A 166,803-nucleotide genomic window follows, 5' to 3' on the forward strand; every position below is an offset into this window, starting at 1 on the left:
CCGGTCTGGTCGATCGGCGAGTAGACACCGCCGGCGATCTTTTCCTTCACCCCGGCTAGACCTGGTTCAAGCTCGACCAGCCGGTCGCGGCCGACGATCTCGATCGGCAGGCCATGCTCGGCGAGGTAGCGGTAATTGTCGGTGCCGGTGTCGAGACTGTGCTGCGAGCGGAAGAAGTAGAGAATGCCCTTCTTGCGCTCGTCGTAGTGGATGCCGGTATCGGCGGATATGGCGTTGATGCAGTCGCGCGAATAGAGCGCCAGCCGCAGCTTGACCTGGCTGTTGGCCCGCAGGCGGGCCACCGTGCACTGGCGCAGGAAGCGCAGGCTCCAGGCGAGGAAATAGGGATCGAAGCGCAGCCGCACCTTGATGCCGAGATCATGATTGTAGAGCCCGCGCAGGAACGTCTTGAGTGCAGCCGGCGAGGCCCAGGCGGTGGCGTCGCCTGGAGACACCAGCCCGGCGTTCGACTGGCTGGTGCCTCGCGCCGGCGCGGCATGACGCTCGATGACGGTGACCTCGTGGCCGTCGGCGGCCAGATAGTAGGCTGCCGCCGTACCGACGACGCCGGCTCCAAGCACCGTTATCTTCATGCCATCCCCCAAACCTCTTCGCGGCACCGCGCCTCCACGCCGTGTCGCGAATACTTGCATATCGCTTCGCCGCGCGCCTTGCGAGCCCTGGGCTTGTGAGCCCCCTGGGGAAAGCGCGCTCAGCCCCGCGCGGAGTTCTTGCTGGTCAGGATGCGTTCCCAGGCCAGCGCGTCGTTGACGATCTGGTCGAGATCGTCGCGCTGCGGGGTCCAGCCTAGTTCGGACCGGGCGAGATCGGAATTCGCAACCACCGCCGCGGCATCCCCGGGACGCCGGTCGCCCATCCTGACCTCGAAATCATGGCCGAAGGCGCGCCGCACGCTTTCGATCACCTCGAGCACCGAATAGCCATGGCTGTAGCCGCAATTGGCGACGAGGCTGGCGCCCCCGGCGCGCAGTCGCTGCAAAGCCAGGCGATGCGCCGCGGCCAGATCGCTGACGTGGATATAGTCGCGCATGCAGGTGCCGTCCGGCGTCGGATAGTCGGTACCGAAGACCTGCATGAAGGGTCGCTTGCCAAGCGCGGTCTCGCAGGCGACCTTGATCAGATGGGTGGCGCCCGGAGTGGACTGGCCGGTGCGGCCCTTCGGGTCGGCGCCGGCGACGTTGAAATAGCGCAGCGCCGTGTAGCTGATGTCGTGCGCAAGGCCTGCGTCGCGCAGCATCCACTCGCTCATCAGCTTGGACAGGCCATAGGGCGATTCCGGCGCCAGGCGCGCATCCTCGCGCACCGGCTCCAGCCCGGCGCCGCCATAGACGGCGGCTGTCGAGGAGAAGATGAAATTCGGCACGCCCTCGCGGACCGCGGTTTCGATCAACGTGCGAGTCTTCGAGGTGTTGTTCTCGTAGTAGGCGAGCGGATCGGCTACCGATTCCGGCACCACGATGGAGCCGGCGAAATGGATGATGGCGTCGACATGATTGTCCCGGATGATCCCGCCGACCAATTCCTTGTCGGCGACATCGCCGACAATCAGCTTTGCCTCTGGCGCCACTGCCCATTCGAAGCCGGTGGAAAGGCGGTCGAGAACGACCACGCTTTCGCCCGCATCCAGCAATTCCCAGACCATATGGCTGCCGATATAGCCGGCGCCGCCTGTCACCAAAACCGTCATCCCAAGTCCTCGCTTACCCAAGATTTATCCGAAACTGTCTCAACAACCGCCTTACTGGAAAGCCCGGCGGATGGCCATTAGAACGAGAGGTAACCGGCGTTCACTTGATGTGGCATCGTGCGGAAACAAAAGTGATCGACTGAGCGTGTCGTGAAGTGGAATAGGCCACGACCCGCCAACGTTAGAAACAGGTGCGGGGCGTGGCATTTTGACCAAAATGGCCCGGTGGACGGCCAAAAGGCCAATGATTATGATGCCGCGCAAAATTGGGAAGTCGACATGAACTATCAGCGGTTTTTCGAGGAAGCGATCGATCAGCTCCATGCCGAGCGTCGCTACCGCGTCTTCGCCGACCTGGAGCGTATCGCGGGCAAGTTTCCGCGCGCCATCTGGCGTTCCAACGGCCGCGCCGAGGAAATCACCGTCTGGTGCTCCAACGACTATCTCGGCATGGGCCAGCATCCTGACGTGATCGCCGCATTCCAGAACGCGGCCGGCAAGATGGGTTCGGGCGCCGGTGGCACCCGCAACATTTCCGGCACGNCATGGGCCAGCATCCTGACGTGATCGCCGCATTCCAGAACGCGGCCGGCAAGATGGGTTCGGGCGCCGGTGGCACCCGCAACATTTCCGGCACGTCCAACCCGCTGGTCGAGCTCGAGCATGAGCTTGCCGACCTGCATGGCAAGGAGGCGGCACTCGTCTTCACCTCCGGTTTCGTCTCCAACGAAGCCTCGATCTCGACCATCGCGCGGCTTTTGCCCAATTGCCTGATCATCTCGGACGAACTGAACCATGCCTCGATGATCGAAGGCGTGCGACGCTCGGGCGCCGAGAAAAAGATCTTCCNTCATCTCGGACGAACTGAACCATGCCTCGATGATCGAAGGCGTGCGACGCTCGGGCGCCGAGAAAAAGATCTTCCCCCACAATGACGTCGCGCATCTGGAAAGCCTTTTGCAGACGGCGGGGCGCGAACGCGCCAAGCTGATCGTCTTCGAAAGCGTCTATTCGATGGATGGCGATATCGCGCCGATCAAGGAGATCGTCGAACTTGCCGAACGCTACAACGCCTTGACCTATATCGACGAGGTCCACGCCGTCGGCATGTATGGACCGCGCGGCGGCGGCATCACCGAGCGCGAAGGCCTGGCCGACCGCATCGACATCATAGAAGGGACGCTGGCCAAGGCGTTCGGGACGCTTGGCGGTTACATCACCGGCACCAGCGCCGTCATCGACGCGGTGCGCTCCTATGCGCCGGGCTTCATCTTCACCACCGCGCTNGTCGAACTTGCCGAACGCTACAACGCCTTGACCTATATCGACGAGGTCCACGCCGTCGGCATGTATGGACCGCGTGGCGGCGGCATCACCGAGCGCGAAGGCCTGGCCGACCGCATCGACATCATAGAAGGCACGCTGGCCAAGGCGTTCGGGACGCTTGGCGGTTACATCACCGGCACCAGCGCCGTCATCGACGCGGTGCGCTCCTATGCGCCGGGCTTCATCTTCACCACCGCGCTTCCGCCGGCGATCGCCGCCGCGTCCACCACGTCGATCCGCCACCTGAAGCGCTCGCAGGCCGAGCGCGACGCCCAGCAGCAGCAGGCGAGCCGAACCAAGCAGATCCTGTCGGCGGCCGGTCTGCCGGTGATGGAGTCGCCGACACATATCGTGCCGGTGCTGGTTGGCGATCCTGAACTCTGCAAGATGGCGAGCGACCGCCTGCTCNTCGCCGAACTGCAGGACGCGCTGGTCGAAACCTGGGACGCGCTCGGTATCCCTTACGGTTCGGCGGGACGGCCGTCGGTGGCCAAAAGCGACCGCATCATTCCACTGCTGGTGCCCAAGTCAGGCGGCTGAAGTCAGGCGGCTGAAGTCAGGCGGCTGAAGCCCGTTTGAAACTCCACTCCGACGGCCAGCGGACGCGGCTTTCAATTCAGGCTTCGTCAGCGTTCAGACAGTCTTCATCCACCTTGCCAGCCGGTTTGCCGCATCCTCGAGCTGGTCGAGGCGGCGGTGGAAGCACAGCCGCAGGAACGCTTCGCCACCGGGACCGAAGGCGGTGCCGGGCGCCAGGCCGACATTGGCCTTGTCGACGATTTCGAAAGCGGCTGCCCGCGAGTCCGTTATGCCGTCGACGGTGAAGAACAGGTAGAAGGCGCCCTGCGGTACGGTGAAGCGCGCCTTACCGGTTTCGCCGAGAATACCGCAGACCAGATCGCGCGCTTGCCTCGCCCGCTCCACCTGTTCGGCGACGAAAGCATCGCCCTCGTCGAGCGCCGCGACCGCGCCGCGCTGCATGAACTGGGCGACGCCCGAGTTCGAATACTGGATCAGGTTCTCGAACACCTGCTGCAGGCTTGGATGCGTCTTGATCCAGCCGACGCGCCAGCCGGTCATCGCCCAGTTCTTGGAGAAACTGTTGACGAACAGGATGCGGTCTTCCGCCTCCGCGATGTCGAGGAAGGACGGCGCGCGGCCGTGACCATAGTGGAACAGCGAATAGATCTCATCGGCGATGATCCACAGGCCCTTGGCGCGGGCGAGATCGAGGATCGCCCGCAAGGTCTCATGGTCGGCGGTCCAGCCGGTCGGATTGGACGGCGTGTTGATGAACAAGGCCTTCGTGCGCGGTGTGACCGCCGCCGCGATCTTCTCGACGTCGCATGACCAGCCATTTCCGGAATGGTCGAGTGTGACCGGCACCGGCACGGCACCCGCGATTGCCGCGGCAGCGTCGAAATTCGGCCAGGCCGGCGACAGGTAGATAACTTCGTCGCCGGGTCCCGCCAGCGCGTCGAGCGCCAGCTGGATGGCATGCATGCCGGAGCCGGTGACGATGAATTGCTCCTCGGCGAAGGTCTTGGCGAAGTGCCTTTCGTAGTAGCGTGCCAGGGCCTGCCTGAGATCGGGAATGCCCCTCTGCCAAGTGTAGAACGTCTCGCCGCCGGCCAGCGCCTTCGACGCCGCATCGGTAATGAAGGACGGCGTCGGCAGGTCGCCCTCGCCGGCCCAAAGCGGAATCAGTCCTTCGCGCAATCTCCCATAATTGACGACGGCCACGATCCCGCTTTCAGGCGCGGCCAGGGCCTCGGGGCGCAGGGTCTGGATCAAGGTCATGGGCAGGTCCATTGTCTCGGGGGCGTTCGTGGGTGCTGTTTACCAGATGCGAAAACAGAAAACCCCGGCCGCCAACGACCGGGGTTTTGGTCCAGAAGAACCCTATCCGTCTATCGCCTGGCCAACAGATCGCGGATTTCGGTCAAAAGCTGCACATCGGCCGGCGGTGGCGCGGCCGCTGGCGCGGGCTTCTCGCGCTCAAGCCGCCTGCGCAAATTGTTCACAGCCTTGACCATGAGGAAGATGATGAAGGCGAGGATAAGGAAGTTCAGCACCGCGGTAATAAAGCTGCCGTAGGCGAGCACGGCGCCGTGCGCCTTGGCATCAGCCAGCGTCGTAGCCTTGTTGTCCAAGGACAGGGGCAGGAAATAATTGTTGAAATCCAGTCCGCCGAAGATCGCACCGACAATCGGCATGATGACGTCGTCGACGAGTGACTTGACGATAGTGCCAAAGGAAGCGCCGATGATGACGCCAACGGCCAAGTCCATCACGTTGCCCTTGGAAATGAATTCCTGAAATTCTCTCAGCATTCGACCCTCCTGTCCCGACCGGCCGTGCTGCCGTTCCGTCCTTACGGCATCGCCCTAGGGGCACCATAACAAAAACCTTGGGTTGCACCATTGGCTAAAAGAGGAAAACAACCGCTTTCGCCCTACCCCGAGGGCAACCCGCCGGAAATCACCGCCGCATGCGCCGAAAGCCGCGATGGACTTGGCGCCCAAGCTGTGGTTGCGTCTGACCCGGCCAGGTGAAAATCGGCGCAGGAGGATCTTGCCGGCGTGCAGGGCTTGTTCATCGTCATCATCGCGATCGCCTATGTGACGCTGCTGTTCGCCATCGCCAGCCTGGGCGACCGCCGCTCTGCCTTGTCAGGGCCCAGCCGGGCGCGACCTTTCATCTATTCGCTCAGCCTTGCCATTTATTGCACGTCCTGGACCTTCTTCGGCTCGGTCGGCCTTTCCTCGGAACGCGGCCTCGAGTTCCTCGGCATCTATACCGGCCCGGTGCTGGTGTTCGTGTTCGGCTTTCCCTTGCTCAACCGCATCGTGCGGCTGGCCAAGACCGAGAAGATCACCTCGGTCGCCGATTTCCTCGGCGCGCGTTACGGCAAGAGCTTCACCGTGGCCGCGATCGCCACGCTGATCGCCACGATCGGGGCCGTGCCCTATATCGCGCTGCAATTGAAGGCGATCTCCGGCTCGGTCAGCCTGATGGTCGAGCATTATACTGGGTCGCCGCCGTCCTTCGATCCGTTTGTCAGCGACATCTCGCTGGTTGTCGCCATGCTGCTTGCGCTGTTCGCGGTCCTGTTCGGCACGCGCCATGCCGATGCCACCGAACACCAGGACGGGCTGGTGCTGGCGGTGGCGGTCGAGACCGTGGTCAAGCTTGCCGCCTTCCTGGCCATCGGCCTCACGGTCACCTTCCTGATCTTTGGCGGCCCCGGCGACATGTTCGACCGGCTGGCCGAGAACGGCCAGGTGCGGCAGGCAATGGGCTATTCGACATCGCTGGCCACCTGGCTGGTGCTGACGTGCCTGAGCGGCTTTGCCATCATCCTTTTGCCGCGGCAGTTCTACGTCACTATCGTCGAGAACCGCAGCGAGGCCGAACTGCGCACCGCGACCTGGGTGTTCCCGCTGTATCTCGTGGCGATCAACCTGTTCGTGCTGCCGATCGCCTTTGCCGGCCTGACGCTGGTCGGCGCGAGGACGAGCAGCGACCTTTACGTGCTGTCGCTGCCGCTGTTCAGCGGCCACGATTTCCTGGCCATGACCGCCTTCATCGGCGGCTTGTCGGCGGCAACCGCCATGGTCATCGTCGAGAGCGTGGCGCTGTCGATCATGATCTCCAACGACCTGATCATCCCGCTGTTCGTGCGCCGGCTGTTGCGGACGACCACTTCCGAGAACGAGGATTGGTCGACGCTCATCCTCAACGTGCGGCGGGCGTCGATCTTCATCCTTTTGTTCATCGCCTTTCTCTACTATCGCGAGAGCACCAACAGCGCCCGGCTGTCCTCGATCGGCCTGATGTCCTTCGCGGCGATCGCGCAGTTCGCCCCTGCCCTGATCGGGGGGCTGATCTGGCGCGGCGCCAATGGCCGCGGTGCCGCACTCGGCATGGTCGCCGGCATCCTGGTCTGGGGCTACACGCTGCTGGTGCCGTCGCTCGTCGCGCCCGATACTGGCATCATCGTCCACGGACTGTTCGGCTTCGAGGCACTGCGGCCGCAGGCATTGTTCGGCACCGTCGCCGAGCCGCTGAACCACGGCGTGCTGTGGAGCCTGTCGGTCAACGCGCTGTTCTTCGTCTTCGGCTCACTGTCGCGCGCGTCGGTGCCGCTGGAGCGCATCCAGGCCTCAATCTTCGTGCCTCGTGAAGCCGGACCGATGCCGAGCCTGCGCCGCTTCCGCACCGCCATCACCGTCAACGACCTCAAGGATACGATCGCACGCTATCTCGGCGTCGAACGGACCGAGCGGTCGTTTCAATCTTTCGAGAAGAGCAACGGTACCTCGCTGCATGGCAACGAGCAGGCCAGCATGGACGTCATCCGCTTTTCCGAGCAGCTTTTGGCCAGCGCCGTCGGCTCCTCCTCGGCACGGTTGATCCTGTCGCTGCTGTTCCGGCGCCACGACCGCGAATCCCGCGACGCCTTCCGCCTGCTCGACGACGCCACGGAAGCGCTGCAGCACAACCGCGACCTGCTGCAGATCGCGCTCGACCAGATGGAGCAAGGCATTACCGTCTTCGACCGCGATTTCCGGCTGATCTGCTGGAACCGCCAGTACCGGGCGCTGTTCGACCTGCCCGACGAGATGGGCCAGGTCGGCGTTTCGCTCGACCAGATCCTTCGCCATCTGGCCGAACGCGGCGACATTCCCACCGACCAGCGCGTGACGATGCTCAACCGGCTGACCAGCTTCGTCAGCCCCTGGCAGATGGAGCTGAAGACCAGCGGCCGCATCCTCGAACTGCGCTCCAACCCGATGCCTGACGGCGGCATTGTCGCCACCTATGCCGACATTTCCGGCCGCGTCGAACAGGATCTCGCGCTGAAAAGTGCCAATGAATCACTGGAGCAGCGCGTCAAGACCCGCACCATCGAACTGACTGGGGTCAACGAGGAATTGACCCGGGTCAACGANCTGGAGCAGCGCGTCAAGACCCGCACCATCGAACTGACTGGGGTCAACGAGGAATTGACCCGGGTCAACGAGGAACTGGCGCAGGCCCAGATGCTCGCCGAAGAGGCCAATCTCGGCAAGACGCGCTTCCTTGCCGCCGCCGGTCACGACATCCTGCAGCCCTTGAACGCCGCCCGGCTCTATTGCTCCTCGCTGATCGAGAAGGCCGGCAAGGGTCCGGCGGGCAAGGCTGCCATCAACATCGAATCCTCGCTGGAATCGGTCGAGACCATTCTCGGCGCCGTGCTCGACATCTCGCGCCTCGATGCCGGCGCCATGAAGCCGGACGATACCGCCTTCAACCTCGACGGGCTGCTCAGCCAGATCGGCAATGACTTTCGACCGATGGCCGCAGCAAAGAAGCTCGAGCTGATCATCATAGCTTCCTCACTGACCGTGATGACGGACCGCAACCTGTTGCGCCGCCTGATCCAGAACCTGGTTTCCAATGCCATCAAGTACACGCGCCAGGGCCGCATCCTGGTCGGCGTGCGGCGGCGCGGCGAACTGGCGGAGATCCAGATCATCGACACCGGCATTGGCATCGCCGGTGACAAGCTGAACACCGTCTTCCATGAGTTCACCCGACTGGACGAAGGCGCACGCGAAGCAGAAGGTCTTGGTCTTGGCCTTTCGATCGTCGACCGCATCGCAAGGGTGTTGCGGGTTGAGATTCGTATCTTCTCCAACCCGGGCAAGGGCACGCGGTTTTCCGTCATCCTGCCGGTGGCGGCCGCGCAGGTGCCGCGACGCGAGGTCGAGACCAAGGCGCCTGCCCGCGCGACGGCTTCGCTCTCCGGCCTGAATGTGCTGTGCATCGACAATGACATCCGTATCCTCGAGGGCATGCGGCTGCTGCTCGAGGGCTGGGGCTGCAATGTAGCCACGGTGACCGGCTCGGAGGATCTGGAGAGGGCCGCGATCGACCGTCCGGACATCGTGCTTGCCGACTACCATCTCGACCGCGAAACCGGTCTCGACATCATTATCAGGCTGCGAGCCACTCACGGCGACGACCTGCCGGCCGTGCTGGTCACGGCCGACCGTTCCAATGAGGTACGAGCAGCCGCGGCAGGCCTGGACATCCCGATGATCAACAAGCCGTTGAAGCCGGCGGTGCTGCGTTCGATGATGGCCAGGTTCAGGCCGATGGTGCGGGCGGCGGAGTGACGTCGAAGCGCCAGGACCAGATTTGGTGCCCCAGGGTTTTGGGATAGGCGCGGAACATGTCGGCGAGCGCCTCGGAATAGGCCGATGCGGCGAGCCGAAGGTAAGTTCCAACTGAGCCAAGCAGCCGGCACTCAGCCCGCCGGCCGCAGCGGGTCACTGCCTATCTTGGACAGCAGGATCACCGCCTGGGTGCGACTGTCGACGCCGAGTTTTTGCAATATGGCCGAGACGTGCGCCTTGATCGTCGCCTCGGAGACGCTGAGTTCATAAGCGATCTGCTTGTTGAGCAGGCCCTCGGCCAGCATGCCGAGCACCCGGGTCTGCTGTGGGGTCAACGTCTGCAATCGTTTGATCAGGTCCGATATTTCGGGATCGCGTTCGACACCGAGATCGACGCCGACAGGTGCCGCGATATCGCCGGCAAGCACCGACTGCACGGCGCCGCGGATTTCCTCCATGCTGGCCGACTTGGAGATGAAACCGGAGGCGCCGAGATCGAGCGCGCGCCGTATGGTCGCCGGGTCGTCATGCGCCGACACCACGACCAGCGGCACCGCCGGATGGATACCGCGCAACGAGATCAGGCCGGAGAGGCCGCTGGCGCCGGGCATCGACAGGTCGAGCAGCACCAGATCGACATCTTCATTGGCCACGACCAGCGCCTTGGCGCTTTCGAAATCACCTGCCTCATGGATGGCGGCGACATTGCCGATGCCGGCAAGCGCCTCGCGCAGCGCGCCGCGAAACAGCGGATGATCGTCGGCGATGACGAAAGAATAGCCTGACGGCAAATGTCCCTCCCCGAATCCCCGATTTACTGCTTTTCGCGGGATCAGTTGGACGATTATGAGAGGCTGCGCACTGGTTTCAAGCGGCAAAGCCAGCGCGCCGCGTTTTCCCTTGTCTATGGCGCTCAGGTCTTCTGCGAATTGAGCCGGCCGCCGTCGCCACTGTCCTTGTCCATATCCTTGACGATGCCCATGAAGCTCTTCAGGAAGCGCTCCATGTAGCTCATCGTCGTGTTGAAATCCTCCTCGCTCGGCAGTTTCGATTCGAGACGGGCGGAGAGCGAATTCTCCAGCTTGGTGACGCGCTCGTCCATCGCCTTCATCGAGGCCTGCAAGCGATCGACCTCATCCTGGTAGGCGGCGCGTTCATCGGCCGCCATCTTGCAGACGAGCTGGCCCGAACGCTCCTCGCAGATCGACATCGCGCCGGTCTGCGTATCCATGCGGATATAGCCGGTGGCCGACTTTTCCAGCCGGTAGCGGTCCGTTTCTTCCGAATAAGCTGAAGCCGCGACCAGCGAAACGAGCGCGGCGGGGATCAAGATGTGCTGCAGACGCATGTTGTCCTCCATGGCCAAGGCCTCAAATATCGCATGTTTGCGCCGGAAATGGGGAAGACCCTTGGCGTGGCCTTCCCCGCGCGACTGGTTCGGATTATAGCGCAACCATGTCACAGATTATCTACAAGATAACTCCGCAAGCGCCTTGGCGCGAGGCCGAGGCCAAAGGCCGCTTCACCGGAGCGCCGATCGACATCGCCGACGGCTTCATCCATTTTTCGACGGCGGCGCAGGCCAGGGAAACCGCGGCAAAGCATTTCCAGGGCCAGACCGACCTTCTGCTGGTCGCCGTCGACGGAACCAGCCTGGGTGATGCGCTGAAATACGAGATCTCGCGCGGCGGCGCGCTGTTTCCGCATCTTTACGGCGTGCTCGACCTGAAAGCGGTGCTCTGGGTCAAGCCGCTGCCGCTTGGGGCCGACGGTACCCACCAGTTCCCGGTTCTGGAGGGGCAATGAGCGTGCTCGACCGGATCGGCCAGAAACTGCTGTTCACCTTCGATCCGGAAACCGCGCATGGCCTGTCGATCGCGGCACTGCGCTGCGGCCTGCCGGGCGGCGCGCGGACGGTACGCGATACAAGGCTGAAGGTCCGCCTTTGCGGTCTCGATTTCCCGAACCCACTTGGGATGGCGGCTGGCTACGACAAGAACGCCGAAGTACCCGACGCGCTGCTTGGCCTCGGCTTTGGCTTTGCCGAAGTCGGCACGGTGACGCCGCTGCCGCAGGCCGGCAACCCGAAGCCGCGCATCTTCCGGCTGACGTCGGATGAAGCAGTCATCAACCGGCTTGGCTTCAACAATGAGGGCCATGCGGCCGCCGAAAAACGGCTTGTGGCGCGAATCGGACGCGGCGGCATCGTCGGCGTCAACATTGGTGCCAACAAGGACAGCACCGACCGCGTCGGCGACTACGAGAGCGGCGTTTCTCGCTTTGCTGCTTATGCCAGCTATCTCGCCGTCAACATTTCCTCCCCCAACACACCAGGCTTGCGCACCATGCAGGCGCGCGAGCAACTCGGCGAATTGCTGTCGCGCGTCATGGCCGCGCGCACTGCAGCGTCCGCGCAGCCGCCGATTTTCCTCAAGATCGCGCCGGACCTGGCCGAGGCCGAGCTGGAAGATATCGCCGCCGAGGTCATCGAAAAGCAGATCGACGGCATCATCGTTTCCAACACAACCGTTTCCCGGCCGGTGCTGCGCGGCGACGATGCCGCGCGAGAGACAGGCGGGCTTTCGGGAAAGCCGCTATTCGAACGCTCGACCATCGTGCTGGCCAGGATGCGCAAGCTGCTCGGGCCCGAGATGGCGATCATCGGTGTCGGCGGTGTCAACTCAATGGAGACGGCTCTGGAGAAGATCCGTGCCGGCGCCGATCTCGTCCAGCTCTATACCGGCATGATTTATGGCGGACCGGCGCTGCCGGGCCGGATCGTCGCCGGGATGGCACGTTTTGCCGCGACGGAAAAACTCAGGTCGATGCGCGAGTTGCGCGACAGCCATCTCGACCGATGGACGTCGAAGCCGCTCAGTTGAACGCGGTTTGCATCCGCAGCCGCAAAATTGTCAGCAGGCTCAATCCCCGCACCAGCAGAAACACGTGCAGCGCCGCCCACAGGCCGTGATTGCCGAAGGCGGGCGCCAACGTGATCAGCGCGGCGGCAAAGGCAAGGAATGACAAGAGCATCATGTTGCGCATGTCGCGCGACCAGGTCGCGCCGATGAAGACACCATCCATCTGGAAGGCGAGCACACCGCTCAGCGCGGTGAAAGCCGCCCAAGGCAGGTAGGTATCGGCCACGGCGCGGACCTCCTGCGCCGTCGTTACGACGGCGATCAGGTTGGTGCCGGCCATGAGCAGCACCAGCGTCGCGACAGCGGCCAGACCAAGGCCCCAGAACAGGGTCAGCCGCACTGCCCGCCGGAAGGGCTGTTCGGCACGCGCGCCGACGGCACGGCCGGCGAGTTGTTCGGCGGCGGTAGCGAACCCGTCGAGGAAATAGCCGGCGACGAGAAAGAAGTTCATCAGCACCGCATTGGCGGCCAGAGTCACCGTGCCGAACTGCGCGCCCTGACGGGTGAACAGCGCGAAGGCGGCTAGCAGCGAGAACGAGCGGATCATGATGTCGCGGTTGAGCGACAGCATGCGCAGGAAGGCGCCCATATCGAGCAGGCGCTGCCGAGGCAAGGGCGGGGTGGATCGGAACCGGCGAACCACGATCGCGAGGCCAAGCAGCATGGCGAGCAATTCGCCGGTGACGGTTGCCCAGGCGACGCCGGAAACACCCCAGCCGAGCTCAAGGCCGAGCAGAAAGCACAGCGCGATGTTGGTGCCGTTCAGCACCAGTTGGAGGATCAAGCCGAGCCCGCCCTCGCCGCGCCCCAGCACGTAACCGAGGATGGCGTAGTTGATCAGGGAGAACGGGGCGGCAAGCAGCCTGATCCTGATGTAGACGCCCATCGCGTCGCTGACGCGCGGCCCGGCATCCATGAACCACCGGCCGCCAACGGCGATAAGCGGTGAAAGCGCTGCCAGCACGACGCCAGCGACGACCGCGATCAGCACGGCGCGCCAGAACACCGCCTGTTCCTCCAGCGCGTCGCCACGCCCAAAGGCCTGGGCGACTAGGCCGGTGGTGCCCGAGCGCAGGAAATTGAAGGTGGTGAAGACGACGTCGAAAGCCAGCGCGCCGGCGGCCAGGCCGCCAAGCAAGGCGGCGTCACCGAACTGGCCGACAACAGCCGTATCGACGAGGCCGAGCAGCGGCGTCGTCAGATAGGCGAGCGTCATCGGCACGGCGATGGCAAGCACCGACCGGTTGGTGACGGAAAATACTTTGGCGTCGGCTGGGATGGCGCCCTTGTCCAAAGGATTGCTGCCTTGCTGATTTGCGGCTTGATCGGGGAACCGATGTGCCCCATTTTCCGGCCACCGCGCAATCGCCCTTCCGCGGCGGCCAACCGAAATCCCGCTCTGGCGAAACCGTCCGACCCAGTTCATGCCCCTGCAGATCGTCCACCATCCCGACTACGACGCCGGCTTCGCGACCAGCCATCGCTTTCCGATGAGCAAATATCCGCTGCTGATGGAGACCCTGCGAGCACGCGGCCTGGCCGGAGCCGGGGCGCTCAACACAGCCGAACCCGCGCCTGCGTCGTGGCTTAAGCTCGCCCATGCGGCAGATTATGTCGAGCAGGTCATCAGTTGTTCGGTCCCGGAAAAAATCGAGCGCGAGATCGGCTTTCCGGTCGGCCCGCGCGTCTCGTTGCGCGCGCAGCTTGCCACCGGTGGCACGGTGGCGGCGGCGCGGCTTGCCTTGCGTCACGGTATCGCCTGCAACACCGCCGGCGGCAGCCATCATGCGCGGCGCGCGCAAGGCGCCGGCTTCTGCACTTTCAACGACGTCGCCGTCGCCTCGCTGGTCCTGCTTGAAGAGGGCGCGGCACACAATATCCTGGTGGTCGATCTCGACGTGCACCAGGGCGACGGCACGGCGGATATTCTGGGCGACGAGCCACGCGTGTTCACCTTCTCCATGCATGGCGAGCGGAACTACCCCGTGCGTAAGATCGCCTCCGACCTTGACGTTGCCCTGCCCGACGGCACGGGCGACGCCGCCTATGTCGAAAGGCTCGATTCCATCCTGCCGGAGCTGTCGGCCGGGGCGCGTTGGGACATCGTCTTCTACAATGCGGGCGTCGACGTCCATGCCGAGGACCGGCTCGGCAGGCTGTCGCTTTCCGACAAGGGCCTGCGCGCCCGCGACAGGATGGTCGTCGGCCATTTCCGGGCGCTCGGCATTCCCGTGTGCGGTGTCATCGGCGGCGGCTATTCCATCGATGTGCCGGCACTTGCCGCGCGCCACGCCGTCCTGTTCGAGGTCGCATCGGGCTATGCCTGAAGGTCACTTCCGGTAGTTGGCGATCCTGAGCAGGATGAAGGCCGGCACCACGATCGCGGCACCGAGCAGGATGTAGCCGAGGAAGCGGTCGATGGCGTGGAAGCCGAGATTCCATAGATCAATGAAGAACTTCTGGATGCCGTAGAACACGTCCATCGGCGACCAACCGAACGCGTTCATGACCAGGCCGACGAGAAAGGATACCACCAGCAGCTTCAGAATAATCCTGAGCGGCGAGTCGCCGAGAAAGCGCGTCAGTGCGGACAAGGCCGTCTCCCGATTGAGATGCCCGGACCCATGGGCACCGCGCAGAGATACGTGCTTGGCGGCCATCCATCAAGCCGCAGGGGCCGGTGCGGGGGAATTGATAAGCCGCGATCAGATGGTGGGCGCCATCGGGAGTCCCAACCGCTCAAGCGCCGGGCCGTGTGGCTTCCGGAAGGCCGCAATTCTTAAATACAGGTAAACAGTTTCAATTTAATTTATTGAAAACAAAGCACAAAATCGTCATTCTCCAGTTTTGCGCAATGTGCGTGCAATTTTCGCTTGCGAGATATCGGGCGTCTTTCAGGTGACGGACCGCACGGCGCTCTGCCCCGCCACAGCCGGTTAAATCCGGTCGCCGGAACCGCGCAGCCATCCCTGAAAGACGCCGATCGGAGCCTGACCGCCGAAGGGTCAGGGTCCACAACAGTTAACCAGCGTGTCGGACACCGATGCGCGTTCGTGTTGGAGTAATGTAGTGTCCCCTCAAGCAAAGATCGTCCTGACGGCGAGTGCCATCGCCCTTTGTCTTCTCCGTCCGGCGACGGCCGCCGACTTTTCCCCCACCTACAATGATCCCCCCGCCTTCCAGTGGAGCGGCGCCTATGTCGGCATCCACGGCGGTACGGCCTTCACGAGGATGCCGAACCCGTTCGCCGGTCGAAACGGCTTCAGCGGCGGCGTCCAGGCCGGCTACAACCAGCAGATGGGCTCAGCGGTTCTCGGCGCCGAGATCGAAGGCTCCTATCTAGGCGGCGCCGAACACGATGTCCGGGGCGGCAAGATCAAGGAAAAATGGCGCGGAGCGGCCAAGGCGAAGGCCGGCGTGAGTTTCGACCAGACCCTGCTGTTCGGAACCGGCGGCGTGGCCATGACCAAGTTCGACAAGGGTGACGGCGTAAGGAGCAGCGACGACTGGAAGATGGGTTACCTCGTCGGCGCCGGCATCGAGCTGGGCTTCGCCGGCGGCCTCTCGGCCAAGGTCGAGTACGACTATGTCCGCACCCCCGGGGTGGAAACGACATCGGCGCTTGGCGGGTCCAAGGAGACGATCGGCAGCCATGAGTTGAAAGCCGGCATCGACTACCGGTTCTAAACAGCAGGCGACCGACCTCGATCGCGCGATGGCCCCAACGGCATCGCGCGGTCTTGTTGTTGATGTCCGGACGCTGACGTTTCCTCGATGCAAGGAGCATTCCATGCTTGTCGCAATGTCGATGTAATGTTCGCAATCTAGGTTTCTTGCGTGAATTTTCACCATGGGAACAGCAATGTCCACGCATCGCCCCGGCCTACGGACGACCAAGCTACTGTTCATAGCGATCGCATTCGCCTTGGCGGGCTGCGCCTCCGACATCATGAAGAACTATGTCGGACGACCGGTCGAATCGGTCGTTCTGGATTACGGTCCGCCAACGGCGGTCATCGACCTCGGCCAGGGAGAGCGCGCCTATCAGTGGCGCCAGGTCTCGACGTCCGCGGTTTCCGGAACGTCCAGCGGCGAGGTTCGCCACACAAAACACGGAACCATCTATGAAGAGACCGACACGCCCGGCTATATCGAGCGTCAGGAATGCTTCTACACATTTTATGCCCGCGCTTCCGGCGACCGCTGGTTCGTCACCAATTTCCGCCGGCCAAAGCTGGAATGCGAATGAACGGCGGCGCTGCAAATCCTGTGGCGGCGGGTGAAGGAGAACGCCGATGCGCGTCCTGCTGATCGAGGACGAACCGGAAATGGCGTCCGTGCTGAAGGCCGCTCTGGAGCGTCTGGACATCATCGTCGATCATGCCGCTACCTTGGCCGACGCCGAGGCGGTGGCTCGTCTGGGCCATCACGACGCCGTGGTGTTGGATCGCCGGCTGCCGGATGGCGACGGCCTCAGCCTGATCCCGCGCCTGCGTGCCTTGCATCTGGATGTGCCTGTCATCGCGCTGACGGCGATGAGCGGGTTGGACGACCGGGTTGCCGGGCTCGATGCCGGCGCCGACGATTACATGGTCAAGCCCTTCGCCACGGTGGAACTCGTCGCGCGGCTCCATGCCCTGCACCGGCGCTCGTTCGCCTCGCGCGCCAACCAGACGATGGTTGGCCGCCTCACCTATGATTTCCGCCATCGCGAGGCGCTGGTCGCGGATCAGACGCTCGATTTGCCACGGCGTGAAAGGCTGGTGCTTGAAACGCTTATCCGCCGGCCGGGCCGGACCATCATGCGCGGCGCACTCGAGGAGGCCGTCTACGCCCTGGACGACGAGATCGGCTCGAATGCGCTCGACGCGCACGTCTCGCGGCTGCGCCGCAAACTCGAAGACGTCGCGGCCGGCATCGAGATCCGGGCGATCCGCAACCTTGGTTACCTCCTGCGGGCGGCGTCGTGAAGAAGGTGCGCCCGCGCTCGCTGCAATGGATCCTGATCCGCCGGCTGATCCTGCTGCAGGCCGCGACGCTGCTCCTCTTCATCGTGCTTTGCGCGGCAGCCCTTTGGATCGCCAATCCGAGCCTGCTCATCGACAACGAGGCTGCCGTCGCGGCCGTCAAGGATGCCGTCGAACGCGACAAGGACGGCGGCCTGATTGTGCGTGAAACGGAAGATCTTGCGGCGTTTCGCCGGAGCTTCCCCAATGTCTGGTACATCGTTCGCGACGATCACGGGCAGAGCGTCCGTTCCGGCACGATACCGGATGTCTACACCAAGGACTTCGGCGGCCTACTCGGCGAGGCAGACCACGCCACGATCGGATTCTCCGACAAGGACATGCGGCCGGAAGCGTATATCGAAAACGCTTCGACCAGGGCCGGCGCGGTCCGGATCATCGCCGCGACGCAGTCCTCGCGCCAGGAGACCGACGGGCTCGAGATCAACATTTCGGCCACGGTGGAGGTCGCCCGATATTCGGACGGCAGCAGGAATTGGGAGCGCGCGCTGCCGGCGCTTGCGCTCGTCGTCGCGATCCTGCTGTTGCCCATCGTCCTCGTCATGGGCGCGATCACGCTGGTGACGACACCGGCCGTCGTGCGCCGCTCCTTTGCCGGCCTGGTCGAAACCGTCCGCCAAGCTGCCCGCATCGATATCGGAACCCGCGCGATGCAGTTGCCGGTCAAGCACGTGCCGCAGGAAATCGCGCCGCTGGTGCATGCCTTCAACGATGCTTTGGCCCGCCTCGCGCAGGGGTACGACCGGCACAACCGTTTCCTCACCGACGCGGCCCACGAATTGCGCACGCCGATCGCCATCCTGCGCACCCGCGCCGAGTTGCTGCGGCAGGAGCCGCAAAGCGCGCGGCTGCTGCATGACATCGAGCGCCTGTCGCACCTTGCGCAGCAACTGCTCGACCATCAATTGCTCGACCGCCCATCGGACCAGCGCGAGATCGTTGATCTCGATGATCTGGTCAGACGGGTGGCGGCCGACTTCGCGCCGCTCGCCATCGAGGCCGGCTACGACCTTGCCTTCGAGCCTTCGCCCGACAAGACACGCGTCGATGTCAACGTGCTGCAGATCGAGCGGGCGCTCGCCAACCTCGTGCGCAATGCCATCGAGCATGGCGGCGGCGCCGGCACCATCACGCTTGCGATCGACAGGACTGGCGGCATCGAAGTGCGCGACGAAGGCCCGGGCATCCCCGTGGACGAGCGGGAGAATGTCTTCGAGCCCTTCTATCGCCTGCAGCCGCAGTCGCGCGGGGCGGGGTTGGGGCTGGACCTCGCCCGGCAGATCGCTCTGCTGCACGAGGGAACAATCCGGATCCTGGCGGGCTCATGGCGCGGTGCCCGCATCCGCATGGAACTGCCGGTTCGTTCGTGATACGTGCCACCGGCGGCCCCAAAAGCGTGGCGGCCGCGCGACCCCCTAGCTACCTGTTTTCTGTTTTCTAACCAATTGCCGCTATTGCCATTCCAAAGCGGGGAGCCAGGCTTTGGTGGGAACGGGAAAAATCGGCGCGCACCGCGCACCCATGTTGTCGGTCGTCGTGCCTTGCTACAATGAGCGCGACGGCGTGGCGGAGCTTCATCGACGCGTCAGCGCGGCATGCCTCGAGCAAAGCCTCTCCTACGAGGTCGTTCTCGTCATCGATGGAGCGACCGACGGCACCCGTGAGGCCATTTTCGAACTGGCCGAAAAGGACGACCATGTGGTCGCCATCGACCTTGCCCGCAACTACGGCCATCAGATCGCCTTGAGCGCTGGGCTGGAATTCTGCCGCGGCCAACGCATCCTCATTCTCGACGCCGACCTCCAGGATCCGCCCGAACTGCTTGGCGCGATGATGGCGAAGATGGATGAAGGCTTTGACGTCGTCTACGGCCAAAGGGTGAAACGGGAGGGCGAAAGCTGGTTCAAGCTGGCCTCCGCCTCGATGTTCTACCGCCTGCTCGGCCGGATGGTCGATGTCGAGATCGCGCCGGACTCCGGAGATTTCCGGCTGATGAGCCGCCGCGCGCTGGACCATCTTGTCGCGATGCCCGAACGCTACAGGTTCATTCGCGGCATGGTGAGCTGGATCGGGCTGAGGCAGGTCGCCTTCCCCTATGAACGGCAGCGGCGCTTTGCCGGCGCCACGCACTACCCGTTGAAGAAGATGGTTCTTCTGGCGGTCGACGCAATGACCAGCTTTTCGATCGTGCCTTTGCGCTTCGCTTCGCTGCTGGGCATGATGTTCGGCCTGCTCGGCCTGGTCGTGCTTGGCTATACGCTGTTCGAATGGTCTATCGGCAATGTTCTGCCGGGCTGGACGAGCCTTGCCGCGATCATGCTTATCCTGGGCAGCGTCCAACTTCTGGTGCTGGGCATTTTCGGCGAGTATCTCGGCCGCATGTACATGGAGACGAAGCGGCGACCGCTTTATTTCATCAACGAGATCGTTTCACGAAGCCAGGCGGCGGGCGAGGACCAGGACCTGCCAGTCCACCGCCTCCAGGAAATAGTGAAACGGGCGGCGCGTCGTTGAGGCAAGGGTCGACCGTGGGTAACGGCAACGCCATGGGCAGGATATGGTCGGCTGTTGCGGCCGGCTTTTCAAGAATGCTGCGGTTCGGCGCGGTCGGGCTGCTCAACACGGCTCTGGGCTATTGTCTTATCCTGGCTGGGCTGAAGCTGGGCCTTGGCGACATCGCCGCCAACATGACCGGCTATGCCGGCGGCCTTGTCCTTGGCTTCTTCCTCAACCGCCGCTGGACCTTCGGCCGTGCGGGCGGTTTTCGCTCCGGCACGGCCGTGCGGTATGCGCTTGCCTTCGTTGTGGCTTATACCGCAAATCTGACGATAGTGGTCGCCGCCATGTCCGCCGGCATCGTCGAAAATCCGTTTGTCCATCTGGCGGGAAACTGCCTCTACTCGGTCCTCTTCTATCTCGGCTCGGCCCGTTTCGTCTTCGTCGGCGCGGCAAAGGACACTGTCTTGATCGCGATCGACATGAAATCCCCTGGAGCGGCGACATGAACAAGGTCGAGGCAATCGTTCCGGTGTTCTCGCCGCTCGAGGACGCACAGCGCGCCAGGCTGATATTATGCCTGATCGGCGCGGGTGTCATGGCGACGGTTCTGGCAACCTTTGCCAGCGCAACCCTGCAGGACCCCGACAGCTGGTGGCATGTCAAAGTGGGGCTGGATTTCCTGGCAAACGGAACGCTTCCGACCGTCGACACCTATTCCTACACCTTTGCCGGCCAACCGTGGATCGCCAAGGAATGGCTGGGGCAGGTTCTGCTGGCCCTTGCCTACAGCGCGGGCGGCTGGAACGGCGTCGTCACGCTGATCATCGGCACGATCTGTCTCGCGGTCTTCCTGTCGGGATGGTTCCTCAGCGCGCATCTGAAACCGGTCCTGGCCGTAGCGCTGGCATTCGTCGCGGCATTCCTGATCAGCCCGATCTATACGGCGCGCCCGCACGTCTTCACCTTGCCGATCATCGTCGTCTGGACGACGATGCTGTTTCGTGCCGCGCGGGACGAGAAGGCCCCGCCGCTCTGGCTGCTCGGTCTGGTCGTATTGTGGGCGAACCTGCATGCCACGTTCACCCTGAGCTTCATCATCGCTGCCTTCGCCGGCCTCGATCTCCTGGCGCGCACCGGCCTGTCGAAACCCGCACTTTTGGCGAAGTGGGTGGCGTTTGGCCTGCTCTGTCCGTTGGTCAGCCTGATAAACCCTTATGGCGTGCAGGCCATCCTGGCCACGCTCACCGTCGCCTATGGCAATGAGGCTGTGCCGCTGATCCTGGAGTGGCGGCCGTTCAATGCCCAGGAACAGGTCCTCCAGGAAGCCGCGACACTGCTGGCCTTTTTCGGGCTTCTGACATCGAGGCTACGGATCGGCTGGGCCAAGGCGTTGTTCATCGTCTTCACCTTGCACGTCTACCTTTCGCATCTGCGGTTCGTCTATCTGTTCTTCCTGCTTGTTCCCCTGGTGGTCGCGGTCGAGGTCGCGCGCCAATATCCCACCCTGTCCGCAAGCGCCTGGCTGAATGAAGAGCGCGACGGACTGGAAAAATTCCTCGCCAGCCGGTTCCGTCTGCTCCGCGGCGCGACGGCGGTGTCGCTGGTCGTTGCGATCCTTGCGCTCAACAATGCCTACCAGGTCGCGCCGAGCCCGAAGACATCAGCCAGCGGCGCTCTTGCGTTCGCCAGGGATCACCACCTCGCAGGCAATGTGCTGAATTCCTACAATTTCGGCGGCACACTGATTTTCCACGACATCAAGACCTATGTCGACGGCAGGACGGACCAGCTGTTCCTGGGCGGGTTCACGAAAGCGGATGAGGCGATGGGGCAGACCGGGGGAAAACCACTGCTCGAGGCCCAGTTGAAGAAATACGCGATCGGCTGGGCACTGCTTACAGCCGCGGATACTCGCATCCCCTTCTTCGCCGAGTTGGGCTGGAAGCGGGCCTATGCCGATGACTATGCCGTGATCTACCTGCCGGCAACCTGATCGGCCGCATCCAAACCGGCTTCGCCGGCGTTCAAAGCACGGCGTTCCGGCTTGACACTCATGTTGCAGTGCAGCAAAATCGTTTCGCAGAGGAGAGCCTGTGAACCCCACGCGTCACGATTTTTCGCACAATCAGGGCATCGGCGCATGAGCGGCGTGGCGTGCTTCGCACGAGATCGGCGGGCGGCGAGCCGCGGACTGTCCGAATGAACTACAGGCGCGACATCGACGGCCTACGGGCCGTTGCGGTGCTACCCGTAGTGCTCTTTCATTTTGGCGTGTCCGCCATCCCAGGGGGGTTTACCGGCGTCGATATTTTCTTTGTCATATCGGGCTATCTGATCAGCGGCAGCTTGCTGGATGATCTCGAGCGCGGCCAGTTTTCGATCGGCCGCTTCTACTGGCGCCGCGCACGGCGCATCCTGCCGGCGCTGACCTTCGTCATCCTGCTTGCAAGCATCGCGGCATGGTTCATCCTCCTGCCGTCGGACATGCACGAATTCAGCCTCAGCGTGATCGCTGCCTCGACCTTCTGGTCGAACATCTATTTCTGGAAGACGACGAACTATTTTTCGATCGACGCCGAACTGCGGCCACTGCTGCACACATGGTCGCTTTCGGTCGAGGAACAGTACTACATCTTCGCGCCGATCCTGGTTTATCTGATCTACCGCTATGCCTCGAAGCGCTGGCTGACGATACTTCTGCCCATCACCATCGGCAGTTTTGCCCTGGCGGTGATGGCGACCACGCTGGCGCCGACCGCCGGCTTCTACCTGCTGCCGACACGCATCTGGGAGCTGGCGCTGGGCGCCATGCTGATGCTGAAAAGGCCGCCGCCACTTGCCAGCCGGCCGGCGACGGAACTGATTGGCCTGGCCGGCTTTGCACTGCTTGGCTTCGGCTTCCTGACGATTTCGGAGAGCGACCCATTTCCGGGCTATAATGCCCTGTTTCCCTGCGTCGGAACGGCCCTGCTGATCTATGCGGGCCAGAACCATGCGAACCGACCCGTGCCCCTCGCCACCCGTGTGCTTCAGTTCGCCCCGATGGTCTGGATCGGCTTCATCTCCTATTCGCTCTACCTTGTTCACTGGCCGATCAACTCCTTCGTCCACTACCTCTCGCTGAAAGCCATCTCGGTGCCGATGATCGTCGCGATGACGGTGGCCAGCGTCGCCCTGGCGACCTTCTCGTGGAAGTATGTCGAGCAGCCTTTCCGGCAGAAGCGGGCCTTCACCGCCCCGCTGCCGATCTTCGCCTTTTCGGCGACGGCGATCGCCCTGCTGTGCGTCGGCGGCCTGGCCGGTGTGCTGGGCAAGGGCTTTCCGCAGCGGTTCCCGGATTTCTCGACGCAACGGATCCTGGTGGGCGACTGGCGCAACGGTGTCTGCTTCAATGAGGGTGCGAGCCGGATCGAGGATTGGAACCTTGCCGACTGCACGCGCACGCACGGCTTTGCCACCAATGTGCTGCTGTGGGGCGATTCCTTCGCGGCTCACTACGTATCGGGCCTGGAAGCCAACGCGCAGAAAATCCAGGCCAACGTCGTCCAATATACCTATGCCGGCTGCCCACCCAACCTGAGCTATTTTTCCTATGCCCGGCCGGCCTGCACCCGCTTCAACGAACGGGCGCTGTCGATCATCCGCGATGCGAACATCCAGGCGGTGATCCTGAGCGGTCGATGGACCGACTACCAGGCCAGGGGCTTCGACGGACTGCAGACGACGATCGACCGGCTGCGCGCCATGGGCGTCAAGGTCTATGTCATCGGCCAGTCTCCGGAGTTCATCGCCGACGTCCAGAAGATCGCCTTCTTTGCAAAACACGAAGGCGCCGCGAATACGTCCTGGCCGATGGCCATGGATCCCGACATCAACAAGCAGGTGCAACTCTTCGCCAACGGCGCGACCTTCATCGACCCGCTCACCTATCTGTGCGACGCCACCGGTTGCTCCTATGCGGATGCCGGCAGCAAGCAGTTTCTCTATTTCGACTATGGCCATTTCTCTTCCGCCGGCGCGACGCTGGCCATCTCGAAATACTGGCCGAGCTTCGCCGCCGGCGGCGAAGTCGCAAAGGCCAGGGAACCAACGCCGACCCTCACCGGTGAGCTGGCGAAGCCCGCCTTGTGAGGCCGGTTTGCGATTGCCCGAAGCCATGCCGTCATGGTAACGAGGCTGCAGCGCGGGTATGATGTAATGGTAGCCTGTCAGCTTCCCAAGCTGAACGCGCGGGTTCGATTCCCGCTACCCGCTCCAGCTTGCGCTGCAAGGGCTCGAAGTAGATTCACAACCGCTTGCAGCGCTTTCCGACAGCCGGGCTGCTCATCCGGCTTCGAAAGCAGAATGTCTTTGACGGCAGCGATGGCGGATTTATCTTCGGTCATGGTCATGGTGGCGTTCCGTCGCGGGAATCAGGTGACGTTGAACATCACCAGCCTGCCATGACCGCCCTCTCTCAGCGAATTTGCAGAACTCTCAGCACACTACCGTTTTTTCCGACGGCCCGGCATGCGGACTATTCTATTCGCAATGGTCGTGCTGCTGTTCATGGGTAGCGGCTTTTGTCCGGCGGCCGAACTGGTGATCGCGGGCGCCGGCGATTGACCAAGAGCCACACCGACCCGGTCGGTGTGGCTGGCTTGCGGGCACTGGGCAATTGAGCGCCCAGGGTAAAGCGAGGGAGCGACTATGAAGAAGATTTACCAGAAGCCTGTTTGGAATAAGCGCGAACGTCTTTCCGCCTCGACGGCCGGGCCGACCTCCTCACTATCCCCATCGAAAGCTTAGAGGCCCGCTGGCTCACGCGCGGGCGTCTGCTTTTTTAAGGGGACATCAGGCGTTGCCCGCCTTGATCCTCGTCAGGTGCTCTCTTGCTTCGCTGACACGGCGCTGGGCGACTCTCATCGTGTCGCAGAGGGCAAGATCGATGCCCACGCCATAGCGCTTATCCATTATCCGCTCGAGACGTTTCAGTTCGGATTCAGCTTGGCTCACACCTAGCCTGGCCTTAGCTAGTTCCAGTTCGAAATGCACATCCATTGTGTCGGGTCCGTCGTAGCCCTTCCATTAGGAAATACTTATTTTCCGCTTTGGTTCCTTGCCAGCTCGCGAGTTCAAAGAAGGCGCCGGAGACACGCGCCAGCGGCCTTAGCCCCCACTGTGTCGTTCCAGCACACGCGCTCTGGCAGCAGTCTTGCATGCTCATTTCATCTGGGAGAAGATGAAATGGCTCTATCCAAGCAGTTGCTCGACCAAAACCTAACCTTTCAGTGTCCAAGCTGCAAAACCCCACTGGTCAGGAAAGGCTCCTGGGTCAAGTCCGTAACGACTTTCACCTGTAAGCGATGCGGTCAAAGGGTACGGCTGTCTTACAGCGAGAAGCTTGAGATTTTCAGGTTGGCTGCCGGGCCGTGCGGCACCGGAACCTAACGTCGCGTTGTCTTCTTTGCTCGTGCGTTTGAACGACGCCGCTCGGCCACGATGTTCCGGAACTATTTTAGCTTTAACTAATTGAACCGCGATGAGAGAACAAATCGCGGGGAGCTCGGATGCCGCAGTATCGGGTCGAGGTCATGGCCGCCGGATCGGCTATGTCATCGAGCATAGTCACAGCACCGTTGCCTTTCAAAGCGGCGGAAGCACATGCTGGCAAGCCTGTCACATTCAGGCGCCAGGAAGAAAACTGGCTACGTGTCACGGAGTTGAAGGGCGAGAAGCGGACCTTCGCTTACGTTGTCCGGATGAGGGCCACATGAGCACGCGTGGCATCAACTTCCTTGACCAATGGATCGCGAACAACGTCCCTGAGACCGCACCCGCGGATGTAATCTCCGTTGACGAACTCACGCACAAGCTCATCGCCGATGCAAAGGCAGTCGGCATCAAGCGGGGGAGATCGACGACGAAGTCGACAGCCTCTATCGCACCATCCTTGATGCCATAGTGCATTTCCAACCCGGTTTGACGGGATAGGAGAGTCGTTGACGCTTCTTGTGCTTCAGGACTCTTTGACGGCTTCCGGCTTCAGCGGCTCGTGATCAGGCACTTCATGCCACGTGACCTGTCTCCCCTAGGCCTGTCCGGTTAGCATCTGCTTCTTGAGGAGGAACCGGGCGAGGTTGTTGATGTTCCGCGGCGCCACCTTCCTGGGCAGATGCGCCAGGAGGTCTTCCGATTTGACGTCGTTGCGGAACCGCTCCGCCCAATCTTCGGTGAGATCGTCCCGCTGCAGCCGTAAATTCGTTTCGAACTCTCCGTCCGGCATTTCAACCGACAACTGCCGGGCCACCGACGCAACGTACGGCCGAGGATCGTCCAACAGATCCTCATAAAAAAAGTGATCGTATGCCAGATCGGCCAGCCGCAGGTAAGCTTCCCAGAAGGCATAGCTCTGCTCGATCAGGAAATAGGCCTGGCAGATGCCAGCGAAGTCGTATCGCGGAACCAGATCGGCGCCGTCCATCGTGCTTTTCCAACACCCCGACGCCTTTGCCCGGCAATAGGAAATCGCTTGGCGAAGGCGGTCCCGCCGCTCCAGCAGGACCAAGCCCATGGAATGGCGCCGGCTGCATTCAGCGAGGAAGTCAGCTCCATATCTGGCCTGCGACCAGTGAAGATGTCGTGGAAACAGTTTCACGGCGAACGTGCCGTTTGCGGTTGCGCCGCGATCGATCACGGCGGACATCAGGTCATCGAAGGATTTCGGCTTGCACCCCAGATTGGCCGTGTCGAGCCACTCGGCCGACTTGCCCAACAGTCCCGTGCTGTTCGTTAGACTGCCAAGCCATTCGGAGCCGCTGCGGGCTTCGGTCAGTATCGCGACGCCCTTCATGCGTGCCGCTTCTCCACGGCTCGCATGATCTTGATTGCAGAATGCCGTTCTTCTTGATGGTCCCTCGGCATGGTCAAAGCTCCGCTTAAACAGGTTTAAACGGACAAAGGCTTATATGGTTCCGCCGATTCGGCGGCAGCAAGGCAAAAGTGCGAGTTTCCTGCACTTGAAGAGCCCGAACACAGGTGCCGGCCACCTGTGGTGGCCGGCCTATGCGTCAGCACGAAGCGATTATAGCCCAATGCGGAGCCAGACGCGCTCGCGCCAGCAGCGGGTGCGACGGCGGCCATGGCGCCAGTAGCTGCGGCAAACTCGTCTCCAGCCGCGGCGACGCCCGTGGCGACGACGCCAGTAGCCATCGTGGCCATGATGGCGGCGAAAATGCCAGTCGCGATGCGAGACCTGCTCCACCTCGACCGCGTCATCCCCTTCGAAGACAGCCGGATCCGGCTTGTCCAGTTCATCGAGAATTCCGTTTCCCTGGGGAACACCGGCTACCGCGGGGCCGGGTCCGGCCACGCTCGCAAACGCCACTGCCCCCGCGACGCCAAGCATTCCAGTAAGAAACAACCGACGTTCCATAAAAACCTCCCGAGTTGTTGATCTTCGACACCTCGTTCCCTCGCCCGCAACGGGCTCCAGCGCGCATGCCGAAACGGCTTGAACGTGCGGCAGCGGTTCTCGTTCCATCACCCCACTTCGCGCAGGATGAAATCATGCAGCATCTTGGCGGCCGGCGACAGGACGCGATTCCTGACGGTGATCAGGCTGTAGGGTCTGACCTCGATGTCGAATTCGGTTTGGACGACATCGATGGCGCCGGCAAGCCCGTCCGGGTTCTGGATGAACTTCGCCACTTGCACCGAGACCGGCGCGATGGCATCGGATTGCGCGACCATGACAAGTGTGAGCAGCAGTGAACTGGTGTTCAAGATCCGGTCCGGCAGCGCGATGTTGCGGTTCAGGAAGTTGCTCTCCATCGCCTGACGCAAGGGCGAACCGCCCGACTGGAAGACCCAGTCATAGGCAGCGGTGTCTTCCAGCCGCACCACATTGCCTCCGGCGAGCGGGTGGCCGCGGCGCACGATCAGGCAGGCCTTCTCGACGCCGATCACACGGGATTCGAACAGTCGTGGATTGAGGTCGTCGGGAATGCGGGCGATGATGAAGTCGTGGCGCGAGGCGATCAGCTCGCGGGCGAGCACGTTCGACGTCTCGACCTGCATGGTGATCTCGATGCGCGGGTAGATGCGGCGGATTTCACGGATCGCCGGCACCGCCAATTCGATCGCCGGCGCGGTCACGGCGCCGAGGAACACCGAACCGCCCTTGCCGGCCTTGAGCTCGGCAATCTCGCGGTCGGCTTCGAGCATCTCGAGCAGGATCGAGCGGGCGCGCCTGGCAAGCGCCTGGCCATAGGGAGTGAGGGTCACCCCGCGCGGCAGCCGTTCGCACAGCTTCACGTCGAGCACCGCCTCCATCTCGGCGATCATGCGCGAAGCGGCCGGCTGGGAGATGTTCATGACCTGGGCCGCGGCGCTCACCCGTCCGTGATCGTCGAGGGCGGCGATCATGCGCATGTGGCGCAAGCTCAAGCCACTGCGCAGGAGTGTCTCCCCGTCTCCCGGGAGCTTCTCGTAACTTACTGGAATCGCATCGGGATCGCGCAATGCCGCCATGATCTCCCAGCTTTCTCGCCGATTGCTTTCCGGATGCTAGATCATACCGATTTCGGTATAGCAACCACCAAAGATCGCATTTGACAGTTATGGCAAAGGGACCCACCCTTCGCGCGTTCCGAGGCGCACGGGTCGGTGGCGATCAAAATCGTATCGATTGAACCGCGTCGCGGAGCCGATTGGGAGGATACCGGAGATCGATAATGCCGACAGCGGCGCGTTTGCGCTCCTGTCTGGCTGCGCGGCCCGCGAAGCCCCGAGGTGTCGCGTCCATCAACCAGGGAGAGTAATGTGAAGATTATCAAGACGCTGGCCGCCGTGGCGGCCCTTGGCATCGCTGCCATGACCTATCAGGCGCACGCGGCCGACAAGGGTCTTGTCGGCGTGCTGATGCCGACCAAGACCTCGCAACGCTGGATCAATGACGGCGACGCCGTCAAATCCCAGCTCGAGGCGCTCGGCTACACTGTCGACCTGCAATACGCGCAGGACGACATCCCCAACCAGCTCAGCCAGCTGGAAAACGAAATCACCAAGGGTCCGAAGGCGCTGATCATCGCCTCCATCGATGGCACCACCCTTTCGGATGCGCTGCAGAAGGCGAACGACGCGGGCGTCGTCGTCGTCGCTTATGACCGCCTGATCAAGAAGACCAAGAATGTCGACTATTACACCACCTTCGACAATTTCGGCGTCGGCGTGATCCAGGCGAATTCCCTGGTCAAGGGTCTCAAGGAGCGTTTCCCGAACACCAAGCCGTGGAACGTCGAACTGTTCGGCGGCTCGCCCGACGACAACAACGCCTTCTTCTTCTACAATGGCGCGATCTCCGTCTTGCAGCCGCTGATCGACGACGGCTCGATCAAGATCAAGTCCGGCCAGACCGGCATGGACAAGGTCGGCACGCTGCGCTGGCTCGCCGCCACCGCCCAGGCGCGCATGGACAACCTTCTCTCGGCCAACTACTCGGACGGCAGCCGCGTCGATGGCGTTCTGTCGCCCTATGACGGCCTGTCGCGCGGCATCACCGCCTCGCTGCGCGCTGTCGGTTACGGCACCGACGCACAGCCCTGGCCAATCGTGACCGGTCAGGACGCCGAGACCGCCTCGGTCAAGCTGATCATCTCGGGCGAGCAGTACTCGACCGTGTTCAAGGATACCCGCGAACTGGCCAAGGCCACGGTGCAGCTGGTCGACAAGGTGCTCTCCGGCGGCAAGCCGGAAGGCCTCGACGAAAAGACCTACAACAACGACGTCAAGGTGGTTCCCTCGATCCTGCTGACCCCGCATGAGGTCGACAAGTCGAACTACCAGGCCCTGGTCGTCGACTCCGGCTACATCAAGGCCGAAGACCTGAAGTAATCCCGGTTACAAAGACAGGGGTCCTGCGCGACGCAGGGCCCCTTTTCGTTCACAAGCGGCCCCGGTATTGTTTCTACCGGCCTAGAGCCATTCCCGGAAAAGTTCGCACGGTTTTCCGTCAGGAATTGCCTAAAAATAGAAAGTGTAGGAGGAGCTTGCCCTCATGACCTCGACGATTTTGGAGATGCGCGACATCACCAAGAGGTTCCCCGGCGTGAAGGCGCTGTCGAACGTCAACCTCCGCGTCGAGGAAGGCGAAATCCATGCCGTGGTAGGCGAGAACGGCGCTGGAAAATCGACACTGATGAAGGTGCTTTCGGGCGTCTATCCCTCCGGCACCTATGATGGCCAGATCATCTTTCAGGGCCAGGAATGCCAGTTCAAAGGCATCCATGACAGCGAACACAAGGGCATCGTCATCATCCACCAGGAGCTTGCGCTGGTGCCGATGCTGTCGATCGCCGAAAACATTTTCCTCGGCAACGAGCACGCCAGATACGGCGTCATCGACTGGGACGCCAACGAGGCGCGCACGTCCGAGCTTTTGAAAAAAGTCGGGCTCAAGGAAGACCCCAAGACGCTGATCACCCATATCGGCGTCGGCAAGCAGCAGCTGGTCGAGATCGCCAAGGCGCTCAGCAAGGAAGTGAAGCTGCTGATCCTCGACGAGCCGACAGCATCGCTCAGCGAAAAGGACAGCCAGGCGCTGCTCGATCTTTTGCTCGAGTTCAAGCGGCAGGGCATGACCTCGATCCTGATCTCCCACAAGCTCAACGAGGTGAACCGCGTCGCCGACAAGGTGACGGTGATCCGCGACGGGCGCACGATCGAGACATTGCCGAGGAAGGATATCAGCGAGGACCGCATCATCACCTCGATGGTCGGCCGATCCCTCGATGATCGCTACCCGCCGCGCGAACCTAGCATCGGCGACGTCATTTTCGAGGTCAAGGACTGGTCGGTCTACCACCCGATCCATGCCGAACGGCAAGTGATCAAGAGCATCGACCTGAAGGTGCGCAAGGGCGAAGTTGTCGGCATTGCGGGACTGATGGGCGCCGGTCGCACCGAATTCGCCATGAGCCTGTTCGGCCGCTCCTATGGCCGGCGCATCAGCGGTGAGGTGCTGCTCAACGGCAAGCCCGTGGACCTTTCCACAGTGGGCAAGGCCGTGCAGAACGGCATCGCCTATGTCACCGAGGACCGCAAGACCTATGGGCTGAACCTCATCGACCATATCAAGCACAATGTGACGCTGGCCAACCTCGCCGGCGTTTCCAGTGGCGGCGTCATCGACGATATGCGCGAAATGAGCGTCGCCAACGACTATCGCAAGAAGACCAATATCCGCGCCTCCAGCGTCTATCAGCTGACCGGCAATCTCTCGGGCGGCAACCAGCAGAAGGTGGTGCTGTCGAAATGGCTGTTCGCCGACCCGGAAGTTCTGATCCTCGACGAGCCGACGCGCGGTATCGACGTCGGCGCCAAGTACGAAATCTATACAATCATCGCCCGCCTCGCCGCCGAGGGCAAAGCGATCATCGTCATCTCGTCTGAAATGCCGGAACTCCTCGGCATCACCGACAGAATCTATGTCATGAACGAAGGGCGCATCGTCGGCGAGATGGCGGCAAATGACGCCAGCCAGGAAAAAATCATGCGCGCCATTGTTCGCGGAGAAGGAAAAGCATCATGAGCACAGACAGCGCTCCCGCACCGCAAAGCGGCACCGCCGAGGACGTCAAGCAGGGTCCTCGCGTCGCCGTCTCGGCGCTGACGACGAACCTGCGCGAATACGGCCTGATCATCGCGCTGATCGTCATCATGCTGTTCTTCCAGTACACGACGTCGGGAACGCTGTTCAAACCGGTCAACCTCAGCAACCTGGTGCAGCAGAACTCGTTCATCATCGTGATGGCGCTCGGCATGCTGCTGGTCATCGTCGCCGGCTATATCGATCTCAGCGTGGGATCGGTCGCCGGCTTCATCGGCGCCCTTGCCGCCATGATGATGGTCATCTGGCCGCTCGGCATGTTCAGCAATCCGCTCGTTGTCTCGATCGTCTGCCTCATCGTCGGCGGGTTGATCGGTGGCGCGCAAGGGTACTGGATCGCCTATCACCGCATACCAAGCTTCATCGTGACGCTCGCCGGCATGCTGATCTTCCGCGGCATCTGCCAGGCGCTGCTTGGCGGCGGCTCCTCGGTCGGCCCGCTTCCCGACAGTTTCAAGGCGCTGAGTTCCGGTTTCATTCCCGACGTCATCGGTCCGCTGACCCTGATCCCGCCGACGGTGAACGCGGCCGGCAAAACCGTTTTGGGCAGTGGCCTGACGCTTCACATGACGACAATCGTGCTGGGCCTGATCGCGGTGCTCGCCTACGCCTATTTCGGCTTCAGGACGCGACGCAAGCGCGAACTCCACGGTTACGAGGCCGAGCCTTTCACCCTGTTCGTCATCAAGACGCTGGTCGGCAGCGCGCTGGCGCTCTTCCTGATCTTCCAGTTCGCGACCTATCGGGGCCTGCCGATCGTGCTCCTGGTGATGGGCGTACTGATCTCGCTGTTCGTCTTCGTCACCAAGCGCATGACCATCGGCCGCCGCATCTACGCCATGGGAGGCAACGCCAAGGCGGCGCAACTGTCGGGCATCAACACCGAGCGGCTGACGCTCTGGGTGTTCGTCAATATGGGCGTTCTGTCGGCGCTCGGCGGGCTGATCATCGCCGCACGTCTCGGCCAGGCCGTGCCGGCCGCGGGCCTCGGCAGCGAACTCGACGTGATCGCGGCCGTCTTCATCGGCGGCGCCTCGGCGATGGGCGGCGTCGGCCAGGTCATCGGCGCGGTGGTCGGCGGCTTCATCATGGGCGTGATGAACAACGGCATGTCCATCATGGGCGTCAATGTCGACTGGCAGCAGGTGGTCAAGGGCCTGGTGCTGCTCGGGGCCGTCATCTTCGACGTCTACAACAAGAACAAGGCTTGAGGGCGGGGCGAGGACTAGGAGGCATACGGGTTCTAGATCGCGAAGCTGCCGGCAGCCCGTCGGCACCAAGAAGTCCGGGGAAGGACCAGGCTCGCGAATGCAATCCGGACGAAGCGTTTCAAACCGTGGCGCGTTTCCGCGCCGCGCCGGTCAGGATTTGCCCATTGGCAGCCGGATACAGATAAATGAGAGGACTGATCATGCTGATCTCGCAGATTCTCGACGACGCCGAGACGATCCGTGTCGTTGCCCGTAGCGGAGGGAAGACCCGGATCATTAACGGGGCGCGCAGCGTCTATTCGCTGGCGATGGAGGCCGCCCGCACCGGCGTCGGCCTGGCCGCCCTGATCGAACGCAAGGGGCTTGGCGAGACGATCGATCTCGACGCCGCCTACAAGAGGGGGCGCCTGCTATCGCCGATCAATCACCCCGACCCGGCGCACCTGCACCTGACCGGCACCGGGCTGACGCATCTGGGGTCGGCCGCGACGCGCGATTCCATGCACAAGAAGCTCAGCACCGACGGCGAGGAGCAACTTACCGATTCCATGAAGATGTTCCGCATGGGACTGGAAGGCGGCAAGCCCGCGAAAGGCCAGGTCGGCGTGCAGCCGGAATGGTTCTACAAGGGCAACGGCACCATGGCGGTCGCGCCTGGCGCGGCGCTCATGTCGCCGGCCTTTGCCAGGGATGCCGGCGAGGAACCCGAGGTCGCTGGGATCTATGTCATCGGCGATGACGGGGCGCCCTTCCGCGTTGGCTTCACCTTGTCGAACGAATTCTCGGACCATGTGACCGAGCGCGTGAACTATCTCTTCCTCGCCCACTCCAAGCTGCGCAATGCCTCCTTCGGCCCGGAGATCCTGATCGGAGACCTGCCTTCGGACATCCGCGGCACGTCGCGCATCCTGCGCGACGGCAAGGCTTTGTGGGAAAAGCCCTTCCTGTCGGGTGAAACGAACATGTCCCACACCATCGCCAATCTCGAACACCACCACTTCAAATATTCGGCCTTCCGCCAGCCTGGCGACGTGCATGTGCATATGTTCGGCACCGCGACGCTATCCTTCGCCGACGGTATCAAGACGGAGGCCGGCGACGTGTTCGAGATCGAGGCTGGGGATTTCGGACTGCCGCTGCGCAACCCGCTCGAGATCGAGAAGCCGGTGAAGGTGTCGGTAAAGGCGCTTTGAAGCCATGAGCGGGTGATTTCCCATCGTGGGGATGGCCGGCAAGCCAGAGCGGGGCGCTCTCCCGCTGATCTAGCAATAGGTTCCAGTCACGCCGTCGCAATCCTTCGCGCCCCCTCTGCCCTGCCGGGCATCTCTCCCACAACAAGGACCCACAAGAGGGAGATCGGCAGCTTCGACCTCATCGCACGGAGCGGAAATGCTTCGACAGCTTCAGGCCCTGCGCCTGGTAGTTCGAGCCGAGATCGGTGCCGTAGAGCGCCTGTGGTCGCTTCAGCATGTGCTCGTAGACCAGCCGGCCGACGATCTGGCCGTGGTCGAGGATGAACGGCACTTCGTGGCTGCGCACTTCGAGCACCGCCCGGCTGCCGGTGCCGCCGGCCGCCGAATGGCCGAAACCCGGATCGAAAAAGCCGGCATAATGGACACGAAACTCGCCGACCAGCGGATCGAACGGCGTCATCTCGGCGGCGTAGAGCGGCGGCACATGCACCGCTTCCTGGCTGACGAGGATGTAGAACTCGTCCGGATCGAGCACCAGTTCGCCGGCGCGGCTCTTGTGGATCGGTTCCCAGAAGTCGAGGACGTCCTGCGCGGCGCGCTTGTCGACATCGACGAGGCCGGTGTGGTGCTTGCCGCGATAGCCGACCAACCCATCCTTGTCGCCATTGAGGTCGATCGACAGCGCGATGCCGCCGCCGGAAATGTTTGGCGGCTCCGTGGCGACCAGCATCTCGGCACGATGCAGGTCATGCAACTCGGCTTCCGAGAGCAGCGCGTTGCCGGTGCGAAAGCGTATCTGGGACAGGCGCGAACCCGTGCGCGCGATGATCGGAAAGGTGCGCGGGCTGACCTCGAGATAGAGCGGACCGTTGTAGCCGGCGGCGATCTTATCGAACTCGTGGCCCCGATCGGTCATGACGCGGGTGAAGATGTCGAGCCGCCCGGTCGAGCTCTTCGGATTGGCCGAGGCCGAAATGTCAGCCGGCAGGACCAGACTTTCGAGCAGCGGCACAATATAGACGCAGCCGGTTTCGAGGACCGCGCCTTCGGTCAGGCTGATCTCGTGCAGTTGCAGCCGATCGAGCTTTTCCGACACCTTGTGGTTGGGACCGGGCAGGAACGAGGCGCGAACCCGCCAGGCCTTTTCGCCCAATCTGAGATCAAGGCTCGCCGGCTGGATCTGGTCGGCATCGAGTGCACGCTGCGACTTCAGCGCGCCGGACCGGAACAGCGCCGAAATGTCCTGATCGGGAAGAATGCCTGTCTGCCGCAAAGTCTGGCTCCGCCCCAAGACTGGTCTCTTTGGTTGCAGATTCTTGTTTGTTGCAGGTTCTTGCCGCAAAACCGCCGGGCACTTTTGCGGAACCTGCCTTGGTACAAACGTCTTAATGAAGCCGGCAATTGACGCAAGCGTGGCGCGGGTCTAAAGGGTCGTTATCCCGTGGTGATTTGGCCGGTCGGCTTGCAGCCACGTTAAACAAGTCGCTAAAGGACCGTCGGGCCGCAAGGCCGTATGGACCGGTTGCGACTTTCGCGGCCGGTTTTTTTGTGTCTGGAACAAAGCGATGAGCACCAAGAAGCGCAACTGGAAACCTCAGACGGCACTCGTGCATGGCGGAACCCTGCGTTCCGGCTTCGGCGAAACCTCCGAGGCGATGTACCTGACCCAGGGTTATGTCTATCAGACGGCGCAGGCCGCCGAAGCCCGCTTCAAGGGCGAAGAGCCTGGTTTCATCTATTCGCGCTACGCCAACCCGACCGTCGACATGTTCGAAAAGCGCATGTGCGCGCTTGAAGGCGCCGAAGACGCGCGCGCCACGGCGTCGGGCATGGCGGCGGTGACGGCTGCCCTTCTGTGCAGCGTCAAGGCCGGCGACCACATCGTGGCGGCGCGCGCGCTGTTCGGCTCCTGTCGCTGGGTGGTCGAGACACTGGCGCCGCGCTATGGCATCGAGGCGACCTTGGTCGACGGCACCGAGATCGCCAATTGGGAAAAGGCGGTCAGGCCGAACACCAAGCTGTTCTTCCTGGAGAGCCCGACCAACCCGACGCTCGAGGTCGTCGACATCGCCGCCGTCGCCTCGCTTGCCAATTCGATCGGCGCGCGGCTGGTCGTCGACAATGTCTTCGCCACGCCCCTACAGCAGAAGCCATTGCAGCTTGGTGCGCACATCGTCGTCTACTCGGCCACCAAGCATATTGACGGCCAGGGCCGCTGCCTGGGCGGCGTCATCCTGTCGGACAAGAAGTGGATCGACGAGAACCTGCACGACTATTTCCGCCACACCGGCCCCAGCCTGTCGCCGTTCAACGCCTGGACCTTGCTGAAGGGCCTCGAGACCTTGCCGCTGCGCGTGCGCCAGCAGACCGAGAGCGCCGGCAAGATCGCCGACTTCCTGGCCGAGCAGCCGCAGATCGCCCGCGTCATCTATCCCGGCCGCGCCGACCACCCGCAGGCCGATATCGTCAAGAAGCAGATGTCGGGTGGCTCGACGCTGATCTGCCTCGACGTCAAGGGCGGCAAGCCGGCGGCCTTCGCCCTGCAGAACGCCCTCGACATCGTGCTGATCTCGAACAATCTGGGCGATGCCAAGAGCCTGATCACCCACCCGGCGACGACCACCCACAAGAATTTGAGCGACGAGGCCCGCGCCGAACTCGGCATCGGGCCCGGTACGCTCAGGCTGTCGGTCGGCCTGGAGGATACGGACGATCTGCTGGAAGATATCGCGCAAGCGTTGAAGGCCGCCAAATAGGTTTCGTCCAGGCAGCGTCGTCAGCAGCGATCAGGCGCTCGACGGCGTCTCCTCCAGTTCCGCCGTCTTGGTCCGGATGGTCATGGCGTTGCCGCGCCAGTCGACGGCGCCGCCGAGCCAGCCGCGCGCCCAGATGGCCGGGAGCATGACGTCCCGCGCGACCGTCGCCGCGATCATGCGCGTCGAGACGTGCCAACCCTTGGCCAGGGCCAGAGCGCATTCCGGAAGATAGAACGCCGCCAGCACGGCAATCGCGGTCGCCCAGAGGCTGACGCCGGCGCTCCCCGCCGCAACCAGCGCAAGAACCAGCGGGACCGCCGCACCAGTCAGGATCTCGGGCGCGAAGAACAGCGGGAAGGTGACGCGGCGCAGGCGCGCCCAGCGGGCCTGGCGCGACCAGATCTCGCCAAACGTGCGCTGGCCGAGCGGCTGCTCGAAGGGCGCCGCAACGAGGTTGACACGCAGGCCGAGGCCGTTCACCAGCTTGGTCGCGGCGGCGTCCTCGGCGATCTCGGCGGCCAGCGCGCGGATGCCGCCATTGGCGTCCAGCATCGGCTTGTTCCACAGCATGCTCTTGCCCTGCGCGAAGCCGAGGCCGAGCGCCTCGCCGGCATACTGCCAGCGGGCCTGCAATGTGTTCAGGAAGGCGCATTCGACGTCGGCCCAGAAACCATCTGGCCTGGAGCCGATCGGCGTCGAGCAGACAAGGCCGGTACCGTGCCGCCACGCCGCCATCATGTGCTCGACGTAGTCCCTAGGCATCAGAACGTTGGAATCGGCAAGAATGACCCAGTCGTGGCGCGCCGCTTCCCAGCCTTTCACGCAATTGTTGAGCTTGGGATTGGCGCTGACACGGTCGTCGCCGATCAACAGCCGGGCCGGCACCTGCGGAAACCGGGCAATCGCCCTGTTTATCAGTTTGACCACCGGGTCGTCGGCATGGGCGACGCAGAAGATCAGTTCGTAGCGTGGCCAGTCGAGCGCGAAGGCGCGTTCCAGCGTCTCACGTGTGAAGGGCTCGACGCCGCGCGACGGGACGACAATCGACACCGCCGGCGATCTGCCCGCCGGCGGGGCGATCGTGGCGCGCCGTTTCAGCTGTGAAGCGGCAAGCAGGATGCTGGCAGCGTTTGAGAGGATGAGTGCGGTCGAAAGCGAGGCGGATATGAGAGTGAGTTCCATCGAGATCTGGTCACTCCGGAAGTCGGCCCGCGTCGCGGCCGTTTTCAACAGTTCGACAGAGGGCCGAGTCGCCCGGTTCGCGCACACCACCATTGTCGTGTGTCACTTAAATGACATTGTTTGCCGGCACCTGCGTTTCAATCCCAGGCGCGACAAGACGCGCACGTTGACCTGCTCACCGCGAGCGTCGAAAGTCGTCGGATTGTTTTGGAGCCGCTCATGTACCGCGCCGTGACGCGCAACATCGAAGTGCAGGTCAGGCCGTTCTATCTGGAGGATCGTTCGGATCCCCAGGAGAACCGCTACGTCTGGGGCTATCAGATAACGATCGACAACCAGTCTGACGAGTTCGTGCAGCTTCTGTCGCGCTATTGGCATATCACCGATGGTGCCGGCCGGGTCGAGGAGGTGCGCGGGCCGGGCGTTGTCGGCGACCAGCCGGAACTCAATCCCGGCGACAGCTATCAGTACACGTCCGGCTGCCCGCTCTCGACACCCTCCGGGATCATGGTCGGACGCTACACGATGCGCAACAAGCGCGGCGAGACGTTCGACATCGCCATCCCAGCCTTCTCGCTCGATCTGCCGGGGACAAGGCGCACGGTGAACTGAGGGCCGACGGTCACGCTGCCCTCAGCCGCCCTTCGGGCACCTTCTCCCCGCGGAACGGGGAGAAGGAAAGGCCTTACTGAGCCGCAAACTCGGCTGGGTCGAAGTCGTACTGCGTCGAGCAGAATTCGCACGCGACATGGATGCCGCCATCCTCGGTGCTGTCCTTGATCTCCTGCGCGGAGAAGCCTTCGAGGATGCCACGGATCTTGTCGCGGGAGCATGAGCACTGGTCGGCGACGGGAACGCCGCCGAAGACGCGCACGCCATGCTCATGGAAGAGGCGATAAAGCAGCCGCTCGGCGCCGATGGTCGGGTCGGTCAATTCGGTCGGCTCGATGGTGCCTAGCAACGCCAGGAGTTCCTGCCAGGAATTATCGGCCGGATCGTGGACTTGCTCGCGCGGATCGCCGTCCCCACCCGGCAGGTCCGGAATGCGCATGCGCTCGGGCGATTGCGGCAGGAACTGCGCCAGGATGCCGCCGGCGCGCCATTGCTCGCGCGCGCCGCCGACACCGGGGGTCAGCAGCTTGGCGACCGAGAGCCTGATATCGGTCGGGATCTGTTCCGACTGACGGAAATAGGTGCGTGCCGCATCTTCCAGCGTTTCGCCATCGAGCTGGACGATGCCTTGATAACGCTGCGTATGAGCGCCCTGGTCGATGGTCAGCGCCAGCACGCCGCTGCCAAGCAGCGTCTGCTGGGACGTCTCACCTGCGGCGACCAGTGCTTCGAGCCGATCCGCATCGAAGCGTGCGTAGGCGCGCAGTGCCGAGGGCGTGGAAAAGTCCGCGACCAGCATGTCGACAGGCCCGTCGGTACGGGTCTGCAGGATGAACTTGCCTTCGAATTTGAGCGAGGTGCCGAGCAGAACGGTCAGCACACAGGCTTCCGCCAGCAGGCGGGCGACCGGCTCGGGATAATCGTGGCGGCCAAGGATGGCGTCGAGCATCGGCCCAAGCTGGACCGTGCGGCCGCGCACGTCGAGCGGACCGACCTCGAAGGGAACGACGTGATCGTCGCCGGCATAGCCGAACTCGCCGAGTTTGGGGTGATGTTCAGTCACTAGATGGCTTTCCAACATGACAAAGCTCCAGGGCGCGGCCATGCGGCCCTGGTGGGCACATGCGTCCAAACGCGCTTGATTTGCGTGATGCGGCGCAGATAGGCATCGCGCCGCCGCAGATCAAGCGCCTGGGCATTTCGGGCGCCCAAGACACTTCAAGCACCAAGACGCTCTAAGCACCGAAACACTCTAAGCACCGAGGCACCAGGCAAGCACCGCCTTCTGGGCATGGAGCCGGTTCTCGGCCTCGTCGAAGACCACCGAATGCGGCCCGTCGATGACCTCGTCGGTTACTTCCTCGCCGCGATGGGCCGGCAGGCAGTGCATGAACAATGCATCCGGCTTGGCCTTGGCCATCAGCGCCGCGTTGACCTGATAGGGCGAGAAGACATTGTGGCCGCGAGCACGGTGTTCCTGTCCCATCGACACCCAGCAGTCGGTGACGATGCAGTCGGCCTGGTCGACGGCTTCCTCGGGCGAGCGGGTGAAATACAGCTTGCCGCCATGCGCCTTTGACCAGTCGATATGCTTCTGCGCCGGTTCGCTGCCTTCGGGCACGGCGACGTTGAGATTGAAGCGGAACCGTGCCGAGGCCTCAAGCAGTGAGTGCAGCACATTGTTGCCGTCGCCGGTCCAGGCAATCGTCTTGCCGGCAACCGGACCGCGATGCTCCTCGAAGGTCATGATGTCGGCCATCAGCTGGCACGGGTGGGTGTCGTCGGTCAGGCCGTTGATCACCGGAACGGTGGCATTCTCGGTCAGTTCCAGCAGCCGCTCATGCGAGGTGGTGCGGATCATGATCGCATCGACGTAGCGCGACAGCACCTTGGCGGTGTCGGCGATGGTTTCGGAGCGGCCGAGCTGCATCTCGGTGCCGGTCAGCATGATGGTCTCGCCGCCGAGCTGGCGCATGCCGACGTCGAAAGAAACGCGCGTGCGCGTCGACGGCTTGTCGAAGATCATGGCCAGCACCTTGCCTTCGAGCGGCTTGGTCCGCTCGCCGGCCTTGAGACGCGCCTTTCGCGTTACCGCATCATCCAGCATGAAGCGCAAATCGCCTTCGGAAACGGTGGAAAGATCGGTGAAATGGCGAACTGACATCAGGAATGGTTCCGGATTACTTCGCGGCGGCGGAGGCGATCGCCTCCGACAGGCCCTTGGCGCCGGCGCGGATGCGGTTGAGCGCTTCGTGAATCTCGGCGTCGGTGACGGTGAGCGGTGGCAGCAGGCGAATGACGTTGTCGCCGGCCTGAACGGCCAGCAAATGCTGGTCGCGCAGCGCCATGTTTACCTTGCCGTTGGGCATCGCGCATTTAAGGCCGAGCATCAGCCCGGTGCCCCGGATATCCTCGACAATTTCCGGGAATTCGTCGGCTATCGAGGCTAGCCCCTGCTTCATCAGCAGCGCCTTGCGCTGGACATCCTCCAGAAAGCCGTCTTCCAGAACGACGTCGAGCACGGCGTTGCCGACCGCCATTGCCAGCGGATTGCCGCCGAATGTGGTGCCGTGCACGCCGGCGGTCATGCCGACGGCGGCCTCGTCGGTGGCAAGGCAGGCGCCCATCGGGAAGCCGCCACCGATGCCCTTGGCGATCGCCATGATGTCGGGCGTCACCGCAGACCACTCATGCGCGAACAGCTTGCCGGTACGGCCAATGCCGCATTGGACCTCATCGTATATCAATAACAGGCCGTGCCGTTCGCAGAGCTGCCGCAGCCGCTTGAGCGACTGTGTCGGTACTGGGCGGATACCGCCCTCGCCTTGCACCGGCTCGATCAGGATCGCGGCGGTCTCGGGCGTGATCGCCTTCTCGGCGGCATCGATGTCGTCGAAGCCAACCTGGTCGAAGCCTTCGACCTTGGGTCCGAAGCCTTCGAGATATTTGTACTGGCCGCCTGCCGCGATGGTCGCCAGCGTGCGGCCATGGAAGGCGCCTTCGAAGGTGATGATGCGGAAGCGCTCGGGATTTCCCTTGACGAAGTGGTATCGCCGCGCCGTCTTGATCGCGCATTCCAGCGCCTCGGCGCCGGAATTGGTGAAGAACACCTTGTCGGCGAAGGTGGCATCAGCCAGCCGCTCGCCAAGCCTGCTCTGCCCCGGGATCTCATAGAGATTGGAGACGTGCCAGAGTTTCGCCGCCTGCTCGGTGAGGGCCGCGACAAGGTGCGGATGGCCATGGCCAAGTGAATTGACCGCGATGCCGCCGGCGAAATCGAGATATCGCTCGCCCTTGTCCGTAACCAGCCAAGTGCCTTCCCCATGGTCGAAGGCCAGGGGTGCGCGAGCAAAGGTCTCGTAAAGCGCCGAACCGCTCATTATATGCGTCTCCGGTACCGGAAAATCAAAAAAGCCGCCAAAGCGGCGGCCTTCTGCGGCTTATCGTGTTTTTCGGCCATGAAGTCAACGAAAACGTCGCCTAGTGGCGCGCGGCAGGCCCTCCGACGCAACGCCGGCTCATGAACGACCGGGCAAGTTGGGGAAAACCGAAAAAACCGATTCGTGTTGCACTTGGGACTCTTGTCACCGAGTCAGCGCATAGAGTAGTTGTAGTCGAGAAATAACTAGATTTCGTGCGGCGGACCTAATCACCAGATATATGTGGTGTCTGTCCCAGCAGTGGTGCTGGGTCGGGAATGGATTCTGATTGCCGCACGCTTACGAGGAGCGCGGTCATGAACTGGACTGACGAGCGGGTAGAACTCTTGAGAAAACTGTGGTCGGAGGGTCTGAGCGCAAGCCAGATTGCTGCGCAGCTTGGGGGAGTCAGCCGCAATGCCGTCATCGGCAAGGTGCACCGGCTGAAGCTGTCGGGTCGCGGTCGCGCAACGGCGACGCCGGCGCGCCAGAAGAAGGTGACGCAGGGATCGACCGTCCAGAAATCGGTGGCGCGCGCCGCAAGCACGGCACGCCACGTCACGACTTCGATCGGCGCGACGGCCCTTCAGACGCAATTCGACGCCGAACCGGTGGCGCGGCACTACATCCGTCCGGTCGAGAACGTCGTGGTGCCGATCTCACGGCATCTGCAGCTCGTCGAACTGACCGAGCGCACCTGCAAATGGCCGAATGGCGATCCCCTTTCGGAGGACTTCAACTTCTGCGGCAACGAAGCCGCTGAAACCGGTCCCTACTGTAAATACCATGCCCGCGTGGCGTTCCAGCCGGCGGCGGAGCGGCGGCGGAACCGATAAGCGGAGTGAGGAGTGAGTGGTGCGGAAATAACCGCTCCCACTACTGACTACTGACTACTGACTTCCTCACAGCCAGCCGTTCTTCCTGAAGCGCCAATACAGGAAGCAGCAGATCAGCGCGATGGTGGCCAGCACCATCGGGTAGCCATATTCCATCTTCAGCTCCGGCATGTCGGTAAAGTTCATGCCGTAGATGCCGGCGAATGCGGTAGGCACGGCTAGGATGGCCGCCCATGAGGCGAGTTTCTTGGAGATCGCCGTTTCCTGGCTTTGACCGACCAGAAGACTGGCCTCGAAGGCAAAGGCCAGCACCTCGCGCAGACTGTCGATCTTCTCCTGGACAGTACGGATGTGGTCCGTCACGTCGCGGAACAGCGGGTGCATGGCCGAATGGATCTGCGGCAGGTCGGCGCTGGTCAGCCGGCGACAGACTTCCACCAGGGGCAATGCCGCGTTCCGCAGGCGCAGGAGGTCGCGGCGCAGCATGTAAAGGCGTTCGATGTCGGGGCCGGTCATCGGCTTCAGCAGGACCTTGTCCTCGATTGCCTCGACTTCGTCCTCGATCTGCTCGAGCACGGGCATGTAATTGTCGACGATGAAGTCGAGAATGGCATAGAGGACGAAATCCTCCCCCTTGGCCAGCGAGTGCGGGCAGCTTTCCCAGTGCTGCCGCACGACGGCATAGGATGTCGAAGGACCGTGCCTGACGCTGACGATGTAGCCTGAGCCGACAAACAGATGTGTCTCGCCGAAGGTGACGCGCCCGTCGATCAGCTGCGCCGTGCGGGCGACGATGAAAAGCGCATCGCCATATTGCTCGATCTTTGGCCGCTGGTGCGGATGCTCGGCATCCTCGATCGCCAACTCATGCAGATGAAACTGCGCCTTGACGCGCAGCAGAAGTTCGCGGTCGGGTTCAAGCAGCCCGATCCAGACGACATGTCCCGATTTCTTGGCCCATTCGCCGGCTTCCTCGATCGGAATATCGGCGATGCGGCGCCCGGCGGTATAGACGCCGCAGGCGATGATGCCTGATGGCGGCGGCGAGGATTTGAACTCTCGGACATATTCCATCGCAGCCTCCCGAAAGCGTTGCCTTCCCTGGGGAACCGGCAAGCTTATCTCGGGATAGTCTAGCGCAATATGATCAAGCGTTCGAGGGGATGTGCGTTCACTTCACCGGCAGCGCCTCGGGGAGGCCGATCTTGTCGGTCTTGTCGCCTTTGGGCCGGTCGGCGGGCATCTGGTCGCCGGTGACGATGTAGTAGATGGTCTCGGCGATGTTGGTGGCGTGATCGCCGATCCGCTCGATATTCTTGGCGCAGAATAGCAGATGCGTACAGGGCGTGATGTTGCGCGGATCTTCCATCATGTAGGTCAGCAATTCGCGAAACAGCGAGGTGTACATGGCATCGATCTGGTCGTCACGGTCGCGCACGAAGCCGATCTTGTCGACCGAGCGCGACGCATAGACGTCGAGCACCTCCTTCAGCTGGGTCAGTGCCAAATTGGCCAGAGCCTCCAGGCCGCGAAACAGGCTGGTCGGCTGCCGGCCGTCGGTAACGGCAACCACCCGCTTGGCGACGTTCTTGCCGAGGTCGCCGACGCGCTCGAGGTCGGCCGAAATGCGGATGGCGCCGACGATCTCGCGCAGGTCCGTCGCCATCGGCTGACGCCTGGCGATGATGATGATCGCCTTGTCGTCGATCTCACGCTGTCCCTCGTCCAGGACGGCGTCGTCTCGGATGACCTTCTGGGCCAGCCCCGGATCGGCATTGACCAGGGCGGCGACCGCCTGCTCGACCATGCGCTCGGCATGGCCACCCATCGCGGCGATGCGCTTCGAAAGATATTTCAGTTCCTCGTCATAGGCGCTGACAATGTGAACGGACTGCATGGATGAAATGCCTTCCCACGGGATCTTGTCTTTGAGTCGTTTCCTCGAATCCCCGCTGATACGCTAGCGGGATGACAGAAAAAAGAAACGGCCCCGTGGAAAACTAGGGCAGTATCAGTGTGCCGGCAAATGGACCGAGAAGGCGGCGCCCTTGCCGACCTCGGACCTGATCGTCAGCCTGGCGTTGTGACGCGTCAGGATGTGCTTGACGATCGACAGGCCAAGCCCCGTGCCCTTCTGGGTCCGGCTGGTCTCGACATCGATACGATAGAAGCGCTCGGTGATGCGCGGGATGTGTTCCTCGGGGATGCCGGGACCAAAGTCCCTGATCGTGACGTCGATGCCAGGTTCGGGACCATCATCGCCGCGCGCGATCGACACCAGGACGCGGCCGCCCGACTGGCCGTATTTGCAGGCATTTTCCAAAAGGTTCTCGAACACTTGGAACAGCTCGTCGCGATCGCCTGGCACATCGAGCGGCCCCTTGGCGAAATCGCGCTCGATGACGATATTGTTTTCGCGGGCGAGCGGGCCGAGCGAATCGATGACGCTGTCGACGGTCTGGCGCAGATCGACTTCGGTTCCCGGCTGCAGATAGGGTTTCATCTCCAGCCGTGACAGCGACAGGAGATCGTCGATCAGGCGCGCCATGCGGCCGGTCTGGTTCTGCATGATCTGGAGGAACTGCTCGCGCGCCGCCGGATCGTTGCGGGCCGGTCCGCGCAGCGTTTCGATGAAGCCCGCGATCGAGGCTAGCGGGGTGCGCAATTCGTGACTGGCATTGGCGATGAAGTCGGCGCGCATGCGGTCGATACGCCGCGCCTCGCTCTGGTCCTTGAAAACCAGCACATAAAGATCGGTGCCATGCCCGACCGAGGATGCGCTGACCCGGTAGGCCCGTTCGACAGGCAGTTTCTCGGTGTAGTCGACGACATCCGAGGCGACGGTGCCCGACAGCACACTGTCCAGCAGTGCCTGCATTTCCGGCGCCCGGAATTTCAGCGGTAGCGATATGCCGGGCGCGATGCCGCCAAAGGCTGCAAAGGCGGCGGCGTTGGCGTGGACGATGGTGGCGGCGTGGTCGAAGATGATGAGCGGGTCGGCGACCGCAGCCGCCAGATATTCGCCGGACAGGCGCTGCAAGCCAACCGCCTCGATCACCGCGGCATGCCCCGCGGAATGGCGGGCACTGGTGACCGGCAATATTGCCGCCACCGGCAGCAGGAGCAGCGCCGGTACCAGCACGTAGGCGGAAATGCCGGCGAAGCCAAAGGCGATCAGAACCGCCACGACACCGGCCGCAAGCAGCCAGCGGCTGTGCCACAGCCGAGCGGCCACAGCTTGCCCCGTGCCTTTCTGCTCTGCGCCCAGCTCGGTCATTCGCGCGCCCAGCCTCCACCGGTCACACGGCGGCGAAAACTTCCGCTGGACCGCAAATCAAAAGTACTACAGCCTCCTTTGCGCGTCCAAACGAGGCGCGGCGCTGCAGTGGCTCCCAATAGCATGAGTCCAGACACTTAGAAGGGTTCGTCTGCATGAAAAAAGCCAAGGACAATTCGGTAACGCCAAGCGCAGGCCCGCTGAAAATCAGGATCGGCGGCAAGGAACGGGAGTTCGATATCGAGAATCCCGAGCTTCCGGACTGGGTCGAGGAGAACAAGCTGACCGCGGGCGGATATCCTTACGACAAGAAGATGAAGAGCGAGGAGTATGACGAGACGCTCGAGAAATTGCAGATCGAGCTCGTCAAGGCGCAGGCATGGCTGCAGGCGACCGGCAAGCGGATGATGGCGCTGTTCGAGGGTCGTGACGCTGCCGGCAAGGGCGGCACGATATTCGTGCTGCGCCAGTATCTCAACCCACGCACGGCGCGCAACGTTGCGCTGACCAAGCCAACCCCGACGGAACTGGGGCAATGGTACTACCAGCGCTATGCCGACCATTTCCCGACAGCGGGCGAATTCGTCACCTTCGACCGCTCCTGGTACAACCGTGCCGGCGTCGAGCCGGTGATGGGTTTTTGCACCCCCGAACAGCACGAGAAGTTTCTCGACGAGACGCCGCATTTCGAACGCATGATCGTCAATGACGGCATCTATTTCTTCAAATTCTGGCTAAACATCGGCCGGGAGACGCAGCTCGAACGCTTTCACGATCGCCGCTACAGCCCCCTGAAGAGCTGGAAGTTCTCGCCGATCGACATTGCCGGCATCACCAAGTGGGACGATTACACCAAGGCGCGCGACACCATGTTCGAGCGCACCCACAAGGAGTTCGCGCCATGGATCATCGTGCGGGCCAACGACAAGCGCCGCGCGCGGCTGGCGGTGATGCGCCGCATCCTCCTGTCGCTGCCCTATGAGGGGCGCGATCTCGACGTTATCGGCAAGGAAGATAAGAAGATCATCGGCGAAGGGCCGTCATTCCTGGGCAAGGAAAGTTGATACCTGCTGTGCCGCGTGATCGTCCGCGCGGCACAGCATTCCGGGCGATGGCTCAGGCAGCCAGCCTGGCGATCCGCTGCAACCGTCGCAACGTGGCGTCGTCCTGCAGCGCCTGCTGGAACAGCGATATCTCCTCATCAATGCGCTCACATAGGGCGGCGGTGTTCCCCTTGAGTAGGCCGCGTGTCTGCAGCAAAGCGGCAACCGGCTTCTTTGCCAACTGCCTGGCTCGGCCAAGCGCCGCTTCCTCGACGCTGCCTTCCGCGACGATCTCGGCGACGAGGCCGAGCGCCCTGGCGTCTTCGGCACAAAGCGTGTCGCCGAGACAGAAGAAGCGGAAAGCACCGGCATAACCGAGCTTCTGCGGCGCCAGGATGCTGGTTGCCGCGTCCGGCACCAGGCCGAAATCGACGAACGGCACCCGGAACGTGCTTTTTTCAGACGCGATCACCATGTCGCAATGGAACAGGATGGTGCAGCCGACGCCGACGGCATCGCCGTCGACACAGGCCAGGATCGGCTTTGGAAACGTCGCCAGCATGCGGAACATGTCGGTGACGGCGGCGATCAGCTTCTGGTGCTTGGCGGCATCCAGGAATTCGGAAAAGTCACCGCCAAGGCAGAAGCAGCCCGCTAGGCCGCGCAGCACGACGACCCGCACCTGGTCATTCTCGGCGGCTTCATGGAACGTCCTGGCAAGGCTCTCATAGGCCCTCCGGTCGAGCACCGGCCGGCCGTCATTCGACGACACGGTGACGATCAGCGTGTGGCCGCGCAGTTCTGGTTGCGGATGCGCGTTCATGACGCCCTCCTTTGACCGAACATGTCGGGATATCCCCTGGCCAGGACGGGTGCATGATGATTGCGGCGCGAACGCACCACGTCCAGCGTGTGCTCGTTGAAGGTGAGCAGCGTCGCCACGACCTGTTGGCTGCCATAGGTGCGCTGATAGCCGAGCGGCGTCGCCAGGAAGTGCAGTTGCAATGCGCGCAGCACCCACATCGGCTCGAACTCGATGATCACCTTGTCGACGCCGCGCTTCAGACCCCACTCGACGAAACCGGCTATCAATTCCGTGCCGACGGTCGAGACGCCGCGCCGGCCGTCGCGATAACCCGGAGCCACCGCATAGCGGGTCAACTCCCAGATGTTGGGACCCGCCGGCGGCGTTCCTTCGGAGAGATCGGTCAACACCTCGGTCAACAAATGCGGCCGTGTGGTCGGCAACATCCTCTGATAGCCCGCGACTTCATTGCCCCTGATGACGATCTGATGCACCGCCTCCTCATGATCGAACTGGTCGACCTCAAATCCGTCGGGGCGCCGAAGGTCCTCCCACCCCATCTCCTCGACGAATATCCGGTAGCGCAGCCGATGGACGGCCTCCCAAAGGTCGGGACGTTCCATCAATTCTTGGGTCGTAAGACAAAAAAGCATTCCGTAGTCTCCTGTGATTCAGGGGAAGATACGGCCGTGCTTTGATGCGAAAATTGCGTGATCACGTAGGCGAGAAGTTCTAGGCCTGCACGGCCGACCTAGCTAATGTAGCCGCGCCTTATCGCCTCGGCGACTGCCTGGACCCGGTTGACGGCACCGAGTTTGCTTTTGGCGTTAAGAAGATGTTTCTCCGACGTGTGCTCGGAGATGCCGAGGATTTGGGAAATCTCCCATTCGGACTTGCCGACGGCAGCCCATTGCAGGCATTCGCGTTCGCGCGGCGTCAGCTCGATGTGGTCGATCGTCGTGGTCGCCATGGTGTGGAGTTGCATGGCGCGGCCGACGGCATAGGTCGAGACCAGGGAGACCAGGCCGAACTCGGCCGCCGACAGTTCCACGGCCTCGCCCCCCAGCGACACCATGACGATTTCGCCGTCGAGCGTGATCAAGGGAAAGGCCAGCCCGTCGCGCAACTTGAAGGCGCCGGCGTCACCCATCACTTCGCCGCTGCTCTTGTCGATGCGGACGCCCTGGGCGGCTTCCCGCCACTGGAACGGCGCTTGCAGCTGTTTCATGTGACTGACGACGGGATCGTGATCGACATAGTTGCGCGTCACGTAGCGCTCGAGCCATTCGACCGGCCAGTCGCAGAGCAGCACATGCTGCTTCTGCTGGCCCGTCGGTGTGCCCGGCTGCGGAACGGTTCCGGCCATCAGCGCGGTCAGGCCGAACTCCGATGTTACGCCCAACAGTTTCTCGCAGACCGCGGCCGCCGTTCCGGCGTGCTGCAGTTGGTCTATGTATTCCAGCGTTCGATCGAACTGACCCATCGCAACATCAACCCCATGTTGCCTCATGCATTAAGTCCATGGTCCGCGCCTTCCCGGCACTTCGCCACCGACCACGGATTGCAAAGCGCCCGCTTCCGGTTGTGGTTCTCGACCCTGGTATTCCCACCAGGGCAGCCACCGCTGTTTGCAAACCGGCCGAACCATATCCTGAAATCGAAGCGTTGAAATCAAAAAGCATTGTGCCCGTACCGTTTTCGTACCAAAACCGGCACGAGCACGGGTGCGGAGGAGTTCTATCGTGGCGTTCCAATGGAGGTCCCATGTCCTGGCAGCGGCGCTCATCGCCGCATTGTCATGGGTTTCCGGCGCGGGCGCGGCGGAGCCGCAGGTGCCGGTGTTGTGGGATGCCAAGGAGCGGCTTCCCAAGCCGGACCTTGCGGCGCTGCCGCGGCTGCGGTTCCTGACGACCACGGATTTTCCGCCCTTCAATTTTCTCGACGGCGCGGGGAAGCTGTCCGGTTTCCATATCGACCTGGCCCGCGCTATCTGCGTGGAACTCGGCATCGTCGACAAATGTCAGATCCAGGCCTTGCCCTGGGCGGAGCTTCAAGGCGCCCTTGAGAGGGGCGAAGGAGAAGCTGTTATCGCCGGCATTGCCCCAACGCCACAGTCGCGCCAGACATACGCCTTCTCGCGCGCTTACCTGCAGTTCCCGGCGCGCTTCATCACTCCGAAGAACAAGGCGCTGGCGGAACCGCTCTTCGACAAATTGCACGGCAAGCGCGTCGGCGTGATATCGGGCTCGGCCCATGAACGCATGCTGCGCGACTATTTCGGCACGGTCCAGGTCGTCCCCTTCGACAAGCCGGAAGACCTATTTGGCAACCTCAAGGCCGGCAAGATCGACGCGGCCTTCGGCGATGGCATGCGCTTCGCCTTCTGGCTCGGCGGCTCCGATGCCGCCGGCTGCTGCCGCTTTGCCGGCGGCCCCTACCTGGCGCCCGAATATCTGGGCACCGGCATGGCCATCGCCACGCGAGCGGACAATCCGGCGCTGGCCGCGGCCCTCGACTACGCTCTGCAAGAGATTTCGATGAAAGGCACCTTTGCCGAATTCTACCTGCGCTATTTCCCGGTCAGTTTCTTCTGATCCGGTCCGGTCAGTTTCTTCTGATCCGGTCCGGTCAGCTTTTCTGATCCGGCGGTAACCTCGTCAGGTCAGAGTTCGCAGCCTTGCCTTGGCCGCACGGCCGATGGCCGCCACGGTCAGCGTGTCGAGATCGAGCTTACGACGGATCAACTGCAGCACCCGCACTTCCTCCAGCCGCATCTCCAGATCGACGGCGGCCACTTCGAAAGCCGCGGCATAGGCAGTGTCGCGCAACCGGTCCGGCAGCGCCTCCGAGACCTGGGTCAGGACACCTTCGAGCCCACCCTTCTCATGCAGCATCTTCTGGCAGGCCTGCGCCACGGCAACCAGCCGGTCTTGCTTGAAATCCTCAAACACCGGCCACGAGCGGACAACCTCGCCGATCCTGGCCAGTTCGACATCGGTCATGTCCCGGTCGGAGGCCGAAGTGATGACCATCAGATAGATCAGGGCTTCGTGCGGGGCGGGCGAAAGCATTCTTTACTCCTTGAACGGGGCCCCGAACGTAGGAAGGGGAGCCTGAGGCGGCAAGGAAAAAGCGCCCGACGCGTTGACGCTCCGGCCACGCACGCCTAGAGACCGGTTGAAAATGCACTTTTGCGGCTATTGCCGGGATACAATCTGGAAAACTGTGACATGGCGGGATCAAACATCATCGATCTCAATCCCGAACTGCAGACGGCCGCGGCCGAGAGCAAGGCATGGCCGTTCGAGGAAGCCAAAAAGATCATCGAGCGCTACAAGGGCGCCGACTTCCCCGAAACGATCCTGTTCGAGACCGGCTATGGACCGTCGGGCCTGCCGCATATCGGCACGTTCGGCGAAGTGGCCCGCACCTCGATGGTGCGCCATGCGTTCCGCGTGCTGACGCAGGACAAGGTCGCAACCAAGCTGCTGTGCTTTTCCGACGACATGGACGGCATGCGCAAGATACCCGACAGCGTGCCGGATCGCGCAGCGCTCGAGCCATATCTGCACAAGCCACTGTCATCGGTGCCTAACCCCTTCGGCGGCGACTATGCGAGCTTCGCCGACCATAACAATGCGATGCTCTGCCGCTTCCTCGACACGTTCGGCTTCGATTACGAATTCGCCAGCGCGACGCAGTACTACAAGTCAGGCCGTTTCGACGCGATGCTGTTGCGCGCCGCCGAACGCTACGACCAGATCATGGCGGTCATGCTGCCGACGCTCGGACCTGAGCGGCAGGCGACCTACAGCCCCTTCCTGCCGATCTCGCCAAAGAGTGGGCGCGTGCTTTACGTTCCCATGAAGCAAGTCGACGCCAAGGCCGGCACCATCACCTTCGACGATGATGGCACCGAAACCACGCTGCCGGTCACCGGCGGCCGCGTGAAGCTGCAGTGGAAGCCGGATTTCGGCATGCGCTGGGCGGCACTCGGCGTCGATTTTGAGATGTTCGGCAAGGACCATCAGACCAATGCAGTGGTCTATGACCGCATCTGCAACATACTGGGCGGGCGGGCGCCGGAGCATTTCGTCTACGAACTGTTCCTCGATGAGAATGGCCAGAAGATCTCCAAGTCGAAAGGCAACGGCCTGACCATTGACGAATGGCTGACCTATGCGCCGACCGAGAGCCTGGGGCTCTACATGTACCAGCGCCCGAGGCAGGCCAAGAAACTCTATTTCGACGTCATCCCGCGGGCCGTGGACGAATATTACACCTTCCTCGCCGCCTATCCCCGCCAGGAGTGGAAGGAGCGGCTGGGTAATCCGGTCTGGCATATGCATGACGGCAACCCGCCCGCCGTCGACATGCCGGTGCCGTTCTCGTTGCTGCTCAACCTTGTCAGCGCCTCCAATGCGCAGAACAAGGATGTGCTGTGGGGTTTCATCTCGCGCCATGTCGCGGGCGTGACTCCGGCGACCCATCCCGAGCTCGACCGGCTGACGGGCTATGCGATCCGCTATTTCGACGATTTCGTGAGGCCGTCGAAAACCTTTCGCCCGGCCGACGAGGTCGAGCGCGAAGCGCTGGTGGGCCTGGAAAAGGCACTTGGCGACTTGCCGGCGGGCGCCAGCAGCGAAGCGATCCAGAACGCTTCGCTCAACGTGGCGCGCAAGATCGAACGCTACCAGGATCATTCCAAGCAAAGTCCGGAAGGTGGCCCGGGTGTTTCAGGCGCCTTCTTCCAGATGATCTACCAGGTGCTGATCGGCCAGGAGCGTGGCCCTCGCTTCGGTTCGTTTGCCGCGCTCTATGGCGTCGCGGAGACCCGCTCGCTCATTCAGAAGGCGCTGGCTGGTCAGCTGGCTTGAGGACGCCGCCGTCCTCCTCCAGGATCGAACCCGGCGCCTGGGGCGCCGGGGCGGGTGCGGCCGGCACCGCCGAGATGCCGGCAAGATTCGGCGCCGACCCGAAAATGCCTTTCTTGGCGCTTTGTGCCTTGTCACCGGCCTCGACATAGGGCCCGTCCTTGGCGGCACGCGCCCAGCCGTTCTCGACCAGCCATTGACCGACATCATGCTTGCCGATCCGGCACTCCGCCGCGACCCGGTCGCGTCCGCCTTCAGGCGGCACCGTGCAAACCACCGCACGGCCGCGCAGGAAGGCACGGAATGCCGTACGCGCGCGGATACCGCACGGCCAGGATTTGGCCTCGGTGGTGCAGGTCTCGTCCTGCCTGACGACGTCGATGCCGGAGATCGCGACCGAATAGCCCTTCGCCTCGATCAGGCCGGCGGCCGGAGCGACCGGCTGGAACAGCTTTGTGCCGTTCCAGTCGTCGGGCATTTTCGGCTTGGGCGGCACGGCGAGCGCCAGCTTGCTCAACGGCGCACGGGGCTCGACCCGCTCGAGGTCGCCGGTGGGCAGTTCCGGCGGCGCAACCACGTCCGGGTCGATCGCCCGCGAATGCACCGCCGGCTTTGGCGGTTGCGCGGGTGCTCGAATTGCTGAGGTGGACGGTTCCTCGGGCGTCGCATTCCTATCTGCCTCAGCGGTAGTGTCGGCGCTGGGATCGATCTGATCCACCGCAACAGTGCTTTCGCTGCCTTTCAACGTGCGCCCGCCGGCAACGACCAGCGCCGCCATCGCCGGGACCATCAAAACCGCCAGGACAAGATGAGGAAGTCGCACCCGTCGCACCTATTGGCTTGCCCAGACGATCCGCGCCACCCACTCGACCTCGCGCATGGGGATGTCGCGGTCCGGATGCTCCGGATTGAGCGAGACCAGCGCGATCGACTTGACTGTCTGGCGCTCGAGCACCTTGGCCATCACCTCGCCCGATGTGGTCTTGACGACGACGCGATCACCCTTGCGGGTGGCCGCACCCGGCTCGACGATGAGGACGTCGCCGTTGCGGTAGAGCGGCAGCATGGAATCGCCCTGGACCTGCAGCGCATAGGAACTTTCGGTCGATTGCGCGGGCAATTCGACGAGATCCCAGCCCTGCCCCGCCGGAAAGCCGGCATCGTCGAAGAAGCCGCCAGCGCCGGCCTGGGCAAAGCCTAGCAGCGGCACCGCGCGCCGGCTGGCGGGCGATGCGCCACGGCCTTCGATCAGCCCGGTGAATTCGTCCAGCGAAGCGCCCGTCGCCTCGATGATCTTGGCCAGCGATTCGGTCGAAGGCCAGCGCGGCCGGCCGTCGGACGAGAGGCGTTTCGATTTGTTGAAGGCGGTTGAATCAAGTCCCGCGCGCCTTGCCAGACCCGAAGCCGAAAGCGAATAGCGCTCGGCAAGAGCATCGATGGCAGCCCAGACTCGGTCGTGCGAGAGCATGACGTGCTCTCCTTCGAAACAGGAAAAAATGCCTCTTCCTGTCTAACGCGCAACCGCTGCGTTGTCCACCAGCGCGGCCGATGGATCACGAACAAAACGGTGTGCCGCAACGACGGCACAGTGTCATGGCCGAAGCCGCTATCCGGCTAATGCCGCCATCGCCCTCGGGAGGCCTTTCTTGAGCTCGTCGACGTTCATCACAGGGATCAGCTCGACGGTGGCATTGAAAGCGAAGAAGAACCGCTCGGCGACATAGGGCATGTCCGAACTGTCCTTTACCTCCAGGAAAAGGTAGGCCGTCCGCCAACCACCCTCAGCTGTAAAATAGGTGGCCTCCGGCTTGAGATCGGACAAGGTTTGCTCGATGACCTTGCCCATGCTGCCGTCCTTGATCGCCTTGTTGCCTTCCTCGGCCGGGATGGAAACTCTCAGCATCATACGCATGATGATTACTCCTCCGCCAACATCATGTTAGCGATACCTAATGTACCAGCCCGCGCTTGGTTTGGGAAAGTCGATCGGGTTGATCAGCCGGACGATTTGGCCAGGCCGCGCAGTCCCTGGTGCGACGTCATGAAAATGCGTTCCGCCTCGGTCGGTGGCCGCGGGTTCACCGCACGGCCAAGTGCGGCGACAACCGCGTCAATGTCGAGGAAGCGGCGCGCCTTGCGGTCGTAGACACCGGCCGTGGTCATGACCAGGGCGGCGGTCTCGCCATTGTCGAGGACGAAGCGGTGCTTGCCGATGACCTGGGTGCCTTCCCATGTCTCGATCGAGGACACCACTTCGAAGCGGCGCCACAGCCGGATCTCGCGGGCGTAGACGGCCTGCAGCCCGCCCATCATCGGCGCCCAGCCATTATTCCTCGCCAGCGTGATGAGGCCGGCGCGGACAAACAGGTCGACGCGGCCAAGGTCGGCCAGCATCATGTAGCGCGCATTGTTGAGATGGGCGTTGAAGTCGATGTCGGTCGGCAGGCAGCGAAAGGCCAGCCGACCTTCACCGCCCATCATGTAAGGGCCACGGCCTCGCGCCGTGGCCAGCATGCGCGTCATGCGCGCCCAGACATACATGACGCTCTGTCAGGCTGCCTGCTTCACATCGCCCTTGGCATAGGGATCGAAGCGTTCGTAGAAGGTCTCACCTTTCTCGGCCATGTCGAGGAGCAGCTTGGGCGCCTTGAACTCGGCGCCATACTTCTTCTGCAGCGCCCTGGCGATCTTGACGAATTGTTTGGCGCCGATGCCGTCGATATAGGACAGCGCGCCGCCGGTGTAGGGCGCGAAGCCGAAGGCCAGGATCGAGCCGACATCGGCCTCGCGTGGATCGGTGACGATGCCCTCTTCCATCACGCGCGCCGCTTCGAGCGCGATGGTGACCAGCAGGCGCTGCTGCAGCTCCTCATAGTCGACCTTCTCGGCCGCGAGCTGCGGATAAAGGTCCTTGAGGCCGGGCCACAGCTTCTTCTTGGCCGGCTTGGCCGGGTAGTCGTAAAAACCCTTGCCATTCTTGCGGCCGAAACGGCCATGATCGTCGACCATGGTGTTGATCAGCGCCATCTGCCTGGGGTCGACGGCCTTTTCGCCGAGATCCCTGATGGTCTGCTTCATGATCTTCTGGGCAAGGTCGATGGCCGTCTCATCGGTCAGCGCCAAGGGACCGACCGGCATGCCGGCGGCCTTGGCCGCATTCTCGATCATCGGCGCGGGCACGCCTTCGATCAGCATCTTGTAGGCTTCCGACATGTAGCGCAGCACGCAGCGATTGACGTAGAAGCCGCGCGTGTCGTTGACGACGATCGGGGTCTTCTTGATGGCCCGCACGAAGTCGATCGCGGTGGCAAGGGCCTTGTCGCCGGTTTTCTTGCCAAGGATGATCTCGACCAGCATCATCTTGTCGACCGGCGAGAAGAAGTGGATACCGATGAAATTCTTCGGCCGCGCCGAATTCCTGGCGAGGCCGGTGATCGGAATGGTCGAGGTGTTCGAGGCGAAGATCGCCGACGATTTCAACACGGCTTCCGCCTGTTCGGTAGCGGCCTTCTTGACGGCGGAATCCTCGAACACGGCTTCCACAACGAGATCACAGCCGGCGAGGTCGGCATAGTCTGCCGTCGGCGTGATCAGAGACAAGAGCTTGTCCTTGTCCTCGGGCTTGGCACGACCCTTCTTGACCTGATCCGAGATCAGGCCATCGGAATGCGCCTTGCCCTTTGCGGCCGCCTCCATGTCCCGGTCGAGCAGCACCACCGGAATGCCGGCCTTGGCGGTGACATAGGCGATGCCCGCGCCCATGAAGCCAGCGCCAAGGATGCCGATCTTCTTGAACTTGGTGTCCGGCACGCCGGCCGGGCGGCGTGCGCCCTTGTTCAGTTCCTGCAGCGACACGAACAGCGAGCGGATCATCGCCGCCGCTTCCTTGGTCTGCATGATCTCGGTGAAATAGCGCTGCTCGATCCTGAGCGCCGTGTCGAAGGGCACCAGAAGGCCCTCATAGACGCATTTCAGGATCGCCGCGGCGGCGGGGTAATTGCCATGGGTCTCGCGGCGCAGGATGGCGATGGCCGGCGGCCACAGATTGGCGCCCGCCGCCGAATAGATTGGGCCGCCGGGCAGCTTGAAACCTTTCTCGTCCCACGGCGCCACCGGCTTGAGGCCGTTCCTGATCATTGCCTTGCCGGTCTCGACCAGCTTGGCGGGTTCGGCGATCTCATGGATCAGGCCCATCGCCTTCGCCTTCTGCGGCGACAGGGTCTGGCCGGAGGTCAGCATTTGCAATGCCTGCTGCTGGTCGGTCAGCCTCGGCACACGCTGGGTGCCACCGGCACCGGGGAAGATGCCGATCTTCACCTCGGGCAGTGCCATCCTGACCTTGTCGGAGTCGGCCGCGACGCGGCCATGGCAGGCGAGCGACATTTCGAAGGCGCCGCCCATGCAGGTGCCGTTGATCGCCGAGACCCATGGCTTGCCGCAGGTCTCCAGCTTGCGGAACAGGCCGGTCATGATGCCGGCGTTGTCGAACAGCGCCTTGGTCGCTTTTTCGACATCCTTGGCCTTGTCCGTGGCGAAGGTGGTCAGCATCTTCTGCAAGAGGGTGATGTCGGCGCCGCCGGAGAAGGTGTCCTTGCCGGAGGTGATCACCGCGCCCTTGATGGCGGCGTCGCCGGCCACGTTGTCGACGATGGCATTCAACTCGCGCATCACCTCTTCGGTGAAGACGTTCATCGAGCGGTCCGGGCTGTTCCAGGTGACCAACGCGATGCCATCGGCGTCGATGTCGAGGGTGAAATTGGTGTAGCTCATCGTTCTCTCCCCGTCAGACGCGTTCGATGATGGTTGCGGTACCCATGCCGGCGCCGATGCACAGGGTGACCAGCGCGGTGGTCAAGTCACGACGCTCGAGTTCGTCCAGCACCGTGCCAAGGATCATCGCGCCGGTGGCGCCGAGTGGATGGCCCATGGCGATGGCACCGCCATTGACATTGATTTTGTCGTGCGGGATCTCGAAGGCCTGCATGTAGCGCAGCACCACCGAGGCGAAGGCCTCGTTGAGCTCGAACAGGTCGATGTCCGACAGCTTCATCTTTGCGCGCTTCAACAGTTTCTCGGTGACGTCGACCGGGCCGGTCAGCATCAGCACCGGCTCGGAGCCGATGTTGGCGAAGGTGCGGATGCGCGCGCGCGGCTTGAGACCCATCGCCTTGCCGGCCTTCTTCGAGCCGAGCAGCACGGCCGCCGCGCCATCGACGATGCCGGACGAGTTGCCGGCGTGGTGGACGTGGTTGACCTCCTCGACCTCCGGATGCTTCTGCACCGCCACCGCGTCGAAGCCGCCCATTTCACCGGGCATGACGAAGGACGGGTTGAGCGAGGCAAGCGACTGCATGTCGGTCGATGGCCGCATATGCTCGTCATGGTCGAGAATGGTGAGACCATTCTGGTCCTTGATCGGGATGACCGAGTTCTTGAAGCGGCCATCGGCCCAGGATTTCGCGGCGCGCTTCTGGCTCTCGACCGCGTAAGCGTCGACGTCGTCGCGCGAGAAGCCGTATTTGGTGGCGATCAGGTCGGCCGAAATGCCTTGCGGCACGAACCAGCCGGGCAGGCCTACCGAAGGATCCATGAACCAGGCGCCGCCGGACATGCCCATGCCGACGCGCGACATGGATTCGACGCCGCCGGCAATGACGATTTCATCGGCGCCTTGCGCGATCTTGGCGGCGCCGAAATTGATGGCGTCCAAGCCGGAGGCGCAGAAGCGCGAGATCTGCATGCCAGGTGCCTTGGTGTCGTAGCCGGCCTCGAAGGCTGCGGCGCGCGGTATGACGGAACCCGCCTCGCCGACCGGGTCGACGCAGCCGAAGATGATGTCGTCGACGTTTGCAGTGTCCAGCCCGTTGCGGTCGCGCAGGGCCTCGAGCGTCCTGGCGGCGAGCCGCACCGCCGGCACTTCGTGCAGCGATCCGTCCTTCTTGCCCTTGCCGCGCGGCGTACGCACGGCGTCATAGACATAAGCTTCGGTCATTTTCATGCTCCCTGGGTTCGCTGAAAAGCTGCTCAGAGCGAGCGTCCGATCAGCAATTTCATGATCTCGTTGGTGCCGCCATAGATGCGCTGGACGCGGGCGTCGCGGAACATGCGGGCGATCGGATATTCATTCATGTAGCCATAGCCGCCGTGCAATTGAAGGCATTCGTCGACGACTTTGCCCTGGAGGTCGGAGAGCCAGTACTTGGCCATCGAGGCGGTCACCGGATCGAGGCCGCCATTGATGTGGCGAGTGACGCAGTCATTGTAGAAGACGCGGCCGACGGTGGCCTCGGTCTTCAACTCGGCCAGTTTGAACTGTGTGTTCTGGAAATCGATGATCGCCTTGCCGAAGGCCTTGCGCTCCTTGACGTAGTCGATGGTCAGCGCCAGCGCCCGTTCGATCATGGCGATCGCCCCGGTGCCGATCTGCAGACGCTCCTGCGGCAATTGCTGCATCAACTGGACGAACCCCTGTCCCTCTTCATGGCCGAGCAGGTTGGAGGTCGGCACACGGACGTCGTTGAAGAACAACTCCGACGTGTCGTTGGCCTTCAGCCCGATCTTGTCGAGGTTTCGGCCGCGTTCGAACCCCTCGACCTCCTCGGTCTCGATGACCATCAGCGAGGTGCCCTTGGCGCCCTTCTCCGGATCGGTCTTGGTGACGACGATGATGAAGTTCGCCAGCTGGCCGTTGGTGATGAAGGTCTTGGAGCCGTTGATCTTGTACTGGTTGCCATCCTTCTCGGCACGGGTCTTGACACCCTGCAGGTCGGAACCGGCGCCGGGCTCGGTCATGGCAATGGCGCCTATCAGTTCGCCGGTGGCGAGCCTGGGCAACCATTTCTTCTTCTGCTCTTCCGAACCGTAATGGAGGATGTAGGGGGCGACGATCGAATTGTGCAGGCCGATGCCGAAACCGTCGACGCCGACATGACCGATCGCCTCGATGATGGCGCTCTCATGCGCGAAGGTGCCGCCGGAGCCGCCATATTCCTCCGGCATGGACGCGCAGAGCAGGCCGGCGGAACCAGCCTTGAGCCAGCTTTCGCGGTCGACCATCTCGTTCTTCTCGAACTCGTCGTAGCGCGGCGCTATCTCCTCCGACATGAAGCGGGTCGCCATGTCGTAGAGCATGCCGACCTCGTCGGCCGCCCAGGCTGGTTTCGGCAAAGAGAGCACTTCGGCGGGATTTGTCGCCACGATTTCCTCCGCGTATCGACAGACAGAAAGGCTAGCGAGACGGAGTTTAGAACGCTTCCGCCGGCAGGGCCATCAGCGCATCGGCACCACTCGAAATACGGGCGAGGTGCGCCGAGGTCTCCGGCATGATCCGCTCCATGAAGAAGCGCGCCGTCACCACCTTGTTATCGTAGAAAGATTGGGAGCCGTTGGCATCCGTCCTGCCCTGTGCCGCCTTGGCCATCCGCGCCCACATGTAGCCCAGCGCGACGAGGCCGAAGAGATGCATGTAGTCGGTCGAGGCCGCACCGGCATTATCGGGCCTGGCCATGCCATTCTGCAGCAGCCACATGGTCGCCGCCTGTAAATCGTTGAGGCCCTTCTTCAGACCCTTGGTGAAGGGCGCCATCTTTTCGTCCGCGCGGTTTTCCTCGCAGAATTCGCCGACCTCCTTGAAGAAGGCCTGGATGGCGCGGCCGCCGTTCAGACCGAGCTTGCGGCCGACGAGGTCGAGCGCCTGAATGCCGTTGGCGCCTTCATAGATCATGGCGATGCGGGCATCGCGCACGAACTGGCTCATGCCGTGCTCTTCGATATAGCCGTGACCGCCGAACACCTGCTGCGCCATGACGGCGTGGTCGAAGCCCTTGTCGGTCAGCACGCCCTTGACCACCGGCGTCATCAGGCCGGTGTAGTCGTCGGCCGCCTGGCGGTCCTTGTCGTCGGCGGAGCGGTGCGCGATATCGGACTTGATCGCCGTCCACAGCGCCAGCGCGCGGCCGGCCTCGTTGAACGCCTTCATGGTCATCAGCGAGCGGCGAATGTCGGGATGAACGATGATCGGGTCGGCCTTCTTGTCCGGCGCCTTCGGGCCTGACAGCGAGCGACCCTGCAACCGGTCCTTGGCATAGGCGGCGGCATTCTGGTAGGCGATCTCCGACAGCGAGAGGCCCTGAAGGCCGACGCCGAGGCGGGCCTCGTTCATCATCGTGAACATCGCCTTGAGGCCGCCATTGGCCTCCCCCAGCAGCGTGCCTTCGGCCTCATCATAATTCATGACACAGGTCGAGTTGCCGTGGATGCCCATCTTCTCCTCGATCGAGCCGCAGGAGACGGTGTTTCTCGTCCCCGGATTGCCCGAAGCGTCGAGCTTCAGCTTGGGCACGATGAACAGCGAAATGCCCTTGACGCCCTCCGGCGCGCCTTCGATGCGGGCCAGCACCAGATGGACAATGTTGTCCGACATGTCGTGCTCACCGGCCGAGATGAAGATTTTCTGGCCTGAAATCCTGTAGGTGCCGTCGCCGTTCGGCACCGCCTTGGTGCGCAGCAGGCCAAGATCGGTGCCGCAATGCGGCTCGGTCAGGTTCATGGTGCCGGTCCAGCTGCCCTCGACCATCCTGGGCAGCCAGGTCGCCTTCTGCTCGTCGGTGCCGTGGGTGATGATGGCGGCGATCGCGCCCTGCGTCAGGCCCGGATACATCATCAGCGACATGTTGGCCGACACCATGTATTCAGCCACCGCCGTGTGCACGGCATAGGGCAGGCCCTGGCCGCCGAACTCGACGGGGGCCGCCAGGCCCATCCAGCCGCCTTCGCGATACTGGTCGAAGGCTTCCTTGAAGCCCCTGGGCGTGGTCACCGAGCCGTCGTCGTGGCGCACGCAGCCCTCCATGTCGCCGACACGGTTCAGCGGATGCATGACATTCTCGGCGAGCTTGGCCCCTTCGGCGAGAATTGCCTCGAGCACGTCAGGCGTCGCGTCGGCGAATCCGGGAAGGTTCGAATAGCGCTGATAACCGAGCACCTCGTTGAGCACGAACAGCGTGTCCTGGACCGGGGCCCTGTAGATCGGCATGCTTTTCCTCCACCATGCGGATTGACCCCGAAATCAAGCCGGGCGCGGCAAGCGGGCCAATGTCGAAGCCGCAATAGCAAATATTGACGTTTGCGTAAACGTCAATGTTTCCGGCGCGGCGAGATTTCTGTCGCCACGAGCGTAGTGAGCTTGGCGCAACTGCAATGCGCAAGCCAGCGCGAAGCAGGCAGGCCAGACAGCGAAAGCCGCGCGGCATGGCCACGCGGCTTTATGGTGAAGGGTCCGACAGTATCGGAGGGCGGCTTAGCTCGCGACGCTCGCTTGCGGCGCCGAACGCTCGGCCAGCATCTGACGCACCGCCGACATCGAGCCGCCGAGCTCATTGATGGCGTCGTCGATCAGCGCCCGCTGCTTCTGCAGGCGAGCGAGCTGCTTTTCCGACTTGTCCAGCGCCAGCCGCAACTGCTTGGTGTTGGAACCGGTCGGATCATAGAGGTCCATCATCTGCTTGACGTCGCGCAACGAGAACCCAACCTTGCGGCCGAGCAGGATCAGCTTCAGCCTGGCCTTGTCGCGGCGCGTATAGAGACGGGTCGAACCGTCGCGCTGGGGATTGAGCAGGCCCTTGTCTTCATAGAAACGCAACGTGCGCAGCGTCACGCCGTACTTCTTGGCCATCTCGCCGATGCGGGAGAGATCCTCGCCGGCTTCAACGGTTGCATTATTGGTATTGGCCGCGGTCTCGCCGGCCGAGATAAGCTTCATGGTCACTGGCTTCCCCGTCTGGTGGCGTCGCGGTCCCGGACCATGCGTCGCCTGACTGGAAGCGGGGGCGTGCTTCCGGCCGTGGTTTCTACAAACAAATCGTAAACAGCGCAGTTGATGCGCCATTTACGTTTACGTCAATTCTATACCGGTAGCCGCCTCATGACGCAAGGGCGTTCTGAGAACGGTGCTTTATGCCGCACCGGAAGTCGCGTCAGCCAACTTCCTTGCAACTTCTTAAGCTTGGTTAACGCGTTGTTTACCACGTTGGGCGAAATGTGCGCGTGTCGGCTACCCGTGGTTATCCTGTATCGAATTTTCACGGTTTTCGGAGCGCGGGGAAACCCGGGAAGCTTGTCTTCCACCGTGGCATGAAAGCGCGGTCGCCTCGTTCCGGCAGGGACTTGGGGAGCTGGCCGCAAGCCGGCCAATCTGAAAGACGGACGCACCGATGAACAGCAAGCGGTCCTACCTCGATACACTCAATGCCGGCAGGCAGCGCAAGCCGCAGACCACGCTCGAGCAGCTGAACCGCTCGCTGGAGACGCTGGAACAGCGCCTGGGGCAGACGCGCGAGGACGCGACGGCACGACCCGCTCCTCGCCAATATGGCGCCGAACCGCGTTACCCCGCCTCCGACCCGCGCTATCCCGCCACGCAGCCGACGGCCCAGCAGCGCTGGTACGAGGATCCGCAGCCGGCACCGCGTGCACACAACCCGACGCCCTCGCCTGCACCCTTCGACCAGAATTATCAGGCGATCGCGCGTGACATCGACCGCGTGCGCGGCCAGGAAGACAGCGTCGCCATGGTCGGCAAGATCGCCGGCGAACTGCGCGGCATGCGCGAGGAACTGCGTCACCAGGTGACTTCAGGGTTGCAGCGCGAATTCGACGCGCTGCGCAAGGACATCGACCGCGCCTTCCAGTCGAACGCCAAGTCCGGGACATCGGGCAAGGGCAGCGCCGAACTCGGCGTGGAATTCGAGCGGCTCTCCGGCGCCATCAAATCGCTGTCGGAGAAGAGCGACGACAGGAGCGTCAACCTGCTGCGACTGGAACTCGAACAGGTCAAGGCCGCGCTCGACACGCTGGCGCGCGAGGAGAGCGTGCAGAAGGTCGACCGCCGCTGGGACGAGTTCGACCGCCGCTGGACGGCCTTCGAGGACCGCGTCGACGCCGACCAGCGCAAACGCTCCGACGACCCCGCCCTTGCCGCCTTGACCGACCGGCTGGAGCAGATCAGCAACGCCGTCAACAACCTGCCGGAATCGCTGTCCCTGCGATCGCTGGAGGAGAAGGTCCGCACGCTGGCCGGGGCGGTCGACCATTTCGCCAGCCAGCAGGAAAATCGCGGCGGCGGCACGCTGGCCATGATCGACGAGCGGCTGGACGAGATTTCCCGCGCCATCGTCGCCTCCACAGTCGCCGCACAGGCGAATTCAGTCGACCACGAAGCCATCGAACGCATCGAGAAGCGGATCGACTCGCTCGCCCAGCAGATCGAGGAAGTAGCGCAGGACCGTCCCGCAAATGTCGTGATCGACCGGCTGAACACGCTGTCGAGCCGGGTCGACGACCTCGCCGGCCGCGCCAACCTGCCCGAGCAGGCGATGGAACGGCTCGCCAAGCAGATCGCGCTGATCGCCGACAAGATTGATCAAGCGCCGGCCATGCCCGACGCCGACTACATCTTCCATGGGCTGGAGCAGCGCTTCGACGTGCTATCGGGCATGATGGAGCGGCGCCAGGGCGACGCCATCGAACAGGGCAACATGCTGTTTCGCGATCTCGAGCGCCGGCTGGACGAGGTTGCCGACCGGCTGGACCAGCGCAGCATGCCGCAGGTCGACAGCGCCGGCATCATGGACGCCATCGACGCTCGCTTCACCGCACTGGCCAAGCGCATGGAGACACGCGCTCCCGATCCCGCCGGCGAGGCGGCGATCCGGGGCCTGGAAAGCCGGCTCGAGGATATTTCAAGCCGGCTGGACGCTTCGGCGGCCCAGGTAGCCGGCATCGATCCGGCGCTGATCCGCAGCCTGGAGGCGCAGGTCGCCGGCCTGTCGGCGCATCTTTCCAAGCCCAGCACGCCGCTGCCGGACTTCGAGGACATCAGCCCGCGCCTCGACGAAATCGAAAAAGCGCTGGCCGGGACCCGCGATTCCATCCTGGGCGCGGCACGTGAGGCGGCCGAGAACGCGGTGCGCTCGCTGGCCGGAACGAGCACCAATACGGCCGCGGTATCCGGCCTCGCCCAGGATCTGAAGACCCTGGAGACGCTGACGCGGCGTTCCGACGAGCGCAATTCGCGGACCTTCGAGGCAATTCACGACACATTGCTCAAGATCGTCGACAGGCTGGGCTCGCTGGAAACCAGCGACCCGTCCGAAGCGGTAAGCGAACTCTTGGACGCGGCCTCGATCGAACCGAGCGGCTGGCGTGGCGTGCAGCGGCCCAAGATGGCCGTGAACGCACCATCCATGACCATGGACGAGCCGCTGCCGCTGACCGGCGACATGGCCGATCTGGACGCGCGTGCCGCGGCCATATTCCGCACCGAGCCCGGCGAGCCCGCACTGCACGTTGGAACGGGCACGCGTTCGCCGGCGGAAGCCGCCGCCGCCGCCGCGATGGCCGCACTTGGCTCCGACACCACCGCCGGAAATGACCAGCCCGCAGGCCGCAAGTCGATGTTCGGCGGACTGGCGCGGGCGTTCAAGGGCAAGAAGGCGGCGGATGTTCCGCCGCTGGCCGGCTCGGCGCCGAGCGCCGACATCCCGAGTGTCGATCTCGACGAGCCGCTCGACCCGAAAGTCTCCAACCGTCCGCTGGAGCCCGGCTCCGGCGCGCCTNGTCGATCTCGACGAGCCGCTCGACCCGAAAGTCGCCAACCGTCCGCTGGAGCCCGGCTCCGGCGCGCCTGACCTCAATGCCATCATGAAGCGCGTGCGTGACGAGCGCGGACAACCGGCAAAGCTCGGCGACAGCGACGCGGCGAAATCGGATTTCATCGCCGCCGCCCGGCGCGCTGCGCAGGCGGCCGCGGCCGAGGCCGCCGCCCTGAAGCGCCAGTCGACTATGAAAGGCCCGGTCAAGGCGCTCAGGATAGGCGACCTGCTCAAGGCGCGGCGCAAGCCGATCCTGATGGCAGCGGCAGCGATCATGCTGGCGCTTGCCGGCCTGCAGCTCGGCAAGGCGTTCCTTTCGGATCCCGCCCAGGTGGCAAGCAACGACGCATCCCCGATCGTCGGCCCGCAGCCGGTTCAGACGGCATCTCTCGATACCGCCAGCCAGCCGAAGGTCGAAGTTCAGCCGACGGCGATGGACAGCGCGCCGGCCCGTCCGGCCAGGCAGGCCGAACAATCCGCGCCGGCAAGCGAGGACGATATGGCGGCGCGGACCGTCATGGCCATGCCGTCTGATACGAACGCGACGCCGGATACAGCGCCCACGGCCGAGCCCGCTTCGCCGGTCGGATCGAGCATGGCTTCCGGCCCGAGCGCAGCCGCTCCCGACGCGATGGCTTCGGCCGCACAGGCGGCGATTGCTCCGATGACCGCTGCCCCCGGCATGACGGATCCGGCACCGGCCGCCGGCACTACGCAGGCGACGGATGCCGATCTCCAAGCGGCCCCTGCCGCGCCAGGGGCGACCGCGGCGACGACCAACGACATGACCGGCGCCGTTGCGCCCATGGACAAGCCGGCGGCGACAGCCGCGACCAAGTTCGACATTCCGTCCGATGCCGGCCCGGCCGCCTTGCGTGACGCCGCTGCCGGTGGCGACGCCAAGGCGCTGTTCGAGGTCGGCTCACGCTACGCCGAGTCGCGCGGCGTCAAGGAAGACATGCCGGCTGCCGCCAAATGGTATGAGAAATCGGCGGAACTCGGCTTCGCGCCGGCCGAATACCGCATCGGCAATTTTTACGAAAAGGGCATCGGCGTCGCGCGCGACATCAAGAAGTCGAAGACCTGGTACCAGCTCGCCGCCGCGCAGGGCAACGCCAGCGCCATGCACAATCTGGCGGTGCTGTTCGCCATGGCCGCCGACGGTGCAACCGACAATGAATCGGCCGCGCACTGGTTCCAGGCGGCCGCCGACCTCGGCGTCAAGGACAGCCAGTTCAATCTTGGCATCCTCGCCGCCAAGGGCGTCGGCATGAAGCAGAACCTGGAGGAATCCTACAAATGGTTCGCGCTCGTCGCCAAGACCGGCGACAAGGATGCCGCGGCCAAGCGCGACGAGATCGCCAACGCGCTGCGGCCCGAGCAGCTCGAGCGGGCGCGCGCCGCGACCGAACTGTGGAAGGCCAAGCCGCTCAACGCGGCGGCCAATTCGGTGGACATTCCTGAATCCTGGCAGGAAGGCACGCCGCAGACGACCGCCGGCATCGACATGGAGAAGGCGGTCAAGAACATCCAGCTCATCCTCAACAAGAACGGATATGACGCCGGCGGCGCCGACGGGGTGATGGGCGGGAAGACCAAGAACGCGATCATCGCTTTCCAGACCGACAACAAGCTGCCGGCGACGGGCACGGTCGACGAGAAGCTGGTCAAGGCATTGCTGGCGCGCAAATAACGGCAGAAGCGTCGTTTCCACGACGCCCTTGCCTTACATTTGCCTGTTAACTGATTGAGTTGTTTTTTGTTTCGGCGCGGTGGCGGGGTTTGATCCCGCTGCCGCGTCGGCGCAAGAGAAAATTGGCTTTTCGATGCGATAGTGCCCGCAGCGGCTTTATTCGCCGACAGGCAAACTGATCGAGACAGACGGGTGGGCATCTATCTCCCGATCGCGGAAATTTCCGTCAACGTCTTCGTGCTGCTGGCCATGGGCGCCGCGGTGGGCTTCCTGTCGGGCATGTTCGGGGTGGGCGGCGGCTTCCTGATCACGCCGCTCTTGATCTTCTACAACATCCCGCCGGCGATCGCGGTCGCCACCGGCGCCAACCAGGTCATCGCTTCTTCCGTCTCCGGCGTGTTGTCGCACATGAAGCGAGGGACGCTCGACTTCAAGCTCGGCAGCGTGCTTCTGGCCGGCGGCGTCGTCGGCTCAACCGGCGGCATCTATGTGTTCGGCTTCCTGCGCAGGCTCGGCCAGCTCGACCTGTTCATCTCGCTGCTCTACGTGGTGCTGCTCGGCACCGTCGGCGGGCTGATGCTGGTCGAGAGCATCAACGCCCTTCGCGCCACGCGCAGCGGCGCGGCGCCGGTGCTGAAGAAATCCGGCCAGCACAACTGGATCCATCGCTTGCCGCTGAAGATGCGCTTCCGCGCGTCGAAACTGTTCGTCAGCGTCATCCCGGTGCTCGGGCTTGGCGCGGGCATCGGCTTCCTGTCGTCGATCATGGGTGTCGGCGGCGGCTTCATCATGGTGCCGGCGCTGATCTATCTCTTGAAAGTGCCGACCAATGTCGTCATCGGCACCTCGCTGTTCCAGATCATCTTCACCTCCGCCTATACGACGCTGGTTCACGCCACCACAAACCAGACCGTCGATGTGATGCTGGCCTTCCTGTTGATGGCCGGCGGCGTGGCCGGGGCGCAATATGGCGCCAAGGCCGGCCAGCGGCTGCGCGGCGAGCAATTGAGAGCGCTCCTGGCGCTGCTGGTGCTGGCGGTGGCGATCCGGCTTGCCACCGATCTGTTCGCCACGCCGCCCAACCTTTATTCGCTGTCCGGCGTGGGCCTCAACTGATGAATGGCCTGAAGGCGCTCGTAGCCGTCGCTCTCCTGTCCCTGACCGCCGCCGCGCCGGCGAAGGCGCAGACGCCGCCGACCGAAGGCATCCAGATCGGCCTTTCCACCGACGCGGTGTCGATCACCGCCGGTTTTTCCGGCGCCGACCTGACCATCTTCGGTTCGCTGGAAAATCCCGACCCGCTGGTCGCACGCCAGGGCCGTTACGATGTTATCGTCGTGCTCGAAGGGCCACCAAGACCGGTGGTCGTACGCCGCAAGGACCGGGTGCTGGGGGTTTGGGTCAATTTGGATTCCGAGACCTTCGAGAACGTGCCGGTGTCCTATTCGGTCGCGACGACGCGGCCGCTGCAGGACATCACCGAACCCAACAGCTACAAGCAGCTGTCGCTCGGCGCCTCCAACCTCTATATGCAGCCCGCCGAAGCCGGTGACAGCCCGGCGACGATCGAGGAATTCACGGCCGCGTTGCGCGAGCGCAAGGCCGCCGCCGGCCTCTACAGCGAGAATGTCGGCGGCGTGCAATTCCTATCGCAGAACCTGTTTCGCGCTACCGTCAGGCTGGCGCCTGATGTCTCGGTCGGCACGCACAAAGCGCGCGCATTCCTGTTCAAGAGCGGCCTGTTCGTCAAGGAGAGTTCGGCACAGGTCGAAATCCGCAAATCGGGCTTCGAACAATCGATCTTCCGCGTCGCCCACGACTACTCGTTCCTCTACGGCGTGTTCGCCGTATCGCTGGCCATGGTGACGGGCTGGCTCGGCCGGCTGGTGTTCCGCAAGGATTGATGCCGCGGGAAAAGAGGGGTTCCCCTTTTCAACGCCATGCGATAAACCGCCGCCTCCCAGCCAAGGGCAAACACGCACATACCATTCGCCAGGAGCGGTCCGGCCATCCGGATGACAGCGCGACGCGTCGCCGCTGATTTGCCGCCGCGAAACAATGACAGGAGGCTGCGATGCATCAGGCATTCGGCGGCATTGACTTCGGCACGTCCAATTCCACGGTGGGCGTCATCCGGAACGGCAAGGCGCGGCTGGTCCTGCTGGAGGGCGAGCAGCCCACTTTGCCAAGTGCCGTGTTCTTCAATTTCGAGGACGGCCATACTTATTTCGGCCGCCGCGCGATCGGCGACTATACCGACAGCATCGAAGGCCGCCTGATGCGCTCATTGAAGAGCGTGCTCGGCAGTTCGCTCGCCCACGAGAAGACGCGGATCAAGGCACGCCAGATCGGCTTCATCGACATCATCGGCCTGTTCATCGGTCATCTGAGAACGCGGCTGGAAGAGGACGCCCACGGCGTCGTGGAGAGCGTGGTGCTCGGCCGCCCGGTGCAGTTCGTCGATGACGACGCGCAAGCCGACGCTGAGGCGCAAGGCGAACTCGAGAAGGCTGCCCGTGCCCAAGGCTTCAAGCATATCGCTTTCCAGTTCGAGCCGATCGCGGCGGCGCTCGATTACGAGCAGAAAGTGACACGCGAGGAACTGGCGCTGATCATCGACATGGGCGGCGGCACGTCCGACTTCTCGATCGTGCGGGTCTCGCCGGGGCGCGCGCGATCGACCGATCGCAAGGACGACATCCTGGCCAGCCGCGGCATCCATATCGGCGGCACCGATTTCGACCGGCTGCTGAGCATCGCCCATGTCATGCCACAGCTCGGGTACCTGTCGCCGACCAAGGACGGCAAGCGCAATCTGCCGGCCAGCTACTTCATCGATCTCGCCACATGGCAGCGCATCAATTTGGTCTATACCGCCAAGGCGATGACGCATCTGCGCCAGATCCGCTACGAGGCCGTGCGCGCCGACCTGGTCGACCGCTTCATCCATATCGTCGAGCACCGCTACGGGCACGCGCTGGCGGCGCTGGTCGAGAAAGCCAAGATAGAGCTGACCGACATGTCATCGGCGGAAGTGGCGGTGAAGCTGCCGGGCGCGGCGTTCGCCGCCGGGATCACGCGCGACGGACTGGAGGCCACGATCGCTCGGGACATCGAGCGGGTTACCGAAACGGTGGCGCGGACCATCCGCGACGCCGGGGTCAAGCCCTCCGACATCACCGCGGTGTTCCTGACCGGCGGATCGACGGCGATCCCGCTGGCAAGGCGGGAAATCCTGTCGCTGGTGCCGCGGGCTTCCGTCATAGAAGGCGATATGTTCGGATCGGTCGGGCTCGGCCTGGCGCTCGATGCGCAGCGGAAGTTCGGCTGAACCTAGCCCAACGTGGACCCGTTCGCCTCCGCGGCCAGATGCGCCTTCAGCGCCATCTGGGCCAGGCTTGCCTGACGGTCGCGATGGGTGATCATGGCGAAGTCGCGCTTCGGCAATTCGATCGGCACGGCTCTCAGGCTCCCCTCGGCGACCGCGCGCCCGACGACCAGCTCCGAAATGATGGTCGCGCCGGCACCCGCCTCGACAGCCTGGCGGACCGCCTCGTTGCTGGGCAGCACCAGGAATATCCGGAGGTCGGCAAGCGAAATCCCCTCGCGGCGCGCCAGATCCTCCAGCACCTCACGCGTGCCGGAGCCGCCCTCACGGATGATCCAGCGGAGGCCGGTGATGTCGGGGCGGCCCGGCGCCATTTCGGCGATCTCTGGATGGGAGCTGGCAACGACCAGCATCAGCCGGTCGGTATCGACCTTGACGCGGCGCAATAAGTCGGACTCGGTGCGCCCTTCGACCAGGCCGAGATCGGCGGTTCCATCCAGCACGCTGGCCTCGACCTGCCTTGTGTTGCCGATGGTGACGCTAAGCCTGACAGCCGGATAGGCCTCGTGGAAAGAGGCCAGCCGGCGCGGCAGCCAGTAGCTGGCGATGGTCAGGCTGGCGGCGATGGAGAGGCTGCCGGCGACCGTTTGCGAAACATGTTCCAGGACATTGCGCGCGGCGGCGGCCCGCTCCAGCACGGCCTTGGCCTCCGGCAGGAACCGATGACCGGTCTGAGCCAGCTCGATGTTGCGGCCGACGCGGTTAAACAAATGGACGCCATGCTGCTCTTCCAAAGCGCGAATGGCCGCCGACGCGGCCGACTGGGAAATGCCCAGGAGCTCCGCCGCCTTGGTCATATGGCCGCGCTCCGCGACGGCGACGAAAATGCGCAACTGCTCCAGGGTCATGCCTGCATTAAGAACCAATATCGATCGAATTTACAAGAACAACTGATTAGACGGATCGATAGCTTTATTCTACTTTTCCGGTGGAAGTTAGAAAAAATTAGCCTGCAGGTCGCAAAGAGCAACATGATCGGGCGGTTCAGATCCCTGCTTGCGCATTGGAGCCGCAATATAAGGCGACGGCTGGCCGGCGACCGCTACCATCCCGAAGAACATTATATGCGCGGCCCCGGGCCGAAGACGCGAGCCAAATCCGCTGGCCGCGCGAGCACCACGGGATTATGATGCACGGACCGCCGCGCGGCGCCAATTCAGCCCCCTCGCAACGCCCGCTTGCCGACACGCGGGCGCCTGATGAAGGCGACGGTGTCGACACCTCGCCTGATGTTTCCGACAGGATCGCCAAGACGACCTGCTACATGTGCGCCTGCCGCTGCGGCATCGATGTGCACATCAAGGACGGCACGGTCCGTTACATCAACGGCAACAAGGACCATCCGGTCAATCGCGGCGTAATCTGCGGCAAGGGCAGTTCCGGCATCATGCAGCACTACAGCCCGGCCAGGCTGAAGAAGCCATTGCTGCGCACCGGGCCGCGCGGCTCGGGTGAGTTCCGCGAGATCGAGTGGGAGGAGGCCTTCTCGATCGCCACCGAGCGGCTGTCGAACATCCGCCGGACCGATCCTAAAAAACTCGCTTTCTTCACAGGCCGTGACCAATCACAATCTCTTACAGGCTGGTGGGCGAGCCAGTTCGGCACGGCGAACTTCGCCGCCCATGGCGGCTTCTGTTCGGTGAACATGGCGGCGGGAGGCCTTTACACGATCGGCGGCTCGTTCTGGGAGTTCGGCGAGCCCGATTGGGACAGCACGAAATACTTCATGCTGTTCGGCGTTGCCGAGGACCATGATTCCAATCCGATCAAGATCGGACTGGGCAAGCTCAAGGGGCGCGGCGCCAAGATGGTGTCGATCAATCCATGCCGGACCGGCTACAATGCGATCGCCGACGACTGGATCGGCATCCGGCCCGGCACCGACGGCCTGTTCGTGTTCGCGCTGATCCACGAACTCTTGAAAGCCGGCCGCGTCGATCTCGATTATCTGCTCCGCTACACCAACGCACATGTCCTGGTTGTCCAGGAGCCGGGCGCGGCCGATGACGGGCTGTTCATGCGCGACAGCGACGGCAATCCGCTGGCATGGGACAGAGTGGCGAAGACCTCCGTCAACGCAGCCGATTCAAATGCAAAGCCGGCACTGACCGGCAGCTTCACGGTCGACGGGCGCAGGTGCCTTCCCGTGTTCCAGCTGATCGCAGACCGCTACATGGACGTCAGCTATTCGCCCGATGCGGTCGCGGAGCGTTGCGGCATCGCCGCCGGAACGATCCGCCGGATCGCCGCCGAACTGGCCCACGTCGCCTTCGAGCAGGCGATCGAACTGCCGGTGGCATGGACCGACTGGGCCGGGCGCCGGCATGATACGATCAAGGGACGGCCCGTTTCGATGCATGCCATGCGCGGCATCTCGGCCCATTCCAATGGCTTTCACACCTGTCGCGCCATCCACCTGCTGCAGGTTCTGCTGGGCACGGTAGACGTGCCGGGCGGCTTCCGCTTCAAGCCGCCCTACCCCCGGTCGGCGCCGCCCGGCCCAAAGCCCTGCGGCAAGGATGTCAGGCCGATGACGCCGCTCGACGGCATGCCGCTCGGTTTCGTCTGTGGACCCGACGATCTGCTGGTCGACGAAGCGGGTACGCCGCTGCGCATCGACAAGGCCTATTCGTGGGATTCGCCGCTTGCGGCGCATGGGCTGATGCACACAGTCATCCGTAACGCCTGGGCCGGTGATCCCTACCCGATCGACACGCTGATGATGTACATGTCGAACATGGCCTGGAATTCCTCGATGAACACCGTCGAGACCATGGCCATGCTCACCGACCATGATGAAGCGGGCAACTACAAGATCCCCTTCATCATCTATTCCGATGCCTACTACTCCGAGACCGTGCCGTTCGCGGACCTGGTCCTGCCCGACACCACCTATCTCGAGCGTCATGACTGCATCAGCCTGCTTGACCGGCCGATCAGCCATGCCGACGGGCCGGGCGACGCCATTCGCCATCCGGTCGTCGAGCCCGACCGCGACGTCAGGCCCTTCCAGTCGGTGCTGATCGAACTCGGCGCGCGGCTTGGCCTGCCCGGCTTCGTCGATGACGACGGCTCGCCGAAGTACCGCGACTATGCCGACTACATCGTCAATCATGAACGCACGCCCGGCATCGGCCCGCTCGCAGGTTGGCGCGGCAAGGACGAAAGCTCGATCGGCAAGGGCGACGTCAACCCCAACCAGTTGCAACGCTACATCGACAATGGCGGGTTCTGGCACCACGATTTCACTGAGGACCAGCGCTACTACAAGATGGCCAACCGCTCCTATCTCGACTTCGCGGTGCAACTGGGCTTCATCCCCAACGCCGAGCCGATCGTCTTCCAGCTCTATTCCGAACCGATGCAGCGTTTTCGGCTGGCCGCGCGTGGTCATGGCCGGGTGGTGCCGCCCGCAAGCGAACGCAAGCGCGTCGAGACCTACATGGACCCGCTGCCGTTCTGGTACATGCCGTTCGAGGAAGCGTCCGTCGACCAGGAAAAATACCCGCTGCACGCGCTGACGCAGCGGCCCATGCACATGTACCATTCCTGGGGTTCGCAAAACGCGTGGTTGCGGCAGATCACCAGCCAGAACCGGCTGTTCGTGCATCACCGGACCGCGGCTGGCCTTGCCCTTGCCGACGACGACTGGGTCTGGATCGAAAGCATCAACGGCAAAGTGAAAGGGCAGATCAAGCTGGTCGACGGCGTGAACGAAAGCACAGTGTGGACCTGGAACGCGATCGGCAAGCGACGCGGCAGCTGGGGGCTGAAAGACGATGCCGCCGAAAGCAATCGCGGCTTCCTGCTCAATCACATCATCGGAGACCAGACCTTGGCCGACGCGCAGGGCAAGCGTTATTCGAATTCCGATCCGGTCACGGGACAGGCGGCGTGGTTCGATCTGCGCGTGCGCATCGTCAAATGCGCGGCGGAGGAGGCCGGCTTCACCGAACCGCAATTCGAGCGTTTTCAACAGCCGCCGCATTTCGAACCCTCGCCAGACAAGCTCACTTTCGGCGCCGAGTTTCGGCAGGCAAGAGAGGCGGCCGAATGACCTGTCTTCCAAGTCCGGGCGGCAAGAAGCTTGGCCTCGTCATCGACCTCGACACCTGTGTCGGCTGCCAGGCCTGCGTCACCGCCTGCAAGGAGTGGAACATAGGCGGCCACATGGCGCCGCTGACCGACATCGATCCCTATGGGGGCCATGTCGATGGGGTCTGGTTCAACCGCGTGCACAGTTACGAGCACATCACCGAGATGGGTGGGCGCACGGTCAACTTCCCGCGCTCCTGCCTGCATTGCGAGACGCCGGCCTGCGTCACCGTCTGCCCGACCGGCGCGTCCTACAAGCGCGCCTCCGACGGCATCGTGCTGATCGACGAGGATAAGTGCATCGGCTGCAAATTGTGCAGCTGGGCCTGCCCTTACGGCGCGCGCGAATTCGATGGCGATGTCGGCGTGATGAAGAAATGCACGCTCTGCGTCGACCGCATCTATAACGACAATCTGGCCGAGGGGGATCGCGTACCGGCCTGCGTCGCCGCCTGCCCGACCAGCGCCCGGCATTTCGGCGACCTCGGCGATCCCCAATCCCCCGTTTCGCAACTGGTGGCGGAGCGCGGCGGTGTCGACCTGATGCCGGAACTCGGCTATCACCCGACCAACAAATACCTGCCGCCGCGCGCTCACACGCAGCGTGCCGCATCGGTGCCCGCTCCCGCGCTGGAGCCGCTGCGGGCCGAGGGCGGTTTCCTTGGCTGGGTCGACCGCATGCTTTCGAACTAGCCCATGCATCCCGCCTTCTCCGTCGTCTTCTTCACCGCCGCCACCGGTGCCGGCTACGGCCTGCTGGCATTGCTCGGCGTGCTTGCCCCATCTGGTGTGATCCCGGCCGATTTCTGGCTGGGGCTCATTGGCCTCGGCTTGGCGCTTGGCCTGATCGCCGCCGGCCTGTTGTCATCGACCGGTCATCTCGGCAGGCCCGAACGTGCCTGGCGGGCGTTCTCGCAGTGGCGCAGCTCATGGCTGTCACGCGAAGGCGTCGCCTCGGTCGCCACCTTCATTCCCGCAGGCCTTTTCGGCGTGGGCTGGATCTTCCTTGGCCGCCTCGACGGCTGGGTGGCGGTCGCGGGGGTCCTGGCCGCCTTCGGCGCCATAGCCACGGTCTGCATGACCGGCATGATCTATGCCTCGCTGAAACCCATCGCCCAGTGGCACAGCCCCTACACCTTGCCCGGCTATCTCATCTTCTCGGCGATGAGCGGCAGCGTGCTTCTGAACGTTGTGATGCAAGGATTTGCTCTCGGCTCGAAAATGCTTCTGGCGGCTTCCGCGCTGCTCATTTTGCTCGGCTGGGGCTGGAAGCTGGCGACGTGGCGCTACAATGACCGGCTGGAAATCCCGACGACCGCCAACACGGCGACCGGGCTCTCCGGCGGCATGGTGCAATCCCTGGAATGGCCGCATACCGAGGAGAACTACCTGCTCAAGGAAATGGGTTTTCGCATCGCGCGCAAGCACAGCGCAAAGCTGCGCCGGATCACGCAGGCGCTGGCCTTCGGTTTGCCCATCCTGTTGCTGCTTGCCGCCTTCGCCTTGCCGTGGCCGATCGCGGCGGCGCTCTCGGCGCTGGCCACGATCGCCCAGTTCGCCGGCATGCTGGTCGAACGCTGGCTGTTCTTCGCCGAAGCGAAGCACACGGTCATGCTCTACTACGGGCGATAGATCTCAGCCTGGCCGCAGCATCGAGTGCGAGATGGCGAAGATGCGCTCGGTGCCGAGCATGTAAGCCATCAGCGACTCCAGCCGGAACAGCCCGGCATAGGCGCGGTCGAGCACGTTGAGCGAACCGGTATAGGCGCCGAAAGCCGGCATGATCATGCGGCCGCCATCACCGGCAAAGCAGCGCCTGCGCACCGAACGGCCTTGTTGCACGATGCGGGCGCAGGGGTGCAGATGACCCGATATTTCGCCCTCGATCCTCACCTTCGATGGCTCGTGCCGGAACAGCAGCGAGCCTATGGCTAGTTCCCGCACGGTCTCGCCAGGTAGATCCGCGGGCGCTTCGGGGTCGTGATTGCCGGCGACCCAGAACCAGTCGCGGCCCGCCATCAGCGCTTCCAGCCGTTCGCGGAAGCTCGAATGCATGCGCGCGGCGCCGCCGCTGTCATGGAAGGAGTCACCCAGGCTGATGACGATCGACGGCTGGTAGTCTGATATGACCGCCTGCAGCCTGAGCAGGGTCGCGCCAGTGTCGTAGGGCGGGATGAGCGTGCCGCGCCTTGCCAGGGACGACCCCTTCTCCAGATGCAGGTCCGAAACTGTCAGCAACTTGAGCTCGGGGAAATACAGCACGCCGCGCGGATCGCAGACCGCGCGCTCGCCCGCGATGCCGACGAGATCGGCCTCGGCGATCAGCGATGTGCGCGCCAGCGAGAAATTCATTCATCAACCATCCCAGGCCCCATGGCCTCTTCAACCAGTGTCGCCGCGTCCATCAGCAGCGTTTCATCGGCCTCGCCGTTCACCGGCATCTTGCCGATTTCGAGCATGATCGGCACGGCAAGCGGCGATATCTGCTCGAGCGCCTTATGCATGATTCGACCCTGGATGCGCGAGAGCATGTCCGCAAGTCTGCTGACATCGAGCAGGCCGGTCGCCGCGTCGGCACGCGTCGCCTGAAGCAGGATGTGGTCCGGCTCATGGCTGCGCAGCACATCGTAGATCAGGTCGGTCGACACGGTGACCTGGCGACCGCTCTTCTCCTGGCCGGGGTGGCGTTTTTCGATCAGGCCCGAGATCAGCGCGCAGTTGCGGAAAGTGCGCTTGAGAAGCCAGCTATCGGCCAGCCAGGCTTCGAGATCGTCGCCCAGCATGTCCTGGTCGAACAGCGCGCCCAGTGAAGGTTTCCTGGCTTTGAACATCGCGCCCATGTCGCCCAGCGACCATATGGCCAAGGCATAATCAGTGGCGACAAAGCCGAGCGGCCTGACGCCCGCCCTGTCGAGGCGCCGGGTGAGCAGCATGCCAAGCGTCTGGTGCGCCAGCCTGCCCTCAAAGGGATAGGCGACCAGGTAATGGCGGTTGCCGCGCGGAAAGGTCTCGATCAGCAAATCGTCGCGCTTGGGCAGCATGGACTTGTCCGACTGGAACCGCAGCCAGTCGGCCACCTGCTCCGGCAGCTTCGTCCAGCGCCGCGGATCGTCCAGCATGATGCGGACCTGCTCTGCGAGGTAGGTCGAGAGCGGGAATTTGCCGCCGCCATAATAGGGTACCTTGGCGTCGCTGCCGGGCGCGTTCGACACGAAGCACTCATTCTCGCGGATGCCCTCGAAACGCAGCACCTTGCCGGCGAACATGAAAGTATCGCCATGCGTCAAGGTCTCGAGAAACGCCTCCTCGATCTTGCCGAGCACGCGGCCGCCGTGCGACGCCGCGCCTTTGCTGCCGGCCTTGACGTAACGAACGTTGAGCGCGGGCACCTCGATGATGGTGCCGACATTGAGCCTGTATTGCTGGGCGACGCGCGGATTGGAGACCCGCCACAGCCCGTCCTTGTTGAGGCGGATGCGGGCATAGCGCTCATAGTTCTTCAGTGCGTAGCCACCGGTGGCGACGAAATCGATGACACGGTCGAAGGTCGGCCGATCGAGGCCGGCATAGGGTGCCGCCGTCCGTACCTCCTCGTACAGGTCACCGGCGCGGAACGGTGCGCCGCAGGCGCAGCCGAGCACATGCTGGGCCAGCACGTCGAGCCCGCCATTGACCAGTGGCGGCGTATCCTGCGCGCCGAGATAATTGGCGTCGAGTGCGGCCCGGCACTCCAGAACCTCGAAACGATTTGCGGGGATCAGGATCGCCTTGGACGGCTCATCCATGCGGTGGTTGGCACGACCGATGCGCTGTGCCAACCGGCTGGCGCCCTTCGGAGCACCGACATGCACGACCAGGTCGACATCGCCCCAGTCGATGCCGAGATCGAGCGTCGATGTGGCGACGATGGCGCGCAGAGCGTTCTCGCCCATTGCCTTCTCGACGCGCCGGCGCTGGGCGACGTCGAGCGAGCCATGATGCAGGGCGATTGGCAATGTGTCCTCGTTGACGCGCCACAACTCCTGGAACAGCAGCTCCGCCTGGCTGCGTGTGTTGACGAACAGCAAGGTCGTCTTGTGGCGCTTGATCTCGCGGTAGATTTCCGGCGTGGCGTAGCGAGCCGAGTGCCCCGCCCAGGGCACGCGTTCCTCGGAATCGAGGATCGAGATTTCGGGCTTGGCACCACCGGTCACAGTGATCAATTCCGCCATCTCACCCGGTGGGTTCTGGCTGACCAGCCAGCGCCGCAATTCGTCCGGCTCGGCCACCGTCGCCGACAGGCCGATCGTCTGCAGGCTTGGGACGAAGCTGCGCAACCGCGCCAGGCCGAGCGCCAAAAGATGGCCGCGTTTCGACGTCACCAGCGAATGCAACTCGTCGAGCACGACATAGCGCAGATCCTCGAAGAAGCGTCTCGCGTCGCCTGCCGCGATCAGCAGCGCCAGTTGCTCCGGCGTGGTGAGCAGAATGTCGGGCGGCGCAAGCCTCTGGCGCTGGCGCTTGTGGGCGGGGGTGTCGCCGGTGCGCGTTTCGATGGTGACGGGCAGGCCGATCTCCTCGACCGGCTTGCCGAGATTGCGCTCGATGTCGACGGCCAGTGCCTTCAACGGCGAGATGTACAGCGTGTGGATGCCGCGCCGCGCCTGGCCTGGTTTTCGCCTTGGCCTGACGGCCAGTTCGGTCAGCGACGGCAGAAAGCCGGCCAGCGTCTTGCCGGCGCCGGTCGGCGCGATAAGCAGTACCGATTGCCCCGCTTGGGCCTTCGCCAGGAGTTCGATCTGATGAGCGCGCGGCGACCAGCCTTTCTCGCCGAACCATTTTAGAAATGGCTCGGGCAGGACGACTGCGGCATTCTGGTCGGCGAGGCGCGGCTCAACTGTCACGTGCCAGAGGTAGCGCGGCGACAGGCAATCGCCAAGCAGAATCGGAACAAAAAGGGATCGAAAACCCTTACGGGCGCCGGAACCCTGTCGGCCCACCATAGAGATAACCGATGCGGGCGATTGCTTCCTTCAGTCCTTCACGCGACACAAGCATGGTGTGGCCATTGGCGTGGATCATGGTTTCGGCGTCGGTCATGATGGCGACATGCCCTTTCCAGAACACCAGGTCACCACGTCGCAGCCCCGAAAAATCAGGGCCCGGTTCGAGCGGCTCGCCGATGCTTACCGCCTGCATGTCGGAATCGCGCAGCACATCCCTGCCCGCCATGCGCATGGCCAGTTGCACCAGGCCTGAGCAATCGATGCCGAAGCCGGAAACACCGCCCCATAGATAGGGCGTGCCCAGAAACATCTCGGCCACGGACACATAGTCGCCGACCACTTCGCCGATCGGCTGCAGATGGCCAGCGATCACGGCTTTACCGGAGGGCAGCAGTGCATAATGGGTGCCCCGTGTTTCAGCGGCACCCGTCACGGTTACGGTCGATCCCACGGACAATTGTCCGGCAATCGGAAAGCGCAGGTCCGGACCGGGATAGAGGAACGTGCGTGGCACCGAAACGATATGAGTGGACGCATGGTCACGCCTGCCCAGCACGGGATCGGCGACATAGCCGACATAGCCATCGCGTTCGCCCTGGACCCAAGCCCAGCCTTCGGTTTGCTCGAAAACGAGAACATCGTCGCCGAAAAGGAACTGCGTGTTGATGCCAGCGTCGGGCCGCGGCCCCTTGCGCAGATCGGCCACCGAGGCGGCAATGCGCGCCGGTCGGCCGGCGACGAAACGGTCGGCTGTCACCTCGCCTTTCAGCCGCGCATCGGCAAGGTCGGAGCGGAAGGCGTGGAGGCGGGCGTCCCTGGCAGTCAAATCGTCAAATCCGGTCAAATGGAAATCGGTTACATCGGCAGTTCGTGGGCCTTGGCGATGATACCATCTCCGAAGCGCTCGACAAAGAGCGCGCCTTCGACGGTGCGCTTGATCAGAACGTTGCGCTTGTCGAGTTCGTCGCGATGGCGCGACACCAGCTTCAGCGCGCCCATCGTGTCGAGCGCGCGGGTGATCACCGGCTTGGTGACATTGAGGCGGGCGGCAAGCCCGCGCACGGTGTGCGGCGGCGGATCGAGGTAGATGGTGAACAGGATCGCCGTCTGACGCATGGTGAGATCAGGCGCGTCCTCGCGCACCTGCGACAGCATTACTTGCTGCCACAGTCGCAGGGCCTGGCTCGGGCGCATCGCAATCGACATCGCGCCAGCATGACGGCAAATTGTTTCGGTTCCGTTTCAGTCCTCGAAATTGCCGACTCTGCTTGCGGCAATCAGCCATAGCGCGTCGAGATGATCCGCTCCAGCGTCCGGATCCCCTGCGCCTCGCCACCGGCCGAGCCATGCGGGCGATCGGCGGGGTTCCAGGCGAAGATGTCGAAATGCGCCCAGCTTGCCGTCTTCTCGACGAAGCGCTTTAGGAACAGCGCCGCGGTGATCGAGCCGGCGAAACCATCTGATGTGACATTGTTGATATCGGCTATCTTCGACGACAGTTTCGAGTCGTAAGGCCGCCATAACGGCATGCGCCACAGCGGGTCCTCGACCGCCAGCGACGCCGCCGCCAGCTCGGAGGCAAGCGCCTCGTCATCGGTGTAGAAGGGCGGCAGGTCGGGGCCAAGCGCGACGCGGGCGGCGCCGGTCAGCGTCGCCATGTCGATGAGAAGTTGCGGCTCCTCGTCATCGGCCAGCGCCAGTGCGTCTCCCAGCACCAGCCTACCCTCGGCGTCCGTGTTGCCGATCTCGACAGTGATGCCCTTGCGGCTCGCCAGCACGTCGCCCGGGCGGAAAGCGTTGCCGGCGATCGAATTCTCGACCGCAGGGATCAGCACGCGCAGCCGCACGTTGAGCCCGGCGGCCATGATCATCGAGGCCAGGCCCAGCACGTTGGCGGCGCCACCCATGTCCTTCTTCATCAACAGCATGCCTGACGATGGCTTGATGTCGAGGCCGCCCGTGTCGAAGCAGACGCCCTTGCCGACCAGCGTCACCTTCGGCGCACCCTGCTGCCCCCACGTCATGTCGATCAGACGCGGCGCATCGGACGAAGCGCGGCCGACGGCATGGATCATCGGGAAGTTCTGTGCGAGCAGATCATCGCCCTTGATGACGGAGACTTCGGCCTTGTGAACCCCAGCCACGGTCCGCACCGCCTTCTCCAGATCGTCCGGCCCCATGTCGTTGGTCGGTGTGTTGACCAGGTCGCGCGTCAGGAAAACACCGTCGGCGATACGGCGAACGCGCCGCGCATCGACGCCGGCGGGCAATTCGAAGCGCAGCGCCTTGCCCGGTTTCTTGCCGTAGCGGGCAAAGACATAACCGCCGAGCACGATTGCAAGAGCCGCCAATTCCGGCTCCGCAGGCTTGGAGGCAAAATGCCAATCGCCCTCCGGCAAGGTTTTCGCCAGCGCACCGAAGGCAAGCGCGCCGTCGCCGTCACCGAGACCGAACATGGCGCCGCCGAGCGCTCCGTTGTCGCCCGGCAGGATCAGCGTCCTGCCGGCCTCGCCGGAAAAGCCGTTTGCCTTGGCCCAAGCGACAATAGACGGCGACAGACCGACCGTCTCCAGCCCGTCCCTGGCGATCAGATGGATCGGCAGCGGGTTCTTCAGCTTGCTCTCGACCAGTTCAACGGACATCAGATGTTTCTCCTGCCGAGTTTGCGAGTCGGCGCGTCTTAACCCTCCGTTAGGGTTAACAGAATATTTCTGCTGGAGGGAAGATGGCCACGCAATGGCCACGCATGAATGGAGGCCCAGGCGCCGATGCCGACCGACCGCACGATAGACCTCCGGGGAAAACGGCTCATTACCACGGCATTCATGCTGGCGCTCGCGGCGGGCGTTGCCGGTTGCGCGACCGACAAACTGACCACAGGCTCGATCGGACGCACCAGCGGCAAGCCGCTGGAAACGATGTCGGCGGGAGAATTGCACAATGCCACGGCCGCACTTGGCCAATCCTACGCGAGGAACCCCAACGACAAGCGGATAGCGACCAACTTCGCGGCGGCGCTGCAGATGGACGGCGATGCCGACCAGTCGCTCGCCGTGATGCGCAAGCTGGCGATCGCCTACCCCAAGGACCGCGAAGTTCTCGCAGCCTATGGCAAGGCATTGGCGGCCAATGGCCAGTTCGAGGCAGCGCTCGACGCCGTGCGCCGCGCACAAACGCCGGAATACCCCGACTGGAGGCTGGTGTCGGCGGAGGCGGCCATCCTCGATCAGGTCGGCCAGAAGGACGAAGCGCGCCAACTCTACCGCAAGGCCCTCGAACTCAAGCCGAACGAGCCATCGATCCTTTCCAATCTCGGCATGTCCTATGTGCTGGAAGGGGATCTGCGCACGGCCGAGACCTATATGCGCTCTGCCGCCCAGCAGCCGAATGCCGACAGCCGGGTGCGTCAGAACCTGGCGCTCGTTGTCGGGCTGCAGGGTCGCTTCGACGAAGCCGAGAAGATCGCCTCGCAAGAACTTTCCCCCGAACAGGCACAGGCCAACGTCGCCTATCTCAGGCAGATGCTGGCTCAGCAGAACGCCTGGAGCCAGCTTAAGGATCAGGACAGGGCGAAACCGGCGAAAACCGCCACCAACTGATCACCGCGCGCGGCGCCCGATCGCGCCAAACGAAAGAGCCGCGCGGCACATTCCGCGCGGCTCTTTCGCTTGGATTGTGCGAATTCGCCTATTGGGTGCCGTTGCTTTGCGACTGGCCGAAGATGCCGCGCTGGCTGACCTGGATGCCGGCAGGGCCCAGGATGATGGCGAACAGCACCGGCAGGAAGAACAGGATCATCGGCACGGTGAGCTTGGGCGGCAGCGCGGCGGCCTTCTTCTCGGCCGCGTTCATGCGCATGTCTCGGCTTTCCGCGGCAAGCACGCGCAGCGCGTGCGCCACCGGTGTGCCGTAGCGCTCGGCCTGGACGAGCGCCTGCGACACGGACCTGACCGATTCCAGCCCCGTGCGACTTGCCAGGTTCTCGTAAGCCTGCTTGCGCTCCTGCAGATAGGAGAGTTCGGCGTTGGTCAGGATAAATTCTTCCGCCAGGGCCACCGATTGCGCGCCGATCTCGTCGGCAACCTTGCGCAGCGCGGCTTCCACCGACATGCCGGATTCCACGCAGATCAGCATCAGGTCGAGCGCATCCGGCCACGCCAGCTGGATCGACTGCTTGCGCTTGGTCGCGCGGTTGTTGACGTAGAGGACCGGCGCATAGAAGCCGCCATAGGCGACGAGAATGCAGACGAAAAGCCGGATCACCAATGGCTTGTCGGGCAACCCTCCGAGCACGAAAATATATAACAGACCCAGCGCGAAACCGACAAAAGGAAGCACCAGACGGAAGAACAAAAATCGCGTTAGCGGATTTTGCCCGCGAAAGCCGGCGACCTTGAGCTTTTGCAAAGTGGACTCGTCGGCCAATGCACGGCGCAGATCGAGCCGGTCGACAATGTTGCGCATACCGACCGACTGCTGCTCGCGCAGGCCCTTGCGGCGGCGATCGGCCTCGTTCGCAAGCCGCGCGCGCTGCTTGGCGCGAAGCTCGTCACGCTCCAGCGCGACCGACTTCATGCGGGCCTTCAGCTGGTTTCCGCCAAGCGCCGGCAGCAGCGTAAAAACGGTTGCGAACACGGCGACAGCGACCAGCATTGCAATCAGGAGGCTGGGATCCGTCAGTGATTTGATGACTTGTTCTGTCATGCGACGGCCCTAGACTTCAAAATTCATCATCTTGCGCATCACGAAGATGCCGATCGACATCCAGACGGCGGAAACACCGAGGATCAGATGGCCGACGCTGGTCGTGAACAGCGGCATCAGGTAGTTGGGACTGGAGAGATAGACGAGAAAGGCAACGATGAAAGGCAAGGCGCCGATGATGGCGGCGGACGCTTTCGCCTCCATCGACAGGGCCGCGACCTTGGCCTTCATCTTCTTGCGGTCGCGCAAGACGCGCGAAAGATTGCCTAGCGCTTCGGAGAGATTGCCACCGGCTTGCGACTGGATCTGGATGACGATGCCGAAGAAGCTCGCCTCGGTGCATGGCATGGTTTCGGGCATGCGCAAGGTGGCGTCGGGGATCGACAGGCCCATCTGCTGCGAATCGACGATGCGGCGAAACTCGGTCTTGACCGGTTCAGGGGATTCGTTGGCGATCAGGCGGATGGCATCGTTCAGCGGCAGGCCGGACTTGACCGCCCGCACGATGACGTCGAGCGCGTTTGGAAATTCGTTGAGGAATGACTTGACGCGCCGGCTACGACGAAAAGAAACGAACCAACGCGGCAGGCCAAGCGCTCCGGCGAGCAGCACACCTGGCAAGACAATCATCGGCGCACCGGCCACGGACGCGACCACCGTCAGCGCGAGGCCGCAGATGGCCGAATAGATATAGAAACGTTCGATCGACACCTTCATCCCAGCCTGGCGAAGCTGCGCTTTCAGCGGCGGCTTCTTGACGGCGATGTCCTTGGATTTCTGCTTTTCGTCGAGATCCTTCAGTGAATCCTGCACCGATTTGCGGCGCTTGGCAGCGTCGGCCGCCCGGTCGCGGGTGGCCTTGACGACGGAACGGTCCGTCTCGGCGGCCTTGATCGTTTCCAGCCGCCTGCCGGCCTGTTTCTCATTGCTGATCTGGTTGAACAGAAATACATAGGCGACCGCGCCGGCGCTGAAGCCGGCGAGTACGACAAACGCCAGTACGGTGCCGTCAATTCCAAACATCGACCAGAACCTTCACGCCTGTGAGTGCGTCAGTCAGCACGTTTCTCCATGGCCTCGAGCGCTATTGCGAGGCGCTGCTCTTCGCCGTAGTAGCGCGCGCGTTCCCAGAAATGCGGGCGGCCGATGCCGGTCGACACGTGTTCTCCCAGCAGTCTGCCGTTGGCGTCCTCGCCCTTGATGTTGTAGAGGACGATATCCTGGGTGATGACCACGTCGCCTTCCATTCCGATCACTTCGGTAATATGGGTAATGCGGCGCGACCCGTCGCGCAGGCGCGCCGCCTGGATGATCACGTCGATGGAGCCGACGACGATTTCACGCACGGTTTTCTGCGGCAGCGAATAGCCGCCCATGGCGATCATGGATTCGATACGGTTCAGGCATTCGCGCGGGCTGTTGGAGTGGATCGTGCCCATCGAGCCGTCATGGCCCGTGTTCATCGCCTGAAGCAGGTCGAAGACCTCGGGTCCGCGCACTTCGCCGACGATGATGCGTTCAGGCCGCATGCGCAGGCAATTCTTGACCAGGTCGCGCATCGTCACCTCGCCCTCGCCCTCGAGATTGGGCGGACGCGTTTCCAGGCGCACGACATGCGGCTGCTGCAGCTGTAGTTCGGCCGAGTCCTCACAGGTGATGACGCGCTCGTCGCGGTCGATGTAGTTGGTCAGGCAGTTGAGCAATGTCGTCTTGCCGGAGCCGGTGCCGCCCGAGATGACGATGTTGCAGCGGACACGGCCGATGATCTTGAGAACTTCTGCCCCTTGCGGAGAGATGGCGCCGAACTTGACCAGCTGATCGAGCGTTAGCTTGTCCTTCTTGAATTTGCGGATGGTGAGCGCGGTGCCATCGATGGCCAGCGGCGGCGCGATGACGTTGACGCGCGACCCGTCGGGGAGACGAGCGTCGCAGATCGGGCTGGATTCGTCGACGCGGCGGCCGACCTGGCTGACGATGCGCTGGCAGATATTGAGAAGCTGCTGGTTATCGCGAAATCGAATGCCCGTCTGCTCGACCTTGCCGTTCACTTCGATGTAGACGTTCTTGGACCCGTTGACCATGATGTCGGCGATGTCGTCGCGCGCCAGCAACGGCTCGAGCGGCCCGTAGCCAAGCACGTCATTGCAGATGTCTTCGAGCAGTTCTTCCTGCTCGGCGATGGACATCGCGAAGTTCTTGATCGCGATGATGTCGTTGACGATGTCGCGGATTTCCTCGCGCGCGCTTTCCGGATCGAGCTTGGCGAGTTGCGACAGGTCAATCGTATCGATGAGAGCCGAGAACACCTGGCTCTTTGTGTCATAATAGGTTTCGCTCTTTTCGCGGCCCTTCCTCGGTTCCGGCGCAATGGATGGCGCTTCGACCGCGCGCCTGGCCGGCGGCGCAACAGGTGCGCTCGGCTGAGGCGGGGCCGCGGGCCGTGCAAGAACCGCGGTGTCGGCCGAAACCGCGGCGGCCGGCGCAACCGTAGCCGGTGCCGGCTGGCGAAATTCCGGAGTGAACCGGTTGCCGTCGTCGTTGCCTCTTTTACCGAACATGACCGACTACCGACCCCATTGCGTCACTTCTTGTTGCGCGACAGCTTGCCGAGCAGACTGCCCAGGCCAGCTTTCTTCTTCGCCCGGATTTCGCTGCGGCCCGTCAGCACATGAGCAATCTCGTTGATCGTGGCCACAACCGGGTTCTTGGCATCCATCTCGCCCAGCATCCGCCCGTTGTTTGCGGCATTGCCGAACAGCAGGGGATCAAAGCCGATGACCGACATCGGTGTCAGGCCGAGCGGTTCGACGAAATCGGATGCCGAGATCTCCGGCCGCTTTGGCACGCCGGCCTGATTGATGATCAATTTCGGCGGCGGGTCGTTCGGACGAAGCCGTTTCAACATGTCGACCAGGTTCTTTGTGTTGCGCAGATTGGCCAGTTCCGGCGTCGCCGTGATGACGATCTCGTCAGCCTTGACCAGCGTGTTCTTGGCCCATCCCGTCCAGACATGGGGAACGTCGAGCACAAGTAGCGGCACGCTGCGCTGCGCGGTATCGACAAGCTGCGCGAAGGCATCGGGATCGAAGTCGTAGACGCGGTCCAGCGTCGAGGGCGCCGCAAGCAGCGACAGGTGCTCGGCGCATTGGGTCAACAGCCGGTCGAGATAGACTTCGTCTATGCGCTCGGGCGAGAACACCGCCTCGGCGATGCCCTGGGCCGGATCCTGGTCGAAATTGATGTTGGCGGTGCCGAAGGCGAGATCGAGGTCGGCGACAACGACCTCGGATTTGAACAGCGACGACATTGCCCAGGCGACGTTGTGGGCGATCGTGGAAGAGCCGACGCCGCCCTTGGCGCCGACGAAAGCGACCGTGCGGCCGAGCGGTTCGGCATCCGGATCGACGAAGATCGACGACACGACGCTGACGATGTCGGCCATCGACACCGGCGCGATGACATATTCGGAGATGCCGGAACGGATGAGTTCGCGATAAAGACCGACATCATTGTAGTGACCGATCACCACCACTTTCGAGGATGGATCGCAGTATTCCGAGAGTTGGGCGAGCTGCTCCAGCAATTGTTTGGGTTCGCTGCGCGATTCCAGCAGGATCAGGTTGGGCGTCGGCGCCGACTGGTAGAATTCAATCGCCGTGGCGACGCCGCCCATATGGACCTTGAGATGCGCCTTGGTCATGCGACGGTCCTCGCCGGCGCGCTGGACCGGATTGGCAACCCCCTCGGTCTCGCAGAATGCCTGGATCGAAATGCGCGGAACCGGCCGCAACGCCTGCATCGCAGCGACGTCCTGCGGCGAGGTATCGCCGCCCTCGACGGTGGCGTCATAGGCAAGGCTGCTCATGGTCATGCTCTTTCCGTGGCCTGTTCCTGGCGTCGCTTCTTTCCGAGGGCGGCTTAGTAAGTCACTTCCGAGTTGCCGAGGAATTCATCCGAAATGCCTCTGTCTTGGTAGACGCCGATGGCTTTGCTGCGATTTGCCGCATCAATGGTGGTAGACTTGCGCGGCCCGAGAAGATCGGCCGGATTGGCCATTTGGGCGGCAAGATTGTTCTGATAGGAGCAGCCGAAATCGGCGTAGTGCTTGTTTTCCGACGTTTCCGCCAGGTCATCGGGCCAACGTCCGCATTTGTCGGTCTGTGCCCTCACCGCGATGTAGGATACGCGAACCGGGGCTGAGGCCTCGCTCGATCCGGCCTGATAGGAGACCACGACGATCCGGTTGCGCTTGACACCGGCGGCGACCGCGAGCCGGGCGAAATCGCGACCGGCCGCCGTGGCGGCAAGCTCATTGGCGGATCCGCTTGGAACCTGGATCGTCAATGACGGAGCGGCAGACTTGTCGTAACCGTCGAGGAACCCCAGAAGCGTGTCCCGCTGCGAGCCGGTCATGCCACGGTCGCCGGCGCCGACGGGAAGGTCGATCTTCTGGTTCTTCTCCGCGATGACGATCGGATGATTGGTGCGATAGTCGTCGGGGATGGCGCCCACGGTAATGCTGTCGCGGTGGGCGCAACCGGCCAGCAGAGCCGTCAACGCTGCCGCGAGGATCGGAAGGGCCTGCAGGCCTGTTCGAGAACGGCCGGAGCGCATCGCCATGGTCTTTGCCTTCAATGCTGACTGAGACATGTCCGCTTTCCCGTTCACTTGTAGATGAAGCCGACAACGCCGTGATAGCGGCCGTTGGGCCTGTCGGTCCGCATGGTGCCGTAGACGCGATTGACACGCCCAAGGAACATGCCGGCCCCGTCGCTTGGAGGGTTGAAATTGTCGTCCGGCTTGGCGAGTTCATTGCGCGCCACCGGCTTCACCAGATAGGGCGTGATGATGATGACGAGCTCTGTCTCGTTGCGCACGAAATCCCTGCTGCGGAAGAGCGCGCCGAGCACTGGAATCTTTGTCAGTCCAGGCAAGCCGTTGACGGCTTGCCTGACATCGTCGCGAACAAGGCCGGCGATCATCATGGAGCCGCCGGAGGGCAGTTCCACCGTCGTATCGGCAAGACGCTTGCGCAGAGACAGGACATTCGTGCCGGGACTTGTCACACCCGACGAGAGCGAAACGGACCCTTCGGTGGTCGGCTCGGAAACCGACGTTCTGACTTTCAGGCTGATCCGGCCGGGAGACAGCACCACAGGCTGGAACTCCAGGCCGATGCCATATTCGATCTTCTCGATGCTATAGTTCTTCAGGCCAGTCTGGTTGTCGGTCGATACGTTCGCTGTGACGCCGCTCACCATGTTGTATTCACCGCCGACCTTGAAGGTCGCCTTCTCGCCGGATACCGCAGTCAAGGTGGGCTCGGCCAAGGTCTTCATGACCCCGGACTGCTCCATGGCATTGACATAGGCTTGCAACCCCGAGGCGCCTATATTGAAGCCAGAATTCGACAGCTGCTTGCCGAGTCCGGTGAAATTATCGCTAATCGCTCCATAGCTGATGCCGTTGCTGCCGCCACTGCCGACCATATTGACGCCGAGCTGCTTCATCACGGAGCGGCTGACTTCGGCCACCGTCACCTTCAGCGTGACCTGGTCGTCACCAATGATCTGCAAGAGATTGACGATTTGGCTGACGCGGCGCTGCTGGTCCGGGTTGTTGATGTCGACGCCGCTCTGGGCCGAGCCGCCGGCAGCGGTTTGCGAATATTGTCCCGTCGTCGCTTCACCGCCTGACACAAACATATTCGCCAGCTGTTCGGCACGCTTGGCATCCAATGGGGTATCCACGGTGCCGGTCAGGATGACGTTGTCGTTAAGCAGTTCCACCTTCACGGTCGAGGTCGGAAGGAAGCGCTTGATATAATCTTCCAGACCGGCGACGTCACGCTCGATGGCAAGGTCGAGGCTGGCGATCTGTTCGCCGTTCGGTCCAAAGACGAAGATGTTGGTTTCGCCGACCGACTTGCCAAATAGATAGATACGCCTTGCGGTGCGGGTCACAGCGTCGGCAACGGAGGGGTTGGCGACAAGAATGTCATAAGCATCGCTCGGCAGGTCTATGACCACCGACTTGTTGAGGCCAAGCTTGACGCGCTGGGTGGCTGTCGTGGCCGACACCTGCGTGCTCTTCGCCTCGACGCCCCGCACATTCGCTCCGACGAGCAGCAGGCCGAATGCCATGGCTACGATTGCCGGCAGTTTAGCGCTTAGCCTCATTTCCTTGCCCCTACCTCGGAGACTTCGCCCGACTTGATCAGCCTCACCGTTCCCCTGCGACCATTGCCGGAAACGAGATAGTCGGCCTCGTCCACATTCTTTTCCTGGGTGTCCGTGATCGCCCGCAACGCCAGCGTCAGGCGATCCGCCATCTGTTGGGCGACGGTGATGATCTCCGCCTGTTTGGGCGTCAGCTCCAGCGTGGCGGTCTGGCCTACCCTGGTCTTCTTTCCTTCCTCGTCTTCCTGGATGGTCTGATCGATTGCCAGGACGCGTATATTCTTCAGGATGGTCTCGGTGCTGAAGCCTGCCCCGGTGTTGGCATCGGCCCTGCGGGTCATGATGACATCGACGAAATCGTTTGGAAGAATGAAGCCGCCGGCCGAGGTGTCGGCCGATATGGTCGTGGCGACCGCCCGCATGCCGGAAGGCAGGATGGACGACATGAAGCTTTGCCCCTCGCCGATCAACTTGGAGCGCCGGACGGGCTCGCCCGCATACATCGGCACACGGGCAATCGACCCTTTCAGCTTCTCCAGGGCGTCGGGAGCGGTGGCCTTGGTGATGAAATTCGGGTTGATGCCGTCAGCGGGCCAGGATTGCCAGGCGATGCTGTTCTGGAGCGCGTTGCCCATCGCGACATCGCCCGAAAGCACGAGCACGTCCTGCAGGGATACCGCCGGGGCTTGGGGGCCAGAATCGACTACGATCTGAGGCGGCGGAGCGACCATGTTTTTCGCGACATAACCAGCACCGCCCGCCGCGGCCACCGCCACGCTCAGAATAATCAATCGGGATGCTGGCATCTGTCCGAACCCTCGCCATTGGCAAACCACCTAGCCAAGCCGGACTTTGCAGCGGCAATCGTCAAAACAAGGTTAATGCAATGCTTACGATCGTGATTAATTTAACGTTTACATAAATTGGATGAATCGCGCCGAGATGCGCGGAAATGCTGGGCCGCCGCTCCGCAAAGGCGGCTTGTAAGGAATGCCAGCCGACGAAAATTTGATAAATTCAGTTCGCCAGCCTTGCCAGCGCCCATACCATCAAGGGGGAATCCGGAAAGGTCAGCAGTCCGCCCAGGCCGAGTGCGATCCCGTAGGGAACACCGGCCGACTCTTCGGCGAAATGACGCAGGAATGGATTGCGGCCGGTGAAAACCGCCAGCGTCGACTTCCGGTAAAGCAGGATCGCGATTGTCAGAAGGCCGCCGATGAATGTCGAGACGACTAGATATTCAACGAGATGCACGTTGAGCCCCATCCACACGGCCGTGGCGGCCAGCAGTTTGGCGTCGCCGCCGCCCATGCCACCCAAGGCGAACAGGCCGAACGTCACGGCTAGGACGATGGCGCCAGCCGAGAAATGTCCGCCATAGGCTGCCCAGTCCATGCCCGTCAGCGGCGCCACCAGCGCGAAGACGACGACAAGCAATACTGGCACGCGATTGGCGATCGTCATCGACAGCATATCGGAGATCGCTGCAAACAGCATGCAGAAGGGGAAGACGACGAAAATCAGGGCTTCAAGCATCGGCGCTGTGCCTATTGTCCGGGTCAACGGGGTTTTAGTCTAGGCATGTTCCGTTAATGATTTATGAGGCCAAGAGCGAAGAGCGGACCGCCACTGACGGCAGGACAGAACAAGGGCCGCCACATGGCGGCCCTTGTTCAGAAGATCTAAGCGACCAGCAATACGGCAGATCAGGTGCCGGTGGTATTCAGGGTCGTTCCGATAGCAGCGAACTTGGCATTGATAGCATTGCCGAGCGCACCGGCGCCGGTGATGATGGCGAGCGCGATGAGAGCGGCGATCAGACCATATTCGATGGCGGTCGCGCCGGATTCGTCCTTCACGAAACGTGCGATGAGATTAGACATTCGAGAGCTCCTACTCCACGTGTTACAGCACTTCCGTCAACTTCTGTGATGGTTGATCGGATGCTGCAAATCTAGGGAGAAGCTCTTTCGATCGGCTTAATAAACAGCCTTACCGATTCCTTTCCCCACCAGAACATCTTGCGTGGTTAACTCCACACTAAGCGCTGACTAATGTTGTGTTTTGCGGCTCGACGCCGCAAACGGCAAGGGCTTGGGCAGGCTTGCGACGCGTGCACGAGTTTGGTGATGCGCTCGTCCATGCCGACCGCCACATCCGAGCGCAACAAGTCAACTTAACCGTTGGTTCACCAATCTCGTTCATGTTCCGTTGAACAGTCCGCCTGCGTGGAGCGCCTTGATGGCCGTGCCGAGATCGTCGATTCTGATTGCCGTGCTCCTTGCCGCCGCCAGCTTGACCGCGCCCGCCAGGGCCGGCGCCGGGATCGAGGTCACCATGAACCAGGCCAAGATCGTGAAATTGTCGCGCCCCGCCGATACGATCGTCGTGGGCAACCCGGCAATCGCCGACGCCTCCGTCCAGGATGCCTCGACGATCGTGCTCACCGGGAAGGGTTTCGGTGTCACCAATCTCGTCGTTCTTGACCCAGAGGGCAGCCCGATCGTCGACGCACAGGTCACCGTGGTCCGCCAGGCGGCCACGTCGGTTCGCATTTACCGGCGCGCGGAGGTCCAGACCATGTCGTGCACGCCCTATTGCGAAAGCTCCTACAAGAGTGACGCGGAGAAATCGTCCGAAGCCGAGATGAGCGTCACCAAATAAGCCGTGCGGGGGCCACGCCAGCGCCCAGGTTACTGCCTGGTTAAAATGCCTGCGCCGAGTTTAACGATCATTCAAACCGGACCTCAATTGGTTTGCACTAATACACCTGTCAGCACCGTCAGGATGGCAGGAACATCGCATGAGCAAGGAATTCGGCTCGACAGATCAACGCAAGATCGAGCGCGCCAGGCCTTTCCACCGCTTCGTGCGCGACCGGCGCGGCGCCACGGCGCTGGAGTTCGCGCTGCTTGCAATGCCGTTCGCGCTTCTCGTCTTCGCCATCCTCGAAAGCTGCATCTCATTTGCCAGCCAGGAGGTGATGGCCAACATTACCGACGATGTCGCGCGCCGGCTGCGCACCGGCCAGTTGAGGGCCGCCGACGTCGCCGGAGACAATTTGAAGAACATGATCTGCGGCAAGCTGGAAATCATCGTCTCGCAGGATTGCCCCAATCAGTTGAGCGTCGATCTTCGCCAATACACAGCATTCGCGGACGCGGCACAGGCCGGCTTCAGGATCCAGGGCGGTAACATCCAGCTGACGAATAGCGGCGCCGATGTGCCCTTTGCCGTCACGGCGGGTGCGGCGGAGTCAAAGAACATGCTGCGGGTCTTCTACAAATGGCCCATCATGACCAACCTGATGGCGCAGTCGATGGGCGGCAACAAAACCCTGCATTTCGCTTCGGTGACCTGGCAGAATGAGCCGTTCGACAATTGAGACCATCAGCGAAGCAACAACTTAAAAAAGGGCAGTGAATATGATGCGTGCGGGGGCACATCAGGGAATTGCTGGGCTCTGGGGCAAGTCAATCCAGTTCTGGTCCAATCGTCGTGGCGTCGCGGCGGTCGAGTTCGCGCTTATCGCGCCTGTCCTGCTGGTCATGTATTTCATGACCATGGAGGCTTCGCAGGCCATTGAGACGAGCAAGAAGGTCAGCCGTGTCGGCAGCATGGTCGCCGATCTCGTCACACAACAGCCGACCATCGCCAAAGTGGACCTCGATGCCATCATGAAGATCGGCATTTTGACCCTTCAACCCTATAGCCGCTCCGTGCCGGATATCACCATCACGGCCATACAGGTCACCACCGATCCCACACCGAAGGTGCTGGTGGTGTGGTCGCGCAAGGTGATCAACGGTGTGAATGGCGTCGGAGCGACCGCCGGCACCGCAACCACGGTTCCGGCAAGCCTCAGGGTCCCCGGGACGTTCCTCGTCCGCGTGGAAAGCAATCTGGGCTATTTGCCGATTATCAACTGGCAGCCGGACACCACTCAGAAGCTTGGATTGACCCCATCTCTCACTACGAAGATCCCGATGGGCGAAACCTATTTTCTGCGTCCCCGCAGAAGCGTCACGATCCCTTGCAGCGACTGCTGAAGGACTTTATTGCCGGCCATCCACCGACACCATCCGCACGATTGCCTCCGCCGCCGAATAGTCCTTCGGAACCACGGCCATGAAGCCGCCGGCATGCTTCGGCTCCAGAAGATCGTAGACATCCGGCGTCGTCGATTTGAGATTGGTGAGGAACACCGTCAGCCGACGCTTGGCTTCCGGATCGAGGTCGCCGCGCACCGCATGGGGACCGTATCTCAGCAGACCCGACGTCCACACGACCTGAAGAGCCGACGCCGAAAGGCCTGATGATTCGAGCCTTGCCTGGGTGCCCCCGGGCGGTCGCGGCTGACCGTCGGCCGCTGCCTTCACCCAACCGAACATGGCGTCGGCCTCGCCGTCGACAAGCATGGTTTCAGCCGCCGATGGCGACGGGGCATGGACAAGGAATGGTGCGCCCTCGGCGATCCTGACGTGTTCGGCGGCCAAGCCCGCCAGCGGCAAAAGCGAACCGCCGACGCTGTCCGGCGGCGGCATGGCGATCCGGCGGGTCTCCATGTCAGCCAAGCCGGGCAATTTGCCGTCCCTGGTCAGCAGTACCGAGCGAATGCCGGCCGCACCGTCTGAATCGACCGGAGCCACGAGCGGCTCAATGCATTCGCAGCGTTGCAGCGCCGTGGCGTAGGCGATCGCTGAATAGATGGCGTATTCGATCCGCGCATTGGCCTGTGCCTCGATCAGTGCCGCGTAATCGCGGGCAACGACGAATTCCACCTTCATGCCGAGCGCATCGGTAAAGGCTTGCGTCAGCACGGCCAGCCCCGGAACGGTATTGCCGGCGCCGGGTTCGGCGACGATACCGATGCGAAATGTGCTGATATCGTCGCGCCAGTCCGCCCACGCCGGTCCACCGCAGAACGCACCGTTCACAGCCATGAGGGCAGTCCATGTCTTGAGCGCACCCTTCATGACGGGACCGCCTTGCCTCTTGTTTCGTCCATGGGCGCCCAACTGGTCGCGACACCTGATCTTTGTGCCTGTATTGCCGTTTGGTTTCCGAATTGCCAAGGCCGCCGCGGAACCCTATGTCTTGAGGTCCACACTGGCAACAAATGACCCGATGGCGCGTGCATTCCTCTTTGTCCTGGATTCCTTCGGCATCGGCGGCGCGGCCGACGCAGAACGCTATGGCGACGCCGGTGCAAACACGCTGGCGCACATCGCCGAAGCTTGCGCGGAAGGGCGCGCCGATCGCGAAGGGCTTCGTCAGGGACCACTGTTCGTCCCCCATATGGCATCGCTGGGACTTAGCAAGGCGGCCGAGACGGCGACAGGACTGGGTTTTACCCATTTCGGGACGGACCTGCTCGCCAATGCCTTCCATGGCGCGGCGCAGGAGATTTCGAGCGGCAAGGACACGCCTTCCGGCCACTGGGAGATCGCAGGCCTGCCAGTGCGCTTCGACTGGGGTTATTTCCCGGATACGGTTCCCGCCTTTCCGGCCGATCTGACCGAGGCGATCATCCGCGAGGGCAAGGTTTCAGGCATCCTCGGCAATTGCCATGCGCCAGGCACCGAGATCATCGAGCGGTTCGGCGAGGAACATATCCGCACGGGCAAGCCGATCTGCTACACGTCGGTCGATTCCGTCCTGCAGATCGCCGCTCATGAGGCCCATTTCGGCCTCGAGCGGCTCTATGAGTTGTGCCAGGTGGTGCGCCGGCTGGTTGACCCGCTGAGGATCGGACGGGTGATCGCGCGCCCCTTCGTCGGCGAGACATCAGCCACCTTCGAACGAACCTACAACCGCCACGACTACGCCGTGCCGCCGCCCGAACCGACATTGCTCGACCGGCTGACGGCGCGCGGCAGCCGCGTCATCGCCGTTGGCAAGATCGGCGACATCTTCGCCCATCGCGGGGTTTCACAAGTGCGCAAGGCGGCAGGCAACATGGCCATGTTCGACCAGGCGCTGGGCGCCATGGACGAGGCCGGCGACGGTGACCTCGTGTTCGCCAATTTCGTCGATTTCGACACCGAATTCGGCCATCGCCGCGATGTCGCCGGTTATGCCGCCGCACTCGAGGCCTTCGACCGGCGTTTGCCGGAGGCATTTGCGAAGCTGAAGCCGGGCGACCTTCTCATCCTGACCGCCGACCACGGCAACGATCCGACCTGGCGCGGCACCGATCATACGCGCGAACGCATTCCGGTCATCGGCACTGGACCCGGCCTCAAAGGCGGCGACATAGGGCTGAGGGCGACATTCGCCGATATCGGCGAGACGGTTGCCCAACATCTGCGGCTGGCGCGCGGCCGTAACGGCACGTCCTTCCACGCCACGATTGGCGGCCATGCCTGAATTGCCCGAAGTCGAGACGGTCCGGCGCGGCCTGCAGCCGGTCCTGGAAGGTGCCCATCTGGCCAGGGTCGAGATGAGACGACCCGATCTGCGCTTCCCCTTTCCCGAACGGTTCTCGGAGCGGCTGACGGGCAGGACGGTCACGGCGCTTGGCCGGCGCGCCAAATATCTGACCATGCATATGCAGGGCGGTCCGGTTCTGATCTGCCACCTCGGCATGTCGGGCTCCTTTCGCATCGAGACCGGCGACGACGACGAGACACCGGGCGTGTTCCATCATGAGCGTTCCAAGAGCGCGGCGCACGATCATGTCGTGTTCCATGTCGTTTCCGCGGCCGGCGCGCGCTCCCGGGTGATCTTCAACGACCCGCGCCGCTTCGGTTTCATGCTGTTTGCGGAAGAGCCGCCGGAGACGCATCCGATGCTGGACGGACTGGGTGTCGAGCCCACCGGCAATGCGCTGGACGGCGTTCTGCTTGCCTCGCTGCTGAAAGGCCGCAGAGCGCCGCTCAAGGCAGCGCTTCTCGACCAGAGGCTGATCGCCGGCTTAGGAAATATATACGTCTCGGAGGCGCTCTGGCGCGCACGCCTGTCACCCCTGCGCGAGGCAGGCACCATCGCCAAGCCAGGCAAGAAGGCCAGGGAACAAAGCGAATGCCTCGCCGAGGCAATCCGTTCGGTCATCGCGGACGCCATCGCTGCCGGCGGGTCTTCACTGCGGGACTATATGCACACCGATGGGTCGCTGGGCTATTTCCAGCATTCCTTCGCCGTCTACGACCGCGAGGGTGAGCCTTGCCTCAAGCCCGGCTGCAGCGGCCAGGTCGAACGCATCGTGCAGAGCGGGCGCTCGACCTTCTATTGCCGGACCTGTCAGAGGTAAGCTAGACCGCCGTCGAGCAAGGAGAAGCAAGCCCATGGACCATGAAACGATCATAATCGAGACGCGTGGCAAGGTCGGGCTGATCACGCTGAACCGGCCAAAGGCGCTCAATGCGTTGAATTCCCAGATCCTTGCTGAACTCGTCTCGGCCGTGAACGGTTTCTGCGCCGATCCTGGCATCGGCGCCATGGTTGTTACCGGTTCCGACAAGGCCTTCGCCGCCGGTGCCGACATCAAGGAAATGCAGGCGATCTCCTACGCGGATGCCTACAGCCAGGACTTCTTCGCTGGCTGGGAAGAGTTCACGCGGGCACGAAAGCCGATCATCGCGGCGGTGGCCGGCTATGCCCTGGGAGGCGGCTGCGAACTCGCCATGATGTGCGACTTCATCATTGCCGCCGATACAGCCAAATTCGGCCAGCCCGAGATCACGCTCGGTGTCATTCCCGGCATGGGCGGGTCGCAACGCCTGACCCGGTTCGTCGGCAAATCGAAAGCAATGGACATGTGCCTGACAGGACGGATGATGGATGCCGCCGAGGCCGAACGTTCGGGCCTGGTGTCGCGGGTCGTTCCGGCCGCCGAACTGGTCGAAGAGGCCGTCAAGGCGGCGGCCAAAATCGCGGATTTCTCGCTGCCATCGGTGATGATGGCCAAGGAAGCGGTGAACCGCGCGTATGAGACGACGCTTGCCGAGGGATTGCGCTTCGAACGCCGCCTGTTCCACTCGCTTTTCGCGCTCGAAGACCAGAAGGAAGGGATGGCGGCGTTCGCCGAAAAACGGAAGCCGAATTTCACCAACCGGTAGGGCGTGGCGGGCCAGCGTCCGAAACCCGTGGCATCGGCAAAAAGAACGCCAGTCGGCGTTGACGCGCCGGAAAAGCTGAACTATAAGCCGCACCAACCGAGGCGGCCCCGTGGCTGCCCGTTTGTTTTTTGCGCCCTGCGGCACGCCGCGTGCGCCGACCAGATCAGAAGAGAGGCATCATGGCCAACACATCCTCGGCCAAAAAGGCAACGCGCAAGATCGCCCGCCGCGCAGCGATCAACAAGAACCGCCGCTCGCGCGTCCGCACCTACGTCCGCCAGGTCGAGGAGGCACTCGCCTCCGGCGACAAGGCGGCCGCACAGGCCGCCTTCAAGGCAGCCGAGCCGGAATTGATGCGCGCCGCGACCAAGGGCGTGATGCACAAGAACACAGCGTCTCGCAAGGTGTCGCGCCTCGCCCAGCGCCTCAAGGTGCTGTCGGCCTGATATCGACTTTTCAGGAGATCTTCTTCGAACCCGGCCGATCGCGCCGGGTTTTTTCGTTTGCCGGCAAGTACTTAAAAAGAATAACCGCAGACAGCCCCAAGTTCAGGTTCCCGAGTTCGAAATGGTTTGCCGGCACATACATGCCCGCTGATGATCGGCGCGCTTCAAAAGGGCGGACCGAGAAAACTCCGCCCCGCACAAATAGCTGTTTGTTCCCAAGCAGTTAGCGACAGTCATCCACAGCTTGTCCACAGCGCGCCGAAGGGTCAGGAGGACAACTGGCTGTCAAGTGAATTATTTCAGAAAATTTCGCGCCGGCCCGGCTTTTTCATATTCGTCGGAAAAGGGTTTGAATCCCAATGGCTTTGTCAAAATATGCCGCCGCGGCATGGCGCTCCAACCCGCCCGAGGTAACCAGATTCCTTAAAAATCCGTTAGACGTGGCCTTGCCCTATCCACAGCGATTTCGGTAATGTCGATCTATCGAACGGGGCGGGCCTCTGGCCCTTAACCCAGCCTTACGCGGCCAGCTTAAATTGGCGGGATTTGCGACGTGGATCAAGTCCGCGAACGGGTATGGTTTGCTCTTTTTCGATACGGTAGGGGACTGGCGTAACTAGACACATGGCAGGTAGGACGGCGCGCCGGCGCTCTTTCGCCGGACGGTGTTGTATTGCCCTGACATACCCAACGCGGACTGGCTTCCATGGGCCGGCACCGGTTCCCGCCGGATGGTGGGCGACGCTCATTGCCGGCGGCGGCAATGGCATCGTAGCGAAGACACGGTCGCCGGAAAAGGATGCAGGAGGCGCATCCCCAGCGAAAAACAGGTACAGAAAGGCAAGGAACTCGATCATGCAGAGCGGCATCGAAAGGGAGCTTACGGGCGACCTCCCATTTCCTGGAACTTTGATCGGAGCAAACGAGATGGCGGTCTCCAGCGACGCGGAACAGAAGTTCGACCGGGTCAAGGCCCAGTTGAAGGCGCGCCTGGGAACCGAAGTCTATTCCAGCTGGTTTGGACGCATGAAGGTCGCGGAAGCGTCCAAGGGCATTGTCCGCATCTCCGTGCCCACCGCCTTCCTGCGCTCGTGGATCAACGGCCACTATCATGATCTCATTTCAGAGCTGTGGAAGCACGAGGATCCCGAGCTTCTCAAGATCGAAATCGTCGTGCGCACCGCAACCCGTCAGGGGCGCGGCCAGCCCGAACCGGAATTGGCGCCGGCCCGCAAGATGACGCGGCAGACGCAGACGGCGCTGGCCGCCGGCACCGTCAGTCCAGGTAGGGTGGAGCGGTCTCCGATGCCGCGTCCGGGCGTGCCGGTCGAGAGCGAGTTCCGCCACAATGTTCTGGGATCACCGCTTGATCCGCGTTACACGTTCGGCTCCTTCATCGAGGGACCGTCGAACCGGGTCGCCTTCGCCGCCGCCAAGGCCGTGGCGGAATCGCAGTCGAGCGCGGTACGCTTCAATCCGCTTTTCCTGCATGCCACCGTCGGGCTCGGCAAGACTCACCTGCTGCAGGCCATCGCGGCGGAATCGCTGAAGCAGAACCCGAAGTCACGCGTGGTCTACCTCACCGCGGAGTATTTCATGTGGCGCTTCGCCACGGCGATCCGCGACAACAACGCACTGACGCTCAAGGAGCAGTTGCGCGACATCGATCTCTTGATCATCGACGACATGCAATTCCTGCAGGGCAAATCGATCCAGCATGAATTCTGTCATCTGATCAACATGCTGCTCGACAGCGCCAAGCAGGTCGTCGTTGCCGCCGACCGTCCACCGTCGGAGCTGGAATCCCTCGAACCGCGGGTCCGTTCGCGTCTCAATGGCGGCGTCGCCCTCGAAATGTCGGCGCCCGATTTCGCCATGCGGCTCGGCATGCTCAAACTGCGTCTGGCCACGGCCAGGATCGACGATGCATCGCTGGGCATTTCCGAAGAGATCCTCAACCACGTTGCCCGGACCGTGACCGGCAGCGGACGTGAACTGGAGGGCGCCTTCAACCAGCTCCTGTTTCGCCAGTCGTTCGAGCCGCAGATCACCATCGATCGCATCGACGAGATCCTCGGCCACATCTATCGCACGGGCGAGCCGAAGCGGGTCCGCATCGAGGACATCCAGCGCATCGTGGCGCGCCACTACAACGTCTCGAAGACGGAATTGCTGTCCAATCGGCGCACGCGCACCATCGTCAAGCCGCGACAGGTCGCCATGTATCTGTCGAAGGTGATGACGCCGCGCTCGCTGCCGGAAATCGGAAGGCGCTTCGGTGGCCGCGATCACACGACGGTGCTGCACGCCGTGCGCAAGATCGAGGACCTTTCCGGCAATGACAACACGCTGGCGCAGGAACTGGAATTGCTGAGAAGGCTGATCAACGACCAGGCCTGACCGGTCAGAAACCGCCCGCTTGCGGGGTTGGCCAGCTTTATCCCCAGAAAGCCCGCGCAACCGGCCCGAACCGGTGGCGCGGGCTTGCGTTCACTGGCTTTTTCCTGTCAGTTTGCGTAGATTCTGAAGCCTGTTCAGAGCTTTCGCGGGGCGCCGGCAGCCGGAGACCCGTTCATTCATTCAAGCGAGCCTGTTTCGTCATGCGTGTTATTCTGGAACGATCAAATCTCCTGAAGTCGCTCAACCACGTGCACCGCGTGGTCGAACGGCGCAACACCATACCGATCCTGTCGAACGTGTTGCTCAGCGCGGACGGCGCCAGCCTCGAAATGAAGGCCACCGACCTCGACCTGGAGGTGACGGAAGCGACGCCCGCCAAGGTCGAGCGCGGCGGGGCGACGACGGTCCCCGCGCACCTGCTCTATGACATCGTGCGAAAGCTCTCGGACGGTGCCGAGGTAATGCTGAAGACAGACGAGGACGGCAACGCCATGACGGTGACGTCGGGCCGCTCGAGCTTCCGCCTGCAGTGCCTGCCGCAATCCGACTTTCCCGAGCTTTCGGCCGGATCCTTCTCGCACATCTTCCGCCTCGATGCGGTGGCGCTGAAGGGTCTGATCGAGAAGACGCAGTTCGCCATCTCCACCGAGGAGACGCGCTACTATCTTAACGGCATCTACCTGCACACGCATGAGGTCGGCGGCAAGCTGAAGCTGCGCTCGGTGGCAACCGACGGCCATCGCCTGGCGCGCGCCGAGATCGACGCGCCGGCTGGCTCCGAGGGCATGCCGGGCATCATCATTCCGCGCAAAACAGTGAGCGAGCTGCAGAAACTGGTCGACGATCCGGATGTCGCCGTGACCACCGAGTTGTCCGACACCAAAATCCGCTTCACCATCGGCAGCGTCGTCCTCACCTCGAAGCTGATCGACGGCACCTTCCCGGACTATCAGCGGGTCATTCCGACCGGCAACGACAAGAAGCTGATCCTCGACCGCCAAAGCTTCGCCGCCGCGGTCGACCGGGTCTCGACCATCTCTTCCGAACGCGGCCGGGCGGTGAAGCTCTCGATCAGCGAAGGCCAGGTGACGCTTGCGGTCAACAATCCGGATTCAGGCAGCGCCACGGAAGAACTGGCGGCCAACTATTCGGCCGACCCGATCGAGATCGGCTTCAACGCCAAATACCTGCTCGATGTCGCCGCGCAATTGACCGGCACGGAGGCCAAATTCATGTTGGCCGATGCCGGTTCGCCGACGCTGATCCACGACATGGCCGACGAGACCGCGCTTTACGTGCTGATGCCGATGCGGGTATAGCCGGCGCGGCGTCGCTGGCAATACGACTAGGCCTTGGTTGCGGCGACTTCTAAAGGCGGATAGCGGTTGCCGGCACAAACCCACATAAGTAAGCTCACGCTTACCAATTTTCGCAACTATGCGACCCTTGCGATAGATGTCGCGCCGGGCGCCGTGGTCTTTTCCGGCGACAATGGTGCCGGCAAGACCAATCTCCTCGAAGCGATCTCCTTTTTGACACCGGGACGCGGCTTGCGCCGCGCAGCCTACGGGGATGTGGCCCGTGAGGGTGGCGATGGCGGTTTTGCCCTGCATGCACGGCTCGACGGACCTGAAGGCGAGGTCGAGATCGGCACAGGCATTTCCGGAGGCGACACCGCGGAGAGCGGCAGGCGGGTGCGTATAAATGGAGCCGCGGCGCGGGCCGAGGACATGCTGGAATGGCTGCGTGTGGTGTGGCTGACGCCGGCGATGGATTCGCTGTTCACCGGGCCGGCAGCGGATCGCCGGCGCTTCCTCGACCGGCTGGTTCTGGCGATCGATCCCGGCCATGGCCAGCGCGCACTCGATTACGAGAAGGCGATGCGAGGCCGTAACCGCTTGCTGACGGAAGGCTCGCGGGATGCCAGCTGGTTCGAGGCGATAGAGACGCAGATGGCCGAGACCGGCGTGGCGATAGCGGCCGCGCGCTCCGAGTTGGTGCGCCTGCTGGTGGCCATGATCGACCGGCTGCCCGACACCGGACCGTTTCCGCAGGCCGATATCGGCCTTTCGGGTGAGTTGGAGGCCGAGATTGCCGGTGCACCGGCGGTCGATGTCGAGGAGCGGTTCCGACGGGCGCTTGCCGATGGCCGCGACCGGGACCGCGCCGCCGGACGCACCCTCGAGGGTCCGCACCGCTCGGACCTCATGGTCCGGCACCGGCCCAAGGCAATGCCGGCCGAACTCTGCTCGACCGGCGAACAGAAGGCGTTGCTGGTCGGTATCGTGCTGTCGCATGCCCGGCTGACCGGCGAAATGTCCGGCCTGACGCCGATCCTGCTGCTCGACGAGATCGCGGCGCATCTTGATGGCGGCCGCCGCGCGGCATTGTTCTCGATCCTGGAAGACCTGAACTGCCAGGCCTTCATGACGGGCACCGATGCGGCGCTGTTTTCCAGCCTGCATGGCCGCGCGCAGTTCCTGACGGTCGACCATGGCACGGTTGGGCCAACCGAAGACCCCTGACAAGGTTTTTCGACCGCTATATGGTCCTGATATGACTACCGCGCTCACCGCCGACGAGATCGAACGCTATGCCCGCCACATCGTGCTGCCCGAGGTCGGCGGCGCTGGCCAGCAGAAGCTCAAGCAGGCTCGGGTGCTGGTGATCGGCGCTGGCGGGCTCGGGGCGCCGGTGCTTGAATATCTCGCCGCGGCCGGTGTCGGCACGCTCGGCATTGTCGACGACGACACTGTTTCGCTCTCCAACCTACAACGGCAGGTCATTCACGGCACCGATACGGTCGGCATGCTGAAAACCCAGAGTGCAGGGGCTGCGATCGCCCGCATCAATCCCAACACATCGGTCGAAACGCACACGTTTCGACTCACCGCGGAAAACGCCCCTGCCCTCGTCGCCAAGTACGATATCGTCGTCGACGGGTCCGACAATTTCGAGACGCGTTACGTGGTTGCCGATGCCTGCGCCAGCGAAGGGAAGCCGCTGGTGCATGCGGCCGTCGGACGTTTCGATGGCTCGGTCACCGTGTTGAAGCCGTTCGAGGACGGCAGGGACGGCAAGCCGAACCCGAGCTATCGGGATCTGTTTCCCGAAGCCCCGCCGCCGGGCATGGTGCCGTCCTGTGCGGAGGCCGGAGTGCTCGGCGCGCTGACCGGGGTCGTCGGCACGCTGCAGGCGATGGAGGCGATCAAGCTGATCACCGGCATAGGCGAGCCGCTGATTGGCCGGCTGCTGCTTTACGATGCGCTCGCCGCCCGCTTCGAGACGATCCGCTACAAGAGACGCTGATCTTGGAACGGCCCCATGTTTCAATCATGCAAATCCCCGCCGATTTCGGCCGCTGGGGTGATGTGCTTGCCTTGATCATGCATGCTTTCGCCCTCATGGACGGCGTCATCGACCCGCCATCGTCGGCTCACCTGCTCACAGTCGAAGCACTGCGCGCCAAGGCCCTGCGGGAGACAGGCTTTGTGGCGCTCGACGGCGACAGGATCGTGGGCTGCGTTTTTGCTCTTGAAAGGGTCGAGGGTCTTTATGTCGGCAAGCTCGCCGTCGCCCCGGACCGCCAGGGGCAAGGCATTGGCCGGCGGCTGATGCAAGCGGCCGAAGATCTGGCCCGCAGCCGCGGCAAGGCCGACATCGAACTGGAGACGAGGATCGAGTTGACTGCAAATCATGCCGCCTTTGCCCGGCTCGGCTTTCACGAAACCGAACGGACGGCGCATCAGGGCTATGACAGGCCGACGTCCATCACCATGCGCAAGACCATTTCGTAAGCTTCGGTTTATGAGAGCCGGCGCCTGGAAGGTTTTCAGGTCCTGAGCGGCAGCACGCGGTCCGGCGGGCGATGGCCATCGACGAAGGCGCGGATATTGATGATGACCTTCTCGCCCATGTCGATGCGGCCCTCGAGCGTGGCCGAGCCCATATGCGGCAGAAGCACGACCTTGTTCCTGGCGGCGAGCTTCAAGAGCTTGCCGTTCAGGGCCGGTTCGTGCTCGTAAACGTCCAGGCCGGCGCCGGCGATCTTGCCGTCCTGGATCAGTTTGACCAGCGCTTCTTCGTCGATGATGTCGCCGCGGGCAGTGTTGACGATATAGGCGGTGGGCTGCAGCAACGCCAGCCGCCGCGCCGACAGAAGATGAAAGGTGGCGGGTGTCGAGGGACAATTGACCGAGATGATGTCCATGCGGGCCAGCATCTGGTCGAGACTCTCCCAATAGGTCGCCTCCAGCCCATCCTCGACCGCCGGCAGCACACGATGCCGGTTGTGATAGTGAATGGACAGGCCGAAAGCCTTGGCTCGCCTGGCAACGGCGGTGCCGATGCGGCCCATGCCGACAATGCCGAGCCGCTTGCCCCAGATGCGCCGGCCAAGCATCCAGGTCGGCGACCAGCCGGCCCATTTCTTGTCGCCCGTGAGCACATTGGCGCCTTCCGCCAGCCGGCGCGGCACCGCCAGCATCAGCGCCATGGTCATGTCGGCGGTATCTTCGGTGAGCACGTTGGGCGTGTTGGTGACGGTGATGCCCCTCTTGGCCGCCGCCGCCACATCGATCTTGTCGACGCCGTTGCCGAAATTGGCGATCAGCTTGAGATTGTCGCCGGCCTGGGCAATCAGTGCGGCGTCGATCTGGTCGGTCACGGTCGGCACCAGCACGTCGGCTTCCTTGACCGCGGCGACCAGTTCCGGCTGCGTCATCGGCCTGTCCTCGACATTCAGCCTCGCGTCGAACAGCTCGCGCATGCGGGTCTCGACCGGGTCGGGCAGCTTTCGCGTGATGACCACGAGAGGCTTCTTTTTGCCTACCATTGTTTCCCTCGTTGAGACCTCTTTAACCAAGACAGGCGAAACTGAAAGCCGGTCGCGGTAGCCGATTTACCCATGTAACAAGCGGTGCCGCCGAAGACAAAGAAAAAGGGTGCCGCAGCCATCGGGCCGGTGCCGAAAGGAACGAAAGTGTCTGGTTTCGCGTCGCTTCGCCTGGCCCTCAGCGCAGCATTTCTCGGCGCTCTTCTCTATACTCCGCTTGCCGACGCGCAAAGCGCGGCCGCTCCCGCCCAGGGCGCCATCACGCTCGGACCGAGCGGCCTGCCGCTGCCGCGATTCGTCAGCCTGAAATCCGGCCGCGTCAACTCGCGTGTCGGTCCCGGCGCCAACTATTCGGTCGACTGGATGTATATGAAGGCTGGCCTGCCCATGGAAATCATCCAGGAGTTCGATACGTGGCGGCGCGTGCGCGACGCCGACGGCTCGGAAGGATGGATCAACCAGTCGCTGCTTTCGGGCCGGCGTACCGCAATCGTCGCTCCCTGGCAACGCGGCAAGGGCGGCCAGATCAACCTTCTCAAGAGCCCCGAAAAGGATGCCAGGGTGGTGGCGATCGTAGAACCCGGCGTCATGGGCACGATCAAAGCCTGCGACGGCCAGTGGTGCGAGATGACGTTCGACGGCCACACCGGCTGGCTCGCCCAGTCGGTCGTCTGGGGCGCTTATCCGGGCGAGCGGGTCAAGGACTGAACGTCTCGCTTTTGCGCCCGATACGGCCGAGATGGGTATCCTGAAATCCTGTTGACAGCTTCAAGCCGTAGCCCAACGCGCGGTCGATCGCGATGTGGGCAATCCAGATCAGTGCTATGGCGCTGCCGACCGCACTGCCGGCGAGGTGCCCGGCAAGCAACAGGAGCACCGGCACGATCAGAATGTGCAAGGCGTTGTAGGCAATGGCGCCGACGCGCGAGCCGCCGAGATAACCCAGCATCGACAGGTCCGGCGCCAGGATGAGCAACGCGAAGAGCCACCAGGAAGCGCCTGTCGCGCCATAGAAGACGATTGCGGCAGCCGCCGCGACGGCCCATTCGAGCCGGACTGTCCAATCGAGAGATTTCATCTCAGACCGATTATCCGGGCCGGACCGATTGTTCCGCCCTTGCCGATCATTCCCGACGCTTGGGACGCAGCCTCACCACGATATCGACATTGGCGATCTCCATGCCTTCGGGCGGCTCCGGCAGGTTGGTGACGGTTACCGGGCCGTTGGCGATGTCGAAAATCCTGTTTTCGCCTTCGATGTAGAAATGGTGGTGGTCGGAGGTGTTGGTGTCGAAGTAGGTCTTGGAACCCTCGACGGCGAGAATGCGCAGCAGTCCCGCCTGGGTAAACTGGTGAAGCGCGTTGTAGACGGTGGCCAGCGATACCGGCACGCCGGCGGCCTGCGCCTCCTCATGTAGTTCCTCAGCCGACAAATGGCGGTCGCCCTTGGCGAAAAGCAGGTCGGCCAGCGCAATGCGCTGACGGGTCGGCCTCAGGCCGGCTTCACGTACCCGCTTGTCCACAGCGACATTTTCCTTCCGGCAGCCCCGGTCCATCTGGTCTTCCAAGCTCGCAGTCCCGCTTCAAGACACGCCCAGAATGGCAAAAAAATGAATATCTGCCGGAACCGGACCCCTGTTGACATATATTCTGTCGCCCGAATGCGATCAATAGCGCGCATTGACCCGGGCAGACTGGCGGGTTAAGCGCAAACGCCGGTTTCCGGCCAGAAACAGATTGTGTTAGGACACCAACGACAAGGGCGCGCTACCGCCCGGACGATATGGGGACGAAATTGATGGCGGGTTCGAAATCCAGCTACGACTACGAAGAATTGCTGGCCTGCGCTCGCGGCGAGCTGTTCGGACAGGGCAATGCCCAGTTGCCCTACCCGCCGATGCTGATGTTCGACCGTATCACCGAGGTCAGCGAGACCGGCGGCGCCTTCGAAAAGGGCTTCATTCGCGCGGAATTCGATATCAAGCCCGACCTGTGGTTCTTTGCCTGCCATTTCATCGGCAATCCGATCATGCCGGGCTGTCTCGGCCTTGACGCGCTGTGGCAATTGACCGGCTTCTATCTGGGCTGGCTTGGCGAACCCGGCAAGGGAATGGCGCTGTCAACCGGAGAGGTCAAGTTCAAGGGCATGGTCACGCCATCGGTCAAGAAGGTCGAGTATGGCGTTGATTTCAAGCGTGTGATGCGCGGCCGGCTGGTGCTCGGCATCGCCGATGGCTGGATGAAGGCGGATGGCGAGCCCATATATGCGGCGACGGACCTGAAGGTGGGTCTGTCCAAGCAGTCGGCGGTCGCTTGACCGCAGCCCTGGCCCGCCCATTGGCCAGCATCCCTGGAAGGAGTTGCGAATGAGACGTGTCGTAGTCACAGGCCTCGGCATCGTGTCGTCGATCGGCAACAATGCCAACGAGGTGCAGACCTCGCTGCATGACGCCAGATCCGGCATCAGCTTTTCCGATTCCTTTGCCGAACATGGCTTCCGGTGCCAGGTCTGGGGCGCGCCGACGCTCGACCCCTCGGCTATGATCGATCGCCGCGCGATGCGATTCCTGAGCCAGGGCGCGGCCTGGAATCACGTCGCCATGGACCAGGCGATCGCGGATGCCGGCCTCGACGAGAGCGACATCACCAACGAGCGCACCGGCATCGTCATGGGTTCGGGCGGTCCCTCCACCCGCACCATCGTCGAGGCGGCCGAAACCACGCTCAAGAACGGCAGCCCCAAGCGCATCGGTCCCTTCGCGGTGCCGAAGGCGATGTCGTCGACGGCCTCGGCAACCTTGGCCACATGGTTCAAGATCCATGGCGTCAACTATTCGATCTCCTCGGCCTGCTCGACCTCGGCGCATTGCATCGGCAATGGCTACGAGCTGATCCAGTGGGGCAAGCAGGACATGGTCTTTGCCGGCGGCCACGAGGATCTCGACTGGACGATGTCGGACCTGTTCGACGCCATGGGCGCCATGTCGTCGAAGTTCAACGACAGGGCCCCGACCGCATCGCGCGCCTACGACGCCAATCGCGACGGCTTCGTCATAGCCGGCGGCGCCGGCGTCCTGGTGCTGGAAGAACTGGAGCACGCCAAGGCGCGCGGCGCCAAGATCTACGCGGAGATCGTCGGCTACGGCGCCACTTCGGACGGTTTCGACATGGTTGCGCCCTCGGGCGAAGGCGCGGTCCGCTGCATGCGCCAGGCGCTGGCGACGGTTTCCACGCCGGTCGACTATATCAACACCCACGGCACCTCGACGCCGGTCGGCGATTCCAAGGAAATGGGAGCGATCCGTGAAGTGTTTGGCGAGAAGATGCCGTTCATCACGTCGACGAAGTCGCTGACCGGCCATTCTCTGGGCGCGGCGGGCGTGCAGGAATCCATCTATTCGATCCTGATGATGCAAGGCGGCTTCATCGGCGAAAGCGCCCATATCGAGACGCTCGATCCGGAATTCGAGGGCATGCCGATCGTACGCAAGCGCATCGACAACGCAGGGATCGACACCGTTCTGTCGAACTCCTTCGGTTTCGGCGGCACCAACGCGACGCTCGTTTTCCAGCGCTACTCCGCATAAGGCCAAGTTTTTCATATAAGGATTGCCGGCCATGGACGGATTGATGATGGGCAAGCGCGGGCTTGTCATGGGTGTTGCCAACGATCATTCGATCGCCTGGGGCATTGCCAGGAAATTGTCCGAACAGGGGGCGGAACTGGCCTTCACCTACCAGGGCGAGGCTTTTGGCCGCCGGGTCAAGCCGCTCGCCGACAAGCTCGGCGCTTCGCTGGTCGTTCCCTGCGACGTCGAGGACAGCGCTTCGGTCGCCGCCACGTTCGAGACGCTTGGCAAGGCGTGGGGTGGACTGGACTTCGTCGTCCATGCCATCGGCTTTTCCGACAAGAACGAGTTGAAAGGCCTCTATGCCGATACCAGCCGGGACAATTTCGTCCGCACCATGGTGATCTCCTGCTATTCCTTCACCGAGGTGGCGCGCAATGCCGCGCCCTTGATGACTGCCGGCGGCTCGATGATCACGCTGACCTATGCCGGCTCGGTCCGCGTCATGCCGAACTATAATGTCATGGGCGTCGCCAAGGCTGGCCTGGAGGCCAGCGTGCGCTACCTCGCCAACGACTACGGTCCGCGCGGCATCCGGGTCAACGGCATCTCGGCCGGTCCGGTGCGTACACTGGCCGGCGCCGGCATTTCGGACGCCCGCCACATGTTCTCCTACCAGCAACGGAACTCGCCGCTGCGCCGGACCGTGACGATCGACGAGGTCGGCGGCTCCGCGCTCTATCTCCTGTCCGACCTTGCTTCCGGCGTCACAGGCGAAATCCACTATGTCGATTCCGGCTACCATATCGTGTCGATGCCGACGCTCGACGAGTTGAAGCAGACGGATGGCGGGCGCGACTAACGAGCGGCCCCGGTCACGCGGGTCTTTTGCCAGTGAAGAAAATAATCCTCTCCAGTAAAATTGGATTCATTCGCGGAAACTCATTTTAAGGAGGTTTCCGCTATAAAGCTTCCCATCTGGGGACCTTTTCATGCCTGCCGCCAGCAACCCGAAGCGAACACCCGTGTTCCGACTGCTCACGATAGCGAGTTCGGGCATTGGCAGTTTCGTCCTCGGACTCTGGGGCTTGAAGCACGGTCTCGGCGACGGATTTGCCGGGATATCGGCTGATATGATGGTGTCGGTCATGGCCGCGCTTTGTGCGCTGGCCGCATCGGTGGCGGCAATGTCCTTCTTTGCTGGTGTCGATGAATCGGCGAATTTCGTCTTCAACGAAACCCATTTCGACAAGCTGACCGGACTGCTGGCCCGCCCGGCGATGGTCGGCAAGATCGCCGAGGCGGCATGCGCTACAAGCCGCACCGGGGAACCGATGTTCCTGATCGACATCGACATCGACCGCTTCAAGCAGATCAACGACGCGATCGGCTACACCCAGGGTGACGAACTGATCCGCGCCTTCACCAAGCGGCTGCACGACTGCGTGCCGGCGCGCGCGCTGATCGGGCGGATCGGCACCGGCGAGTTCGCGGTGCTGCTTCCCGATCATCAGATCCAGGGGACCCTGGAAAGCATGATCGAGAGGCTCATCGACGAGATGATGGAGCCGTATGAACTCAGCACCCACCAGCAATCGGTGAGCCTGTCGGTGGGCATCGTGGCGATGCCCAAGGATGGGATCGATCCGGTCCTCATCCTGCGCCGTTCCAACCTGGCGCTGCAGAATGCGCGCGCCAGCGGGGTTGGCAACTGGTCGGTCTTCAACAGCGAGATGGGGCGGGTGGCCGACCATCGCCAATGGGTCGAGTCCGAACTGCACAATGCGTTCGAGCGCGGCGATTTCGACCTGCATTATCAGCCGCAGCTCGACCTTCCGACCGGCCGCATCGTCGGCTACGAGGCGTTGATCCGGTGGCAGCATCCCGAACGCGGCATGATCCCTCCGATGGAGTTTATCCAGATCGCCGAGGAGACCGGCATGATCAATCCGATCGGCGAATGGGTGCTGCGCAAGGCCTGTAGCGATGCCCGCCATCTGCCGGACGACTGTTTCGTCGCCGTCAACATCTCGCCGGTCCAGTTCATGACCAAGGATTTCGTCGGCCTTGTGCGCGACACGATGCGGAGCACCGGCATCAAACCGTCACGGCTGGAACTGGAAGTCACCGAGACGGCGATGATGCAAGACCGCGACCGCGCGGCCGCCATCCTGAAAGAACTCGCCGAGATTGGGATCTCGGTCGCCGTCGATGATTTCGGCACCGGCTATTCCAACCTCAGCTATCTGATCGACTTCTCGTTCGGCAAGCTGAAGATCGACCGCTCCTTCGTTAGCCGCATCGATACCGATGCGAGCTCCGGCGCGGTCGTATCGACCATTGTCGGGCTTTCACGGGCGCTAGGCGTCAGCATCATTGCCGAGGGCGTCGAGACCGAGAACCAGGCGACACTGCTGCGGGCAGCCGGTTGCGAAGTGGTGCAGGGCTATCTGTTCGGCCGGCCGGCGCCGCTCAAATTCAGCGCTGGTGACAGGCACGCCACCGACGAGGTCCGGCGCGTCGCCAATCTACACTGACCTACAGCATGTCGCGGCGAATAGGATTCGCCCGACCACCTGTAAGCTTCTCATCTTATGCATGTCGTCGTCCCGGAACCGAGGACATTTCGGGCGACATGCATTAAACGGATCACGTCAGCGCCGTGCGACAAACACCTTGAACATGCCGTCGCGGGCAAGCTCGGCGTGGCTGGCAAAGGCGGCCGACAGCATCGGCTCGTAGGGAAGCTGGCGGTTGGCGACCAAGAACAGGCGTCCACCGGGCTTCAGGGCCTTGGCCGCGGCGCGGATCATGCCGACGCCGATCTCGGGCTCGGCCGCACGGCTGCGGTGGAAGGGCGGGTTCATTGCGATGACGTCGTAGCGGCGCTCGACAGGCTCGGCCAGCAGATCCATCCAGAAGAAGCCCTGCGCCACGGTGTTGGCAAGGTTGGCCCTGGCGGCCTCCAGCGCATCGAAATCGGCTTCGTAAAGATCCGGGGCCGATAAGCCCGGGCAGCGGGCAGCCATCTCGGCCGCCACGTAGCCCCAGCCGGCGCAGAAATCAGCCGCGGTGCCACGCAAATCACCGGGCAGATTGTCGACCAGCAGTTTCGATCCGGCATCGACGCGATCGAAGGAGAACATGCCGGGTGCGGTGCGGAAGCGGTCCTCAACGAGCAAGGCGGGATTGGCGGCGCGAAGCGTGGCGGCGGCTTGCACATCAACCGGACGACGCAGCCAGAAGGCAACACCATGATATTTTGGCATGTAGCCATCAAGCAGCACAAGATCGCCGACGCGCTTGCGCAGGCTTGCGATGCCATCCTCCTTGCCACCGGCAACGACGATCAATCCGCCCTCCGCCACCCGCTCGAGAGCCTCGGCGATGCGCAGTTCGTTCTCGCCGCGATGGCGGCCGGCGAGCACCAGAACTACATCAAAACCTTCACCGGTCGATTGCGGCGTGACTGTGAAGCCAGCCGCCTGCAACGCGCGGAAATACGGGCGAAAGCCCTGCACGAGATGCAGCGTAGCCTCGAAACCCGGTGGCAAGCGCAGGCCGGGTTCGGCGCCAAGGAAGAGAATGCGCTCGTCCCTGCCCGGCGGAGAAAGAGCCTCGGCCTCGAACGGATGAAAAAGCGTCTTCAACGCTTCAGAGGACATAGCCGTGCTCCATAAATAAAAGCGGGCGCGACATAAGCCGCGCCCGCTTCGATTTTTCCGTCAGAGGCCTCAGGCGGCGTTTTCTTCGCCTTCGGTCTTCTTGTCGCGGGCGATTTCCTTGCCGGTGGCCTGGTCGACGACCTTCATCGACAGGCGGACCTTGCCGCGCTCGTCGAAGCCCATCAGCTTGACCCAGACCTTGTCGCCTTCCTTGACGACGTCCGAGGTCTTGGCGACCCGGTCGTTGGCAAGCTGCGAGATGTGGACGAGGCCGTCACGCGGACCGAAGAAGTTGACGAAGGCACCGAAGTCGGCGGTCTTGACGACCGTGCCTTCGTAGATCTCGCCGACTTCCGGCTCGGCGACGATCGTGTGGATCCACTTCTTCGCCGCCTCGATCTCCTTGGCGTTCGACGAAGCGATCTTGACCGTGCCATCGTCCTCTATGTTGATCTTGGCGCCGGTCTTCTCAACAATCTCGCGGATGACCTTGCCGCCCGAACCGATGACGTCGCGGATCTTGTCGGTCGGGATGTGCATGACCTCGATGCGCGGCGCGAACTCGCCGAGTTCGGGGCGGGCGCCGGTCAGAGCATGAGACATCTCGCCCAGGATATGCAGGCGACCGTCCTTGGCCTGGCCAAGGGCGATCTTCATGATCTCCTCGGTGATGCCGTCGATCTTGATGTCCATCTGCAGCGAGGTGATGCCGCCTTCGGTGCCGGCAACCTTGAAGTCCATGTCGCCGAGGTGATCCTCGTCGCCCAAGATATCGGAGAGCACGGCGAAGCGCTCGCCTTCCTTGATCAGGCCCATGGCGATACCAGCCACCGGCTTGGCCAGCGGCACGCCGGCATCCATCAGCGCCAGCGAGGTGCCGCAGACCGTAGCCATCGACGACGAGCCGTTGGACTCTGTGATCTCCGAGACGACGCGCAGCGTGTAGGGGAACTGGTCGGCGGAGGGCAGCATCGGACGGATGGCGCGCCAAGCGAGCTTGCCATGGCCGATTTCGCGGCGGCCTGGCGAACCCATGCGGCCGGTCTCACCGACGGAGTAGGGGGGGAAGTTGTAGTGAAGGAGGAACTTCTCCTTGTACATGCCGGTCAAGGAATCGACGTACTGCTCATCCTCGCCGGTGCCCAGCGTGGCAACGACCAGCGCCTGGGTCTCGCCGCGGGTGAACAGCGCCGAACCATGGGTGCGCGGCAGAACGCCGACTTCGGAGACGATCTTGCGAACCGTGCTCAAGTCGCGACCATCGATGCGCGCGCCGGTGTCGAGGATGTTCCAGCGTACGACCTTCGCCTGCAGTTCCTTGAATACCGAGCCGATCTGTTCGGAGGTGTACTTTGCGTCCTCGCCTTCAGCCGGGGCAAACGCGGCCTTGACCTTCGCCTTGACGGCGTCGACGGCGGCGTAGCGCTTCTGCTTGTCGACGTTCTTGTAGGCATTGCTGAGCTCATCGCCGACGATTTTCAGCATCTCTGCCTCAAGCGCGGAATAATCCGGCGCGGTGAAGTCGCGCGGCTCCTTGGCGGCAACTTCCGCCAGCTTGATGATGGCGTCGATGACCGGCTGGAAACCCTTGTGGCCGAACATGACAGCGCCGAGCATCAGCTCTTCGCCGAGTTCCTTGGCTTCCGACTCGACCATCAGCACGGCATCAGTGGTGCCGGCAACGATGAGGTCGAGCTTGGACTCCTGCATCTCGTCGACGTGCGGGTTCAGCACATATTCGCCATTGATGTAGCCGACGCGCGCGCCGCCGATCGGGCCCATGAAGGGAACGCCCGACAGGGTCAGCGCCGCCGAGGTGGCGACGATCGACAGGATGTCCGGGTCATTTTCGAGATCGTGCTGGACGACGGTGACGACGATCTGCGTGTCGTTCTTGTAGCCGGCGGCGAAGAGCGGGCGGATCGGGCGGTCGATGAGGCGGGAAACCAGCGTTTCCTTCTCGCTCGGACGGCCTTCGCGCTTGAAATAGCCGCCCGGGATCTTGCCGGCGGCATAGGTCTTTTCCTGGTAATTGACGGTCAGCGGAAAGAAGTCGAGACCGGGCTTGGGCTCCTTCATCGAAACGACGGTGGCGAGAACCTTGGTCTCGCCGTAGGTGGCGAGCACCGCGCCGTCGGCCTGGCGCGCGATCTTGCCGGTCTCCAGGATGAGCGGACGACCGCCCCATTCGATTTCCACTTTGTGGTGATTGAACATGTCTTGTCCTTAATAAGCGGAAAGGGCCGCGCCGTTTCACGGTGCGCGGATGCCCTTTGCCTGGCTTCCTTTCTCGGGCAGCCACGGGCAAGACAACGGGAGGCTCGGGTGATTTAGGCGCGACAAGCGCGCGAGCGTCCTGCAATCCTGCCCCATGACCGTCCATGGGCGGTTTCGAGCGGCCCTTTGCACGCTCGAAACCGGGTCTGGCCAGCCTATGCGACTGGCAGAATGCGCGACCGGCGGGCTCTCCGAAGAAAGCCCGCCGGTCAATTCGTCAACGGCGCAGACCGAGCTTCTCGATCAGTGTCTGATAGCGCGAGTCGTCCTTGCGCTTGAGATAATCAAGCAGGCTGCGGCGCTGGGACACGAGAGCGAGCAGACCACGGCGGGAATGGTTATCCTTCTTGTGGTCCTTGAAATGGTCGGTCAGGTTCTTGATGCGCTCGGAAAGGATGGCCACCTGGACTTCCGGAGACCCGGTATCGCCCTTGGCGGTTGCGAATTCACCCATCAATTCCTGTTTGCGCTCGGCAGTAATCGACATCGTGTTTTTCCTTATCTGTTTGAGGAAACGGGTCGCCCACAGCCGGGATGTCGTCCAGCAGGGGCCGTGCATGCAAAGCGTCAAGGCGCTATGCTGCGGCGCATATAGTGCAATTCCCTGAAAAACACCAGCCCAATTCACAAGCCGGCTTTTGAGGCTCAAATGGCAGGTTTAACCCCCGTCAAAGCCATTTCTTCCATTTGAAGAATGCAATCAGCCCGACAGCGACGGCTGCCATGAACAGCAGAGACAATGGATAGCCGTAGTACGCCTTCAGCTCCGGCATATTCCATGGCGAGCTGGCGGGGTCGAAGTTCATACCCCAGATGCCGACCAGGAAGGTGAGCGGCATGAAGATGACCGAAACGATGGTGAGATAGGAGATGACGTCGTTGGTTCGGGCTTGGCTCAGCGACAGATGCATTTCGATCAGGCCGGTCAGCATGTCGCGCTGGGTCTCGACCAGCTCGATCAGCCTGAGCGAATGGTCGAGGGTGTCGTTGAGGAAGACCTTGGTCTCGGCTGTTACATAGGCCACGTCGTTGCGGATCAGCGTTGCCAGCGCATCGCGCATGGGCCACAGCACGCCCTTCAGAACATTGGCATCGCGCCGCAATTCGTGCAGCTGCCGCATCTGGTGCTTGTGCGTCGAATGCAGCATCTGGTCCTCAATCCCGTCGACCAGGTCGCCGGCAGCCTCGATCGGCGGAAAATAGCTGTCGACGATGGCGTCGATCAGCGCATAGGCGAGATAGTCGGCGCCGCGCGTGCGCAACCGGTTGGGCGCCGAACTCTCGATGCGCTTGCGTACGGGATCGAACGGGTCGCCTTCGCGCTCCTGGAAGGTGACGACGAAGTTCTCGCCGAGGAAGAGAGCGATCTGCTCGTAGCGATGCGACGTGACATCGTCGATCATGCGCATGACGACGAAGGCGTGGTCCTCGAAGAAGTCGACTTTCGGCCGCTGGCCGGTGTTGACGACATCCTCCAGCGCCAGTGGATGCAGGCTGAAGATGCGGCCGATCTCCTCGATCAATTGGATGTTGGCAAGGCCGGTGCAGTCGAGCCAGATGACGGGCCATTTCCGGCAACTGGCCTCGACATCGTCGATGCTGGCGTTCTCGATGGTCTTGAACTTCTGCGGCGAGATCAAGGTCAGCCGCAGTTCGGAGCGCCGCGCCGCCGGATCGGCGATCAGCGTGCCGGGCGAGGCGCCAACCGGAGGCCGCCTCGTCTTCACCGGCGCCCGTTTTTTCACCACCTCGGCCTTTGCCATGCCACCACCCGTCGAACCTGCCTGTCCTATTCCGTCATGGCGATCAGACCGGTCACCCGGCAAAGACCCGCTTGGGCTTGAACATGCCTTGCTCGATAGCGCCAATGGCGACGAGCTTGCCGCGCGCCGTCGCACAGGCTTCCTCCGCCTCTACCGGTGCGTCACGGCCACGAATGATGACCGGATTGCCGAGGCGTATCTTTGTCGCGGCATCGTCGCTGATCGCGATCCGCGGCAGGCAGTCGAGCGCCGCCGAGGTGTCGACGAGAAGCCCGTCGATGGCGCCGAAATCGATGGGCATCTCCACTGCGTCCGCGGCGTCTGCCTCCGGATCCGGTTTATCGTGACCTTGCGCGCCGAAGCGCGCGGCCTCGAGTTCGGCGATGGTGACGAAGTCCTCTGGCGTAAACGGCTCGACCTCGACCCGGCGCAGTTCGCTGATATGGCCGAAGCAGCCGAGGTCGCGGCCCATGTCGCGGGCCAGCGAGCGCACATAGGTGCCCTTGCCGCATTCGACCTCGAAAATCGTCTGGTCCGGCTTGTGCTCGACAATGTCGAGCCGGCCGATCTCGATCTCGCGTGGCGGTATGTCGACCGTCTCACCTTCGCGGGCGAGGTCGTAGGCGCGTTCACCCGCAATCTTGATGGCGGAAAATTGCGGTGGCGTCTGCATGATGACGCCGGTGTATTTCGGCAGCAGCACCCGGACATCGGCTTCCGATGGACGCTGATCGGCCTCTTTCGTCACCGGACCTTCGAGGTCATCGGTCGACCGCTCCTGTCCCCAGGCAACGGTGAAACGGTAGATCTTGGCGCCGTCCTGCACGTAGGGCACGGTCTTGGTGGCCTCGCCGAGCGCGATCGGCAGCATGCCGGAGGCAAGAGGGTCGAGCGTGCCGGCATGGCCGGCCTTTTCGGCCTGGAACAGCCATTTGATCTTGGAGACGGCCTCGGTCGAGCCCATACCGACCGGCTTGTCCAGCACCACCCAGCCCGAGACTGGCCGGCCCTTCTTCTTGCCGCGACGCCCCATTATTCTTCTTCCTTGTTGTCGTCGCTATCCAGGTCGCGTGCCACTTCGGGCGACTTCAGCAGGTCGTTGATCCTGGCGAAATTGTCGAAGGACGTATCCAGCCGGAAACGGAACTCCGGCATGTACTTCATCTGCCGGAGCGCGCCGGAGACGCGGCCGCGCACGAACTTGGCATGCTTGTTCAGCGCTTCGATCACGGCGTCGGTATCCTTTGCGCCAAGCGGAGAAACGAAGGCTGTGGCGATCTTGAGATCCGGCGACATGCGCACTTCCGACACCGAAACCACGGTATTTTCAATCAACGGGTCAATGATCTCCCCCCGCTGCAGGGTTTCCGAGAGCGCATGGCGCACCTGTTCACCGACGCGCAACATGCGCTGGGATGGGCTTGATGTGGTGGAACGGGGCATTTTTCTCGATCCTGAAAGCGTGAGGCGCGGGATGGGACCGTGCCGCATGTCTCAAATGATTATTGTCAACAGGCTTGTGGTCAACAGACTTGTGGTCAAAGACTTGGGGCGGCGGCCTTTCGACCACCGCCCGATATCGACAAGTCACTCGACCTCAGAGTGTGCGGGTCACCATCTCGACGCGGAAGCACTCGATGACGTCGCCGACGCGCATGTCCTCGTAGTTCTGGAAGGCCATGCCGCACTCTTGGCCGCCCGGGACTTCCGAAACTTCGTCCTTGAAGCGCTTCAGGGTCTTCAGCGTGCCTTCGTGGATGACGACGTTGTCGCGGATCAGGCGTACGCCCGCACCACGCTCGACCTTGCCTTCGGTGACACGGCAGCCGGCGATCTTGCCGACCTTGGTGATGTCGAAGATCTCGAGGATCTCGGCATTGCCGATGAAGGTCTCGCGACGCTCCGGCGAGAGCAGGCCCGACAGAGCCGCCTTCACGTCATCCACGAGGTTGTAGATGATCGAGTAATAGCGGATCTCGATGCCCGCGGCCGCGGCTGCGGCACGCGCCTGCACATTGGCACGAACGTTGAAGCCGATGATCGCCGCGCCGGATGTTTCCGCCAGCGAGACGTCGCTTTCGGTGATGGCGCCGGCACCGGAATGAACGATGCGCGCACGAACCTCGTCGGTGCCGAGCTTGTCGAGCGCGGCATTGATCGCCTCGATCGAACCCTGCACGTCGCCCTTGATGACCAGCGGGAATTCCTTCAGCCCGCTCGTCTGCAATTGCGACATCATCTGTTCGAGCGAGCCGCGCTGGCCCGCATGCCTGGCCACCGCCTTCTCGCGCGCCAGACGCTGGCGATATTCGGTGATCTCGCGGGCACGGGCCTCGTTGTTGACCACGGCGAAGCGGTCGCCGGCCTGCGGCGTTCCCTGAAGGCCGAGCACCTCGACCGGCATCGCCGGCGGTGCTTCCTTGATCTGCTCGCCGCGATCGTTGACCAGAGCGCGCACGCGGCCCCATTCGTTGCCGGCGACGAGGATGTCACCCGGCATCAGGGTGCCGGTCTGCACCAGAACGGTGGCGACGGGACCACGGCCCTTGTCGAGCTGCGCCTCGATGACAACGCCCTCGGCGGTACGGTCGGGATTGGCCTTGAGGTCGAGGATTTCGGCCTGCAGCAGGATCGCCTCGAGCAGCTTGTCGAGATTGGTGCCCTTGGTGGCCGACACTTCGACGTCCAGCACTTCACCGCCCATCGATTCGACGAAGACTTCATGGCGCAACAGTTCCGAGCGCACCTTCTGCGGATCGGCGTCATGCTTGTCGATCTTGTTGATCGCCACGATGATCGGAACGCCGGCCGCCTTGGCGTGGCTGATCGATTCGATCGTCTGCGGCATGACGCTGTCGTCTGCCGCGACCACCAGGATGGCAATGTCGGTCGCCTGGGCGCCACGGGCGCGCATCGCCGTGAAGGCGGCGTGGCCGGGCGTGTCGATGAAGGTGATCTTCTGACCGTTCTTCTCGACCTGATAGGCGCCGATATGCTGGGTGATGCCGCCGGCCTCGCCGGAAACGACATTGGCGTTGCGGATCGCATCGAGCAGCGAGGTCTTGCCGTGGTCGACGTGGCCCATGATGGTCACGACCGGCGGACGCGACACCAGGTCCTCGGCATTGTCGGCAATGTTGAACAGGCCTTCCTCGATGTCGGACTCGGCGACGCGGCGGACCGTATGACCGAATTCGGTGGCGACCAGTTCGGCCGTGTCGGCGTCGATGACGTCGCCCGGCTTCAGGATCTGGCCCTGCTTCATGAAATACTTGACCAGGTCGACAGCACGCTCCGACATGCGCTGCGCCAGTTCCTGGATGGTGATGGTCTCGGGCAGGATCACTTCGCGCATGACCTTCTCGCGCGGCTCGTTGTGCATCGCGCGCTTGAATTTTTCCTGGCGGCGACGCATCGACGACAGCGAACGAGCCCGCGCATCCTCGTCGGACAACGCGGAGTTCAGTGTCAGCTTGCCACGGCGGCGGTCTTCCTCGCTCTTGGTGGGCTTTGCCGGACGCGCCACTTCAGGCGTGACCGGGCGGCGCACCGGTGCGCCGGCGGTCGCCCGCTTCGGCTTGACCTCTTCCTCCTCGTCGGCGGTCGCCAACTCGGCGGCTTGCGGTGCGCGGCGGCGCGCCTCTTCCTCGGCGCGGCGGCGCGATTCGGCCTCGGTCTGCAACCGTGCCTCTTCCTCGGCCTGGCGGCGCGCGGAGTCCTCGCGTTCGCGCTTGCGGCGCTCTTCGTCCTCGGCGCGGCGCTTGGCGTCCTCGGCGGCNGTCCTCGGCGGCTCGCTGACGGTCTTCGACCTCGCGGACCTTCGAGCCCTCGAGCGCCCTGCGGCGCGCTTCCATCTCGCTACGCGACAATTCGTTCAGCACCATGCCGCTGCGCTCGACCGGAGCCGGCGGCGGGGGGGGCGCCTTGGGCGCTTCCTGGACGACAGGCGCCGCCACGACCGCCGGCTTCGGCGTGAAGACGGGCGCAGGCGGAGCCGCGACCGGCTCCGGCTTGTCGCCGGGCAGCGAGAACTTGCGCTTCTTGGTCTCGACCACGACCGACTTGGTACGGCCGTGCGAGAAGTTCTGGCGCACGGTGCCCTGTTCCATGCTGGGGCGCTTCAGCGTCAAGGTCTTCTTCGGTGTAACACTCAACGTCTTGTCGTCGCCCGATTTCGTATCGCTCATTCCATATCCTCTGCGGCATCATCTTCGTCAGCAACGGCCGCAAGCATTGCAAGATCGTCCGGGGTACCGCCCCGATATCGGTCGAGCGCAACCATGCGCTTCTGGACCGCCTTACCCGCGTCTCCCGCGAGGACGGCAGCATGTATCACATTTGTACCCCCCAATGCCAAGCTCAACTCGGCCTCGGAGAAAAGTTTGTAGGCAAGGATGGAGGGGCCGCCGATATGAACGGTCGCCCGCCGCGCCTGGCTGATCTTGCGTACGCCATCCGCGGACGCTTCGGTCGCGTGGAGCACGAAAAGCGCCAGTCCGCCGCGCACCGCGCTCTCGACCTTGGTAGCGCCTAGCGAAATCGCGCCTGCCTTGCGGGCAAGGCCCAGCATACCGAGAGCGGATCTGGAAAGCAGCCCGTCGACCATGCCGCCGAGATCGGGCGGTACGACCACCTGTGCCTTGAAGGCGCGGGCAAAAAGGTTCTTGGCCGCCGCCTTCTCGATATGTAGGCGGTCCGCACTCACCCAGCAACCACGGCCGGGCAGATTTCTCTTGAGATCGGGAACGACGGCCGAATCCGGGCCGACGACGAACCGGATCAGTTCATCCGGTTCGGCCTGTTTGCGGGTGACGATGCAGGTGCGATCGTTCATCTCGTCCAAGGGCGGGTTGTGTGCGATGCGGTTTCACCTCACGCACCAACGGCTTCGTCGGCCGTTTCTTCTTCGGCCGCAAGCTCGTCTTCGGTGATCCAGCCGGCCTTGAGGCGAGCGGCCAGAACCATCTGCTCGGCATCGGCGCGCGAAACGCCGTGATTGGCCAGCACGCCGGGATAGACCTTGGTCTCGCCGTCCTTGCGTTCCTTCCAGCCGGTGAGGTCGTCTGCGGCATAGCCGGCGAAATCCTCGATCGTCTTCACGCCGTCCTCGCCGAGCGTCACCATCATGGCGGTGGTGACGCCGGGGATTTCGCGCAGATCATCCGAAACGCCCAGCGCCTTGCGCTTATCGTCGTGCTCGGCCTCGATCTTCTCCAGATATTCGCGGGCGCGGGTCTGGATTTCCGAGGCTGTATCCTCATCGAAGCCGTCGATCGAGGCGATCTCGCCGGCATCGACATAGGCGACTTCCTCGACGCTGGTGAAGCCTTCCGAGGCCAGCACCTGGCCCACCATCTCGTCGACATCGAGGGCTTCCATGAACAGCGCCGAGCGCTCGACGAATTCCTTCTGGCGGCGCTCGGATTCCTCGGCCTCGGTCAGGATGTCGATGTCCCAGCCGGTAAGCTGCGAGGCAAGGCGCACGTTCTGGCCGCGGCGGCCGATGGCCAGCGACAGCTGATCGTCGGGAACCACCACTTCGATGCGCTCCGCATCCTCGTCGAGCACGACCTTGGCGACTTCCGCCGGCTGCAGCGCATTAACGATGAAGGAGGCGGCCGAGGGCGACCACGGAATGATGTCGATCTTCTCGCCCTGCAGTTCGCCGACGACTGCCTGGACGCGGCTGCCGCGCATACCGACGCAGGCGCCGACCGGATCGATCGAGCTATCACGCGAAATGACGGCGATCTTGGCGCGCGAGCCCGGGTCGCGGGCGACCGACTTGATCTCGATGATGCCGTCATAGATCTCCGGCACTTCCATGGTGAAGAGCTTGGCCATGAACTGCGGATGGGTGCGCGACAGGAAGATCTGCGGGCCGCGCTGCTCGCGCCGCACGTCGTAGACATAGGCGCGGACACGGTCGCCGTATTTGTAGTTTTCGCGCGGGATCAGCTCGTCGCGGCGGATGATCGCTTCGCCACGGCCAAGATCGACGATGACGTTGCCATATTCGACGCGCTTGACCGTGCCGTTGACGATCTCGCCGATACGGTCCTTGTATTCGTCATACTGGCGGTCACGCTCGGCCTCGCGCACCTTCTGCACGATGACCTGCTTGGCAGACTGCGCGGCGATGCGGCCGAAATCCATCGGCGGCAGCAGTTCGGCGATGAAATCGCCAAGCTGGGCGTCGGGATTGCGCTCGCGTGCGGAGGAAATGGCTATCTGGGTGGCGTAATCGTCGACCTTCTCGACCACTTCCATCAGCCGCTGCAGCTTCATCTCGCCGGTGTTCGGGTTGATATCGGCGCGAATGTTGGTCTCCTGGCCATAACGCGAACGCGCCGCCTTCTGGATCGCATCGGCCATGGCGGCGATGACGATCGACTTGTCGATCGACTTCTCACGCGCGACCGCATCGGCAATCTGCAGCAGTTCAAGTCTATTGGCGCTTACAACCATGTTCTTTCTCCCGAGCCTGTTCGCCGGACCTTTGCGCCCGGCAGCTCAATCAAATTTCCTGTTCGTGTTCGTCCGTGGCGTCCGGTTCCGTACCTTCGGACACATCGTCGTCCGGTTCACCGCGGCGTCGCTTGGCTTCCTTGCGCTCCCTGTTGTCCTTGGACAACGCTTCGCGAATGAGGTCGTCGGTCAGGATCAGCCTGACATCGGCGATGGCATCGTAGGGCACGCGCACTGTCGGCTCCTCGCCATAGGCCGCCTTATCGCGCTCGATCAGCACGTCGTTCTCACCGGCCTCGGCGATCTTGCCCTTGAAGCGCTTGCGGTCGGCAACGACGACCGACGTTTCCATCTTCACCAGATGACCGGTCCAGGTCACGAAATCCGATTTGCGCACCAAAGGCCGGTCGATGCCGGGCGAGGAGACTTCGAGATGATACGCCTTTTCGATCGGATCATCGACGTCGAGCGCCGGCGACACCGCGCGGCTGACCTCCTCGCAATCCTCGACGGTCATGGTGCCGTCCTCACGCTCGGCCATGATCTGCAGCGTCAGCCCGTTCTGGCCGGACAGATGCACGCGCACGAGGCGAAAGCCGATGCCGCGCAGGACCGGCTGGACGATCAGCGCAATGCGCGCATCGATGCCGCTTTCGCGGATGATGCGGTCGTCACCTTCGTTTGCCGTTGCAGTCATCGTTGCCTATCGTTCGTCTCGAACCTATCGGCAGGTAATAAAAAAGAGCGGGACCGGGTGGACCCACTCTTCGTCATACCGACCAAGAATTTGAGGCTGATATAAACGAACACGGTTCGTGTTTCAAGTCCGCAGTGGCGGCCCGGGAAAGCCCGGCGGCGTCAGGGTTGTTCCAGGCGCATGGCCGCCATGCGGCAATCCCCCTGTGAGAGCCGGCGGCGCGCCCTTATTTGTTAGCCATCAAACGATTGAACCGGCGCGCGTGCGCGCGAAAGGACAAGACCATGAGCAACCGCGGGATATTCTCCGCCTTGGGCGATCTGTTCACCACATTCGGCAGCGCCGTTGCCGCATCTCGCGCCGTGGAGGCCGGGCGCAAGCCCAGAGCCGACGACCTGCGCAATCTCGGTATGGATCCGGCTGTATTCAACAGGATTGGTCGTTTCTGACTCCAACAGGCATTCGATCCCGTCCTCCCGGGGGGTGCCGGTTGGGCGGACCTACGTCCTGACGAAAGTCAGATAGGCCGGCTGGCGCCCCTCGCGAATGGCCTTTGCCTCATAACGCGTGCCGGGCCAGCCCTCATAGGAGCGATGCCAGTCCGCCGCGTCCGCAGCCTGCCATGCGAAAGCGCCATGCGCCCGGCAATGCAGCAAGGTCCAGTTCACATAAGTGTCGATGTCGGACGCAAAGCGGAATTTCGAGCCGGGTTTCAGGACGCGTGCGAAACGGTCGAGATTGACCAGGCTCACGAAACGCCGCTTCCAGTGTTTTTTCTTTGGCCAGGGATCGGGATAGAGAAGATCGATGCCGTCGAGCGAGGCCGGCGGCAACCAGTCAAGCAACTGGGTGGCGTCGTCGTCGTAGACCCTGAGATTGGCCAGCGGCGCTGCCCGCACCGCCATCATCATCTTGGCCATGCCGTTGACGAAGGGCTCGACACCTATGAAGCCGGTCGCGGGCGCCTCGATGGCGCGATGCAGGAGATGTTCACCGCCGCCAAAGCCGATCTCGAGCCGAACCGCCGAAACCTTTGCTTCAAACAGGACGCGCAGGTCTGGCGGTGCCTCGGCGACCAGATCGAGCCGGTATTTGCCAAGCCCGCTTTCCAGCGCCGCAGCCTGCTGCGGGCGCACGGGCTTGCCGCGCCGACGACCGAAGAAGGCTTCGGTCATGCGGCTTGGCCTGTCCGCGTCACTCATCGACTGGCGCAAGTCCTGCCGCCGCCCTCAGGCCGCGACAGCATCCTTGAGCGCCTTGGCCAGATCGGTCTTTTCCCAGGAGAAAGACCCGTCCCGGCCCGCCTTGCGGCCGAAATGGCCGTAAGACGACGTCTTGNGGTCGCGCGGCTTGGTCTGTCCTTCGGGTCCATGGCGGGACTTTGCGGCGTCGCTATCAGGCGCCGACAGCGTCCTTGAGCGCCTTGGCGAGATCGGTCTTTTCCCAGGAGAAAGACCCGTCCCGGCCCGCCTTGCGGCCGAAATGGCCGTAAGACGACGTCTTGGCGTAGATCGGCTTGTTGAGGTCGAGATGACGGCGGATGCCTGACGGCGACAGGTCCATCACGCTACGCAGCGCGTCCTCGAGCTTTGCCTCATCGACCTTGCCGGTGCCATGCAGGTCGACATAGACCGATAATGGCTGGGCGACACCGATGGCGTAGGAAAGCTGGATGGTGCAGCGATCGGCAAGCTTCGCCGCCACGACGTTCTTGGCCAGGTAGCGCGCGGCATAGGCAGCCGATCGGTCGACCTTGGTGGTGTCCTTGCCGGAGAAGGCGCCGCCGCCATGGGGAGCCGCGCCGCCATAGGTGTCGACGATGATCTTGCGGCCGGTCAGGCCGGCATCGCCGTCCGGACCGCCGATGACGAACTTGCCGGTCGGGTTGATGTACCACATGCAATCGTCAGCGATCTTGAGGTCACCCAATGCCTCGCGGATATAAGGTTCCACGACCTTGCGGACCTTCTTGGAATCCCAGCTTGAATCCAGATGCTGGGTCGACAGCACGATCTGCGTCGCCTCGGCGGCCTTACCGTCGACATAGCGGACGGTGACCTGGCTTTTCGCGTCCGGCCCGAGCTTGCCGGCCTCGCCGTTGTTTTCGTGGCGGGCGGCTGCCAGCAGTTCGAGAATCTTATGGCTGTAATAGATCGGCGCCGGCATCAGGTCCGGCGTCTCGCGGCAGGCGTAGCCGAACATGATGCCCTGGTCGCCGGCACCTTCCTCGCCCTGACGGTCGGCGGCGTTGTCGACGCCCTGGCCGATATCAGGCGACTGGCCATGCAGCAGGACCTCGATCTTGGCCGTCTTCCAGTGAAAGCCGGCCTGCTCGTAGCCGATCTCCCGGATCGCCTTACGGGCGACGGATTTGAACTTCGCCGGGTTGACGACAGGGTGGCCCGCGGCATCCTTGAGGATGTTGCCGCCCTTGTCCTTCTTCAACAGCGTCTCGGGAACGCGCACTTCACCGGCGATGACGACCCGGTTGGTGGTCGCGAGCGTCTCGCAGGCGACACGGACCTTCCACGGGTCCATGCCGGTCTTCTTGGCTTCACGATAGACCAGATCGACGATTTCGTCGGAGATCCGGTCACAGACTTTGTCGGGATGGCCCTCGGCTACGGATTCCGAGGTAAAGAAGTAGTTCTGCCGCGTCACGGGTGTCCCCTCTTGAAAAACGATCGGCAGGCTGCCGATTTTGGCGCGCCACGTGTTAGCGGGGCAAAGCGCTGCTCGTCAAGCGTTGCCGCGGCTCTGGCCTGAATGTCGGAGGCGATATCTTGTGCCACCGGCGGCGCACGCCGCCGGTGCAAACCGCATTGCGGGTCAGTCGAGATCGTCCTGGGCGAGCGATTTTACCAGGTCAATGATCCTGCGGCGCACCTTGACGTCGGCGATCTTGACAAAGGCCCGGTTGAGCTGAAGTCCTTCGGGACTGCCGCAGAACTCGACAGCGAAAGCCATCGAACTATCCTCGGCAAAGCCGCGGTTGGCTGTCAATTCCTGGCCTGGCGCATCCTCGAAAAAGAAGGCGACGGGGACGCCGAGTATGGAGGCAATCGCTTGCAGGCGGCTGGCACCGACGCGATTGGTGCCCTTTTCATATTTCTGGATTTGTTGGAACGTGATGCCGAGATTCTCGCCCAGCTTTTCCTGGCTCATTCCGAGCATATTGCGGCGAAGCCGGACCCGGCTTCCCACGTGAATGTCGATGGGATTGGGTTTCTTCTTGTTTTCTTCTGTCATTTTTCCCTCGCCGAATTTTTTCGGCTTCGTGATTTTTTCCCGCCCAAAGAAAGCCGGAGGCGACTGCCCCAACAGAACGATCCACCAGCTTCGAGAAATTTTCAGGCGGTACAGTATGAGTTTCTAATGTGCCAACTGTCAATTCACCCGTAGCTTTTGCCTTACGTTCAACAGCCCCCCGACAAGCGCAAACAGCAACATGACCAGCATTCCGTTAATGCGCCGCTGGCTGGACGAAATGACCGTCTGTGCGGAAACAGGCACCTTCACATCGATGGCTCCGCGCGCGTCGATCGCAAGGGCGTCGACGACGCGGCCACGGGAGTCGACCACGGCCGAGATGCCGTTGTTGGCAGCACGCAACAATGGCAATCCATTCTCCACCGCGCGAATCTGGGCCTGCCTGAAATGCTGATACGGTCCCGGCGTGTCGCCGAACCATGCATCGTTGGTAACGTTCACAATAAGCTGCGATGACGTAGCGTCAACTGCCACCAGATCGGGAAAGATCACCTCATAACAGATAAATGGCAGGGCACGAATGCCGCCCGGCAGCGTGATGGCATGACGCTCGTTGCCGGCCGTGAACGTCAGCGGCCCGGCGACGAGCTGTTCGATGCCGAAACGAGCGAGCAGGTCGGCGAAAGGCAGATACTCGCCGAACGGGACCAGATGAACCTTGTCCACGGCGTCGGCGATCTCGCCCTTGTCGTTGATCGCCACCACGGAGTTGTAGTAGCGGCTGTCGGCGCTGGCCGCCGAGCCGCCCTCCTCACGCACGACGCCGGCGATCAGCATCTGGCCGTCGCCCAGCATGTCGCCCAGCGCCGTCAAGGCGTCGGGGCGCTCCGTGAAAAGGAACGGTACGGAGGTTTCCGGCCAGAGAATCAATTGCGGTTTTTCGTGACCTGGGTCCGGTGCCTTTGCGGAGAGGCCGAGCAAGGTGGCGAAGATGCGGTCGCGCACCGAGGCGTCCCATTTTTCCGACAGGTCCACGGCCGGCTGGACGATACGGACATCGAGACTGCGCGTCGCCGGCTTTTCGGGCGCGGTGAGCCTGACATAGCCAAAGCCGACATGGGCGGCGGCGAGCACGACAAACAGCGTGGCGCCCAGCCGAAGATGCCGGCGCGCCGCCAGCAGCGCCGGCAGTGCGAAAAGGAAAACCGCGAGCGCATTCATGCCGATCATGCCGGTCACCGAGACGCTCTGCATCAAAAGCGGTACCGGCATCGCCGCGTAGCCGATGGCGTTCCAGGGGAAACCGGTGAACAGGAAACCGCGCAGCCACTCCGCCAGCGCAAAACCGAAGGCTAGGGCAGCGATACGGCCGATATCGCTGCTCCACAGGAGCCGCGCGACCACCGTTGCGAAGCCATAGAAAAATGCGAGCGCGAAGGGAATTCCGACCACCGCGAACGGCAGTGCCCAGGCAAAGTCGTCGGCCTCGACCAGCAGCGCCGAGCCGATCCACCAGAGGCCGGCGAGGAAATAACCGAAGCCGAACCACCAGCCGACGGCGAAAGCCGGCCGCAGGCGCCGCAACAGGCTGCCGGAGGCTTCGCCGGTCGCGCCATCGAGCAGCCAGACCAGCAGCGGAAACGAAATGAAACAGGCGGCAAAGAAATCGTAAGGCGCCTGCCCCAGAACCGTTAGCGCCCCAGCGAAAAACGCCACAAGCGAACGCCGCCAACCCCAAAGCAGAATTATCCGGCCGGCAAGGCGCTCCATGCGTATTTCCGTCGCGCGAATCAGGAGCTAAGATTTATCAGGCCGCGCCGCGCGCTCCAAACGCCGGCGTGATTACCCGGCCGCTCTCTACCGGTGCCAGCCTTCGATGCGCAGGCCACCCAACCGCTCGGCCTCTTCACGAGAAACAGAACCCATCGGCTGCGTGAACGTCCAGACATGGCCCTCGGGATCGCGCGCCCGATACTGGCGTTCGCCGTAGAACTGGTCCGCCGGCTCCTGGATTATTGCAGCACCGGCCGCGCGGGCCTGCTCGCAATGCGCATCCAGGCCGTCTTTCAACCTGACATAGACCGATTGCGTGTTCTTGCCCTGGACCGACGCGGGGCTCGCGACATGATCGGCCCATTCAGAATCGACAATGAGGTAGCAATCGCCGAACCGCATTTCGGCGTGGACCAGCTTTCCCTCAGCATTGCTGACCACCATGCTGCGCTCGAAGCCAAAGGCTGCTTCAAGCCAATCCAGGGCAGAGCGTGGATCCTTGTAAAACACGCCGGAGCCGAGGACCGAGTGCTTGAACGGATCCTCGATCGTCATGCGAGAGCAGGCTTTCAGGCCTGTTCGGTGCGCGCCGTGGCCCGCCGGCGGCGTTCGCCCTTTTGGCTCTGCACGATGCGCACGCGCTTGACGCGGCGCGGATCGGCGTCCAGCACATGGAATTCGAAGCCGGGAATGGCCTGCACCACCTCGCCGCGCGCCGGCACGCGGCCGAGCGTGTTGAAGATCATGCCGCCAATGGTGTCGACATACTCGCCATGTTCACCCGCGGCGAATTCCTCGCCGATCATCTTGGCGACCTCGTCGATCTCGGCCTTGCCATCGACGATAAACACGCCGTCGCCGGTCTGGGTGATCATCGGCTCGTCGTCGTCATGCTCGTCCTCGATGTCGCCAACCACCATCTCGACGATGTCCTCGAGCGAGACGAGGCCGTCCGTGCCGCCATATTCATCGATGACCAGGGCCATCTGCGTGCGCGTCGTCTGCATGCGGCCCATCAAGTCGGACGCAAGCATCGACGGCGGCACGAACAGGACCTGCCGGATCAGGTTGAGCTCTCCAATGGTGCGCGCAAGGTCGACCTGGGCAAGATCGAGAACCGTGGCGACAGGCGTTTTGCGGGTTGCACGGCCCTTCCTGACACGCGCCAGCTTTGTGATATGGGCCAGCACGTCGCGGATATGGACCATGCCGCGCGGGTCGTCGAGCGTCTCGGAATAGACCGGCATGCGGGAATGACCGGATTGTTCGAACATGCCAAGCAAGTCACCGAGCGACGTGGCGATCTCGACCGCCTCGATATCGGCGCGCGGCACCATGACGTCCTCGACGCGCACCTCGCGCAGGCGCAGGATGTTGTTGAGCATGGCGCGCTCGCCAGGCGAGAAGGATTCGACATCGCTCGTCGTCTCGGCGAGCGCGCCGGCGATTTCTTCGCGCAGGCTGGTGCCGTTGCGTTGCCGGAACAGGCCCAGCACGCGGTTGAACAGGGAGGGGCCGGCAGGCGACGGCTCGATGGCCGTGCTGCCGGTGTTGGCAACACTAGGGGTAACGGTACTCGGACTTGATCCCTCTTCCGACGTATCGGAAGCCCTGATCGCACTGCCGACATCGGGGCGGGCGGCAGTCTCTGGTTTGTCGTTCATCGTCGTCCGGTCAATTGGTCTTTTTTAGTTACGCGTAGGGATCGGGAATGGCAAGCCTTGCCAGCGCGGCGCGCTCGATGGCTTCCATCTCCTCGGCCTCCGCGTCGGTCTCGTGATCATGGCCCATGAGATGAAGCAGGCCATGGATGACGAGATGGCAGATATGGTTCTCCAGCAGCTTTTCTTCCAGTGCCGCCTCGCGCGCCACCGTCTCGGCGGCAAGCACGATGTCGCCGAGCATCGGCGGCAGCGGGCGGCCTTTTGCCGGCGGAAATGCCGGGAAAGACAGAACGTTGGTGGGCTTGTCCTTGCCGCGCCAGCCGGCATTCAAGGTACGGATATGGGCGTCGTCGGAAAAAACAATGCTGAGTTCGGAATGACCCGTCGCACCGGTCTCGGCAAAGGCGGCTTCAACCGCGCGATCGACCAGCCGCTTCAGGCTTGCTTCATCGGGCCAATCGCCCGCTTCAACCGATATATCGATCTCGACGGGAACCGGAAGGCTCCCGCCGCCGGATGTGTTGTCCTCAGCCATGAGGCCGCATCGTCAAGATCAATTCTCGGCACCGAGGCCACGAGCCAGCTTGGCGTCCCGGTCATAGGCCCTGACGATTTCCGCCACCAGCGGATGGCGAACGACGTCGACATCGTTGAAGCGCACGGTTACCGCGCCTGCCACACCGTCGAGGACACGCAAGGCTTCGACCAAGCCTGACTTGGTGCTCGGAGGAAGGTCGATCTGTGTCGGATCGCCAGTGACGATCATGCGCGAGTTCTCGCCAAGACGGGTGAGAAACATCTTCATCTGCATCGGCGTGGTGTTCTGCGCCTCGTCGAGAATGACGGCGGCGTGCGCCAGCGTGCGGCCACGCATGAAGGCGAGCGGTGCGATTTCGATTACTTCGGCTGCAATCGCACGCTCGACCTTGTCGGCCGGCATCATGTCGTAGAGCGCGTCATAGAGCGGCCGCAGATACGGATCGACCTTCTCCTTCATGTCGCCCGGCAGGAAGCCCAGCCGTTCGCCGGCCTCGACAGCCGGTCGCGATAAAATGATGCGCTCGACCATGCCGCGTTCGAGCAGCATCGCCGCATGCGCCACCGCCAGATAGGTCTTGCCGGTGCCGGCTGGACCGATGCCGAACACCAGTTCCGACCGCTCCAGCGCCCGCATATAGGCGTCCTGGTTCAGGGAGCGGGCATAGATGGTCTTCTTGCGGGTGGCGATCTGGGCGGCGGAGACCTTGCCCTTGCGCTCCAGTGTCGGCAGCGTGAGCTGGTCGTCGGCGGCGATAGCCATGCGCACGGCCCCGTCGACATCGGACTGGCTGATATCGACGCCCTTCTGCAGAATGCCGTAGAGATTGTCCAAGGCGCGGCGCGCCTGTTCGGCGGCCGAAGCGGACCCCTTGATGGTCAGCTGGTTGCCGCGCGAGCGGATGTCGACGCCGAGCTTTTGCTCCAGCCGGGCCAGGTTTTCGTCGAACTGGCCGTAAAGGGCGCTGGCAAGCTTGTTGTTGTCGAAAGTCAAAACGATGTGCGCCATGTCAGAAGCCCCGGATGCCGGTACCGGGGGCAGATTCTTCAGCTCCGCTGCGCTCAACCGTCTCTCCTCATCTGCCGAGACCATCAGGCCAATTCGGCGAACAGGCTGTTGTAGCCCGTCTTCGTGATTCGCACCTTGATAATGTCACCGATTTCACCGGCGTTTTCATCAACAATAACTGGCTGCAGCCAAGGCGAGCGGCCGACCTTCTGGCCGGCCTGACGACCAGGCTTCTCGATCAGCGTATCTATGGTGCTGCCGATCAAACTCAAGCCGAAATCCTGCTGTTGTTTCAACAGCAGCGCCTGCAGGCGCTGCAAACGCTCGTCCTTGACCGCTTCCGGCACGTGGTCGGACATCTCGGCGCCGGGCGTACCGGGACGCGGCGAATATTTGAAGGAGAAGGCCGAGGCATAATTCACCTGGCGCACCAGATCCATGGTCGCTTCGAAATCGGCCTCCGTCTCACCGGGGAAACCAACGATGAAATCGCCCGACAGCGCGATATCGGGGCGGGCGGCGCGGATGCGGTCGAGCAGCGCCAGATAATCCTTGGCCGTATGCCTGCGGTTCATCGCCTTCAGAATGCGATCCGACCCGGATTGCACCGGCAGGTGCAGATAGGGCATCAGGGCGGCCAAGTCGCGGTGCGCGGCGATCAATTCGTCGTCCATGTCGCGTGGATGGCTGGTGGTGTAGCGCAGCCGCGCCAGGCCGGGGATTTCGGCCAGCCGGAACAGCAGCCGCCCGAGACCCCATTCCGCGGTCTTGCCCCGTTTGGTCTCGCCCTGGCCATGCCAGGCGTTGACGTTCTGGCCGAGCAGCGTCACCTCGCGCACCCCGGCCTCGGCCAGCCGCTCGGCCTCGGCGACGATCTGCGCCACCGGCCGCGACACTTCCGAGCCTCTCGTATAGGGCACGACGCAGAAGGTGCAGAACTTGTCGCAGCCTTCCTGGACGGTGAGGAAGGCGGTGACGCCACGCTTGATCACCTCGGCACGCTTGGGCTGCGGCAGATGTTCGAACTTGTCCTCGATGGCGTATTCGGTTTCGACGATCTTTTCGCCGCCGCGAACCCGGGCCAGCACGTCGGGGAGACGGTGATAGGTCTGCGGACCGATGACCAGGTCGACGGCCGGCGAACGCCGGATGATCTCGGCGCCCTCGGCCTGCGCCACGCAGCCGGCGACGCCGATCAGCATCTCGCGGCCGGCAGTTGCGCGGTCCGCCTTCATGTCGCGGATGCGGCCAAGTTCGGAATAGACTTTTTCGGCGGCTTTTTCCCTGATATGGCAGGTGTTAAGCAGCACCAGATCGGCCTCGCCGATGACATCGGTCGCCGCATAGCCGTCAGCGACCAGTGCATCGGTCATACGCTGTGAATCATAAACGTTCATCTGGCAGCCATAGGTCTTGACGAAGACCTTCTTGGCTGCCGTGGCGCGCGCCGCCGGGTGTCCGGCCACAGTGCCGATGTCGTCGCTTTCAGTCGTGTTCAAGTTCATCGGCGGCTTCTAACGCCTTTCCGTGACAAAAAACAGACGATTCTCGGCATGTGCCAGCTGGCGCATGCCGGCGGCTAACGGCTCGGGAGCGGATCGGCGAGGGCGGCCTGCATCATCTCGCGCACCCGGCCTTCCATCAGCTTGGCCGTTTCCTTGCGGTTGGAACCCTTGGCAAAGGCGATCGGTTCGCCGAAATGCACCTCGACGTCGAGCGCGCCCTCGGCCATCAGCACCTTGAGATGCGGCATCAGGTCCTCATCGCCGATCCAGGCTGCGATCGGGCGGTGGCGGCGGCCGAGCGGCACGCCGTGCAGGCGCGTATAGGCGATCCCAACGGGCTGGATGAAGACCTGCTCGGCCGCGCCTTCGGAAATGGCCATCGAGGCGGCGCCGAACAGGGTGCTTTTGAAGGGCAGGACGACATTGCCGTCACCGGTCGAACCCTCGGCGAACAGCACCATGGCATCGCCCTTGGCCATGCGTCTGGCGATCTCGCTGGCCTGATCGCCAGACGAACGCTTGCGTTCGCGCTCGATAAAAACAGTGCGCTGCAGTTTCGACAGCATGCCGATCAGCGGCCAGCCTTCCATGTCGGCTCGGGCGATGAATTTCACATCCGCAAAGGAGCCCAGCACCATGATGTCGGTCCAGGAGATGTGATTTGAGACAACCAGCAAGGGGCGTTTGTCGGACAGCGCCCCTCTGACATGGATACGCATGCCGAGCGCCCGGATGATGAGCCGGTGCCAGAGCTTGAGGATGAAGGTTTCCGGCCACCAACCGGTCTTCATCGACACAATCTGCAGCGGCACGAAAACCAGCGACCCAGCGACGACGAGGCCCAGCGCCAGGAAAATCCTGATTTTCTTGATCATCGCCCTACCGTTACAGCGCCGCGCGTCCTCTTGGACGCGCAAAGGACGCTGTAACACCTTAATTCTGGCGCATGATCCTCTCCGAAAATCGGATTCGATTTTCGGGGTCATGCGGTCCCTGGCTAGCGAAGATCGCGGCGCATGACAAGCGCCCCAGTCGGCCCGCGATCGGGCGACTTGTAGTAATCCGGACGCTTGCCGACTTCCCGAAACCCCAGGCGACGATAGAGGGCGATCGCCGCGGCATTGGTCTCATCGACCTCGAGGAATAAGGCTTCGGCGCGCTGCGAATGCAATTCGCGCAGCACTGCGTCCATCAACTGCCAGCCCAGCCCCTGGCGGCGATGCGATCGCGCCACCGCGACGGTCAGGATTTCACCCTCGCCCGCGGCCAGCCGGGCGAGGACGAAGCCGACAGGCGGCTTGGCGCCCTGCCCGGTTTCGCGCGCGGCATAACCGAACACGGTGTCCTGTTCGAGCAAGGCGGCGAACTCACCATCAGTCCAGGGGCGGACAAAATCCTCGCGGTGCAGCAGCGAGACCGCGGCGCTGTCGGCGATCCTGAGCGGCTCGAGCGCATAGTCCCGGCGACGTGGTTGAAGAAAAGGTATGCGCATCAATTCTCGTTTTCTCGTCTGACCATGATCTCTGGACAAACGGGACCGTTTGTCCGCGAAAACCGGCCTCCACTTTTCGGGATCATGGTCTCTGCCTCGATAGTATAAACCCGGCCTGCGGCTTGGCATCGGCACCGCGCAGATAAAGCGGCTTCGGCCTTTCGCCCTCCCCCTTTGCGGCAGCCAGCCGGGCGTAAGTGAGAATGTCGGCGGTGGCCGCCCGAGGCCCGATGTCGAAGGTGCGGCCGGCCGCGTCAGCGATCAGTGTCGCCGCCGTGCCGGCGAGCACCGCGGAACGTTCCGACGCCATCGTCACCGCACCCGCAAGCGTGGCCGTGGCCGGACCGTAAGTCAACACTGACATTTCATCGTACAATGCGGCATGGATTTCCTCGCGGCCGGCATCAAGCGCCGCCAGCACGGCGCGGCCAGGAAAGGCACTGGCCGCCTCGGCCGCCAGTGCCTCAAGGGTCGTCACCCCGATTGCCGGCAGCTTGAGCGCCAGCGCCAGGCCACGCGCGGTCGACACGCCGACGCGCAGGCCGGTGAAGGAACCCGGACCGACAGAGACGGCAATGGCGCCAAGCCCGACGTAGTCGGTCGCGCCGGTCTTCAGCGCGTCAGCGATCACGGCCATCAGGTGCTCGGCATGACCCTTGCCCAGATCGAGCACCGAGCGGCCAAGCTCCAGCCCAGCCGCCGCGTCGTAGACACAGGCAGCGCAGAGGCTGGCGGCACAGTCGATGGCGAGAACTTTCATGAAACGACCGGTTCGAAAAACAATTCCCTGTGCCCGCCATGGCGCGCAACCGCAAGTGTATAGTGCATAATTTGTTAAGCGGCTTCGGTTTGGGCAGGCAGAAGAGCTTATGCCTCCGGCCCTATGCGCAGTATGTGGTTGTCCCAGACATAGTCCGGTTCCGTCCGCGTGGCACCACCGCCCTCGATGATCTCGCCGGCGCCCGTGGTGGCCATGAAACCTGCCCCGTCGCGCGCCACGCCGCAGACCTCGACCAGCGCGCTGGAGGAGACGATCCGGCCGCTGCCCGCATCGATCACGACAAGCGAATTGCCTTCCGGCGAGGAGACGGCGACGGTGCCGGCACCAGGATTGGCGGCGACCGAGCCGATATAGTTGCGGAAACCGGACAGCACATCCCGCGGCATGTCGAGCAATGCCAACCCCTTGCCCCGCGCGGCGCGACCGATCAGAAGCGGACGATCGGTGCCGGAGCCCCTGTATTGGCAGCCGAACCAGACGGTGCCGGTCTGGTCGGTATCCATGTGGCGGATCGACAATTGGTGGAGAGCGGCCGGCAGTTCATGCTTTTCGATCAGGTCGCCGGTGACGCGGTCGACCAGCACATAGGAAGGTTTCATGGTCGCAATGTTGAGCTCGGCGCGTCCATAGTCTGGATGGGTCTCGATGCCGCCATTGGCGACCGCGATCGTCTTGCCGTCGCCCAGCAGAAGAAGTTCGTGCGGGCCCATGCCGTAGGTCGGGAATTCGCCGATGCGATTGAATTTCGCCCGCGCGTCATAGACGCCCACCACGCCAACGGCGTTGTCGAAGTCGTTCTCGGTGGCGTAGAGCAGAGCGCCGTCGGGCGAGAAGACACCATGACCGAAGAAGTGCCGGCCTGCGATGCTGGCGATGGTCCGCGGGGCGTCGCGCCCGGCGTGATCGAAAACGACGGCGAAGGTGCCGGGCTGGCGGGCGAAAACCACCGAACGCTTCGAGATCGGATCGAAGGTGACGTCATGACCCCGATCGGGCAGGTCGATCGTATGCAGCACCTTGCCGGCCTCGGACAGGACGGCGGCGCCAAAACCGCCGTCGCGCTTGAGGAAGGCGGTGGCGAACACGGCATCCGCCGCGAGCGTATTTGCCCAGGCCGAGGGCGTCACGGCGGCGGCAAAGCCAATGCCGGCGGCCCTCAAGAAATCGCGGCGGTCGATGAGCAATTCCTTCACGCTCAGTCTCCATCCAGCGACGAGAAGCCGGCGGTCAGACCGAATTCGGCGGTCAGCCTGGTGCCAATCAGAGTCGACAGGCTGGAGGTGATCAGGGCGAAATGCTCGAGTTTTTCGCGCAGCGCCGGATCGGCGAGCGCCTTGTCGATCGGACCCTGGACGGCCTTGGCGGTCGCAACGCCGTTGAGCAGCTGGATGTGGATCGACTCTGCCATCCAGCGCGCATCCGGCGGCAGCGTGCTGCCGAGCTTCGACACCTGGAACAGCGCATCGATGCCGGCCAGATTTCCGGCCAGCGCGTTGGCGGTGTTTTGCGAACGCCAGTAGATCGCCTGTTTTGGTTTGTCGGCCTCGGGCCTGGCGCCCAGAAAACCCTTCAGGCGCACATCGCGAACCATTTCCAGTTCATTGATGAAGACGCCGACCAGTTCGGTTACCGCCTCGTTGCCATCGCGATAGAGCGCGTTTTGCGGCCCCGGATTGGCCCACAGTGCCGCGAATCCGTCGGGTTTGTTCCAGGCCGCGCTGACGTCCGTCGCGATAGCTTCGATGTTGCCGGCAACGGCCGCGCCATAAGCGCACCGATAGGGTTCAGCCTTGCCCGTCAAGGCGTCGGCGCCGTCGCCGTAAAGCACGAATTCCAGCGCGCCGAGCCCCTGCATGGCAACGCTCTTGCCGGCAAGCTGGACAGGATCGGTGGCGGCGGGATCCTTGTCCGACAACACCGCCTGCACCTGTTTCAGGCCGATGCTCTTGCGATCCGGCCAGAACAGCATGCGCTCCAGCCTGTTGTTCTCCTTGATCGGCCCGAAACCGATGATCTCGGCCGACGACCAGGCATGGACGGTAGCCGAGAACGCAGCTCGCGCCGCTTCGAGATCCGTTTGCGAGGGCGCCTCGCAAAGCCTGTGCATGGCTTTGGCGAGGGCTTCCGCATGCTGGTGCAGGTCCTCATATGCCGGGCGGACAAAGCCGTCGATCGCGCGCTGGACGACATCAGAGGCTTTCACCGCGGCCGATGCGGGCAAGGCGCCCAGCAGAGCCAGCGGAAGAACGAGAACCAGCGCGAAACGCTTCGCCATCAAAGTGACCCCAGGAATTTGACCAATGCATCGCGCTCGGTGGCGCTGGTGGCGGCAAAGCGGTCGCGCGCCTTCCGGCCCTCGCCGCCATGCCACAGGATGGCCTCGACCAAAGTGCGCGCACGGCCATCGTGCAGATAGAAGGAATTGCCGTTGACCGTTTCGGTGAGGCCGATGCCCCATAGCGGCGGCGTGCGCCACTCATTGCCAGTCGCGTCGCCCACAGCCTGGCCGTCGGCAAGATCCGGCCCCATGTCGTGCAGCAGGAAATCGGAATAAGGCCAGATCAACTGGAACGCCTGCGCCTTGTCAGGTGCATCGCGACGGGTAACGAATTTCGGCGTGTGACAGGCAATGCAGCCGATTTCATAAAAGACCTTCTTGCCAGCGAGCACCTCAGGCGAGGCGAGGTCGCGTCGCGCCGGCACCGCCAGGTTCCGCGAATAGAAGGTGACGAGATCCATCACCGGCGACGGCGCCTCGACCGGGCCGAGGCGCGCCTGCACGCCGTTGGGCATGGCGAGACACTTTTCCTGCGCGGCGGTGCAATCACCCCAGTGTTTCGGCTCGTCCGGCGTTGAGATGCCGATATCGCCGGCAAAGGCATCCGCCGCTTGCTGGCGGATCGACGCCGTCTGCGCCTTCCAGCCGAAACGGCCAAGCGTCGGTTCGCCGCTTAGGCCATCACGCACGATGTTGGGCTTGCCGGAAATACCATCGCCATCCCTGTCGTCAGGGTCGGCATGGGCCAGAATGTCGGCCGGCGCGATCTGTTCGATCAGGCCGAGGCCGATCATCGGCGGCGTCAGGCGCGGCGACAGCGTGGTGCGCGGATCGAGCGGCCCGTAGCCGAGATCATCGATCGTATAAGCGGGCTTGCGCAGGAAAACCGCGGTGCCGTCCGGCAGTTTCACCTTCCGTTCCTGATAGTCGACACGCATCCTGCCCTCACCCCCGAGACCAAGCACAGCCAGTTCCTGCAACTGCGTGCCATAGACCGGGTCTGGAAGGTTGAGCAGCCCATGGTCGGCGAGCGCCGCCTTCTCTTCCGCGCTGCTGGCGTCGCGCGCCAACCGCAGGAACATTGAGGTAGTCCCAACATCGGCTTGCGGCGGCCGTCCACGGCCATCCTTCAGATGGCAGTTCTGGCAGGCGCGTTCGTTGAACAAGGGTCCGAGCCCATCCGAGGCCTGCGTCGAGGACGGCGACGACACCCAGTTCTTGCGGAAAAGCGCATTGCCGAGCTTGAAGGTGCCTTCTTCCTCGAAGCTGATGTTGGCCGAAGATTGCGAGAAGGAATCACGGCTGATGTCTTTCCGCGAGGTGCCGGCGCCACCTTGCATCAGTTCGAAAGGCTCGGGCTTGGAAAAATCGGTGGTAGGCCTGGTAACGATGGTGACGCGCGCCCGATCCTTGGCATCGAGGTCGGTGCGCGTTGTGGCGAGACCGGCGGGTAGAAGGTCGCCGGCGATGGCAGGAGTGGTCAGCGCCAGCATCAGAATAATGCCGTGCCGACCAGCCGATATGGCTGGCATTTTCCAGAGGCGCGGCGGGCCCTTGACCCGCCGCAAGCGGCGCAGGACGTCTAAGAGGCGCCGCATTCCCGCATATCCTTAGTCCGCCTCGTCCGCCGGTGCGGCGTTGAGCTGGCCGTACTTTTCCTCACCGATCGAGGCCAGCAGGTCGAGCTGCGTCTCGAGGAAGTCGATATGGCTTTCCTCGTCGGTGAGCAGTTCCTCGAACAGTTTCATCGTCACGTAGTCGCCCGCTTCCTCGCAGATTTCGCGCGAGCGCTTATAGGCAGTGCGCGCGTCATATTCACCGGCCAAGTCGGATTCGAGCACTTCCTTGACGTTCTGGCCGATGCGCAGCGGCGCCACGGACTGCAGATTGGGATGGCCTTCAAGGAAGATGATGCGGGCGACGAGCTTGTCGGCGTGGTGCATCTCCTCGATCGATTCCGCCCGCTCCTTCTTGGCCAGCTTGGCGTATCCCCAATCCTCGAGCAGGCGGAAATGCACCCAATACTGGTTTACGGCGCCGAGCTCCAGAAAAAGAGCCTCGTTAAGCCGCTCGATGATCTGTGGTTCGCCTTTCATGGGTTCTGCTCCCGTATTGGACGCGCAGGCCTCTGACGCGATCCAGATGTGAAACGATGTCCATGCCGCTTGCCTGCGAGCGGGCGTGGTAGTTCTCGGTGACCCGAATGATCGTTTCCACCACATTTGGGAAGCAGCCGCAACAGCGACCCCGTTTGTGCATGGCGTGATAGACCTTTGCCGGCACGATGAGCTGCCAGGGATCCTGATCCAGCAGGCCGATGATCGTCTGCTCGATCTCCTTCTCGGTGATGATGTTGCAATGGCAGATCAGCATTTCGTCGCTCTGGCTGACGGCGCTCCGATGCGCCGTTTGGCTGGGGGCTTACTTGAACACCTTGTCGGGCGCGTCGAGACTGTCGGAGCCTTCGAAGGCGATGTTGTTGAGCTTCAAGGCGCCGACGGCGCGTTCGATCGACTTGGTCTGGTCGATCAACGCGTCGATTGCCGCCTGCACGGTGGCATTGCCTGCCGTATTGCCCTCGGCGATCTGCTGGTCGTAGGCCTCGCCGGCCAATGCCCGTCCCTTGATCGCTTCCATCTTGGCGACGGTGACATCGAGCTTGTCGGACAGTTCCTTGTCGATTGCCGGATCCGCTGCCTTGACCATGTCGTGCACCGAGGGACCCGAAACGACGGTGCCGTCCAGCCTGGTGTAGCTGGCGTGATAGGCGGCGCGAATACCGAGGGCATCATGGAGATGAGAATTGTAGGTGTTGTCGGAGAAGCAGTCCTGCTCCTCTTCCGGATCGTGCAGCAGCAGGCCGAGCTTCATGCGCTCGCCGGCCAGTTCGCCGTAGGAGAGCGAGCCCATGCCGGTGAAGATCACCGAGACGGCGGTGTTCGGCTCGCCATCGACGAGGTTCTTGCGCGCAGCGCCGTCTTCCTTCCAGTCGTTGACCATCTTCCGCAGGTCGGAAACCAGAAGGTCAGTTGCCGACTTCAGGTACTGTGCGCGGCGGTCGCAATTGCCGCCAGTACAATTCTTGAGATCATAGTCGGTATAGGGACGCTCGCCGGCGCCCGGGCCGGTGCCGTGCAGGTCCTGACCCCAGAGCAAGAATTCGATGGCGTGATAGCCGGTAGCGACATTGGCTTCGACGCCGCCGGCCCCTTGCAACGTACCGGAGAGGAATTCCGGCGAAAGCTTCGAGGCATCGACCCTCTTGACGTTGATCTCGATCTCCTTGTTGGCGATCACATTGGCGGTATAGAGCGAATTCGCATCCGAATCCGTGCCGTAGCTCTTGGCGACATAGTCGATCAGGCCTTCGTCCAGCGGCCAGGAATTCACCTCGCCCTCCCAGTCGTCGACGATCTTGTTGCCGAAGCGATAGACCTCGGTCTGCTGGTAGGGCACGCGCGCCGCCTTCCAGGCGTCGCGGGCGGCATTGAGCGTTTCCGCCGACGGGTTGGTAAGCAGCGCGTCGACCGCCTTGTCCAGCGTCCGCGCCGTGGTCAGCGAATCCTCGTACTTGGCAAGCGCGATGTCGGAATAGGTCTCGATCACCGCCTTCGCATCGGTTTGCGCCTTTGCGGGCAGGACGAACACCGCCGCCGTCAGCAGCGCCGTGGCGCCGATCGCCACAAGCCTGCCGCCATATCGTGCCGTCATTGTCGCTCTCCAGTTTCTCGGGAATTCCGCAAACGGCGCGCGCGGCAACCGGCACCAGGCCGTGTGCATGCCACCGGCCGCAAGATATGCCGCACTGTCGCGCGACTCAGGGAAGTATGCCGCGCTGTCGCGCGACTCAGGGAAGAAAGACACCAAAATGCCTCCAATCGAACGGGTTCAAGGCCCAGACATCAAAGGGATGCGCCAATGCGCAAGCTTCCTTAAAACTTCGAGTTCAATGGAGTCAACGGAAATTGCTTAAAAACCCAATCGAAACAACAGTTTAGAATTATTCTAAACTACAACTGTCAACTTTACGCGTTCGTTGCACCGGCTTTGCGGCCGAACTGTCCGATTGACAGTCGCCATCCCGGGTGCGACCCGCAGACATTCTCTTGCGGCGGTGCCAGACAATTGCCGCTTGGCGAGACGTCCTAGGATCGAATCGGGATCGAAATGCAATGAAGAACGGCGTGGTCATTGTCGGTGCGGGTCATGCGGGCGTGCAGGCGGCCGCCAGTCTGCGCGAGGATGGCTATGACGGGCCGGTGATCCTGGTCGGCGACGAGAACGAACTGCCCTATCACAAGCCGCCGCTGTCGAAGACCTTCATCAAGGATGCCACGGCCAAGCCGCAGCCCTTGCGCGGCGAAGCCTTCTACACCGGCAGCGCCATCGACTACCGGCCGAGCATCCGGATCGAGCGCATCGATGCCGGCCGCCGCAGTCTCGACATTGCCGGCGGTGGCGCACTTGCCTTTGACCATTTGATCCTGGCGACAGGATCGCGCCCGCGTGCCTTGCCATTACCCGGCGCGGAGCTGTTCGGCGTGGTGTCGCTGCGCTCGCTGGCCGATGCCCGGCTGATTCGGGACTTGAGCGCGCATAGCGAAGATGTCGTCATTCTCGGCGGCGGCTTCATCGGACTGGAAATCGCCGCGACGCTTCGGGCGGCGGGCCGCACGGTCACCGTTGTCGAGGCGGTCGACCGGCTGCTTGGCCGCGCCGTGGCGCCCGTGGTGGCCAGCCATGTCCGGCAAAGGCTGGAAGCGACAGGCGTGCGCATCTTCACCGGCACCTCGATTGCAAGGCTCGAAGGCGAAGACGGCCATGTCACCGCCGCGATCACCTCCTCGGGCGAAAGGCTGCCGGCGCACATGGTCGTGGTGGGTATCGGTGCCGTGCCGAATGTCGAACTGGCGCAGGAAGCCGGCCTCACCACAGCCAACGGCATCCGCGTCGATCACCAGATGCGCAGCTCGGTACCGAACATCCTTGCCATCGGCGACGCCGCCTCGTATCGGCACTGGTTCACCGGCGGCGACGTGCGGCTGGAATCGGTGCAAAACGCCACCGACCAGGCGCGGCTCGCCGCGCGCACCATCACCGGTCACGCCGACGGCTATTCGGCGGTGCCATGGTTCTGGTCCGACATTGGCGACATGAAATTGCAGATGGTCGGGCTGACATCTGGCGGCGACAGCCATGTCGTGCTCGGTGACCTGCCCGACAACAAGTTCTCGATCTACCACTATGCGGGAGACCGGCTGCTCGGCATCGAATCCGTCAACCGTCCCGGCGACCACATGCTTGGTCGCAAGATGCTCGGCGCCGGTTTCTCGCCGACGCCGGAAACGGTTGCGGAGGGACCGGATGGGTTGAAGGCGGCATTGGCCGCGTTTCAGCAGAGTGAACCTGCAAAGGCTATTGGGTAGAAGACACCCGAGATCAAACGTCAATTTCGACGTCTGCGCTGCCCCTCACCCACCTGCCGGCACCTTCTCCCCGTATAGTGACTGGGAGAAGGCAAGCACTGCTCAGGCGGCGCAGACTTCGCGGATCGAGCTTTCCAGGATGTCGAGCGCTTCGTTCATGACCTCGTCCTGGATGGTGATCGGTGCCAGGAAGCGGATGACGTTGCCGTGGACGCCGCAGGTCAACAGGATCAGCCCCTTGTCGAGCGCCTTCAGGCGGATCGCGTTGGCGATCTCGGCCGACGGCAGGCCCTTCTTGACGTCGTTGAACTCGACCGCGTTCATGAAGCCCAGCCCCCTGACTTCGACGATCTCGGGCACGTCGTCACGGATCGACTGCAGGCGCTGCTTCAGCCGCGCACCCAGCGTGTTGGCGCGGTCGCAGAGCTTTTCGTCCTCGATGACATCCAGGACGGCGTGTGCCGCGGCGACGCCGATCGGGCTGCCGCCGTAGGTGCCGCCGAGCCCGCCGGGGCTGGGCGCATCCATGATCTCGGCGCGGCCGGTGACCGCCGACAGCGGAAAGCCGCCGGCCAGGCTCTTGGCCATGGTGGTGATGTCGGCCGCCACCTCGTGATGGTCCATGGCGAACATCCTGCCGGTGCGGGCAAAGCCGGTCTGCACTTCGTCCGCGATGAGCAGCATGCCGTGCTGGTCGCAGAGCTTGCGCAGCGCCGTCAGGAGTTCACGCGGCGCGTCGTAGAAGCCGCCCTCGCCCTGAACCGGCTCGATGATGATCGCGGCGACGCGGGCCGGATCGACATCCGCCTTGAACAGCTTGTCGAGCGCCGCCAGCGAATCGGCGACCGAGACGCCATGCAGTTGCACGGGGAACGGCACGTGGTAGACGTCGCCCGGCATGGCGCCGAAGCCTACCTTGTAGGGCACGACCTTGCCGGTCAGCGCCATGCCCATGAAGGTGCGGCCGTGGAAGCCGCCGCCGAAGGCGATGACGGCCTGGCGGCCGGTGACGTTGCGAGCGATCTTGATGGCATTCTCCACCGCCTCGGCGCCGGTGGTGACGAAGATCGTCTTCTTCTCGAACTTGCCGGGCAGCATGGCGTTCAGCCGTTCGGCCAGCCGCACATAGCTCTCGTAAGGCACGACCTGGTGGCAGGTGTGGGTGAAGCGGTCGAGTTGCGCCTTGACAGCCTCGATTACCCTGGGATGGCGATGGCCGGTGTTGACGACGGCGATGCCCGAGGAGAAGTCGATATAGCGGCGGCCCTCGACATCCCAGATCTCCGAATTCTCGGCCCGGTCGGCGTAGATTTGCGTGGTCATGCCGACGCCGCGCGAGATCGACTGGTTCTTGCGTTCGGAAATGGCGGAGTTCTTCATCATATCCCTCACCGGGCCGGGGCCCGTTCTGTTTGATGCCGTTCAGTTCCCTTCTGGGCTTATTTCAGGTTTTCCTCAAGCCGGCACCATCGCCGGGTCGATTGGGCCTGACTTGACCAGTTCGGCGATACCCTTGCGAGACCGGTTTTCCTTTTTTCCGCGATCGACTATCCTCCTGATTTCCGCGAGGGACCGCGACGGGCCGCGGCCGGGGGGAGCCATGAGCAGGAACGTGACATCGTCTGTCTCGCCGCCATCCGCCAAAACTCCGAGCCTTTTGTCTTTTCCAGCCGCTTCAATTCTCGCCTGCACGGCCTTGGCGCTGCTCGCCGGTTGCCAGAAGCAGGAGGCGACGGAAAAGAAGCTGCCGGTCATGGTGCGCACCGAAACGGTGGCGATGGCCGACTATGCGCCGAGAACCTCGCTGACCGGGGTGATCGCGGCGCGCACGCTGAACAATCTTTCGTTCCGGGTTGGCGGACGCGTCNCTGCGATCGGCGCAGGCCGATCTCGATGCCGCGCGGGCGCAATTGACCCAGGCCGCGGCCACTTTCGAGCGGCAAAAGACGCTGCTTGCCCAGGGTTTCACCACCAGGCGCGATTATGACGCGGCCGACCAGGCACTGAAGGTGGCGCAAGGCAGCGTGGATGCCGCGCAGAGCGCGCTCGCCAACGCCCGGCAGAACCTGTCTTTCACCGAACTCAAGGCCGGCGCCGCCGGCGTGATCACCGCCCGCCAGGTCGAAGCCGGCCAGGTGGTGCAGGCGGCGCAGACCGTCTTCACCGTTGCCGAGGACGGCGACCGCGACGCCGTGTTCAATGTGCAGGAGACGCTGGTCGCCAGGACGCCGGCCTCGCCGGCGGTGACGATCACGCTGTTATCCGATCCGCAGGTCAGAGCAACGGGCAAGGTGCGCGAGATCTCGCCGGCGGTCGACCCGGCTTCGGGCTCGATAAGGGTCAAGGTAGCCATTCCCGATACGCCCGCCGGCATGCCGCTGGGGGCGGCCGTCATCGGCTCGGTCGGCGCCAAGCCGGCGAAGGCGATCCTGTTGCCCTGGCAGGCCCTGACATCCAGCGCCGGCAAGCCGGCGGTCTGGATCGTCGATCCCGCGACCAAGGCAGTCGCGACGACGCCGGTCGAGGTGCTGGCGTTCGATTCGGGTACCGTCGTCATTGCCAAGGGACTGAACGCGGGCCAGAGCGTCGTTACGTCGGGCGGGCAATTGCTCAACCCCGGCCAGACAGTCGAAATATCGGGAGCGGCGCAATGAAGCGGCTCCTGCTTGGCCTTGCCGCGCTTGTCGCGCTCGCAGCCTGTTCGAAATCGGAGGACAAGCCGCCGGAGGTCGTCCGGCCGGTGCTGTCGGTCGTGGTCGAGCCGCGCACCATCCAGACCTTCGGTTTCGCCGGCTCGGTCGAACCGCAGGTCAGTGCCGATCTTGCCTTCCGACTGCTCGGTCGCGTCGTCTCGCGCGACGTCAAGGTCGGCGACATCGTCAGCAAGGGCACGACGATCGCGGCACTCGACCCAACCGCGCTGGAGCTGGCCGTCCAGGCGGCCAAGGCCGAACTCTCCAATGCGCAGGCGCAGTTCGCCAATGCGGCCGCCAGCGAGGAGCGCCAACGCCAGTTGCTCACCTCGGCCAATACGTCGCAGTCTGTCTTCGATGCCGCGCAGCAGGCACGCAAAGCCGCGGAAGCCAGCGTCGAGCGGGCAAAAGCTTCGCTGGCCAAGGCCCAGGAGCAGCTCGGCTATGCCAGGCTGTTCTCGGATTTCGACGGCGTCGTCACCGCCGTCGGCGCGGAGGTCGGCCAAACCGTCTCGCCGGGCCAGACGGTCGTCACCGTGGCGCGCTCGGACCCGCGTGAAGCGGTCGTCGATATTCCCGACCAGTTGACCGGCGATCTCTCGGCGGGCACGCCGTTCCAGGTCATCCTGCAGTCGCTGCCGACAATATGGACAGAGGCCAAGCTGCGCGAGATCGCGCCCCAGTCCGAGGGCTCGACCCGCACCCGGCGCGTCAAGCTGACGCTCACGGACCCGCCGCAAGCCTTCAGACTCGGTTCGACGGTAACCGCGACCCGGATGACCAAGGTCGTACCAACGATCGAATTGCCAATCTCGGCGCTGCTCGAAAAAGACGGTTCTGAAAAAGTTTGGATCGTCGATCCAAAGACCTCAAGCGTGAGCGCGCGCGATATCAAGGTCGCGCGGAAGGCTGGCGGCACCTTCACCGTGGCGGAAGGGCTCGAAGCCGGCATGCGAGTCGTCACCGCCGGCGTTCACAGCCTCGTCGACGGCCAGAAGGTCAAAGTGCCCGAGGGAGGGGCCTCATGAAGGGCTTCAACCTCTCCGACTGGGCGCTCAATCACCGCTCACTGGTCTGGTATTTCATGCTGGTCTTCGTGGTGGCCGGCGTATTTTCCTATCTTAATCTCGGCCGCGAGGAAGATCCCAACTTCACCATCAAGACCATGATCATCCAGGCCAACTGGCCGGGTGCCTCGGTCAAGGAGACGGTGCAGCAGGTGACCGATCGCATCGAGAAAAAGCTCGAGGAGCTCGACAGCCTCGACTTCACCAGATCCGTCACCACCGCCGGCCAGACCGTAATTTTCGTCAACCTGAAGGACACCACCAAGGCGCGCGACGTCGTGCCGAACTGGCTTCAGGTGCGCAACATGGTCAACGACATCAAGGCGCAATTTCCGCAAGGCGTGCAGGGACCGTTCTTCAATGACCGCTTCGGTGATGTTTATGGCAACATCTATGCCTTCACGTCAGACGGGCTGACGCCACGACAGTTGCGCGACTATGTGGAGGATGTCAGGACCAAGATCCTGACCGTGCCCAATGCCGGCAAGGTTGATCTGGTCGGCGCGCAGGACGAGGCCATCTATCTCGAATTCTCGACGCGACAGATAGCTGCGCTTGGCCTCAACCAGCAGCAGATCGTCGCCAGCCTGCAGGCCCAGAATGCGATCACCCCGTCCGGCGTCATCCAGTCCGGGCCGGAGCGCATCAGCGTGCGCGTCGGCGGCCAGTTCACCTCCGAGGAGAGCCTGCGCGCGATAAACCTGCGCGTCAACGATCGGTTCTTCCGGCTGAGCGACGTGGCGACGATCACGCGCGGTTATGCCGACCCGCCGACGGCCTTGTTCCGCTTCAACGGCCAGAACGCGATCGGCCTTGCCATCGGCATGAAGCCAAACGCCAATCTGCTCAAATTCGGCGAGGCGCTGCATGCGGAGATGAACAAGGTGTTGGCCGACCTGCCGGTCGGGGTCGGCGTGCATCTGGTGGCCGACCAGCCTGTCATCGTCGAGGAGGCGGTCTCAGGGTTTACGCGTGCGCTGTTCGAGGCGGTGGCGATCGTGCTTGCCGTCTCTTTCATCAGCCTTGGCATGCGCGCCGGCTTCGTGGTGGCGCTGTCGATCCCGCTGGTGCTGGCCATCACCTTCACGGTCATGGAGTATCTGGGGATATCACTGCAGCGCATTTCGCTCGGCGCTCTGATCATCGCGCTCGGGCTGCTGGTCGACGACGCGATGATCGCGGTCGAGATGATGGTGGCGCGGCTGGAGGTCGGCGACAGCCTGCGCAAGGCGGCGACCTATGTCTACACCTCGACCGCCTTCCCGATGCTGACCGGCACGCTGGTGACGGTCGCGGGCTTCATCCCGATAGGACTCAACTCGAGTGCTGCCGGCGAATACACCTTCACCTTGTTCGTCGTCATCGCGGTGTCGCTGCTGGTCTCATGGATCGTGGCGGTGCTGTTCGCGCCGCTGCTCGGCGTGACCATCCTGCCGGCGACGATGAAGACCAAGCATCACGACCAGCCAGGGCGCTTCACGTCACTGTTCCGGCGCGTCCTTGTCGGCTCGGTGCGCCATCACTGGCTGACGATCATCGTGACCGTGCTTCTGTTCGCCGGCTCGATCGCCGGCTTCGGCCTGGTGCAGCAGCAGTTCTTCCCACCTTCCGACCGACCGGAACTGATCGTCGATTGGAACCTGCCACAGAACTCCTCGATTACCGAGACGCGCGACCAGATGGAGCGCTTCGAACAGCGGGCGCTGGTCGGCAATCCCGACATCGACCACTTTTCCTCCTATATCGGTCAGGGCGCCGTGCGCTTCGTGCTGGCCTATGACGTGCAGCCCGCCAATCCCTATTTCGGCCAGACGGTGATCGTCACCAAGAGCATCGAGGCACGCAACCGGGTGAAGCCGGCGCTGGAGAAGCTGTTGCGCGCGGAGTTTGTCGGCACGGACGCTTTCGTCAAGCCGCTTGAGCTCGGACCGCCAGTTGGACGGCCTGTACAGTACCGCGTCGGCGGCCCTGACATCCAGACGGTGCGAGAACTGGCGCAGCAATTCGCCGGCGTGATCTCGGCCAATCCGAAACTCGCAGCGCCAACTTTCGACTGGAACGAACCGCAGCGTGTGCTGAGGGTCGACGTGCTGCAGGACAAGGCGCGCCAACTCGGCATCACCTCGTCCGACATCGCCAGCACACTGAACAGCACGGTGGGCGGCGCGACGATCACGCAGGTGCGTGACGCGACGTACCTGATCAACGTCGTGGCTCGCTCGCGCGAGGCCGAGCGCGGCTCGATCGAGACGCTGCAAAACATCCAGTTGCCGACCGGAAATGGCGAGGCGATCCCACTCGCCGCGGTGGCCAATTTTCGCTACGATCTGGAGCAGCCCACCGTGTGGCGACGCGATCGCATCCCAACCATCACCGTGCGCGCCGGCTTGGTCGGCGACGTGCTGCCGGCGACCGTCGTCAACGAGTTGAAACCGTCGGTCGACGCTTTCGTCGCCAAGCTGCCGCCCGGCTATTCGGTCGAGACCGCCGGCTCAGTCGAGGAAAGCGCCAAGAGCCAGGGGCCGATCGCGGCCGTGGTGCCGCTGATGCTGTTTGTCATGGCGACCATCCTGATGGTGCAGTTGCAGAGTTTCCAGCGCCTGTTCCTGGTGGTGGCGGTGGCGCCGCTCGGGCTGATCGGCGTGGTCTCGGCCCTGGTGCCAAGCGGGGCTCCGCTGGGCTTCGTCGCCATTCTCGGCGTGCTGGCGCTGATCGGGATCCTGATCCGCAACTCGGTCATCCTGATCGTGCAGATCGAGGACCTTGTCGCCGAGGGCAGGGATCGCTGGGCCGCGGTCATCGAGGCAACGGAGCACCGCATGCGGCCGATCGCGCTGACGGCGGCCGCGGCCAGCCTGGCGCTGATCCCGATCGCGCGCGAGGTGTTCTGGGGGCCCATGGCGTATGCGATGATGGGCGGCATCATCGCGGGTACCGCGATCACGCTCTTGTTCCTGCCGGCGCTTTATGTGACGTGGTTCAGGATCAAAGAGCCGAAGCGGGAACAGGGCGGCGAAGTAGACGTCGCCGCTGTTGCGGAAACTTAAGGCGAAGTCGAGCTCCTCGGCGTGACGCGGAGAACTATCGTCAGATCTGCTCGGGAGCCGTTCTCACAAACCCGTCGCTGGCCCGCAACAGGTTGCGCGTATAATCCTTCGTCACACGGCGCTCGACGAGATCGTTGGCCACCAGATTCTCCACCGCCTCGCCGCCCTGCATCACCATCAGCCGCTCGCACATATGGGTGATGATGGCGAGGTCGTGGCTGACCATCAGGAAGGTCAGCTTGCGCCGCCGGCGGACTTCCTCCAGCAGGTTGAGGACTTCCGCCTGCACCGAGGCGTCCAGCGCCGAGGTCGGCTCGTCGAGCAGCAGGATCGAGGGCTCGAGGATGAGCGCGCGCGCGATCGCCACGCGCTGGCGCTGACCGCCGGAAAGCTGGTGCGCGTAACGGAAACGAAAGCCGTTGCCGAGGCCGACCTCGTCGAGCGCGCGTTCGATCCGCTTTTCGCCATCGGCGAAAGCATGGATGGCGAGCGGCTCCTGCAGCAGGCGGTCGACCGTCTGGCGCGGGTGCAGCGAGCCGTAAGGATCCTGAAAGACCATCTGCACTTCGCGGTAAAAGGCCTTGTCGCGGCGCGCGCCGAGCGTCTTGCCATTGACTGTGATGCTGCCCGAGGTGACCGGCGCGAGGCCGGCTATGGCCCGCAGCAATGTCGACTTGCCCGAGCCGGATTCGCCGACCAGGCCGAAGGATTCCCCCGGCTGCACGTCGAGGCTGACGCCTTTCAGCGCGCGGAAGCGGTCGAAGATCACCTCCAGCCTGTCGACGGCAATCGCTGAAGTCATGCCGCCCACTCCGGCTTGCGGTCGAGCACGGGCAGCGGGTGACGGTCGGCGCCGATCTTTGGCATGCAGTTGAGCAGCCCGCGCGTGTAGGGATGCTGGGCCTGACTCAATTCCGACGCCTTGAGCTGCTCGACGACTTTGCCGGCATACATGACGATGACGCGGTCGCAGAAGGACGAGACCAGGCGCAGATCGTGCGAGATGAAGATCAGCCCCATGCCGCGCTCCGCGACCAGCCTGTCAAGGATGCCGAGCACGTCGAGCTGCACCGTGACGTCGAGCGCCGAGGTCGGCTCGTCGGCGATCATCATCTCCGGTCCGGCGATCAGCATCATGGCGATCATGGCGCGCTGGCCCATGCCGCCCGACACTTCGTGCGGATGCAGGTCGAAGACGCGTTTGGGATCGCGGATCTGCACCGCCTCGAGCATGGCCAACGCGCGCTCGCGCGCCTCGGCCTTGCCGACCTTTTCGTGGGTGCGCAGCGTCTCGACGATCTGGCGGCCGATGCTCATCACCGGATCGAGCGAATATTTCGGGTCCTGCAGGATCATGGCGATGCGGTTGCCTCGCAGCGCCCGGCGTTGGCGTGGCGAGATGCCGAGCAGGTCGATGCCGTCAAAACTCAATTTATTGGCCGATATCCGGGCCTGCGGCGGTGTCAGGCCCATGATGGCGCGGCCCGTCTGCGACTTGCCGGAACCGGACTCGCCGACGATGCCGAGCCGCTCGCGGCCGAGAGAGAAGGAAACGCCGCGCACCGCCTCGATCATGCCGGTGCGGGTCGGAAAGGTGACGCGCAGATCCTCGACGTCGAGAAGCGTGCTCCTTGATCGCTGCTGATCAGGGCGGCCACTCATTGGTCACCGCTGCGGGGATCGAGTGCGTCGCGCAGGCCGTCGCCAAGCAGGTTGAAGCCGAGGCTGACGATGAGGATGGCGAAGCCCGGCGCACCAGCTACCCACCATTGGTCGAGGATGAAGCGGCGACCCGAAGCGATCATGGTGCCCCATTCCGGCAGCGGCGGCTGCGCGCCAAGGCCGAGGAAGCCGAGGCCCGCGGCCGTCAGGATGATGCCAGCCATGTCGAGCGTCACGCGGACGATCAGCGAGGAGATGCACAATGGCATGATGTGGCGCAGCACGATGCGGAAAGGCGAGGCGCCCATCAATTGCACTGCCTTGATGTAGTCCGAGTTGCGCACGGTAAGCGTCTCCGCGCGGGCGATGCGCGCATAGGGCGGCCAGGAGGTGATGGCGATCGCCAGCACGGCGTTCTCGATGCCGGGGCCAAGGGCGGCGACGAAGGCCAGCGCCAGCACCAGCTTGGGGAAGGCAAGGAAGATGTCGGTAACGCGCATCAGTATGGCATCGGTCCAGCCGCCGGCATAGCCGGCGACGGTGCCGACCAGGAGACCGATGGGGGCGGCGATGATGGCGACCAGGACGACGACATAAAGCGTCCAGCGGGAGCCGTAGAGGATGCGCGAATAGATGTCGCGGCCGAGGTCGTCGGTGCCGAACCAGTGCTGCGCAGTTGGCGCCAGCAGCCGCGCGTTCTTCAGGTCACCGAAGGTCGGCGAATACGGCGCCAGCACACCGGCAAGGATGGCGACGAGCAGCAGGGCGATGATGATCAGCAGGCCGACAAAGGCCAGACGATTGGCGGAAAAGCGCCGCCACGCGACATAGGCGCGGCCGAGCCTTGCCTGCGTGCGGGATGCCGGCCGCTCCGACAGCAACCATTCGCGACGGCTCTGGATCGCTTCGGCGCTCATCCTGTCTTCGTCCTCGGGTCGAGTACACGGTAAAGCAGGTCGGACAGAAGATTGATGGCGATGAACACCGAGCCGATGACGATGGTGCCGCCGAGAACGGCGTTCATGTCGGCGTTCTGCAACGAGTTGGTGATGTAGAGGCCGATGCCCGGCCAGGAGAAGACGGTCTCGGTCAGCACCGAGCCCTCGAGCAGCCCGGCATAGGACAACGCGATCACGGTCACCATCGGCACGGCGGCATTGCGCAGCGCGTGGCCCCAGATGATGCGGGTTTCCGACAGGCCCTTGGCGCGCGCGGCGACGACATATTCCTGGGCGAGTTCGTTGAGCATGAACGAGCGCGTCATGCGGCTGATATAGGCGAGCGAGAAATAGCCGAGCAGCGAGGCCGGCAGGATGATGTGCCGGAAGGCGTCCCAGAAGACGTCCCACTGCCTCTGCATCGCCGAATCGAGAAGGTAAAAACCGGTGACCGGCGTGAAGGTGTATTCGTAGACGACATCGAGCCGTGCAGGGAAGGCCACCCATTGCAGTTTGGCGTAGAACAGCACCAGGGCCAGCAGACCGAGCCAGAAGATGGGTACGGAATAGCCGATCAGGCCGATGATGCGCACGACCTGATCGACGAAGCTGCCGCGTTTGACCGCGGCCAGCACCCCGAGCGGGACACCGAAAAACGCGCCGATCAGCGTCCCCAGTGTCGCCAGTTCCGTCGTTGCCGGAAGAGCGCGGCGGATATCGGTCATGACAGGGTTGGTGGTCAGCACCGAGGTGCCGAAATCGCCGCTCAGCGCATGTTTCACATAGATGTAGAACTGCTCGATCAACGGCAGGTCCAGGCCCATCTCGCGGCGCGTGCGCTCCACGACATTGGCGGGTGCCCGGTCGCCCAGAACGGCCAGCACCGGGTCGATCGGGATGACACGGCCAATGAAGAAGGTGACCGCGAGAAGACCAAGATAGGTCGTCACCGCAATGACCAGGAAGCGGCCGAGCGAAGATGCAAGGGCGACGGCGCGGGCGCTGCCGCGCCCGGCCTCGTTTTCAATCGCGCTCATACGGGCGTGTCCGCGAACGCTATTCCTTGGAGACCGGCCCGACGAAGTTGGTGTCGAAGCTCGGGCCGAGCGCGAAGCCCTTGAGGTTCTTGCGCAGGCCGGCCACCTCCAGTTGCTGGTGGATGATGACGAAGGGGCTGGTGTCGAGGATCTTCTTCTCGAGATCCTTGTACATATCCGCGCGCTTGCCGGAATCCTTCTCGAGCAGGGCTGCTTCCGTCTCCTTGGTCAAGTCTGGAATGTCCCAGCTGTTGCGCCATGCAAGCGTATGGGATTTACCGGCATCCGAATTGTCCGGATTCGAGGCGAAAGTCTGGGCGTTGGAGTTCGGATCGAAATAGTCCTGGCCCCAATTGCCGATGTAAATGTCGTGGTTGCGGGCGCGATACTTGGTCAGCGTCTGCTTGCCGTCGCCGGGGATGATTTCGAGCTTGATGCCGGCCTGTCCGAGCGTCTGCTGGATCGATTCCGCCATGCCGGTGGTCGGCTGGCCGGTGCGTACGTCCATGGTGACGCTGAAGCCGTCGGGCAGGCCGGCCTTGGCCAGCAACTCCTTGGCCTTGGCGACATCGAGCTTGAAAGGGTTCTCGTCCAGTTCGCCCAGAACGCCCTTGGGCAGGAAGGTCTGGTGGATCTCGCCGATGCCCTTGAGGATGGTCGTGCTCAAGGCATCATAGTCGACCAGGTATTTGAAGGCCTGACGGACCTCGGGCTTGGCGAGGTTCGGGTTCTTCTGGTTGAGGCTGATATAGTAGACGGTGCCTTTCGGCGCGCTGGTGGTGGTGAGGTCGGCATTCTTCGCGATGGCGTCGAGATCGTTCGGCTCGAGGTTGCGGGCAACGTCGATGTCGCCGGCTTCGAGCGCCAGGCGCTGCGCCGAGCTTTCCTTCATGTTGCGGTAGATGACGCGGGCGAGTTTGGCCTTTTCGCCGTAATAATTGTCGTTGCGCTCCATGACGACAGCCTCGTTGGCACGCCATTCACGCAGCTTGTAGGCGCCCGAGCCGGCATAGCCTGTCTTCAGCCAGGCGTTGCCGAAGTCGTTGTCCCATTTGTAGTCGGCGCTCGGCGTGACCGCGGCGACATGTTCCTTGACCAGCTTGGCGTCGACGATGGAAGCGACGGTGGCCGACAGGCAGTTCAGCACGAAACTTGGCGCATAGGCCTTGTCGACGGTGAACTGGAAGGTTGTGTCGTCGACCGCCTTGGCCTTCTCGGTGACGTTGTCGCCGCTGATGCCGAACTGATCGATGATGAAGGCCGGGCTCTTGTCCAGCTTGACGGCGCGCTCGAACGACCAGGCGACATCGGCGGCGGTGATCGGGTTGCCGGAGGCGAATTTCAGGCCGGGCTTGAGCTTGAACGTATAGGTCAGGCCATCATCGGAGACGGTCCAGCTTTCGGCGAGGTCGGGCTTGACCTTGGAAGTGTCGCTGAGGTCGAGGCGGACAAGAAGGTCATAGGTGTTGCCGGTGACTTCGGCGGTCGACAGCTCGAACGCCTCGCCCGGATCCATCGAGATGATGTCGTCGATGGCAAAACCTTCGACAAGCGTGTCGGCGGGGGTGACCGCGCCAGCCGGCGCTCCAGCCAGAAGCAGCGCCGACATGGCGGCGCCCGCAAGCAGGATGCGGGATCGTAGAGCAAGCTTTTCCATCATCATGATGATTGTTCCCTGTTTTGTTGTTTGTTGACCTGAGTTCCCGGCTCAGGGTTGCGGTGTTCTTTCAAGGCTCGACGAGAGCCTCTGCCCCACTAACGTCGTGGTTTTTGTCCAGTTGGTCAACACCATATCCGGCGGCCTGGCGGTGGGCAACGAGCATTTATGCGACGGTTGATTGGACCAGAATGGCGGGCGCCGTGTCGACGCATGCACCAGCCATTCGAGGGCATCGATGGAGAAAAATCTGCTAAATTCGGAGTTATTTCAGCGCCGCGACGAGGCCGGCATCGGGAAAGCAGGTGGCGGCCTGGCCATTCTTTTCCTGCCATCTGCCGATCGAGCGACGGGTCTTGAAGCCGGGCAGGCCGTCGGCGCTGCCGACATCATAGCCCTTGGCTTCCAAGGCCCGCTGCAAGGCGGCGATGTCGGAGCGGCGGAGATCGCCGACCGCACCCCAGCCAGCGGTAAAATTCTGATCGCCATGGGCGATGCGGTCGGCGCCATGGCCGATGAACAGCGCATAGAGGTCGCTGGTGTTGTATTCCTTCAGCACGTAGAAATTGGGGGTGGCGATGAAGGCCGGACCGCTGCGCCCGGCCGGCATCAGCAGAAAACCTTCCGCCTTCAGCTCGCTTGCAGGGAACGCTTTGCCGCCGACGCGCTCGATGCCCATGGCAGCCCATTGCGCAATCTTTTTGCCCTGGTCCGGTCCCTCCAGCGAACAGGAGACGCTCTGGGGCACCATCACCTCGAAACCCCAGCCGCGTCCCCTCACCCAGCCGTAGTGGACAAGATAATTAGCGATCGAAGCCAGCACATCGGGCGTCGAATTCCAGATGTCGACGCGGCCGTCGCCGTCGAAATCGACGGCATGCTTGAGGAAAGAGGTCGGCATGAATTGAGGCTGGCCGAGCGCGCCGGCCCAGGACGATTTCATCGCGCCGACCGGGGCCAGTCCGCGCTGGACGATTTCCAGCGCCGCCAGCAGTTCTGTGCGGAAGAAATCCTTTTTCGTCGATATGAACGCCTTGGTGCCCAGCACCTCGAAGGCGTCGTAGGGCATCTTCGCCGCGCCGAAGCCGGTTTCGCGGCCCCAGATCGCCAGCAGGATTTCGCCCGGCACGCCATAGCGCTTCTCGATCGAGGCAAGCGTGCGGGCATTGGCGGCTTCGCGGGTGCGTCCGCCTGATGTCACCGCACGAACCGTCTTGTCGGCAAAATAGGCGCCGGGCGAACCGAACTCGGCCTGGTGCTGCTTCTGCGGCGTCTTCGGCTTCTCGCCCGGCATGACAAGGTCGGGGAGTTTGAGGTTCGGCTTCACGCCGCTGAAGGCGGCATCGAAAGTCTGCTTGGAGACGCCTTTCGCCTTGGCTTCCGGCCAGAGGTCGGTTTGAAGCCAGGCACGGAACTGGTCGTCGATCTTGGCGGCGGAAGCGGGGATGGTGAGGAAGACGGCGAGGAGCGCGGCTAGCAAGAATGCAAGACTAAATTTGCGAAGGTCGTGTTCCGTGGCAATCATCTCCAGGAACGCCTCAAAACGCAGTCCGCGAGCGCAGAGCTGCCGCCAGTGTGCCTTCGTCGAGATAGTCGAGTTCACCGCCCACCGGCACGCCGTGCGCCAGCCGCGTGATCTTGACCTCGAAACCGGAGAGCTGATCGGTGAGGTAGTGCGCGGTGGTCTGGCCCTCGACCGTCGCGTTGACGGCGAGGATGATTTCCTTGATTTCGCCCCCGGCGACGCGATCGATCAGCGAGCGGATGTTGAGCTGGTCGGGGCCGATACCGTCGAGCGGCGACAGCGTGCCGCCGAGCACGTGGTAGCGCACATTCATCGCCGCCGCCCGCTCCAACGCCCAGAGATCAGAGACGTCCTCGACGATGATCAGGGTGGCGGCATCGCGACGCGGGTCGGTGCAGATCATGCAGGGGTCCGAGGTGTCGACATTGCCGCAGGTCGAGCAGATGCGCACCTTGTCGGCGGCCTCGCCCATGGCGGCGGCGAGCGGCGACAGCAATTGTTCCTTCTTCTTGATCAGGTGCAGCGCGGCGCGCCTGGCCGAACGGGGGCCAAGCCCCGGGACCTTGGCCAGGAGCTGGATCAGGCGTTCGATCTCGGGACCGGCGATTCGCTTCGACATCGCTCTGATCTAGGATTTTTCCGAGCGCTTTGAAACATCTCCGTCGATGCACGGTTCGCCATGCTGCCATGCGAGAATCAGTTTGCTTCGAGCGGGCGGCCCTGGCTGACGATCATCGCGCCGATGGCATCGGTGTTTTCAGGCGTCGACTGGAATCCCATCGAGGCTTCTTGCGGAGCGTCCTGGATCGAGGAGATGACCCGTTTGTTCGAGGTTCCGCTGTTCAGGGTTCCGCCAAAACGGGCGGCATCCGGCTCTTCCATCGGCTCCTGCATGGCAACTTGCACCGGCTTCGCCGAGACCCGCGCGGATTTTGCCGTCGGCGCCGCGGCCGCGGTCAGATAGGTCTGCCGCGCGGGGACGGTATAGACAGGCTCCGGCTTGGCCGCCGGTTCCGCCGCGGCGGTCATGTAGACTTGCTGGGCTGGAGCGTTGCGAAGTGATGCCTTGGCCGGGCGCACCGTCTCGACGGATGCGACCCGCGTCGCGGGTACCCCCGGCAACGCCGCCGGCTGCTCGGCAGAGGCAATCATCGGCTCATCCGGCAGCGGCTGCCAGTTGCGGCCGCGCTTCTCGTAGAAGGCGTTGCCGCCGGCAACCATGGTGTAGTGCATGTTCTTGTAGGGGAAGCGCAGGCCGGCGGTGTGGAAATACATCGTGTTCTTGAGCTTGGTCTTGCGCTCGCCCTTGAGCACGGCGTCGGCGGCCTCTTCGACATCGGGCAATGCGCGCGAATTCATCGATCTGGTCATGACGCCCGGCGCGAACTGCCCGGGCTCACCGACCACTTGGCAGATGGTGCTGCCATGGTTGCCCGAGCGCAGCCGGTTCATCACCACCGTGCCGACGGCGATCATGCCGTCGCGGCTCGACCGGTTGGATTCGAAGAACATCGCCCGTTCCAGGCATTCCCTGTCCTTCGGCGTGTGGCTGTAGGCGCGCGAACTCAGGAAGCTCGGCGTGATGGCGTCGGTCAGGCTGGCGACGGACATGCCGTGCGAGGTTGTCTGGCTGCAAGCGGCCAAGAAAAGGGGAGACGTAACGACGCCGAGCAACAGCGGCGTCTTCCATCGCATCGCGATCAACAGGTAACCCTCTCACTTCAATGCCCGCCCCAGGCTGCGGCAAGAATGAGACACTTTCGGGCAAAATGATGGCCAAAACGTTATTAACGGCATACTGTTGCCGAATTGACACAAATAGAGGCTTTCCAGATAGATCGAGCCATCGTTTCACACAGACGATGACCGACCTCTCTTCGTTTTGCCGCAATTCCCTTGGGGAACCGCCAAGTGCTTTTTCCCGGCAGGACCGCGCCACGCGTCCAAAACTCCCTATTGCCCGGCGGCGATTGCCGCCGGCTGGCCAGGCTCGACCTCTTCGATCTTCTCCGAAAACAGGCCGCGCCTGAGAAACAGCGCCCGCGCCTCCCTGGCCGCCGGCGCGATCTTGCCCGGCCAGTCGCTGTCGATGAACTCGGCCTTGGTGAAATCAGGATTTGTTTCCGAGGCCGCCTCCAGGAATTCGGCGATTTCCAGCACGATGGCACGTTCATCCCTTGAAAGCGCCGACGTGCCGGCCTCGATCGACGGTCGGTGCACGAAATCCTCGAACAGGTTAAAGTAGCCCTTGACGCCGACGAGATCGACACCGGCATCGCAGTCGGCGAGGATTTCCAGAATCTCGTAGATCCTGTTGCGGATACGCTGCTCGATCAGTCTTTCGGACGGCTCGTCGATCATGGGCGCCGGTCTCAGCCTTCATGCATATCGTTGCCTGCGCATCCTCGGGTCGAGCCCGCGGGCATGCTTTTGGGCGACATGCATCAGAAAGGCAGTTTCATTCCCGGGGGAATGGGCAGGCCGGCGGTCAGCGCCTTGGTCTTTTCCTGCATGATCTGCTCGACCTTGGCCTTGGCGTCATTGTGCGCGGCAAGAATCAAATCCTCGAGGATTTCGACGTCGTCCTCCTTGAACAAAGACGGGTCAATCTTCAGCGACTTGATATCGAATTTTCCGCTCAGCGTGACGCTGACCAGGCCGCCGCCAGCCTGGCCGAGGGCTTCGACCGTGGCAATCTCATCCTGCATGGCCTGGAACTTGGCCTGCATTTCCTTCGCCTTGCCCATCAGGCCGAGAAGATCTTTCATGGTCCGATCCTTTGCGGATTAGTGCTGAATATCAGGGTTCGTCTTCTTCGGCCGGCGGCTCGACCGGCATTTCGGCCTCGCTTGCGTCGGCGTCCGGCGTGTCGGGAATGCGCACGTCGATGATCTTGGCGCCGGGAAAGCGGGCCAGGATGGAGGCCACGGTCGGGTCGTTCCTGGCATCGAGGAAAGCGTTTTCACGCTTCGTCGATTCCATCTCGGCCAGCGTCTGGCCGCCCTCCTCCTTCGACAGCGACACCAGCCAGTTGCGGCCGGTCCAGGCGCGTAGTTTCGTCGTCAGGTCGTTGAGCAGCATCTTGGGCGCATCGTCGGTCAGGCTTACGTCGATGCGGCCCGGTTCGATGCGCACGAGGCGGATGCAGTTCTTGATCAGCACCTTGAAGGCGATGTCGCGTTTCGCGTCGGCAAGGGCAACGATGTCGGCCAGCGATTTCAGCGGTACGGCTTGCGTCTCCGGCGCCGATTGCGGGGGCGCGACGAATGGAGTCGGAGTAGGCGTGGCCTCGACCAGCCGCATGGTCTGCGCGCCGCCCGAGCCGCCAGGCATGCGCGCCTGCGCCACGGCGCCGGCGCCATTGCCGGGATTCACGGGGCCGGGGCTCATCGGCGCGCCGTTCGGGCGCGGCGCGGCGCCAGTTGCAGAGGCGCCGCTCTCCAGCGATCTCAGCGCCTCGTCCAATGTCGGCAGGTCGGCGGCATGGGCCAGCCGGATCAACACCATTTCGGCGGCACTGACCGGCCGGTTGGAGGACTGTACCTCGGGAATGCCCTTGAGCAGCATCTGCCAGGTCCGCGACAGCACCCTGACCGACAAAGCCCGGGCGAAATCGGCGCCGCGCTGACGCTCGTCCTGCGACAGCGAGGCATCGTCCATCGCGGTCGGCACGAAGCGTAGCCTGGTGACGAGATGGTTGAACTCGGCAAGATCGGTGAGCACGGCGGCCGGATCGGCGCCGGTATCATATTGGGCGCGAAACTCCCCAAGGGCGGCCGCCACGTCGCCCTTCATCACATGCTCGAACAGATCGACGATGCGGGCGCGGTCGGCCAGGCCCAACATGGCGCGCACAGCCTCGGCGCTGACCGAGCCGGCGCCATGGGCGATCGCCTGGTCGAGAATGGAGAGCGAATCGCGGGCGGAACCTTCCGCCGCGCGCGCGATCATCGCCAGCGCGTCGTCGTCGACCGAAATGCCTTCCTTGCCGGCGATCGAGGAGAGATGCGAGACGAGCGCGCCGGCGTCGATGCGCCTCAGGTCGAATCGCTGGCAGCGCGACAGGACGGTGATCGGAACCTTGCGGATTTCGGTGGTGGCGAAGATGAACTTGACGTGCGGGGGCGGCTCTTCCAGCGTCTTCAGCAGGCCATTGAAGGCCTGCGTCGACAGCATGTGCACTTCATCGATGATGTAGACCTTGTAGCGGGCCGAGACCGGAGCATAGCGCACGCGTTCGATGATGTCCCTGATGTCGTCGATGCCGGTGTGCGAGGCGGCGTCCATCTCGATGACGTCGACATGGCGGCCTTCCATGATCGCCTGGCAGTGCTCGCCAAGCACGGCGAGGTCGACCGAGGGCTGATCCGTGGTGGCGGTTTTATAGTTCAGCGCACGCGCCAAAATGCGCGCGGTGGTGGTCTTGCCGACGCCGCGCACGCCGGTCAGCATCCAGGCCTGGGCAATGCGGCCGGTGGCAAAGGCGTTGGTGAGGGTGCGTACCATCGGCTCCTGGCCGACGAGTTCGGAAAAATTCGACGGACGGTATTTGCGCGCCAGCACGCGGTAGGCAGCGGCCTTGCCCGTCGCCAGACTATCGGGGCCCGAATTTCCGGCTTCGCTCATTCGCCCGTTAAGCTCCAAAAGGCCGCGCCCAAAGGCGCCGATTCCTGCGCATAGTCTCGCCCGCGCTGCAATGCGTCGTCAATGTCGCGAGGAGGGCCGATGAGGTGGGAGGCTGGAACAATGACCCGTTCCGGGCTCGTTAGGGCTGCTTCCTTCCGGACCTGACCCGGTTGGCGAGTGGATCGTCCACCACCAACCTCCCGCAGTCCATATCGGCAATTGCGCGACGAAATGCAAGTGCGCAGGCAAATCGGAACCGCGAACCACCAGATTCGCTTGCAGCACCGGTGCAGCCGCTCTAGCGTTCATGGTTTAAGGAAACCAAGAAAAGCAAGGGAAACGCCGATGCTGCCGGGCCTGAAGGCCGGATTCACGCTGGATGCCCGGCTGGAGGCCGACAGCGAGCAATTGATGTGGCTGGGGCTGTGCGAATTGCGGGTGATGAACGACCGCCGTTGGCCATGGCTGCTCCTGGTGCCGCAGCGGCCAGGCGTGGAGGAGATCCATGACATGACGCCGCTCGACCAGGCGATGCTGACCTTCGAGACCAATATGGTGGCGCAGGCGCTGAAGAAGGTGAGCGGCTGCACCAAGATCAACACCGGTGCGCTCGGCAACATCGTGCGCCAACTGCATGTCCATATCATCGCACGGTCCGAGGGCGATCCCGGCTGGCCCGGCCCGGCCTGGGGGCACGGGCTGCGCGAGCCCTATGAGCGTTCCGATCTGCGCCGGTTTGCCGAAACGATAAGGGCAGCGCTATAAGCCTTGCCGTGTCCATCCCAAGCGTGTCCATACCAAAGCACCAGAGTCCACATGACCTTCCGCCTGTTTGACGCGCCCGTGCGCGAGCCGAGCCAATTCGTCGGCTTTGCCGGCAACACGATCGACCGGCAATCCGAGAACCGCGCCGACGATTCGGTCGACAAGGCGCTGGCCGATCCGACGACGCGGCTGCTGTTGATGAATGGCGGCAGGCTCCTGCTGAAGCCCGGCGAGGGCGGCCGCCTCGACCCATGGTTCGGCATCGCCGAAAGCGAGCCCTTCAGCCCTTCGGTCGACCAGGGCGTCCTGCTCGGCGTTTCCGAACAGGGGCCGGTGCTGGCGGTGCTGGCTGGCGTCGATGCCGAACAGCTGCCTGAAACCATCAAGGCGATCGATTACCGCTCGGTCTATATGCAAGGGCTGATCGACGAGGCCGCCGCCGGCGCGATGGCGCAGGGCGCCGCCCTGCTTGCCTGGCACGCCAGCCACCGTTTCTGCAGCAAATGCGGCACGCAATCGCAGATGCGGGCGGGCGGCTACAAGCGGCATTGCCCGAATTGCGGCACCGAGCATTTTCCGCGCACCGACCCGGTGGCGATCATGCTGACGGCGACGCGGGAGAAATGCCTGCTCGGCCGCGGCCGGCATTTCGCGCCGGGCATGTATTCGGCGCTTGCCGGCTTCATCGAGCCGGGCGAGACGATCGAGGCGGCGGTGCGCCGCGAAACGCTGGAGGAGGCGGGTATCCGGCTCGGCCGCGTCGTCTACCACGCCAGCCAGCCCTGGCCGTTCCCCTATTCGCTGATGATCGGGTGCTTCGGCGAGCCGCTCAACGAGGACATCCAGGCCGATCTCGACGAACTGGAGGACTGCCGCTGGTTTTTGCGCGACGAGGTGCGCCTGATGCTGGAACGGACGCACCCCGACAACCTGGTCACGCCGCCGAAAGGTGCCATTGCGCACCACCTCATCCGCGCCTGGGTCGACAGCGAATAGCCAATATCGAAGTCATTGCAGGAGAGACAAATGATCCGTCACACCGTCGTCTTCACGCTGAAGCACCCACCGCATTCGCTGGACGAAAAGCGCTTCCTCGTCGACGCCAGGAAAATCCTCTCGGCGATCCGGGGCGTCACGCAATTCGAGCAATTGCGGCAGGTTAGCCCTAAGAACGACTATCGGTTCGGCTTCTCGATGGAGTTCGCCGACCAGGCCGCCTACACCAGGTACAACGACCATCCCGACCATGTCGCCTTCGTGCGCGACCGCTGGGTGCCGGAGGTCGAGACCTTCATGGAGATCGATTACGTGCCGTTGGGCTGGTAGCTCAATCCGCCACCTTCCACTGCTCGCGTGACTCGCTGGCTGGATAGACGCCGAGGATCCGCACTTCGCGCGAAAAGAACCGCAGTTCGTCGAGCGCCAGCTTGACCAGCGGATCGTCGGGGTGGCCCTCGATGTCGGCGTAGAACAGCGTCGCCGTAAAGGCGCCGAGTTGGTAGCTTTCCAGCTTGGTCATGTTGATGCCGTTGGTGGCGAAGCCGCCCATGGCCTTGTAGAGCGCGGCCGGCACGTTGCGGACGCGAAAGATGAAGGTCGTCATCATCTTGACGTCGGATGACGGGCGCTCGGCCCATTGCTTGCTCTTGGTCAGGACGACGAAGCGAGTGACGTTGCTGTCGGTGTCCTCGACATTCTCCTCGATAATGTCGAGCCCGTAGAGCGCTGCTGCCAACGCCGGCGACAGCGCGGCCATGGTGCGGTCCTTGACCTCGGAGACCATCTTGGCGGCGCCCGCCGTGTCGCCGGCGACCACTCCCTTCCAACCGTTCTTGCGGATGTATTTGCGGCATTGGCCGAGGGCGTGGATATGGGTGTGCACGGTCTTGATCTCGTCGCGCCTGACGCCCGGCAGCACCATCAGCTGGAAATGGATCGGCAGGAAATATTCGCCGACGATGTGCAGTTTCGATTCCGGCAGAAGGTGGTGGATGTCGGCGACCCGCCCGGCGATGGTGTTCTCGATCGGGATCATGGCAAGATCGGCCTTGCCGGTCTCGACGGCATTGAACGCGTCCTCGAAGGTCGGGCACGGCAACGGCTCCATCGAGGGATAGACGTTACGGCTGGCGGTGTCGGAATTGGCGCCGGGCTCGCCCTGGAAGGATATTCTATTGGTCTTTTCAGGCATGCTGATATCTCAGTTTGAAAGGATTTGCCTGGCACGGTCCAGGTCTTCAGGGGTGTCGACGCCAAGCGGCAGCGACTGCACGATCTCGGCGTCTATGCGCATGCCGGCTTCCAGGGCCCGCAGTTGCTCCAGCCGCTCGCGGCGCTCCAGCGCCGATGGCTTCAGCGCGACAAAACGCTCGAGTGCCGCACGTCGATAGGCGTAAAGGCCGACATGGTGATAAAGCGGCCCCTCGCCCCAGGGTGCCGTGGCGCGGGTGAAGTAAAGCGCCCGCAACCGTGTGCCGGAGAGCGGCGACCCGACGATCTTTACGACGTTGGGATTGGTCTTTTCCTCATCGCGGACGATCTCGACGCCGAGCGTGGCGATATCCACCGAGGGGTCGTCGAACGGGCTGAGCGACGCGGCGATGACGAGGGGATCGATGGTCGGCAGGTCGCCCTGCACATTGACGATCGTTTCGACCTTGCCCAAGGGATCAAGAGCGATCAACGCCTCGTGGATGCGATCCGAACCCGACTCATGATCCATGCGCGTCATCACGGCCTCGAAACCATGCGCCCGCACCGCTTCGGCCACGCTTTGCGTGTCGGTCGCCACCACCACCCGGCCAAGCCCGGCCTCGGCCGCCCGGCGTGCCACATGAACGATCATCGGCGCGCCCGATATGTCGGCCAGCGGCTTGCCCGGCAGGCGTGTCGAGGCCATGCGGGCCGGGATCAGGATCAAGGTGGACATCGGTCTGGCAAGGCGTTCGAAAAGAGGAGGGGAAAAGTGGCAAAAGGTCTCACTGGAAGCGCCCTTATAGGTGTTGCAACGCCCGAGCAAAAGACCTAGTTTCCGCCCGATTTGACCGGCTCCGGAGGGCGGGTCTCGATACCGACGGACGGAGTGGACGGATCAGTCCGCCGGAAAAGGGAGCAAGGGGCGTATGGATTCCAACGAAGTCAACAAACTGCTCGCCGGATTGCTCGGAACCGTTTTCGTCGTTTTCTCCGTCGGCCTGGTGTCTGACGCGCTTTTTGCGTCGCCCGCTCCCGAAAAACCAGGCTTCGCCATCGAAGCCGCCGAGCCGGCGGAGGGCGGCCCTGCGGCGCCGGCCGCCGCGGCCAAGCCGATCGCCGATCTGCTGGCCACGGCCAATGTCGAGGCGGGTGCCGCCGTGTTCAAGAAGTGCCAGGCCTGCCATTCCGGCGAAAAGGGCGGTCCTAACAAGGTCGGCCCGGATCTGTGGGACCTCGTCGACCGCCCGGTCGCCGAACATGAAGGCTTCGCCTATTCGGCCGGCATGAAGGAATTCTCCAAGGGCGGCACGGAGAAGTGGACCTATGACAACATCAACCACTTCATCACCTCGCCGAAGAAATTCGTGAAGGGAACGGCCATGGGTTTTGCCGGCCTGCCGAAGGACGAGGACCGCGCCAACGTCATCGCCTACCTGCGCACGCTGTCGGACAATCCCAAGCCGCTGCCGGCACCTGGCGCCGCCGCGGACGCCTCCGCACCCGCCAAGCCGGCCGATGGGGCCGCTCCGGCGAAGCCGGCTG

Annotated in this window: 149 protein-coding genes, 1 tRNA gene, 1 other RNA gene, 4 pseudogenes and 1 riboswitch (1 of these 156 running past the window's edge); of the genes and pseudogenes, 60 read left to right on the top strand and 95 right to left on the bottom strand. The window is 63.2% G+C overall.

Features of this window, described 5'->3' with window-relative positions:
* Together X739_RS144280 and galE are read right to left on the bottom strand one after the other, a co-directional pair.
* A protein-coding gene (locus X739_RS144280) for a D-amino acid dehydrogenase (RefSeq protein ID WP_023795370.1) crosses the window boundary here: on the bottom strand, positions 1-593 show its start. 658 nt of this gene lie to the left of the window's left edge; 593 of the gene's 1,251 nt are visible here — the first part of the coding sequence; its start codon is at positions 591-593; its stop codon lies off the left edge, out of view.
* 119 nt (positions 594-712) lie between these two features.
* Positions 713-1,708: a UDP-glucose 4-epimerase GalE gene (galE, locus tag X739_RS144275; protein WP_023770984.1), complete on the bottom strand. Its 996-nt coding sequence runs from the start codon at positions 1,706-1,708 to the stop codon at positions 713-715.
* Between the two features lie 279 nt (positions 1,709-1,987).
* On the opposite strand from galE, the pseudogene X739_RS1000000170670 reads away from it, so the two are divergent.
* Positions 1,988-3,574 (top strand): annotated as a pseudogene (locus X739_RS1000000170670) (aminotransferase class I/II-fold pyridoxal phosphate-dependent enzyme).
* Between the two features lie 93 nt (positions 3,575-3,667).
* On the opposite strand, the gene X739_RS144265 reads toward X739_RS1000000170670, so the two are convergent.
* Positions 3,668-4,834, bottom strand: coding sequence for a pyridoxal phosphate-dependent aminotransferase (locus X739_RS144265; protein ID WP_023782180.1), 1,167 nt, complete (start codon positions 4,832-4,834; stop codon positions 3,668-3,670).
* Between the two features lie 110 nt (positions 4,835-4,944).
* Entirely contained in the window at positions 4,945-5,367 is a 423-nt protein-coding gene (mscL, locus tag X739_RS144260) for a large conductance mechanosensitive channel protein MscL (protein ID WP_023770987.1), read from the bottom strand.
* A gap of 249 nt (positions 5,368-5,616) precedes the next feature.
* On the opposite strand from mscL, the gene X739_RS144255 reads away from it, so the two are divergent.
* Positions 5,617-9,198, top strand: a complete 3,582-nt coding sequence (locus tag X739_RS144255; RefSeq protein ID WP_023795372.1) for a PAS domain-containing hybrid sensor histidine kinase/response regulator — start codon at positions 5,617-5,619, stop codon at positions 9,196-9,198.
* A 131-nt stretch (positions 9,199-9,329) separates the two neighbouring features.
* On the opposite strand, the gene X739_RS144250 is transcribed toward X739_RS144255, so the two are convergent.
* Together X739_RS144250 and X739_RS144245 are read right to left on the bottom strand one after the other, a co-directional pair.
* Positions 9,330-9,989, bottom strand: coding sequence for a response regulator transcription factor (locus tag X739_RS144250; protein WP_023770989.1), 660 nt, complete (start codon positions 9,987-9,989; stop codon positions 9,330-9,332).
* Between the two features lie 122 nt (positions 9,990-10,111).
* Complete coding sequence (locus X739_RS144245; RefSeq protein ID WP_023770990.1) at positions 10,112-10,546, bottom strand: hypothetical protein; 435 nt, start codon at positions 10,544-10,546, stop codon at positions 10,112-10,114.
* A 107-nt stretch (positions 10,547-10,653) separates the two neighbouring features.
* On the opposite strand from X739_RS144245, the gene X739_RS144240 reads away from it, so the two are divergent.
* Together X739_RS144240 and X739_RS144235 are read left to right on the top strand one after the other, a co-directional pair.
* Positions 10,654-11,004 (top strand): DUF952 domain-containing protein, encoded by a 351-nt coding sequence (locus X739_RS144240; protein ID WP_023795373.1) that lies wholly within the window; start codon positions 10,654-10,656, stop codon positions 11,002-11,004.
* Entirely contained in the window at positions 11,001-12,080 is a 1,080-nt protein-coding gene (locus X739_RS144235; protein ID WP_023770992.1) for a quinone-dependent dihydroorotate dehydrogenase, read from the top strand. Before X739_RS144240 ends, X739_RS144235 begins: the two co-directional genes overlap by 4 nt.
* On the opposite strand, the gene X739_RS144230 is transcribed toward X739_RS144235, so the two are convergent.
* Entirely contained in the window at positions 12,073-13,413 is a 1,341-nt protein-coding gene (locus X739_RS144230) for an MATE family efflux transporter (protein WP_023795374.1), read from the bottom strand. The genes X739_RS144235 and X739_RS144230 overlap by 8 nt on opposite strands.
* A gap of 130 nt (positions 13,414-13,543) precedes the next feature.
* Between X739_RS144230 and X739_RS144225 the strand changes: the two genes are divergently transcribed.
* Positions 13,544-14,446, top strand: a complete 903-nt coding sequence (locus X739_RS144225; RefSeq protein ID WP_023782186.1) for a histone deacetylase — start codon at positions 13,544-13,546, stop codon at positions 14,444-14,446.
* Between the two features lie 3 nt (positions 14,447-14,449).
* Here X739_RS144225 and X739_RS144220 read toward each other — a convergent pair whose 3' ends face one another.
* Positions 14,450-14,713, bottom strand: coding sequence for a DUF6460 domain-containing protein (locus tag X739_RS144220; protein WP_023770995.1), 264 nt, complete (start codon positions 14,711-14,713; stop codon positions 14,450-14,452).
* A 475-nt stretch (positions 14,714-15,188) separates the two neighbouring features.
* Here X739_RS144220 and X739_RS144215 point away from each other — a divergent pair, with 475 nt between their 5' ends.
* The 9 genes from X739_RS144215 to X739_RS144175 all read left to right on the top strand — a co-directional run bounded on the left by X739_RS144215 (position 15,189) and on the right by X739_RS144175 (position 23,902).
* Entirely contained in the window at positions 15,189-15,806 is a 618-nt protein-coding gene (locus tag X739_RS144215) for an outer membrane protein (protein ID WP_023795375.1), read from the top strand.
* A gap of 262 nt (positions 15,807-16,068) precedes the next feature.
* Positions 16,069-16,368 carry a hypothetical protein gene (locus tag X739_RS144210; RefSeq protein ID WP_245273921.1) on the top strand — a complete coding sequence of 100 codons (300 nt, stop codon included), beginning with the start codon at positions 16,069-16,071 and terminating at the stop codon, positions 16,366-16,368.
* 46 nt (positions 16,369-16,414) lie between these two features.
* Positions 16,415-17,089, top strand: coding sequence for a response regulator transcription factor (locus X739_RS144205; RefSeq protein WP_023795377.1), 675 nt, complete (start codon positions 16,415-16,417; stop codon positions 17,087-17,089).
* The gene (locus tag X739_RS144200) at positions 17,086-18,516 is read left to right on the top strand and encodes a HAMP domain-containing sensor histidine kinase (RefSeq protein ID WP_023795378.1); all 1,431 of its coding nucleotides are present in this window, start codon (positions 17,086-17,088) and stop codon (positions 18,514-18,516) included. The genes X739_RS144205 and X739_RS144200 overlap by 4 nt, the downstream gene beginning before the upstream one ends.
* A 115-nt stretch (positions 18,517-18,631) precedes the next feature.
* The gene (locus tag X739_RS144195; RefSeq protein WP_023771000.1) at positions 18,632-19,660 is read left to right on the top strand and encodes a glycosyltransferase family 2 protein; all 1,029 of its coding nucleotides are present in this window, start codon (positions 18,632-18,634) and stop codon (positions 19,658-19,660) included.
* A gap of 14 nt (positions 19,661-19,674) precedes the next feature.
* Positions 19,675-20,151 (top strand): GtrA family protein, encoded by a 477-nt coding sequence (locus X739_RS144190; protein ID WP_245273917.1) that lies wholly within the window; start codon positions 19,675-19,677, stop codon positions 20,149-20,151.
* Positions 20,148-21,638, top strand: a complete 1,491-nt coding sequence (locus X739_RS144185) for a hypothetical protein (protein ID WP_023771002.1) — start codon at positions 20,148-20,150, stop codon at positions 21,636-21,638. Before X739_RS144190 ends, X739_RS144185 begins: the two co-directional genes overlap by 4 nt.
* Positions 21,639-21,844: 206 nt before the next feature.
* Positions 21,845-23,776 carry an acyltransferase family protein gene (locus tag X739_RS144180; protein WP_023771003.1) on the top strand — a complete coding sequence of 644 codons (1,932 nt, stop codon included), beginning with the start codon at positions 21,845-21,847 and terminating at the stop codon, positions 23,774-23,776.
* A gap of 52 nt (positions 23,777-23,828) precedes the next feature.
* Positions 23,829-23,902: transfer RNA gene (locus tag X739_RS144175), tRNA-Gly, on the top strand.
* Positions 23,903-24,478: 576 nt separating this feature from the next.
* Here the strand turns inward: X739_RS144175 and X739_RS144170 are convergent.
* Entirely contained in the window at positions 24,479-24,685 is a 207-nt protein-coding gene (locus X739_RS144170; RefSeq protein WP_032924360.1) for a hypothetical protein, read from the bottom strand.
* Between the two features lie 712 nt (positions 24,686-25,397).
* On the opposite strand from X739_RS144170, the pseudogene X739_RS01000000166400 reads away from it, so the two are divergent.
* Positions 25,398-25,618: pseudogene (locus tag X739_RS01000000166400) on the top strand (hypothetical protein).
* Positions 25,619-25,715: 97 nt separating this feature from the next.
* On the opposite strand, the gene X739_RS144160 reads toward X739_RS01000000166400, so the two are convergent.
* A complete protein-coding gene (locus X739_RS144160; protein WP_023772971.1) occupies positions 25,716-26,477 on the bottom strand; it encodes a Stf0 family sulfotransferase in 762 nt (253 codons plus the stop codon).
* Between the two features lie 336 nt (positions 26,478-26,813).
* On the opposite strand from X739_RS144160, the gene X739_RS1000000169455 reads away from it, so the two are divergent.
* Entirely contained in the window at positions 26,814-27,080 is a 267-nt protein-coding gene (locus X739_RS1000000169455) for a hypothetical protein (protein WP_023795379.1), read from the top strand.
* A gap of 86 nt (positions 27,081-27,166) precedes the next feature.
* On the opposite strand, the gene X739_RS144150 is transcribed toward X739_RS1000000169455, so the two are convergent.
* Positions 27,167-28,156, bottom strand: coding sequence for a LysR family transcriptional regulator (locus X739_RS144150; RefSeq protein ID WP_023772973.1), 990 nt, complete (start codon positions 28,154-28,156; stop codon positions 27,167-27,169).
* Between the two features lie 291 nt (positions 28,157-28,447).
* Between X739_RS144150 and chvE the strand changes: the two genes are divergently transcribed.
* The 4 genes from chvE (at position 28,448) to araD1 (ending at position 33,696) form a co-directional block, all read left to right on the top strand.
* Positions 28,448-29,518: a multiple monosaccharide ABC transporter substrate-binding protein gene (gene chvE / locus X739_RS144145; protein WP_015319282.1), complete on the top strand. Its 1,071-nt coding sequence runs from the start codon at positions 28,448-28,450 to the stop codon at positions 29,516-29,518.
* Positions 29,519-29,681: 163 nt separating this feature from the next.
* Positions 29,682-31,214: a multiple monosaccharide ABC transporter ATP-binding protein gene (gene mmsA / locus X739_RS144140; RefSeq protein ID WP_023772974.1), complete on the top strand. Its 1,533-nt coding sequence runs from the start codon at positions 29,682-29,684 to the stop codon at positions 31,212-31,214.
* Positions 31,211-32,503, top strand: coding sequence for a multiple monosaccharide ABC transporter permease (mmsB, locus tag X739_RS144135; protein ID WP_023772975.1), 1,293 nt, complete (start codon positions 31,211-31,213; stop codon positions 32,501-32,503). The genes mmsA and mmsB overlap by 4 nt, the downstream gene beginning before the upstream one ends.
* 200 nt (positions 32,504-32,703) lie before the next feature.
* A complete protein-coding gene (araD1, locus tag X739_RS144130) occupies positions 32,704-33,696 on the top strand; it encodes an AraD1 family protein (protein ID WP_023772976.1) in 993 nt (330 codons plus the stop codon).
* A 178-nt stretch (positions 33,697-33,874) separates the two neighbouring features.
* Here araD1 and X739_RS144125 read toward each other — a convergent pair whose 3' ends face one another.
* Positions 33,875-34,969 (bottom strand): 2'-deoxycytidine 5'-triphosphate deaminase, encoded by a 1,095-nt coding sequence (locus X739_RS144125; protein WP_023772978.1) that lies wholly within the window; start codon positions 34,967-34,969, stop codon positions 33,875-33,877.
* 158 nt (positions 34,970-35,127) lie between these two features.
* A riboswitch (SAM riboswitch) is annotated at positions 35,128-35,205 on the top strand.
* A 56-nt stretch (positions 35,206-35,261) separates the two neighbouring features.
* Between X739_RS144125 and X739_RS144120 the strand changes: the two genes are divergently transcribed.
* Positions 35,262-36,452, top strand: a complete 1,191-nt coding sequence (locus tag X739_RS144120; protein WP_023795380.1) for an O-succinylhomoserine sulfhydrylase — start codon at positions 35,262-35,264, stop codon at positions 36,450-36,452.
* 30 nt (positions 36,453-36,482) lie between these two features.
* Here X739_RS144120 and X739_RS144115 read toward each other — a convergent pair whose 3' ends face one another.
* Positions 36,483-37,634, bottom strand: a complete 1,152-nt coding sequence (locus tag X739_RS144115) for a ceramide glucosyltransferase (protein ID WP_023795381.1) — start codon at positions 37,632-37,634, stop codon at positions 36,483-36,485.
* A gap of 219 nt (positions 37,635-37,853) precedes the next feature.
* Here X739_RS144115 and apaG point away from each other — a divergent pair, with 219 nt between their 5' ends.
* Positions 37,854-38,246, top strand: a complete 393-nt coding sequence (gene apaG, locus X739_RS144110; protein ID WP_023772981.1) for a Co2+/Mg2+ efflux protein ApaG — start codon at positions 37,854-37,856, stop codon at positions 38,244-38,246.
* Between the two features lie 73 nt (positions 38,247-38,319).
* On the opposite strand, the gene X739_RS144105 is transcribed toward apaG, so the two are convergent.
* The 3 genes from X739_RS144105 to X739_RS144095 form a co-directional block, all read right to left on the bottom strand.
* Complete coding sequence (locus X739_RS144105; protein ID WP_031252198.1) at positions 38,320-39,351, bottom strand: Hsp33 family molecular chaperone; 1,032 nt, start codon at positions 39,349-39,351, stop codon at positions 38,320-38,322.
* Between the two features lie 147 nt (positions 39,352-39,498).
* Positions 39,499-40,410, bottom strand: coding sequence for an ornithine carbamoyltransferase (gene argF / locus X739_RS144100; RefSeq protein ID WP_023783469.1), 912 nt, complete (start codon positions 40,408-40,410; stop codon positions 39,499-39,501).
* A 16-nt stretch (positions 40,411-40,426) separates the two neighbouring features.
* A complete protein-coding gene (locus X739_RS144095; RefSeq protein ID WP_023795383.1) occupies positions 40,427-41,626 on the bottom strand; it encodes an aspartate aminotransferase family protein in 1,200 nt (399 codons plus the stop codon).
* A gap of 356 nt (positions 41,627-41,982) precedes the next feature.
* Here X739_RS144095 and X739_RS144090 point away from each other — a divergent pair, with 356 nt between their 5' ends.
* Positions 41,983-42,501 (top strand): GcrA family cell cycle regulator, encoded by a 519-nt coding sequence (locus X739_RS144090; protein WP_023772986.1) that lies wholly within the window; start codon positions 41,983-41,985, stop codon positions 42,499-42,501.
* Between the two features lie 66 nt (positions 42,502-42,567).
* Here X739_RS144090 and X739_RS144085 read toward each other — a convergent pair whose 3' ends face one another.
* The 3 genes from X739_RS144085 to X739_RS144075 form a co-directional block, all read right to left on the bottom strand.
* Complete coding sequence (locus X739_RS144085) at positions 42,568-43,575, bottom strand: magnesium and cobalt transport protein CorA (RefSeq protein WP_023795384.1); 1,008 nt, start codon at positions 43,573-43,575, stop codon at positions 42,568-42,570.
* 97 nt (positions 43,576-43,672) lie between these two features.
* Positions 43,673-44,398 (bottom strand): phosphate signaling complex protein PhoU, encoded by a 726-nt coding sequence (gene phoU, locus X739_RS144080; RefSeq protein WP_015319295.1) that lies wholly within the window; start codon positions 44,396-44,398, stop codon positions 43,673-43,675.
* A 114-nt stretch (positions 44,399-44,512) separates the two neighbouring features.
* Positions 44,513-45,778 (bottom strand): ATP-binding protein, encoded by a 1,266-nt coding sequence (locus tag X739_RS144075; RefSeq protein WP_023795385.1) that lies wholly within the window; start codon positions 45,776-45,778, stop codon positions 44,513-44,515.
* A gap of 155 nt (positions 45,779-45,933) precedes the next feature.
* Here X739_RS144075 and ppk2 point away from each other — a divergent pair, with 155 nt between their 5' ends.
* Positions 45,934-46,842 carry a polyphosphate kinase 2 gene (ppk2, locus tag X739_RS144070; RefSeq protein WP_023772989.1) on the top strand — a complete coding sequence of 303 codons (909 nt, stop codon included), beginning with the start codon at positions 45,934-45,936 and terminating at the stop codon, positions 46,840-46,842.
* A gap of 52 nt (positions 46,843-46,894) precedes the next feature.
* Here ppk2 and X739_RS144065 read toward each other — a convergent pair whose 3' ends face one another.
* The 3 genes from X739_RS144065 to X739_RS144055 form a co-directional block, all read right to left on the bottom strand.
* Positions 46,895-47,644: an enoyl-CoA hydratase-related protein gene (locus X739_RS144065; protein ID WP_023772990.1), complete on the bottom strand. Its 750-nt coding sequence runs from the start codon at positions 47,642-47,644 to the stop codon at positions 46,895-46,897.
* Positions 47,641-48,279 (bottom strand): acyl-homoserine-lactone synthase, encoded by a 639-nt coding sequence (locus X739_RS144060; protein WP_023772991.1) that lies wholly within the window; start codon positions 48,277-48,279, stop codon positions 47,641-47,643. The genes X739_RS144065 and X739_RS144060 overlap by 4 nt, the downstream gene beginning before the upstream one ends.
* A gap of 98 nt (positions 48,280-48,377) precedes the next feature.
* Complete coding sequence (locus X739_RS144055) at positions 48,378-49,109, bottom strand: LuxR family transcriptional regulator (protein WP_023783467.1); 732 nt, start codon at positions 49,107-49,109, stop codon at positions 48,378-48,380.
* Positions 49,110-49,368: 259 nt separating this feature from the next.
* On the opposite strand from X739_RS144055, the gene X739_RS144050 reads away from it, so the two are divergent.
* Complete coding sequence (locus X739_RS144050) at positions 49,369-50,220, top strand: transporter substrate-binding domain-containing protein (protein WP_023783466.1); 852 nt, start codon at positions 49,369-49,371, stop codon at positions 50,218-50,220.
* 63 nt (positions 50,221-50,283) lie between these two features.
* Here X739_RS144050 and X739_RS144045 read toward each other — a convergent pair whose 3' ends face one another.
* Entirely contained in the window at positions 50,284-50,697 is a 414-nt protein-coding gene (locus X739_RS144045; RefSeq protein WP_023795386.1) for a tellurite resistance TerB family protein, read from the bottom strand.
* Positions 50,698-50,856: 159 nt separating this feature from the next.
* On the opposite strand from X739_RS144045, the gene X739_RS144040 reads away from it, so the two are divergent.
* On the top strand, positions 50,857-52,503 hold the full coding sequence (locus X739_RS144040) for a lysine--tRNA ligase (RefSeq protein ID WP_023795387.1): 1,647 nt from the start codon (positions 50,857-50,859) through the stop codon (positions 52,501-52,503).
* Here the strand turns inward: X739_RS144040 and X739_RS144035 are convergent.
* The 9 genes from X739_RS144035 to X739_RS143995 all read right to left on the bottom strand — a co-directional run bounded on the left by X739_RS144035 (position 52,469) and on the right by X739_RS143995 (position 62,260).
* Complete coding sequence (locus X739_RS144035) at positions 52,469-53,323, bottom strand: thermonuclease family protein (RefSeq protein WP_348625764.1); 855 nt, start codon at positions 53,321-53,323, stop codon at positions 52,469-52,471. The genes X739_RS144040 and X739_RS144035 overlap by 35 nt on opposite strands.
* A 9-nt stretch (positions 53,324-53,332) precedes the next feature.
* A complete protein-coding gene (locus tag X739_RS144030) occupies positions 53,333-53,968 on the bottom strand; it encodes a helix-turn-helix transcriptional regulator (RefSeq protein ID WP_023772997.1) in 636 nt (211 codons plus the stop codon).
* A gap of 138 nt (positions 53,969-54,106) precedes the next feature.
* Complete coding sequence (locus tag X739_RS144025) at positions 54,107-54,412, bottom strand: hypothetical protein (RefSeq protein WP_023772998.1); 306 nt, start codon at positions 54,410-54,412, stop codon at positions 54,107-54,109.
* An 83-nt stretch (positions 54,413-54,495) separates the two neighbouring features.
* Positions 54,496-55,041, bottom strand: a complete 546-nt coding sequence (locus tag X739_RS144020; RefSeq protein WP_023772999.1) for a thioesterase family protein — start codon at positions 55,039-55,041, stop codon at positions 54,496-54,498.
* A 9-nt stretch (positions 55,042-55,050) separates the two neighbouring features.
* Positions 55,051-57,270, bottom strand: a complete 2,220-nt coding sequence (locus tag X739_RS144015) for a 3-hydroxyacyl-CoA dehydrogenase NAD-binding domain-containing protein (protein ID WP_023773000.1) — start codon at positions 57,268-57,270, stop codon at positions 55,051-55,053.
* A 13-nt stretch (positions 57,271-57,283) separates the two neighbouring features.
* Complete coding sequence (locus X739_RS144010; protein ID WP_023773001.1) at positions 57,284-58,492, bottom strand: acetyl-CoA C-acetyltransferase; 1,209 nt, start codon at positions 58,490-58,492, stop codon at positions 57,284-57,286.
* Positions 58,493-58,524: 32 nt separating this feature from the next.
* A complete protein-coding gene (locus X739_RS144005) occupies positions 58,525-59,697 on the bottom strand; it encodes an acyl-CoA dehydrogenase family protein (protein WP_031248071.1) in 1,173 nt (390 codons plus the stop codon).
* Between the two features lie 46 nt (positions 59,698-59,743).
* Entirely contained in the window at positions 59,744-61,534 is a 1,791-nt protein-coding gene (locus X739_RS144000; protein ID WP_023773003.1) for an acyl-CoA dehydrogenase, read from the bottom strand.
* 264 nt (positions 61,535-61,798) lie between these two features.
* Positions 61,799-62,260, bottom strand: a complete 462-nt coding sequence (locus tag X739_RS143995; RefSeq protein WP_015319311.1) for a MerR family DNA-binding transcriptional regulator — start codon at positions 62,258-62,260, stop codon at positions 61,799-61,801.
* 451 nt (positions 62,261-62,711) lie between these two features.
* Between X739_RS143995 and X739_RS1000000168370 the strand changes: the two are divergent.
* From X739_RS1000000168370 to X739_RS143980, 4 genes and pseudogenes are all read left to right on the top strand, one after another.
* Positions 62,712-66,843 (top strand): annotated as a pseudogene (locus X739_RS1000000168370) (peptidoglycan-binding protein).
* A 192-nt stretch (positions 66,844-67,035) separates the two neighbouring features.
* Positions 67,036-67,959, top strand: coding sequence for a sulfite exporter TauE/SafE family protein (locus X739_RS143990; protein ID WP_023773005.1), 924 nt, complete (start codon positions 67,036-67,038; stop codon positions 67,957-67,959).
* The gene (locus tag X739_RS143985; RefSeq protein ID WP_023773006.1) at positions 67,959-68,747 is read left to right on the top strand and encodes a TIGR02186 family protein; all 789 of its coding nucleotides are present in this window, start codon (positions 67,959-67,961) and stop codon (positions 68,745-68,747) included. The genes X739_RS143990 and X739_RS143985 overlap by 1 nt, the downstream gene beginning before the upstream one ends.
* Positions 68,748-68,917: 170 nt before the next feature.
* Positions 68,918-70,174, top strand: a complete 1,257-nt coding sequence (locus X739_RS143980; protein WP_023773007.1) for an Hsp70 family protein — start codon at positions 68,918-68,920, stop codon at positions 70,172-70,174.
* 2 nt (positions 70,175-70,176) lie between these two features.
* Here X739_RS143980 and X739_RS143975 read toward each other — a convergent pair whose 3' ends face one another.
* A complete protein-coding gene (locus tag X739_RS143975) occupies positions 70,177-71,079 on the bottom strand; it encodes a LysR family transcriptional regulator (RefSeq protein ID WP_023783454.1) in 903 nt (300 codons plus the stop codon).
* Between the two features lie 278 nt (positions 71,080-71,357).
* On the opposite strand from X739_RS143975, the gene X739_RS143970 reads away from it, so the two are divergent.
* Genes X739_RS143970 through X739_RS143960 form a run of 3 tightly spaced genes read left to right on the top strand, consistent with a single transcriptional unit; the run spans position 71,358 to position 75,958 of the window.
* Positions 71,358-74,288, top strand: coding sequence for a molybdopterin oxidoreductase family protein (locus X739_RS143970; RefSeq protein WP_031252200.1), 2,931 nt, complete (start codon positions 71,358-71,360; stop codon positions 74,286-74,288).
* The gene (locus X739_RS143965) at positions 74,285-75,019 is read left to right on the top strand and encodes a 4Fe-4S dicluster domain-containing protein (RefSeq protein WP_023783452.1); all 735 of its coding nucleotides are present in this window, start codon (positions 74,285-74,287) and stop codon (positions 75,017-75,019) included. The genes X739_RS143970 and X739_RS143965 overlap by 4 nt, the downstream gene beginning before the upstream one ends.
* A gap of 3 nt (positions 75,020-75,022) precedes the next feature.
* Complete coding sequence (locus X739_RS143960; protein ID WP_023773011.1) at positions 75,023-75,958, top strand: DmsC/YnfH family molybdoenzyme membrane anchor subunit; 936 nt, start codon at positions 75,023-75,025, stop codon at positions 75,956-75,958.
* A 3-nt stretch (positions 75,959-75,961) separates the two neighbouring features.
* Here X739_RS143960 and pdeM read toward each other — a convergent pair whose 3' ends face one another.
* The 5 genes from pdeM to X739_RS143935 all read right to left on the bottom strand — a co-directional run bounded on the left by pdeM (position 75,962) and on the right by X739_RS143935 (position 81,953).
* A complete protein-coding gene (gene pdeM / locus X739_RS143955; RefSeq protein ID WP_023795390.1) occupies positions 75,962-76,678 on the bottom strand; it encodes a ligase-associated DNA damage response endonuclease PdeM in 717 nt (238 codons plus the stop codon).
* Positions 76,675-79,209: a ligase-associated DNA damage response DEXH box helicase gene (locus X739_RS143950; RefSeq protein ID WP_023795391.1), complete on the bottom strand. Its 2,535-nt coding sequence runs from the start codon at positions 79,207-79,209 to the stop codon at positions 76,675-76,677. Before X739_RS143950 ends, pdeM begins: the two co-directional genes overlap by 4 nt.
* 67 nt (positions 79,210-79,276) lie before the next feature.
* Positions 79,277-80,137 (bottom strand): NlpC/P60 family protein, encoded by an 861-nt coding sequence (locus X739_RS143945; protein WP_023795392.1) that lies wholly within the window; start codon positions 80,135-80,137, stop codon positions 79,277-79,279.
* Positions 80,138-80,166: 29 nt separating this feature from the next.
* Entirely contained in the window at positions 80,167-80,517 is a 351-nt protein-coding gene (locus tag X739_RS143940; protein WP_023773016.1) for a MarR family winged helix-turn-helix transcriptional regulator, read from the bottom strand.
* Positions 80,518-80,588: 71 nt separating this feature from the next.
* A complete protein-coding gene (locus X739_RS143935) occupies positions 80,589-81,953 on the bottom strand; it encodes a M17 family metallopeptidase (protein WP_023795393.1) in 1,365 nt (454 codons plus the stop codon).
* A 126-nt stretch (positions 81,954-82,079) separates the two neighbouring features.
* Here X739_RS143935 and X739_RS143930 point away from each other — a divergent pair, with 126 nt between their 5' ends.
* Positions 82,080-82,910, top strand: a complete 831-nt coding sequence (locus X739_RS143930) for a tetratricopeptide repeat protein (RefSeq protein WP_023795394.1) — start codon at positions 82,080-82,082, stop codon at positions 82,908-82,910.
* 88 nt (positions 82,911-82,998) lie between these two features.
* Here X739_RS143930 and X739_RS143925 read toward each other — a convergent pair whose 3' ends face one another.
* The 9 genes from X739_RS143925 to X739_RS143885 form a co-directional block, all read right to left on the bottom strand.
* Positions 82,999-84,015: a type II secretion system F family protein gene (locus X739_RS143925; protein WP_023773019.1), complete on the bottom strand. Its 1,017-nt coding sequence runs from the start codon at positions 84,013-84,015 to the stop codon at positions 82,999-83,001.
* Between the two features lie 9 nt (positions 84,016-84,024).
* Positions 84,025-85,038: a type II secretion system F family protein gene (locus tag X739_RS143920; protein ID WP_023795395.1), complete on the bottom strand. Its 1,014-nt coding sequence runs from the start codon at positions 85,036-85,038 to the stop codon at positions 84,025-84,027.
* Positions 85,039-85,067: 29 nt separating this feature from the next.
* Complete coding sequence (locus tag X739_RS143915) at positions 85,068-86,573, bottom strand: CpaF family protein (RefSeq protein ID WP_023783447.1); 1,506 nt, start codon at positions 86,571-86,573, stop codon at positions 85,068-85,070.
* Positions 86,574-86,596: 23 nt separating this feature from the next.
* Positions 86,597-87,886, bottom strand: coding sequence for a CpaE family protein (locus X739_RS143910; RefSeq protein ID WP_032922371.1), 1,290 nt, complete (start codon positions 87,884-87,886; stop codon positions 86,597-86,599).
* A gap of 47 nt (positions 87,887-87,933) precedes the next feature.
* A complete protein-coding gene (locus X739_RS143905) occupies positions 87,934-88,665 on the bottom strand; it encodes a CpaD family pilus assembly protein (protein ID WP_023773023.1) in 732 nt (243 codons plus the stop codon).
* Positions 88,666-88,679: 14 nt separating this feature from the next.
* On the bottom strand, positions 88,680-90,194 hold the full coding sequence (locus tag X739_RS143900) for a type II and III secretion system protein family protein (RefSeq protein WP_023773024.1): 1,515 nt from the start codon (positions 90,192-90,194) through the stop codon (positions 88,680-88,682).
* Positions 90,191-91,000 carry a Flp pilus assembly protein CpaB gene (gene cpaB / locus X739_RS143895; RefSeq protein ID WP_023773025.1) on the bottom strand — a complete coding sequence of 270 codons (810 nt, stop codon included), beginning with the start codon at positions 90,998-91,000 and terminating at the stop codon, positions 90,191-90,193. The genes X739_RS143900 and cpaB overlap by 4 nt, the downstream gene beginning before the upstream one ends.
* Before the next feature lie 211 nt (positions 91,001-91,211).
* On the bottom strand, positions 91,212-91,730 hold the full coding sequence (locus tag X739_RS143890; protein WP_023773026.1) for a prepilin peptidase: 519 nt from the start codon (positions 91,728-91,730) through the stop codon (positions 91,212-91,214).
* 170 nt (positions 91,731-91,900) lie between these two features.
* Positions 91,901-92,077, bottom strand: a complete 177-nt coding sequence (locus tag X739_RS143885; protein ID WP_023773027.1) for a Flp family type IVb pilin — start codon at positions 92,075-92,077, stop codon at positions 91,901-91,903.
* A gap of 358 nt (positions 92,078-92,435) precedes the next feature.
* On the opposite strand from X739_RS143885, the gene X739_RS143880 reads away from it, so the two are divergent.
* From X739_RS143880 to X739_RS143870, 3 genes are all read left to right on the top strand, one after another.
* Positions 92,436-92,858, top strand: coding sequence for a pilus assembly protein N-terminal domain-containing protein (locus tag X739_RS143880; protein ID WP_023773028.1), 423 nt, complete (start codon positions 92,436-92,438; stop codon positions 92,856-92,858).
* Between the two features lie 139 nt (positions 92,859-92,997).
* Positions 92,998-93,579 carry a TadE/TadG family type IV pilus assembly protein gene (locus X739_RS143875; RefSeq protein WP_023773029.1) on the top strand — a complete coding sequence of 194 codons (582 nt, stop codon included), beginning with the start codon at positions 92,998-93,000 and terminating at the stop codon, positions 93,577-93,579.
* Positions 93,580-93,619: 40 nt separating this feature from the next.
* Positions 93,620-94,243 (top strand): TadE/TadG family type IV pilus assembly protein, encoded by a 624-nt coding sequence (locus tag X739_RS143870; RefSeq protein ID WP_023773030.1) that lies wholly within the window; start codon positions 93,620-93,622, stop codon positions 94,241-94,243.
* 6 nt (positions 94,244-94,249) lie between these two features.
* Here X739_RS143870 and X739_RS143865 read toward each other — a convergent pair whose 3' ends face one another.
* The gene (locus X739_RS143865; protein ID WP_023773031.1) at positions 94,250-95,170 is read right to left on the bottom strand and encodes a PhnD/SsuA/transferrin family substrate-binding protein; all 921 of its coding nucleotides are present in this window, start codon (positions 95,168-95,170) and stop codon (positions 94,250-94,252) included.
* A 151-nt stretch (positions 95,171-95,321) separates the two neighbouring features.
* On the opposite strand from X739_RS143865, the gene X739_RS143860 reads away from it, so the two are divergent.
* The 9 genes from X739_RS143860 (at position 95,322) to X739_RS143820 (ending at position 104,897) form a co-directional block, all read left to right on the top strand.
* Positions 95,322-96,563, top strand: a complete 1,242-nt coding sequence (locus X739_RS143860; protein ID WP_023795396.1) for a phosphopentomutase — start codon at positions 95,322-95,324, stop codon at positions 96,561-96,563.
* Positions 96,556-97,446: a bifunctional DNA-formamidopyrimidine glycosylase/DNA-(apurinic or apyrimidinic site) lyase gene (gene mutM / locus X739_RS143855; RefSeq protein WP_023773033.1), complete on the top strand. Its 891-nt coding sequence runs from the start codon at positions 96,556-96,558 to the stop codon at positions 97,444-97,446. The genes X739_RS143860 and mutM overlap by 8 nt, the downstream gene beginning before the upstream one ends.
* 34 nt (positions 97,447-97,480) lie before the next feature.
* Positions 97,481-98,254 carry an enoyl-CoA hydratase gene (locus X739_RS143850; RefSeq protein WP_023773034.1) on the top strand — a complete coding sequence of 258 codons (774 nt, stop codon included), beginning with the start codon at positions 97,481-97,483 and terminating at the stop codon, positions 98,252-98,254.
* Between the two features lie 179 nt (positions 98,255-98,433).
* On the top strand, positions 98,434-98,700 hold the full coding sequence (rpsT, locus tag X739_RS143845; RefSeq protein ID WP_015319343.1) for a 30S ribosomal protein S20: 267 nt from the start codon (positions 98,434-98,436) through the stop codon (positions 98,698-98,700).
* Positions 98,701-99,555: 855 nt separating this feature from the next.
* The gene (gene dnaA / locus X739_RS143840) at positions 99,556-101,100 is read left to right on the top strand and encodes a chromosomal replication initiator protein DnaA (RefSeq protein ID WP_031241021.1); all 1,545 of its coding nucleotides are present in this window, start codon (positions 99,556-99,558) and stop codon (positions 101,098-101,100) included.
* A 200-nt stretch (positions 101,101-101,300) separates the two neighbouring features.
* Positions 101,301-102,419: a DNA polymerase III subunit beta gene (gene dnaN / locus X739_RS143835; protein WP_023773036.1), complete on the top strand. Its 1,119-nt coding sequence runs from the start codon at positions 101,301-101,303 to the stop codon at positions 102,417-102,419.
* A 66-nt stretch (positions 102,420-102,485) separates the two neighbouring features.
* Positions 102,486-103,625 carry a DNA replication/repair protein RecF gene (gene recF, locus X739_RS143830; protein WP_023795397.1) on the top strand — a complete coding sequence of 380 codons (1,140 nt, stop codon included), beginning with the start codon at positions 102,486-102,488 and terminating at the stop codon, positions 103,623-103,625.
* Between the two features lie 31 nt (positions 103,626-103,656).
* Positions 103,657-104,409 (top strand): molybdopterin-synthase adenylyltransferase MoeB, encoded by a 753-nt coding sequence (locus X739_RS143825; RefSeq protein WP_023773038.1) that lies wholly within the window; start codon positions 103,657-103,659, stop codon positions 104,407-104,409.
* Between the two features lie 26 nt (positions 104,410-104,435).
* Complete coding sequence (locus tag X739_RS143820; protein WP_031248074.1) at positions 104,436-104,897, top strand: GNAT family N-acetyltransferase; 462 nt, start codon at positions 104,436-104,438, stop codon at positions 104,895-104,897.
* Between the two features lie 35 nt (positions 104,898-104,932).
* Here the strand turns inward: X739_RS143820 and X739_RS143815 are convergent, their stop codons facing one another.
* Positions 104,933-105,934, bottom strand: coding sequence for a D-glycerate dehydrogenase (locus X739_RS143815; RefSeq protein WP_023773040.1), 1,002 nt, complete (start codon positions 105,932-105,934; stop codon positions 104,933-104,935).
* 147 nt (positions 105,935-106,081) lie between these two features.
* On the opposite strand from X739_RS143815, the gene X739_RS143810 reads away from it, so the two are divergent.
* Positions 106,082-106,642: an SH3 domain-containing protein gene (locus tag X739_RS143810; protein WP_023773041.1), complete on the top strand. Its 561-nt coding sequence runs from the start codon at positions 106,082-106,084 to the stop codon at positions 106,640-106,642.
* On the opposite strand, the gene X739_RS143805 is transcribed toward X739_RS143810, so the two are convergent.
* Both X739_RS143805 and irrA read right to left on the bottom strand, forming a co-directional pair.
* A complete protein-coding gene (locus X739_RS143805; RefSeq protein ID WP_023773042.1) occupies positions 106,632-107,012 on the bottom strand; it encodes a DUF4260 domain-containing protein in 381 nt (126 codons plus the stop codon). The genes X739_RS143810 and X739_RS143805 overlap by 11 nt on opposite strands.
* Positions 107,013-107,058: 46 nt before the next feature.
* Positions 107,059-107,490, bottom strand: a complete 432-nt coding sequence (irrA, locus tag X739_RS143800) for an iron response transcriptional regulator IrrA (RefSeq protein WP_023773043.1) — start codon at positions 107,488-107,490, stop codon at positions 107,059-107,061.
* 242 nt (positions 107,491-107,732) lie between these two features.
* Between irrA and fabA the strand changes: the two genes are divergently transcribed.
* From fabA to X739_RS143780, 4 genes are all read left to right on the top strand, one after another.
* On the top strand, positions 107,733-108,251 hold the full coding sequence (gene fabA, locus X739_RS143795; protein WP_023773044.1) for a 3-hydroxyacyl-[acyl-carrier-protein] dehydratase FabA: 519 nt from the start codon (positions 107,733-107,735) through the stop codon (positions 108,249-108,251).
* A gap of 49 nt (positions 108,252-108,300) precedes the next feature.
* Complete coding sequence (gene fabB / locus X739_RS143790) at positions 108,301-109,521, top strand: beta-ketoacyl-ACP synthase I (protein ID WP_023773045.1); 1,221 nt, start codon at positions 108,301-108,303, stop codon at positions 109,519-109,521.
* A 31-nt stretch (positions 109,522-109,552) separates the two neighbouring features.
* Positions 109,553-110,365: an enoyl-ACP reductase FabI gene (fabI, locus tag X739_RS143785; RefSeq protein WP_023773046.1), complete on the top strand. Its 813-nt coding sequence runs from the start codon at positions 109,553-109,555 to the stop codon at positions 110,363-110,365.
* Positions 110,366-110,495: 130 nt separating this feature from the next.
* A complete protein-coding gene (locus X739_RS143780) occupies positions 110,496-112,040 on the top strand; it encodes a bifunctional diguanylate cyclase/phosphodiesterase (protein WP_023795398.1) in 1,545 nt (514 codons plus the stop codon).
* Between the two features lie 117 nt (positions 112,041-112,157).
* On the opposite strand, the gene X739_RS143775 is transcribed toward X739_RS143780, so the two are convergent.
* From X739_RS143775 to rimP, 10 genes and pseudogenes are all read right to left on the bottom strand, one after another.
* The gene (locus X739_RS143775) at positions 112,158-113,168 is read right to left on the bottom strand and encodes a class I SAM-dependent methyltransferase (RefSeq protein ID WP_023773048.1); all 1,011 of its coding nucleotides are present in this window, start codon (positions 113,166-113,168) and stop codon (positions 112,158-112,160) included.
* A gap of 69 nt (positions 113,169-113,237) precedes the next feature.
* Positions 113,238-115,385 (bottom strand): polyribonucleotide nucleotidyltransferase, encoded by a 2,148-nt coding sequence (gene pnp, locus X739_RS143770; RefSeq protein WP_015314001.1) that lies wholly within the window; start codon positions 115,383-115,385, stop codon positions 113,238-113,240.
* Positions 115,386-115,662: 277 nt separating this feature from the next.
* Positions 115,663-115,932: a 30S ribosomal protein S15 gene (rpsO, locus tag X739_RS143765; RefSeq protein WP_015314002.1), complete on the bottom strand. Its 270-nt coding sequence runs from the start codon at positions 115,930-115,932 to the stop codon at positions 115,663-115,665.
* Between the two features lie 181 nt (positions 115,933-116,113).
* Positions 116,114-117,208 (bottom strand): magnesium/cobalt transporter CorA, encoded by a 1,095-nt coding sequence (corA, locus tag X739_RS143760; RefSeq protein ID WP_023773049.1) that lies wholly within the window; start codon positions 117,206-117,208, stop codon positions 116,114-116,116.
* A 52-nt stretch (positions 117,209-117,260) separates the two neighbouring features.
* A complete protein-coding gene (gene truB / locus X739_RS143755) occupies positions 117,261-118,241 on the bottom strand; it encodes a tRNA pseudouridine(55) synthase TruB (RefSeq protein WP_023773050.1) in 981 nt (326 codons plus the stop codon).
* Positions 118,241-118,651 carry a 30S ribosome-binding factor RbfA gene (gene rbfA, locus X739_RS143750; protein WP_023773051.1) on the bottom strand — a complete coding sequence of 137 codons (411 nt, stop codon included), beginning with the start codon at positions 118,649-118,651 and terminating at the stop codon, positions 118,241-118,243. The genes truB and rbfA overlap by 1 nt, the downstream gene beginning before the upstream one ends.
* A gap of 154 nt (positions 118,652-118,805) precedes the next feature.
* Positions 118,806-121,395 (bottom strand): annotated as a pseudogene (gene infB / locus X739_RS01000000166410) (translation initiation factor IF-2).
* On the bottom strand, positions 121,392-122,042 hold the full coding sequence (locus tag X739_RS143745; protein ID WP_023772685.1) for an RNA-binding protein: 651 nt from the start codon (positions 122,040-122,042) through the stop codon (positions 121,392-121,394). Before X739_RS143745 ends, infB begins: the two are co-directional and overlap by 4 nt.
* Positions 122,043-122,080: 38 nt before the next feature.
* On the bottom strand, positions 122,081-123,676 hold the full coding sequence (nusA, locus tag X739_RS143740; RefSeq protein WP_023772684.1) for a transcription termination factor NusA: 1,596 nt from the start codon (positions 123,674-123,676) through the stop codon (positions 122,081-122,083).
* A gap of 49 nt (positions 123,677-123,725) precedes the next feature.
* Positions 123,726-124,373 carry a ribosome maturation factor RimP gene (gene rimP, locus X739_RS143735; protein ID WP_023772683.1) on the bottom strand — a complete coding sequence of 216 codons (648 nt, stop codon included), beginning with the start codon at positions 124,371-124,373 and terminating at the stop codon, positions 123,726-123,728.
* A gap of 311 nt (positions 124,374-124,684) precedes the next feature.
* On the opposite strand from rimP, the gene X739_RS07330 reads away from it, so the two are divergent.
* Positions 124,685-124,822: a hypothetical protein gene (locus X739_RS07330; protein WP_198026155.1), complete on the top strand. Its 138-nt coding sequence runs from the start codon at positions 124,685-124,687 to the stop codon at positions 124,820-124,822.
* Positions 124,823-124,873: 51 nt separating this feature from the next.
* Here X739_RS07330 and X739_RS143730 read toward each other — a convergent pair whose 3' ends face one another.
* From X739_RS143730 to X739_RS143645, 18 genes are all read right to left on the bottom strand, one after another.
* Positions 124,874-125,575 (bottom strand): tRNA (guanosine(46)-N(7))-methyltransferase TrmB, encoded by a 702-nt coding sequence (locus tag X739_RS143730; RefSeq protein ID WP_023795399.1) that lies wholly within the window; start codon positions 125,573-125,575, stop codon positions 124,874-124,876.
* Positions 125,576-125,768: 193 nt separating this feature from the next.
* Positions 125,769-127,034, bottom strand: coding sequence for a methionine adenosyltransferase (metK, locus tag X739_RS143725; RefSeq protein ID WP_023795400.1), 1,266 nt, complete (start codon positions 127,032-127,034; stop codon positions 125,769-125,771).
* A gap of 168 nt (positions 127,035-127,202) precedes the next feature.
* A complete protein-coding gene (locus X739_RS143720) occupies positions 127,203-127,622 on the bottom strand; it encodes a helix-turn-helix transcriptional regulator (RefSeq protein ID WP_023772679.1) in 420 nt (139 codons plus the stop codon).
* A gap of 138 nt (positions 127,623-127,760) precedes the next feature.
* Positions 127,761-129,353, bottom strand: coding sequence for an apolipoprotein N-acyltransferase (lnt, locus tag X739_RS143715; protein ID WP_023795401.1), 1,593 nt, complete (start codon positions 129,351-129,353; stop codon positions 127,761-127,763).
* Positions 129,354-129,440: 87 nt separating this feature from the next.
* Positions 129,441-129,911 (bottom strand): VOC family protein, encoded by a 471-nt coding sequence (locus tag X739_RS143710; protein ID WP_023795402.1) that lies wholly within the window; start codon positions 129,909-129,911, stop codon positions 129,441-129,443.
* Between the two features lie 14 nt (positions 129,912-129,925).
* Complete coding sequence (locus tag X739_RS143705; protein WP_023795403.1) at positions 129,926-131,020, bottom strand: hemolysin family protein; 1,095 nt, start codon at positions 131,018-131,020, stop codon at positions 129,926-129,928.
* A gap of 28 nt (positions 131,021-131,048) precedes the next feature.
* On the bottom strand, positions 131,049-131,555 hold the full coding sequence (gene ybeY, locus X739_RS143700) for an rRNA maturation RNase YbeY (protein WP_023783423.1): 507 nt from the start codon (positions 131,553-131,555) through the stop codon (positions 131,049-131,051).
* An 18-nt stretch (positions 131,556-131,573) separates the two neighbouring features.
* Positions 131,574-132,566, bottom strand: coding sequence for a PhoH family protein (locus X739_RS143695; protein ID WP_031241013.1), 993 nt, complete (start codon positions 132,564-132,566; stop codon positions 131,574-131,576).
* Positions 132,567-132,649: 83 nt separating this feature from the next.
* Positions 132,650-134,071: a tRNA (N6-isopentenyl adenosine(37)-C2)-methylthiotransferase MiaB gene (gene miaB / locus X739_RS143690; RefSeq protein WP_023772673.1), complete on the bottom strand. Its 1,422-nt coding sequence runs from the start codon at positions 134,069-134,071 to the stop codon at positions 132,650-132,652.
* A gap of 74 nt (positions 134,072-134,145) precedes the next feature.
* Positions 134,146-134,946, bottom strand: coding sequence for a 1-acyl-sn-glycerol-3-phosphate acyltransferase (locus tag X739_RS143685; RefSeq protein ID WP_023772672.1), 801 nt, complete (start codon positions 134,944-134,946; stop codon positions 134,146-134,148).
* A 122-nt stretch (positions 134,947-135,068) separates the two neighbouring features.
* On the bottom strand, positions 135,069-135,563 hold the full coding sequence (gene rimI / locus X739_RS143680; RefSeq protein WP_023772671.1) for a ribosomal protein S18-alanine N-acetyltransferase: 495 nt from the start codon (positions 135,561-135,563) through the stop codon (positions 135,069-135,071).
* Positions 135,564-135,645: 82 nt separating this feature from the next.
* Entirely contained in the window at positions 135,646-136,323 is a 678-nt protein-coding gene (tsaB, locus tag X739_RS143675) for a tRNA (adenosine(37)-N6)-threonylcarbamoyltransferase complex dimerization subunit type 1 TsaB (RefSeq protein WP_023772670.1), read from the bottom strand.
* A gap of 107 nt (positions 136,324-136,430) precedes the next feature.
* The gene (locus X739_RS143670; protein WP_023772669.1) at positions 136,431-137,537 is read right to left on the bottom strand and encodes a DUF1513 domain-containing protein; all 1,107 of its coding nucleotides are present in this window, start codon (positions 137,535-137,537) and stop codon (positions 136,431-136,433) included.
* A 2-nt stretch (positions 137,538-137,539) separates the two neighbouring features.
* Entirely contained in the window at positions 137,540-138,619 is a 1,080-nt protein-coding gene (locus X739_RS143665) for an imelysin family protein (RefSeq protein WP_023772668.1), read from the bottom strand.
* Entirely contained in the window at positions 138,619-140,220 is a 1,602-nt protein-coding gene (locus X739_RS143660) for a di-heme oxidoredictase family protein (protein WP_023795404.1), read from the bottom strand. Before X739_RS143660 ends, X739_RS143665 begins: the two co-directional genes overlap by 1 nt.
* A gap of 12 nt (positions 140,221-140,232) precedes the next feature.
* Positions 140,233-140,718 carry a bacterioferritin gene (bfr, locus tag X739_RS143655; RefSeq protein ID WP_023772666.1) on the bottom strand — a complete coding sequence of 162 codons (486 nt, stop codon included), beginning with the start codon at positions 140,716-140,718 and terminating at the stop codon, positions 140,233-140,235.
* Positions 140,684-140,995, bottom strand: coding sequence for a (2Fe-2S)-binding protein (locus X739_RS143650; RefSeq protein ID WP_023763271.1), 312 nt, complete (start codon positions 140,993-140,995; stop codon positions 140,684-140,686). Before X739_RS143650 ends, bfr begins: the two co-directional genes overlap by 35 nt.
* Positions 140,996-141,043: 48 nt before the next feature.
* Positions 141,044-142,333, bottom strand: coding sequence for an imelysin family protein (locus tag X739_RS143645; protein WP_023795405.1), 1,290 nt, complete (start codon positions 142,331-142,333; stop codon positions 141,044-141,046).
* A 461-nt stretch (positions 142,334-142,794) separates the two neighbouring features.
* Between X739_RS143645 and X739_RS143640 the strand changes: the two genes are divergently transcribed.
* Positions 142,795-144,048 (top strand): FAD-dependent oxidoreductase, encoded by a 1,254-nt coding sequence (locus X739_RS143640; RefSeq protein WP_023783419.1) that lies wholly within the window; start codon positions 142,795-142,797, stop codon positions 144,046-144,048.
* 102 nt (positions 144,049-144,150) lie between these two features.
* Here X739_RS143640 and X739_RS143635 read toward each other — a convergent pair whose 3' ends face one another.
* Together X739_RS143635 and X739_RS1000000170675 are read right to left on the bottom strand one after the other, a co-directional pair.
* The gene (locus tag X739_RS143635) at positions 144,151-145,428 is read right to left on the bottom strand and encodes a 4-aminobutyrate--2-oxoglutarate transaminase (protein WP_023795406.1); all 1,278 of its coding nucleotides are present in this window, start codon (positions 145,426-145,428) and stop codon (positions 144,151-144,153) included.
* A gap of 75 nt (positions 145,429-145,503) precedes the next feature.
* Positions 145,504-145,803 carry a hypothetical protein gene (locus tag X739_RS1000000170675; RefSeq protein ID WP_245273918.1) on the bottom strand — a complete coding sequence of 100 codons (300 nt, stop codon included), beginning with the start codon at positions 145,801-145,803 and terminating at the stop codon, positions 145,504-145,506.
* 98 nt (positions 145,804-145,901) lie between these two features.
* Here X739_RS1000000170675 and X739_RS01000000166415 point away from each other — a divergent pair, with 98 nt between their 5' ends.
* The 3 genes from X739_RS01000000166415 to X739_RS143625 are packed head-to-tail and all read left to right on the top strand — an operon-like array spanning position 145,902 to position 150,855.
* Positions 145,902-146,702, top strand: a complete 801-nt coding sequence (locus X739_RS01000000166415) for an efflux RND transporter periplasmic adaptor subunit (protein WP_245273919.1) — start codon at positions 145,902-145,904, stop codon at positions 146,700-146,702.
* Positions 146,699-147,769 carry an efflux RND transporter periplasmic adaptor subunit gene (locus X739_RS143630; RefSeq protein WP_023795407.1) on the top strand — a complete coding sequence of 357 codons (1,071 nt, stop codon included), beginning with the start codon at positions 146,699-146,701 and terminating at the stop codon, positions 147,767-147,769. Before X739_RS01000000166415 ends, X739_RS143630 begins: the two co-directional genes overlap by 4 nt.
* Positions 147,766-150,855 carry an efflux RND transporter permease subunit gene (locus X739_RS143625; RefSeq protein WP_023795408.1) on the top strand — a complete coding sequence of 1,030 codons (3,090 nt, stop codon included), beginning with the start codon at positions 147,766-147,768 and terminating at the stop codon, positions 150,853-150,855. The genes X739_RS143630 and X739_RS143625 overlap by 4 nt, the downstream gene beginning before the upstream one ends.
* A 40-nt stretch (positions 150,856-150,895) precedes the next feature.
* Here the strand turns inward: X739_RS143625 and X739_RS143620 are convergent, their stop codons facing one another.
* The 12 genes from X739_RS143620 to ffs form a co-directional block, all read right to left on the bottom strand.
* On the bottom strand, positions 150,896-151,657 hold the full coding sequence (locus tag X739_RS143620) for an ABC transporter ATP-binding protein (RefSeq protein ID WP_023783415.1): 762 nt from the start codon (positions 151,655-151,657) through the stop codon (positions 150,896-150,898).
* On the bottom strand, positions 151,654-152,517 hold the full coding sequence (locus X739_RS143615; RefSeq protein WP_023772660.1) for an ABC transporter ATP-binding protein: 864 nt from the start codon (positions 152,515-152,517) through the stop codon (positions 151,654-151,656). Before X739_RS143615 ends, X739_RS143620 begins: the two co-directional genes overlap by 4 nt.
* Entirely contained in the window at positions 152,514-153,434 is a 921-nt protein-coding gene (gene nikC, locus X739_RS143610) for a nickel transporter permease (RefSeq protein ID WP_023783414.1), read from the bottom strand. The genes X739_RS143615 and nikC overlap by 4 nt, the downstream gene beginning before the upstream one ends.
* Positions 153,431-154,492, bottom strand: a complete 1,062-nt coding sequence (locus X739_RS143605; RefSeq protein ID WP_023783413.1) for an ABC transporter permease — start codon at positions 154,490-154,492, stop codon at positions 153,431-153,433. The genes nikC and X739_RS143605 overlap by 4 nt, the downstream gene beginning before the upstream one ends.
* Before the next feature lie 19 nt (positions 154,493-154,511).
* Positions 154,512-156,155 carry an ABC transporter substrate-binding protein gene (locus X739_RS143600; protein ID WP_023772657.1) on the bottom strand — a complete coding sequence of 548 codons (1,644 nt, stop codon included), beginning with the start codon at positions 156,153-156,155 and terminating at the stop codon, positions 154,512-154,514.
* A gap of 259 nt (positions 156,156-156,414) precedes the next feature.
* Complete coding sequence (locus tag X739_RS143595) at positions 156,415-157,674, bottom strand: lytic murein transglycosylase (RefSeq protein ID WP_023772656.1); 1,260 nt, start codon at positions 157,672-157,674, stop codon at positions 156,415-156,417.
* Between the two features lie 13 nt (positions 157,675-157,687).
* Complete coding sequence (gene recR, locus X739_RS143590; RefSeq protein WP_015314042.1) at positions 157,688-158,293, bottom strand: recombination mediator RecR; 606 nt, start codon at positions 158,291-158,293, stop codon at positions 157,688-157,690.
* Positions 158,294-158,370: 77 nt separating this feature from the next.
* On the bottom strand, positions 158,371-159,378 hold the full coding sequence (locus tag X739_RS143585; protein ID WP_023772655.1) for a cell wall hydrolase: 1,008 nt from the start codon (positions 159,376-159,378) through the stop codon (positions 158,371-158,373).
* Between the two features lie 249 nt (positions 159,379-159,627).
* A complete protein-coding gene (locus tag X739_RS143580) occupies positions 159,628-160,035 on the bottom strand; it encodes a hypothetical protein (protein ID WP_023772654.1) in 408 nt (135 codons plus the stop codon).
* Between the two features lie 83 nt (positions 160,036-160,118).
* Positions 160,119-160,442, bottom strand: coding sequence for a YbaB/EbfC family nucleoid-associated protein (locus X739_RS143575; protein WP_015314045.1), 324 nt, complete (start codon positions 160,440-160,442; stop codon positions 160,119-160,121).
* A 31-nt stretch (positions 160,443-160,473) separates the two neighbouring features.
* The gene (locus X739_RS143570) at positions 160,474-162,300 is read right to left on the bottom strand and encodes a DNA polymerase III subunit gamma/tau (RefSeq protein ID WP_023772653.1); all 1,827 of its coding nucleotides are present in this window, start codon (positions 162,298-162,300) and stop codon (positions 160,474-160,476) included.
* Between the two features lie 104 nt (positions 162,301-162,404).
* An RNA gene (gene ffs / locus X739_RS1000000168375) (signal recognition particle sRNA small type) lies at positions 162,405-162,501 on the bottom strand.
* 144 nt (positions 162,502-162,645) lie between these two features.
* On the opposite strand from ffs, the gene X739_RS143565 reads away from it, so the two are divergent.
* Genes X739_RS143565 through X739_RS143555 form a run of 3 tightly spaced genes read left to right on the top strand, consistent with a single transcriptional unit; the run spans position 162,646 to position 164,391 of the window.
* Positions 162,646-163,065, top strand: a complete 420-nt coding sequence (locus tag X739_RS143565; protein WP_023772652.1) for an HIT family protein — start codon at positions 162,646-162,648, stop codon at positions 163,063-163,065.
* A gap of 51 nt (positions 163,066-163,116) precedes the next feature.
* The gene (nudC, locus tag X739_RS143560; protein ID WP_023783407.1) at positions 163,117-164,061 is read left to right on the top strand and encodes an NAD(+) diphosphatase; all 945 of its coding nucleotides are present in this window, start codon (positions 163,117-163,119) and stop codon (positions 164,059-164,061) included.
* A 30-nt stretch (positions 164,062-164,091) separates the two neighbouring features.
* A complete protein-coding gene (locus tag X739_RS143555; RefSeq protein WP_023772650.1) occupies positions 164,092-164,391 on the top strand; it encodes a Dabb family protein in 300 nt (99 codons plus the stop codon).
* A 1-nt stretch (position 164,392) separates the two neighbouring features.
* On the opposite strand, the gene X739_RS143550 is transcribed toward X739_RS143555, so the two are convergent.
* Both X739_RS143550 and X739_RS143545 read right to left on the bottom strand, forming a co-directional pair.
* Positions 164,393-165,256: a prephenate dehydratase gene (locus X739_RS143550; protein ID WP_023772649.1), complete on the bottom strand. Its 864-nt coding sequence runs from the start codon at positions 165,254-165,256 to the stop codon at positions 164,393-164,395.
* A gap of 9 nt (positions 165,257-165,265) precedes the next feature.
* Complete coding sequence (locus X739_RS143545) at positions 165,266-165,994, bottom strand: 3-deoxy-manno-octulosonate cytidylyltransferase (RefSeq protein WP_023772648.1); 729 nt, start codon at positions 165,992-165,994, stop codon at positions 165,266-165,268.
* A 193-nt stretch (positions 165,995-166,187) separates the two neighbouring features.
* Here X739_RS143545 and X739_RS143540 point away from each other — a divergent pair.
* Positions 166,188-166,803: cytochrome c family protein (locus tag X739_RS143540; protein ID WP_023795409.1), on the top strand; the 616-nt coding region annotated here is incomplete at its 3' end.

The sequence above is a fragment of the Mesorhizobium sp. LNHC209A00 genome (assembly GCF_000502915.1).
Lineage (GTDB): Bacteria > Pseudomonadota > Alphaproteobacteria > Rhizobiales > Rhizobiaceae > Mesorhizobium.

What these genes read in the sequence shown, in the direction of transcription:
- galE (WP_023770984.1), bottom strand. Translation starts at nt 1,708, where the DNA reads ATGACGGTTTTGGTGACAGGCGGCGCCGGCTATATCGGCAGCCATATG.
- X739_RS144265 (WP_023782180.1), bottom strand. Translation starts at nt 4,834, where the DNA reads ATGACCTTGATCCAGACCCTGCGCCCCGAGGCCCTGGCCGCGCCTGAA.
- mscL (WP_023770987.1), bottom strand. Translation starts at nt 5,367, where the DNA reads ATGCTGAGAGAATTTCAGGAATTCATTTCCAAGGGCAACGTGATGGAC.
- X739_RS144245 (WP_023770990.1), bottom strand. Translation starts at nt 10,546, where the DNA reads ATGCGTCTGCAGCACATCTTGATCCCCGCCGCGCTCGTTTCGCTGGTC.
- X739_RS144240 (WP_023795373.1), top strand. Translation starts at nt 10,654, where the DNA reads ATGTCACAGATTATCTACAAGATAACTCCGCAAGCGCCTTGGCGCGAG.
- X739_RS144235 (WP_023770992.1), top strand. Translation starts at nt 11,001, where the DNA reads ATGAGCGTGCTCGACCGGATCGGCCAGAAACTGCTGTTCACCTTCGAT.
- X739_RS144225 (WP_023782186.1), top strand. Translation starts at nt 13,544, where the DNA reads ATGCCCCTGCAGATCGTCCACCATCCCGACTACGACGCCGGCTTCGCG.
- X739_RS144210 (WP_245273921.1), top strand. Translation starts at nt 16,069, where the DNA reads ATGAAGAACTATGTCGGACGACCGGTCGAATCGGTCGTTCTGGATTAC.
- X739_RS144205 (WP_023795377.1), top strand. Translation starts at nt 16,415, where the DNA reads ATGCGCGTCCTGCTGATCGAGGACGAACCGGAAATGGCGTCCGTGCTG.
- X739_RS144185 (WP_023771002.1), top strand. Translation starts at nt 20,148, where the DNA reads ATGAACAAGGTCGAGGCAATCGTTCCGGTGTTCTCGCCGCTCGAGGAC.
- X739_RS144180 (WP_023771003.1), top strand. Translation starts at nt 21,845, where the DNA reads ATGAACTACAGGCGCGACATCGACGGCCTACGGGCCGTTGCGGTGCTA.
- X739_RS144170 (WP_032924360.1), bottom strand. Translation starts at nt 24,685, where the DNA reads ATGGATGTGCATTTCGAACTGGAACTAGCTAAGGCCAGGCTAGGTGTG.
- X739_RS144160 (WP_023772971.1), bottom strand. Translation starts at nt 26,477, where the DNA reads ATGAAGGGCGTCGCGATACTGACCGAAGCCCGCAGCGGCTCCGAATGG.
- X739_RS144150 (WP_023772973.1), bottom strand. Translation starts at nt 28,156, where the DNA reads ATGGCGGCATTGCGCGATCCCGATGCGATTCCAGTAAGTTACGAGAAG.
- mmsA (WP_023772974.1), top strand. Translation starts at nt 29,682, where the DNA reads ATGACCTCGACGATTTTGGAGATGCGCGACATCACCAAGAGGTTCCCC.
- mmsB (WP_023772975.1), top strand. Translation starts at nt 31,211, where the DNA reads ATGAGCACAGACAGCGCTCCCGCACCGCAAAGCGGCACCGCCGAGGAC.
- araD1 (WP_023772976.1), top strand. Translation starts at nt 32,704, where the DNA reads ATGCTGATCTCGCAGATTCTCGACGACGCCGAGACGATCCGTGTCGTT.
- X739_RS144120 (WP_023795380.1), top strand. Translation starts at nt 35,262, where the DNA reads ATGAGCACCAAGAAGCGCAACTGGAAACCTCAGACGGCACTCGTGCAT.
- X739_RS144115 (WP_023795381.1), bottom strand. Translation starts at nt 37,634, where the DNA reads ATGGAACTCACTCTCATATCCGCCTCGCTTTCGACCGCACTCATCCTC.
- apaG (WP_023772981.1), top strand. Translation starts at nt 37,854, where the DNA reads ATGTACCGCGCCGTGACGCGCAACATCGAAGTGCAGGTCAGGCCGTTC.
- X739_RS144105 (WP_031252198.1), bottom strand. Translation starts at nt 39,351, where the DNA reads ATGGCCGCGCCCTGGAGCTTTGTCATGTTGGAAAGCCATCTAGTGACT.
- argF (WP_023783469.1), bottom strand. Translation starts at nt 40,410, where the DNA reads ATGTCAGTTCGCCATTTCACCGATCTTTCCACCGTTTCCGAAGGCGAT.
- X739_RS144095 (WP_023795383.1), bottom strand. Translation starts at nt 41,626, where the DNA reads ATGAGCGGTTCGGCGCTTTACGAGACCTTTGCTCGCGCACCCCTGGCC.
- X739_RS144090 (WP_023772986.1), top strand. Translation starts at nt 41,983, where the DNA reads ATGAACTGGACTGACGAGCGGGTAGAACTCTTGAGAAAACTGTGGTCG.
- X739_RS144085 (WP_023795384.1), bottom strand. Translation starts at nt 43,575, where the DNA reads ATGGAATATGTCCGAGAGTTCAAATCCTCGCCGCCGCCATCAGGCATC.
- phoU (WP_015319295.1), bottom strand. Translation starts at nt 44,398, where the DNA reads ATGCAGTCCGTTCACATTGTCAGCGCCTATGACGAGGAACTGAAATAT.
- X739_RS144075 (WP_023795385.1), bottom strand. Translation starts at nt 45,778, where the DNA reads ATGACCGAGCTGGGCGCAGAGCAGAAAGGCACGGGGCAAGCTGTGGCC.
- ppk2 (WP_023772989.1), top strand. Translation starts at nt 45,934, where the DNA reads ATGAAAAAAGCCAAGGACAATTCGGTAACGCCAAGCGCAGGCCCGCTG.
- X739_RS144065 (WP_023772990.1), bottom strand. Translation starts at nt 47,644, where the DNA reads ATGAACGCGCATCCGCAACCAGAACTGCGCGGCCACACGCTGATCGTC.
- X739_RS144060 (WP_023772991.1), bottom strand. Translation starts at nt 48,279, where the DNA reads ATGCTTTTTTGTCTTACGACCCAAGAATTGATGGAACGTCCCGACCTT.
- X739_RS144055 (WP_023783467.1), bottom strand. Translation starts at nt 49,109, where the DNA reads ATGGGTCAGTTCGATCGAACGCTGGAATACATAGACCAACTGCAGCAC.
- X739_RS144045 (WP_023795386.1), bottom strand. Translation starts at nt 50,697, where the DNA reads ATGCTTTCGCCCGCCCCGCACGAAGCCCTGATCTATCTGATGGTCATC.
- X739_RS144040 (WP_023795387.1), top strand. Translation starts at nt 50,857, where the DNA reads ATGGCGGGATCAAACATCATCGATCTCAATCCCGAACTGCAGACGGCC.
- X739_RS144030 (WP_023772997.1), bottom strand. Translation starts at nt 53,968, where the DNA reads ATGCTCTCGCACGACCGAGTCTGGGCTGCCATCGATGCTCTTGCCGAG.
- X739_RS144025 (WP_023772998.1), bottom strand. Translation starts at nt 54,412, where the DNA reads ATGCGTATGATGCTGAGAGTTTCCATCCCGGCCGAGGAAGGCAACAAG.
- X739_RS144020 (WP_023772999.1), bottom strand. Translation starts at nt 55,041, where the DNA reads ATGTATGTCTGGGCGCGCATGACGCGCATGCTGGCCACGGCGCGAGGC.
- X739_RS144015 (WP_023773000.1), bottom strand. Translation starts at nt 57,270, where the DNA reads ATGAGCTACACCAATTTCACCCTCGACATCGACGCCGATGGCATCGCG.
- X739_RS144010 (WP_023773001.1), bottom strand. Translation starts at nt 58,492, where the DNA reads ATGACCGAAGCTTATGTCTATGACGCCGTGCGTACGCCGCGCGGCAAG.
- X739_RS144000 (WP_023773003.1), bottom strand. Translation starts at nt 61,534, where the DNA reads ATGCCGATCTACAGGGCCCCGGTCCAGGACACGCTGTTCGTGCTCAAC.
- X739_RS143995 (WP_015319311.1), bottom strand. Translation starts at nt 62,260, where the DNA reads ATGAAGCTTATCTCGGCCGGCGAGACCGCGGCCAATACCAATAATGCA.
- X739_RS143985 (WP_023773006.1), top strand. Translation starts at nt 67,959, where the DNA reads ATGAATGGCCTGAAGGCGCTCGTAGCCGTCGCTCTCCTGTCCCTGACC.
- X739_RS143980 (WP_023773007.1), top strand. Translation starts at nt 68,918, where the DNA reads ATGCATCAGGCATTCGGCGGCATTGACTTCGGCACGTCCAATTCCACG.
- X739_RS143975 (WP_023783454.1), bottom strand. Translation starts at nt 71,079, where the DNA reads ATGACCCTGGAGCAGTTGCGCATTTTCGTCGCCGTCGCGGAGCGCGGC.
- X739_RS143970 (WP_031252200.1), top strand. Translation starts at nt 71,358, where the DNA reads ATGATGCACGGACCGCCGCGCGGCGCCAATTCAGCCCCCTCGCAACGC.
- X739_RS143965 (WP_023783452.1), top strand. Translation starts at nt 74,285, where the DNA reads ATGACCTGTCTTCCAAGTCCGGGCGGCAAGAAGCTTGGCCTCGTCATC.
- X739_RS143960 (WP_023773011.1), top strand. Translation starts at nt 75,023, where the DNA reads ATGCATCCCGCCTTCTCCGTCGTCTTCTTCACCGCCGCCACCGGTGCC.
- pdeM (WP_023795390.1), bottom strand. Translation starts at nt 76,678, where the DNA reads ATGAATTTCTCGCTGGCGCGCACATCGCTGATCGCCGAGGCCGATCTC.
- X739_RS143940 (WP_023773016.1), bottom strand. Translation starts at nt 80,517, where the DNA reads ATGTCGATTGCGATGCGCCCGAGCCAGGCCCTGCGACTGTGGCAGCAA.
- X739_RS143935 (WP_023795393.1), bottom strand. Translation starts at nt 81,953, where the DNA reads ATGTCCGTTGAACTGGTCGAGAGCAAGCTGAAGAACCCGCTGCCGATC.
- X739_RS143930 (WP_023795394.1), top strand. Translation starts at nt 82,080, where the DNA reads ATGCCGACCGACCGCACGATAGACCTCCGGGGAAAACGGCTCATTACC.
- X739_RS143925 (WP_023773019.1), bottom strand. Translation starts at nt 84,015, where the DNA reads ATGACAGAACAAGTCATCAAATCACTGACGGATCCCAGCCTCCTGATT.
- X739_RS143920 (WP_023795395.1), bottom strand. Translation starts at nt 85,038, where the DNA reads ATGTTTGGAATTGACGGCACCGTACTGGCGTTTGTCGTACTCGCCGGC.
- X739_RS143915 (WP_023783447.1), bottom strand. Translation starts at nt 86,573, where the DNA reads ATGTTCGGTAAAAGAGGCAACGACGACGGCAACCGGTTCACTCCGGAA.
- X739_RS143910 (WP_032922371.1), bottom strand. Translation starts at nt 87,886, where the DNA reads ATGACCATGAGCAGCCTTGCCTATGACGCCACCGTCGAGGGCGGCGAT.
- X739_RS143905 (WP_023773023.1), bottom strand. Translation starts at nt 88,665, where the DNA reads ATGTCTCAGTCAGCATTGAAGGCAAAGACCATGGCGATGCGCTCCGGC.
- X739_RS143900 (WP_023773024.1), bottom strand. Translation starts at nt 90,194, where the DNA reads ATGAGGCTAAGCGCTAAACTGCCGGCAATCGTAGCCATGGCATTCGGC.
- cpaB (WP_023773025.1), bottom strand. Translation starts at nt 91,000, where the DNA reads ATGCCAGCATCCCGATTGATTATTCTGAGCGTGGCGGTGGCCGCGGCG.
- X739_RS143890 (WP_023773026.1), bottom strand. Translation starts at nt 91,730, where the DNA reads ATGCTTGAAGCCCTGATTTTCGTCGTCTTCCCCTTCTGCATGCTGTTT.
- X739_RS143885 (WP_023773027.1), bottom strand. Translation starts at nt 92,077, where the DNA reads ATGTCTAATCTCATCGCACGTTTCGTGAAGGACGAATCCGGCGCGACC.
- X739_RS143880 (WP_023773028.1), top strand. Translation starts at nt 92,436, where the DNA reads ATGGCCGTGCCGAGATCGTCGATTCTGATTGCCGTGCTCCTTGCCGCC.
- X739_RS143875 (WP_023773029.1), top strand. Translation starts at nt 92,998, where the DNA reads ATGAGCAAGGAATTCGGCTCGACAGATCAACGCAAGATCGAGCGCGCC.
- X739_RS143870 (WP_023773030.1), top strand. Translation starts at nt 93,620, where the DNA reads ATGATGCGTGCGGGGGCACATCAGGGAATTGCTGGGCTCTGGGGCAAG.
- X739_RS143865 (WP_023773031.1), bottom strand. Translation starts at nt 95,170, where the DNA reads ATGAAGGGTGCGCTCAAGACATGGACTGCCCTCATGGCTGTGAACGGT.
- X739_RS143860 (WP_023795396.1), top strand. Translation starts at nt 95,322, where the DNA reads ATGGCGCGTGCATTCCTCTTTGTCCTGGATTCCTTCGGCATCGGCGGC.
- mutM (WP_023773033.1), top strand. Translation starts at nt 96,556, where the DNA reads ATGCCTGAATTGCCCGAAGTCGAGACGGTCCGGCGCGGCCTGCAGCCG.
- X739_RS143850 (WP_023773034.1), top strand. Translation starts at nt 97,481, where the DNA reads ATGGACCATGAAACGATCATAATCGAGACGCGTGGCAAGGTCGGGCTG.
- rpsT (WP_015319343.1), top strand. Translation starts at nt 98,434, where the DNA reads ATGGCCAACACATCCTCGGCCAAAAAGGCAACGCGCAAGATCGCCCGC.
- dnaA (WP_031241021.1), top strand. Translation starts at nt 99,556, where the DNA reads ATGCAGAGCGGCATCGAAAGGGAGCTTACGGGCGACCTCCCATTTCCT.
- dnaN (WP_023773036.1), top strand. Translation starts at nt 101,301, where the DNA reads ATGCGTGTTATTCTGGAACGATCAAATCTCCTGAAGTCGCTCAACCAC.
- X739_RS143825 (WP_023773038.1), top strand. Translation starts at nt 103,657, where the DNA reads ATGACTACCGCGCTCACCGCCGACGAGATCGAACGCTATGCCCGCCAC.
- X739_RS143820 (WP_031248074.1), top strand. Translation starts at nt 104,436, where the DNA reads ATGCAAATCCCCGCCGATTTCGGCCGCTGGGGTGATGTGCTTGCCTTG.
- X739_RS143815 (WP_023773040.1), bottom strand. Translation starts at nt 105,934, where the DNA reads ATGGTAGGCAAAAAGAAGCCTCTCGTGGTCATCACGCGAAAGCTGCCC.
- X739_RS143805 (WP_023773042.1), bottom strand. Translation starts at nt 107,012, where the DNA reads ATGAAATCTCTCGATTGGACAGTCCGGCTCGAATGGGCCGTCGCGGCG.
- irrA (WP_023773043.1), bottom strand. Translation starts at nt 107,490, where the DNA reads ATGGACCGGGGCTGCCGGAAGGAAAATGTCGCTGTGGACAAGCGGGTA.
- fabA (WP_023773044.1), top strand. Translation starts at nt 107,733, where the DNA reads ATGGCGGGTTCGAAATCCAGCTACGACTACGAAGAATTGCTGGCCTGC.
- fabB (WP_023773045.1), top strand. Translation starts at nt 108,301, where the DNA reads ATGAGACGTGTCGTAGTCACAGGCCTCGGCATCGTGTCGTCGATCGGC.
- fabI (WP_023773046.1), top strand. Translation starts at nt 109,553, where the DNA reads ATGGACGGATTGATGATGGGCAAGCGCGGGCTTGTCATGGGTGTTGCC.
- X739_RS143780 (WP_023795398.1), top strand. Translation starts at nt 110,496, where the DNA reads ATGCCTGCCGCCAGCAACCCGAAGCGAACACCCGTGTTCCGACTGCTC.
- X739_RS143775 (WP_023773048.1), bottom strand. Translation starts at nt 113,168, where the DNA reads ATGTCCTCTGAAGCGTTGAAGACGCTTTTTCATCCGTTCGAGGCCGAG.
- pnp (WP_015314001.1), bottom strand. Translation starts at nt 115,385, where the DNA reads ATGTTCAATCACCACAAAGTGGAAATCGAATGGGGCGGTCGTCCGCTC.
- rpsO (WP_015314002.1), bottom strand. Translation starts at nt 115,932, where the DNA reads ATGTCGATTACTGCCGAGCGCAAACAGGAATTGATGGGTGAATTCGCA.
- corA (WP_023773049.1), bottom strand. Translation starts at nt 117,208, where the DNA reads ATGGCAAAGGCCGAGGTGGTGAAAAAACGGGCGCCGGTGAAGACGAGG.
- truB (WP_023773050.1), bottom strand. Translation starts at nt 118,241, where the DNA reads ATGGGGCGTCGCGGCAAGAAGAAGGGCCGGCCAGTCTCGGGCTGGGTG.
- rbfA (WP_023773051.1), bottom strand. Translation starts at nt 118,651, where the DNA reads ATGCCCCGTTCCACCACATCAAGCCCATCCCAGCGCATGTTGCGCGTC.
- X739_RS143745 (WP_023772685.1), bottom strand. Translation starts at nt 122,042, where the DNA reads ATGAACGATCGCACCTGCATCGTCACCCGCAAACAGGCCGAACCGGAT.
- nusA (WP_023772684.1), bottom strand. Translation starts at nt 123,676, where the DNA reads ATGGTTGTAAGCGCCAATAGACTTGAACTGCTGCAGATTGCCGATGCG.
- rimP (WP_023772683.1), bottom strand. Translation starts at nt 124,373, where the DNA reads ATGACTGCAACGGCAAACGAAGGTGACGACCGCATCATCCGCGAAAGC.
- X739_RS143730 (WP_023795399.1), bottom strand. Translation starts at nt 125,575, where the DNA reads ATGAGTGACGCGGACAGGCCAAGCCGCATGACCGAAGCCTTCTTCGGT.
- X739_RS143720 (WP_023772679.1), bottom strand. Translation starts at nt 127,622, where the DNA reads ATGACAGAAGAAAACAAGAAGAAACCCAATCCCATCGACATTCACGTG.
- lnt (WP_023795401.1), bottom strand. Translation starts at nt 129,353, where the DNA reads ATGGAGCGCCTTGCCGGCCGGATAATTCTGCTTTGGGGTTGGCGGCGT.
- X739_RS143710 (WP_023795402.1), bottom strand. Translation starts at nt 129,911, where the DNA reads ATGACGATCGAGGATCCGTTCAAGCACTCGGTCCTCGGCTCCGGCGTG.
- X739_RS143705 (WP_023795403.1), bottom strand. Translation starts at nt 131,020, where the DNA reads ATGAACGACAAACCAGAGACTGCCGCCCGCCCCGATGTCGGCAGTGCG.
- ybeY (WP_023783423.1), bottom strand. Translation starts at nt 131,555, where the DNA reads ATGGCTGAGGACAACACATCCGGCGGCGGGAGCCTTCCGGTTCCCGTC.
- X739_RS143695 (WP_031241013.1), bottom strand. Translation starts at nt 132,566, where the DNA reads ATGGCGCACATCGTTTTGACTTTCGACAACAACAAGCTTGCCAGCGCC.
- miaB (WP_023772673.1), bottom strand. Translation starts at nt 134,071, where the DNA reads ATGAACTTGAACACGACTGAAAGCGACGACATCGGCACTGTGGCCGGA.
- X739_RS143685 (WP_023772672.1), bottom strand. Translation starts at nt 134,946, where the DNA reads ATGATCAAGAAAATCAGGATTTTCCTGGCGCTGGGCCTCGTCGTCGCT.
- rimI (WP_023772671.1), bottom strand. Translation starts at nt 135,563, where the DNA reads ATGCGCATACCTTTTCTTCAACCACGTCGCCGGGACTATGCGCTCGAG.
- tsaB (WP_023772670.1), bottom strand. Translation starts at nt 136,323, where the DNA reads ATGAAAGTTCTCGCCATCGACTGTGCCGCCAGCCTCTGCGCTGCCTGT.
- X739_RS143665 (WP_023772668.1), bottom strand. Translation starts at nt 138,619, where the DNA reads ATGGCGAAGCGTTTCGCGCTGGTTCTCGTTCTTCCGCTGGCTCTGCTG.
- X739_RS143660 (WP_023795404.1), bottom strand. Translation starts at nt 140,220, where the DNA reads ATGCGGCGCCTCTTAGACGTCCTGCGCCGCTTGCGGCGGGTCAAGGGC.
- bfr (WP_023772666.1), bottom strand. Translation starts at nt 140,718, where the DNA reads ATGAAAGGCGAACCACAGATCATCGAGCGGCTTAACGAGGCTCTTTTT.
- X739_RS143650 (WP_023763271.1), bottom strand. Translation starts at nt 140,995, where the DNA reads ATGCTGATCTGCCATTGCAACATCATCACCGAGAAGGAGATCGAGCAG.
- X739_RS143645 (WP_023795405.1), bottom strand. Translation starts at nt 142,333, where the DNA reads ATGACGGCACGATATGGCGGCAGGCTTGTGGCGATCGGCGCCACGGCG.
- X739_RS143640 (WP_023783419.1), top strand. Translation starts at nt 142,795, where the DNA reads ATGAAGAACGGCGTGGTCATTGTCGGTGCGGGTCATGCGGGCGTGCAG.
- X739_RS143635 (WP_023795406.1), bottom strand. Translation starts at nt 145,428, where the DNA reads ATGAAGAACTCCGCCATTTCCGAACGCAAGAACCAGTCGATCTCGCGC.
- X739_RS1000000170675 (WP_245273918.1), bottom strand. Translation starts at nt 145,803, where the DNA reads ATGACCGGCAGCTTCTTTTCCGTCGCCTCCTGCTTCTGGCAACCGGCG.
- X739_RS143630 (WP_023795407.1), top strand. Translation starts at nt 146,699, where the DNA reads ATGAAGCGGCTCCTGCTTGGCCTTGCCGCGCTTGTCGCGCTCGCAGCC.
- X739_RS143625 (WP_023795408.1), top strand. Translation starts at nt 147,766, where the DNA reads ATGAAGGGCTTCAACCTCTCCGACTGGGCGCTCAATCACCGCTCACTG.
- X739_RS143620 (WP_023783415.1), bottom strand. Translation starts at nt 151,657, where the DNA reads ATGACTTCAGCGATTGCCGTCGACAGGCTGGAGGTGATCTTCGACCGC.
- X739_RS143615 (WP_023772660.1), bottom strand. Translation starts at nt 152,517, where the DNA reads ATGAGTGGCCGCCCTGATCAGCAGCGATCAAGGAGCACGCTTCTCGAC.
- nikC (WP_023783414.1), bottom strand. Translation starts at nt 153,434, where the DNA reads ATGAGCGCCGAAGCGATCCAGAGCCGTCGCGAATGGTTGCTGTCGGAG.
- X739_RS143605 (WP_023783413.1), bottom strand. Translation starts at nt 154,492, where the DNA reads ATGAGCGCGATTGAAAACGAGGCCGGGCGCGGCAGCGCCCGCGCCGTC.
- X739_RS143600 (WP_023772657.1), bottom strand. Translation starts at nt 156,155, where the DNA reads ATGATGATGGAAAAGCTTGCTCTACGATCCCGCATCCTGCTTGCGGGC.
- X739_RS143595 (WP_023772656.1), bottom strand. Translation starts at nt 157,674, where the DNA reads ATGATTGCCACGGAACACGACCTTCGCAAATTTAGTCTTGCATTCTTG.
- recR (WP_015314042.1), bottom strand. Translation starts at nt 158,293, where the DNA reads ATGTCGAAGCGAATCGCCGGTCCCGAGATCGAACGCCTGATCCAGCTC.
- X739_RS143580 (WP_023772654.1), bottom strand. Translation starts at nt 160,035, where the DNA reads ATGATCGACGAGCCGTCCGAAAGACTGATCGAGCAGCGTATCCGCAAC.
- X739_RS143575 (WP_015314045.1), bottom strand. Translation starts at nt 160,442, where the DNA reads ATGAAAGATCTTCTCGGCCTGATGGGCAAGGCGAAGGAAATGCAGGCC.
- X739_RS143570 (WP_023772653.1), bottom strand. Translation starts at nt 162,300, where the DNA reads ATGAGCGAAGCCGGAAATTCGGGCCCCGATAGTCTGGCGACGGGCAAG.
- X739_RS143565 (WP_023772652.1), top strand. Translation starts at nt 162,646, where the DNA reads ATGCTGCCGGGCCTGAAGGCCGGATTCACGCTGGATGCCCGGCTGGAG.
- nudC (WP_023783407.1), top strand. Translation starts at nt 163,117, where the DNA reads ATGACCTTCCGCCTGTTTGACGCGCCCGTGCGCGAGCCGAGCCAATTC.
- X739_RS143555 (WP_023772650.1), top strand. Translation starts at nt 164,092, where the DNA reads ATGATCCGTCACACCGTCGTCTTCACGCTGAAGCACCCACCGCATTCG.
- X739_RS143550 (WP_023772649.1), bottom strand. Translation starts at nt 165,256, where the DNA reads ATGCCTGAAAAGACCAATAGAATATCCTTCCAGGGCGAGCCCGGCGCC.
- X739_RS143545 (WP_023772648.1), bottom strand. Translation starts at nt 165,994, where the DNA reads ATGTCCACCTTGATCCTGATCCCGGCCCGCATGGCCTCGACACGCCTG.